At 40.4% G+C, this 230686-nt stretch carries 245 protein-coding genes, 4 pseudogenes, 7 riboswitches and 1 other annotated feature (1 of these 257 only partly in view); of the genes and pseudogenes, 177 read left to right on the top strand and 72 right to left on the bottom strand.

Annotated elements, in window-relative coordinates; all coding sequences use genetic code 11:
• Window positions 1-5: 5 nt before the first annotated feature.
• Window positions 6-665, top strand: a complete 660-nt coding sequence (catA, locus tag ES896_RS10605) for a type A chloramphenicol O-acetyltransferase (protein WP_008348362.1) — start codon at window positions 6-8, stop codon at window positions 663-665.
• A 747-nt stretch (window positions 666-1412) separates the two neighbouring features.
• On the opposite strand, the gene ES896_RS10610 is transcribed toward catA, so the two are convergent.
• Together ES896_RS10610 and ES896_RS10615 are read right to left on the bottom strand one after the other, a co-directional pair.
• Window positions 1413-2069 (bottom strand): TetR/AcrR family transcriptional regulator, encoded by a 657-nt coding sequence (locus ES896_RS10610; protein WP_060832251.1) that lies wholly within the window; start codon window positions 2067-2069, stop codon window positions 1413-1415.
• A gap of 72 nt (window positions 2070-2141) precedes the next feature.
• Window positions 2142-2960, bottom strand: a complete 819-nt coding sequence (locus ES896_RS10615; protein WP_008348355.1) for an oxidoreductase — start codon at window positions 2958-2960, stop codon at window positions 2142-2144.
• Window positions 2961-3225: 265 nt separating this feature from the next.
• Here ES896_RS10615 and ES896_RS10620 point away from each other — a divergent pair.
• Window positions 3226-4045, top strand: a pseudogene (locus tag ES896_RS10620) (SMI1/KNR4 family protein).
• Between the two features lie 41 nt (window positions 4046-4086).
• Here ES896_RS10620 and ES896_RS10625 read toward each other — a convergent pair.
• Window positions 4087-4335, bottom strand: a complete 249-nt coding sequence (locus ES896_RS10625) for a DUF2651 family protein (RefSeq protein WP_035392368.1) — start codon at window positions 4333-4335, stop codon at window positions 4087-4089.
• Window positions 4336-4928: 593 nt separating this feature from the next.
• Here ES896_RS10625 and ES896_RS10630 point away from each other — a divergent pair.
• The gene (locus ES896_RS10630; protein ID WP_046343313.1) at window positions 4929-5825 is read left to right on the top strand and encodes a macrolide 2'-phosphotransferase; all 897 of its coding nucleotides are present in this window, start codon (window positions 4929-4931) and stop codon (window positions 5823-5825) included.
• Between the two features lie 44 nt (window positions 5826-5869).
• Here the strand turns inward: ES896_RS10630 and ES896_RS10635 are convergent, their stop codons facing one another.
• Window positions 5870-6745: a LysR family transcriptional regulator gene (locus tag ES896_RS10635; protein WP_035700384.1), complete on the bottom strand. Its 876-nt coding sequence runs from the start codon at window positions 6743-6745 to the stop codon at window positions 5870-5872.
• Between the two features lie 23 nt (window positions 6746-6768).
• On the bottom strand, window positions 6769-7467 hold the full coding sequence (gene cuyB, locus ES896_RS10640) for a cysteate racemase (protein WP_135226784.1): 699 nt from the start codon (window positions 7465-7467) through the stop codon (window positions 6769-6771).
• Window positions 7468-7659: 192 nt separating this feature from the next.
• On the opposite strand from cuyB, the gene ES896_RS10645 reads away from it, so the two are divergent.
• Entirely contained in the window at window positions 7660-8184 is a 525-nt protein-coding gene (locus tag ES896_RS10645; RefSeq protein WP_135226785.1) for a DinB family protein, read from the top strand.
• 4 nt (window positions 8185-8188) lie between these two features.
• Here ES896_RS10645 and ES896_RS10650 read toward each other — a convergent pair whose 3' ends face one another.
• Window positions 8189-8752, bottom strand: coding sequence for a GNAT family N-acetyltransferase (locus tag ES896_RS10650; protein ID WP_035700391.1), 564 nt, complete (start codon window positions 8750-8752; stop codon window positions 8189-8191).
• A gap of 16 nt (window positions 8753-8768) precedes the next feature.
• Entirely contained in the window at window positions 8769-9674 is a 906-nt protein-coding gene (locus ES896_RS10655) for a LysR family transcriptional regulator (protein ID WP_135226786.1), read from the bottom strand.
• A gap of 112 nt (window positions 9675-9786) precedes the next feature.
• Between ES896_RS10655 and ES896_RS10660 the strand changes: the two genes are divergently transcribed.
• A complete protein-coding gene (locus ES896_RS10660; protein ID WP_135226854.1) occupies window positions 9787-10944 on the top strand; it encodes an MFS transporter in 1158 nt (385 codons plus the stop codon).
• Between the two features lie 114 nt (window positions 10945-11058).
• On the opposite strand, the gene lpdA (ES896_RS10665) is transcribed toward ES896_RS10660, so the two are convergent.
• Entirely contained in the window at window positions 11059-12453 is a 1395-nt protein-coding gene (lpdA, locus tag ES896_RS10665) for a dihydrolipoyl dehydrogenase (RefSeq protein WP_135226787.1), read from the bottom strand.
• A gap of 181 nt (window positions 12454-12634) precedes the next feature.
• Here lpdA (ES896_RS10665) and ES896_RS10670 point away from each other — a divergent pair, with 181 nt between their 5' ends.
• Window positions 12635-13204 carry a TetR/AcrR family transcriptional regulator gene (locus ES896_RS10670; RefSeq protein WP_025207183.1) on the top strand — a complete coding sequence of 190 codons (570 nt, stop codon included), beginning with the start codon at window positions 12635-12637 and terminating at the stop codon, window positions 13202-13204.
• Window positions 13205-13224: 20 nt separating this feature from the next.
• Window positions 13225-13644, top strand: coding sequence for a GNAT family N-acetyltransferase (locus ES896_RS10675; protein ID WP_017359613.1), 420 nt, complete (start codon window positions 13225-13227; stop codon window positions 13642-13644).
• 92 nt (window positions 13645-13736) lie between these two features.
• On the opposite strand, the gene ES896_RS10680 is transcribed toward ES896_RS10675, so the two are convergent.
• Both ES896_RS10680 and ES896_RS20535 read right to left on the bottom strand, forming a co-directional pair.
• Window positions 13737-14108 carry a BLB8/JUQZ-1 family protein gene (locus ES896_RS10680; protein ID WP_008348328.1) on the bottom strand — a complete coding sequence of 124 codons (372 nt, stop codon included), beginning with the start codon at window positions 14106-14108 and terminating at the stop codon, window positions 13737-13739.
• A gap of 338 nt (window positions 14109-14446) precedes the next feature.
• Window positions 14447-14506, bottom strand: a pseudogene (locus ES896_RS20535) (YunG family protein); the annotation flags it as partial.
• Window positions 14507-14758: 252 nt separating this feature from the next.
• On the opposite strand from ES896_RS20535, the gene alr reads away from it, so the two are divergent.
• Complete coding sequence (gene alr, locus ES896_RS10690) at window positions 14759-15940, top strand: alanine racemase (RefSeq protein WP_046343326.1); 1182 nt, start codon at window positions 14759-14761, stop codon at window positions 15938-15940.
• 74 nt (window positions 15941-16014) lie between these two features.
• On the opposite strand, the gene ES896_RS10695 is transcribed toward alr, so the two are convergent.
• Complete coding sequence (locus ES896_RS10695; RefSeq protein WP_007498906.1) at window positions 16015-17127, bottom strand: NAD(P)-dependent alcohol dehydrogenase; 1113 nt, start codon at window positions 17125-17127, stop codon at window positions 16015-16017.
• Between the two features lie 214 nt (window positions 17128-17341).
• On the opposite strand from ES896_RS10695, the gene ES896_RS10700 reads away from it, so the two are divergent.
• From ES896_RS10700 to hag (ES896_RS10725), 6 genes are all read left to right on the top strand, one after another.
• Window positions 17342-17956: a TetR/AcrR family transcriptional regulator gene (locus tag ES896_RS10700; RefSeq protein WP_007498904.1), complete on the top strand. Its 615-nt coding sequence runs from the start codon at window positions 17342-17344 to the stop codon at window positions 17954-17956.
• A gap of 146 nt (window positions 17957-18102) precedes the next feature.
• The gene (locus tag ES896_RS10705; protein WP_135226788.1) at window positions 18103-19584 is read left to right on the top strand and encodes a Kelch repeat-containing protein; all 1482 of its coding nucleotides are present in this window, start codon (window positions 18103-18105) and stop codon (window positions 19582-19584) included.
• A 230-nt stretch (window positions 19585-19814) separates the two neighbouring features.
• The gene (gene hag / locus ES896_RS10710; RefSeq protein ID WP_017367065.1) at window positions 19815-20717 is read left to right on the top strand and encodes a flagellin Hag; all 903 of its coding nucleotides are present in this window, start codon (window positions 19815-19817) and stop codon (window positions 20715-20717) included.
• A 274-nt stretch (window positions 20718-20991) separates the two neighbouring features.
• A complete protein-coding gene (hag, locus tag ES896_RS10715; RefSeq protein WP_008346310.1) occupies window positions 20992-21912 on the top strand; it encodes a flagellin Hag in 921 nt (306 codons plus the stop codon).
• 213 nt (window positions 21913-22125) lie between these two features.
• Window positions 22126-22998 (top strand): flagellin Hag, encoded by an 873-nt coding sequence (gene hag, locus ES896_RS10720; RefSeq protein WP_008346308.1) that lies wholly within the window; start codon window positions 22126-22128, stop codon window positions 22996-22998.
• A 288-nt stretch (window positions 22999-23286) separates the two neighbouring features.
• The gene (gene hag, locus ES896_RS10725; RefSeq protein ID WP_008346306.1) at window positions 23287-24108 is read left to right on the top strand and encodes a flagellin Hag; all 822 of its coding nucleotides are present in this window, start codon (window positions 23287-23289) and stop codon (window positions 24106-24108) included.
• Window positions 24109-24135: 27 nt separating this feature from the next.
• Here the strand turns inward: hag (ES896_RS10725) and ES896_RS10730 are convergent, their stop codons facing one another.
• On the bottom strand, window positions 24136-25605 hold the full coding sequence (locus tag ES896_RS10730; RefSeq protein ID WP_135226789.1) for an NAD(P)/FAD-dependent oxidoreductase: 1470 nt from the start codon (window positions 25603-25605) through the stop codon (window positions 24136-24138).
• A gap of 221 nt (window positions 25606-25826) precedes the next feature.
• Between ES896_RS10730 and ES896_RS10735 the strand changes: the two are divergent.
• A pseudogene (locus tag ES896_RS10735) lies at window positions 25827-26651 on the top strand (methyl-accepting chemotaxis protein).
• A gap of 39 nt (window positions 26652-26690) precedes the next feature.
• Here ES896_RS10735 and ES896_RS10740 read toward each other — a convergent pair.
• Window positions 26691-27062, bottom strand: a complete 372-nt coding sequence (locus ES896_RS10740; protein WP_046527518.1) for a DUF5412 domain-containing protein — start codon at window positions 27060-27062, stop codon at window positions 26691-26693.
• Window positions 27063-27306: 244 nt separating this feature from the next.
• Here ES896_RS10740 and ES896_RS10745 point away from each other — a divergent pair, with 244 nt between their 5' ends.
• Window positions 27307-27930, top strand: a complete 624-nt coding sequence (locus ES896_RS10745; protein ID WP_116306750.1) for a poly-gamma-glutamate hydrolase family protein — start codon at window positions 27307-27309, stop codon at window positions 27928-27930.
• Here the strand turns inward: ES896_RS10745 and ES896_RS10750 are convergent.
• A complete protein-coding gene (locus tag ES896_RS10750) occupies window positions 27921-28505 on the bottom strand; it encodes an ImmA/IrrE family metallo-endopeptidase (RefSeq protein WP_017359603.1) in 585 nt (194 codons plus the stop codon). The two genes, ES896_RS10745 and ES896_RS10750, sit on opposite strands and share 10 nt — an antisense overlap.
• Window positions 28506-28808: 303 nt before the next feature.
• Here ES896_RS10750 and ES896_RS10755 point away from each other — a divergent pair, with 303 nt between their 5' ends.
• Entirely contained in the window at window positions 28809-29708 is a 900-nt protein-coding gene (locus tag ES896_RS10755; RefSeq protein WP_035700416.1) for an N-acetylmuramoyl-L-alanine amidase, read from the top strand.
• Here ES896_RS10755 and ES896_RS20405 read toward each other — a convergent pair.
• The 6 genes from ES896_RS20405 to ES896_RS10780 form a co-directional block, all read right to left on the bottom strand.
• Window positions 29697-29828 carry a hypothetical protein gene (locus tag ES896_RS20405; RefSeq protein WP_255201815.1) on the bottom strand — a complete coding sequence of 44 codons (132 nt, stop codon included), beginning with the start codon at window positions 29826-29828 and terminating at the stop codon, window positions 29697-29699. The genes ES896_RS10755 and ES896_RS20405 overlap by 12 nt on opposite strands.
• A 99-nt stretch (window positions 29829-29927) precedes the next feature.
• On the bottom strand, window positions 29928-30104 hold the full coding sequence (locus ES896_RS10760) for a type II toxin-antitoxin system SpoIISB family antitoxin (protein ID WP_008346289.1): 177 nt from the start codon (window positions 30102-30104) through the stop codon (window positions 29928-29930).
• Window positions 30073-30843, bottom strand: coding sequence for a type II toxin-antitoxin system SpoIISA family toxin (locus ES896_RS10765; protein ID WP_048001649.1), 771 nt, complete (start codon window positions 30841-30843; stop codon window positions 30073-30075). The genes ES896_RS10760 and ES896_RS10765 overlap by 32 nt, the downstream gene beginning before the upstream one ends.
• Window positions 30844-30989: 146 nt before the next feature.
• Window positions 30990-31988 carry an inorganic phosphate transporter gene (locus tag ES896_RS10770; protein WP_017359158.1) on the bottom strand — a complete coding sequence of 333 codons (999 nt, stop codon included), beginning with the start codon at window positions 31986-31988 and terminating at the stop codon, window positions 30990-30992.
• Window positions 31989-32003: 15 nt separating this feature from the next.
• Complete coding sequence (locus tag ES896_RS10775; RefSeq protein WP_017359157.1) at window positions 32004-32621, bottom strand: DUF47 domain-containing protein; 618 nt, start codon at window positions 32619-32621, stop codon at window positions 32004-32006.
• 206 nt (window positions 32622-32827) lie between these two features.
• A complete protein-coding gene (locus ES896_RS10780; protein ID WP_135226790.1) occupies window positions 32828-33286 on the bottom strand; it encodes an ASCH domain-containing protein in 459 nt (152 codons plus the stop codon).
• Window positions 33287-33513: 227 nt separating this feature from the next.
• Between ES896_RS10780 and ggt the strand changes: the two genes are divergently transcribed.
• The 18 genes from ggt (at window position 33514) to ES896_RS10870 (ending at window position 50849) form a co-directional block, all read left to right on the top strand.
• Entirely contained in the window at window positions 33514-35268 is a 1755-nt protein-coding gene (ggt, locus tag ES896_RS10785) for a gamma-glutamyltransferase (RefSeq protein WP_135226791.1), read from the top strand.
• 258 nt (window positions 35269-35526) lie between these two features.
• Complete coding sequence (locus ES896_RS10790; RefSeq protein WP_135226792.1) at window positions 35527-36558, top strand: sulfate ABC transporter substrate-binding protein; 1032 nt, start codon at window positions 35527-35529, stop codon at window positions 36556-36558.
• Window positions 36559-36569: 11 nt separating this feature from the next.
• Entirely contained in the window at window positions 36570-37415 is an 846-nt protein-coding gene (gene cysT, locus ES896_RS10795) for a sulfate ABC transporter permease subunit CysT (RefSeq protein ID WP_135226793.1), read from the top strand.
• 5 nt (window positions 37416-37420) lie between these two features.
• Window positions 37421-38290 (top strand): sulfate ABC transporter permease subunit CysW, encoded by an 870-nt coding sequence (cysW, locus tag ES896_RS10800; protein WP_081114899.1) that lies wholly within the window; start codon window positions 37421-37423, stop codon window positions 38288-38290.
• Between the two features lie 15 nt (window positions 38291-38305).
• A complete protein-coding gene (locus ES896_RS10805) occupies window positions 38306-39037 on the top strand; it encodes a sulfate/molybdate ABC transporter ATP-binding protein (protein WP_008346267.1) in 732 nt (243 codons plus the stop codon).
• Between the two features lie 240 nt (window positions 39038-39277).
• Window positions 39278-39745, top strand: coding sequence for a PTS sugar transporter subunit IIA (locus ES896_RS10810; RefSeq protein ID WP_008346265.1), 468 nt, complete (start codon window positions 39278-39280; stop codon window positions 39743-39745).
• Between the two features lie 50 nt (window positions 39746-39795).
• On the top strand, window positions 39796-41169 hold the full coding sequence (locus tag ES896_RS10815; protein WP_035700436.1) for a PTS galactitol transporter subunit IIC: 1374 nt from the start codon (window positions 39796-39798) through the stop codon (window positions 41167-41169).
• A 19-nt stretch (window positions 41170-41188) separates the two neighbouring features.
• Window positions 41189-41467: a PTS sugar transporter subunit IIB gene (locus ES896_RS10820; RefSeq protein WP_008346262.1), complete on the top strand. Its 279-nt coding sequence runs from the start codon at window positions 41189-41191 to the stop codon at window positions 41465-41467.
• Window positions 41468-41529: 62 nt separating this feature from the next.
• The gene (locus ES896_RS10825; RefSeq protein WP_135226794.1) at window positions 41530-41976 is read left to right on the top strand and encodes a hypothetical protein; all 447 of its coding nucleotides are present in this window, start codon (window positions 41530-41532) and stop codon (window positions 41974-41976) included.
• Window positions 41973-43004 carry an alcohol dehydrogenase catalytic domain-containing protein gene (locus tag ES896_RS10830; RefSeq protein ID WP_017367078.1) on the top strand — a complete coding sequence of 344 codons (1032 nt, stop codon included), beginning with the start codon at window positions 41973-41975 and terminating at the stop codon, window positions 43002-43004. The genes ES896_RS10825 and ES896_RS10830 overlap by 4 nt, the downstream gene beginning before the upstream one ends.
• A gap of 180 nt (window positions 43005-43184) precedes the next feature.
• Window positions 43185-44168, top strand: coding sequence for a pyruvate dehydrogenase (acetyl-transferring) E1 component subunit alpha (gene pdhA, locus ES896_RS10835; RefSeq protein WP_041092295.1), 984 nt, complete (start codon window positions 43185-43187; stop codon window positions 44166-44168).
• Window positions 44169-44199: 31 nt separating this feature from the next.
• Window positions 44200-45180, top strand: coding sequence for an alpha-ketoacid dehydrogenase subunit beta (locus tag ES896_RS10840; protein ID WP_026050078.1), 981 nt, complete (start codon window positions 44200-44202; stop codon window positions 45178-45180).
• Window positions 45181-45198: 18 nt separating this feature from the next.
• Window positions 45199-46521, top strand: a complete 1323-nt coding sequence (locus tag ES896_RS10845; protein ID WP_135226795.1) for a dihydrolipoamide acetyltransferase family protein — start codon at window positions 45199-45201, stop codon at window positions 46519-46521.
• A gap of 12 nt (window positions 46522-46533) precedes the next feature.
• Complete coding sequence (gene lpdA, locus ES896_RS10850; protein WP_008346251.1) at window positions 46534-47916, top strand: dihydrolipoyl dehydrogenase; 1383 nt, start codon at window positions 46534-46536, stop codon at window positions 47914-47916.
• 31 nt (window positions 47917-47947) lie between these two features.
• The gene (locus ES896_RS10855; protein ID WP_052320225.1) at window positions 47948-48643 is read left to right on the top strand and encodes an SDR family NAD(P)-dependent oxidoreductase; all 696 of its coding nucleotides are present in this window, start codon (window positions 47948-47950) and stop codon (window positions 48641-48643) included.
• Complete coding sequence (locus ES896_RS10860; RefSeq protein ID WP_008346247.1) at window positions 48621-49406, top strand: SDR family NAD(P)-dependent oxidoreductase; 786 nt, start codon at window positions 48621-48623, stop codon at window positions 49404-49406. The genes ES896_RS10855 and ES896_RS10860 overlap by 23 nt, the downstream gene beginning before the upstream one ends.
• A 93-nt stretch (window positions 49407-49499) precedes the next feature.
• Window positions 49500-50456 (top strand): sugar-binding transcriptional regulator, encoded by a 957-nt coding sequence (locus ES896_RS10865; protein ID WP_017359143.1) that lies wholly within the window; start codon window positions 49500-49502, stop codon window positions 50454-50456.
• Window positions 50457-50519: 63 nt separating this feature from the next.
• Window positions 50520-50849 (top strand): hypothetical protein, encoded by a 330-nt coding sequence (locus ES896_RS10870; protein WP_008358910.1) that lies wholly within the window; start codon window positions 50520-50522, stop codon window positions 50847-50849.
• 13 nt (window positions 50850-50862) lie between these two features.
• Here the strand turns inward: ES896_RS10870 and ES896_RS10875 are convergent, their stop codons facing one another.
• Window positions 50863-52188 carry an APC family permease gene (locus tag ES896_RS10875; protein WP_019743458.1) on the bottom strand — a complete coding sequence of 442 codons (1326 nt, stop codon included), beginning with the start codon at window positions 52186-52188 and terminating at the stop codon, window positions 50863-50865.
• Window positions 52189-52517: 329 nt separating this feature from the next.
• On the opposite strand from ES896_RS10875, the gene ES896_RS10880 reads away from it, so the two are divergent.
• On the top strand, window positions 52518-53468 hold the full coding sequence (locus ES896_RS10880; protein ID WP_017359141.1) for a ring-cleaving dioxygenase: 951 nt from the start codon (window positions 52518-52520) through the stop codon (window positions 53466-53468).
• Window positions 53469-53510: 42 nt separating this feature from the next.
• On the opposite strand, the gene ES896_RS10885 is transcribed toward ES896_RS10880, so the two are convergent.
• The gene (locus tag ES896_RS10885; protein ID WP_056704871.1) at window positions 53511-54830 is read right to left on the bottom strand and encodes a S1C family serine protease; all 1320 of its coding nucleotides are present in this window, start codon (window positions 54828-54830) and stop codon (window positions 53511-53513) included.
• 169 nt (window positions 54831-54999) lie between these two features.
• On the opposite strand from ES896_RS10885, the gene proG reads away from it, so the two are divergent.
• From proG to ES896_RS10935, 10 genes are all read left to right on the top strand, one after another.
• Window positions 55000-55824: a pyrroline-5-carboxylate reductase ProG gene (gene proG, locus ES896_RS10890; RefSeq protein WP_135226796.1), complete on the top strand. Its 825-nt coding sequence runs from the start codon at window positions 55000-55002 to the stop codon at window positions 55822-55824.
• Window positions 55825-56013: 189 nt separating this feature from the next.
• Complete coding sequence (locus tag ES896_RS10895) at window positions 56014-56838, top strand: M55 family metallopeptidase (RefSeq protein WP_008346235.1); 825 nt, start codon at window positions 56014-56016, stop codon at window positions 56836-56838.
• Between the two features lie 18 nt (window positions 56839-56856).
• The gene (locus tag ES896_RS10900) at window positions 56857-57792 is read left to right on the top strand and encodes an ABC transporter permease (protein ID WP_008346233.1); all 936 of its coding nucleotides are present in this window, start codon (window positions 56857-56859) and stop codon (window positions 57790-57792) included.
• Window positions 57789-58751 (top strand): ABC transporter permease, encoded by a 963-nt coding sequence (locus ES896_RS10905; protein WP_008346230.1) that lies wholly within the window; start codon window positions 57789-57791, stop codon window positions 58749-58751. The genes ES896_RS10900 and ES896_RS10905 overlap by 4 nt, the downstream gene beginning before the upstream one ends.
• 7 nt (window positions 58752-58758) lie before the next feature.
• The gene (locus tag ES896_RS10910) at window positions 58759-59772 is read left to right on the top strand and encodes an ABC transporter ATP-binding protein (protein WP_008346229.1); all 1014 of its coding nucleotides are present in this window, start codon (window positions 58759-58761) and stop codon (window positions 59770-59772) included.
• Complete coding sequence (locus ES896_RS10915; protein WP_135226797.1) at window positions 59769-61388, top strand: peptide ABC transporter substrate-binding protein; 1620 nt, start codon at window positions 59769-59771, stop codon at window positions 61386-61388. Before ES896_RS10910 ends, ES896_RS10915 begins: the two co-directional genes overlap by 4 nt.
• 312 nt (window positions 61389-61700) lie before the next feature.
• Window positions 61701-62642 carry a S66 peptidase family protein gene (locus ES896_RS10920; protein WP_017359135.1) on the top strand — a complete coding sequence of 314 codons (942 nt, stop codon included), beginning with the start codon at window positions 61701-61703 and terminating at the stop codon, window positions 62640-62642.
• A complete protein-coding gene (locus ES896_RS10925) occupies window positions 62639-63718 on the top strand; it encodes a dipeptide epimerase (RefSeq protein ID WP_046527716.1) in 1080 nt (359 codons plus the stop codon). Before ES896_RS10920 ends, ES896_RS10925 begins: the two co-directional genes overlap by 4 nt.
• On the top strand, window positions 63718-64635 hold the full coding sequence (locus tag ES896_RS10930; protein ID WP_017359133.1) for a C40 family peptidase: 918 nt from the start codon (window positions 63718-63720) through the stop codon (window positions 64633-64635). The genes ES896_RS10925 and ES896_RS10930 overlap by 1 nt, the downstream gene beginning before the upstream one ends.
• A complete protein-coding gene (locus ES896_RS10935) occupies window positions 64625-65593 on the top strand; it encodes an ABC transporter ATP-binding protein (RefSeq protein WP_008346217.1) in 969 nt (322 codons plus the stop codon). Before ES896_RS10930 ends, ES896_RS10935 begins: the two co-directional genes overlap by 11 nt.
• Window positions 65594-65654: 61 nt before the next feature.
• Here ES896_RS10935 and ES896_RS10940 read toward each other — a convergent pair whose 3' ends face one another.
• The gene (locus ES896_RS10940; RefSeq protein ID WP_041507407.1) at window positions 65655-66515 is read right to left on the bottom strand and encodes a dimethylarginine dimethylaminohydrolase family protein; all 861 of its coding nucleotides are present in this window, start codon (window positions 66513-66515) and stop codon (window positions 65655-65657) included.
• 179 nt (window positions 66516-66694) lie between these two features.
• On the opposite strand from ES896_RS10940, the gene ES896_RS10945 reads away from it, so the two are divergent.
• The 5 genes from ES896_RS10945 (at window position 66695) to ES896_RS10965 (ending at window position 69742) form a co-directional block, all read left to right on the top strand.
• Entirely contained in the window at window positions 66695-67216 is a 522-nt protein-coding gene (locus ES896_RS10945; RefSeq protein ID WP_008346212.1) for an acyl-CoA thioesterase, read from the top strand.
• A gap of 114 nt (window positions 67217-67330) precedes the next feature.
• A complete protein-coding gene (locus ES896_RS10950; RefSeq protein WP_019743451.1) occupies window positions 67331-67657 on the top strand; it encodes a PadR family transcriptional regulator in 327 nt (108 codons plus the stop codon).
• 4 nt (window positions 67658-67661) lie between these two features.
• The gene (locus tag ES896_RS10955; RefSeq protein WP_050827194.1) at window positions 67662-68414 is read left to right on the top strand and encodes an HAAS domain-containing protein; all 753 of its coding nucleotides are present in this window, start codon (window positions 67662-67664) and stop codon (window positions 68412-68414) included.
• Window positions 68415-68691: 277 nt separating this feature from the next.
• Window positions 68692-69180, top strand: coding sequence for a small multi-drug export protein (locus tag ES896_RS10960; RefSeq protein ID WP_135226798.1), 489 nt, complete (start codon window positions 68692-68694; stop codon window positions 69178-69180).
• A 16-nt stretch (window positions 69181-69196) separates the two neighbouring features.
• On the top strand, window positions 69197-69742 hold the full coding sequence (locus ES896_RS10965; RefSeq protein ID WP_035700479.1) for a GNAT family N-acetyltransferase: 546 nt from the start codon (window positions 69197-69199) through the stop codon (window positions 69740-69742).
• On the opposite strand, the gene ES896_RS10970 is transcribed toward ES896_RS10965, so the two are convergent.
• The gene (locus ES896_RS10970) at window positions 69737-70795 is read right to left on the bottom strand and encodes a bifunctional transcriptional activator/DNA repair enzyme AdaA (RefSeq protein WP_135226799.1); all 1059 of its coding nucleotides are present in this window, start codon (window positions 70793-70795) and stop codon (window positions 69737-69739) included. The two genes, ES896_RS10965 and ES896_RS10970, sit on opposite strands and share 6 nt — an antisense overlap.
• 199 nt (window positions 70796-70994) lie before the next feature.
• Window positions 70995-71105: riboswitch (guanidine-I (ykkC/yxkD leader) on the top strand.
• Between the two features lie 66 nt (window positions 71106-71171).
• Here ES896_RS10970 and ES896_RS10975 point away from each other — a divergent pair.
• Complete coding sequence (locus tag ES896_RS10975) at window positions 71172-71501, top strand: DMT family transporter (protein ID WP_017367095.1); 330 nt, start codon at window positions 71172-71174, stop codon at window positions 71499-71501.
• The gene (locus tag ES896_RS10980) at window positions 71498-71812 is read left to right on the top strand and encodes a DMT family transporter (protein ID WP_017367096.1); all 315 of its coding nucleotides are present in this window, start codon (window positions 71498-71500) and stop codon (window positions 71810-71812) included. The genes ES896_RS10975 and ES896_RS10980 overlap by 4 nt, the downstream gene beginning before the upstream one ends.
• Before the next feature lie 31 nt (window positions 71813-71843).
• Here the strand turns inward: ES896_RS10980 and ES896_RS10985 are convergent, their stop codons facing one another.
• Window positions 71844-72029: a hypothetical protein gene (locus tag ES896_RS10985; RefSeq protein WP_017359125.1), complete on the bottom strand. Its 186-nt coding sequence runs from the start codon at window positions 72027-72029 to the stop codon at window positions 71844-71846.
• Window positions 72030-72192: 163 nt separating this feature from the next.
• Between ES896_RS10985 and purU the strand changes: the two genes are divergently transcribed.
• The 6 genes from purU to ES896_RS11015 all read left to right on the top strand — a co-directional run bounded on the left by purU (window position 72193) and on the right by ES896_RS11015 (window position 77768).
• Entirely contained in the window at window positions 72193-73095 is a 903-nt protein-coding gene (gene purU / locus ES896_RS10990; protein WP_007498809.1) for a formyltetrahydrofolate deformylase, read from the top strand.
• Between the two features lie 43 nt (window positions 73096-73138).
• Window positions 73139-73357 (top strand) — a binding site (T-box leader).
• A gap of 56 nt (window positions 73358-73413) precedes the next feature.
• A complete protein-coding gene (gene proB / locus ES896_RS10995; RefSeq protein ID WP_025207224.1) occupies window positions 73414-74511 on the top strand; it encodes a glutamate 5-kinase in 1098 nt (365 codons plus the stop codon).
• 12 nt (window positions 74512-74523) lie between these two features.
• Window positions 74524-75771 carry a glutamate-5-semialdehyde dehydrogenase gene (locus ES896_RS11000; protein ID WP_081114173.1) on the top strand — a complete coding sequence of 416 codons (1248 nt, stop codon included), beginning with the start codon at window positions 74524-74526 and terminating at the stop codon, window positions 75769-75771.
• Window positions 75772-75896: 125 nt separating this feature from the next.
• Window positions 75897-77033: a response regulator aspartate phosphatase gene (locus ES896_RS11005; protein WP_008346192.1), complete on the top strand. Its 1137-nt coding sequence runs from the start codon at window positions 75897-75899 to the stop codon at window positions 77031-77033.
• Complete coding sequence (locus ES896_RS11010; RefSeq protein WP_008346190.1) at window positions 77023-77157, top strand: hypothetical protein; 135 nt, start codon at window positions 77023-77025, stop codon at window positions 77155-77157. Before ES896_RS11005 ends, ES896_RS11010 begins: the two co-directional genes overlap by 11 nt.
• A 182-nt stretch (window positions 77158-77339) precedes the next feature.
• On the top strand, window positions 77340-77768 hold the full coding sequence (locus ES896_RS11015) for an organic hydroperoxide resistance protein (RefSeq protein ID WP_017367099.1): 429 nt from the start codon (window positions 77340-77342) through the stop codon (window positions 77766-77768).
• 33 nt (window positions 77769-77801) lie between these two features.
• Here the strand turns inward: ES896_RS11015 and ES896_RS11020 are convergent, their stop codons facing one another.
• Window positions 77802-78248 carry a MarR family winged helix-turn-helix transcriptional regulator gene (locus ES896_RS11020; RefSeq protein ID WP_008346188.1) on the bottom strand — a complete coding sequence of 149 codons (447 nt, stop codon included), beginning with the start codon at window positions 78246-78248 and terminating at the stop codon, window positions 77802-77804.
• A 161-nt stretch (window positions 78249-78409) separates the two neighbouring features.
• On the opposite strand from ES896_RS11020, the gene ohrB reads away from it, so the two are divergent.
• Window positions 78410-78826, top strand: a complete 417-nt coding sequence (gene ohrB / locus ES896_RS11025; protein ID WP_135226800.1) for an organic hydroperoxide resistance protein OhrB — start codon at window positions 78410-78412, stop codon at window positions 78824-78826.
• 76 nt (window positions 78827-78902) lie between these two features.
• Here the strand turns inward: ohrB and guaD are convergent, their stop codons facing one another.
• The 3 genes from guaD to ES896_RS11040 all read right to left on the bottom strand — a co-directional run bounded on the left by guaD (window position 78903) and on the right by ES896_RS11040 (window position 83224).
• Window positions 78903-79373 (bottom strand): guanine deaminase, encoded by a 471-nt coding sequence (gene guaD / locus ES896_RS11030; protein ID WP_135226801.1) that lies wholly within the window; start codon window positions 79371-79373, stop codon window positions 78903-78905.
• Between the two features lie 141 nt (window positions 79374-79514).
• Window positions 79515-81803 carry a 5-methyltetrahydropteroyltriglutamate--homocysteine S-methyltransferase gene (metE, locus tag ES896_RS11035; protein WP_135226802.1) on the bottom strand — a complete coding sequence of 763 codons (2289 nt, stop codon included), beginning with the start codon at window positions 81801-81803 and terminating at the stop codon, window positions 79515-79517.
• A gap of 156 nt (window positions 81804-81959) precedes the next feature.
• Window positions 81960-82152, bottom strand: a riboswitch (cobalamin riboswitch).
• Between the two features lie 112 nt (window positions 82153-82264).
• A complete protein-coding gene (locus ES896_RS11040; protein ID WP_007498796.1) occupies window positions 82265-83224 on the bottom strand; it encodes a S8 family peptidase in 960 nt (319 codons plus the stop codon).
• Window positions 83225-83684: 460 nt separating this feature from the next.
• Between ES896_RS11040 and ES896_RS11045 the strand changes: the two genes are divergently transcribed.
• The 9 genes from ES896_RS11045 (at window position 83685) to ES896_RS11085 (ending at window position 90480) form a co-directional block, all read left to right on the top strand.
• Window positions 83685-83987 (top strand): hypothetical protein, encoded by a 303-nt coding sequence (locus ES896_RS11045; protein ID WP_046527443.1) that lies wholly within the window; start codon window positions 83685-83687, stop codon window positions 83985-83987.
• Window position 83988: 1 nt separating this feature from the next.
• A complete protein-coding gene (locus ES896_RS11050; protein WP_008346178.1) occupies window positions 83989-84192 on the top strand; it encodes a helix-turn-helix transcriptional regulator in 204 nt (67 codons plus the stop codon).
• A 199-nt stretch (window positions 84193-84391) separates the two neighbouring features.
• Window positions 84392-85078 (top strand): response regulator transcription factor, encoded by a 687-nt coding sequence (locus ES896_RS11055; protein ID WP_007498794.1) that lies wholly within the window; start codon window positions 84392-84394, stop codon window positions 85076-85078.
• 3 nt (window positions 85079-85081) lie between these two features.
• Window positions 85082-86431 carry a sensor histidine kinase gene (locus tag ES896_RS11060; protein ID WP_135226803.1) on the top strand — a complete coding sequence of 450 codons (1350 nt, stop codon included), beginning with the start codon at window positions 85082-85084 and terminating at the stop codon, window positions 86429-86431.
• A gap of 66 nt (window positions 86432-86497) precedes the next feature.
• Window positions 86498-87187 carry a PepSY domain-containing protein gene (locus ES896_RS11065; RefSeq protein WP_081114174.1) on the top strand — a complete coding sequence of 230 codons (690 nt, stop codon included), beginning with the start codon at window positions 86498-86500 and terminating at the stop codon, window positions 87185-87187.
• A 93-nt stretch (window positions 87188-87280) separates the two neighbouring features.
• On the top strand, window positions 87281-87799 hold the full coding sequence (locus ES896_RS11070) for a PepSY domain-containing protein (protein WP_008346169.1): 519 nt from the start codon (window positions 87281-87283) through the stop codon (window positions 87797-87799).
• Between the two features lie 174 nt (window positions 87800-87973).
• Window positions 87974-88117 carry a hypothetical protein gene (locus tag ES896_RS20120; RefSeq protein ID WP_008346168.1) on the top strand — a complete coding sequence of 48 codons (144 nt, stop codon included), beginning with the start codon at window positions 87974-87976 and terminating at the stop codon, window positions 88115-88117.
• A gap of 133 nt (window positions 88118-88250) precedes the next feature.
• A riboswitch (M-box (ykoK) riboswitch) is annotated at window positions 88251-88414 on the top strand.
• A 207-nt stretch (window positions 88415-88621) separates the two neighbouring features.
• Complete coding sequence (gene mgtE / locus ES896_RS11080) at window positions 88622-89980, top strand: magnesium transporter (RefSeq protein WP_007498785.1); 1359 nt, start codon at window positions 88622-88624, stop codon at window positions 89978-89980.
• Between the two features lie 101 nt (window positions 89981-90081).
• Window positions 90082-90480, top strand: a complete 399-nt coding sequence (locus ES896_RS11085; RefSeq protein ID WP_135226804.1) for a hypothetical protein — start codon at window positions 90082-90084, stop codon at window positions 90478-90480.
• Between the two features lie 144 nt (window positions 90481-90624).
• Here the strand turns inward: ES896_RS11085 and ES896_RS11090 are convergent, their stop codons facing one another.
• Window positions 90625-91488 (bottom strand): LysR family transcriptional regulator, encoded by an 864-nt coding sequence (locus ES896_RS11090; protein WP_135226805.1) that lies wholly within the window; start codon window positions 91486-91488, stop codon window positions 90625-90627.
• A 200-nt stretch (window positions 91489-91688) separates the two neighbouring features.
• Between ES896_RS11090 and ES896_RS11095 the strand changes: the two genes are divergently transcribed.
• A complete protein-coding gene (locus tag ES896_RS11095; protein WP_098680936.1) occupies window positions 91689-92051 on the top strand; it encodes a cupin domain-containing protein in 363 nt (120 codons plus the stop codon).
• A 247-nt stretch (window positions 92052-92298) separates the two neighbouring features.
• Here ES896_RS11095 and ES896_RS11100 read toward each other — a convergent pair whose 3' ends face one another.
• Window positions 92299-92628, bottom strand: coding sequence for a MerR family transcriptional regulator (locus ES896_RS11100; RefSeq protein WP_007498778.1), 330 nt, complete (start codon window positions 92626-92628; stop codon window positions 92299-92301).
• A gap of 192 nt (window positions 92629-92820) precedes the next feature.
• On the opposite strand from ES896_RS11100, the gene ES896_RS20125 reads away from it, so the two are divergent.
• The 3 genes from ES896_RS20125 to ES896_RS11110 all read left to right on the top strand — a co-directional run bounded on the left by ES896_RS20125 (window position 92821) and on the right by ES896_RS11110 (window position 94001).
• Window positions 92821-92976: a hypothetical protein gene (locus ES896_RS20125; RefSeq protein ID WP_089374149.1), complete on the top strand. Its 156-nt coding sequence runs from the start codon at window positions 92821-92823 to the stop codon at window positions 92974-92976.
• Window positions 92977-93014: 38 nt separating this feature from the next.
• The gene (locus ES896_RS11105; protein WP_008346148.1) at window positions 93015-93179 is read left to right on the top strand and encodes a hypothetical protein; all 165 of its coding nucleotides are present in this window, start codon (window positions 93015-93017) and stop codon (window positions 93177-93179) included.
• Window positions 93180-93536: 357 nt separating this feature from the next.
• Window positions 93537-94001: a MarR family winged helix-turn-helix transcriptional regulator gene (locus ES896_RS11110; RefSeq protein WP_088004396.1), complete on the top strand. Its 465-nt coding sequence runs from the start codon at window positions 93537-93539 to the stop codon at window positions 93999-94001.
• Between the two features lie 235 nt (window positions 94002-94236).
• Here ES896_RS11110 and ES896_RS11120 read toward each other — a convergent pair whose 3' ends face one another.
• On the bottom strand, window positions 94237-96660 hold the full coding sequence (locus tag ES896_RS11120) for a bifunctional diguanylate cyclase/phosphodiesterase (protein WP_135226806.1): 2424 nt from the start codon (window positions 96658-96660) through the stop codon (window positions 94237-94239).
• 248 nt (window positions 96661-96908) lie between these two features.
• On the opposite strand from ES896_RS11120, the gene ES896_RS11125 reads away from it, so the two are divergent.
• The 4 genes from ES896_RS11125 to ES896_RS11140 all read left to right on the top strand — a co-directional run bounded on the left by ES896_RS11125 (window position 96909) and on the right by ES896_RS11140 (window position 100757).
• Window positions 96909-97523 carry a DedA family protein gene (locus ES896_RS11125; protein WP_007498772.1) on the top strand — a complete coding sequence of 205 codons (615 nt, stop codon included), beginning with the start codon at window positions 96909-96911 and terminating at the stop codon, window positions 97521-97523.
• A 78-nt stretch (window positions 97524-97601) separates the two neighbouring features.
• Window positions 97602-97772, top strand: a riboswitch (yybP-ykoY riboswitch).
• Window positions 97773-97804: 32 nt separating this feature from the next.
• The gene (locus ES896_RS11130) at window positions 97805-98596 is read left to right on the top strand and encodes a TerC family protein (protein ID WP_057079630.1); all 792 of its coding nucleotides are present in this window, start codon (window positions 97805-97807) and stop codon (window positions 98594-98596) included.
• Between the two features lie 215 nt (window positions 98597-98811).
• Window positions 98812-99567, top strand: coding sequence for an RNA polymerase sigma factor SigI (gene sigI / locus ES896_RS11135; protein WP_008346139.1), 756 nt, complete (start codon window positions 98812-98814; stop codon window positions 99565-99567).
• Window positions 99564-100757, top strand: coding sequence for an anti-sigma factor domain-containing protein (locus tag ES896_RS11140; protein ID WP_135226807.1), 1194 nt, complete (start codon window positions 99564-99566; stop codon window positions 100755-100757). Before sigI ends, ES896_RS11140 begins: the two co-directional genes overlap by 4 nt.
• Before the next feature lie 39 nt (window positions 100758-100796).
• Here the strand turns inward: ES896_RS11140 and ES896_RS11145 are convergent, their stop codons facing one another.
• Entirely contained in the window at window positions 100797-100991 is a 195-nt protein-coding gene (locus ES896_RS11145; protein ID WP_008346135.1) for an alpha/beta-type small acid-soluble spore protein, read from the bottom strand.
• A gap of 124 nt (window positions 100992-101115) precedes the next feature.
• Window positions 101116-101832 (bottom strand): DUF1836 domain-containing protein, encoded by a 717-nt coding sequence (locus ES896_RS11150; protein WP_046343373.1) that lies wholly within the window; start codon window positions 101830-101832, stop codon window positions 101116-101118.
• A gap of 279 nt (window positions 101833-102111) precedes the next feature.
• On the opposite strand from ES896_RS11150, the gene htpX reads away from it, so the two are divergent.
• The 5 genes from htpX (at window position 102112) to ES896_RS11170 (ending at window position 105662) form a co-directional block, all read left to right on the top strand.
• Window positions 102112-103011 (top strand): protease HtpX, encoded by a 900-nt coding sequence (htpX, locus tag ES896_RS11155; RefSeq protein ID WP_007498762.1) that lies wholly within the window; start codon window positions 102112-102114, stop codon window positions 103009-103011.
• A gap of 143 nt (window positions 103012-103154) precedes the next feature.
• Complete coding sequence (locus ES896_RS11160; protein ID WP_135226808.1) at window positions 103155-104501, top strand: TrkH family potassium uptake protein; 1347 nt, start codon at window positions 103155-103157, stop codon at window positions 104499-104501.
• Between the two features lie 297 nt (window positions 104502-104798).
• Entirely contained in the window at window positions 104799-105326 is a 528-nt protein-coding gene (locus ES896_RS11165; protein ID WP_017359458.1) for a DUF421 domain-containing protein, read from the top strand.
• Window positions 105323-105487: a hypothetical protein gene (locus ES896_RS20130; protein ID WP_008346124.1), complete on the top strand. Its 165-nt coding sequence runs from the start codon at window positions 105323-105325 to the stop codon at window positions 105485-105487. Before ES896_RS11165 ends, ES896_RS20130 begins: the two co-directional genes overlap by 4 nt.
• Window positions 105480-105662: a hypothetical protein gene (locus tag ES896_RS11170; RefSeq protein WP_050827210.1), complete on the top strand. Its 183-nt coding sequence runs from the start codon at window positions 105480-105482 to the stop codon at window positions 105660-105662. Before ES896_RS20130 ends, ES896_RS11170 begins: the two co-directional genes overlap by 8 nt.
• Before the next feature lie 35 nt (window positions 105663-105697).
• Here ES896_RS11170 and ES896_RS11175 read toward each other — a convergent pair whose 3' ends face one another.
• Window positions 105698-106717 (bottom strand): acyltransferase family protein, encoded by a 1020-nt coding sequence (locus tag ES896_RS11175; protein ID WP_007498757.1) that lies wholly within the window; start codon window positions 106715-106717, stop codon window positions 105698-105700.
• 293 nt (window positions 106718-107010) lie between these two features.
• On the opposite strand from ES896_RS11175, the gene ES896_RS11180 reads away from it, so the two are divergent.
• From ES896_RS11180 to ES896_RS20410, 3 genes are all read left to right on the top strand, one after another.
• Window positions 107011-109206 carry a PAS domain-containing sensor histidine kinase gene (locus tag ES896_RS11180; protein ID WP_019743075.1) on the top strand — a complete coding sequence of 732 codons (2196 nt, stop codon included), beginning with the start codon at window positions 107011-107013 and terminating at the stop codon, window positions 109204-109206.
• 1 nt (window position 109207) lies between these two features.
• The gene (locus tag ES896_RS11185; protein ID WP_017367118.1) at window positions 109208-109699 is read left to right on the top strand and encodes a methylated-DNA--[protein]-cysteine S-methyltransferase; all 492 of its coding nucleotides are present in this window, start codon (window positions 109208-109210) and stop codon (window positions 109697-109699) included.
• A gap of 89 nt (window positions 109700-109788) precedes the next feature.
• Window positions 109789-109923 (top strand): hypothetical protein, encoded by a 135-nt coding sequence (locus ES896_RS20410; protein WP_017359454.1) that lies wholly within the window; start codon window positions 109789-109791, stop codon window positions 109921-109923.
• 24 nt (window positions 109924-109947) lie between these two features.
• Here ES896_RS20410 and mtnA read toward each other — a convergent pair whose 3' ends face one another.
• Window positions 109948-111009 carry an S-methyl-5-thioribose-1-phosphate isomerase gene (mtnA, locus tag ES896_RS11190; protein WP_017367119.1) on the bottom strand — a complete coding sequence of 354 codons (1062 nt, stop codon included), beginning with the start codon at window positions 111007-111009 and terminating at the stop codon, window positions 109948-109950.
• Between the two features lie 6 nt (window positions 111010-111015).
• Window positions 111016-112209 carry an S-methyl-5-thioribose kinase gene (mtnK, locus tag ES896_RS11195; RefSeq protein ID WP_135226809.1) on the bottom strand — a complete coding sequence of 398 codons (1194 nt, stop codon included), beginning with the start codon at window positions 112207-112209 and terminating at the stop codon, window positions 111016-111018.
• Window positions 112210-112291: 82 nt separating this feature from the next.
• A riboswitch (SAM riboswitch) is annotated at window positions 112292-112449 on the bottom strand.
• Between the two features lie 166 nt (window positions 112450-112615).
• Between mtnK and ES896_RS11200 the strand changes: the two genes are divergently transcribed.
• The 6 genes from ES896_RS11200 to ES896_RS11225 all read left to right on the top strand — a co-directional run bounded on the left by ES896_RS11200 (window position 112616) and on the right by ES896_RS11225 (window position 117652).
• Entirely contained in the window at window positions 112616-113806 is a 1191-nt protein-coding gene (locus tag ES896_RS11200) for a pyridoxal phosphate-dependent aminotransferase (RefSeq protein ID WP_135226810.1), read from the top strand.
• 44 nt (window positions 113807-113850) lie between these two features.
• Window positions 113851-113952: riboswitch (SAM riboswitch) on the top strand.
• 99 nt (window positions 113953-114051) lie between these two features.
• Window positions 114052-115269 (top strand): 2,3-diketo-5-methylthiopentyl-1-phosphate enolase, encoded by a 1218-nt coding sequence (mtnW, locus tag ES896_RS11205; RefSeq protein ID WP_135226811.1) that lies wholly within the window; start codon window positions 114052-114054, stop codon window positions 115267-115269.
• Window positions 115270-115965: a 2-hydroxy-3-keto-5-methylthiopentenyl-1-phosphate phosphatase gene (locus ES896_RS11210; protein WP_135226812.1), complete on the top strand. Its 696-nt coding sequence runs from the start codon at window positions 115270-115272 to the stop codon at window positions 115963-115965.
• Entirely contained in the window at window positions 115929-116561 is a 633-nt protein-coding gene (locus ES896_RS11215) for a methylthioribulose 1-phosphate dehydratase (RefSeq protein ID WP_099496475.1), read from the top strand. Before ES896_RS11210 ends, ES896_RS11215 begins: the two co-directional genes overlap by 37 nt.
• 16 nt (window positions 116562-116577) lie before the next feature.
• Window positions 116578-117108, top strand: coding sequence for a 1,2-dihydroxy-3-keto-5-methylthiopentene dioxygenase (locus ES896_RS11220; protein WP_019743068.1), 531 nt, complete (start codon window positions 116578-116580; stop codon window positions 117106-117108).
• Between the two features lie 301 nt (window positions 117109-117409).
• Complete coding sequence (locus ES896_RS11225; RefSeq protein ID WP_008346101.1) at window positions 117410-117652, top strand: aspartyl-phosphate phosphatase Spo0E family protein; 243 nt, start codon at window positions 117410-117412, stop codon at window positions 117650-117652.
• Window positions 117653-117703: 51 nt separating this feature from the next.
• On the opposite strand, the gene ES896_RS11230 is transcribed toward ES896_RS11225, so the two are convergent.
• Window positions 117704-119203, bottom strand: a complete 1500-nt coding sequence (locus ES896_RS11230) for an ATP-binding protein (RefSeq protein ID WP_008346092.1) — start codon at window positions 119201-119203, stop codon at window positions 117704-117706.
• A 204-nt stretch (window positions 119204-119407) separates the two neighbouring features.
• Between ES896_RS11230 and mhqR the strand changes: the two genes are divergently transcribed.
• Window positions 119408-119863 carry a MarR family transcriptional regulator MhqR gene (mhqR, locus tag ES896_RS11235; protein ID WP_003211701.1) on the top strand — a complete coding sequence of 152 codons (456 nt, stop codon included), beginning with the start codon at window positions 119408-119410 and terminating at the stop codon, window positions 119861-119863.
• A 186-nt stretch (window positions 119864-120049) separates the two neighbouring features.
• Here the strand turns inward: mhqR and motB are convergent, their stop codons facing one another.
• From motB to ES896_RS11250, 3 genes are all read right to left on the bottom strand, one after another.
• Window positions 120050-120817 (bottom strand): flagellar motor protein MotB, encoded by a 768-nt coding sequence (motB, locus tag ES896_RS11240; RefSeq protein WP_024719648.1) that lies wholly within the window; start codon window positions 120815-120817, stop codon window positions 120050-120052.
• Window positions 120810-121604, bottom strand: coding sequence for a flagellar motor stator protein MotA (gene motA, locus ES896_RS11245; protein ID WP_008346088.1), 795 nt, complete (start codon window positions 121602-121604; stop codon window positions 120810-120812). Before motA ends, motB begins: the two co-directional genes overlap by 8 nt.
• 386 nt (window positions 121605-121990) lie before the next feature.
• On the bottom strand, window positions 121991-124096 hold the full coding sequence (locus tag ES896_RS11250) for an ATP-dependent Clp protease ATP-binding subunit (RefSeq protein ID WP_058213826.1): 2106 nt from the start codon (window positions 124094-124096) through the stop codon (window positions 121991-121993).
• 245 nt (window positions 124097-124341) lie between these two features.
• On the opposite strand from ES896_RS11250, the gene ES896_RS11255 reads away from it, so the two are divergent.
• The 6 genes from ES896_RS11255 (at window position 124342) to ES896_RS11280 (ending at window position 128472) form a co-directional block, all read left to right on the top strand.
• Entirely contained in the window at window positions 124342-125382 is a 1041-nt protein-coding gene (locus ES896_RS11255) for a YkvI family membrane protein (protein ID WP_041092377.1), read from the top strand.
• A gap of 75 nt (window positions 125383-125457) precedes the next feature.
• Window positions 125458-125502: riboswitch (PreQ1 riboswitch) on the top strand.
• Window positions 125503-125660: 158 nt separating this feature from the next.
• Window positions 125661-126317: a 7-cyano-7-deazaguanine synthase QueC gene (gene queC / locus ES896_RS11260; RefSeq protein WP_008348090.1), complete on the top strand. Its 657-nt coding sequence runs from the start codon at window positions 125661-125663 to the stop codon at window positions 126315-126317.
• On the top strand, window positions 126318-126758 hold the full coding sequence (gene queD / locus ES896_RS11265; RefSeq protein ID WP_008348088.1) for a 6-carboxytetrahydropterin synthase QueD: 441 nt from the start codon (window positions 126318-126320) through the stop codon (window positions 126756-126758). It begins immediately after the preceding gene.
• Window positions 126751-127482 (top strand): 7-carboxy-7-deazaguanine synthase QueE, encoded by a 732-nt coding sequence (queE, locus tag ES896_RS11270; RefSeq protein ID WP_058213825.1) that lies wholly within the window; start codon window positions 126751-126753, stop codon window positions 127480-127482. The genes queD and queE overlap by 8 nt, the downstream gene beginning before the upstream one ends.
• Before the next feature lie 15 nt (window positions 127483-127497).
• Complete coding sequence (gene queF / locus ES896_RS11275; protein ID WP_003211403.1) at window positions 127498-127995, top strand: preQ(1) synthase; 498 nt, start codon at window positions 127498-127500, stop codon at window positions 127993-127995.
• A gap of 258 nt (window positions 127996-128253) precedes the next feature.
• The gene (locus tag ES896_RS11280) at window positions 128254-128472 is read left to right on the top strand and encodes a hypothetical protein (RefSeq protein WP_017367128.1); all 219 of its coding nucleotides are present in this window, start codon (window positions 128254-128256) and stop codon (window positions 128470-128472) included.
• Between the two features lie 53 nt (window positions 128473-128525).
• Here ES896_RS11280 and ES896_RS11285 read toward each other — a convergent pair.
• Window positions 128526-129706 (bottom strand): IS3 family transposase gene (locus tag ES896_RS11285; RefSeq protein ID WP_481747312.1). Its coding sequence is split into 2 segments (ribosomal slippage): window positions 128526-129427 and window positions 129427-129706, totalling 1182 coding nucleotides; the frame shifts between segments, so codons are not numbered across the junction.
• A 194-nt stretch (window positions 129707-129900) separates the two neighbouring features.
• The gene (locus tag ES896_RS11290) at window positions 129901-130089 is read right to left on the bottom strand and encodes a YkvS family protein (RefSeq protein ID WP_003211747.1); all 189 of its coding nucleotides are present in this window, start codon (window positions 130087-130089) and stop codon (window positions 129901-129903) included.
• Window positions 130090-130256: 167 nt separating this feature from the next.
• On the opposite strand from ES896_RS11290, the gene ES896_RS11295 reads away from it, so the two are divergent.
• The 6 genes from ES896_RS11295 to ES896_RS11320 all read left to right on the top strand — a co-directional run bounded on the left by ES896_RS11295 (window position 130257) and on the right by ES896_RS11320 (window position 136798).
• Complete coding sequence (locus ES896_RS11295) at window positions 130257-130451, top strand: hypothetical protein (protein WP_008348081.1); 195 nt, start codon at window positions 130257-130259, stop codon at window positions 130449-130451.
• A 306-nt stretch (window positions 130452-130757) separates the two neighbouring features.
• The gene (locus ES896_RS11300; protein ID WP_017359441.1) at window positions 130758-131411 is read left to right on the top strand and encodes a cell wall hydrolase; all 654 of its coding nucleotides are present in this window, start codon (window positions 130758-130760) and stop codon (window positions 131409-131411) included.
• Between the two features lie 113 nt (window positions 131412-131524).
• Window positions 131525-132841 (top strand): polysaccharide biosynthesis protein, encoded by a 1317-nt coding sequence (locus ES896_RS11305; RefSeq protein ID WP_017359440.1) that lies wholly within the window; start codon window positions 131525-131527, stop codon window positions 132839-132841.
• A 54-nt stretch (window positions 132842-132895) separates the two neighbouring features.
• Window positions 132896-133384, top strand: coding sequence for an endospore biogenesis thiol-disulfide oxidoreductase StoA (gene stoA / locus ES896_RS11310; RefSeq protein ID WP_017367131.1), 489 nt, complete (start codon window positions 132896-132898; stop codon window positions 133382-133384).
• A 295-nt stretch (window positions 133385-133679) separates the two neighbouring features.
• Window positions 133680-135599, top strand: a complete 1920-nt coding sequence (locus tag ES896_RS11315; RefSeq protein ID WP_129548256.1) for a heavy metal translocating P-type ATPase — start codon at window positions 133680-133682, stop codon at window positions 135597-135599.
• A 104-nt stretch (window positions 135600-135703) separates the two neighbouring features.
• Complete coding sequence (locus ES896_RS11320; protein ID WP_125588966.1) at window positions 135704-136798, top strand: M24 family metallopeptidase; 1095 nt, start codon at window positions 135704-135706, stop codon at window positions 136796-136798.
• Window positions 136799-136853: 55 nt separating this feature from the next.
• On the opposite strand, the gene ES896_RS20135 is transcribed toward ES896_RS11320, so the two are convergent.
• Complete coding sequence (locus ES896_RS20135; protein ID WP_008348070.1) at window positions 136854-136997, bottom strand: hypothetical protein; 144 nt, start codon at window positions 136995-136997, stop codon at window positions 136854-136856.
• 93 nt (window positions 136998-137090) lie between these two features.
• On the opposite strand from ES896_RS20135, the gene ES896_RS11325 reads away from it, so the two are divergent.
• The 10 genes from ES896_RS11325 to ES896_RS11370 all read left to right on the top strand — a co-directional run bounded on the left by ES896_RS11325 (window position 137091) and on the right by ES896_RS11370 (window position 148645).
• Window positions 137091-138080 carry a LacI family DNA-binding transcriptional regulator gene (locus tag ES896_RS11325; RefSeq protein WP_135226814.1) on the top strand — a complete coding sequence of 330 codons (990 nt, stop codon included), beginning with the start codon at window positions 137091-137093 and terminating at the stop codon, window positions 138078-138080.
• Window positions 138081-138135: 55 nt separating this feature from the next.
• Window positions 138136-138990 (top strand): glucose PTS transporter transcription antiterminator GlcT, encoded by an 855-nt coding sequence (gene glcT, locus ES896_RS11330; protein WP_017359435.1) that lies wholly within the window; start codon window positions 138136-138138, stop codon window positions 138988-138990.
• Between the two features lie 202 nt (window positions 138991-139192).
• On the top strand, window positions 139193-141292 hold the full coding sequence (gene ptsG / locus ES896_RS11335; RefSeq protein WP_024719659.1) for a glucose-specific PTS transporter subunit IIBC: 2100 nt from the start codon (window positions 139193-139195) through the stop codon (window positions 141290-141292).
• A gap of 93 nt (window positions 141293-141385) precedes the next feature.
• Entirely contained in the window at window positions 141386-141652 is a 267-nt protein-coding gene (locus ES896_RS11340; protein ID WP_003211078.1) for a phosphocarrier protein HPr, read from the top strand.
• Window positions 141652-143370 (top strand): phosphoenolpyruvate--protein phosphotransferase, encoded by a 1719-nt coding sequence (gene ptsP, locus ES896_RS11345; RefSeq protein ID WP_135226815.1) that lies wholly within the window; start codon window positions 141652-141654, stop codon window positions 143368-143370. The genes ES896_RS11340 and ptsP overlap by 1 nt, the downstream gene beginning before the upstream one ends.
• 98 nt (window positions 143371-143468) lie before the next feature.
• Window positions 143469-143711 carry a transcriptional regulator SplA domain-containing protein gene (locus ES896_RS11350; RefSeq protein ID WP_034646394.1) on the top strand — a complete coding sequence of 81 codons (243 nt, stop codon included), beginning with the start codon at window positions 143469-143471 and terminating at the stop codon, window positions 143709-143711.
• Window positions 143712-143791: 80 nt separating this feature from the next.
• Window positions 143792-144820 carry a spore photoproduct lyase gene (splB, locus tag ES896_RS11355; RefSeq protein ID WP_007498710.1) on the top strand — a complete coding sequence of 343 codons (1029 nt, stop codon included), beginning with the start codon at window positions 143792-143794 and terminating at the stop codon, window positions 144818-144820.
• Window positions 144821-144935: 115 nt separating this feature from the next.
• A complete protein-coding gene (locus ES896_RS11360; RefSeq protein WP_035392234.1) occupies window positions 144936-146897 on the top strand; it encodes a methyl-accepting chemotaxis protein in 1962 nt (653 codons plus the stop codon).
• Between the two features lie 76 nt (window positions 146898-146973).
• Window positions 146974-147759: an SDR family oxidoreductase gene (locus ES896_RS11365; RefSeq protein WP_007498705.1), complete on the top strand. Its 786-nt coding sequence runs from the start codon at window positions 146974-146976 to the stop codon at window positions 147757-147759.
• Between the two features lie 13 nt (window positions 147760-147772).
• Window positions 147773-148645: an NAD(P)-dependent oxidoreductase gene (locus tag ES896_RS11370; RefSeq protein ID WP_100324935.1), complete on the top strand. Its 873-nt coding sequence runs from the start codon at window positions 147773-147775 to the stop codon at window positions 148643-148645.
• Between the two features lie 114 nt (window positions 148646-148759).
• On the opposite strand, the gene ES896_RS11375 is transcribed toward ES896_RS11370, so the two are convergent.
• Window positions 148760-149557, bottom strand: coding sequence for a CAP domain-containing protein (locus ES896_RS11375; RefSeq protein ID WP_017359431.1), 798 nt, complete (start codon window positions 149555-149557; stop codon window positions 148760-148762).
• A 336-nt stretch (window positions 149558-149893) separates the two neighbouring features.
• Here ES896_RS11375 and ES896_RS11380 point away from each other — a divergent pair, with 336 nt between their 5' ends.
• Together ES896_RS11380 and ES896_RS11385 are read left to right on the top strand one after the other, a co-directional pair.
• Window positions 149894-152017: a peptidoglycan D,D-transpeptidase FtsI family protein gene (locus ES896_RS11380; RefSeq protein ID WP_135226816.1), complete on the top strand. Its 2124-nt coding sequence runs from the start codon at window positions 149894-149896 to the stop codon at window positions 152015-152017.
• Between the two features lie 155 nt (window positions 152018-152172).
• A complete protein-coding gene (locus ES896_RS11385; RefSeq protein WP_046343410.1) occupies window positions 152173-153999 on the top strand; it encodes a PAS domain-containing sensor histidine kinase in 1827 nt (608 codons plus the stop codon).
• Between the two features lie 25 nt (window positions 154000-154024).
• Here ES896_RS11385 and ES896_RS11390 read toward each other — a convergent pair whose 3' ends face one another.
• Window positions 154025-155197: an aminotransferase A gene (locus ES896_RS11390; protein WP_017359429.1), complete on the bottom strand. Its 1173-nt coding sequence runs from the start codon at window positions 155195-155197 to the stop codon at window positions 154025-154027.
• Between the two features lie 294 nt (window positions 155198-155491).
• Between ES896_RS11390 and ES896_RS11395 the strand changes: the two genes are divergently transcribed.
• Complete coding sequence (locus tag ES896_RS11395) at window positions 155492-156376, top strand: cation diffusion facilitator family transporter (RefSeq protein ID WP_135226817.1); 885 nt, start codon at window positions 155492-155494, stop codon at window positions 156374-156376.
• A gap of 65 nt (window positions 156377-156441) precedes the next feature.
• On the opposite strand, the gene ES896_RS20140 is transcribed toward ES896_RS11395, so the two are convergent.
• Window positions 156442-156594 carry a hypothetical protein gene (locus tag ES896_RS20140; RefSeq protein WP_017367142.1) on the bottom strand — a complete coding sequence of 51 codons (153 nt, stop codon included), beginning with the start codon at window positions 156592-156594 and terminating at the stop codon, window positions 156442-156444.
• 300 nt (window positions 156595-156894) lie between these two features.
• On the opposite strand from ES896_RS20140, the gene ES896_RS11400 reads away from it, so the two are divergent.
• The 3 genes from ES896_RS11400 to ES896_RS11410 all read left to right on the top strand — a co-directional run bounded on the left by ES896_RS11400 (window position 156895) and on the right by ES896_RS11410 (window position 159851).
• Window positions 156895-157434, top strand: a complete 540-nt coding sequence (locus ES896_RS11400) for an RDD family protein (protein ID WP_007498690.1) — start codon at window positions 156895-156897, stop codon at window positions 157432-157434.
• Between the two features lie 124 nt (window positions 157435-157558).
• Window positions 157559-158869 (top strand): MFS transporter, encoded by a 1311-nt coding sequence (locus tag ES896_RS11405; RefSeq protein ID WP_135226818.1) that lies wholly within the window; start codon window positions 157559-157561, stop codon window positions 158867-158869.
• Between the two features lie 73 nt (window positions 158870-158942).
• Window positions 158943-159851: a chemotaxis protein gene (locus ES896_RS11410; protein ID WP_008348035.1), complete on the top strand. Its 909-nt coding sequence runs from the start codon at window positions 158943-158945 to the stop codon at window positions 159849-159851.
• A gap of 238 nt (window positions 159852-160089) precedes the next feature.
• On the opposite strand, the gene ES896_RS11415 is transcribed toward ES896_RS11410, so the two are convergent.
• On the bottom strand, window positions 160090-160551 hold the full coding sequence (locus ES896_RS11415) for a YkyB family protein (protein WP_007498684.1): 462 nt from the start codon (window positions 160549-160551) through the stop codon (window positions 160090-160092).
• 219 nt (window positions 160552-160770) lie between these two features.
• Window positions 160771-161667 (bottom strand): annotated as a pseudogene (locus ES896_RS11420) (helix-turn-helix domain-containing protein).
• Between the two features lie 113 nt (window positions 161668-161780).
• Between ES896_RS11420 and ES896_RS11425 the strand changes: the two are divergent.
• On the top strand, window positions 161781-162713 hold the full coding sequence (locus ES896_RS11425) for a DMT family transporter (protein ID WP_135226819.1): 933 nt from the start codon (window positions 161781-161783) through the stop codon (window positions 162711-162713).
• Between the two features lie 169 nt (window positions 162714-162882).
• Here ES896_RS11425 and ES896_RS11430 read toward each other — a convergent pair whose 3' ends face one another.
• Window positions 162883-163098 carry a hypothetical protein gene (locus tag ES896_RS11430; RefSeq protein ID WP_008348016.1) on the bottom strand — a complete coding sequence of 72 codons (216 nt, stop codon included), beginning with the start codon at window positions 163096-163098 and terminating at the stop codon, window positions 162883-162885.
• Between the two features lie 164 nt (window positions 163099-163262).
• Between ES896_RS11430 and ES896_RS20145 the strand changes: the two genes are divergently transcribed.
• Complete coding sequence (locus ES896_RS20145) at window positions 163263-163439, top strand: hypothetical protein (protein WP_164071367.1); 177 nt, start codon at window positions 163263-163265, stop codon at window positions 163437-163439.
• Window positions 163440-163663: 224 nt separating this feature from the next.
• Here ES896_RS20145 and ES896_RS11440 read toward each other — a convergent pair whose 3' ends face one another.
• The 3 genes from ES896_RS11440 to ES896_RS11450 all read right to left on the bottom strand — a co-directional run bounded on the left by ES896_RS11440 (window position 163664) and on the right by ES896_RS11450 (window position 166526).
• On the bottom strand, window positions 163664-164941 hold the full coding sequence (locus tag ES896_RS11440) for an MFS transporter (protein WP_046343422.1): 1278 nt from the start codon (window positions 164939-164941) through the stop codon (window positions 163664-163666).
• A gap of 73 nt (window positions 164942-165014) precedes the next feature.
• A complete protein-coding gene (locus ES896_RS11445) occupies window positions 165015-165512 on the bottom strand; it encodes a L,D-transpeptidase family protein (protein ID WP_019743906.1) in 498 nt (165 codons plus the stop codon).
• A 156-nt stretch (window positions 165513-165668) separates the two neighbouring features.
• Window positions 165669-166526, bottom strand: a complete 858-nt coding sequence (locus ES896_RS11450; RefSeq protein WP_039963342.1) for a metallophosphoesterase — start codon at window positions 166524-166526, stop codon at window positions 165669-165671.
• A gap of 139 nt (window positions 166527-166665) precedes the next feature.
• Between ES896_RS11450 and fadH the strand changes: the two genes are divergently transcribed.
• From fadH to ES896_RS11525, 15 genes are all read left to right on the top strand, one after another.
• Window positions 166666-167430: a 2,4-dienoyl-CoA reductase gene (gene fadH, locus ES896_RS11455; RefSeq protein WP_007498678.1), complete on the top strand. Its 765-nt coding sequence runs from the start codon at window positions 166666-166668 to the stop codon at window positions 167428-167430.
• A 64-nt stretch (window positions 167431-167494) separates the two neighbouring features.
• A complete protein-coding gene (locus ES896_RS11460; protein ID WP_076822023.1) occupies window positions 167495-168715 on the top strand; it encodes an EAL domain-containing protein in 1221 nt (406 codons plus the stop codon).
• Between the two features lie 260 nt (window positions 168716-168975).
• Window positions 168976-169887, top strand: a complete 912-nt coding sequence (locus ES896_RS11465) for a manganese catalase family protein (RefSeq protein ID WP_135226820.1) — start codon at window positions 168976-168978, stop codon at window positions 169885-169887.
• Window positions 169888-170055: 168 nt separating this feature from the next.
• Window positions 170056-170298: a YkuJ family protein gene (locus tag ES896_RS11470; RefSeq protein WP_003212254.1), complete on the top strand. Its 243-nt coding sequence runs from the start codon at window positions 170056-170058 to the stop codon at window positions 170296-170298.
• 139 nt (window positions 170299-170437) lie between these two features.
• Window positions 170438-170953 carry a ribonuclease H-like YkuK family protein gene (locus tag ES896_RS11475; RefSeq protein ID WP_008348001.1) on the top strand — a complete coding sequence of 172 codons (516 nt, stop codon included), beginning with the start codon at window positions 170438-170440 and terminating at the stop codon, window positions 170951-170953.
• 149 nt (window positions 170954-171102) lie between these two features.
• Window positions 171103-171294 (top strand): antirepressor AbbA, encoded by a 192-nt coding sequence (gene abbA, locus ES896_RS11480; RefSeq protein WP_008347999.1) that lies wholly within the window; start codon window positions 171103-171105, stop codon window positions 171292-171294.
• Between the two features lie 139 nt (window positions 171295-171433).
• On the top strand, window positions 171434-171877 hold the full coding sequence (cbpB, locus tag ES896_RS11485) for a cyclic-di-AMP-binding protein CbpB (protein WP_007498671.1): 444 nt from the start codon (window positions 171434-171436) through the stop codon (window positions 171875-171877).
• Between the two features lie 96 nt (window positions 171878-171973).
• Window positions 171974-172855 carry a LysR family transcriptional regulator gene (locus ES896_RS11490; RefSeq protein WP_007498669.1) on the top strand — a complete coding sequence of 294 codons (882 nt, stop codon included), beginning with the start codon at window positions 171974-171976 and terminating at the stop codon, window positions 172853-172855.
• 93 nt (window positions 172856-172948) lie between these two features.
• On the top strand, window positions 172949-173356 hold the full coding sequence (locus ES896_RS11495; protein ID WP_052320948.1) for a DUF4275 family protein: 408 nt from the start codon (window positions 172949-172951) through the stop codon (window positions 173354-173356).
• A gap of 199 nt (window positions 173357-173555) precedes the next feature.
• Window positions 173556-174032 carry a flavodoxin gene (locus ES896_RS11500; protein WP_008347992.1) on the top strand — a complete coding sequence of 159 codons (477 nt, stop codon included), beginning with the start codon at window positions 173556-173558 and terminating at the stop codon, window positions 174030-174032.
• Window positions 174022-174915: a hypothetical protein gene (locus ES896_RS11505; RefSeq protein ID WP_025207261.1), complete on the top strand. Its 894-nt coding sequence runs from the start codon at window positions 174022-174024 to the stop codon at window positions 174913-174915. The genes ES896_RS11500 and ES896_RS11505 overlap by 11 nt, the downstream gene beginning before the upstream one ends.
• A gap of 49 nt (window positions 174916-174964) precedes the next feature.
• A complete protein-coding gene (locus ES896_RS11510) occupies window positions 174965-175390 on the top strand; it encodes a flavodoxin (RefSeq protein ID WP_051057902.1) in 426 nt (141 codons plus the stop codon).
• A 109-nt stretch (window positions 175391-175499) separates the two neighbouring features.
• Window positions 175500-176210, top strand: coding sequence for a 2,3,4,5-tetrahydropyridine-2,6-dicarboxylate N-acetyltransferase (dapD, locus tag ES896_RS11515; RefSeq protein WP_008347987.1), 711 nt, complete (start codon window positions 175500-175502; stop codon window positions 176208-176210).
• Between the two features lie 28 nt (window positions 176211-176238).
• Window positions 176239-177417 (top strand): N-acetyldiaminopimelate deacetylase, encoded by a 1179-nt coding sequence (locus tag ES896_RS11520; protein ID WP_046343430.1) that lies wholly within the window; start codon window positions 176239-176241, stop codon window positions 177415-177417.
• 50 nt (window positions 177418-177467) lie between these two features.
• The gene (locus tag ES896_RS11525; RefSeq protein ID WP_003211408.1) at window positions 177468-177710 is read left to right on the top strand and encodes a YkuS family protein; all 243 of its coding nucleotides are present in this window, start codon (window positions 177468-177470) and stop codon (window positions 177708-177710) included.
• A gap of 24 nt (window positions 177711-177734) precedes the next feature.
• On the opposite strand, the gene ES896_RS11530 is transcribed toward ES896_RS11525, so the two are convergent.
• Window positions 177735-178544, bottom strand: coding sequence for a mechanosensitive ion channel family protein (locus ES896_RS11530; protein WP_017359416.1), 810 nt, complete (start codon window positions 178542-178544; stop codon window positions 177735-177737).
• A 271-nt stretch (window positions 178545-178815) separates the two neighbouring features.
• On the opposite strand from ES896_RS11530, the gene ahpA reads away from it, so the two are divergent.
• The 3 genes from ahpA (at window position 178816) to ES896_RS11545 (ending at window position 181155) form a co-directional block, all read left to right on the top strand.
• Window positions 178816-179358, top strand: coding sequence for a biofilm-specific peroxidase AhpA (ahpA, locus tag ES896_RS11535; RefSeq protein ID WP_007498654.1), 543 nt, complete (start codon window positions 178816-178818; stop codon window positions 179356-179358).
• A gap of 275 nt (window positions 179359-179633) precedes the next feature.
• On the top strand, window positions 179634-180092 hold the full coding sequence (locus ES896_RS11540) for a TlpA disulfide reductase family protein (RefSeq protein WP_008345174.1): 459 nt from the start codon (window positions 179634-179636) through the stop codon (window positions 180090-180092).
• Between the two features lie 481 nt (window positions 180093-180573).
• A complete protein-coding gene (locus ES896_RS11545; RefSeq protein ID WP_007498648.1) occupies window positions 180574-181155 on the top strand; it encodes a Rok-like winged helix domain-containing protein in 582 nt (193 codons plus the stop codon).
• 62 nt (window positions 181156-181217) lie between these two features.
• Here ES896_RS11545 and ES896_RS11550 read toward each other — a convergent pair whose 3' ends face one another.
• Window positions 181218-182135, bottom strand: a complete 918-nt coding sequence (locus ES896_RS11550; protein ID WP_025207264.1) for a coiled-coil domain-containing protein — start codon at window positions 182133-182135, stop codon at window positions 181218-181220.
• A gap of 83 nt (window positions 182136-182218) precedes the next feature.
• Here ES896_RS11550 and ES896_RS11555 point away from each other — a divergent pair, with 83 nt between their 5' ends.
• The 6 genes from ES896_RS11555 to moaD are packed head-to-tail and all read left to right on the top strand — an operon-like array spanning window position 182219 to window position 186349.
• Entirely contained in the window at window positions 182219-182800 is a 582-nt protein-coding gene (locus ES896_RS11555; RefSeq protein ID WP_017359414.1) for a molybdenum cofactor guanylyltransferase, read from the top strand.
• A gap of 29 nt (window positions 182801-182829) precedes the next feature.
• Window positions 182830-183846 (top strand): MoeB/ThiF family adenylyltransferase, encoded by a 1017-nt coding sequence (locus tag ES896_RS11560; protein ID WP_050827223.1) that lies wholly within the window; start codon window positions 182830-182832, stop codon window positions 183844-183846.
• A gap of 9 nt (window positions 183847-183855) precedes the next feature.
• On the top strand, window positions 183856-185130 hold the full coding sequence (locus tag ES896_RS11565) for a molybdopterin molybdotransferase MoeA (RefSeq protein ID WP_048001602.1): 1275 nt from the start codon (window positions 183856-183858) through the stop codon (window positions 185128-185130).
• Window positions 185112-185639 (top strand): molybdopterin-guanine dinucleotide biosynthesis protein B, encoded by a 528-nt coding sequence (mobB, locus tag ES896_RS11570; protein ID WP_046527034.1) that lies wholly within the window; start codon window positions 185112-185114, stop codon window positions 185637-185639. Before ES896_RS11565 ends, mobB begins: the two co-directional genes overlap by 19 nt.
• Window positions 185632-186123: a molybdenum cofactor biosynthesis protein MoaE gene (locus ES896_RS11575; protein ID WP_008345161.1), complete on the top strand. Its 492-nt coding sequence runs from the start codon at window positions 185632-185634 to the stop codon at window positions 186121-186123. The genes mobB and ES896_RS11575 overlap by 8 nt, the downstream gene beginning before the upstream one ends.
• Window positions 186116-186349 (top strand): molybdopterin converting factor subunit 1, encoded by a 234-nt coding sequence (gene moaD / locus ES896_RS11580; RefSeq protein ID WP_008345159.1) that lies wholly within the window; start codon window positions 186116-186118, stop codon window positions 186347-186349. Before ES896_RS11575 ends, moaD begins: the two co-directional genes overlap by 8 nt.
• A gap of 47 nt (window positions 186350-186396) precedes the next feature.
• Here moaD and ES896_RS11585 read toward each other — a convergent pair whose 3' ends face one another.
• A complete protein-coding gene (locus tag ES896_RS11585; RefSeq protein ID WP_017359410.1) occupies window positions 186397-186774 on the bottom strand; it encodes a Rok-like winged helix domain-containing protein in 378 nt (125 codons plus the stop codon).
• A gap of 518 nt (window positions 186775-187292) precedes the next feature.
• Between ES896_RS11585 and yknW the strand changes: the two genes are divergently transcribed.
• The 8 genes from yknW to lepB all read left to right on the top strand — a co-directional run bounded on the left by yknW (window position 187293) and on the right by lepB (window position 195606).
• Complete coding sequence (gene yknW / locus ES896_RS11590; protein ID WP_135226821.1) at window positions 187293-187913, top strand: YknW family membrane protein; 621 nt, start codon at window positions 187293-187295, stop codon at window positions 187911-187913.
• 20 nt (window positions 187914-187933) lie between these two features.
• Window positions 187934-189040 carry an efflux RND transporter periplasmic adaptor subunit gene (locus tag ES896_RS11595; RefSeq protein ID WP_007498628.1) on the top strand — a complete coding sequence of 369 codons (1107 nt, stop codon included), beginning with the start codon at window positions 187934-187936 and terminating at the stop codon, window positions 189038-189040.
• On the top strand, window positions 189037-189738 hold the full coding sequence (locus ES896_RS11600) for an ABC transporter ATP-binding protein (RefSeq protein WP_135226822.1): 702 nt from the start codon (window positions 189037-189039) through the stop codon (window positions 189736-189738). Before ES896_RS11595 ends, ES896_RS11600 begins: the two co-directional genes overlap by 4 nt.
• The gene (locus tag ES896_RS11605; protein ID WP_035392183.1) at window positions 189725-190918 is read left to right on the top strand and encodes an ABC transporter permease; all 1194 of its coding nucleotides are present in this window, start codon (window positions 189725-189727) and stop codon (window positions 190916-190918) included. The genes ES896_RS11600 and ES896_RS11605 overlap by 14 nt, the downstream gene beginning before the upstream one ends.
• Before the next feature lie 335 nt (window positions 190919-191253).
• Entirely contained in the window at window positions 191254-192009 is a 756-nt protein-coding gene (locus ES896_RS11610) for a DeoR/GlpR family DNA-binding transcription regulator (RefSeq protein WP_019743798.1), read from the top strand.
• Window positions 192006-192917 (top strand): 1-phosphofructokinase, encoded by a 912-nt coding sequence (gene pfkB / locus ES896_RS11615; RefSeq protein WP_046527029.1) that lies wholly within the window; start codon window positions 192006-192008, stop codon window positions 192915-192917. Before ES896_RS11610 ends, pfkB begins: the two co-directional genes overlap by 4 nt.
• A gap of 13 nt (window positions 192918-192930) precedes the next feature.
• Window positions 192931-194823 (top strand): PTS fructose transporter subunit IIABC, encoded by a 1893-nt coding sequence (locus tag ES896_RS11620; RefSeq protein ID WP_008345139.1) that lies wholly within the window; start codon window positions 192931-192933, stop codon window positions 194821-194823.
• A 210-nt stretch (window positions 194824-195033) separates the two neighbouring features.
• A complete protein-coding gene (gene lepB, locus ES896_RS11625) occupies window positions 195034-195606 on the top strand; it encodes a signal peptidase I (protein WP_035392647.1) in 573 nt (190 codons plus the stop codon).
• A 64-nt stretch (window positions 195607-195670) separates the two neighbouring features.
• On the opposite strand, the gene ES896_RS11630 is transcribed toward lepB, so the two are convergent.
• Window positions 195671-195946 (bottom strand): hypothetical protein, encoded by a 276-nt coding sequence (locus ES896_RS11630; RefSeq protein WP_008345136.1) that lies wholly within the window; start codon window positions 195944-195946, stop codon window positions 195671-195673.
• 144 nt (window positions 195947-196090) lie between these two features.
• Between ES896_RS11630 and ES896_RS11635 the strand changes: the two genes are divergently transcribed.
• Window positions 196091-197710 (top strand): ABC-F family ATP-binding cassette domain-containing protein, encoded by a 1620-nt coding sequence (locus ES896_RS11635; protein WP_046343439.1) that lies wholly within the window; start codon window positions 196091-196093, stop codon window positions 197708-197710.
• 40 nt (window positions 197711-197750) lie between these two features.
• On the opposite strand, the gene ES896_RS11640 is transcribed toward ES896_RS11635, so the two are convergent.
• The 3 genes from ES896_RS11640 to mreBH form a co-directional block, all read right to left on the bottom strand.
• Window positions 197751-198983, bottom strand: coding sequence for an aminopeptidase (locus ES896_RS11640; protein WP_035700613.1), 1233 nt, complete (start codon window positions 198981-198983; stop codon window positions 197751-197753).
• A 106-nt stretch (window positions 198984-199089) separates the two neighbouring features.
• Window positions 199090-199221, bottom strand: coding sequence for a protein YkpC (locus ES896_RS20150; protein WP_003210922.1), 132 nt, complete (start codon window positions 199219-199221; stop codon window positions 199090-199092).
• A 74-nt stretch (window positions 199222-199295) separates the two neighbouring features.
• Window positions 199296-200303 (bottom strand): rod-share determining protein MreBH, encoded by a 1008-nt coding sequence (gene mreBH, locus ES896_RS11645; protein ID WP_017359401.1) that lies wholly within the window; start codon window positions 200301-200303, stop codon window positions 199296-199298.
• A 276-nt stretch (window positions 200304-200579) separates the two neighbouring features.
• Between mreBH and ES896_RS11650 the strand changes: the two genes are divergently transcribed.
• The 5 genes from ES896_RS11650 to ade all read left to right on the top strand — a co-directional run bounded on the left by ES896_RS11650 (window position 200580) and on the right by ade (window position 205861).
• Complete coding sequence (locus ES896_RS11650; protein WP_017359400.1) at window positions 200580-200858, top strand: AbrB/MazE/SpoVT family DNA-binding domain-containing protein; 279 nt, start codon at window positions 200580-200582, stop codon at window positions 200856-200858.
• Between the two features lie 144 nt (window positions 200859-201002).
• Window positions 201003-202292, top strand: coding sequence for an ATP-binding protein (locus ES896_RS11655; RefSeq protein ID WP_135226823.1), 1290 nt, complete (start codon window positions 201003-201005; stop codon window positions 202290-202292).
• Between the two features lie 27 nt (window positions 202293-202319).
• Window positions 202320-203162, top strand: coding sequence for a gamma-glutamylcyclotransferase family protein (locus tag ES896_RS11660; RefSeq protein WP_046343442.1), 843 nt, complete (start codon window positions 202320-202322; stop codon window positions 203160-203162).
• 37 nt (window positions 203163-203199) lie between these two features.
• The gene (locus ES896_RS11665; RefSeq protein WP_008345123.1) at window positions 203200-203868 is read left to right on the top strand and encodes a potassium channel family protein; all 669 of its coding nucleotides are present in this window, start codon (window positions 203200-203202) and stop codon (window positions 203866-203868) included.
• Between the two features lie 262 nt (window positions 203869-204130).
• Window positions 204131-205861: an adenine deaminase gene (ade, locus tag ES896_RS11670; RefSeq protein WP_135226824.1), complete on the top strand. Its 1731-nt coding sequence runs from the start codon at window positions 204131-204133 to the stop codon at window positions 205859-205861.
• 99 nt (window positions 205862-205960) lie between these two features.
• Here the strand turns inward: ade and rnjA are convergent, their stop codons facing one another.
• Both rnjA and ES896_RS11680 read right to left on the bottom strand, forming a co-directional pair.
• The gene (gene rnjA, locus ES896_RS11675) at window positions 205961-207628 is read right to left on the bottom strand and encodes a ribonuclease J1 (protein WP_008345116.1); all 1668 of its coding nucleotides are present in this window, start codon (window positions 207626-207628) and stop codon (window positions 205961-205963) included.
• 5 nt (window positions 207629-207633) lie between these two features.
• Window positions 207634-207843 (bottom strand): DNA-dependent RNA polymerase subunit epsilon, encoded by a 210-nt coding sequence (locus ES896_RS11680; RefSeq protein WP_008345114.1) that lies wholly within the window; start codon window positions 207841-207843, stop codon window positions 207634-207636.
• Window positions 207844-208237: 394 nt separating this feature from the next.
• On the opposite strand from ES896_RS11680, the gene ES896_RS11685 reads away from it, so the two are divergent.
• Entirely contained in the window at window positions 208238-209017 is a 780-nt protein-coding gene (locus tag ES896_RS11685; RefSeq protein WP_135226825.1) for a Cof-type HAD-IIB family hydrolase, read from the top strand.
• Between the two features lie 38 nt (window positions 209018-209055).
• Here ES896_RS11685 and def read toward each other — a convergent pair whose 3' ends face one another.
• Both def and ES896_RS11695 read right to left on the bottom strand, forming a co-directional pair.
• Window positions 209056-209613, bottom strand: coding sequence for a peptide deformylase (def, locus tag ES896_RS11690; protein ID WP_008345111.1), 558 nt, complete (start codon window positions 209611-209613; stop codon window positions 209056-209058).
• A 112-nt stretch (window positions 209614-209725) separates the two neighbouring features.
• Window positions 209726-209905, bottom strand: a complete 180-nt coding sequence (locus ES896_RS11695) for a YjcZ family sporulation protein (protein WP_026050085.1) — start codon at window positions 209903-209905, stop codon at window positions 209726-209728.
• A gap of 235 nt (window positions 209906-210140) precedes the next feature.
• Here ES896_RS11695 and ES896_RS11700 point away from each other — a divergent pair, with 235 nt between their 5' ends.
• From ES896_RS11700 to lpdA (ES896_RS11720), 5 genes are all read left to right on the top strand, one after another.
• Window positions 210141-210809, top strand: a complete 669-nt coding sequence (locus tag ES896_RS11700; protein ID WP_008345105.1) for a YkyA family protein — start codon at window positions 210141-210143, stop codon at window positions 210807-210809.
• Window positions 210810-211379: 570 nt separating this feature from the next.
• Window positions 211380-212495 carry a pyruvate dehydrogenase (acetyl-transferring) E1 component subunit alpha gene (gene pdhA / locus ES896_RS11705; protein WP_007498599.1) on the top strand — a complete coding sequence of 372 codons (1116 nt, stop codon included), beginning with the start codon at window positions 211380-211382 and terminating at the stop codon, window positions 212493-212495.
• 3 nt (window positions 212496-212498) lie between these two features.
• On the top strand, window positions 212499-213476 hold the full coding sequence (gene pdhB, locus ES896_RS11710) for a pyruvate dehydrogenase complex E1 component subunit beta (protein WP_007498597.1): 978 nt from the start codon (window positions 212499-212501) through the stop codon (window positions 213474-213476).
• Between the two features lie 108 nt (window positions 213477-213584).
• Window positions 213585-214928: a dihydrolipoamide acetyltransferase family protein gene (locus ES896_RS11715; RefSeq protein ID WP_017367174.1), complete on the top strand. Its 1344-nt coding sequence runs from the start codon at window positions 213585-213587 to the stop codon at window positions 214926-214928.
• Between the two features lie 4 nt (window positions 214929-214932).
• The gene (lpdA, locus tag ES896_RS11720; protein ID WP_003211097.1) at window positions 214933-216345 is read left to right on the top strand and encodes a dihydrolipoyl dehydrogenase; all 1413 of its coding nucleotides are present in this window, start codon (window positions 214933-214935) and stop codon (window positions 216343-216345) included.
• 125 nt (window positions 216346-216470) lie between these two features.
• Here the strand turns inward: lpdA (ES896_RS11720) and ES896_RS11725 are convergent, their stop codons facing one another.
• On the bottom strand, window positions 216471-216851 hold the full coding sequence (locus tag ES896_RS11725; protein WP_223255627.1) for a hypothetical protein: 381 nt from the start codon (window positions 216849-216851) through the stop codon (window positions 216471-216473).
• A 316-nt stretch (window positions 216852-217167) separates the two neighbouring features.
• Here ES896_RS11725 and ES896_RS11730 point away from each other — a divergent pair, with 316 nt between their 5' ends.
• Window positions 217168-217287: a GapA-binding peptide SR1P gene (locus tag ES896_RS11730; protein ID WP_003212464.1), complete on the top strand. Its 120-nt coding sequence runs from the start codon at window positions 217168-217170 to the stop codon at window positions 217285-217287.
• 43 nt (window positions 217288-217330) lie between these two features.
• Here the strand turns inward: ES896_RS11730 and ES896_RS11735 are convergent, their stop codons facing one another.
• The gene (locus ES896_RS11735) at window positions 217331-218803 is read right to left on the bottom strand and encodes an aminotransferase class I/II-fold pyridoxal phosphate-dependent enzyme (protein WP_017367175.1); all 1473 of its coding nucleotides are present in this window, start codon (window positions 218801-218803) and stop codon (window positions 217331-217333) included.
• Between the two features lie 190 nt (window positions 218804-218993).
• On the opposite strand from ES896_RS11735, the gene ES896_RS11740 reads away from it, so the two are divergent.
• The gene (locus ES896_RS11740; protein WP_008345089.1) at window positions 218994-219263 is read left to right on the top strand and encodes a UPF0223 family protein; all 270 of its coding nucleotides are present in this window, start codon (window positions 218994-218996) and stop codon (window positions 219261-219263) included.
• A 32-nt stretch (window positions 219264-219295) separates the two neighbouring features.
• Here ES896_RS11740 and ES896_RS11745 read toward each other — a convergent pair whose 3' ends face one another.
• Window positions 219296-219931, bottom strand: a complete 636-nt coding sequence (locus ES896_RS11745) for a DUF1054 domain-containing protein (protein WP_035392176.1) — start codon at window positions 219929-219931, stop codon at window positions 219296-219298.
• 287 nt (window positions 219932-220218) lie between these two features.
• On the opposite strand from ES896_RS11745, the gene ES896_RS11750 reads away from it, so the two are divergent.
• The 6 genes from ES896_RS11750 (at window position 220219) to ES896_RS11775 (ending at window position 224445) form a co-directional block, all read left to right on the top strand.
• Window positions 220219-220407, top strand: coding sequence for a hypothetical protein (locus ES896_RS11750; RefSeq protein WP_008345085.1), 189 nt, complete (start codon window positions 220219-220221; stop codon window positions 220405-220407).
• Between the two features lie 133 nt (window positions 220408-220540).
• Window positions 220541-221347 (top strand): inositol monophosphatase family protein, encoded by an 807-nt coding sequence (locus tag ES896_RS11755; RefSeq protein WP_008345083.1) that lies wholly within the window; start codon window positions 220541-220543, stop codon window positions 221345-221347.
• 183 nt (window positions 221348-221530) lie between these two features.
• Window positions 221531-223384, top strand: coding sequence for a hypothetical protein (locus tag ES896_RS11760; protein WP_240688378.1), 1854 nt, complete (start codon window positions 221531-221533; stop codon window positions 223382-223384).
• Window positions 223374-223637: a hypothetical protein gene (locus tag ES896_RS11765; protein ID WP_008345079.1), complete on the top strand. Its 264-nt coding sequence runs from the start codon at window positions 223374-223376 to the stop codon at window positions 223635-223637. Before ES896_RS11760 ends, ES896_RS11765 begins: the two co-directional genes overlap by 11 nt.
• The gene (locus ES896_RS11770; protein ID WP_029575466.1) at window positions 223637-224155 is read left to right on the top strand and encodes a sigma-70 family RNA polymerase sigma factor; all 519 of its coding nucleotides are present in this window, start codon (window positions 223637-223639) and stop codon (window positions 224153-224155) included. Before ES896_RS11765 ends, ES896_RS11770 begins: the two co-directional genes overlap by 1 nt.
• A complete protein-coding gene (locus ES896_RS11775; protein ID WP_008345075.1) occupies window positions 224152-224445 on the top strand; it encodes an anti-sigma factor family protein in 294 nt (97 codons plus the stop codon). The genes ES896_RS11770 and ES896_RS11775 overlap by 4 nt, the downstream gene beginning before the upstream one ends.
• A 44-nt stretch (window positions 224446-224489) precedes the next feature.
• Here ES896_RS11775 and ES896_RS11780 read toward each other — a convergent pair whose 3' ends face one another.
• Together ES896_RS11780 and ES896_RS11785 are read right to left on the bottom strand one after the other, a co-directional pair.
• Window positions 224490-225125 carry a hypothetical protein gene (locus tag ES896_RS11780; protein ID WP_017359387.1) on the bottom strand — a complete coding sequence of 212 codons (636 nt, stop codon included), beginning with the start codon at window positions 225123-225125 and terminating at the stop codon, window positions 224490-224492.
• Between the two features lie 273 nt (window positions 225126-225398).
• Complete coding sequence (locus tag ES896_RS11785) at window positions 225399-225578, bottom strand: DUF5325 family protein (protein ID WP_008345070.1); 180 nt, start codon at window positions 225576-225578, stop codon at window positions 225399-225401.
• 113 nt (window positions 225579-225691) lie between these two features.
• On the opposite strand from ES896_RS11785, the gene typA reads away from it, so the two are divergent.
• On the top strand, window positions 225692-227530 hold the full coding sequence (gene typA / locus ES896_RS11790; protein WP_008345068.1) for a translational GTPase TypA: 1839 nt from the start codon (window positions 225692-225694) through the stop codon (window positions 227528-227530).
• 96 nt (window positions 227531-227626) lie between these two features.
• Entirely contained in the window at window positions 227627-227908 is a 282-nt protein-coding gene (locus tag ES896_RS11795) for a YlaH-like family protein (protein WP_045034298.1), read from the top strand.
• Between the two features lie 29 nt (window positions 227909-227937).
• Here ES896_RS11795 and ES896_RS11800 read toward each other — a convergent pair whose 3' ends face one another.
• Both ES896_RS11800 and ES896_RS11805 read right to left on the bottom strand, forming a co-directional pair.
• Window positions 227938-228168, bottom strand: coding sequence for a YlaI family protein (locus ES896_RS11800; protein ID WP_008345063.1), 231 nt, complete (start codon window positions 228166-228168; stop codon window positions 227938-227940).
• 308 nt (window positions 228169-228476) lie between these two features.
• Window positions 228477-229094 (bottom strand): YhcN/YlaJ family sporulation lipoprotein, encoded by a 618-nt coding sequence (locus tag ES896_RS11805; RefSeq protein WP_008345059.1) that lies wholly within the window; start codon window positions 229092-229094, stop codon window positions 228477-228479.
• Window positions 229095-229234: 140 nt separating this feature from the next.
• On the opposite strand from ES896_RS11805, the gene ES896_RS11810 reads away from it, so the two are divergent.
• Complete coding sequence (locus ES896_RS11810; RefSeq protein ID WP_007499837.1) at window positions 229235-230557, top strand: PhoH family protein; 1323 nt, start codon at window positions 229235-229237, stop codon at window positions 230555-230557.
• Between the two features lie 15 nt (window positions 230558-230572).
• On the opposite strand, the gene ES896_RS11815 is transcribed toward ES896_RS11810, so the two are convergent.
• Window positions 230573-230686, bottom strand: partial view of a hypothetical protein gene (locus ES896_RS11815; protein WP_008345056.1) — the final stretch only. The gene runs 369 nt beyond the window's last position; the window shows 114 of its 483 coding nt (coding positions 370-483); its start codon lies off the right edge, out of view; the stop codon is at window positions 230573-230575.

Below are 230686 nucleotides of genomic sequence, written 5' to 3' on the forward strand. Positions count from 1 at the left end.
AAAAAATGTTTAAACAAATAGATGAAAATTATCCGAGAAAAGAGCACTTTCATCATTATATGACGGTAACCCGATGCTCATATAGTCTGGTGATCGATCTAGACATCACAAAATTGTATGCAATATTAAAAGAAAAAAGGCTAAAAGTATATCCTGTGCAAATTTATTTGTTAGCAAGAGCTGTGCAAAAATTACCGGAATTTCGGATGGATCAAGTGAACGATGAACTTGGTTACTGGGAGATTCTCCATCCTAGTTATACGATTTTAAATAAAGAAACAAAGACGTTTTCAAGTATTTGGACGCCTTATGATGAAAACTTTGCTCGGTTTTATAAAAGCTGTGTAGCGGACATGGACACTTACAGCAAAAGCAGCAGCCTATTTCCGAAACCTCATATGCCAGAAAACATGTTCAATATTTCAAGCCTGCCGTGGATTGATTTTACTTCTTTTAACCTTAATGTATCTACAGATATAACTTATTTACTGCCAATATTTACGATAGGCAAGTTTAAGGTGGAAGAAGGAAAAATCATTCTGCCCGTTGCGATTCAAGTACATCATGCTGTTTGTGATGGCTATCATGTCGGTCAATATGTTGAATATTTGAGATGGCTTATAGAACATTGTGAAGAGTGGTTAGATTCATTGGATATGTCCTGAATGTCAGGAGTGATTTGCAAGAGGTGTTCCCGTGGAATTTAAAAGATAGCTTAAAGCAGACTTAAATGAGTCTGCTTTTTTGTTTTTTGATGAAAATTTAAACGTGACAAGTAGCTATTAATGGCAATAAAGATTTGTTTCTCATTTATTTTTGCGGTTTCTTTTCGGTGTTTTGTAAATTCTATCATGTGATAATAAATGGAATATAAGGGAACTTAATGAATTGTGAGTAGGGGATGTAGAAAATTTCAGCTTGAAACTGTTTTCAAGAGTAGGCCTGAAAAGTGATTTGTGATGATTCTGAGTATATTTAAGCTTCTAAGTCAATTAAAGATAGGTGATAAACTACGTAGTAATGGAATATAGAACGTTAATTCAACCATAGCAATTCATTATGCTGCTAGGGTTTACAGGAAATATGGTTTCGATTTTGATAAATATTAAACAAGTTATGGTTTATGACAACGTAAAAAAGATTAACAAATTAAATAACAGCCCAACAAAAGGTTAAATAAAATTTTGAAATTATTAAAACAAAATCAATGCGGAATACAACAATCAAAGAACAACAAAAAACATGTCGAAACACGACGATGATTGCTCGACGCACAGCATCTCAAAATGTATAAAACATATGAAAACAGACCTTAAGGAGGTCTGTTTTCATATTGGCTTCAGTCAAAATCATCATGAACATGAGGAAGATGTAAGTGTTGTATGCACTTTTGTTGTGCACAACATTTTATGTCAAGCCTCAAGGTTGTGTAAATAACCATCAAGATAAAAAGACATTGTATTCATCACATCTGTTTTAAAATCTCGTTTAAATTCATGCAAATTATGATTTTCAATAATAGTAATGACTTCATCTGGTAAAGTGGCAGTGAGTTTGCATCCAGTGATAATCGCTGCTTCAGCTTGAAAAATATCCATCACTTGCGCCTCATTGATCACATCATTTGAACAAAGTAAGTCTGTCATTTCCGTTAGCTTTTGAAATAATAACAGTTTTGATTGAAGCATGGTATCAGAGTCGATGTTTCTTTCCAAAACAGACGTGCGAATGGCTTCTAATCTAATGTACATAGGATTTTTATCAATGATTTCTTCCAATTCTTTCAGAAAAAGTTGTTTGATATCCTGAAGGTTTTTGATCTGTGTTTCAGAAATAATTTCAATGAAGCGTTCTAGTCTCTTTACATATTCCCGGCATAATAGTTGGAAGAAAAGAGCTTCTTTTGTTTTGAAATAAACAAATAGTATGCCCTTTGATAGCTTCGTTTCTTTGGCGATATCTGACATTTTGATTTGGTTATATTCATGTGTCTCAAAAAGCGCTGCTGCTTTATCTAAAATCGCTTGAGCTCTTAGAGCCTTCGCTTCATCTGTCATCGCTCGTTTCATTATTTTCAACCTCCATTTCAAAGGTAATTTTGATTTGGAGTCAGACAAAGAGATATTTAGGGGAGCAAGTGATTAGCTGAATCTTTTAATGATTTTGTCAAACGTACGATCACCCAGGAGATTTTTCATAAACACCATAGGTTTAGCACCAAACCCAACCAAATAGCGCGTTTTAGGTTTCGTTACAGTGACAGCTTTCACAATTGTATTTGCAATGACATCTGGTTTTGTTAAATTACTTCCTGAATACGTTTTTACCATATTATCTGCTGATTTGTTGGCAGCTTCTTTATAAGCTCCTTTTGCTGAAGCAGTTTTAAGTTTTTCTGCTGCAATGACGCCCCAATCGGTTGCGATCCCGCCAGGTTCCACAACAATCACATCAATACCAAATGGTTCAACTTCTAACCGTAAGCAATCAGAAAAACCTTCTACTGCAAATTTTGTAGCGTGATACCATGCGCCAAATGATGTCCACACTTTACCACCCATAGAAGAAATATTGACGATCTTTCCATAGTTGTTTTGTCTCATATTAGGCAGAACAAGCTGCGTCATTCTGGCCAGTCCAAACAGGTTGACTTCTACTTGTCTTCGAGCTTCTTCCATAGATACATCCTCCACCGCACCATATGAGCCATAGCCGGCATTATTGACAAGCACGTCGATTCTTCCTTCTTTGTCCAAAATCTCACGTACACAGTTTACCATAGACTCTTCATCAGTGACATCAAGTGAAATGGTGTGAATTCCTTGAGAGATGAGATCCTCCATCATTTCTTTTCGACGAGCAGCACCATAAACAATAAAACCTTTCTTATTTAATTCAATTGCTGTGGACTTTCCAATACCTGCTGATGCACCTGTGATAAGAGCAACTTTTTTACTCATTCGTTCTTCCTCCTTTTAATGACCTTTGGTCAATTATATATGACTTAGGGTCAATTATAAATGACTGACGGTCAACTGTAAAGGGGAATATGAAGATGTTTTATCATTTGTTTTAATGGTCGAATTTATGACCATGAAACGCTTTAAGAGTACAAAAAAGGTGTTTAATACTTTGACCGCCAATGGCCGGAGGATCTGGTGGTCATTTTAAAAATATGAATGATATACTTATCTCAATAAATACTGGGAGGCATCCATTTTGAATTTGAAATCATTCTGGGAGAAAGATGAAGAGAGTCCTTTTACGTTAGAAAAGATAGATGAGGAACAAATTCGTGAAGCCGAGGGAACACTTGGAGTCACTTTACCCGATACATACAAAAAACTCATTTTAGAATGGAATGGTGGTTTTACAGTTCGTAATGCTTTTCCAACCGAACGGCCGAATTCATGGGCAGAGGATCATGTTCAATTCGATCATCTAAGAGGAATCGCTAAAGATGATGGAATTATGAATAGTGTTCAGTTAAGTGATGAATTGGAGCTACCAGAGGGATTTGTTTTCATCAGCGGGGAAGAAGATACATGGATTGCCATGGATTATCGAGAAACGAAGGAACATCCTCCTATTCACTATTTCGATTTAGAGCTGGAAGTAGATTTTAAGCTGGCAGATAGTTTCGATGCGGTTATATACAGCTGACGACGCCATGGTTGAAGTAATAGAGATTGAGGAGGAAGCTTCGGATTTATATATCAGTAAAGAAGAGCTTGAACACATTTTTGAGAGAGGAGACCTTCGTCAGCAGAATCTCTTCAAAATGGCACATTATCCGATGGAAGACATTGAAGAGATCGCATGGTTTTTCTTGCGCATGAAACAGTGCATCAAACAGATAAAAGATCAACATGTCTTGTATGAAACAGCTACTGCTATTCACTCCAACCTTCTGTTAAACCCAGATATGCCAAGGAATGACCGTATTAATCAAGAGCTGCAAGAAATTGCTGAATTTCTAGAAAATAGTGAAGATCCGAATACCGCCTTTTTGGGAGAGGACATTCATCCAGTGAAAAAACGATAGTGAAAGATGAAAAGCCCTTTCTAGGGCTTTTCGAATGTAGTTTATGATCTCTTTTTATTTAAAATTTTCATAATGAATAATGCTATATATGAAGCAATGAATGAGCCTAAAGTGTAAACAACAGCCCAGCCAAAGAAAGAGACATTGAAAAGTGTAAATGTCAGAATGAGCAAAATGATAAAGCTCACAATTGGCATGAAATAAACCTTTTGTACAAACAATGTGACGATAAAAGAAGCGATGATCATACTGACTGGAAGCAAGCCGAATGCGAATTCTAAATGAGTCATATCCATTCTCCTTTTAAATGACTTAGCTACATTTGATTTGTTCTCATTGTCTCTCTTACACTCAAAATTCATAGTACATCGGGTTTTTGAGTTTAATAAATTATATTAGACAGAAGAATCAATAACCATATCATAACACATAAAAATGAAATTATTTCATTTTATGTAATTTAAAGGGTTTTTGATGATTTTAAATCTTTCTTTTTGTCATCTTATTGAAAGTCATATTTAAATAACGTATAGTAAATTTATATGATATAGAGGAGGATGGTTAAAAATGATGCATGCAGGAAGATTACGCCAGAAAACTTTGAATCAGTAATTTCATATGTTCAAAGGCTCTGTTTTCATCAAACGGAGTAAACGGGGTAGTCTGCACATTTTTAATGATCTTCAGCGGGAAAGTATGCAATTTCACTAGAAAAGAGGCAGCTAATCGGTCTGTCTTTTTTTGTATGTTTTTTATGATGCAAAGAAAGGCATATGTCTAGCTTTGTTTACTCTGACCACATAAAGTAGCCTGTTTGTGGGTTTTGTGATGATATTCTTGATGCCTATTGATCATGACTAAATGAACAATTGGAGGATTGGATATGAATAGACTGGAATTAAAGCAGTTAGTCAAACATCACGGATTAGAGATTTTAGAGAATACCATCAAAATAAATGAATCAGGTGTGGATTTCCGTGTCGCTCACGTCGAAGATTTACATGGTGATCAATGGATAATAAGAATGCCTCGCAGACCTGAATCAATGAAACATACCTTACAAGAAAAAAAGACATTAGATTACATTAGTAATCAGGTTCACTTTCAGGTTCCTAAGTGGTCTATCTTTACAGAAAGTCTGATTGCTTATAAACAATTAGAGGGGGTACCGGCGGCTAGTATTGATGTGGAACAGCAATCTTATGAGTGGAGATTTGACCAAACGAATGTACCGCAAGCTTATTATGAATCATTAGGAAGAGTTTTAGCGAATGTACATTCCTTAGATCAACAGCCTTTTAAAACGATCGGTGTGGACATGCTCAGTGCTCATGAATTAAGAGGATCAATGAAACAGCGAATGGAACGTGTCAAATCGCAATACACCATTAACAGCGGTTTATGGGAGCGCTGGCAAGAATGGCTAGCTAAAGATTCTTTATGGCCGCCTTTTGTGGGAGTGAAGCATGGAGATTTGCATCCTGGTCACATTCTGATTGATGAAAATCAATGTGTTACCGGTGTGATTGATTGGTCTGAAGTGGGGGTTGGTGATGTATCTGCAGACTTTTTGTCGCATCAACTTCTCTTTGGGAAAGAAGGATTAACGAAACTTATCCATGCGTATGAAAAAGCAGGCGGGAGAACTTGGTCAGGAATGGATGAACATATAATAGAACTTCTGACGACAAGTGCGATCACTGTGGCCGAGTACGCACAGAGATCAGGATTGAAAGATATGTATGAAACGGCAGCATACATGTTGGCAAACGAAAGCTAATCAATCAGAACAAATCCAAAAAAAGCCCCTAAAAAGGGCTTTTTTTAATCTAATTCATGAAAAAACTGTTTGAGTTGATCAATGAAAACGGATTTGGATTTTCCTTTTTTATAAATGAACTCAATATTGATGTTGAAATTGATAGATGGCTCAATTGAAATTTGTTTTAGTGTTCCTTGTTTTACTTCATTTCTAACACAATGATGAGGTAGAAACGATAGTCCCATTCCTTGTAGCACTAAATTTTTTGCAGTTTCCATATGATCAACCTCAATGGAGATGTTCGGTGTAATATTGTTTTTTTGAAATAATCGGTGGAGCATCAACCAATCAAATGACCCATAGTCAAAGAAAATAAACGGTTGTTCTTCTAGTTCATTCATATTGATGTTGCCTAGGCTTGCAAGCGGGTGATGAGTTGGGACGAACAGCCCGATTGGATCGCTGAAAATCGGGATTGATTCAATTTGAGGATGTGTTTCAGTCCTGACAATGCCAAAGTCTACTTGGTTGTTAATCACTTTTTGGACAACATCCTTTGAATGTCCTGTTACAATTTTCACTTTCAGGTTTTCGTATTTTTCTTTTAGGGCGGGCAATATGTTAGGCAATAGATTATTGGAAATAGAGGATGCGCATCCAATCGTCAATTCATAAGGGATCATCGTTTGTTTGAGACTATGCTTTGCTTCTTGATAAGAATGGAGAATCTTTTTGGCATGCGGGTAAAACTGTTCACCTTTTTCCGTCAGAGATAGTTTATTTCTCTGTCTATCAAATAATTTCAGGTCTAATTCTTTTTCTAACGATTGAATACGTGCCGATACAGAAGGCTGGGTTAAATACAATGCTTCTGCAGCTTTATTGATACTTCCTAGCTGGCATACATAAATAAACGCTTCTATATTCTCAATATTCATGTTATCCCCTTATATGACGTTTTTTAGATGTTTAGTTTTTCAAGCTCATACACTAATTTTACAGCTTCTTTCGCCAAAATGACAGTAGGGTCAATCACTTTCACAGCTTTGGTTGACCTTAGAACTAAAGGAATTTCTGTACAGCCGGCAATGATGGCTTCTGCTCCTTGATTGATTAAAATTTCTGCAGCTAACGCCAGTTCACTTTCGCCTTTACTCAATTTCCCTGCTTTCACGGCATAAATCCCATTCATCACGTTTTTCTGAAGATTTTCACTAGGAGTCATGACATTAATCTTGTGATGGGCACAAGCCTTTTGATAGAGCTGGGTTTTTAATGTGCCATCAGTACATAGTAAGCCCACAGACGTATAGTGATGTTTGTTCAGGTGCTTTGCGGTTTCTAATGGCATATTCATGATAGGGATATGAGTGGATTGTTGTACGTTTTCTAAAAAGAAGTGAGCGGTATTGCATGCAATCAGAATAAAGTCCGCTCCTGCGCGTTCTAATCTTTTAGCTGATGCAATCATATATTCTGTAGGATCTTCGCCTTTCCCAAATATGGCATTGGTTCTATCAGGGATTTGCGGATAATTATCAGCAATCACATGTAAATGATCCTGATCTTTAATAGCTGGTGTATGAGAAATGATTTTTTTCATCAGATCAATCGTCGCTAAAGGGCCCATACCACCCATAATACCAATTGTTGTAGACATGCATATCACCACATTTCATTTTTTTCTATTATAAAAAAAGAAAGGATGGTGAGTGTTATAGAAAAGTTCTATTTGTATATAGAAGGTTGATCAAAAGCACCTTTTAATTTCTTCTTTATCTGTTTTACGGTATGAGTTGCAATCTAATCAAAAAACATTAGAATAAAGAAAAATTGATAAAGGAGCTACCATATGAATTTCAATTTGAATGAAGCTTTAGATATGTTGAGTCGAACTCCTCGTACATTAGAAAGTCTTTTGTCAGGTTTATCGAAGGGTTGGCTTCACAGTCGTGAAGGGGAGGGAACGTGGAATCCCGTTGAAGTCATTGAACATTTGATTGAAGCAGAGAAATCCAACTGGATTCCTCGATTAAGTGTCATTCTTGCTGATGGAGAGAATACCCCATTTCCTGCATTTGACCGCTACGCCCATTTGAATCAAACTGAAAGACAGATAGAACAAGCACTAGCGGAGTTTCATCATGTGCGGATGGAGAATGTGGCATACATTCAGCGTATGACACATTCAAGTCTTGATCTAGAGAAAAAGGGCCTCCATCCAGAATTCGGCGTCGTGCAAGTGAGCGAATTACTTTCTGCGTGGGTTGTCCATGATTTCACCCATATCTCCCAAATTGTTCGGGTCATGGCGGAACGATATCGAACCGATGTAGGCCCGTGGAGCGCTTATTTAGGGATTTTGAATAGAAAATAAATGTTTAATGACGCTTCGCGGCCCACTCGGATTGAAGAATCGCATATTGATACTCATCGACCCAATGTCCTTTTGACATATAATTTTGTAGCAAATGTCCTTCGCGTCTCATGTCTAAACGTTCCAGCACTCGAATAGATTTTTCGTTTCGTACATCTGTAAAGGCAATGATTTTATGCTTGTTCAGTGTAGTGAAAATATATTCGATCATTGAATTCAAGGCTTCATGAATATAGCCCTTTCCTTGAAATTCAGGCGCGAGTGTAAATCCTATTTCAACGATTCTAGGCTCGCTGCCGAGTGTATGAATGGCGCAATCTCCTATCAACTGATTGGATTCAGATAAGGCAATCGCGTATTGAAACCACGTCCCTGGTTGATTAGGTTGTTGCGTCATTTGGTGTTGAACAAATGATTCAGCGTCTTCGTGCGTGTAGTTTTCCCAGGATTGAAATGTGGCAATAGAGGGGTTTGATCGGTATTGATAAAATGCTTCAATATCCTGCTGATCAAACTGACGAATCACAACCCGGTTTGTTCTTGTAAATATGCTGTTTGCATTTTTCATGTGTTACCCTCACTTTTTAGTTTGTTTTTGATTTGAAAAAGTCTATTAGCCATTCAGATAGCTGTTTTTGCGCTTTGGTCACAAATCGATCAGCATAATACGTTAATTCAAGATGCCGAACAGGAGCAGGGGCAGAAATAGGAATAGAGACAATATTAGGCCATGCTGAATGTTGCTTTAACAGCCCTCTTGGCTGGATGGTGGCACCGATCCCGGCTTCAACCAACTGCAATAATGAAGTGGCAGACCCAACATCCATGACTGTGTCCAATTCAAAACCGTGTTCTTTACATACGTCATCGACCAAATCTCTTCCTAGGTAGCCTTTTGGATACATGACCAGTGCATGCTTTGTCAGCTCTTTTAGCGTCACTTCACGCCTTTTTGCCAGTTCACTGTCTGAATGAACAAACAATTCGTAGGGCTCATCGCCAAGTGGAATTTGAATCAGTCGTTTATCCGCAGGCCCGCGCAGCCCAATTCCGATATCGACTTTATGTGAGAGCACCTCGTCACGAACAAAGATGGTCGAAAAAGCCTTTAGATTGATCTCTGGATACAGCGTTTTAAATTCTACAAAAAGCGGAACAAGCTGAAAGTCAAGATCAGAGGGAAGGACGGCAAGCCGAACGGTACCCCGCTGTTCAGATAAGAGTTCTTTCATAGCATTTTTGGCATCTCGCTCAGCCTGAAGCATTTTCATGCCATATTGATAAAGAAGCGTACCAGCTTCAGTTGCAACTACTTTTTTACCGATTCGGTCAAAGAGCGGCATCCCAACTTCAGCCTCAAGCAGCTGAATCTGTTGGCTTAATGTAGGCTGTGATATACCTAGTTGCTCTGCAGCCTTTGTGAAATGTAAATGATCGAATACAGCCATAAAATAGGTAATGTGACGAGTATCCATATGCCATCCTTTCATTAATGATAGTATTTTCCTATCATCATAATACGAATTATTGTATTGATCAATGAATGAAGCGGATTTATACTCATAGTAACCTCAACAAGATGAGAGAGGAAGAAGAGTATTGATAAAAAAAATATTTTATTTAGCTGCTTTATTTTTAGCTGCCTTAAACTTGCGCCCAATCATTACATCCGTAGCTTCTATGATGAGCATGACTCAATCAGACCTTGGCGTTAGTGCACTCACGGCAAGTCTTTTAACCACTTTGCCGGTCTTGTGCATGGGAGTGTTTGCCCCTGTAGCAACGAAACTAAGCCGGCGGTTTGGATTAGAGAGAACCCTTTTTTTCTCAATTTTTCTTATCACAATTGCGACTGGACTGCGTGGTACAAGTCAAACGGTTACCATCCTTCTTACGACTGCTTTTGCAGGAGGAGTTGGAATTAGTTTTGCCGGACCATTGTTGTCTAGTTTTATTAAAAAGTATTTCCCGAAAAGTCCTGGGATTGTCAGTGTGTACTCTATATCGATGACAGTTGGAGCTGCACTTGCTTCGGGCTTGACCATTCCGATTTACCTTCGCAGTGAGCATAACCTTCCACTTGCGTTATCTTGCTGGGCGGTTTTAGGCGTTATTGCACTGATTTTATGGCTCGGTCTAGCTCGTCAAAACCAACAAGCGGATCTTGCAGACGTGCCGCTGAGATTACCGCTGCGAAACAAAAAAGCCATTCAATTCACCTTGTTCTTTGGCTTTATGTCTAGCATGTTCTATTCGTTAACAGCGTGGATTTCACCCATTGCGCTTGATTTTGGGAATAGTCCGCAGTATGCCGCCATGCTGCTTACGATATTTACGCTCATTCAGATTCCGGTGGCATTACTCGTTCCAAACATCGTCAATCGTCTAGGAAAGCCGAAATTATTTCTGATCTTATGCAGTTTGTCAGAGCTGATTGGCCTCATATTCCTTCTATTGCCAATGCCGATCCTGCCAGCTGTTATTTTTCTAGGGATTGGAGCAGGTGGATTATTTCCTTTGGCGCTTATGTTGCCTATTATTGAAACGCGTACGCCAGAAGAAGCCGGTACATGGTCAGCGATGTCACAGATGGGCGGGTACATCATGGGAGGATTTGGTCCATTTTTAATCGGTTTGATTTTCGATATCAGCGGACATTTTCAAGCTGCTATTGTCGCAATGCTCGCCATCGTGATGCTGATGATTGGCGTGCAGTTATCGATGAAGTTAGGGAAAAAACGTGATGAGGTATCCAATTAAAGATCAATATACCGCTGCTTTTATATCATGACTCAATTGAAATCGCCATAGCCTATTCCTAAGTAGGCTATGGCGATTATTTTACTCAATTTTTAAAAGATGCACCTGAATGAATTATCGTGCCAGATTTTTTTCAACTTTACGAGTGGCCATTTCTGCAGCCTCCATGATCATTTCACCTAATGTTGGGTGAGGATGAATCGTCATGGCTAAATCTTCTACTGTAGCACCAATTTCAATAGAGAGAGAAAGTTCTGATATAAGAGTAGATGCCTCTGCACCTACGATTTGTGCTCCTAAAATAAGGCCAGATTCAGCATGGGCCACAATCTTCACAAATCCTTCTGGTTCTTTTAATGCAAGCGCTCGGCCATTAATGGAGAACATTGTTTTCCCAATGACAGTCGGAATGGATTGTTGCTTGCAATCCGTTTCGCTTAGTCCAACACTCGCCAATTCTGGGCTGGAAAAAACAACAAGTGGGATCGCTTTATAATCGATCATCGAAGGTTTCCCGGCGATTGCCTCTGCTGCCACCTTCGCTTCATAGGAAGCTTTATGAGCCAGAGCAGGACCCTCGGTGATATCACCAATTGCATAAATGTGCGGAATGGAAGTTCTGCATTGTTCATCAATTTTAACTAGTCCGTTAGGGGTAATGGACAAACCGATAGAATGGAGACCTAATGTTCCATCTGTATTCGGTTTTCTTCCGACAGTAATCAGTGCATATTCCGCTTGCACCGTGTAACTTTCTTTCTGTTTCTCATAATGAAGATCAATTCCGCTCATATGCTGCTCGGCACCTATGACGTTTGCTCCTGTAATCACGGTGATGTTATCTTCTTTCAATTGTCGAACAACAGGGGAGACAAGTTCACTTTCAAAGCCAGGCAATACTTGATTACCGCCTTCCAGAATGGTGACTTTTGATCCAAACCTTGCAAACATCTGTCCGAGTTCAACACCAATATATCCACCCCCAACTACGACAAGGCTTTTAGGGATTTCGGGAAGGGATAGTGCTTCAGTGGAAGACAATATACGACCTCCGAAAGGGAGTGATTTAATTTCAATTGGACGAGAGCCGGTTGCTAATATAAGGTGTTTGAAGTTGATTCGTTTTTCACCTTTTTCGGCATGTTGAATCACCGCTGTATGCTGATCGAACAAGCTTGCATCGCCTTCCAAAATGGTAACTCCAGCTGACTTTAACAAAAATTGGACGCCTCCAGCTTGTTTTTCCACAACAGCTTTTTTGAACGCTTGAGCTTCATTGAAAGAACCGCTTTCTTGAAAACCACCCCATTGTGTGCGGAGTTTGAACCGCTCTGCTTCTGCTATTAGCGCTTTAGAAGGGATACAGCCTACATGGGTGCATACGCCACCTAACTGATCACGTTCTACAATCGCAGTCTTCATGCCGAGATGAGCTGAACGTAACGCCGCCACGTAGCCTCCCGGACCTGATCCAATCACCAATGTATCTACTGTTTCTAAATGAATCATTTCTTACACCTCCAATTTCAAAATATGATGATCATAATATATTATAGTCATCATATTTTGGCGAAGTCAATCCCATCTGAGTGAGGAAAGATGGATTTTAGTCAATTGACACAAGATAATATGATAATTATAATATTTTAATAAATACACTTAGATGAGTTAAAAGGAAGGAGAAAAGAGGATGCCTTATCCGAAAGGTCATAAGTCAAAAGTGAGAGAGCAGATCATCGCTAGTGCTGCACGAGCATTTCGAACAAATGGCGTCCGTAGTATCAGTTTGCCATACATTATGAAAGGGGCAGGTCTAACTCATGGAGGGTTTTACGCTCACTTTAAGAACAAGGATCAGTTGGTGATAGAGACTTTTCATTTTGCTATTACTGATACGATCAAGCTGCTGCAAAGTGTTGCAGACAAGAAAACAGACCAGCCTCGAATTCAGACGATCATTGACTTTTATTTAAGTTCCGTTCACCGTGATCAGACGGAGATCGGCTGTATATTGCCTGCACTGGCAGGGGAGATTGCTCAATTATCGCAAGAGGTACGTAAAGCCTATACAGATGAATTGAAACGGTTTATGGCGTTTACAGCTGATACGGGAAACATAGATCTCTCTACCAGTTACGCACTAGTAAGCAGCATGATTGGTACAATTGCTCTTGCACGAGCTGTCAATGATTCGCAGTTCAGTGATCAATTGTTAATGGCAGGTAGAACACAGGCAAAACACATTTTAAATTCAAATTAAAAAACATAGGGGATGTTGCGATGTTGATTAGAGAAGCAAGCATAGAAGATTATCCACAATTAAGACAAATCTATTTAGAATCCCGACGTCAGAGCTTTCACTGGCTCAATACAGAAGAAATCAAACTGCAAGATTTTGATCAAGATACGCAGGAAGAGCAAATTTTCTTAACTGAGGAGAACAATAAAATCCTTGGATTCATCTCATTATATGTACCAGATCGTTTTATTCATCTCTTGTTTGTACATCCAGAAGCTGCTGGTCAAGGGGCTGGCGATCTGTTGCTGAAACATGCGATCAAAGTGCTCGGAACACCAGTCACCCTCAAATGTGTATCCGAAAATCACAAAGCTTTGTCTTTTTATCAAAAAAGAGGATGGAAGGCTGTTGTAGAGGAAGGGGAGCCTGGGGCGAAGTACTGGGTGCTTGCTTATGAATAAGGATAAAATTGTAAAATAATCTAATGTGACTCACACGTTAGGTATTGGTGATCCTGCTTAAAAAAAAGCCTCCATAATAGAGGCTTTTTAATTTACTTTCTAACCGTTATATAAAGAGCGCCTAATAGAGCGCCATTTGATTTATACATCCATACTTCTACTTGGTTACTACCTGAATCTTTTAACCCTTTAATATCTCTACCGGATACAGAGACATACTGTGATCCTTTCACAACAACAGCATATGAGGCAATGTCATCAATAGGATAACTAGATCCTACGTTAATTGTGATATTTCTTGCATTTGTTTTAATTGGAGCATCCGCGGATAAAGATTTTAGCGTAATAGGCATAGATGAAAGATGATTAGTTTGAACGGATTCTTGAGCAGAAGCAACCCCTCCAATAGTAAAAGTCAATGCAGAAACAGCAATAAGAGAATACATAGATTTCTTCATTTTCATTCTAAAGCACTCCTTTTAAATTAGTTTACAAGTCATTAATTCGATATTAAATCGAGATATTCCTGTTAAAAAGTGTTAATTAATTGTGAACATTTTCCTTTCGGGATGAATTGAAATTTTCTGTGAAGAAAACGACTTAATATCTATCTATTAAAAATTTAAAACATTATTTTTTAGTAAGAATATTGCTCATTACTCGTATTGCTAAAGCTCCTTCTCGATTTGAATATCTACCTATTTTAAGAAATTTCCTCAGAGAATTGTGAAGAGGAAAAGTCTAATCTTTTCCCATGGATGATATTGAAAAAAATCTAGCCATTTCCTAATTCTATCTTCATTCATTCGCCGCTTAAAAGATCATTTACAACTAAAGAAGTGACACGGCATTGACCGTTTGCGGGACTCTATTTTGAACTAGATTGTGAAAGCCAAGCTTTATCAAGAGCATCATAATTATTTCAGTTTTGTAAGGTCCTATCATTAATGTCATTTCAGTGTGAATGTAAGTATTCAAGTCTATATAGGCTTTTTCAAGAATTAACAGGTCTTGGTTCTTATTGAATGTTTTTTGTATAAATGAATAAAGATAGACTATATGTTAAAACGAACACAAATTACAGAAGAAACTTATGTTAAAAGGAGGAACGATTATGAAAAAACTTTGCCGGGAAGTCTGGATCGAAGTTAATCTTGATGCAATTAAAAGAAATATCGAAGCCATTCAAGCGCATATTCCAAAGAAGAGTAAGATCATGGCTGTCGTGAAGGCGAATGCTTATGGACACGGTTCAGTGGAGGTAGCGCGGCAGGCACTAGAAAGCGGTGCGACGGAGCTCGCAGTTGCTAGCTTAGAAGAAGGGATTGTATTGCGAAGAGCAAAAATAGAAGCACCTATTCTTGTGCTTGGATTTACACCGCTCGATTGTGTGAAAAGGGCCGCAGCCTGGAGAATTGATCTCTCCGGCCTTCGAGAAGACTGGATTGCTCAAGCAAATGAGATCTTAGCGGAAGAAGAAAGCAAGCGACGGCTTGGGATTCATGTCAATGTTGACACGGGGATGGGGCGATTAGGTGTACGGACAAAGGAAGAGCTGTTAGCGGTGGTGAAGGCGCTTGAAAAGAGTGAAAACCTGAGGTGGGATGGAATATTTACGCATTTCTCCACTGCGGATGAGCCTGACCCTGATTTCACGTTGCTGCAGCACAGCATCTTCATTGATTTTCTTCGGTTTTTGAAAGAAGAAGGGATCAAACTGCCGACCGTACATATGAACAATACAGCTGCTTCGATTGCGTTTCCTGAATTTAGTGCCGATATGATCCGGCTTGGTATCGGACTTTATGGATTGTATCCCTCGCAATACATTGAAAGCTTAGACGCTGTTCAGCTAGAGCCCGCTCTCAGTTTAAAAGCAAGAATTGCGTTCGTGAAGAAAATGGTGACAAAGCCAAGAACGGTCAGCTATGGGGCAACCTATGTGGCAAAGCCTGACGAAGTCATTGCAACCATACCGATTGGTTATGCAGATGGGTACTCACGTGCTTTATCCAATCGAGGGTTTATGCTTTTCCGCGGAGAAAGAATGCCGATTGCTGGCCGAGTCACAATGGATATGACGATGATCAGCTTAGGAGAGATGAAAGCAAAGCAAGGCGAGGAAGTCGTCATTTATGGCCGTCAAAAGGGCGGAGAAATTTCTGTTGATGAAATTGCTGAAATGCTCAATACGATTAACTATGAAGTCATTGCAACATTAAGCCGCCGTGTTCCAAGGTTTTATCGTCGAGGCGGGAAGATTATTAAAATATCGACGCCGGTGATGTATGTGTGAAAGTAAGGACAGCATGAAATTGCAAAAATCCCCCTTTATAAAGGGGGATTTTGAGTTTCACGTCTTATTTCGACTTAAGCTCGATACTCTTTATCCAAAATAAGAATTGGTTTAATCGTAGATCCATTTTTAGAATCTTCAAAGGCTTGTTCAATCTCTTCTAATTCGTAGAATTTTGCTAGTTTCTCAACAGGGAATTGTCCATTTTTAAAGAACTTGACTAGTTTAGGAATGAATAGTTGAGGAACGGCATCTCCTTCTATCACACCTTTTAACGTGAGCGCATTGAGCATGAGATCATTTGTGACATTAAACGTTAAATCGCGCTTTCCTACTGCTACTGTTGCACAAGTTCCTTTGACACGCAGGCAGTGAAGGGCAGCTAGTGTGACTTCTGGTACTCCAGTTGTTTCAAATGAGTAATGTGCTCCTTTTCCTTCTGTGATTTCCTTAACTTTTTCAGCTGGGTTCTCATGTTTACTGTTGATGACATGTGTTGCACCTAATTCTTTTGCTAGCTCAAGGCGGCTATCATGGATATCAACGGCAATAATCGGGTCACAGCCTGCAATTTTTGCTGCCATTAACCCACTTAAACCAACAGCGCCTGTACCGAACACAACAAAGCTTGTACCTGGAGCTGGAGCAAGTGAATTTAAGACAGTACCGCTCCCAGTCATTAAGCCGCAGCCAAATGGTCCTAAATAACGTAAATCAGTTTCTTTGTCTACTTTCACCACATTTTTCTCATCAACCGTTGCATATGTACCAAATGACGATTGACCAAAAAATTGTGATACATCTTGATGATCATGTGTATGGATAGGCGTTTCATTATGTTTATTACGACCAGAAAAATTCAGTGGAATCATGTTTTCACATCCACCAGCGTTCCCGTCAAGACAATTATGGCAATGACCGCAATAAGCGAAACCAAGTACAACGTGGTCTCCTTCTTGAACGGTTGTGACATTAGAACCTGCTTTTACGACAATGCCAGAGCCTTCATGTCCTAATAAAGCAGGACGTGGGACAGGAAGCGTGCCATCTAATACAGTGGCATCCGTATGACAAACGCCAGATGCAACGATTTTGACAAGCACTTCATCTGCTTTTGGATCATCTAGTAATAATGTTTGTTTCTCGAAATCTTTTTCATTTGTTGTGACCATCGCTTGAATTTCCATATCATGTGCCCTCACTTTTTGTATAGTATAATATTCTGAAGAAAGGTTAGATCAAATGTCACAAAAAATTCATTTCTTTATGACTAAGTTGATTGTAGGACGAAAGATTTTCCGTTTCAATCAGCAAAAAAACTTTTTTGTATAGGTTTTCAACACAAAAGAATTTTTGTATCTCTAATCAACATTTTTTTAAAATTGTCTAAAGGAGGGGCCCATGATCAAAAAAGAGGATCGCCGTGTTGAGCGAACAAAAGAAACACTTCGTCAAACATTCAAAATACTAGTAAAAGAAAAAGGGTATTCACACGTAAAAGTGAAGGATATTGTGGAAAAGGCAAACTATAATCGGACGACATTTTATGTGCATTATGAAAGTAAAGATGAATTAGCAGCAGATGTTATTCACCGGGAAATGGTCGATTTCGAATATGAATTTTGTAAGCCGACTCGTGAAAATCCACTGTTGGATTTAACTCGCATGAAACCAGAGGGCACTGATGTATTTCAATATATCGTTGAAAATCGCGACTATTATGATTTATTAGTGATGGAAGACCGAATTCCCCACATACAAGAACAATTGCTTAAGAAAATACAATATATCTTCAAAAATAGAATGTCATTTGTGAGTGATCAGTATGAAGAAATCAACGACAGTTATTTTGTCCAGTATCGTTCATACGGGATCTTTGGTTTTATCATTGAATGGATCAGAAATGACTACAATGCATCTCCCTCAGAAATGGCACGCCGCATTATCAATTTATTATATATTCAGTCCTCACTTATGATTCAGTTGAAAGACGAAGAAGTGATTATGAAAAGGTGATGTCAGATAAATTTGATATATGTTGAATGATATTAATAGAAATAAGTGCATCCTGAATTTACGATGGGGCACAATGATAAAAATTAAATTTTATTACAAATATGTCGATAAAAGGAGGGGAATTTAAGAGATGGAGGAAAGAAAAGATGAAAAAAGGATTATTTTTAGTGTTTTTAGCCATTTTTATGATGGTCACAATTCATCCGTTAAATGCTCATGCAGCTGAGACAAATGGTTGGACGAAGCGAGCGGACTTACCGGAAGAACGTATCGGAGCAAGTGTAGGTGTAGTTGACGGAAAAATATATGTATTCGGTGGAGCTAGCCAGCAGTCTAAGTTCAATGATTCAACATATATGTATGATCCTAAAACTGATTCGTGGACAGAAAAATCAGCTATGCCAAGGTCAAGAACAGGTGCTGCTTATGCGACAGTAGATAAAAAAATCTATGTCATTGGCGGTCTCTATGAAACGACTAAAACAGTTCATAGAACTATGGATGTTTATGATACAGAACTTGACCAATGGACAGAAGAATCAATTAAGATGCCTGATAAATTTATATATAAATCCTATACAACAGGTGCCTTACGAGCTGTTACAGTTGGAGAAAAGATTTATATCGTATCCTCTTTATCATCCTATAAAGAAAATTTTTATTCTTATGATACGGTAAGTGGAGAGTGGGAATCTTTAGATAGTTCCCTATTAGTGAATCACCAAGGTAGAAGTATTTCAGAAATAAATGGGAAAATATATATTGCTGGTGGTGAGGCTAATGTTAGCCGAGGGAAAGATAAAGACATTTTAGAATATGATAGGTCGCTAGGGAAGTGGCAACGCTTAAAGGATGTTCAATTAAATTCTTTTGCCTATGAAGCTGCATTTGCGACATATAATCATAAACTATTTATCATTGGTGGACAGCAAATTGGAGATAGATCTAGCAAATTATTAAAACAAGTTCAAATATTTGATCCAAAAACTAGTCAAGTTAAAGATTCTTTATATGAAATCCCTGAAGGTAGAGTTGGATCTGTGGCAGTTATTGCTGATGATCAATTATATGTTATTGGTGGAAGAGACTATGCTGAATCAATTGGTAGTCATTCTGTCAAAAACAATTTTAAATCTGTTATCTCTATTCCATTAAAAGATCTGCAAAAAGTGTCAACGGATCAGGAGGAAACAAAGCCAGGTGATGATACAACCGAAGAGCCGAAAGATCAGGACGGGACAAAGCCAGGTGATGATACAACCGAAGAACCGAAAGATCAGGACGGAACAAAGCCAGGTGATGGTACAACAGAAGAGCCAAAAGATCAGGACGGAACAAAACCTGGTGATGGATCAACCGAAGAACCGAAAGATCAGGATGGAACAAAGCCAGGGAAAGAATCAACAAAAGGTATACTTTCAATTACTATGATAAACGGACTGCAAAAGGATTATCTGCTCTCAATGAAAGAAATCAACAATTTTCTTAACTGGTACAAAGAAAGAAGCTTTGGAATTGGGATGAACTTCTATGAAATCAATGATGAGCATAATAAAGGGCCTTTTACAAGTAAGAAGGATTATGTGGTGTACCAAAATATCCTAATGTTTGATATCAAACAATACTGATATTCATATAATGGAAAAACTGCTGGTGAAAGATCAGTAGTTTTTGTTTTTGTGAAATTGTTAAAATTAGGACTAATGTCATTAAAAATGCGTTATTTTTTAAAAAATCTGTTAAACATCCTATAACCATATCCGATATTAAAATTGTCAGGGTTGATAAGCCCTAGAACGAAGGACTTTTTTCAGACAAGGACGTCTGTCAGGTCCCACATACATGGAGGTAATAGGAAATGAGAATTAACCACAATATCGCAGCACTTAACACATTAAACCGTTTATCTGCAAACAACGGTGCGAGCCAAAAGAACATGGAGAAACTTTCTTCTGGTCTTAAAATCAACCGTGCAGGAGATGACGCAGCAGGTCTAGCGATTTCTGAAAAAATGCGTGGACAAATCCGCGGATTAGAAATGGCTTCAAAAAACGCACAAGATGGTATCTCACTTATCCAAACAGCTGAAGGTGCATTGACTGAAACTCATTCAATCCTTCAACGTGTACGTGAGCTTGTTGTTCAAGCTGGAAACACGGGTACACAAGACGATACAGATCTTGGTGCAATTCAAGAAGAAATCAAGAACCTTGTCCAAGAAATTGGTAATGGTTCTGAGAAAAATGGTATCTCTGATCGTACTGAGTTCAACGGTAAAAAATTGTTGAATGGTGCTTTCGCTAATGGTACAGCTACTTTAACTTTCCAAATCGGTGCAAATAAAGCACAAAAATTAGATGTAAATATCGAAGCAATGTCTTCTGATAAAATTGGTGCTACTCAACCAGATGGAACTCTTGTAACTGGTCAAGCGGTCTCTAACATTGATGTTACACAATTCGCTGCTGCTACACCAACACTTACATTTGATCAGCAACTAGACATCGTAGATGGTGCAATCAAACAAGTTTCAAATCAACGTTCTAAACTAGGTGCGGTTCAAAACCGTCTAGAGCACACAATCAACAACCTTGGTGCTTCTGGTGAAAACTTAACAGCTGCTGAGTCTCGTATCCGTGACGTTGACATGGCGAAAGAAATGAGTGAGTTCACTAAGAACAACATTCTTTCTCAAGCGTCTCAAGCTATGCTTGCACAAGCGAACCAACAGCCACAAAACGTACTTCAATTACTACGTTAATGAAAGGCCCCTTTATGGGGCTTTTTTGTTTTGTTCCTATTCAATTTAATACAGGTTATGTGCTCATCACTTGAACGAATAGCATAATAGAAATCTATTTAAAACTAAATGGTGAATAAAGATATGTAAAATTGATCAATATATATTAAAAAATGTTAAACTTCCTATGAAATAAGCCGATAAAAGAATTGTCAGGGTTGATAAGCCCTAGAATAAAGGACTTTTTTCAGACAAGGATGTCTGTCAGGTCCCACATACATGGAGGTAATAGGAAATGAGAATTAACCACAATATCGCAGCACTTAACACACTGAACCGTTTATCTGCAAACAACGGTGCGAGCCAAAAGAACATGGAGAAACTTTCTTCTGGTCTTAAAATCAACCGTGCAGGAGATGACGCAGCAGGTCTAGCAATCTCTGAGAAAATGCGTGGGCAAATCCGCGGATTAGAAATGGCTACTAAGAACGCACAAGACGGTATCTCTCTTATCCAAACGGCTGAGGGTGCATTGACTGAAACTCACTCAATCCTTCAACGTGTTCGTGAACTAGTGGTTCAAGCTGGAAACACGGGTACACAAGACGATACAGATCTTGGTGCAATTCAAGAGGAAATCAAGAACCTTGTCCAAGAAATTGGAAATGGTACTGATAAAAACGGTATCTCTGATCGTACAGAATTTAACGGAAAGAAATTACTTGACGGTACGTTCAGCGCAGCTGGTGCTACACCAAAATCATTAACTTTCCAAATTGGTGCAAATAAAGCACAAAAATTAGAAGTTAATATTGAAGCAATGTCTTCTACAGCACTTGGTGCGGTTGATCCCGGTACTGGTGCTCTTATTGCAGACCACGCAGTAGCTGACATCGATGTAACACAATTTGCTGATCCAGCTGCTGCTGGCGCACTTTCTTTTGATGATCAATTAGATATCGTTGATGGGGCGATCAAACAAGTATCTGACCAACGTTCTAAACTCGGTGCAGTTCAAAACCGTCTAGAGCACACAATCAACAACCTTGGTGCTTCTGGTGAAAACTTAACAGCTGCTGAGTCTCGTATCCGTGACGTTGACATGGCGAAAGAAATGAGTGAGTTCACAAAGAACAACATTCTTTCTCAAGCTTCACAAGCAATGCTTGCACAAGCAAACCAACAACCACAAAACGTACTTCAATTACTACGTTAATGAAGAGCCCTATATGGGGCTTTTTTTGTTTCCTAACTTCATACAGTTCATAAAACTGAATATGTTAAAATGCGATAAAAAATATTAAAGAATGTTAAACTTCCTATAAAATAAACCGATAATACACTTGTCAGGGTATATAGACCCTAGAAAAAAGGACTTTTTTCAGACAAGGACGTCTGTCAGGTCCCGCATACATGGAGGTAATAGGAAATGAGAATTAACCACAATATCGCAGCACTTAACACATTAAACCGTTTGTCTGCAAACAACGGTGCAAGCCAAAAGAACATGGAGAAACTTTCTTCTGGTCTTAAAATTAACCGTGCAGGAGATGACGCAGCAGGTCTAGCAATCTCTGAAAAAATGCGTGGACAAATCCGCGGACTAGAAATGGCTTCTAAAAACGCACAAGACGGTATCTCTCTTATCCAAACAGCTGAAGGTGCATTGACTGAAACTCACTCAATCCTTCAACGTGTTCGTGAACTAGTGGTTCAAGCTGGAAACACGGGTACACAAGACGATACAGATCTTGGTGCAATTCAAGAGGAAATCAACAACCTTATCAAAGAAATCGGTGGCGGAACGGATGGAAATGGAATTTCTGATCGTACTGAATTCAACGGTAAAAAATTGTTGAATGGCGACTTTGAAACAGATACATTAACATTCCAAATTGGTGCAAACAAAGCTCAAAAATTAGATGTGAACATCAAAGCGATGTCTGCTGATAAAATTGGAACAGATCCAACTGACGCTACTAAAACAGTATCTGCTATTAAAGTAACTGATTTTGCAACAACTAGTTTCGATGATCAACTAGATATCGTTGACAATGCAATTAAACAAGTTTCAGATCAACGTTCTAAACTTGGTGCAGTTCAAAACCGTCTAGAGCACACAATCAACAACCTTGGTGCTTCTGGTGAAAACTTAACAGCTGCTGAGTCTCGTATCCGTGACGTTGATATGGCGAAAGAAATGAGTGAGTTCACTAAGAACAACATTCTTTCTCAAGCGTCTCAAGCTATGCTTGCACAAGCGAACCAACAGCCACAAAACGTACTTCAATTACTACGTTAATGAAAGGCCCCTTGATGGGGCTTTTTTTAATGCCGTTTTTTCTTCGTTTTTTCTCCTTAATTATGATTCTTAAATCCCTCTGATAAATCATGAAAAATGACCTTTAAATTTGGCATACTCTAGCGAAACAATCATAATGAATAAGACTTTTTCCTTATTTATTCCTTTTTTGTTAAACATATTCCATTAAAGTTCGATAAATGGATTGTAAGGCTTACAAAAAAATTCTAATTTAGAACTTTTGGACATGGATGTCTAATTGGTTCAAACACATGGAGGTCATTTAATATGAGAATTAACCACAATATCGCAGCACTTAACACACTGAACCGTTTGTCTGCAAATAATGGAGCAGGGCAAAAGAACATGGAGAAGCTTTCTTCTGGTCTTCGTATCAACCGTGCAGGAGATGACGCAGCAGGTCTTGCGATTTCTGAAAAAATGCGTGGACAAATCCGGGGGTTAGAAATGGCGTCTAAAAACGCACAAGATGGTATTTCTCTTATTCAAACAGCTGAAGGTGCATTAACTGAAACACATGCGATTCTTCAACGTATGCGTGAGTTGACAGTTCAAGCGGGTAACGTAGGTACACAGCAGACTGAGGATTTAACGGCGATTCAAGATGAGATTAAAGCACTTGTTGAAGAGATTGATGGTATCTCAAGCCGCACAGCATTTAACGGAAAGAACCTTTTAAATGGAGATGTTACAGACGGATTCCAATTCCAAATTGGTGCGAACAAGGAACAACATATTATTGTTGAAATTGGTAAAATGGATGCAGAAACATTAACAGTTAAAGATATTGATGTAAGTGTTGATGGCTTCAATTTCGATACTGAAATTGAAAAAATTGATGCGGCAATCGGCGCTGTATCTAAACAACGTTCATCACTTGGGGCGGTCCAAAACCGTCTAGAGCACACAATCAACAACCTTGGTGCTTCTGCTGAAAACTTAACAGCTGCTGAGTCTCGTATCCGTGACGTTGATATGGCGAAAGAAATGAGTGAGTTCACTAAGAACAACATTCTTTCTCAAGCGTCTCAAGCAATGCTTGCACAAGCGAATCAACAGCCACAAAACGTACTTCAATTATTACGTTAATTAAAAGCCCCCGTTGAGGGGCTTTTTTTATGTTAATTTTAGCAACAGATGTAATTGAAAATCTGGAACAGCTTCATAGAAGAAAGCTCGATTTAATTCATCATTTTTTTGATCCCACCTCTGCCACCAGTTGCGGACCTCACCAGTGGAGTCAGCTTGAATCATGTCTTGCAGCTGCTCTAGGTTGATGATTTTTCTCGGTTCTATTAAGAACGAATGCATACGATGATACGCCTCAAGGCATTTAGGTTGTTTTGTTTGAACGGCATATTGTACATAATAATTGAAAAATTCTTGTACAAATGTCAGATGGGGAATGGGGGTTCCTTTTAATTCGACGCCTTCCCAAGCCATATCCGCAATTGCACAAAGCCACCAGCCAAGCTCATTGGCGTGCTGCATTTGTTGTAAGGTATGCCGTTCAAAAGAAATAAGCTCATCTTCTTGTGCTTGTTTGAGCATACGCTCAAGTGTCTGTGCCTCAAGAGCTGCCTTTGTCATTCCCTGACCATGTATTGGATCTAATGTGCATAAGGCATCACCCATGACCAATAAGCCGCTTGGCCAATCATCCATTTGTTCATAGTGGTTTCTGACACAAGCCGGAACTCTAAATCCTTTTGGTTTCGTATAGGGAATTAAATGAGTGATGGCTTCTGCTATCGAGGGATTGGTCAGCCTAGCGGTCTCTGCATCAAACTGATCAGCGTCCGTTGTTGGATAATGAGAGCCGCCAGCTGCTGAGAGAAGAACCGCTACTAAATCATGATCTACTCGTTCAAACAGTCCTGTTGGAATTTTCTTATTTGGCTGTCCAAGGATGACCATTGGTTCCAGATTCGGTGCCTCAGGTGGTATTTGGTAGTATCTTGTGCTATAGCCAAGAGACACGATTAGCTCATCTGTCTGCGGCAAGGTTCGCCCTGCGCTTTTCAGCCATTTTGGCAATTTAGACATTCTTCCAGACGTATCAATGACTAAGTCCGCACTTATTTTGTTGATGATTCCAGGCTTTATCCTCCGATCTTTGACCTGTAATCCACTCACTTTAGTCGTTTCTTCTTCAAAAAGAAGAGCGATCGCTTCATGTTTTTCTAAAAATTGAACACGTTCCTCACGTAACATTCTTTGCATCAGCACCCACTCTAGCATGGCACGTCGTGTGACAGCTGTTTCTTCAGTATCGGTGAGTACTAACTCGCCATCTTTTGTCAAAAATCGAGATGTCTGATGCCATGTGTTGTACCCGCCCATTTCGAGTAATTCTTTTGTATAACCAGGAAATAGACGTTCCACTATTTGTTTGCCTAGTGGCAGCATTCTATGTGGATGAAAAGCTTGAGGCGTGCCAAGACGATTCTCAGGAGAGTCTGGCAATTCGTCCTTTTCAATAATCAATACTTCAAGGTAAAAACTTGATAAAACCTTTGCAGCGAGCATTCCCGTTATTCCGCCTCCGATGACGATCGCCCGCTCATACTTCATGGGTTGTGTCACAACATGCGCCTCCAGTGAATATATAAAATGGTTACATGACCATTTCATCATATGTTGATTTTCTAAGTATAGCAAATTCTTGTTTTTTTGAATATAGAAAGGAATTGGCATACTTTTTACTCGTAAATATGAAAAAAACTTCAATCTTGATCATTATTTTTAAAAAATAATAATCAAATTTGAGAGGAATGACCGATAAATACATTAAGGGGGTAGAGAGAATGGATATACTACAGAGTATTGTAACCGCAGCACCTTATATGATGAAGATTTTAAAAGATGAAGTGACGATGGGTGTCATTGATTGAGAAAAATTCTTGCTGTATTTGCCATCAAAAGATGTGGATTTTCAAATACGGACAGGAGATCCCATTAAACCAGATGATCAGAATATGAAAAATGCGCTTAGAGGAGAAACATCAAGTACATTCGTACCTGAATCGGTGTATGGGACGCCTTTAAATGCAATGGGATTGCCGATTTTCGATGAAAATCAACAAGTCATTGGTGCAATCGCTTTAGGTTTTCCACTTAAAAATCAAATAGAACTTGAGGCGTATATGGAGTCATTGAACGACATCATTCAAAGTATTCAAGAAAAAGTACATGTGGTGGCGGCTCATTCAGAAGAGCTCTCTGCGACAAGTGAGGAAATGACATTCCAAACACAGCAAACACTTGAAAGCTCGAAAAAAACTTCAGATATTACAAAAATGATCAAAGGTATCTCTAAACAAACGAGTTTGCTAGGATTGAATGCTTCAATTGAAGCAGCCAGGGCAGGGAAAGAGGGAGCGGGTTTTAGTGTGGTAGCGAGCGAGGTTCAAAAGCTCTCAAGCGAAACCTCACGTGCAACAGAAAACATAGAAAGCTCATTGCAAGGGATTTCCTCTAATATACATACATTACTTGAGAGTATGGGCCATATGAAAGGGTCATCTTCAGAACAAGCTTTATTAGTGACGGAGTTTAGTGAAATTGTAGATAGGTTGACGATGGTTAGTAAAGAAATGAAAGAATTTATGCAAAAGGCGATGTTAACGTAAAAAACGAATCCAAAAAGGGTTCGTTTTTTTGTTGGCTCGTTATTTTCTGTTTTTCTGATCAAAGCGATAATCGTATGTTTCACCTTTGACCACATTTAAAAACTCATGTCCAATTTGAACGAGCTGTGCATTTTCCCATTTAATCAGAGGATCTTTATCAGGGTACTTCCAGTAGATTGTTTTTTTGTGATGGGTGAGTTTGTTTTCAATTTCTGCTCTGACCGCATTCTCTTTTAGCTTTCCTCCGCTATGTCGATATGTGTTAATGGTATAGGCTCCATCAGGTGATGATATCGAGCGGATGAATGTGCCGTGAGACACGCCTTGAAGAGAGAAGCATTTCCAGTAAATAATTCCGGCGAAGCTAAGACATAAGATGGTAAGGGTGATGGTGGTTTTCTTTTTAAACATGAATTCCTCCAGGTGTAGATCGCAATATTCTAATATATGAGAGAGATTACAAAAAGATTCATATAGTCCAAAAGTTCTATTCATTTCAATTATCGGTCATTTTTTCTCAACATTCAACAGTTAGCCCGTAAAGATAAGGAAAATTTAAGGATGCATTCAGATCACACTGGTCATTCGAAAACACTTTACAAAAGAATTTGCGATCAGTAGACTTATGCTCATATAGAGAAATGGGGCAGATGGAATGAATCAAATCATAGATACGTATCAAAATTATGAAGAGCTTTCCGCTCATGAAAGAAAAGGGATCGACTATCAAATTCTTCATCAGCGGAAAGGGGATCAGCTTCTCGTCCTGTCACCTCATGCGGGCGGAATTGAATCTGGCGTGAGCGAGCTGGTCCATGAAGTAGCAACCGATTATTCTATGTATTTATTCGAGGGCCTTAAAGTGAAAGGCAATCATGTTCTTCATATTACGAGCACACGTTTTGATGAGCCGATTTGTCTTTCTCAAGTGCATACACATCATTATACATTTGCACTCCACGGCTATGGAGAAACAGAGGTCCTACAAACTTTAGTTGGCGGTACCGACAGGGAAAAAGCTGCTGAAACAGTGAAGTGTCTCACACAAAATGGCTTCCATGCCTTGCTTTTATCTGAATCGGATCAATTTGCTGGAACACATCCTCAAAATATTAATAATCAATGCCTCACAGGAAAAAGTGTTCAAATTGAAATTAGCCAAGCTCAGAGAAGAGCTTTCTTTCAAGACTTTAGGCGGAGCCGTAGGCGTGATACACAAACCGAACAATTTTATCAATACACAAATGCGCTGAAACAAGTGTTAAGCCTTTATGAATAAACTTCTGACGTCACGTGTGCTGACGCTTTTGTTTGATATGTAGCTTCATTTTCTGCGACCTTGCTGGCTCTCATTAAATAAGAAGTAAATTCTTTTTGAAATTGAATGCCGGCTCTTCGCTGTTCAAATAGAGCAAGCCGTTTTTCAGCAAAAGCCCGAGTGACATGAAATGTTTGAGCAATATGCAAAATGGCTTGCTGCCTAAGGTTTGGGAGCGTCATTTGCAGCAGCATAAAAGTCGGAACACAAAAGTGATACATGAATTGTTTTGCTTGAAACTCTTGCAGTTCTCGAAAGAGCTTGTGCATGTTAAAGTGGTTGCCTGTATGCTTCAGCACATGACAAAGCTCGTGGGCGAAATCCTGCCACTGTTCTTCTGACGATAAGGCTCTGTTTAAAATAATACTGTAAAGACCTTGATGTTTGATCATCATGCTGCCAGTATCCTCGTAGTGTACCCATACATGAAATTCAGCTGCGATCCTATGCATGTCTACATAGGCAGGGCCGCTTATTTGCAGTTGAGTGTATAACCGTTTAATATCTTCTTCTAAATGGGTTAAAAAATAAGTCATGTCAAAACCTCCATACAAACGTATGTTCTATTTTTGCCGTAAAAGAAAAGTCCATATAGGACTAAATGGCTAATAAAGCTATCGCTTACTTTTTATATCGGCTTGTTTTTAACAATTTTAACATAAAATCAAAGAAAATTGGAAGTTTTTCCTGTTTTTATTCTGTTTTTTTATAAAGATAAAATGGCGATTGAATTCAAATTTTACCATAGTCTTATGACGAAAACAAACAAATTTGTCTTACGTTTGCCACCGATTGATGAGCAAGATCAAACATCAATTTAGCAAAAAGGAGTGCAAAACATGGTACAAATTTATCAAGATTTTATTCCAGTTGGAAACGGAAATCGGCCAGGATATGCTATGACGCCGCTTTATGTAACTGTGCATAACACAGCCAATACATCTAAGGGAGCTGACGCAAAAAGTCATGCGGCATATGTCAAACGCTCAACAACAGAGGTAAGCTGGCACTTCACAGTGGATGACAGAGAAATTTTTCAGCATCTCCCTTTAAATGAAAATGGGTGGCATGCTGGGGATGGACATGGAGATGGCAACCGAAAATCGATTGGCATTGAAATTTGTGAAAACGAAGATGGAAACTTTCAACAAGCTGTCAAACATGCCCAGTGGCTTATTCAAAAGCTTTTAAAAGAACATGGGATTCCATTAGCAAATGTGGTGACGCATCAGCATTGGTCAGGAAAAACATGTCCACGTCTGCTGCTAGCTACATGGGATGAATTTAAAAGAGGAATTGAGACTGCAGGTGATCCGGAAACGGTGATCACATATGTGGTGAAAAGCGGGGATACGCTAACGAGTATTGCCAAAGCCCATGGTGTCACAGTGAGTGATTTACAGACATGGAATCAGATTAGTGACCCGAACATGATTCGAGTTGGACAAGTTCTCAAGATTTATCATGCAGAAGAAAAGCTCAGTTATGAACTGCCGGATGGGGTGTTAAAGGTGACATCACCTCTGACAAAAGGGGAGCATGTACGTCTCGTCCAAAAAGCGCTTGCTGCTGTGTATTTTTATCCTGACAAAACAGCTGCAGATAAGGGCATTGATGGCGTTTATGGGGAAAAAACAGCCAATGCCGTCGCGCGATTTCAACTGATGAATGGTCTAACAAGTGATGGAGTATACGGTCCTAAAACAAAAGTGAAGTTGCTTCAACTATTAAATCAGTGAGTCTTTCTTTTTGGCCGCTTGAATGACGGCTTCACTTTTTTCATGTAATCGGCAGATATAAGGGGATGGCTTAAATTCAGCAAACTGAACATACCTCAATTGTTTAAGTTTCTTTTTCATATTGGCACCTCAATCGTTGCAGCAGTTGGTTTTATTGTATGCAAGTAGATGTGAAAACGGAAGTAGGACGCGGATGATGTTCCGCGTCCTTTAGTGTAATCAAGCTTTTTTATTTTTATACTCATCTAGGAGCTGTTCATTCTTTTTGAAAATACGCTCCGTATGGGGACTTACTTTGTAATCAGCCATACTAATATGGCGCTTTTTCTTTAAAATCTTAAATGGGTTTTTCTTGCGATTGTTATTATCCCCTTGAAGTGCGTGTTCCATCTTCATCACCTTCCTCTTCGTCAGGCAAGATTAGGTCATAAATCGTTGTAAGTGAAGTCATTAATAAATAGTCGAATTCAGTGACAATATCCTCAGAGGTCAGCTTAATCACAAAGTGTGCATCCGCTACTGAAAACGGGATGAGAACCAATTTGCCGTAATCATCGTAATACACTTCCTGCCTGTCAAGCTTTGCTTGAATGAGCGCTCTCTGATCAAGTGTCCGCAGCAGGTCATCTTTTTGCTCCTGCGTATCATAAGGACAAAGAACTGCTTGAATATTCATTTTTTCTGCAAAAGAATAGATCAGTCGTTCAATTCCCTCTATATAAGCTTCTATACTTCCATAATATACATGGATCGGTTCGTTTTTCAATAGGTATTGGTACGTTTTTAGTTTATTGAGGTAAGAATGAAGCAGGTCGTTATTTTGTTCTAGGAGTTGATGGGTGTCGGTTTCAAGTTCATGATTACCGAGTTTTTTAATATAGGAGCTGAGGAAAATAAAGGCATCAGTTAATGCGAAAAAAACAGCAATAATCAGGTAGTGCATCCAATCGGTGAAGATTGAAGCAGGGTCATATGTCCAGTACACAACAGCACCCGCTACATAAATCCAATACCACGTTTTACGAATCGCAAACATCTTTTCTTTTACTTTTTGTTCAAAGCGCCATACCGCAAATACATATACAGCAAGAGCACCTAGCAATAACCAAACAGTCAATTGAAAAAATAATAGCATGTTCTTCTCTCCCATAGACAGATGGATACTTATTTATTTCTATGGATATGATTGGAAACCCTGCTTCATGAAAAAATGGCTTGCAGAAAAAGAGCATTTAAGAATGCAAACAAATAAAAAAAGACCTGTTAGACAGGTCTTTGATATTAGAGAATCGCATTTAACACAAAGTATATAAGTGCCCCTAGAGTTCCCGAAATCGGTAATGTGATCACCCAAGTGACAAGCATACGTTTTGCCGTACCCCAGTTGACTCCTTTTACTCTATGTGCAGAACCTACACCTAGAATAGAAGATGAGATCACGTGAGTGGTACTAACCGGTAAGTGAATAAATGTTGCACCGAAGATAATAGCTGCACCCGTTAAGTCTGCAGATACTCCGTTTACTGGACGAATCTTCATGATTTTACCGCCGACTGTTTTAATAATCTTCCAGCCGCCAATAGACGTACCAAGTCCCATTGCAAGCGCACAAGAGAATTGTACCCAGAAAGGAATGTCGTCTGTTGTATGCAAATTACCTGCAATTAAAGCCATCGTAATAATTCCCATCGCTTTTTGCGCATCGTTTGTTCCGTGAGTATACGATTGCAGTGCAGCCGTTAAAATTTGAACACGTCGGAATTGTTTATTTGTTTTTGCGAGATTATTGTTTCGGAATATAATTTTGATAATGGTATACACGATATATCCTAAAACAAAAGCCAGGATAGGTGAAAGCAATAGTGCTTGAATGATTTTAATGAATCCCGAATAGTTTAAAGCGCCAAAACCAGCAGAGGCAATAACAGCTCCTGCAATTGATCCGATCAGTGCGTGTGAAGAACTACTCGGAATCCCGTAATACCAAGTAAGCAAGTTCCAAGTTATCGCTGCAATTAAAGCAGCCAAAATGACGACAGATCCGTTTTGAAGTGTAAAAGGATCTGCGATGTCTTTTGTAATGGACTTTGCCACACCTGTAAATGTCATTGCTCCTAAGAAGTTCATAAACGCTGCCATAATAATAGCATGTCTAGGCTTTAACGCCTTTGTTGAAACAGAAGTAGCAATGGCATTTGCTGTATCGTGGAATCCGTTAATGAAATCAAAAGCAAGTGCACAAATGACAATAAGTATGGTAAGGATGAGTAATGTATCCATGTTTAACTAACCCCGTTACGCATTCTTCATAATGATTGTTTCTAGATTGTTGGCAACACTTTGACAGGAATCTGCGATTTCTTCAAGTGTTTCGTAAATTTCTTTGTATTGAATGACCTTAATTGGATCTGTTTCTTTTCCAAACAAGTTCTTTAGTGATTTGCGGTGAAGATTGTCACAATTATGCTCAATCTCTTTAATTTTGATTGCGTGCGGATGAATATCTTTCAAGCGATTATCAGCCAGTAATTCAATAGTCGTTAAAATTTCTTTCGCACATTCTCTGATGTAGTGGCTGAATTTGTCGATATGTTCGTCAGAGCTTGTAATTGAATAAATTTCTAAAGTTGCTGAAAAATGCTCAATTCCGTCTAAAACATCGTCGAGGCTATTCGTCAATTGAAGAATGTCTTCACGTTCAATCGGTGTAATAAAGGCTTTGTTCAGCTCTTTAATCATGGTATGAACATGATTATCACCTTTTGTCTCATATTCCTTCAATGTGTCAGAAAATTCTTTCAGAGTGGTTTGATTTGTTACTTTATAGCTAACAAAATACTCAGCAGTTTCATCTAAATTTTTAGCAATTTCCGTTAACAAGACGGAAAACTTGTCTTTTTTCCTTTTTAACATGTAAAAACCCTCCATTGTATAAATGAGACAATGCACACATCAAATAATTATATATTCTTTTGTCGAAAAAAAACAGGTGTAGTCGAAAATTTCTTCACTTTTTCTATTTGATCTTATTCTGACCTAAAGATGTGATCTCAACTCACCTTTTTCAGAAAGGGGAAAAGAAAGCAAAAAAGCGGACCATTTTTGGCACCGCTTAAACGTTAAGAAGCTGAATAAACAAGCTTAAACCGCTCACAAACAAGAAGCATATCTTCCTTAAATGTTAATCCGTACGGCTTAAGGGCTTCTGTGAAAAATTCTTCATGTTCTTTGTACCAATAGTCATATGAAAGATCGCCTTCACCTTCTGCTTTTGCAAATGATTCAGGAACCTCATTCATTGGCATGATATCTACTTGTGTGATCTCTATGATGGCTTTTGGTTCCTCCCTGCTGTCCAAAATGACCGCATATTGACCGGGTTTTGGAAGCGGCTCTTGTTCTTTTTCGTAAAAAAGGTATCCAGAACAAGTGGCTGTTTTTTTTCCTTGTTGTACAAGGTCAAGCAAGTGATCTGGATCTGCGCCAAATGCCCAAGCAGAAACAGAGGCGTGATTAGGAGTTTTTCCTGATTTTTCTTCCCAATAAGATTCCCAAAATAAAGTGCTTTTGTGGTTCATCCTTTTTCCCCCTTTGTTATGAGTTTATTATATCGTGAAGTTTCAAACTTGGAAAACGCATGTCTTTATTACTACAAGATGTGCATGTCATATGTTTTGAAAACATGCGTTTTGATTGGCAGATATAGGATGATAGAATGAAAAATTTTGAAATTTTAGAATAATCTATTGTATTCTGGTCAAGAAGTCGGTAAGGTCAAAGTAAGAATATGGAAGGGGTGTTGTTCATGAAACGCATTTCTCTAACTGTTTTGTCCATATGTCTGTTTGTTTTCTCGTTTTTCCTGCCGGTCAGCCAAGTCACTGCAAACGAAACTCATGGGAATAAAGTAGCTGTTGGCAAAGATGGTATGGTGGCTACTGCACATCCGCTTGCATCGGAGATTGGTGCTGACGTATTGAAAAAAGGTGGGAACGCAGTGGATGCTGCTGTTGCCATTCAGTACGCACTTAACGTAACAGAGCCAATGATGTCTGGAATTGGCGGTGGCGGATTTATGATGGTTTATGATGGGAAAACAAAGGAAACTTCCATCATCAATAGCAGAGAGCGAGCACCACAGGGCGCAACACCTGACATGTTTTTAACAGATGATGGAAAAGTGATTCCATTTGCTGAGCGATCTACACATGGAAATGCGGTAGGTGTTCCAGGGACTGTAAAAGGTCTTGAAGCTGCATTAGATAAGTGGGGTACTCGTTCTATGAAGGAATTGATTGAGCCCTCCATTCAACTTGCAGAAGATGGTTTTGAAATTGATTCTGTCTTGGCAAAAGCGATTGATGATCATCAAGGAAAATTGAAAAAAACGGCCGCAGCGCCAATTTTTCTTCCGAATGATCAGCCGCTCGAAGAAGGAGATCTGCTTGTCCAGCCAGGTCTTGCAAAAACATTTAAACTCATTGCGAAAAAAGGAAGCAAAGCATTTTATGAAGGAAAAGTAGCAAAGGCACTTGCAAATACAGTTCAAGATTTTGGCGGGACGATGACTTCAAAAGATATCAAACGTTATGAAGTCAAGACTGACAAGCCAATCTGGGGAGACTATAAAGGATATCAGCTTGCAAGCATGCCTCCACCAAGCTCAGGCGGGGTGTTTATGCTACAAATTCTCAAAATACTTGACCATTTTAACCTGTCTCAGTATGACCCCAAATCATTCGAAAAATATCAGCTGCTTGCTGAAACAATGCACCTCTCCTATGCTGACAGAGCCGCATATGCCGGCGACCCCGAATTCGTAGATGTTCCACTAAAAGGACTACTAGACGATGATTACATTTCAGAAAGAGCCTCTCTCATTCAATTAGATCAAATGAATCGCAGCCCGAAAGAAGGAGATCCTTGGGCATATGAGGATGAAAAAAATCCATCCCCAATTGTTCCTCAGCCAGAAGATAAAACCATTGGTGAGACGACCCATTTTACTGTTGCAGATCAGTGGGGAAATGTTGTGTCATTCACCACTACCATTGAACAATTATTTGGTACAGGGATTCTTGTTCCAGAGTATGGATTTTTCTTAAATAATGAACTAACTGATTTTGATGCACGACCTGGCGGTGCAAATGAAGTCCAGCCAAATAAACGTCCATTATCAAGTATGACACCGACGATCATTTTTAAAGATGGAGAGCCTGTCATGACTGTTGGATCTCCTGGTGGAACGACGATCATTGCTTCTGTTTCACAGACGATTCTCAATTTACTTGAATATGACATGGAGCTTCAGGATGCGGTAGAAGAGCCAAGAATCTACACAAACAGCTTAACTTCGTATCGTTATGAAGTAGGTGTCCCTCTAGATGTAAGAACAAAGTTAAATGATATGGGTCACCAGTTTGGCAGTTCCCCTATTGATATAGGGAATGTGCAAGCTTTACTGATTGATCGAATAGCAGGGACATTCACTGGAGTAGCTGATTCAACGAGAAATGGAACTGCTGTTGGTGTCAATCTAAAGGTAGCTGCAGATCAATAGCATTTCCCGGGAAAAGAAGCGCCTCATCAAGACGGCGTTTCTTTTTTTCATTATAATAAAAACATAGTTGACACCTGTGAATAGTTTGAATAATATATAGACTAACATCAATCATACTTAGCTGATCGGACAACCGAAGGCTCTTGGCATTGACGTACAGGACTTTTTTGTACTTCAATCGCTGAGAGCCTTTTTTGCGTATAGAACTGAAAACGGCAAGGTTGGTGTCACTATTCAATGTGAAAGGGAGCGGATAACGTGAAAAAATGGATATGGATTTCTATTGCGATCACACTTTTCATCATCACAAGTGCTGCATGCTCAAATGCGAATGAAGCCTCAAATCAAAAGGGAAAGATTCAGCTGTTGAATGTGTCATACGATCCTACACGTGAATTGTATCAGGAATACAATCAAGCCTTTCAGACTTATTGGAAAGACAAAACCGGTGAAGATGTGACGATACAGCAGTCTCATGGAGGATCGGGTAAGCAGGGGAGATCGATTATTGATGGACTCGAAGCAGACGTGGCTACACTTGCTCTTGGGTACGACATTGATGCCATTGCAGATCGAGGGCTACTTTCAAAGGATTGGCAAAAAGAATTTCCAAATCAGTCCACACCTTATACGTCTACGATTGTGTTTCTTGTGAAGAAAGGAAACCCCAAAAATATTAAAGACTGGGATGACCTGATTCAGCCAGGTGTATCTATCATCACACCAAATCCAAAAACGTCAGGCGGTGCAAGATGGAATTATTTAGCCGCATGGGCATATGCCGATAAAACCTTTCATGGGGATGAAGAAAAAACGAAGGATTTTGTGAAAAAGTTATATGAACATGTCGAGGTGCTCGATTCAGGTGCTCGTGGCGCCACAACAACTTTTGTCGAGCGCGGTCTTGGTGACGTGTTAATTGCTTGGGAAAATGAAGCCTATTTGACACTGCATGAATTAGGCAAAGACAAATTTGAGATTGTCAGTCCCTCCATTAGTATTCTAGCAGAGCCGCCCGTTGCCGTTGTCGACCAAAATGTGAAACGAAAAGGAACAGAGAAAGTGGCAAAGGCTTATTTAGATTATTTGTATTCTAAAAAAGGACAGGAAATTGCGGCGAAAAACTATTATCGACCAAGAAATCAAGAAGTGCTAAACAAATATAAAGATCAATTTAAAGAGATTGATATGGTGACCATTGATCAGGCATTTGGCGGATGGCGAAAGGCGCAGAAAAGATTTTTTGATGATGGCGGATTATTTGATCAAATATATAGCGGACAAAAATAGGGGGCGACGTGATGAAGAAAGGCTGTGCTGCCGCCAATAAAAGAAAACGTGTATTGCCTGGATTCGGGCTGAGTCTCGGAGTGACACTTGTTTATGTCAGTGCGATTGTCGTGATTCCTTTATCTATGGTATTTATTTGGACGGCTTCATTAGGAGCAGAAGGAATTTGGAATGTCTTTAGTGATGCGCGGGTGCTAAAGTCGCTGCAGCTTACGGTTACGACTTCTTTTGCAGCTGCACTCATCAATGCAGGTTTCGGTGTACTGATCGCATGGGTTCTCACGCGGTACTCGTTTCCAGGAAAGAACATCCTGGATGCCCTCATCGATTTGCCGTTTGCTCTTCCAACGGCAGTGGCTGGCATCGCTTTGACGACTCTATATTCTCCGAATGGGTGGATTGGGCAATTTTTGCATGTGAAGGTGGCTTACACCCCGCTCGGTATTATTTTGGCACTGATTTTTATTGGCATTCCATTTGTCATAAGAACGGTTCAACCGGTCATTGAGGGGCTTGAGCAGGAAGTGGAAGAGGCCGCAGCCATACTTGGTGCTACAAGAAAACAGACCTTTTTTCATGTACTGCTGCCTGCCTTGTTTCCAGCGGTAATGACTGGATTTTCTCTTGCATTTGCAAGAGCACTCGGTGAATATGGCTCCGTTGTGTTTATAGCGGGAAATATTCCGTTTAAAACAGAGATTACACCACTGATGATCATGTCTAAGCTTGAGCAGTATGATTATCAAGGTGCCGCAGCCATTGCTTGTTTCATGCTGCTCTTATCATTTGTCATTTTGTTATTGATTCACGGATTGCAGTGGTTTGTCGAGCGGAAAAAACAAGTGGAAGTGAGGTGAGACGATTGGAAAGGGAGCTTCTTAAAGAGCACCGCATCAAGTACAGGAGTCCTGTGACGGAATCAAAAGCGGTGAAGCGTATGTTGATTAGTGTGGTGTATGCTTTTTTGATTTTGTTTTTACTCATGCCGTTGATTGCTGTGTTTTCAAAGGCTTTTGAGAAAGGATGGAGTTCTTATCTTCTTGCCATCTCACATCCAGACACGATTGCGGCAATTAAATTGACTGTTTTCATTGTGATGATCACATTGCCGCTTCAAATGATTTTTGGGGTCAGTGCTGCTTGGCTCATCACAAAATTTCATTTCCCGGGAAAACGTTTGTTAACGACTGTCATTGATCTTCCATTTGCGGTGTCACCTGTCATTGCAGGACTTGTATTTGTACTTTTATTTGGTTCAAATGGACTTTTAGGACCGTGGCTTTTAGCAAATGGATGGAAAGTGATTTACTCTGTACCGGGGATGATTCTTGCGACCATCTTTGTGACATTTCCTTTTGTTGCGAGAGAGTTAATTCCGTTTATGCAAAATGAAGGCATTCATGAGGAAGAAGCATCGCTTACGCTTGGTGCCAGTGGGTGGAAGACCTTTTTCCTTGTGACACTTCCAAATATAAAATGGGCCCTTTTTTACGGCGCCATTTTAGCAGGGGCTAGGGCAATTGGTGAATTTGGTGCAGTGTCGGTTGTATCTGGTCATATACGCGGAATGACGAATACGATGCCGCTTCATATAGAAATTCTATACAACGAGTATCAATTCCAAGCGGCTTTTGCTGTGGCCTCTCTCATGGCGTTTGTAGCGGTCATTACATTAATCATCAAGCAGATCATTCAGCAGAGAGATCACAGGCTTGGCAAGCGTTCAAAATAAATGGAGGGATCAGCCTTGGGGATTACAGCGAAACAAATATCAAAGCAATTTGGGCAGACGAAGGTTTTGCAAAACGTGGATTTGACGATCGGAAATGGGGAATTAATATCCTTACTAGGACCATCTGGATCAGGTAAGACGACTTTATTAAGAATTATTGCAGGGCTTGATGATGCGAATGCAGGACAGATCTTATTTGGAGAACAGGATTATACTCACATTCCAGTGCGAAAACGTCAAATTGGTTTTGTCTTTCAGCAATATGCGCTTTTTCGAAATATGACGGTATTTGATAATGTGGCTTTTGGATTGAAGATGAAACCTAGAGGAGAAAGGCTGCCTAAAAAAGACATCAAAGAGCGGGTGCATGAGCTGCTGAAAGTCGTTCAATTAACGCAGTATGCACACCGTTATCCAGAGCAGCTGTCAGGTGGACAAAAGCAGCGTGTAGCACTTGCACGTGCTCTAGCCGTTAAACCGAAAGCTCTTCTCTTAGATGAACCTTTTGGTGCACTAGATTCAAAGGTGAGAAAAGACTTAAGACATTGGCTGAAAAAAGTTCATCAAGAATTTCAAATGACGACCATCTTTGTGACGCATGATCAAGAAGAAGCGTTTGATATCGCTGATCGTGTTGTGGTGATGAATGAGGGCAGAATCGAAAAAATCGGCACAAAAAAAGAAATGACAGAGCAGACAGACAACCTTTTTGTAGCTGAATTTTTAGATATAGGAAGCCATATTTAACAAGAAGTTGATGTGATGTAATAAAAGAGATGCGGCAAAAAGCTGCATCTTTTTTTATAAAAATTTTCCTAGGAACATTGACTTATAATTTCGAATATTATAATATCTTTACAAAGGTAACAGTATTGAACATTTTATAAAACATGTATTTGTAAGCGCTTTACAAAAGGTTCTATTTTAAAATGTTCATTCTTTTTGTTACATGTGTTCATATTTATACCAAATGAAAGGGGTGGTTGTTTGAACAGCTTGTTTGAGTTAGATCAACAGCTGATTGAGCTGCAATACGAAGCATCTTCAAGTGAGGAGGTGACTGCCTATTTAGCAGAAAGATTAGAAACTGGAGGGTATATTAAATCGAGCTTTTTACCAGCAGTGCTTGAAAGAGAAAAAACATATCCGACCGGTCTTCCTCTTGCGACCTTTGGGGTAGCCATTCCCCATACAGATCCTGAACATGTAAACAAACCGGCGATCAGTGTAGCGACATTAAAGGAACCTGTTATTTTTCATAAGATGGGAAGCCCTCATGAGACAGTTCAAGCCAAAATTGTGTTCGTTCTGGCAATCTCTGAACCTAGTAAGCAGCTCGTGATGTTAGAGAAACTGATGACGCTATTCAGAAAAGAAGAAGTAATGACAAGCTTATCTCACATGACATCGTATGAAGAAGCAGTTGATGTACTTCAAAAAGAATTAAACCAATAGCTATTCACGACATAATGTAAGCGCTTTATTTAAAATCAGGAGGTGGATGTATGATCAAGCAAGCCGTCGATTTCATCTTAGACTTAGGGCCAACAATTATGCTCCCAATTATTATGACGTTATTCGGTATGATTTTAAGGCAAGGATTTAAAAAATCCTTCCGTGCAGGTATTACCATCGGAATTGGATTTGTCGGGGTCAATCTTGTCATTAATTTACTTGTAAGCGGTCTTGGACCAGCAGCCAAAGCCATGGTCAATTCTCTTGGATTAAAGCTTGATATTTTAGATGTCGGCTGGCCGATTGGAGCCGCCATTTCATTTGGTACACCTGTTGCCCCTTTGATGATTCCTCTTGTGCTTTTGTTAAATGTCATTTTGCTGTCTGTTAACTTTACGAAAACATTGAATGTGGATATTTGGAATTTCTGGCATTTGATTTTCGCTGCCTCTGTTACTTACTACGCTTATCATAATATGTTCTTAGCTCTTGCCGTTGGTTTAATCGTTTCTGCGATTACACTAAAACTAGCCGATTGGACGGCACCGACGATTGAACACCATTTCGGATTAAAAGGCGTATCGATGGCTCATGCTGAAACGGTCAACTTCGCTCCGCTGATGTATGCGTCAAACCGCGTGATTGATAAAATCCCTGGTTTAAACAAAATTCATGCGGATCCAGAAACTTTGAAAAAACGTTTTGGCATCTTTGGTGAACCGCTTGTGATGGGTCTTATACTTGGTATCATTATTGGTCTTCTTGGTGGCTATGATGCAAAAGGTGTCATGACCCTTGGAATTCAAATGGCTGCAGTGCTTGTGTTAATGCCAAGAATGGTTGCTTTATTAATGGAAGGACTTATTCCAATCTCTGAGGGTGCTCGTTCTTATATTCAAAAGCGTTTCCCTGGAAAAAATGTGTATATTGGTTTGGATACAGCGATTGTCATTGGTCATCCAGCGAATATGGCTGTAGCCCTTTTGATGGTGCCAATCACCATTTTGCTCGCTGTTGTCCTTCCTTACAATGGTATGCTGCCGTTTGCAGACTTATCGGTTCTGCCATTTACAGTGGTATGGGCAGTAGCTGCCGCTCGTGGGAATATTATTCGCGGCCTCATTAACAGTATTTTTACTTTAATGATTGTCTTCTTCATTGCAACGAACCTTGCACCACTCGCCACAACAATGGGGAAAGCAGTTGGTTTCGACTTCCCAGAAGGGGCAAATATGATCTCTGGTATCGATCTTGGTTCACACGTCATTCCTTGGATCATGGTGAGACTTCTTGATCCGAGCAATCCTTACTTCATTGCAGCGATTATCTGTGCACTGGCATATGCGCTTCTTTGGTACTGGGTGCGAAATGATATTAAAAAGCAGTATGCAAAAGAAATGGGCTTAGATCAGAAAGATCAATAAACGAGCTGGAGGGATTCTCATGGCAAAAAAAATATTAGTATCTTGCGGAACGGCAGTTGCGACATCAACGGTTGTGGCAAAAAAGGTAGAAGAGACATTAAAGGAAAAAGGATACGATGTCATCGTTGAACAATGTAAGGCATCTGAGGTTCCGCAGAAAGCGGAGGGTGCTGATTTAATTGTGACGACAACGCCTGTTAGTGATACAAAAGGAACGCCTGTGATTCAAACGTTATCTTTTTTAACGGGATTTGGCATTGAAGAAGATATTGAAAAAATTATCGATCATATTAAGTGAACGATGATTGCGTGGAGGAGCTGCGAAAGCTCCTTCCATGTCATTTGAAAGGAGGAGCTCTCATGCAGCAGCATGCTTATAGCCGAACGTCTGCCATGTTTTCTATTTTCCTTCCGGCCTTGTTAATATGTGTGTTTTTTTTCTGGTCTCTTTATACGTTGATGTCGGCAGGACCTGAGCCATTAGCTGTGTTAGGTGTCTATACGCTGCCTATCCTTATGCTTTCTAGCATCACTGGCCTGAATCAGCCAACGAATATCATGATTAGTGAAGATGAGCTGAAAATAGGTGCTTTTGGCAGGTGGCACACATATGCCGTGTCCGATATTAAAGGAACATTGTTTTTAAAACCATATCCTCATATCGGGAAAGTATATGTCAGAGTGGGACCTGCGCGAATATTTGGCGGACGCTACTGGATCTCAAGTGAGATGAGTGAGTACAAGCAGCTCGTTCAATCCTTGCAGAGTCTTGCGACATGTGATGAAAAGGAGGATGCGGCTAAATGAAATCAGCTGTCTTTTATTCTTCAGAGGACATTCGTTACGAGGAGCGGAAGCGGCCAGCCATTGGTGATGATGAAGTATTATTAAAAATGCGTGCCTGCGGGTTATGCGGGACGGATATTTATAAAGCGACACATGAGACGGTACCTCCTGGCACAGTGCTAGGGCATGAAATCGCTGGTGACATTATCGAAACAGGCCGTCACGTCACACATGTTCAAACGGGAGACAGGGTGTATGTAGCGCATCATGTCCCTTGTTTCACTTGTGACTTTTGTCAAAGAGGATTTTATACAATGTGCCCGCAATTTGCAGCCACAAATGTAGAGCCGGGCGGTTTTTCGGAATATATTCGTGTTCCTGCTTTACATGTGAAGCATACAATGGGCAAGCTCCCACATGACGTCTCATATGAACAAGGAGCGATGGTCGAACCGGTTGCCTGCTGTCTTCACGGCTTTGAAAGGGCGCCCGTTCATCCTGGAGATTCGGTCTTGATTCTTGGAGCGGGGCAAATAGGCTGCATTCAATTACAGCTTGCCAAATATTATTTGGCTGGAAAAGTGATGATCACAGACGTAAATGAGAACAGGCTCCTTCAAGCAAGAAATCTTGGGGCGGACGTCGCTTTTCATCCAGCATCTGAGCCAGTAGAAAACCGCGTCATGAAAGAAACAGATGGAAAGGGAGCGGATCTTGTCATTATTTCTGTGGGGAGCAGTGCGCTTTTAAAAGAAGCATTTCAAGCTGTTGCAAGAGGCGGAACGATTTTGGTCTTTGCTCACTTTCCGAAAGGGGATGTCTCCATTCCAGCAGAACGTTTTTTCCATGATGAAGTGAAAGTAGTCGGAGCTTATTCGTCGCATCCATACCATTATCGTGAAGCGCTAGAGCTCTTAAAAGCAAAGGTCGTTCATACAGAAAAAATGGTGACGCATCGATATCCATTAAGTCAGCTTCGTCAGGCGATAGAATGCGCTAGGCATCCAGAAGGTGAAAGCGTCAAAATCATGATGTATCCAGATGAATGAGAATGTACGAGATGGAGAGAAAGAGAAGGTCTTTGGAAAAGGGCTTTGCCTTTCTCTTTTTTTCTGAAAAAAGATGAAAACGCTTAAAAAATAAACGGAAATACTTGACTTCAATGAGAGTTAAACGTATGATAATTACAAATGTAACATATAAGAACAAATGTAAAGGGGAGAGAAGAAATGCAAAAACAAATCACTTTGCCTGAACAGATTAGTCATGAGAAATTAGCAGATTTATATAAACAAATGTGGTTAGTAAGATATTTTGATGAAAAGGTCGATCAATTCTTTGCTAAAGGATTAATCCATGGAACGACCCATTTATGTGTTGGACAGGAAGCATCGGCTGTTGGGTCTATTGCTGTGTTAAAGGATGAAGATAAGATTGTCAGTACACACCGCGGACATGGTCACTGTATTGCAAAAGGTGCAGAGGTCAATAAAATGATGGCTGAACTATTCGGACGTGAAACAGGTTACTGCAAAGGAAAAGGCGGTTCCATGCATATTGCCGACTTAGAAAAAGGAAACCTTGGGGCAAATGGAATTGTTGGCGGCGGTATTCCGCTTGCAACTGGTGCGGCGCTCACGTCCAAGATGAAAAAGGAAGGCTTTGTGGTCCTTTGTTTCTTCGGAGACGGCGCTACAAATGAAGGCAGCTTCCATGAAGCGCTGAATCTTGCTTCCATTTGGGATTTACCTGTTGTGTTTATTTGTGAAAACAACCAATACGGCATGTCTGGTCCTGTGAAAGAAATGATCAACATTGAAGACATCTCAACAAGAGCCAAAAGCTACGGAATGCCAGGGAAAACAGTTGATGGAAATGACATGGTTGAAATCATGAATACAGTAGATGAAGCGGTAAGCCGTGCAAGAGCTGGAGAAGGGCCATCACTCATTGAAATGAAAACGTATCGCTGGAAGGGTCACTCAAAGAGTGATGCGAAAAAATACCGTACACGTGAAGAAGAGACAGAATGGAGACAAAAAGACGGAATTAAACGCTTTAAGTCACTCTTAATGGAGCTAGATGTTCTGACAGAAGAACAGGCTGCTCGTTTACAAGAAGAAGCGAAGCAAGAGATCGAGGCATCTGTTGAATTTGCGAAAAATAGTAAAGAACCATCAATTGACACACTATTAGAGGATGTATACGCCTAATTAGGAGGGGAATCACGTGACAAACACGACAGTGAGAGAGATTTCATATTTAGAAGCCGTTCGAGAAGCAATGAGTCAGGAAATGAGAAAAAATCAAGATGTCTTCATTTTAGGTGAAGATATCGGCGTATACGGTGGCGCATTTGGTGTCACGCGCGGGATGATCGAGGAATTCGGTCCAGAACGCGTCCGCAATACGCCGATTTCAGAGGCTGCCATCGCAGGAGGCGCAGTCGGAGCGGCTTTGACAGGGATGCGTCCGATTTTAGAACTACAATTCTCTGACTTTATTACAATTGCAATGGATCAGCTTGTAAACCAAGCAGCGAAAACACGTTACATGTTTGGCGGAAAAGGGAAAGTGCCGCTTGTTGTCAGAACACCAGCAGGTTCCGGGACAGGTGCCGCAGCGCAGCACTCCCAAAGCTTAGAAGCGTGGATGGCTCATATTCCTGGACTAAAGGTGGTTCAGCCTTCAACAGCTTATGATGCAAAAGGACTTTTAAAAGCAGCAATGGATGATGACAACCCTGTCATTTTCTATGAACACAAGCTTTTATATAAAACAATTGGTGAAGTACCAGAAGAGCAGTACTCGATTCCTTTAGGGAAAGCGGATGTGAAGAGAAGCGGAAAGGACGTCACAATTGTCGCAACAGCCATTATGGTGCACAAAGCGCTCGAAGCAGCGAAGGAACTAGAAGCGGAAGGAATCGATGTCGAGATCATTGATCCGAGAACGCTCGTCCCATTAGATGAAGAAACCATTATTGAATCTGTGAAAAAAACAGGCAAATGTATCGTTGTGCATGAGGCAGTGAAACGAGGCGGCTACGGCGGAGAGATTGCGAGTATGATAGCGGAAAGTGAAGCCTTCGACTATTTAGATGCACCTATTAAACGACTTGGCGGTCTTGCCGTTCCAATACCGTACAACCCAACGCTGGAAAAAGCAGTCATTCCACAAGTGCCAGATATTATTGAAGCAGCAAAAGAGCTCGTGCGCTCTTAAGTAAAGGGGGAGAAGATCATGCCAAAAGAGATATTTATGCCGAAGCTAAGCAGTACGATGGAGATCGGTACCTTGCTTCAATGGTTTAAAGAAGAAGGAGATTCGGTTGAAATCGGTGAGCCTCTATTTGAGATTATGACAGACAAAATCAATATCGAGGTTGAAGCCTATGATGATGGCGTTTTTCTAAAGAAATATTACGAAGCAGATGATCAGATTCCAGTCAATGCTGTCATTGGATATATCGGAGAGGCAAATGAGCAGGTACCGAGCGAGCCGCCAGCGCAGTCAGATGAAGCATCTTCTGAAGACAGCGGAACGTCATCACCATCTGAACCATCTGTTTCGACTGACGTTGAACCAACGGTGAATGAGAAAGTACGCGCAACACCTGCAGCGAGAAAAACGGCAAAAGATCACCAAGTAGCCATTCACGAAGTATCTGGTACAGGACCAAAAGGCAGAATTCAAAAACGGGATGTCGAAGCGGCCCTTCATACGAACGAGGAAGGCCAGCGCATATCACCACTTGCAGGAAAAGTGGCTGCTCGTGAAGGGATCGACTTAGCGAATGTTGCTGGTTCTGGCGTCCACGGAAAAATCATGAAGAGTGACGTAAAAGCAGCAGGCGCACAAAAGGCAGAGGCTGCTCCAGTGAGAACACAAAAACTAGCCGGGATGAGAAAAGTGATCGCAGATCGCATGTCACAAAGTGCCTTTACAGCACCGCACGTCACATTAACAAGTGAAATTGATATGACAAAAGCAAAAGAAGTGCGCAAACAGCTGCTCCCAGCGATTGAAAAAGAGACAGGCTACAGATTGTCGTTTACAGAAATCATCATCCATGCGGTCAGCAGTGTCCTCACGCGCCATCCGCAAATCAATATGACGTTTGAACAAAATGAGCTCCATTTCCATGAGGATGTGCACATTGGTCTTGCGGTTGCTGTGAAAGACGGCTTAATGGTTCCGGTCATCTCTCATGCAAATCAAAAAGGGCTGAAACAGCTCACAAAAGAAGCAAAAGAAATTGGTCGAAATGCTCGCGATCAAAAGCTGCTACCAGACCAGTTGAAAGGGTCTACATTTACCATTAGTAACTTAGGGATGTATGCCATTGACACGTTTACCCCAATTATTAATCAGCCGGAAGTGGCGATTTTAGGTGTTGGACGCATTCAAGAAAAACCTGTAGTGATCGATGGAGAAATTCAGGTGCGGCCAATGATGGGCGTCAGTTTATCATTTGATCATCGAGTGGTAGATGGTGCACCAGCAGCAGCCTTTTTAACAGACCTTAAAAAAGTGCTTGAACAACCATTTGAATTGCTAATGTAGGAGATGAATCGGATGACAAAAACGTATGATCTGACAGTCATTGGCGGAGGGCCTGGCGGATATACTGCCGCCCTTCAAGCCGCTGAACGTGGACACAAGGTTGCATTGATTGAAGAGGATTTTCTAGGGGGGACTTGTTTAAATCGAGGCTGTATCCCTTCAAAGACACTGCTCAAACATGCAGAAGTCATTGAATCCATTGAGAAAGCAAAAAGCTGGGGAATCGAAACAGGTGAGATGGTTCTTTCTTTCGATAAAATGAGAAAACGTAAAGATGATGTCATCGAAAAACTCAGGGGCGGAATCGCCTTTTTATTAAAGCAAGGAAAGATTGATGTATATAACGGCAGAGGGACAGCTGTGACAAAAAATCGCATTGACATTGAAAAACAAGATGGGTCAGAAACGATTGAAACAAAAGAGCTGATCATTGCCACTGGCTCATCACCTGCTATTCCGCCTATTCCAGGGCTCAAAGAGATTCAATTTGACACAAGTGATACGATCTTTGACATCCCAGATATTCCTGCATCTGTCGTCATCATTGGTGGAGGTGTAATTGGTCTTGAGCTGGCCTGTATCTTCCAGAGTCTCCAATCAAAAGTCACCATTATAGAAGCCGCTCCGTCGATTATTCCGCAGGAAGATGAAGAAGCGTCGAAATTACTAGAAAAAGAATTGAAGAAAAAAGGCATCCATATCGCAAAGAAAACGACGGTGACAGAGGTAACAGAAAGCGAAGGAGTCAAAGCGATTCATGCGACAGACGATAAAGGAGAGACGCACATCTTTACGGCTGAAAGACTGTTAGTTTGTGTCGGAAGAAGACCAAATGTATCTGCTGTCAGTCAGCTCGATCTTCAGCTGGATGGCCCTTTTATTAAAGTAAACGACGAGATGAAGACAAGTGCTGAAGGTGTATATGCAATTGGCGATGTAGCCGGCGGCTATCAGCTCGCTCATGCGGCGATGGCAGAGGCAGCCGTTGCAGTTAGCAATATATGCGGCGAGCCTGAAAGAATGAATCACGACATCGTTCCTAGATGTATTTATACATTGCCAGAGGTAGCGAGTGTTGGACTGACTGAGAAAGAGGCAAAAGCCAAAGGGCTAAACGTGCGGGCAGAGCGATTTGATTTAGCTGCAAGCGGAAAAGCGTTGGCAGCAGGTGTTCAAACAGGTTTTATTAAACTCGTGTACGATACCGTTTATGGTGAAGTCATTGGCGCTACAATGGTTGGTCCGCATGTAACGGAGATGATATCAGAGGCTTCCTCATTTATGTATTTAGAAGGAACAGCTGAAGAGATGGCCAAAATGATTCACCCGCATCCTACCATCTCAGAAGGCTTTTATGAAGCAGCTCTTGATATTGTGAGTAAGCTGAGAAAATAAATGCCAAACAAGGGATAGGGAGGAGATCCGTGTGCACGTCCAGCTTCATCAGAAAGTGGCACTTGTGACAGATAGCACAGATGGATTTGGAGAAGCCATCTGCCTGGCTTTGGCCCGGGCAGGTGCACATGTTTTCATACACGCTTTTCGTGATGAATCAAAAGCAAAGTCGATTAGCAAAGACATTGAAAAATTAGGCGGCCAATCAACTGTTGTCATCAATCCGCTTGAGACACCGCGTGATGCTACGCTTATGCTAAGACAAGTCATCGATACATGCGGCAAGCTTGATATTTTAGTCAATCAAGCCGAGCAAAAAGCAGATGGGGGGATTGATGACGTAAGTCCTGAGATATGGGTCGATGAAGTGGAAAGATCCGTAAATACAGTCTTTCTTTCCAGTCAAGCCGCTGTGTGGCATATGGTGGATCAGAAGCAGGGCTGCATTATTAATATTTCCTCATCAGGGAGCATAACAGGTGACGGTGGGATCTCACATGCTACATCAAATAGTATGTTGAATGCCATGACAAAAGGATTAGCGCGCGAATTTAAAGACAAAGGCATTCGGGTATTGGCTCTACTTCCGCCGCCTCTCCATTTGCTTCCTGACAAAGAGCAAATCAAGGAGACGGTGGCTCATATGACGGTTTTCTTAAGTACATCGTACGGTGCATTTACAGATGGAGCAGCGATTATGCTTGATGGGGGTGAGAGCGCTGGCTAATCAACAAAAACCAGTTCTCATCGTAGGTGGTGCCCAAGGGATCGGCAAAGAAATTGCTCAGCGTTTTTTAAAAGAAGGGCATCGTGTAGCTGTGTCAGATATAGATGAACAGGGACTTTCGCTTTTAAAACAACAGCATCCTCAGCTGCTGACGTTCCAAGCTGATGTTTCATCGTGGGAAAGTGTTCAGCAGATGACGTCAGCAGCTGAAAGGGAGCTGGGTGGCATTGGGCATCTTGTCTATTCAGCAGGAATGACGAAATCCCTTCCTTTTTTAGAAGTTGATTTTTCACTTTGGAAAAAAACACTGGCTGTGAATCTATATGGTCTTTTCTACTGTATCAAAGCATTAGCACCCTATCTATGTGAGCGGAAAGAAGGCAGCGTCGTCATTATTGGATCAGGATCTGCGATAACAGGCTCTGGCGGCGGCATCCAGTATTACGCGTCAAAAGCCGGGGCATTTGGTCTCATGCGTTCGCTTGTAAAGGAATTGGGTTCCCATCATGTCCGCATCAATGTCATTGCACCACGCGTCATTGAATCTCAGATGCTTGATACGCTCTATCCGACTGAGCTTGAGAAAAGTCAGCTTCGATCACTTATTCCTATCGGGAGATTAGGAAAACCAGAAGATATTGCTGGAGTCACTTTATTTCTCGCAAGTGACGAGGGAAGCTATTTGCACGGACAGATACTCTTATTAGATGGCGGGAGAACGTATCAGCCTAAATATAGCGAGGGAAAAAGAGCGGAGAGTTGATCGCTCTTTTTGTCATTTTCATAACAATTGTTCCAATTAGAAACGAATGTTTGGTATACTGGTAATCATAGTATATTAAAAGGATGATGTCACATGCTGAATTGGGAAGAAAGACGACAGCTCGTCAAGGTTGCTCATCTTTATTATACAGACGGGTGGACGCAGCAGGAGATTGCAAAAAAACTCAATGTCTCAAGACCAGTCATTTCAAAGCTCTTACAAAAAGCAAAAGATGTGGGAATCGTTGAAGTGTACATTAAAGACGAAAGTATTCATACAGTGGAACTTGAAAAACAGCTGGAAACGACCTTTCAATTAACGGATGCTGTCGTTGTTCCAAGTGTCGGGACAATGTCTGAGATGGTCAAACGGGCAGTCGGTCAAGCGGGCGCCTATTATCTTTCTAAAAACATGAAAGGCGCTGAGAAAATCGGTATTTCATGGGGGACCACACTTGCCGAGCTAGTGAAGGAATATCCATTTGAACGAAGAAACGATGTCAAAGTCATTCCTTTAGAGGGTGGAATGGGCAGGCAGGCGGTCGACATTCACGCGAATCAGCTGGCGTATGAGCTGGCAAAGAAAATGAATGGTACGTGCTCCTATTTATATGCACCTGCGATCTTAGAAACAGAAGAATTAAAAGAGCGGCTGATGGCGATGCAGGACATAGAAGCTGTGCTTGAAGAAGGCAGAAATGTTGATATTGCCCTCATCGGTATTGGGAATCCGCATAAAGGCTCTACATTAAAAACAGTCGGTTATTTAAAAGAAGAAGATTTGTCTGGTTTAAGGCAATCAGGAGCTGTTGGTGATATTGGTTTTCGTTTCTTTGACGGGGAAGGGAAACCAGTCCAAGATGAGCTGAACCAAAAGGTGATTGGATTATCGTTAGAACAATTAAAGAACGTGAAAAAAGTCATCGCAGTTGTGGAAGGAACCCATAAGGCTGAAAGTATTTTAGGGGCCTTAAACGGCGGCTTTATTCAGGTGCTCGTCACCGATGAATTGACTGCGGCAGCTATTTTAAAGGAAGCATCTGTCCAATAAACAGCTGACAGCCATCGTATTGTATAAAAAGAGCAACATCAAACGAGAAAGGAGCTGTGTATCTTGAAGAAAACCGAAATGGAAGCAAACCTACACTGTACTCGGTGCCAAGAAGAGACCCTCCACAGCATCGTTTATGTGAATGATCAGATGAAAAGCGTTGAGTGTACAGAGTGTCATCAGAAGATCAGTGTGCAAGTCGACATTATGAAGGAATTTTACAAAGAAGTATATGAAAAAATTGCCACAAAGCCGAAGCGGATGACGCAGGAGTATAAGGCGAATCTGAATGGATTTATTTCAAGACTCCCAATCCGAGTTTTAAGTAAGCCATACCGGCTGATGAGATATTTAAACGAATCTTATAAGGTCATTAAGCAATATAAAAAATAAAGCAGAGGCTGTCTTAGCGCTCTGCTTTATTTTGTGTTTTTTTCATGTAGTAATAAATCGGCAGTCCGGCAATGCCGATCAGCATGGAGATCAGGCAGCTTTGCCAATCGGTGATCATGGTGCTGATTAAGACAAAGAAAGAACCGATAATCGCAATGATCGGTGTGAGCGGGTAAAGTGGTACGCTATAAGCGCGCTTCATTCCCTTGTTTTGTTTTCTTAGCTTAAAGACAGCGAAAAAGGCCATCACATAAAAGATGTAAATCATGAAAATCGAAACCTCTGACAGCTTCTCGGGATTACTGACGATCATAAACACAATGGCAATCAAAATCTGTACAAATACAGCGATCCAAGGTGTTTGAAAAGTAGGATGAATGCGTGAAATGGCTTTGGCAAATGGAATTTGTTTTCGTTCTGCCATCGCAAAAATGACACGCGGGAACGAAAGAACCTTTCCATTCAAACAGCCAAAGATACTAATGATGATTCCGATACTAATAATTTTACCGCCAATGGGACCAAAGAGCATTGTAGCAGCTGTGCTTGTGGCATTTTCACCTAGTTGAACGATTTGATCAGCTGGTAACACATGCAAAAGGGCGATGTTAATAAAGAGATAACATGCTGTGACAATTAAAATACCGCCTGCCATCGCGCGAGGAAGCAGTTTCTCTGGATTTTTCATTTCACCGCCAAGCGCTGCAAGCAAAATCCAGCCATCATAGGCGAATAATGTCGCCAAAATTGCTGCGCCGAAGTTCATTTGTGCGATACTCTCATTGACGGCTGTGAAAATATGTTCATTTCCTTTCCATAAGCCAAACACAATAATTGCTGCAATTGGAACAAGCTTTCCAATCGTAGTCAGCCCTTGGACAAAACCGCCGTATTTCGTTCCCATGATGTTGATCACACATAAAAAAAGAACGGTGATAATGCCAATGGTTGTAGCCCATATAGATGAAAGAGAAAATAAATTAGCTAATAATGAACCAAAATAAAGACCAAGAGCACCAATAATCGCTGGCCCGTAAATAATAATTTGCACCCAGCCACATAAGTAGCCCCAAAATTCACCGTATACTTCTTCAAGATAGGCATATAAACCGCCAGTACGTGGGATTTGTGTACCAATTTCAGCGACTGTGAGTCCGCCTGCAAGGGTTAAGATCCCGCCTAACAGCCATGCGAATAAGGCGATGCCTGAGCTTCCTGAATAAGAAAGGACGTTGCCAGGCTTCATAAAAACGCCAGATCCAATAATTGTTCCGATGACAAGAGATAGGGCAAAAAATAAGCCGATGTCTTGTTTTAACGCTGGTTGTTCTTTGTTCATTACACACGACCTCCTGCATCACTTTCATACGTTACTGTGACATGTATTTTGTTTATTGTAATACGATTTTAGGAAAACAAGAATTAAAAAAATTTTCTGATTTTCGTATTTGTATTTAAAAGTGTTCGTTTATTGGAGATATTAGGATGAATGTTATCTTAAAAGCGAACAATACAAGAATATTTTTGATGTAATGTTAATTTAATAGGCGAAAGCCGAACATCCAATAAAGATGCAGCCGAATGGTTGACTTTTCTTCTAAAATGACCTATTTTATTCATAAGGATATTATCTTGAATTCGAGATATTTTATAATAGGAGTGAACACAATGAAAATAAATGGGATTCACCACGTATCAGCACTAACAGCAAATGCTCAGAAAAACGTTGATTTCTACCGCCAAATCCTTGGCTTAAAACTGGTAAAAAAAACAGTTAATCAAGATGATCCATCGATGTATCATCTATTTTATGGAGATGAGGTCGCCTCACCTGGTACAGAGCTGACGTTTTTTGAAATACCGATGCTCGCCCGCCGGCTGGACGGAACAAATGCGATCTCACGCACAGGTCTGATTGTCACTTCAGAAGAGGCACTCACTTTTTGGGAAAAGCGCTTTGAAGAAAAAGGTGTAAAGAAAGAAACAGCTTCTTTAAGAGGTGGCAGACCTGCCTTGAAATTTACAGATCCAGAAGGACAGCAGCTGTTTTTGACTGTAGAACCAAGCGTGCAAGATGAAGCGAAGCCGCCAGTGCATGATGAGATTCCTGCTGATTTTGCGATCAGAGGTTTGGGGCCAGTAGAATTAACAGTCGCAGAAGCAGATAAAACGATCAGTGTGTTAACGAGTATTCTTGGTTTCACAGAAAAAGCACGTGAACAATCAAATGATGGGGAAATCGTGACGATTTTTGAATCAGGACAAGGCGGAGCTGGAACAGAGATTCATGTCATTGAAAAAGCAGAAGGACCTGTTGAGCGATCTGGCAGAGGGAGTGTTCATCACGTAGCCTTTCGTGTAGCGGACGCAGAAGAGCTTGAAAAATGGCATGATAAAATAGCCAAAGCCGGTTTCACCAACTCTGGTGTTGTAGAACGTTTTTATTTTAAAGCCTTATATTTTAGAGAGCCAAACGGCATTTTGTTTGAAATCTCAACAGATGGTCCGGGATTCACAGTGGATGAAAGCGTGGATGAACTTGGTGATCAATTAGCACTTCCACCATTTTTAGAGCACAAACGAGCAGAAATTGAACAAAGATTGGTCCCAATCAAGTGAACATGAAAAAAGCAGCTCATAAAAATTGAGCTGCTTTTTTCGTTAAGAGCTGACTTGCTTTGATTCAGATTGTGTTAATGTCACTTGTTTTGTTTCTTCTGTTCCATTACGAACGAGTGTGATGCTGATGGTATCTCCTACTTTTGCATTCGTGTAAAGCTCGTGGCGTAATTCACTGCCGGTTGTCACTTTTTTGCCATTGATGGCGGTGATGACATCCTCTGCCTTTAATCCAGCTTTGGCAGCAGGTGAGCCAGCAGCGATTTCTTTTACGTACACGCCTTTATCGAGCTGACTGCTTGTCAGTCCAAGCGTTTCCTTCTGATAAGCATCTGGTACTTGTTCGAGATCCAGCATGCTGATACCGATATAAGGTCGTTCGATTTTTCCTTTTGTGAGAAGCTGATCTGCAATTGGTTTGACATCATTGATTGGGAGCGCAAACCCGATACCTTCCACACCTGTTTCAGAAATTTTCATACTGGTGATCCCCACAACCTTTCCGTCTGTTGTTAAAAGCGGTCCACCGCTGTTACCTGGGTTAATGGCGGCATCTGTTTGAATGACATTAATACTGCTTTCGCCAGCTGATGTATCCATAGACACTGTTCGATCGACACCGCTGACAATTCCTTGTGTCACTGTTCTTGATAAATCTTCACCAAGCGGATTTCCGATTGCAATGACGGTTTCTCCCGCACGAAGGGATGAGGAGTCTCCAAGTTCAGCGACTTTTGTAACGCCGCTGCTGCTAATTTCCACGACAGCAAGATCAGTCAGCGGGTCAGAACCGACTACTTTTCCTTCCACCGTCTTGCCATTATGCAAGGAGACTGTTAATTTATTTGCTCCTTCAATCACATGGTTGTTTGTTAATACATAGGCTTTACTGCCGGATTTTTTGAAAATAACCCCTGATCCGGTACCGCTTTCTTGCTCTTGACTGCTGCTGTTTTGATTTTGCTGTGATCCATCAAAAGGTGTGTTCATATTACCAAAATCTGTGGTTGTTTGACTTTGTGTTTGATAGTTTGTAATGCCGACGATGGCTGGTGATACGTTTTCGACCATACTGGAAATACTGCTGGTCGAATTGGATGTTTGTGACGCTGTTGTTTTTGACGAATTTGTACTTGTATCATTTGTCGATACAGCGGCTGTTTTCGTTGACGAATCAGTTGAATGATTTTCTGAATGCTGAGCATATGGAGTCAGAACGTAAACACCTAACGCTAACGTACCGCCTACAACCCCGCTGACAAATGGCTTTAGCCAGCCACTTGGCTTCTTCTGCTGTTTTTTCGGCTGTTCAATTGTTTGTAATTCATAAGAAGTGTGTTTTTCATCTTTGTGTTGTGTCATTAAGATCACTCTCTTTCATCGATTTTTACATGTATGTGTTCAAGATGTTTGACTGTATGTGGTGGATACTGACTTTATCGTAAGAAAAAAGTGTGGGATAAAAATGAAAACATTGTGGGAAATTGTTAAAATAAGTAGTGAATCTAAGCAAAATAGAGGAGATTAAACTGTGGAGACTATTGGAATCATTGGATATGGAAGCATGGCAGATATGATGGTACAAAAATGGCTGGACAAAGGAGTACTTCATGCCAGTCAGTTTATGATCCATACAAGAAGTGAAACGGAGCGGCTGCAACAGCTGAAAGAGAAGAACCAGCATGTCAACATTTGCTCTTTAGATGACATCTCTGCATCATGTGATGTCGTGTTTGTTTGTGTACCACCGCTTGCTGTACTTGATGTCTTAGATCAGCTGAGCCCCGCAAAGACATCTCTTCATATCGTATCAGTGGCAGCGGCTGTCACGTTAGACAAATTAATGCAACATACGAATCAGCCGGTTTCTAGATACATTCCCACTTTGACATCAGCCGTAGGGACGGGTGTATCCCTTGTGGCGCATGGTGAAACCACTGGACAGGAGGCACAAGAACGACTCCACCGCCTGCTTTCAGCTTTTAGTATCGTCAGGGAAGTAGAAGAGGACCGGTTTGATGCGGCGAGTAATTTGACAAGCTCTTCTCCGGGCTTTATTGGAGCAATCTTTGAAGAAATGGCGAGAGCCGCTGTTCGGAATAGTGAGCTTTCTTTAGAAGAAGCCTATGAATTTTTAACATATGCGCTGCTCGGTACAGGACAAGTTCTTGTTGAACACGGACTGACATTTGCTGAAACGGTGAACAGGGTCGCAACAAAAGGCGGGATTACAGGAGAAGGCGCTGCAGTCATCCAGCAGCAGGCACCGCAAATGTTCGATGACTTGTTTACACAAACGATGAAAAAATATGCGCAGCTAAAATCGCAAATCGATGAAGCAGACAAACACCACTAAAGACATAGCTAGTGGTGTTTTTTCTGTAAAATAAATCCTTTCGCATCAATGCTTTTGACCTGTATTACCTGAGTCTAATTTCCTTATTTTCAGACATTGTATTGAAAAATCAATCAAGTTCTCATATAATTTTTTAGAAAATTTAGAAAAATATACACAAATTTTAAGTTTAATTAAAGGGGGATGGGGATGAAGCTCTATTTATCAGTCGATATGGAGGGAATTACTGGTCTAGCTGATCATACATTTGTTGATAGCCGCCAGCACAATTATGAGCGCGGGAGAAAAATCATGACAGGTGAAGTGAACGCCTGTGTAGAAGCTCTTCTTACACATGGGGCGACCGATATTTTAGTGAATGATAGCCATTCTAAAATGAATAATCTGTTGATTGAAGAATTGCATGAGGAAGCATCTCTCATATCAGGTGATGTAAAGCCTTATTCAATGGTTCAAGGATTAGATCAAACGTATGATGCCGCTGTTTTTTTAGGCTATCATGCAAGGGCATCAATGAAAGGTGTGATGTCTCACAGTATGATTTTTGGTGTCAGACATTTTTACATAAATGATCATCCGATTGGTGAAATGGGCTTTAATGCGTATGTCGCAGGCTATTATGGTGTTCCGGTCATTCTTGTATGCGGAGACGATCAAGCGGCACTTGAAGCAGAAAAGTTAATGCCTGGCGTGAAAACAGTGGCGGTGAAAGAAACCATTTCAAGATCTGCTGTGAAATGCTTAACACCAGCGAAAGTGAGCACCCTCATCTCTCAGCAAGTGGAAGCTGCCATGAAACAAATTCATCAAATGAAGCCGCTCACGCCTCCTGAGCAGCCAGTGCTGAAAATCGAGTTTGCCAATTATGGACAAGCTGAATGGGCGAATTTAATGCCGGGTACGGCCATCATTGAAGGGACAACAACGGTGACGTACCAAGCGGAGAATATATTAGAAGCCTACCAAGCGATGCTTGTCATGACAGAGCTTGCCGCACGTACAACATTTTGTTAAGCGAGGGGGAGACAGCAGATGGCCAGCTTTTTGCTCAAGCGTTTGATTGCGATGATTGCCACGATTTTAACGATTACGACGTTAACGTTTATTTTAATGAAGGTCATCCCAGGATCGCCCTTCAATGAAGAACGAAATACAAACGAAACTGTCCAGCGAAACCTCGAAAGCTACTATCACTTAGACGAACCACTCTATGTTCAATATATGATCTATTTAAAATCCATCGTTACTTTTGATTTTGGTCCTTCCATTAAAAAGCCTTCTGAAAGTGTCAATGATTTATTGGCGAGAGGTTTTCCAGTCTCATTAGAACTTGGTCTTATCTCTATTTTGATTGCTGTCATCTCCGGTATCTTGCTCGGAATCATGGCTGCCCTCCGGCATAATGGCTTGATTGATTATATCGCCATGACGATTGCTGTTTTCGGTATATCCATACCAAACTTTATCTTTGCTACCTTATTAATTCAGCAGCTTGCTGTGAATGTAAAGCTCTTTCCTACAGCGATGTGGACAAGTCCAATGCATATGGTGCTTCCTACCATTGCACTGGCGGTAGGTCCAATGGCGATCATTGCCCGGTTAACGAGATCGAGCATGATTGAAGTGCTGTCGCAGGACTATATTCGAACTGCAAAAGCGAAAGGACTTTCCCCTTATAAAATTGTGTTTAAACATGCCCTGCGGAATGCACTTTTACCTGTTGTCACGATCCTTGGCACGCTTGTCGCAAGTATTTTAACAGGCAGTTTTGTGATTGAAAAAATATTTGCGATCCCTGGAATGGGAAAATACTTTGTCGAGAGTATTAATAACCGTGACTATCCTGTCATCATGGGAACCACTGTTTTTTACAGCATCATCTTAATTACCCTTCTTTTCATTGTAGATGTGACATATCGTCTGCTTGATCCAAGGATCCAGCTGCATCAGAAAGGAGGAAAGGCATGAGCATACACCTTCAGCATGATCAAATGAATCAAGCGCATGAAGTGCCAGATGAATGGTTTGCTCCTAAAGAACAAAAGACATCTGAAGTCCATGCCATTAAAAGACCCTCACTTTCGTATTGGGCAGATACTTGGCGACGGTTAAAACAAAATAAACTCGCTATGTTTAGTTTATCGGTGCTGATTTTTCTTTTCGTCATGGCTGTATTAGGTCCACTCCTTGCGCCGAATAGTGTGACAGAACAGCGGCTTTCCATGCAAAACTTGCCGCCGTCAGCTGCTCACTGGTTTGGAACAGATGAGCTTGGACGTGATGTGTTTACACGTACTTGGTATGGCGCACGCATTTCGTTATTTGTGGGCGTGATGGCCGCTCTCATTGATTTTGCGATCGGTGTCATCTATGGCGGTATTGCAGGATATAAGGGCGGGAAGTATGACCATGTCATGATGCGGATCGTCGAGGTGCTTTACGGTCTGCCGTATTTACTTGTCGTCATTTTATTGATGGTTCTGATGGGGCCTGGGCTTGTCACTATTATTGTGGCGCTCACTGTCACAGGCTGGATCGGGATGGCAAGAATCGTGAGAGGTCAAGTCCTTCAGCTGAAAAGCCAAGAATATGTCCTTGCCTCGAAAACCTTTGGCGCAAAAAGTTTGCGCATCATCCGCAGAAATTTACTGCCGAATACGATGGGACCGATTATTGTCCAGATGACGCTGACTGTACCGACAGCGATTTTTGCTGAAGCATTCTTAAGTTTTCTCGGTTTAGGGATTCAAGCGCCGTTTGCAAGCTGGGGTGTGATGGCCAATGATGCCTTGCCGACAGTGCTGTCAGATAATGGTCACTGGTGGCGTTTATTCTTTCCGGCATTTTTTATTTCGCTGACGATGTTTTGTTTTAATAATTTAGGTGATGGCTTGCAAGATGCGCTTGATCCAAAGATGAAGAGGTGATGGCGCTATGAGAAAAATGCTTCGGATTATCGATCTGCATGTCAGCTTTCGGACATATGGCGGTTCTGTTCAAGCGGTACGCGGAGTGAATGTGGATGTGTATGAAAAAGAAACCCTCGCCATTGTCGGAGAATCAGGCTGCGGAAAAAGTGTGACGTCTCAAAGTATCATGCGGCTTCTCCCTGCATACAGCGCACAAGTCGATCAAGGGGAAATTTGGTTTCGTGATCGCAACTTGCTGTCATTATCTGAAAAAGACATGCGCAGCATCCGTGGTGTCGATATCTCCATGATTTTTCAAGATCCTATGACGGCACTCAACCCGACGCTGACAATTGGAGATCAGCTGATGGAGGCTGCAAAAGTGCATCAGAAGCTGACAAAAAAAGAAGTGAAAGAAGAGGCGCTTCGTATGCTTGATTTGGTGGGGATTCCGCAGCCGAAAGAGAGGCTGAAGCAATATCCGCATCAGTTCAGCGGCGGCATGAGGCAACGGCTCATGATTGCAATGGCTCTTATTTGTGAGCCGAAGGTGCTGATTGCAGATGAACCGACAACTGCACTAGATGTCACCATACAGGCGCAGATTTTAGAACTATTTAAAGAGATTCAGAAAAAAACAGGCGTGACGATTATTTTAATCACACATGACCTAGGGGTCGTAGCACAAGTCGCTGATCGAGTGGCCGTCATGTACGGGGGGAAAATCGTTGAAGTTGGGACAAGGCGAGATATCTTTTACAGTCCGCAGCATCCCTATACAAAAGGGCTGCTGCAATCCGTTCCAAGGCTGGATATGAAAGATGAACTCATTCCTATTGAAGGAAGCCCGCCTGATTTATTTGCCCCGCCAAAAGGATGTCCATATACCGATCGATGCCCGTCTGCGATGAAAGTGTGTGATCATATCATGCCGCATGAAACGCAGCGTTCACCTACACATGCAGTACATTGCTGGCTTCAAGATGAACGAGCGAAGCAAACGGTTTTATCTTCAACACAAAGGGGGAGTTTTTCATGAGAAAAACAGGTTGGATTCTCAGTATGTGCTTTATCGCAGTGATGCTGCTTGCAGGATGTACAGCCAATGAGCAAGCAGGCAAAGGATCTTCAAGCAAGGGCGATGAGAAAGTTTTGACATTAAATAACGAAAACGAACCGACATCATTTGATCCGCCCATTGGTTTTAATAATGTGTCCTGGCAAGGGCTCAATAACTTAATGGAAGGATTAACGAGACTGAATGAGAAGCACGAACCATCTGCTGCCATGGCGGAAAAATGGGACATTTCAAAGGACGGAAAAACGTACACGTTCCATTTAAGGGATGGGATTAAGTGGTCAAATGGTGACCCAGTCAAAGCAAGTGACTTTGAATATGCGTGGAAGCGGCTGCTAGATCCAAAGACGGGCTCTTCTGCGGCATTCTTAGCTTATATGATTGAAGGGGGCGAAGCGTTTAACAGCGGAAAAGGGAAGAAAGAAGATGTAAAAGTCAAGGCTGTTAATGATCAAACGCTAGAGGTCAAGCTAGCATACCCGCAGAAATCTTTCTTAAATATGACCGCAAACCCTGCCCTTTTCCCGGTGAATGAGAAGGTAGCGGAGAAGGACCCGAACTGGGCCAAGGATGCGAAAACCTTTGTCGGTAATGGACCGTTTAAGCTGACAGAGTGGAAGCATGATGAAAGCTTTACAATGGAAAAAAGTGACACGTATTGGGACAAACAAACGGTCAAGCTGGATCAAGTGAAATGGCTCATGATCAGTGATCGAAACACAGATTACCAAATGTATCAATCAGGAGATTTAGATACGGCCTTCGTTCCGGCAGAACAAAGTGAAGACCTGTTAAAAAGCAAAGATGTGCAAATTGAAGATCAAGCAGGGCTGTTTTTTTATCGTCTAAATGTCAACATGGAGCCTTTTCAAAATAAGAACATTCGCAAAGCCTTTCAAATGGCGATCAATCCTCAGGATATTGTAGAGTATGTAACGAAAAATGAAGAGAAGCCAGCACGTGCCTTCGTTTCACCAGGAATTTTAGATTCAAAGGGTGAAGATTTCAGAGAAGCTGGCGGCGACCTTGTCAAACATGATACGAGTGAAGCCGTAAAACTATTAGAAAAAGGGTTGAAAGAAGAGAACTATTCAAAGCTGCCGCCCGTCACATTAACATATAGTACAAAGCCTGAAAATAAGAAAAAAGCAGAAGCCATTCAGCAGCAATTAAAAGAAGCGCTAGGGGTAGATGTGAAGCTTGCCAACATGGAAGCAAATGTGTTTGCAGAAGATCAAAAGGCACTCAAATTCCAATTCTCGCAAAGTTCATTTCTAGCTGACTATGCAGACCCAATCAATTTCTTAGAGAGCTTCCAAACAGGAAATGCGATGAACCGGACAGGTTGGTCAAATGATACGTATGACCAGCTGATCAAAAAGGCGAGTCAAGAAGCAGATGAACAAAAGAGAAATCGTATGCTGCATGATGCCGAGGCACTTCTCATGGAAGAAGCACCGATCATTCCCATTCATTTTTATAACCAAGTCTATTTACAAAAAGAAGGCGTAAAGGGCATTGTCCGTCATCCTGTTGGTTACATTGATTTGAAATGGGCGCAGGTAGATGGAGAGTAAATGGAAAAATGAGAGAACGGGACGCTTTGAAAAAAGCGTCTCAGCGTGTAGACAAACCCTCGCATTCGGTGTCAGTCCTGCGCTTCGGTGCTCACGAATGTCAAATTCGCTCCGCGCCGATGCTCGTCCTTCCTAGGGCTGCAAAGGTTTTCTATCACGCTGAAAAGAAGACAAAGGGTTAAAATAAAGTTCATTTTAACCCTTTGTCAACAATCTGGGACGCTTTGAAAAAAGCGTCTGTTCCTTTATTCGTTCATGTTATGAAGAAGATGCCCATAGATTGAAAGAAACGAAGAGAAAGAGGGGATTGGCATGAACCAGCTGCCAGTGGCACTTCAAACAGGAGATACAGTGGGAATCATTGCACCAGCAAGCCCGCCTGATGAGCTGAAATTAGCAAGAGGTATTTCTTTTTTAGAAAGCTTAGGGCTAAAGGTGAAAAAGGGGAAGTATATCGTCTCCCGGTATGGTTATTTAGCAGCTCATGATCATGAACGAGTGGAAGATATTCATCACATGTTTCAAGATCCAGATGTGAAGGCAGTGATTTGTGCTTGCGGAGGATACGGAACAGGAAGAATTGCAGAAGCCATTGATTATGACCTCATTCGCCGGAACCCAAAAATCTTTTGGGGATACAGTGATATTACATTTTTACATACAGCCATTCAGCAGCAGACGGGTCTTGTCACCTTTCATGGTCCAATGCTCTCCTCTGATGTGGGACTTGAAGAGGTTCATCCGTATACAAAGGATACCTTTTTACAGCTATTCACTCCAAAAGCCTTTTCGTATACGAACCACCTGTCACCTCTTCACACTTTTTATCATGGCACGGCTTCAGGCGAAATCACCGGAGGAAATCTTGCCCTTATCGTCACGACACTTGGTACACCTTTTGAAATTGATACAAAGGGGAAGCTTTTATTAATAGAAGATATTGACGAAGAACCATATAAAATCGATCGAATGATGCAGCACCTAGCCTCTGCAGGAAAATTACATGATGCGGCGGGATTTATCATTGGTGATTTTCATCAATGTGAGCCGAAAAAGAAAGAGCAGTCGTTAACGCTGGATCAGTTATGGGAGACGTATATTGTCCCGCAACAGAAACCTGCACTTGGCGGTTTTCGGATCGGTCATTCATCTCCAAACTTCGCCGTTCCAATCGGCGTGCAGGCTACATTAGATGCTACAGGGAAAAAACTGCATATTTCCCCAGGTGTTGCAGCGAAAGAGGCGATCAAATGAAAATCGTAGATGTTCGCACATGCAGAACGAGTGTACCGCTAAAGAAGCCTTTCAAAACAGCATTAAGAACGGTGTATGACGCCGCATCTCTTATTGTGATCATCACCTATGATCAAGGTGATGTCAGCTATGGAGAGGCAGTGCCGACATCGGTCATTACAGGTGAAACACTGGAAAGCATCGACTATGCTATTTGCGCTGTGATGAGGCCGATCTTGATTGGGGCCTCATTGTCACAATATGAACAAATCTTTTCAGCGATCGACCGTGTACTTGTAGGCAACACGAGTGCAAAGGCTGCAATAGATATGGCGATTTACGATGGTTTAGCGAAGCAGGCTGGCCTGCCGCTTTATCAATATCTTGGTGGTTATCGTAATCAGCTGGAAACGGATTACACGGTTAGTGTCAACCGTCCGCTAGAAATGGCAGAGGATGCGAAGCAATATGCAGCTGAAGGCTTTCGTACCTTAAAGATCAAAGTGGGAAAAGATGATATAGATACGGATATTCAGCGGATCAAACGGATTCGAGAAAAAGTCGGGTCGGATATTCAAATCAGGCTTGACGCCAACCAAGGCTGGACATGGAAGGAAGCGATTGTCGCCATTCGAAAAATGGAGGCACTCGATATTGAACTAGTCGAGCAGCCAGTGCCTAAAGAAGACATCGAGGGTCTGCGCCGGGTGACGGAAGCAACAGACACATTGATTATGGCAGATGAAAGTATTTTTAGCCTCCATGATGCCATCAAGGTGTTAGAAACGAGAAGCTGTGATCTCATCAACTTAAAATTAATGAAAACAGGCGGTATCAAAAAAGCGCTGAAAATCAATAGTTTAGCAGAAGCATACGGCGTCAAGTGCATGGTTGGCAGTATGATCGAATCAAAACTAGGGATTACCGCAGCCGCTCATCTTGCTGCAAGCCAACCGAATATTACCCGTTACGATTTTGATGCGCCGCTTATGCTCAAAGAGGACTTAATAGACGGAGGAATTATCTATCAAGGAAAAGATATTCTCTTTCCGCCGCATCATGGGTTAGGCATTCAAAGAGTGAAAGGGGTCTTATGATGTTATATGAATCAAAGGTTCCAGTCGCAAATATATGGACAGCACCGCAGTCGCCGAGAGAAATAGATCGACACGTTCTTCAAAGTTCCGTCCAGATCAAAGAATGGATTGATGAGCAAACATATGAACAGAAATTGGCCTTATGTGAAGAAAATCTTATTCAAACCCAAGTACTGCTTGGCGAACGAGTCATTGGGCTGGAGGAAACAGATGGCTGGATGAAAGTTGTCATCCCGCAGCAGGCAAGCCGGAAACACCCGCAAGGCTACCCAGGTTATATCCCTGTAGAGCAATTAAATGAAGTATCAGAGAGTGAACCACCTGCTAGTCCCTTGATTGTTTGTCAGAAAAAAGCGGTTTTATATCAAAACGGAACACCGGATATGGAGGTTAGTTTTTTAACAGAACTAGCACTTGTTGAAGAAATGAGCGATTCCTTTGATGTTCTAACTCCAGTAGGAAGAAGAGAAATCAAAAAAGAAGATGTGCGCCGTGCTTCATCACCTTCTTCTATGAGCGGTAAGGATGCCTTAGCCATAGGAAAACAATTTATTGGACTGTCATATTTGTGGGGCGGCATGAGCAGCTATGGCTACGACTGTTCGGGTTTTGTTTACAGCATGTACAAAGCATGTGGATGTTTATTACCGAGAGACGCAAGTGACCAAGCAGTTCAAGGAACTCCAGTCGCATCAAACCATTTGGCGCCAGGTGATCTCATGTTTTTTGCCAATGACAATGGGAAGGGAGCAGTTCGCCATGTAGGGATGTATGCTGGAGATGGCATGATGCTTCACTCGCCTAAAACGGGCAGACAGATTGAACTCCTTTCTCTTTCTGGTACTTCATATGAACAGGAATGGGCAGGAACAAGGCGGTATTTGAAAGCTGAGAGGGGGAGATGTGATGGGAAGTGAACCACTTCTGCAAGTCAACAACTTAAAAAAGCATTTTCATCTATCGAAAGGAAGAACGTTAAAAGCATTAGATGGTGTCACCTTTCAGCTGAAACAAGGCGAAACCTTTGGTCTTGTTGGTGAGTCAGGCTGCGGGAAATCTACACTTGGAAAAGTGCTCATGCGGCTTTATGACCCGACAGAAGGGGAAGCTTTGTATGAAGGGAAAAGTCTCCATCACTTATCGAACCGAGAATCATTTGATTTCAATAGGCAAATTCAAATGGTGTTTCAAGATCCGTATTCTTCTTTAAATCCTAGGCTCTCTGTAAAAGATATTATGCTAGAACCGATGGAGATCCACCAATTGTATGGCAGTCAAAAGAAAAGGCTCGAGCGCGTGAAGGAACTGCTTGAAGCGGTGGGGCTAAGTCATGATTTTGCTACACGCTATCCTCACGAATTCAGCGGAGGTCAGAGGCAAAGAATAGGGATTGCTAGAGCACTCGCCTTATCGCCAAAGTTTATCGTGGCAGATGAGCCGATTTCTGCACTAGATGTATCCGTTCAAGCTCAGGTCGTGAATTTGCTGAAAAAACTGCAAAAAGAAGAAGGATTGACGTTTTTATTTATTGCCCATGATTTATCGATGGTTAAATATATTAGCGATCGAATCGGTGTCATGTACTTAGGACATCTCGTGGAGATGACTAGCAGTGATGCTTTATATAAAACACCGCTTCATCCATATACACAAGCATTGCTGTCTGCTATCCCGATTCCAGATCCTGATGTGGAAGATAAACGCAAGCGGTTTATTTTAAAAGGAGAAATTCCAAGTCCAGTGAATCCGCCAAGCGGCTGCGTATTTCGGACAAGATGTCCTGCTGCAATGGATGTATGTGCGGACAAAAAGCCAGTATTACAAGCAGTCGAAGAAGGGCATGAAGTGGCTTGTCATTTATATGATAGGAAATAGATAGAGGGAAGAAGGTAAGCATTTAAAAAGCCAGCGAGTAGACAAGCTGGCTTTTTGGCTTTTATGAACGCCTAATAGGTAATGTACAGCATCTAAAAGAGCCGCCGGATTTAATGATTTCTGAAAAATCTACTTCAATGACGGTGTAGCCGTGGGCTGTTAATGCAGCATTTGTTTCTTGGTTGATTGGTAAGCTGATGACTTTTTTCTGTCCAATGGACAACACATTTGGTCCAAGTGTGAACTGCTCTTGCTCACTTATTTCAATGAGATCATAATGCTTTGTGAGCATATGAAGATCCTTTTCCGTAAAAGCTTCAGGGTAAATCAAGATCTCATGATGAGAAAGAATATTCATCACACAATCAAGATGCAAAATGTGAGAAGGAAGATGAATAGGAATGATGTCGTGATTCGGCAGTTCTTTTTTGAGCTGCTGGATGGCGGCTAGATTTGTTCTTTTGCTGATCCCCACAAATACCCGGGTTTGGTCTACAAGCACATCGCCGCCTTCAATCGTTCCATCATCCAGCGTGATGGTTGTCCATCCTTTTGTCTGTGCCCATTCTTTTAAGGAATGTTCTTCTCCTTGTCTGACAGGGGCTGCCATATTTGAAACAAATAAAGTCTGTCCAATTGTAAATCCAATATCCCGAGTGAAGACTTGTTCAGGGAAACGTTCATTTGCAGGAAGAAGGACAGGCCGGACATGATGGTTTTTCAGCGTTTGGATGAATTGCTTATGCTGCGTGAGGGCTTTGATTTGAGAAATATTTTCTCTTGCAAAATGCTTTTGGGTTTCATTGATGATCTGTTTAATTTCCATATAAATTGGACTGCATAAGAGGACTTCTTGTAAATCATCATATTCACTCATACATTGCGGCGTTTTATACACTTTCTCTGATTTCATAGAATCCATCAAAGGGCCTCCTTGTTTATCGATAGTTATATTATTCCTCCTTCTAGTAAATGTTGAAACATTTCCGAAAGAAAATCTCTCATGAGAGACTAAAGCAAAAAGTTTAGACAAACCTAATAGAATAGTGTTTAATAAAAGTCGTTCCGCATCAACGAAAACAGCAAGAAGGAGCTATGACGATGAGTGAAGAAAATTTCAAATACTGCAAGGAATCGAAAGTTGTGAAAACCAGCAGGGTATTTCCCCTCGATACGAATAACCACCAAACGTTATTTGGCGGGAAATTAATGAGTTATATAGATGACATTGCTTCCATCTCGGCAGCAAGACACAGCCGTAGTGAAACAGTCACCGCATCAATGGATTCAGTTGATTTTTTAGAGCCGATTGGACAGAAAGAGTCCGTCTGCTTAGAATCTTATGTGACATGGGTCGGCACATCTTCAATGGAAGTATTCGTCAAAGTCATTAAGGAAAACTTGATGTCTGGAGAGCGCAGACTCGCAGCAACTTCATTTCTTACCTTTGTCTCGCTTGATGAAAACGGGAAGCCAAAACGAGTTCCACAAGTCATGCCGGAAACAGAGGAAGAAATCATGCTTCATCAAACAGCGAAGCAGCGGGCAGAGGAAAGAAAAAGCCGCCGGAAGCATAGTAAAGCTTTGGCTGACGCACTTGGGACGGATAAGCCTTGGGCGTAAAAATCACCCTTTAAGCGGTGATTTTTTTTTGAGTCGGTATCTTGCATGGCAAGATAGTGTGTGGTAAGATCAAACTATCTTGTCATGCAAGGTACTGAAAGCGGAGGATCGATGATGACACAATCAACACAAATGCTAAAAGGAATTTTAGAGGGATGCCTGCTGTCGATTATTTCTGAAGGTGAAATTTATGGCTATGAAATGACAAAGAAGCTTGCTCACTATGGGTTTGATCAAATTAGTGAAGGCAGTATTTATCCGATCTTGCTGCGCATGCAAAAAGAACAGCTGGTCAGTACGTCCACAAAAGCATCGGCGAGTGGGCCGAAAAGGAAATACTATACGCTCACACAAAGAGGTGAAGAAGCGCTGACGGATTTTACCATGCGATGGAATGAGCTGTCAGGGAATGTAGAGCGATTATTACATAAAGGGAAGTGAGAAGATGGTAACAAAAGAAACGAGACACATCTTATTAGAGCTGCAACTCTATCTCATATCAAAAGGGAAAAATCAGGACGAGATCGACGAAGTGATGGATGAATTAACGACACACGCTGTCGAAGCTGAGAAAGATGGGAAAACAGGGGAAGATGTATTTGGCGGAGATCCACGGGGCTTTGCTGACGAGCTAGCGAAAGAGCTCTCTAGAAATCATAAAGACTGGGTTCCGTTTGTCAGTGCTTTTTTAATTGGATCTCTTTTTTACATGATGTTAGCAGATGCCATCAGTCAAAGTTTATCGTATTCTTGGTATGCACTCATTGGTTATCCGCTCATCATAGTGGCCAATGTGGTCATGACCATTGTGATGTTTAGAGCTTCTGCCTTTCAAACAAGCAAGAGGGCATTCTTTTACTTTTGGATATTAGGTGTTTTTCAGATGACAGCCTTGATCACAGTGAAATTATTGGACCAAAAACTTGGTACTCCTTTACTTGTGCTGACCTCGAGCCAAAGATGGGGCGTCATTGTTCTGTTGCTGCTGTGTATTGTCTTATTGAATGCTATATTAAAGGCGAATATGATGTCGCTCATTCCGTTGATCTTCTTTGGACCGCAACTCCTATTCGAATGGCTTGGATGGACATCACCTCTCATGCTTCTTTTCACAAGTCTGGTATCCATTGTGATTTTAGTCTTGCTCACAATCGCTTTTTTACAGAAAACAAACAAGAAAAATGAACATTTAATGTAGATAGAGCACATCACTTGCGATGTGCTTCAGCGTGTAGACAAACCCTCGCATTCTTTGTCAGTCCTGCGCTTCGGTGCTCGTCCTTCCTAGACTGCAAAGGTTTTCTATCAGGGTGAAAAGAAGACAAAGGGCTAAAATCAAGTTCATTTTAGCCCTTTGTCAACAATCTGGAGCACATCACTTGCGATGTGCTTTTCTTTTTCTAAAAAAATGTAGATATGGGATCACATTTTTCTTTACAATGAGAAGAGGACAAAAATGAAAAGGGGTTCTGTGATTGGATATTGTATGGGGGTATGTACTCGTTTTTATATTGGCTGCTTTACCTTTCTTTGAAGTGGTTGGTGTCGTTCCGCTGGGGATTTTAAGTGGTCTGCATCCTGTGACAACGGCAGTTATTGGATTCGTCGGCAACTTTCTTACCGTCTTGCTACTCATCGTCTTCGTGGACCGATTTAAAGCGTGGTGGCTGAAGAGGAAAGAGGAGAAACATGATGAAAAAAGAGAGAAAAAACAGCTGAAAGCCAGAAAGGTTTGGGAACGGTACGGTCTCCCTGGTTTGGCACTTATCGGTCCTTTTATTATTGGCAGTCATTTAGCGGCTTTTATGTGTATGAGCTTCGGTACGAAAAGAAAACAAGTCACTGTGTGGATGACGGTCAGTTTAATCATGTGGACCGCATTAGCTGCTAGTTTAACGGGTGCGGGGTTCCATTACTTTGCCCCAGATTCAAATGGGTTGTTCGGAGATATTTTTAGCAAGTAAGCAGGGGGGATAACAAATGACACATCAAACACGGATCGTGTTTGAAACAGAGCGCCTCAGACTGAGAACAATGGATGAAGACGATGCGCCTTTTTTATATGAAAAGCTGTTCCAAGATGAAGAGGTCATGAAGTATTATCCTTCACTAAAGGATGAAAAGCAGACAAAAGAGTGGATTGCTTGGAATCAAAAGAATGACCGCACGTATCATACATCCCTGTGGATCATTGAAGAAAAAGAAACGAAAGAACCACTTGGACAAAGCGGAATTGTTCTCCAAAACGTCGAAGGACAAACAGAGCTTGAAATTGGTTATATGCTAAAGAGATCGGCATGGGGAAAAGGATATGCTGTTGAGGCTGCAAAAGGCTGTCTTGCGTATGGTTTTGACGAAATGAAGGTGAGGCGAATGGTCAGCTTAATTCGTCCTGACAATGAAGCGTCAGTCAAGGTCGCAATGAAAATGGGAATGAAAAAAGAAAAAACCATTTCAAAATGGGATCAAATGATTGATGTTTACAGTGTTACTCGTGATGGAAAAAGCGGCTCGCTTGAATCATAAGGAGAGCCGCTTTTTCTTTTGTTCTAACTGAAGTAAATATTTCTTTCGTTCGATTCCCCCGCCATATCCGCCAAGTTCACCGCTTGTTTGAATGACTCGGTGACAAGGAATGATGATGGCCAACTGATTGGCACCATTTGCATTTCCAACTGCCCGAACCAAATGGGGATCGCCAAGCATGATGGCAAGATCTCGATACGATCTCGTTTCGCCTGGTGGAATCTGTAAGAGAAGATCCCATACCCTTTTTTGAAAAGGGGTGCCATGTATAGCAAGTGGCACAGTAAACTGCGTGAGTTTCTTTTCAAAATATAAGGCCAATTCCTTTGCTAATTGCTGATGGACGTTTGTTTCTCCAACTAAAATACGGGCATGATGTTTTTTTCTGATGTTCTCAATTTCTCTTTCTAATCCTCGCCTTTCCATAAATTCAAGCAAATACACATGGGTTGCATCTGAAATGCTAATCATCCGCCCAATCGGGGTAGAAATAAAATTCGCATGCAAAATATTGACTTGCGCCTTTTTGGGTGGATTTCCCATGATTTTCGTAAAGGCATCATTGAAGGCACTGGAAGACTCGTAACCGAAGGTGACTTGCTGATCTATGACTTTTTTTCCGTTCAGAATCTCTTTAAACGCTAGCCCCATTCGGCGTGATCTAGCATATTGAACAAAGGTCATTCCATAGATTTCTTTAAATTTTCTCCGAGCTGTTGCAGAGTGAATCCCTAATTGGCGAAAATCTTCTTCTTTCCATCGTTTCTCAGGACTCTCTTCAACTGCTGATACAAGTGTTTTGACTTCTTCTGGAATGCTGTTAGGATATGTTAAAGGCGTGCATCGCTTACACGGCCGATACCCTGCAAGCAGCGCCTCCTCTGCTGTAAAGAAAAACTCGCAGTTTTCATATTTTGGTTTTCTAGCAGTACATGTGGCATGACAGAAGATGCCGGTTGTTTTAATACCTGCAAAGAACGTGCCGTCATATTGCGGATTCTTATCAACAAGTGCTTGATAAAATTCGTGTTTTTGTTCGTCGGTCATCATCATTTGATCCACCTCTTGTTTTATTATATCAGTGATGTGGTCGTTCCTCTTTCTAACATTTAGTATACTTCGCTTTCATCCACTTTCTTTCGAAAAATGAACAAGTATATTTGAAGGGGAAAAGCAAAGTGGTAGACCGGCATATCAGGGTGTGATACACTTTTTCATACAGAATCGGCTTTACGCTAGATCTGCTTATCATGAATTGGTTTTCTAGGGTTCCGTGCGGTAGCGCAGTCTGGACCGAGAGAAAACACATAGGGTCCTCTAAGAATGGGCCGTATGGACACGGAGGGATAAAAGCCCGGGAGATTTGATCAAACGATCGATTTCCGGGCTTTTTTTATTGCTTGGAATCGGTAAGAAAGGAAGAGATCGAATGAAATGGGGAAACGTTTTGATTGCAGCCGTATTTGAAGTCGGCTGGGTGATGGGGTTGAAATATGCTGACTCTATATTGGAATGGAGTGCAACCATCGTTTGTATTGTCGTCAGCTTTTATTTACTCCTGAAAGCCACGACTGTACTTCCAGTTGGCACACTTTACGCCGTTTTCACCGGACTTGGAACAGCAGGAACGGTCATAGTAGGTATGGTCATGGGTGAGCCGGTACAGCTAGTAAAATTACTTTTGATCATGGTCCTTTTAAGCGGTGTATTAGGACTCAAATTAACCACAGGTGAAAAGAAAGGGGAGGCTGAATCATGAGCTGGCTTTTACTCATTGGGGCAGGCATCTTAGAAATGCTTTGTGTCACCATGATGAATCAATTCCAGAAAGATCGCCATGTCAAATGGATTTTCTTCATAGCAGCTGGATTTTCGCTATCCTTTCTGATGCTGTCTCTTGCGATGAATACAATTCCGATGGGAACGGCGTATGCGATTTGGACAGGAATCGGAGCAGCTGGAGGAGCGATTGTCGGAATGCTGTTTTACGGTGAGTCAAAAGATGCAAAACGTATTTTCTTTATCGCACTGATTTTATCGGCAGCGGTCGGGTTGAAAATCATTGAATAAGAAAAGGCTGGCACATGTGCCAGCCTTTTTGCTACATCGAATGATGATTGGAATCGTTTTCATTTTTGCGGTAAAGTTGACTCACAAGCAGAAAACATACACCAAATGTAAGTAAAGGAATGAGTCTTTCTCCGGTCATAAATAGATAAATGCCCGTGATGAGACATACGATGCCGAGCCAAAAGCTCACTTTACCAAACAAAGTCATGTTTTTCATCTCCATCACTCCTTTTGTGATAAAAGGTCTATTCATATTATATCACGCCAGGTGCAGAATTGAATGAATATTCAATAAAAAATACGACACTTAATTGCTTTTTCTCTTTCCAGTCCAGTATAATATTTCATTAGAATGAAAAACGTAAATGAGGTCATAAGACATGAGAACATTGATTACAGAGAAACTTGAATTACACAGACAAAAGCATGAGCAAAAAGGCAGGCTTTTAGTCAGCTGCCCGGATCAGCCTGGTATTGTGTCAGCTGTTTCTACTTTTTTATTTGAACATGGAGCAAACATCATTGAATCTAGTCAATACACAACAGATCATGAGAGCGGCCGGTTCTTTTTAAGAATTGAATTTGATTGGAAAGACATTTCGGCCAACTTAGATCAACTGAAAAGCAGCTTTGAGCCAATTGCGCAATCATTTCACATGACGTGGAGCATGTCGCGTGCAAGTGATCTGAAAAAGCTGGCGATCTTTGTGTCCAAAGAGCTTCATTGTTTACATGAACTTTTATGGGAATGGCAAAGCGGTAATTTAATGGCTGAAATAGCGGTTGTTATCAGCAATCATGAAACGGCAAAAGATACAGTCGAAGCACTCGGCATTCCATTCCACTTCGTGAAAGCAAATAAAGACATTCGCCAAGATGCAGAAAAACAGCAACTTGCATTATTAGAAGAGTATGATATTGATGCGGTTGTGCTTGCGAGATACATGCAAATTTTAACGCCAGCCTTTATTGAACAGCATCCGAACAAAATCATCAATATTCATCATTCCTTCTTGCCGGCTTTTATAGGGGCTAACCCATACAAGCGTGCATATGAGCGAGGGGTTAAACTGATTGGCGCAACTTCCCATTATGTCACCAATGATTTAGACGAAGGGCCAATCATTGAACAGGATATTGAGCGGGTAGATCATAGAGATGATGCAGAGGCATTAAAAAATATTGGCCGCACGATTGAGCGCAGTGTGCTTGCCCGAGCTGTCAAATGGCATCTAGAAGATCGAATCATTGTCCATGAGAATAAAACGATTGTGTTTAATTGACCGCTTGACTTTTCTGAAGCAATTGGTGATAATATAAAAAAATTAACGAGCGTTGAGAAGGAATAGTAAGCAGGACCTGCTGTGTAAAGAGAGCAAATGACACGCTGAAACATTTGCCACAGACAGCTGCTGAACCTACCCTTTGAGCCTTAGAGGAAAAATCTAAGCGCATGCCTGGCGTTACAGGAGTTGAGTGGAATAAGCAAACGTATGCTTATTCAATGAAGGTGGTACCACGGAAAATCCCTTTTTCGTCCTTTACATAAGGAGAAAAAGGGATTTTTTATGTGGTGAAAGGTATAGCGGAGGGAATCAATGATGAAAAAGCAAAGGATCGTCATAAAAATTGGTAGCAGTTCATTAACAGAGCAAAAGGGAGCCATTGATGAACAAAAAATGCAGGATCATGTCAAAGCTATCGCAAAGCTAAAAGAGGCAGGGCATGAAATCATTCTCATTTCGTCAGGTGCCGTGGCGGCGGGATTTGGCAGTTTAGGATATCCGTCAAGACCTGTGACCTTAAAAGGGAAGCAGGCTGCTGCTGCTGTTGGTCAAGGCTTGTTAATGCAGAAATATACAGAACTATTTTCACAGTTTCAGATGACGCCTGCACAAATGCTTTTAACACGTAATGACTTTTCAGATCGTACAAGATATCGAAATGCTTACGCAACGATGATGGAGCTGCTCGAAAGAAAAATTTTACCGATCATTAATGAAAATGATTCTGTGTCCATCGAGGAGCTTACCTTTGGTGATAATGACATGTTATCAGCACTGGTCAGTGGCTTAATTCATGCAGACCAATTGATCATTTTAACAGATATCAACGGAATTTATGATGCCAATCCAAGTGAGAATCCTGATGCGAAGCGGTTTGATGTGCTGACTCACATTTCAGATGAATTGTTCTCATATGCGAAGAGTACGGGTTCAAAGGTTGGAACAGGCGGGATGAAATCTAAGCTTTCAGCTGCACAAACAGCTCTCTCCCTTGGCGTTAAAGTTTTCATTGGCACAGGTACAGGGGAAGACAAGCTTCTTCACATTCTCGCTGGTCAAGGGGACGGCACATATATTGGTGAACAAGACTTATCATCAGTCAATAACCGTCGCCAATGGATTCAATTCCACTCACCAGTCTCTGGGAAGATCATGATTGATGCCGGGGCAGAGGCGGCGATTTTGCATAATGGAAGGAGTCTTCTTCCAGCTGGTGTCATTGATGTAGCTGGTGAATTCTCTAAAGGAGAGGTCGTTGAAGTTGTTGGTCCAAATGGGTTAGTCGGTAAAGGGCAAACATTGTATGATTCAGATGAGCTTCTTGGCATTAAAGGGATGCGAAGTCAGGAGCTTTCTTATGAAAAACCTGAAGTCATTCACCGAGATCACTGGGTTCAGCACGTACAAAACTGAGGAGGGAAAACGATGAATGAAGTTCTAGAAAAAGCAAAAAAGGCAAGCGCAGCCAAAGATCAGCTGCTATTAAAAACAACTGAACAAAAGAATGCTGCATTAGACGCTATTGCAAAAGCATTAAAAGCATCTTCAGCGTATTTAATTGCCGAGAACCAAAAAGATGTTCAGGCGGCTATAGACAAAGAGTTCACGCCATCTGTGATCGACAGAATTACATTAACAGAAGAGAGAATTGAAGCGATTGCAGACGCTACGCATCAACTCATTCAGCTCAAAGACCCAATTGGTGAAACATTAGAGACCATTCAAAAAGAAAACGGGCTTTTCATTGAAAAAGTACGTGTGCCTCTTGGAACGGTTGGGATGATTTACGAAGCAAGACCAAACGTGACAGTCGATGCGGCCACTCTTTGCTTGAAAACTGGAAATGCTGTGATTCTTCGAGGAAGTTCATCGGCCATTCATAGTAATAAAGCGATTGTGAAAGTCATTCATGAAGCGCTGCAACCAACGGATATTCCCGTAGACAGTGTACAATTGATTGAAGATACAGGCCGTGAGACGGCTAAAACCCTGTTCACTTTAAATGACTATCTAGATGTCCTGATTCCACGTGGCGGGAAACATTTAATTGATCTTGTTGTGAGAGAGTCTACTGTTCCAGTACTTGAGACGGGTGCAGGGAATTGTCATATTTACATTGATGAAACAGCCCAAAAAGAAATGGCTGAACAAATTGTTCTGAATGCGAAAACACAAAGACCATCTGTTTGTAATGCCATTGAGAGCATTGTCATTCATGAAACATGGGCAAAAGAACATGGCGCTTCGCTCTTTGAAGCACTTCAGACACATGGTGTAGAGATACGGGGCGATGAAGCAGTATGTGCACTTGCACCGAGTGCCACTTTAGCGACGACCACTGATTTTGAAACGGAATTTTTAGCGCCGATTGTCAGTATTAAAACCGTAAAGACCATGGAAGAGGCGATACAGCATATTCAAATGTATAGCTCTAAGCATTCTGAAGCGATCATTACGGAAAACGAGCAGCATGCGGCACTTTTCTTAACAGCCGTTGACGCAGCCGCTGTGTATCATAATGCATCTACCCGGTTTACAGATGGCTTTGAATTTGGCTACGGAGCGGAAATCGGCATTAGCACACAAAAGTTGCATGCTAGAGGACCAATGGGTCTGCCAGCCCTAACCTCTGAAAAATTTGTGATTCGTGGTCAAGGACAAATAAGAGAATAACCAATCCAAAAAGAGAGTCTTATCGCACAAGGCTCTCTTTTTCCTTTCATTTTTGTATTTCTCCGGTCAAGTATGATAAAATATGGTAATGTTTTATATTTTGAGAAGATTGGAGAAGGCAACGTATGGCGAAAATCATTCCCTCTTCGGATATTGGAGTGAAAATCAACAAGTGGTATGAATTAATCCGCAGATTTGATTCAGAACAAGCAGAACAGTTAAAGCAGGAAATTCGCACCTCTCTTGATTCAATGGAAGAAGATCAGAATTTGCTTCTCTATTTTTCTTTAATGGAATTCAGGCATGAGGTCATGCTCGATTATTTAAAGCCATTAAAGGAAGGAAAGCTTCGCGCCAACTTTTCCGAGCTTTCGAAAGAAATAGATGAGCATCAAACGCATGTCACAGGCATGCTTGAATATTACTATCATTTCTTCAGAGGCATGTATGAGTTCGGCCGGAGAGAGTACATTGCTGCCATATCGTCCTATCAAAAGGCAGAGCACAAGCTTTCTTTTGTATCCGACGATATTGAACGTGCAGAATTTCATTTTAAAATGTCAGAAATATATTATCACATGAAACAAACACACATTTCGATGCACCATGCCAAACTAGCGCTGGATGTCTATATTCAGCACGAACTATATGCGCTTCGTACCATTCAGTGTGAATTTATTGTAGCCGGTAATTATGATGATATGAGAAGGCATGAAAAGGCATTGCCACATCTCGAAAGAGCACTTGCAAGGTCAAGAGACTTTCAGAATGTGCGTTTTATTGCTTCTTCTTTGTTTAATATGGGCAACAGCTATTACAGAATGGGAGACTTGAACCGCGCACTCGACTTAATGAAAGAATCCATCTCATTATTTGATCAAAACCAATCTGATCATCTTCGTCGATCGATAGACCCTCTTTATACAGCCGCTCAGATCTTATACAAACAAGGTAAAAACAATGAAGCATTATATTACAGAGAAGAATGTATGAAACGAGCAGAAGCTCTGCAGGATGACATTCATATTCAGAAGACCATTTTTTTAGAAGCGTTGTACTTACGACAAGATGCAGAGCATATTAAACGAATTTTCCATTTTTTAGAATCTTCCTATGCATATCCAGATATAGAAGAGCTGGCTTTAGACACCGCAAAGTATTATAATGAAATGGAGGATTATGAAAAATCTTCCATGTTCTATGGGGAAGCGGAACATGCTCGTATCTATATTCAGAGAGGGGATTGTTTATATGAATTTTAAAAAATGGGCAGTCGTCTGTACAAGCATCACGATCTTGGCATTATGGATCACATCACCTAATGCCGACCCCGATAACAGAAACCATACGCTAGAAAAACCGAATCCGCAGCATATCACGATCTAAAAAGCCCTTTTTAAAGGGCTTTTTTTAATTGCCTTGATTGGTTCCATCATCGTGCGATGTACATTCATAAAAATAAAAAATGGAGGAAAGATGAAAGTGAGTGTTTTTCATTGACTCTTGAATTTAGATTGTGTACAATTCAATTGTAGAAAACATTAATAGAGCGAAAGAGGGTTATATTCATGTCAGAAGTTTTATTTACTGCAACGGTATCAGCTGTAGGAGGAAGAGAAGGTAAGGTTGTTTCAACAGATGGTGTACTAGAGCATGATGTAGCAATGCCAGGAACGCCAAGAGCGAAAAAGCTTGAGAAAGCAACGAATCCAGAGCAATTATTCGCAGCGGGCTATTCTGCATGTTTTGATTCAGCCCTTCAAATGGTAGCAAGACAAGAGCGTATCCGTTTTGAAAGTGAAGTAACGGCACATGTAAGCTTAGTCAAAGACAGTTCAGACGGCGGTTTCAAACTAGGTGTCAAATTAGAAGTAAAAGGAACTGGAATTGAGCAATCTGCACTTGATGAACTTGTTCATAAAGCACACGGCGTTTGCCCATACTCAAAAGCAACGCAAGGAAACATTGAAGTAGAATTAGTAGCTGTCGCTCAATAATAAACATCAAAAAAAGGCTGAGGGAATATTCCCTCAGCCTTTTGATTGTGTTAATTTTTGCAAAAGCTCATGTAAAGAAGCGCGAAGTGTTTTCAGCTCTTCTTCTGATCTGCCTGTTCCAGACAGCATTTGAAATGGAATCGAAGTGGCCTTCTCTTGTAAAGCTTCTCCGTATTCTGTTAAACGAATTTGGACCGAACGCTCATCCTCTTTCGAACGTTCGCGGATGATGAGTCCATTTTGTTCCATTCGTTTTAGCATAGGTGTGAGTGTACCGGAGTCTAAATATAAAAGCTCTCCCATTGTTTTCACATTTAATGTCCCATGCTCCCATAACAAAAGCAGTGCCAAATATTGCGGGTATGTGATATTTAACTCTTCTAATAATGGTTTATACTGCTTCGTCATTTCTCTTGAACTTGCATATAACAAGAAACAAAGCTGATTTTCCAGCTTCATATGTTCAAATTCATTTGTCATATCTGTCACCAACTATTTTTTGTCATACTTATCATTGTATAAGATTTTCTTCCTTTTTAAAATAAATACAGACTAAAAATGAAAAATTCTTCAATGTGCCATAAATGTTTGAGCAACGAATAGAACGTGAAAGGTATCAGTAGAAGAAGGAGGAGATCAAGATGAAACCATTATTTACTGCAAAAGTAAAAGCACAGCACGGAAGAGCAGGACATGTTCGTTCTGATGATGGTGTGCTTGACCACAACATTGTGATGCCAAACGCAAAGAAAGATGGAGAAATTGGTACGAATCCTGAGCAATTATTTGCAGCGGGTTATGCGGCCTGCTTCGGAGGGGCGCTTGAACAAGTCGCCAAGAAGCAAGGTGTCGAAATTGAATCAGAAGTAGAAGGACATGTCAGTCTATTAAAAGATGAAAGTGATGGCGGTTTTAAACTTGGCGTGAAGCTGATTGTTTCCGCTAAAGGGCTTGACCATGACAAAGCGAAAGAGCTTGTTGAGGCTGCACATGAATTCTGTCCATATTCAAAAGCAACAAGAGGAAACATCGAAGTAGAGCTTGAAGTGGCGGAATAATGAAAAGAAAAAAGGGCTAAAATTTAGCCCTTTGTCAACAATCTACTGACACCTGCTGTGGAGCAGGTGTCTTTTTTTAATATTCTTTCTTTTTGTCGTATGTGTCCCATGCTTCAAATGGAGCAAGGGCTTTTTGAAGGGGCAGCTGGTAAAATGGAATGTTTCTTGATTCGTATTCTTTGTTGATTTCTTCATAAATAAAGGAGTCATCAAAACCAGAAGTCGCTGCATCCTTGTGTCCAGCGGCAAAATATACGGCCTTTGGTCTAGCCCAATAGATAGCACCAAGACACATTGGACAAGGCTCACAGCTTGTATACAAAATACAGTCTTCTAATTGGTATGTATGTAGTGTTTGGCACGCCTTTCGAATGGCTGTCACTTCTGCATGTGCGGTTGGATCATTACTCGTTGTGACATTGTTGCTTCCCTCTGCAATAATCTGACCGTCTTTGACAATGACCGCTCCAAAAGGGCCGCCTGTGCCACTATTTACTCCTTCTACTGCAAGATCAATTGCGCGTTGTAAAAAAGCTTCGTGATTCATTGTCTTCCTCCCTTTGTTCGACTGACTTCTCTAGTATAAACGAATCATGATAGAAAAGGAATCATTGTAGGAGGAGATCGAACAGGACAATTTACGCATAAAAACCCCTGCCAAATGTTCAGCAGGGGAAGAGTGAGTCCATTATGCGTGCTGCGCTAGCTTTTTACGAGCGACTTCAGCAGCTGTCACCATGTTTTTCAAAGCAGCAATGGTTTCAGGTTCTTGTCTTGTTTTCAGTCCACAGTCAGGGTTGACCCAGAAGCGATCTGTCGGACAGACGTTCAGTGCATCATCAATGATTTTACTCATTTCTTCAACAGCTGGAACGCGCGGGCTGTGGATGTCATATACCCCAAGTCCAAGGCCTTTCAAATACGGGTGTTTTTCTAAATAATCGAGGAACCCGCCATGACTGCGTGAATGTTCAATCGTAATCACGTCTGCATCAAGGTCTTCAATCGTATCAACAATATCCTCGAAATTGCTGTAGCACATATGTGTATGAATTTGCGTTTCATTTTGAACAGACGATGTCGATAGACGGAATGACTCTGCTGCCCAGTTTAAGTATGCTGCCCAATCACTCTCTTTTAAAGGAAGGCCTTCTCTTAGCGCAGGTTCATCCACTTGAATCACTTGAATACCCGCTGCTTCTAACGCTTCTACCTCTTTACGTAAAGCAAAAGCGATTTGGAAGGCAATGTCTTTACGAGAGATATCTGTTCTTGGGAAAGACCAGTTTAAGATCGTGACAGGCCCTGTCAGCATTCCTTTGACTTTTTTCTCCGTTAAGCTTTGAGCGTAAACCGTCTCTTTCACTGTCATTGGCTCTGTAAATTCTACATCTCCATAAATGATCGGCGGCTTCACGCAGCGTGATCCATAAGATTGAACCCAAGCGAATTTTGTAAAGGCAAATCCAGCGAGTTTTTCACCGAAGTATTCAACCATGTCTGTACGTTCAAATTCTCCATGAACGAGTACATCTAGGCCAATCTCTTCTTGAATATCAATCCATCTTTTTGTTTCTTTTTTAATAAATTCATCATACTCTGCATCTGTCCACTCATTTTTGCGCCATTTTTGACGAGCACTGCGCACCTCAGCTGACTGAGGGAAGCTTCCGATTGTTGTGGTTGGAAGAAGCGGCAGTTCAAGAGATTCATTTTGAATGCGTAGTCGTTCTTCAAAAGCAACTGGACGTTTAAAATCTTTTGATGAAAGACTGTTGCGCTCTGCTGTCAGGTCCGCATTCGTTCCTTTCGCGAATTCTTTTAACGTCAGAAGTGCTTCATTTGCTGCATGGATGTCTGCATCAATGGCAGCCGCTCCTTTTGATAAGCCTTCTTTTAATAGCGTTAATTCAGCCAGCTTTTCAGTGGCATAAGAAAGTCCGTTTAATAGTTTTTCTTCAAGCTGTTCGCTCGGATGTTTTGCAACTGGTACATGTAGCAGGCTGCTTGAAGGCTGTAGCCATACTTCTTTCGGCTGCACGTCAGCAATTACTTCAGAAATAAACGATAATCTTTCTCCTAGATCTGATCTCCAAATATTTCTGCCGTCGATGATACCGGCTGCTAAAATTTTATCTTTTGGGAAGCCGTGTTTTTTCACTTGTTCAAGGTTTCGTCTTTGATCATGGACAAAATCAAGACCGATGGCTTCAACAGGATACGTGACAAGCTCTTCATAGGCATCTACTGAGTCAAAGTATGTTTGAAGGAGAACGTTTAAGGCAGGTACAGCTTCTTTAATCGTTTGATAGATGGCTTTTACTGCTTTCACGTCTTCACTTGAAGCTGTGACTAAAGCAGGCTCATCAATTTGAACCCATTTTACACCGGCTTCTTCAAGCTCTTTTAACAACTGAGTATAAAGCGGCACTAGGCGCTGCTGAATCTCTTTCACTTCATTGGCTTCATAGCCTTTAGAAAGAGAAACAAATGTATAAAGACCGAGAACGACAGGTTTTGTTTCAACACCAAACGCTTTTTTCACCTTTTCGTATGCTTCAAGTGGTTTGTTATGTGTGAGTTTGAATTCTGTGCTTTTTTCGTATTCTGGAACGATGTAGTGATAGTTTGTATTAAACCATTTTGTCATTTCACTTGAGACAGCATCTTTTGTTCCTCTTGCCATCGCAAAGTATGTATCTAGCGGGTCTTTCAAGCTGCGGAAGCGCTCTGGAATCCAATTGAACATAACGGCAGTATCCAGCACGTGATCATAGAAGGTGAAGTCGCCAGAAGGAACAACGTCAATTTGTTGATCAATTTGAGTTTTAATAGCGGCTAAAAATTGTTCATCGAGTGTGCTTAAGAGGGTTTCTCGGTCAGTTTGACCTTTCCAATAAGACTCAAGTGCTTTTTTCCATTCTCTGTTTAAACCAATTCGCGGGAAACCTAGATTACTTGTTTTAACAATTGTCAATTCCAATTCCTCCTCTAAATATAAAAAGACACTCACACTCATGATCAAGATTGATGAGGGCAAATGTCTGGTTTAAAAAGACAAAATGTGTGTGCGAAAGAAGGCGTAAGTATCAATGACGAACGCTTTTCCGACATCTCCTATCAACCGTAGGGGGTTTGATGTGATAGAGCGGCTGGTATCCTGGCTCGCGAATCTGCAAGCTTTTCATCCTTCCCATCTTAATGACAGTGGATTATTAACGAAAAGCTCTCCTCACTTACAGTGGCGGGACCGCGCCGGATTTTCACCGGTCTTCCCAATTAAAATTCGATGTGTGATCGAATTACCGACTCTCAAACTATGAATTTATTGTGTTCGATTATATAACGTTCACTTCATTTCGTCAAAGTAAATTTTGAATAATTTTAATTAAAAAAATCCTGAGAAAATTCTATCTTTTCTCAGGACCTAACATGTACCTATAGAGACAAAAGTTCTGCTTCCAATGTTTTCTCAAGAAGCACATCTGGTGCAGTTAAATATAAAAACCCGTTTCCTACAAGGGTTTTCGATTGTTTTAGCGGAAGGGTTCTCCGTACGAGTTGAGCATATACCTCAGGTTCTGTCAGCTTACGCTGGAACGCTTCTTCTTCGGCATTTTTAATAATGGCGAGTGCACCGCTCACATGAGGGGCAGCCATGGAAGTGCCTGTTAGTCTTCCGTATTTATGGTTAGGGAGAGTGGATAAAATGTCTTCACCTGGAGCGACGAGGTCGATTTCTTTATTCGCATTGGAGAATTCAGAGGATTCTCTTGCAAGAGAGACAGAGCCGACGGCAATGACCTCGTTGTATGCAGCTGGGTAGGAGAACTCTTCAGTACGCTCGTCTCCGTCACCTTCATTTCCTGCTGCGCAGACAACAAGCACACCGCTGCTTACCGCATGTTGGATAGCCTTTTGCAGTTCTGGTTCATTGCTTGGCCCACCGAGAGACATGGAAATGATATCAACCTTCTGTTCAACCGCATAATTAATACCATTGATAATCCATTCGTATTTCCCGCTGCCATTTTTCCCTCCAAGAACTTTCACAATCAACAGCTTGGCTTCAGGAGCAACACCTAAAATGCCACCATTTTGATCCGTTGCTGCAATCGTTCCTGATACATGGGTACCATGTCCGTTGTAGTCTTTTACATTCTCAGCATCTCCATTGTCATCATCGGTAAAGTTTTTTCCTCCGATAATCTGATCTTTTAAATCGGGATGCTCCGTGTCGCAACCTGTATCAAGGACAGCAATGGTTATGCCTTTTCCTTTGAAGCCACTTGACCAAAGTTCGGGTGCTTTAATCTCCTGAATACTTTCCGGCGTCTCTTTCGCTTCCATCACATTGGCTTTTACTTCATACGGAATTAAGCGAATTTCACCTTTCATAAGAAAGCCCTCCTTATTTTGTTTTCAAAGTAGATTCAGGTTGCGTAATGTTATTGTATAAAACAAATGTTTGATCGGAAAGGGTCAATTGTAATAATTTTTCAAATAATCAAATAATTATTTATTGTGCAGTTCTCCTCATATCTTGCCGAAAGAAGTCACCTTTTGAAGAAAACTCTTAGTATCATATGAAAAAGAATGAAATGCTGCATAGTGAGCTTGCACCTGTACAGATGAAAATGGGTGAAAAGAACTAAAAAAGGCAGATCGAAAAAACAATCATATAAAGAGATAGAGGATGACAGAAAAGAAAAAGGTACATGCCATGTGTAGATGATTGTTTTTTCATTATAATGATCGAAAGAATATAGAATGTAAAAAGTATTTGACATTTTTTAAGCGGATGATATGATTGAAATGTAAAAAGTATTTGACATTTTGATTGGGAGGGGACTAACCGTTGGATGTTGTCAAAGTTGTGTATTCAGTCATCTTATTAGTGGTCGGACTATTCATCTTTATCGCGCCTATGATTCTAAAGGGTGATGAAAGAAAGAGATTTATCTACTCAAAGGCTCAATCGTATGCATTTATGGTGGTCATTGGTATGCTTTTATTAGAAGTCGCACAGTCCATATTTTTAACGACCCAAGGGAACAATTCTGATAAGGGGTTTGGGATTTCTCCCATCATGTTCCTAACTGTAATTTCGGTCATATATTTAGTTACATTACTCATATACAGAAAAAAATATGGTGATTAAATTGCAAAATCATATAAGAGAACTAAGGAAATCCATTAAATTATCCCAAGAAGAACTTGCTAAACGGTGTAAGGTCTCGAGACAAACCATCAATGCCATTGAAAACGATAAGTACGACCCTACTTTACAATTAGCCTTTGACATCGCCTCTGTTTTGAATACGACTGTAGATGAGCTTTTTGTCAGTCAACCTAAAAAGAAGTAAAGGACCAGCCTCAGAAAAGAGGCTTTTTTTGTTGATTTGTGTAATGTGAAAGGATCAGCTGAAAATAAAAATCAACCATATTACATAACAATTCCTCATTCATGAAAAATAAGATATGAAGATTGTGACTGTTCCAATGGAGAAAGGCAACATATAATAATGGAAAGACAAGCTTGCCTTTCAGATAGGAGAGATAGAGATGAACAAAGGGAAGATACTCGTGGTCGAAGATGAAAAGAAAATTGCAAGAGTGCTGTCATTAGAACTTGAATATGAAGGATATGAGGTCACAGTCCAAGATACAGGGATGAAAGGGCTCCAGGCGCTCGAGGAGGAGAGTTTTGATTTAGTGCTTCTAGATGTCATGCTTCCAGAATTAAGCGGACTTGAAGTGCTTAGAAGGGTTCGAAAGACAAATACGGCAACACCGATCATTTTGATTACCGCAAGAGGAAGTGTTCCCGATAAGGTCAGTGGTCTTGATCTTGGGGCAAACGATTATATTACAAAACCCTTTGACATAGAAGAATTATTAGCGCGAATTCGTGCACAGCTGAGGTTCAATCACAATGCGCAAGAGGAAAAGGACATTGAGCTAAGTATTGCAGATTTAACGGTGAATGAGAAAACAAGAGAAATTCAAAGAGGCGGTCAGACGCTTGAGCTGACACCGAGAGAATATGACCTGCTTGTTCATTTATTGAAACATCAGCAGCAAGTGCTCACAAGAGATCAGCTTTTAACAGCTGTTTGGGGTTTTGATTATTTTGGTGACACGAACGTGGTTGATGTCTATATTCGCTATTTAAGGAAAAAAATCGATTACCCGTTTGAAAAACAATTGATTCACACAGTGAGAGGTGTGGGTTATGTGATGAAAGGATAAAGCATGAGATTAAAAAATAAGATCCAGCTTTATACATCGTTGTCCTTGTTTTTAATGGTGCTGCTGTTTCATACAGCGATTTATTTTATTTTTTCGATGACCTTGACGCAAAAAGATATGTCCAGACTGTCGGAAGTAGCTGAAAATATTGCGATTGCACTAAAGAAGTCAGAAGAAGAGGGCCTTCCATCTTCAGAGCTTCTGAAAGCGTATCTGCCTCAAAATGGTATGATCCGTGTCGTCACAGAGAAAGGTGAATCAAAGCTGACCGTCACGAAGGAATCTACGTTTAGCTCACTTCCTTTTACATACGAATCTGGTCAGACAGCAGAAATTCAAGAATACAATAAGCAGTTGATTGCGTTTGCGGCTATCCCTGTCATTTGGACAAATGGGGACATTGTGTCGCTGCAAGTATATGAAGAAATTGAAAATACAGAAGAGAACTTGGCGTTATTAAAAATGATTTTAATCACTACTGGCGTTTTGTTTATTGTGCTTTCTTATTTTGCAGGCCACATTTTAACGAAACAAATTGTCCGCCCAATTAGCCGAATGACCAATACGATGAAAGCAAGTATGAGAGAAAAGGCATTTAAACGAATTGAATTAACAGGCGATTCAAAGGATGAACTGTATCAAATGGGTCAAACCTTTAATGAAATGGCCGAAATTCTCGAGAAACATTATGAGAAAGAGCAGCAATTTTTACACGATGCTTCTCATGAATTGAAAACACCCATTACCGTCATCATGAGCTACAGCAATTTACTAAAACGCTGGGGGCAAAGCCGGCCAGAGGTCGTAGAAGAATCCTCTCAAGCCATTCATGATGAGGCGAAAAAAATGAAAAGGCTGACAGATCAACTACTCACACTGGCGAAAAATGGGCAGCCGCTTTACTTGGACATGAAGCCGGTTGATCTTGGTCAATTGTGCAGCCAAGTCGGCCATACACTTGAAGTGGCAACCAATCGAACCATCCTTACTCATATACAAACCGATCAGCCTGTGATTGCTGAAGGAGACGAAGAGAAGATCAAACAGCTTTTGACCATCTTGATTGATAATGCGGTTAAATATAGTGCAGAGCCAGTTGATGTGAACTGCGGACGAGCAGGAGAGAAACCGTTTATTTCGGTTGTTGACAAAGGAATTGGCATAAAAGAAGAGGATCTGCCGAAAATCTTTGACCGCTTTTTCCGTGTGGATGAAGCGAGAAACAGTGAGACGGGCGGGACTGGACTTGGCCTGTCAATTGCGAAGCAAATTGCTGAAGAGCATGGGGCTGAGCTAAAGGTAGACAGCCGTATCGGTGAAGGAACCGTGATGACCATTCTTTTTCAGAAATAAGTAGGTCTTTTCTCATCAATTTCTCATTTCCTCCTTATAAAATAGGAAATAGGAAGGAGGCGCTGCATGTCTAAAAAAATGAAAATGCTGCTTACACTCGCAGGATGTCTTTTCATTCTTGCGGCCTTTGCAATGCTCATGATTCAAACCATTGACAAAAAAATATTAAGCGAAGCAGACATTAAAAAAATCATCGCAAAAGACTACAATGGAAACATCACAAACATTGATTTGATCAATCATAAACAGGACTATACATTGACGCTTGAAAATTCAAATGGCATCTATCAAATCATTGCATCTTCCTCAAGCGGTCAAATGAAAGAGATGAAACAGTTAAAGAGCTATCAAAAACCAAATGAGAAAAATGCCGAACTTCAAGCAGAAGAAGCGGCAGTGAAAAAAGTGAAGGGTACTGTGATTCAAAAGAAAGAAAAATCGGATCGCTTTATCTTTACGATTCAATCAAAAAAAGAACTGTATCAAGTGGATGTTGAGAAAGACACGTTCAAGGTGATTGAAGCAGAAAAGAAAAAGCCAACCTCTAAAGAAAAGAAGCTGACAAAAATAACGGTAGAAGAAGCCATTCAGATTGCCGTAAAAGAAGTGGGCGGCACAGTGGATGATGCAGATCTTGAAACTTTTAGCGGAATGCTCGTGTTTGAGGTAGAGCTCGATTTGCCGGATGGAAGAGAGGCAGAGGTGTTAGTGAATGCCTATACAGGAGATATTGAAGGCATTACGTACGAAAACTAATCAATTTCTCATGATTTTCTCATCTTCCTTTCCTTCCTTTATCATCTTGTTTTTTTAAGATAAAGGAGAAATCAAACAGAGGAGGAATGAAATATGATAAAAAAAGTACTAGTCGCTACAGCATTCACAGGAGCCCTTGTCGCAGGTGGTTTCACCCTTCAAGCGCAAAATACAAATCAAACGGCAAATGCCGAACAAGTGGTGCAAAAGAAATCTTCATTTGTCTCAAAGAAACAGGCTGAAAAAGCAGCATTAAAAGTTGTGAAAGGCTATGTAGATGATGTAGATCTTGAGCGTAAAAAAGGAAAATGGGTATATGAGGTCGAGATAAAAAAAGGCGGCTTTGAATATAAAGTATATGTCGATGCCAAAACAGGCAAAGCGCTCAATGATCCAGTCAAAGAAAAGAAACAAAATGTAAAAATCACCAAAAAACAGGCTGAACAAATTGCTCTTGCAAAAGTAAAAGGAACAGTCACAGATTCAGAATTAGATAAAGAAAATGGTGTGTACTTGTATGAAATCGAAATTACGACACCAAGCGGCGAAGAAGTTGATTTTGAGATTTCCGCTAAAACAGGCAAAATCCTCAAGCAAGAATGGGACGATTAAGCTATAAATAAACCTTTGAGCGTGATAGAAAACCTTTGCATCCCTAGGAAGGACGAGCACTGGCGCGGAGCGAATTTGACATTCGTAAGCACCAGCACGCACACGCTGAACCTTACACTTTTATGTGTAAGGTTTTTTCATTGGGACAAACTACTGGAAAGGAGGCGAGAGAATATGATGAAGAAAAAAGAAGAAGAACAGACGATGGATCGTGCGGAATATGTTCCCCATCCTGATGGAGAAGGATATGCTTTGTTTTTGCATGATTCCTTTCATCTCCTCTCCCAAGAGGATATGAATCAGCCAGAAGAGGAATAAAAGACATGAAAGGGCGATGGTCAACTTGTCTATCGCTCTTTTTTTTTGAAAAGTAAGCGAATACATCAGGAAACTTGGCATCTTGCTTATTGACATCATTGCGCTTTTTCTGTAATCTCAGTGTGTCAACAATATGAGACTTCGTTAGGTGAGGCTCCTGTATGGAGATACGCTGCTGCCCAAAAATGTCCAAAGACGCCAATGGGTCAACAGGAATCATCGACATAAGGTGATTTTTAATGCAGCTGGATGAATCCTATGCCATACAGTGCTAAAGCTCTACGATTGAAGGAGCAAGTGTTTATTTGTCATGCTTACAAAGCGCCTTCATTCGGTTGAAGGTGCTTTTTTATGAGAAAAGGAGGTGTGGGGATGGATCATCCCGATTCGAGACACATAGAGAGTATGTCAAAAGATCAGATTGACACATCAGATAGAGGAGATCCTGACCCCCGCACAATCTAAGGGATTCGGGTATCTCCTGATTTTGGGGAGGTAACAGCGATGATACAGAACATTACGTACGATGAACTCATTTTACGCATCATTATTTTACTAAGAGATGGAAAACGTAAAGAATTTAAAAACATTATGGAAGAACTGCAGCCTTATGATATGGCCTACTTATTCAAGGAGCTTCCAGAAAAACATCGCGGCCGCTTTCTCAGCTTTTTAACAGTCGATGACGTGACGGAAATGATGGGTGAACTGGAGCGGGAATATCAAGAGATTGTTCTTGAAAAAGTAGGGAAAGACAAAGCCACCTTCGTCACAAACAAAATGGATAACGATGACCTTGCCAACTTGTTTGATGAGATGGAGGATGAGCTGAAGGATCAGCTTTTATCTAACATGGAAGCAGAGGAATCCAAGGCCGTCCAGCTTCTCATGAATTACCCTGCTGAGACAGCAGGCCGGATCATGACCAATCGGTACGTTTGGATTCCGCAGCATTATACGGTTCAGGATGCCGTGGTGAAGCTGAAAAGCTTTGCTGAAATTGCCGAATCGATCAACTACTTATATGTCATAAATGATCAAAAACAGCTTGTAGGGGTACTCTCATACAGGGATCTTATTTTAGGTGAGCCAGATGAAAAAGTGCAGGATCTTATGTTTACAAGAGTCATTGCCGTTGGTGCCTTTCAAGACCAGGAAGAAATCGCAAAGCTCATTGAACGATATGATTTCCTTGCCATCCCTGTTGTAGAAGAGAACAATGTCTTAGTCGGAATTGTGACAGTCGATGATATCATTGATGTTGTGATTCAAGAGGCAGGAGAAGACTATGAAAAGTTTGCTGCCTCTGGTAAAGATATCACGTTCGACACACCGGCATTTGTGGCGGCATACCGCCGTCTTCCATGGCTCATTTTGCTCTTATTCATTGGGCTGATTTCAGGCAGTATCTTAAATTATTTTGAAGATACCCTGCAGCAAGTCGTTGCTTTAGCATTCTTCATGCCGATGATTGCAGGTATGACAGGGAATACAGGGACACAGTCTCTAGCGGTTGTCATTAGAGGATTGTCAAAAGAAGAATTAACGAAAAAAACCATTATGCGCTTGATTTTCAGAGAGCTGAGAACAAGTATTTATATTGGGATTGTTTGTTCAATCATTATTACGGTCGTTGCCATGGTATGGCAGGGCAATATGATTTTAGGTTTTGTTGTTGGTTCCTCGCTTCTTGCAACACTGATTATTGGGACAATGGCAGGTACGGTCGTGCCGATTATTTTACACAGATTAAACGTCGACCCAGCCATTGCATCTGGACCGCTGATCACAACATTGAATGATATTTTATCCTTACTCATCTATTTTGGAATTGCAACAGCATTTCTTCATACACTGATGTAGTCAAAAGACTGTAAAATGTAACGTTTTACAGTCTTTTTTGAATAAAGATTGCATATAGCGCTTCCATCCTTTACATTTTAAGGAGAAGGTGGGAGAGAAAAATGAAGAAGTTTTTATTCATTTTCATGTGCATTGTTTTGCTAAGTGCATGTTCAAGAGAAGACGAGGGGAAAGACAGAAGACTGGTGGCATCAGAGCATATGCTTGAAGCGATAACTGAAGGAAATAAACGAAAAATGGACAATGTCTATGTCGAAGGCGCAATCCCAAGCCCAAATGACATTCTTAAATCGAAAAAGGAATGGGGAATTGAGACGCTTTCTTATGAAGATTTTCAAATGGAAGAAGCCAGCATCCACGTCTTTCATGCAAATTATAAAGATGCAAACACTGGAGAAAAAAAGGCGCTTGCCTTTCGGGTGAAAGAAGATCCTGAAAAAGGCGGCGTACGAATTGACTTTGTAGGGGTTGTTGAAGGAACTGACGCTTCATCTAAATAAAAAGAATCGTTCATATGCTTTATGATCAGTCAGGCATAAGTTGAGATGATGTAAAAGGATAGAAGAGCTGAAAGAATGTCGCTCTATCTATCCTCTTTTTTTATCACACATGATCTTATTTATGAAACAATGATCTGTCTCAGATCACTTATTCGTGATGCCCATTAACTCCATAAATTGTGACAGGGCACTGGTCATGTACGAATCACGTCGCCTGATCAACACAGTGGGCACGATTCGATGTGGTTCTGGTAATGGATGACAGGTAAATTTACCTTGTCCCCGAGATTCAACCATAGATTTTGGTAATACGGTCACTCCCAGCCCGCTTTCAACACATTTAAGAACGCCCTCTAACGTACCATATTCCATGACCTTCATAGGAGGATAGCCGTTGTTCTCTAGCCACTTTTGCCATCGTCCTAAATAAATACAATGGGCGAATGACGAGAGCAACGGCTCATGTAAAATAGATTCTACCTGGAATTGCTCCGTGGAGTAGCTTGTAATGAGAACGAGGGATTCTTCCAATACAGGATACTCGATGATTTCTGGATGAAGAATTGGCCCATCTACCAAGGCGCCGTCTACTTTGTAGTTGAGGATAGCGCTAACTTGATCGACTGTAGGTGCCATATACAAGCTCAATTCTACTTGTGGAAATTTTTTGTGATATTCTGTGAAAATGCTGGGCAATCTTGTAGATGCGGTGGACTCTATAGATCCAATGTGTAAAGATCCCCGCGGAGTAGAGGAAAGCTTTACTGCTTCTATCGCTTCTTCGTAATTGTATAGTAATTTATTTACATAGGGCAGCAGTTCACGTCCTGCAGGCGTTAAAGATATTTTTTTATGATATCGATAGAGAAGAGGTACACCTAACTCTTGTTCAAGACGTTGGATTCTTGCGGTGACATTGGACTGCACATAATTTAATTTTTGAGCAGCTTTTGTGATGCTTTGTTCAATGGCAACGGCTTTAAATACTTCCAAAGATTTAATATCCAAACTAACTCTCCTTTTTGCATCACAAATTATGATGATCTATATGCTATTTTTTGATTTTACGTGATCCAATGAAGTATGTAAACTAAATGATAGAAGAGGTTGATGCTCATTGCGTCCCTTTTATCTGATCGAGAGGAGAAAATGAATTTTAGCTGTGGCAATTAAAATAGACGTTTTCATTTAATAAGGAGGGAAATCGATTGATTTCAAAGGTAAATATCGAAGAAAAATTTTCGCAAATAAATGATTATTGGAATCCTAGAATAGGTGGAGAGTTGAACGACTCATACATGAAAATGGTGAAAATTAAGGGTGAATTCATTTGGCATCACCATGATGATGAGGATGAAATGTTCTTTGTGTGGAAAGGCAATCTAGTCATCCGTTTTAGGGATAGGGAAATAACGCTTCATGAAGGAGAATTTCTTGTGATTCCAAAAGGAGTTGAACATCAGCCCATTGCTGAAGAAGAAGTTCACTTGCTCTTAATAGAACCCAAAACGACGCTAAACACGGGGAATGTGCTCAATGAACGAACTGTTTCGATTCCTGAACAAATTTGAAAAACTAAATCGTTAAAGATCAAGTATCTTAGGTGATAAATAGTTGAATGGTTGTTTTAGCTAATAACGAGGCTGCAATTGCTGCCTCGTTTTGTTGCTTCAATGATTCAAGATGAGCTGTAACGCATTTGCTTTCGCGACTCTTCAGCAAGAATCGGTCTTTGGGTCAGTTTGTGCTTTCATCGTTTCATATTCAGGACGATCAGATGCTAAGTCTATTTTGCTGAGTAAGCGATTGTTATTTAGTTCATCGATTCTTGTACCGGAAGTGCGCGTTAATTTGACCTTCCAGCATCTTTTTCTTATATTGTCCGCTTTTTAATGCCTGTTCTTTTTTCTTCATGTCTTTCAAAATCTCCGCTGTCTGCACACCATCTTCCCGTTTATTGGCGATATCCATTAAACGTTCTACATCAGAAAAAGAATATTTCCGTGTGCCTCTTGTTGAGCGCTGGGGATAGATGAGTTTCCGTTCCTCATAATATCGGATTTGCCTGACGGAAAGTCCTGTTAATTCACTGACAATCCCGATTGAAATGACTTTTTTATCTTTATAAGATACATCTTCCTGCGTCATATCCTCACCCCTGCAAGTCTTTTCTTCATATTATATCCAACAGTCAGTAAAAAAACCTAACGTTTGTTAGATAATATAACACAAAAATGAATAAAGTGAAAAACAATGGAAGGAAAATTGACATATAAAGTGCAAATCATATCACGTGAACATATGATAAGAAAAAGAAAAAATAAGGAGGGGGCGCACTTGATGGAGAAAACACAGATCATCCGTATGGCAAAAGAAATCATCGCATTAGATGTGAAGAGGGATGAACTGCTGGAGCAGTTCATGCAGGTTGCGGGTCAGAATGCACATGCTCTTCTTAGAGCCGTACAAAATGATTTGTATAAAAAGTCCTCATAAGCACCCGATCCATATCCATTGATAGGAGGGGAGATGTCGTGCGGCGTATATTAAAAGAAGCTTTAGCGAAAGAAAGACATTATTATACGAAGCAGCTTTGCTCACTTGGGGTGTATAGCCCTGATATGACCAAGAACATGACAATTAGTGACTTAAAAAAAGAGTATCATTTCTTTTTCAACAAAACCGATCGCTATCTTTAACATCCCTTATCATGTGCACTGTCACATGAAGGGTTCTTTTTTTTTGTGTTTAATATTATAGCAATATTGAATTTTGTAGAAATTTGACGAATCAAATGTAAGAAAATATAGAGTCTTTACAGATTATGTTAAAATTTGTCGTAACATGATGGTTTGCTGGAAAAGCTTTTTTTCGAGATGATTGTGAAAAATAAGAAGGATTTTAAAAGTTTATATCGAAATCTTATACATAACACGAATGGAGTCACTTATGTGGTTGAAAGGGTTTTCAAAAACGTACTTCTATTTTTTACGAAAGGCTCCAACTGCACCGCAAGAAAGCCTTGAAGTTAAAAAAATATTATAAGAGGTAGATATGTGATGAGACTATCGTTTAATGAAGAAGAAGTAGAACGTTCAATGACGCTTTACAAAGTTTTTGCAAGGGCATTTAAAAGCGTTTCCGAACACAGTATTAGAGACAGCAAGGAGCATGGATTCAATCCAACTGAATTTGCCGTTCTCGAATTACTGTATACGAGAGGTGCTCAAAAACTTCAGCAAATCGGCTCAAGACTCCTGCTTGTCAGCGGGAATGTGACGTACGTAATTGACAAGTTAGAACGAAATGGTTTCATTGAAAGAGAACAGGACCCAAAGGATAAGCGGTCAGTTTATGCCCATTTAACGGATAAAGGGCGCAGTTATCTGGATAAAATTTATCCAATCCATTCTCTTCGAATTGCGCGGGCGTTTTCTGGTCTTTCGCGTGAAGAACAGGAGCAATTAATTAGTCTGCTGAAAAAAGCAGGTATTCACAGTCAGCATTTGTTATTTAGATAAAACGAAAAGGTGCCATGGTTGGCACCTTTTAGATTGTTGACAAAGGGCTAAAATGAACTTGATTTTAGCCCTTTGTCTTCTTTTCAGCCCAGCGTGATAGAAAACCTTTGCAGCCCTAGGAAGGACGAGTACTGGCGCGGAGCGAATTTGTCATTCGTGAGCACCAGCACGCAGGACTGACAAAGAATACGAGGGTTTGTCTACACGCTGAAAGGTGCCATGGTTGGCACCTTTTTTATGTATCTAGCTGATGAGCAGGATAGGCGATAAATTTTTCAATATCACTAGCTGGAAGTGGCTTGGCATAATAAAAGCCTTGTAGATCGTCACAGCCCTGCGCAGATAAAAGTTGTGCTTGTGCAAAAGTTTCAACACCTTCAGCAATGACTTCTAGAGATAGCTGGTGCCCCATTGCAATAATAGCCCCTGTGATTTGCTCAGACTTTGAATCGCTCAAAATATCCTCGATAAACGATTTATCAATTTTCAGACGGTGAATCGGCAAATCCTTCAAATAGCTTAAAGAGCTATGGCCTGTACCAAAATCATCAATACTAATACGGACGCCAAGTTGTTTTAGAGATGTCAGTACTTGTTTTGACTGCTTGATGTTATCCATTGTCATGCTTTCTGTCACTTCAAGCTCAAGAAGTGATGGTTGAAGGTCGTATTTTTTTAGCGTTAGTTTGATCAAATCAATTAAGTCTTCAGAGTTAAACTGCTTAGCAGATAAATTGACCGCTACAGGGATTTTCAATTGCTTGTCATACCACAATTTTGCCTGCTGACATGCCGTGTCAATGACCCACCTTCCAATATCGATAATCAGGCCCGATTCTTCAGCAAGTTCAATGAAAGCCTCTGGTGATTTTAGAGAACCGTCTGGTGCTTTCATTCTTAAAAGGGCTTCAACACCTGTCATTTGTCTTGTTTTGGCGCTGATTTGCGGCTGATAATGAAGCACAAACTGCTTTCTTTGAATGGCATCTCGTAGCTCCAGTTCGCGATTAAGTCTGTCCTCACTCAATCTCTCCATAGATTCAGTAAAGAATTCATAGCGGCTTTGTTTATGTTTCTTTGATAAGTACATGGCCATATCTGCTTTTCTCATCAATTCCATGCCATTCTTTCCGTTTTGCGGAGAGATGGCGATTCCAATACTAATGGATGTAATGAGCTGATGGTTTTGAATGAAAAAAGGTCGTTCAAATTGGCGAATGATGTTTTTCGAAAGCTGTTCAATTTTATGTGTACCATGCTCCAGGTGAGGAAAGATCATTAAAAATTCATCCCCGCCAATTCTTGCAATAAAGCCATTGTCAGGCAAACATTTGGTTAATCTGTTTGCGGCGGCTTTCAACAGCAGATCGCCTATGTTATGACCAAGGGCATCATTAATAATTTTAAACCGATTTAAATCAAGAAAAAGAACTGCCGTTGACGTTTTTGTCTCTTCTTGAGCGGATAAAACATCATTTAAATGATTAATTCCATGACGACGGTTGGGCAGTTCAGTTAGTGCATCATAATGTGCCATCACATGAATTTCTTTTTCAGCAATCTTCTGCTGGGTTAAATCCTTTAAAACGAGATAAATGCTGTCAAGTGTATGGTTGACGTGTACGGGTATGTATGTAACATGATAATAATAAAAACGATCTGCTGCTTTCAGTTCTGCTTCACGCGTAATTGCTTTTTTTGATTGATCAATAAAGTCTTCCCACATCTCAGTCGGCATGACGTATTGACTCACATCATCACCAATCCAAGAATTGCACATTTTCAAAATGTGTTTGCCTGGGTCATTCGCAGATATCACTTTTCGATCAACAGATAACACGATAATCCCATCTATATTATGTTTGATCAGTGATTGGAACCGCTGTTCATTTTCTTTTAGCTGATCGGATTGTGACATAATCCGGTGATCAATATAGGCGCCGAAAATCATAAGTGATTGGACGATAAGCGTCATCAGGCCGATGAAAATGGACAGGCTAAATGGTGACATTTCAAGAGAACCACCCGCAGCGGCATGACCATCTGAATGAAAAAACATCGTCGAAGACGCCATGCCTGTGTAATGCATGCCCGCAACAGCACCGCCCATCATCAGTGCACCCGCTATTTTTAACAGCTGATCTCCCCGCCTTTTCTCAGAGCGATGGAGCCGGAAAAAAAGGTGTAATGAAAAGAATGAAGCGAGCGCACCAATAAAAAACGAAAGAAAAAAGAGAACAGGGTCATAGCTGATGGTGACATTCGCCATTGATTCCAATCCGAGGTAGTGCATGCTGCAAATAGCTGAGCCCATCGTGATCGAACTAATCAAAAGTCGTCTTGTAGAAAGTTGTTGCTGAATACATATTGAAAATGCAATGAAAGAACCGATAAAAGAGGCCAAAATCGATAAAATGAGTAAGGGTGTTTCATATGTGATACCAGAGCGTAGGTGAAACGCCATCATGCCAATAAAATGCATTGACCATATTCCCATCCCCATGATCATCGCACCAACGATCAACCATACTCTTTTCTTTGCGCCGCTCGACTGGATCACCCGGCTGGCTAATTGAAGAGCTGAGTAGGAGGCGACAGCGGCGACAGCGACTGACAGAAAGACAAGCCATCCGTTGTAGCTTCCTGTTAAATGTGTCATGTAAGAAAACCTCCTGTATCTAAAAACAGACATATACTTAATATATCGGATCAAGTGGCGCCTGTGTTCACTTTTCCTTTACTTAAAAAGGGTATTTAGCATTTTTTTTGAACATTTTTTATAGTAAAATCAAATTTAATGTAAAAAAACGAAGAAAAGTGAATCATTTTTGTTTTTTTATTCGTTTAATAGGTGGCACGGTACGATTTGCAAGCATAGCCTGTCAAACTGATTATGTGTGAAAGGGATTGATAAACATCGAAGATTTTATTATTTCATTAGCTGATGCCTTTAAGAATTTGTCGTACTTCGGCATCTTTCTTGCATTATGCATTGAATTTGTTCCTGCTGAAGTGGTGTTGCCTCTTGCAGGTTACTGGGTTTCAAAAGGGGACATGGCCTTCATTGGTGTTGTGGCTGCCGGTTCTATTGGTGGTGTGGCAGGCCCCTTGACCTTGTACTGGTTAGGACGTTATGGAGGGAGACCCTTTTTAAATAAATATGGGAAATATTTCTTTGTGAAACCTGAGTCACTTGATAAATCGGATGCCTTTTTTGAAAAGCATGGTGGATTTGTTGCGTTTAGCGGCCGATTTATTCCAGGGGTCAGAACCCTTATTTCCATTCCGTGCGGGATTGCAAAGATGAATGTGTGGGTTTTTTGCCTGTATACGTTTTTGGCGATTACGCCAATTACATTTGTATATGTGTATCTAGGATTTGTCCTTGGGGAGAACTGGCAAGAGGTTGGAACCATTTTAGAACCATATGTATTGCCGATTGGAATTGGTATGCTCTTATTGTTTGTTCTCTACGTGTGGCTGAAACGAAGAAAAAGAAAAACAGAAACACCAACGGCTTAATCAATGGGTGGAGATAAAAAGTCACCTGTTGACAATCAGGGGTCTGTTGATTATGATATAAGTAATCTAAATATTCTTAATCCCACCAAAGGGGAGTAGCGTCCGGTTTTTACCGGAAACAAAGTCGTCATTACATGGAACCTCATTCCATCGGCTTTGTTGGCATGATTTACATATCACATGTCTAGCAAGACCTTTGCCATTACAGGCAAAGGTCTTTTTTGCATTCATAAGCCTTTGTCTGTTGTGGGACAATAGATAAAAAATAAGGAGGAATGATGATGGATGCAGCAATTATTTTAGAGTACGGGTGGGTTCTTCTCGTATTGATTGGATTAGAAGGGATTTTAGCAGCTGATAATGCGCTGGTTATGGCTGTGATGGTCAAACACCTTCCTGAAAAACAAAGAAAAAAGGCATTGTTTTACGGACTTGCGGGAGCATTTGTCATGCGATTTGGTTCTCTTTTTCTTATTTCGTTTTTAGTAGATGTGTGGCAAGTTCAAGCCATTGGCGCAATTTATCTTCTATATATTTCGATTCACCATATTTTAAAATCGCACGTATTTAAGAAAAAGGAAGCAGACACAAACATGAAACAAAGCGGCTTTTGGGCAACCGTCGTGAAAGTTGAGCTTGCTGACATTGCATTTGCAGTAGATTCTATTTTAGCAGCTGTTGCATTAGCTGTGACTCTGCCAGCAACAAACCTTCCACAAATTGGCGGGCTTGATGGCGGTCAATTTATTGTCATTCTATTAGGTGGTATCATTGGTCTAGTGATCATGAGGTTTGCGGCGACTGTATTTGTGAAACTGCTTAAAACGAGACCAAGCCTAGAAACAGCAGCTTTTGTCATTGTCGGATGGGTTGGCGTGAAGCTGACGCTCTATACACTTTCTCATCCAGCTATTGGGGTCGTGTCCTCTCATTTCATTCATTCAACATTATGGAAAATCATTTTCTGGACGGTCCTTCTCGCGATTGCAGCATTTGGCTGGTTTTTATCAAGTCCATCAAGAAAAGGCAGCCAGCAAAACGAGGAAAAACAAGAGATGCGGCTGGAAGAGTAGGTTTTTTGAAAGAAATATCATTTCATTTTCATAACACGTATATTACAAAAAAGGGGGGGATACCCCCTTATTTCTTTGCTTTTAAACGAAACGTTGTAAAGTAGATAAAGAAATACATGTCACAATTGAGTAACAGGAAATGAATTCCTCATTTCTTCCTTTGCGCTTCCCTCATAAATTAGCTATCATAAATGAGTAATATAGGGAGAACTGAGGTGAAACCATTGCTTAGCCTTTTGTTTAAAAAGGGAAAGAAAAAGCAAACATTAGAGCAGTCGGCAATCAACATCCAACAGGGTGATACCGAGCTGCAAAATGCATTAATCGAGCAATACAAACCATTTGTCGCTAAGACGGTTTCATCCGTTTGTAAACGATATATAGATGAAAAAGATGATGAATTTAGCGTAGGCTTAATTGCCTTTAATGAAGCGATAGAAAAATACTCTGCCGAAAAAGGCAACTCACTCCTTGCATTTGCGGAGTTAATTATTAAAAGAAAAGTAATCGACTATATTCGAAAAGAAGCAAGAAACGCGCCAACGGTTCAAATGGACCTTCAAGAAAGTGAGAATGGCGAGTACTCGCAAAGCATGATTGAAGCAGAGCTTTCTGCAAATGAATATAGGCGTTTAATTGAACAAGAACATAGAAGAGAAGAGATTGAACATTTTAAAGAACGATTGAAAGTATATGGTCTTACGTTTCAAGAACTGCTTGAGCATTCACCAAAGCATGCGGATGCGAGACAAAATGCCATTAAAGTGGCCCATACACTCGTGAAGCATGATGAACTGAGAACCATTTTATTTCAGAAAAAACAATTGCCAGTCAAACAGCTGGAAAAGCTAGTGGAAGTCAGCCGCAAAACGATTGAGAGAAATAGAAAATATATTATTGCGATGGCGATCATTATGACAGGTGATTATGTGTATTTGAAAGATTACCTTAAAGGGGTGCTTAATTCATGAGAAGAGGCATTATAGTAGAGAAAAACAAAAAATATGTCACACTGCTGACCCCTGATGGACAATTTCTGCGGACAAAGTATGAACAGCAAGACTATGAAATCGGTCAAGAAGTGACGTTTCCGAATGAATCACGTCTCGAAAGAAAAAGAGCCGGTTTTTTTGACCTGCTTCGTTTACGTCCGTTAAATGCAGGAATTCTATCAATTGCAGCAATTATTGTCGTGATTTTCACTATGATGCCATCTTTCTCAAGTCAAAAAGCATATGCATATATGACGATTGACATTAACCCAAGCTTTGAGCTGAAACTCGATCACAATTATCAAGTGATCGGTGTCACTCCGCTGAATAAAGATGCGAAGCAAGTACTGGCCAGTATGAAAGATTTAGAAAAAAACGACATGACCAAAGTCGTGCAGGAAATCATCGATGATTGTGATAAAAAGGGATACGTGAACCACTCTAAAAGCATTTATATTTCAACTGTTTATGAAAACAAGCAGGATCATACATACAAAACAAACGTAAAAAGTAAAATCAGCACCATCTCGGGGGAATATCAAAAGCGCAATTATAAGCTAGAAACTGTGGAAGGTGACCTGGAAACAAGAGAAAAGGCACAAAAAGCAGGCATCTCAACAGGAACTTATATTAGAAATCAAGAAATGCAAGACAACGAACAAGAGGACGTTAAAAAAGAAGATGAAGATCCAGCAGATGATGAGGCTGTCAAAGAAGAAGAGCCGAAAAATGCTGATGAAGATCAAAAAGACGAAGACAAAAAAGAAGACATCATGACAGACGGTAGCGATGAGATGCAGCCTGATAAAGAGGCTCCTGAAGGCGAAGACAAAGAGCAGAAGGAAGTTGAGAGGGAAGAGCAAGGAGCTGTTCAAAAGCCTCACCAAACAAGCCCTAATTTTGACAACAAAGAGAAAAAGGGAAAAGAAGACAAGGACCGCCCTTTTGAAAAAGACAAAGAGCAAAAAAAAAATCACTCGACTGATCCAAATGAAAAAAAACATCCAAACGGCACATCACGTGGTGATACTGAAAAGCATGTAAAAAAAAACGACAGTGGTCAGAATCGTCCGTACGGCGAACGTAACAGAAATGGCGTCAAACAAAAAGGAAAAAACACACCGCCCTCATACCGTGAAAACCGGGATGAGCCTACATATGAACAGTAAAAAAACGCCAGAATAGATCCGGCGTATTTCACCATGTCTTTATTTAGTTGAATGGCCCATTTGAGATTGCGCCTGCTGTACGAGTCTTTTTGTCATCTCGCCGCCAACAGAACCGTTTGAACGTGCGACTGTATCTGAACCGAGATTCACGCCAAATTCTTGAGCGATCTCGTATTTAAATTGATCTAAAGCTTGTTCTACTCCAGGAACAAGAAGTTGATTTCGATTTGCCATCACATATTCCTCCTTTCACTTCATGTTTGTTGCGCCTTCTTATTTTGAAAAAAACAGCCTGCAATTATGCTGGCAATTGCTGCACAAAAAAGCCGAGGTGATGAAGGTCACCTCGGGCTCAGTTTTAAGCCTTTTTCAGCTGAAGCGTATTCAACATCATTTCTTGCGCTGTGCTTTGCAAGTGAGAAGTGAAAACGGAGAAAACGGTAGAACTGATAATGCCTTTAATCAAATGCCATTGCGGCTTCGTCAATTCTGTAAACTCTTCGTGGAGTTTGTCCGTCTGCTCTTCTGTCATTTCTCGTAAATTCGTTTCCTTTAATGGAAAATGTGTATGGTGATAAATAAAATCAAGGACGTGCGCATATGCTTCATAAAAACGGATGGGGCTGATAATATCATCCGTTCGATCTGTGATCGTATTAAATAAGGCAGATAAGATCGTACGAATAGAATCAAAATCAAATACTGATTTTAAATCCCGGACAATTAATAAAATAACGACTTGATCAATGGAGTACTTCTTGCCAAGCTCTGGATGGCCGATCATATCTTTAATATCGCGCTTGATCCAGTTTTGAATGGCTGTCGATTTAAGAGAAGTCAGTTCACACAAGTTGCCAAGCTCAACGATTTCGTTCGTTGAAAGCCCGTGCTCTGATTTTTGCTTCCGCCGTTCGAGTTTTTCAAAAAACGAAGGGATTCTTAATTCATCATATTCATGTTCCTTATCGCTTTTTACAGATAAATTCAAAAGCTGAAGCGGAGTCAGATCTCCCTCGCCTTTTAGAGAATACAGAAGTCTCGTCATGTCAATTCTCGTTAATTTAAAAGTCACCATGTTCCACCTCATTTTGTACGTCAAAAACGTGATTATTGATCTAATTCAACATCATAATCTCTTTTTAATGAAAATGCAAAATAAACTAAAATAGGACCGGTGCGTCACAATTTGTTCACTTGTTTGCGGATGCAAGTAGCGTAATCATTGAAATGACGAGGTTTTAGCCAGTATGATAAACATAGAAAACGATTCCTTTTTCCTTGCAATTTGAGACGTTTATTTTTATAATTTTATTAATAAGTTCAAATGAACTTAATATGACAGCGGAGGTTATGTATGGGTAAAAGAATATTTCTGTTTATATTAACGAACATTCTTGTTATCACTACGATTGGTATTGTCCTATCGGTTATTAGTGCAGCAACTGGTGTTGGTTCTTATATAGGAGCAGACGGAAGACTTAATATCCTTTATCTTCTTGTATTCAGTGCAGTTGTTGGTTTTGTAGGCTCGTTTATGTCACTAGCGATGTCTCGCTGGATGGCAAAAATGATGATGGGTGTGCGTGTGTTAAATCCAGAAAAGGATTCATTAACATATGATGAGCAGCAGCTTGTTGACCGCGTTCACAGACTATCAAGAGCAGCAGGCCTTTCTAAAATGCCTGAGGTCGGTATTTACCAATCATCTGAAGTAAATGCATTTGCGACAGGTCCTTCTAAAAGAAGATCGCTTGTTGCCGTATCAACTGGATTGCTTCATGAAATGGATGATGCAGCAGTTGAAGGGGTTATCGCTCACGAAGTCGCTCACGTAGCGAACGGTGACATGGTTACAATGACGTTACTTCAAGGAATCGTCAACACGTTTGTTGTCTTCCTTTCAAGAATTGCGGCATGGATCGCAAGCCGTTTCGTTCCACGTGAAGAGCTTGTGCCGATTGTTCACTTTATCGCTGTGATCGTCTTCCAAATTATTTTCTCTATCTTAGGAAGCCTTGTCGTATTTGCTTACTCTAGACATCGCGAATTCCATGCAGACCGCGGCGGTGCGGACCTTGCAGGAAAAGATAAAATGATTCATGCGCTCCGTTCACTAGAGGCGTATACATCAAGAATTAAAGATGATGATCAAACAGCTGTTGCTACACTGAAAATCAGTGGTAAAAGAAAAGCTTCTCTTTTCTCAACACACCCTGATTTAAACGAAAGAATTAGAAGACTCGAAGCAAAATAAGAAAGATCAAAAGACATTCTGCCTAAGGATGTCTTTTTCTTTTTGATGAAAAAGTAAATAAAGCACAAAATACCTTTAAAATCTTCTTTCTTTTCATTAAAATGATATAGTATTCGAAAAGAAAGATAAAAGAAGGAATAACCATGAATCCAATGAAAAAACTAATCGACCGGCTGTCGGCTTTTCAGCTGATTGCCCTTTATTATTTTCTTGCTGTGACCGTGTCGTTCATTCTACTCAGTCTGCCAGTGGCTCACCAAGAAGAAGTCAAATGGACATTTATTGATGCGCTATTTACAGCTGTGAGTGCTGTCAGTGTCACGGGTCTGACTGTTGTCGATACGTCACAAACATTTAGTGTGACCGGGATGTGGATCCTTGCATTTGTTTTGCAAATCGGTGGTATCGGCATTATGACCCTTGGTACATTCGTCTGGCTGGTTATGCGAAAAAGGATCGGCATTAAAGAAAGAAAATTAATTATGGCAGACCAAAACCAGAGCAACTTATCAGGAATTGTAAAACTCATGAAGCAGGTCTTATATTTAATCTTACTGATTGAGTTTGTAGGCGGTCTGATTTTAAGTATGTATTTTCTAAAGTATTACGATGTGCAAGGTGCTTTTCTACACGGATTTTTCTCTAGTATCAGTGCCACAACCAATGGAGGATTTGATATTACTGGGAATTCGTTAATTCCTTATAAAGATGACTATTTCGTCCAATTTATCACGATGCTGCTCATCATTTTTGGCGCTATTGGTTTTCCGGTACTTGTCGAAGTAAAGGATTATTTATTCAATCAAGACCGAAAACATGCATCGTTTTCATTGTTTACGAAAATTACCACGATCACGTTTGGCCTCCTTGTTGTCGTTGGGGCAATTGGGATTTATGCACTTGAAGCTCGGTTTACTTTTCTAGGGAAGAGCTGGCATGAAATCTTGTTTTATTCTTTGTTTCAATCAACAGCTACTAGAAGTGGCGGGCTTTCGACATTAGATATTACGCAATTGACAGAGCCGACACTGTTATTTTTATGTTTGCTGATGTTTATCGGGGCATCTCCAAGCTCGGTAGGGGGCGGAATTCGGACAACCACGTTTGCCCTTAATTTACTTGCTTTGTTTCATTTTGCGAGAGGAAATAAGTCCATTAAAATCTTTAAAAGAGAGCTTCATCAAGCGGACATTAATAAATCCCTCATGGTGACGATGATGGCCTTTATTTTAGTGTTTGGTGCTACGTTTCTGTTAACTTTATCAGACCATCATACACTTCTTGAAACTTTATTTGAAGTTTGTTCTGCCTTCGGAACAACAGGACTGTCGCTCGGAATTACGTCTGACTTGTCCGTATTTGGTAAGTGTATTATTATGGTCGTCATGTTTATAGGACGGATTGGAATTCCAAGCTTCTTGTATTTAATTGGCCGCCGGGAAAGTGAAGCGAATTATCATTATCCGAAAGAGCGTGTGATCATCGGCTAACCAGCATTCCTACTGAATGCTGGTTTCAGCGTGTAGACCAAACCCTCGCATTCGTTGTCAAATCTGTGCTCCGGTGCTCACGAATGTCAAATTCGCTCCGCTCCGGTGCTCGACTTTCCTAGACTGCAAAGGTTTTCTATCACGCTGAAAAGAAGAAGAGCTAAAATAAAGATCATTTTAACTCTTTATCAACAATCAGACCAGCATTCCTACTGAATGCTGGTTTTTTATTTCCATTATATAACTGGCTAAATCACAAAGGATGTTCGCAATCTATAGGTAAGAGGTGAAAGAGACGTGCTGGATGTGTTATGGAAAGCAATTGTAATGCTGCTCGTTGGTACTTTGCTGCTGAGAATAGCAGGGCCTAAATCCATTAGTCAATTAACGGTTCAACAGACAGTCATCATGATTTCGATTGGATCGATTATTATCCAACCCTTTATTGAGCATAATTTACTTGAAACCATTTATGCGGCCGCCATTTTTATTGTGGCGCTTGTGATTATGGAAAAGCTGTCGATTCAATTTGATTTTTTTGAAAAATTGGTTTCAGGGAAGTCTGTGGTGATTTTAGAGGATGGAGAAATGCTTGATCACAAGCTGAAAAAAACGCGGCTGACAAGGGACCAATTCAAAATGCGCTTAAAGCAGCAGGGCATCACAGACATTAGCAGTCTCAAAAAAGCAACACTAGAAGCGAATGGGCAAATTGGATATGAGTTAAAGCCTGAGGAAAAACCAGTGACAGTCAAACAAATGAAAGAGCTATTTGATCAATTGAGCGAAGAACTAAACATGTTAAAAAGGAATGATGACAAATGAAAAGAAAAACAGCAAAAAATGAAGCACTCACAAATAATATGACGCCTACAGAAAGCATGGCACACGATCAAGGACAAACACAATTTGACGAGCAATCAGAAGACCGCCAGGCGAACCGAAATTCTCATCAAGGTAAACAGGGGGGAGCATCTCGTGACTAAAAAACATGTGAAAAGTAAAGATATGAAAGACCATAAAAAACCGATGAACCCCGATATCTTGGAAGAGGAATTTGGCAGCGAGCTGGGAGATATAAACAGCAGTAAATGGATTGATACCTTAATGAATCCTAAAAAAAACGATGAATGTCATACTGAACAGAAAAACAAAAAATAAATAGAAAAAAAAACGATCCAGAGAGATCGTTTTTTCTATTTAATATAACTGTTTTGTCTGCCAGTAATGGTTCGCATCAGACTGGTCATTTTGAGCTCGATGACTGGTTGTGCAACAGTTTTAACAAATGTACTAGATAGGGTAAAGGTTAAGAGGACCGTAAGCAGCAATAGAATCAATACACTTGCCGTATTTAGAGCCCAATCATCAAACCAAGTCGTTCTTAAAAGCTTAATCACAAAGCCATGAAGTAAATAGACATATAATGTTCTTGTGCCCCATTTGGTAAAGAAGAACCGGCGTGTAGGGACTAATGCAAAGAAACTAAAGGTAGCAGCAAATGCAAGTAAATACCATGCCATTCGTTTCATCGCTGCAATGAGTCCTTCATCTCCAAGAGAAGCGTACGATTGTGACCCAAATAAAAAGGAATAATCGAATTCATAAAAATAGCAAAACATGAACACGGCCATCAGTACAAGAAGTGCAGTCAGTTTCCCTTTGCTTGTTCGGATAAATTCAAAGTGCTGCTTTTTTAAATAAAAGCCAGCTAAAAACATCGGCAAAAAGACAAACGTACGAGATAGGCTGAGCGTATCGCTAATGCTGTCTACGTAACCGACAAGTAACGCCATCGATAAACTAACGATCATTGCCCAGTGGAATGGCAGTTTTGAAAAAGGAATGAGTAGTAAGTTCCAAAAGAATAAACTGATTAAAAACCATAAAGACCATTGCGGATCAATCGGATTTAAGTTAGAGATGCTTTGATCCTGTAAGAAATAATAATACACAGAATAGATGACTTGAAAAATCAAATATGGGATGATTAGCTTAACTGCGACTTTTTTCATAAAACCTGGTTTTCTAAAACCTTTGGCAAAGAAGCCAGACACCAATATAAAAGCGGGCATATGGAATGTATAAATAAATTTATATAAGTAGAGTATCCAGTCATTATCATGTATGAATGACCGTAACAAATGACCAAAAACAACTAGAAAAATCAGAAGAAATTTTGCATTATCAAAATAACTATCTCTCGTTGACGTCATAACATCACCTTTCCTGCTTCATTTCGAACATAAACGTTCTAAGTGCACTGTTCCCTCATTTGCCCCATTTTAAAATACAAATTGGCTCATTTCGCTATTTGATGTGAAATTGTAGAACGGTTGTAAAAGAAGCGTAAGAAAAGAGAATCGTTATACAATCGTGTCATCCAAATGAAACAAATGAAGCAAGCCTCGTGTAAAAAGTTCTCTTTTTTTATGAGTCGAATGAAGGAACAATGAAAATCTTGTAGAAATATTGTAGAGGAATGAGGCTGGAAAAGGAGTGTAAGAGAATGACTGAAACGCTCGATGGTGCGAAAAATATCAGAAAATTAGAAAAAGAGAACGAATATTTGCGAAATGAATTGATACAGCACAAAATGCTGTTAAATAAGACGTTAGATGCCATTTTTATATTTGATCAGCACCTCAACATTATTCAAGCCAATGAAGCGACATGTAGGCTTGTGCAAACACCGAAAGAAGACCTCCTCAATAAATCCGTTCTAGATTTCCTATACGGCATCCCGAAAAACAAAATTGACTGCTCACTTGAGATTTTTTTTCGAAAAGGAACGTTAAAAAGAGAGATCTCCATTCAACTTGAAAATGGAGAGACAAAATATATTGAATTTGCAGCAGAGCACGACGTGGTGAATCAACAATATATTGTCGTCATGCGTGATATTTCTTCAAAGAAAATATTAGAGCGAGAACGCTCGATGAATGAGCAGCTGTTTAAAGATTTATTTGATCGAGCGATTGACGGTATGGTCATTTTTGATCAGGATGGTTGTATGATTGACGCCAATCACTCTTTTTGCCAGAGCTTTGAACTTCAAAAAACAGATTTAACAGACCGCTACTTAAATGAATTTGTTGAAGAAGAAAACCTTCCAGCGCTCCAGCAGCTCTTAACTTCATTGAAAGAAACAGGGAAAGCAAAGGGGGAACTTCCTGTTACCCTTCAATCTGGGCAACACAAATTATTCGAACTGACCATCACATCCAATGTGATGAGTGGTTTTTACATGTCCATCATGCGTGATATTACAGAAAAAAGATTAATGGAAGAAAAGCTGCTAAAAAGTGAAGAACGTTTTAGAGAAATATTCGAAAATGCGATGGATGCCATCATCATTTGGGCGGATGATGGAGAAATTGTTAGGGCAAATGAATCCGCCTGCCGAATTTTCGAATTACCGATGCATCAGCTGATTGGCAAGAAACTCATGGATTTTCTAGTCAAATCTGATCGCAGATACCGGCCGACAAGAAGACGGTATATCAGGAATCTTGAAATCAGAGAAGAACTCCTCTTTAGAATGGCGAATGGCCAATTCAAAGAGCTTGAGTTCACCTCTAAGCATGCGGTATTAGAAGGACAGCACTTAACCATTTTACGGAATGTCAGTGACAGAAAGCGAATGGAAGAGGAGCTGCGAGAAAGTGAGCTCAAATTCCGTAAAGTATTTAATGGCTCTATGGATGGCATTGTTCTTTTCGATAATCAATACCGGATTATTGATGTGAATCCATCCGCAAGTGAACTGCTTGGCCTTAAAGATGATCACTTAACGGAAATGAACCTTTTTCATATCCTTGCGCCATATCAAATTGAAAATTTGGCGCAGCCAGCTCAGGCGATGTCATTAGACGAGATGGACAATGAAGTTCCATTTGTGCTGAACCATCCAGATCAACGTATTTTGGAGTTTTCTTTTAAACGAAATATTATTCATAACATGAATTTGGCCATCTTTAGAGATGTGACTGAACGCAAGGAATTAGAAGAGCGGGTAAGAAAATCGGATACGCTTCATGTTGTCGGAGAGCTTGCTGCTGGAATTGCCCATGAAATTAGAAATCCAATGACGGCTTTAAAAGGCTTCATTCAGCTGCTCAAAGGAAACATTGAAGGGGAGTATTCGCTCTATTTTAATGTCATCACATCAGAGCTGAAAAGAATCGAATCCATCATTACAGAATTTTTGATTTTAGCGAAACCACAGGCCATCATCTATGAAGAAAAAAATGTCGTGCAAATTGTCAAAGACACGATGGACCTTCTTCACGCACAAGCCAATCTTGGCAATGTGCAAATGCACTTAAATGTGCTGGATGATATTCCGCTCATCTACTGTGAACAAAATCAGTTAAAGCAAGTCTTTATTAACATTTTAAAAAATGCGATTGAAGTAATGCCTCAGAAAGGAAATGTTTACGTGAGCATTCAAAGGAAGGGGGAGGAGCACATTGTGATTTCTCTTCGTGATGAAGGCTGCGGCATGACAGAGGATAAACTAAAGCGTCTCGGAGAACCATTTTATACAACAAAAGAAAGAGGCACTGGACTTGGGTTAATGGTTAGTTATAAAATTATTGAAGAGCATCAAGGAACCATTGAAGTAGAGAGTGAAGAAGGGGTCGGAACAGTGTTCCATCTCACGCTTCCACTCCGGCAGCAGAAACAAGAAGGGGAGCTTTAATGTGTATTATACAGTCTATACCGCACCAATCGGGGCATTATACATACTAGAGAAAGATGGTGCCATCATTGAAGTGAGGTTTGATGATGAATCGTTTTTGGTCAAAGAACAGAGAGACCATTTTAAACAAGAAGACACGCCTGTATTAAAAGAAGCGAAAAAACAGCTGGATGAATATTTTAAGGGCGATCGGAAAGTGTTCGATCTCCCGCTTAAGCAAGCAGGCTCTCCGTTTCAAGAGCAAGTGTGGGAAGCACTTTCTACTATTCCGTATGGTGAATCAAAAAGCTATGCTGATATTGCAGAAGCGATCGGCAATCCAAAGGCTGTCAGAGCCATTGGACAAGCTAATAGACGCAATGCATTGCCAATTTTTATCCCGTGTCACCGGGTCATTGGAAAAGACAGGACTCTGACTGGTTATGCAGGGACGAAGACAGGGATGAAAGCGATCCTGTTAGAATTAGAAGGCATCCCATTTGTTCAAAAATAAATGAATTGACCTGTTCCAAATGTTTAGCGAGCGACATATCCTTTTATTAAGCTAAAAAAGTTGGTCTAGGGAAAAAGGAGGCTGCTAACATGTTATGGGGCAAAAAAGATAAAATGTACGCCGTCACATCACTATGTGTCAAAATGAACGTGTTGACAGAAGAACAGAAAAAAGAAATATTAGCAAAAACAAACGAAACAAAAAAGCGCGGTGCTCTTAAATGATAAGAATCCCGCGCTTTTGTTTGATTAAAGTGACACGCTTTCAGTAAATAGTGCATCAATCTCTTCTGTATAGTTGGAAGTGATAATGCCTTTTTCTGTAATGATCCCGGAAATGAGATGGTGAGGAGTGACATCAAAGGCAGGGTTAAATACCTGCACGTCAGGAGGCGCTATTTGGATGCCGTTTAATTCCTTTACTTCCTGCGGGTCGCGTTCTTCAATCGGAATATCTGACCCATCCTGAGTTGACACATCAAAGGTCGAAAGAGGCGCTGCCACAAAAAATGGAATTTGAAAGTGTTTAGCCAAAATAGCCAGACTTAACGTTCCAATTTTATTTGCTGTATCACCGTTTCTAGCGATTCGATCTGCACCAACAATCACGGCAGAAATTTGTTTTTCTTTCATCGTATGGGCTGCCATATTATCCGTGATAAGCGTCACATCTACGCCGCCCTGCATCAATTCCCATGTCGTCAGACGAGCGCCTTGAAGGACAGGACGAGTTTCACATGCGTAAATGTGAAGATCGAGGTTTTTCTTTTTCGCTAAATAAAAGGGTGCAAGCGCTGTTCCGTACCGGCTTGTGGCAATGGAGCCTGCGTTACAAATGGTCATAATTCGATCACCAGATTTAAAGAGCTGAAGAGCATTTTGACCGATTTGCCGACATGTTTCTTCATCTTCGATTTGAATTTGAATGGCTTCATGGACAAGATCAGTTTTGGCTGCATTCACCGAAGCAGCACGCTCAATGCGCTGATAAAGCCGGTCTAATGCCCAGGCAAGGTTTACAGCGGTTGGACGAGCACTGTTTAAATATTCTTTCAGGCGAGCGACTTCTCGCTTAAAGAGATCAATGTCTTCTGTATCAATCTCTTGTGCACTAAGTGCAAGCCCAAAAGCCGCTGTAATGCCAATAGCAGGTGCTCCGCGCACTTTTAGCGTCACAATGGCATCATACACATCTTCTTTTGTATATAAATGCTCAAACACGGTTTCAGCAGGTAATTTTTGCTGATTCAAAATGTTGATACGGTTTTCTTCCCATTCGACGGAACGGGGAACTTCAAATTCTTTAGACAAAACTCGTCACTCCTTTACAGTTTGCTGGAATAATGCGACGAGGTCAGACGCTGTTTCCACTGCTTGATATTGTTTGATGAATGTTTTTCCTAGTGTAAGTGCTGCTTTTTTCTGCTGAAGCCTTCTAGAATGTGATGGTATCGCATCGAGATCAGCCGCATGCGCAAGACCGATGGTTCGGCGAACAAGCTCACAGCCAGCAAAGCCGGTGGCTTCTTTTAAAATACGGTCAAACGTTGTTTCTAAAAAGCTGTCCGATACACTAAACGCTTCAATACTGTCTTCTTTCCATGCTTTTGTGAACACTTCTTTGAATGTTGCCCACACGTTGACGACATGATCAAAAAGGTGCTGCTGATCCTGCTCATTCTCATGAGATAAAGCATTGATGAACAGATTGGCAATAAAGTGACCGATATCGAATCCGAAAGGACCGTAAAAAGCGAACTCTGGATCAATGATTTTCGTTTCCGTTTCGTTTGCAAAAATACTGCCTGTATGAAGATCTCCATGTACCAGTGTTTCAGCAGAGGTTAAGAAGATCCGTTTCAATTCGGCTGCTTTTGCTTGCAGTTCAAGATCAGCCCATAGTGCTTGTGCCTCTTCTCTTAATTCCTCTTCGAAGTTATTCGTTTCGCTGTCAAAGAAAGGATCTGTGAAGACGAGTTTTTCTGTAATGTCACAAAGATCAGGATTCGTAAACTGCTTTACGAATTGCTTTTTGATTTTAGGATTTGTGGCAAAGTCAGACGTGTAAAATAGTGTTTTGCCTAAAAATTCTCCGACATGATCTGATAAATACGAGTATTGTTTTCCGGCAATTAGCCCTTTTCTGACGATTTCAAGGTGTGATAGATCCTCCATCGCCGTCACTGCAAGAGCTGTATCCGAATAATAGACGGCTGGTACGAGATGTGGTGCATACTCTGATTGCTTGATGAGTGCTGCACTTTCAATTCTTGCGCGGTCTAATGTCAGCGGCCAGCTTTCTCCAACGACTTTTGCGTAAGGAAGGGCCTGCTTGATAATCAGTCCTTTTGCTTGTTTGTGATCATAAATATGAAAGACGTAATTTAAATTTCCGTCGCCAATTTCAGTACATGTCAAATGACTGCTCTCTCGAATCAAGCCAAGTCTAATGGCAAGTGCAACTGCCGAACTCTCTGTTAATTCTTCATATGATGCCGTAAGTGTAACCAATTGCTTCCCCTCCAAATCATATAAAAAAGCCTCTTTCTCCTGAGAGAAAGAGGCTTGATGGCGTGTATGCTCGAAGCCTCTCTTATCTCTCAGCACATACGTCTGATGGAATTAGCACCGTGCCCTATAAGACAATAAATTGTCTTGGCGCTGTTCTTGCTGCGCCCCACTTCACAGTGGTATTAACGGTCGGTTGCTGTTGGGGTCAAAAGGCCAAATCCCTCGCCCAACTCTCGATAAGAGAAATCAATATGTAATTGTTTCATGTCTGCTTGCATTTCTTAATTCTAGATATTATCAGAGCTGCAGTTCACATGTCAATCTTTTTTCAAAATTGCTTTACAATTCATAAAACAATCCATTACAGTGATTGTATTGTCACGTAACTTGAATAGAAGGTGAAAAAATGGAATTCCAGCAATCAGATGTATTGAAACATTTACCGAAACAATTTTTTGCGTCGCTTGTTCAAAAAGTGCAGAAGAAAATGCAGGAAGGGGCAGATGTGATTAATTTAGGTCAAGGAAATCCTGATCAGCCCACTCCTCCACATATTGTGAAAGCGATGCAGGAAGCGGTAGCAAAACCTGAAAATCATCAATACTCCTCATTCCGCGGGACAGCGAAACTAAAGAAGGCTGCAGCTGCTTTTTATGAAAGAGAATATGGCGTCACGCTTGACCCAAAAACAGAGATTGCCATCTTATTTGGAGGGAAAGCGGGACTAGTCGAATTGCCTCAATGTTTACTGAATCCAGGTGATACGCTGCTTGTTCCAGATCCAGGATATCCAGATTACTGGTCAGGCGCTGTGCTTGCCGGAGCTCGCATGGTCACAATGCCTCTTCTTGAACAAAATGATTTTTTACCTGACTACCACCAACTGTCTAAGGAAGATAAGAATCAAGCAAAATTGATGTACTTAAATTACCCAAATAATCCGACTGGTGCGACTGCAACCCGGACATTTTTTGAAGATACTGTTGCGTTTGCGAGTGAAAATAAGATGTGTGTAGTCCATGATTTTGCATATGGTGGCATAGGATTTGACGGCGAAAAGCCCCTCAGTTTCCTGCAAATAGACGGAGCAAAAGAGACAGGTATTGAAATCTATACATTGTCCAAAACGTATAATATGGCTGGCTGGAGAGTCGGTTTTGCAGCAGGGAATGCCTCTGTTATCGAAGCCATTGAGCTTTATCAGGATCACCTGTTTGTGTCACTGTTTAAAGCAACTCAAGATGCAGCAGCAGAAGCACTTTTAAGCGATCAAACGTGCGTCCAAGTACAAAATGATCGGTACGAAAAAAGACGAAACACTTGGATTGCTGCATGCAAAGAGATTGGCTGGGACGTCAGTGCGCCAAAGGGCTCTTTTTTTGCTTGGTTAAAGGTGCCTGAAGGGTATACATCTGAAACTTTTTCTGATGTATTATTAGAAAAAGCACATGTTGTTGTTGCACCGGGGAATGGCTTTGGTGCTCACGGTGAAGGCTACGTCAGAGTCGGTCTTTTAACAAGTGAGGAGCGGCTAAAGGAAGCCGCTGATCGTATCGCTGCCTTGCAGTTATTTGAAAAAAAGCCATTGACAACGTAAAAAAATGGTGCGATAATTCAGGCAATATTTAAGAAAATTGAATATTCTTATCAAGAGTAGGCAGAGGGACTAGCCCAATGAAGCCCGGCAACCGACTTCCATGAAGCACGGTGCTAATTCTTGCAGCAAGCGCTGAGAGATAAGATTCGGATGAATGAGACGAAACCTCTTTAACGCGCTGATCAAGCACTTAAAGAGGTTTTTTTATTGACCATATACAGGACGCAATCGAAAGGGGATTCCTAGTGAGTGAACTACTGGCAACATACGTATTAACACATCGAGAGGATGAACAAATAGACCGAAAAGCAGAGCAGATCGCACTTGGGTTAACGGTCGGGTCATGGACGGACTTGCCGCAGCTCAAAAAGGAGCAGCTGAAAAAACATAAAGGCCGTGTGGTGAGCGTAAAAGAACAGTCCCCCGCAATTGGTGGTCTGTATCAATCAGAGGTGACCATTGCTTATCCTGAGGCGAACTTTTCAGCTGATATACCAGCGGTGTTGACGACGATTTTTGGAAAGCTTTCACTGGATGGGAAAGTAAAGCTCGTCGATATCGAATTTTCGGAAAGGTTTAAACGCTGTCTTCCAGGACCGGTATTTGGCATTGAGGGGATACGAAAGAAAGTAGGCGTGTTTGATCGGCCGCTATTGATGAGTATTTTTAAAGGCGTGATCGGCCGTGATATGGAGGATTTAAAAGAACAGCTCCGCTTACAGGCTTTAGGTGGAGTAGACTTCATCAAAGATGATGAGATTTTATTTGAAAGCCCATTAGCGCCTTTTGAAGATCGAATCAAGGAAGGAAAAAAGATATTAAAAGAAACATATGAAGAGACAGGACATCGCACGCTTTATGCTGTTAATTTAACTGGGAAAACTTTTGATTTGAAGGATCGAGCAAGAAAGGCAGCCGAACTCGGGGCTGATGCGCTTTTATTCAATGTTTTTGCCTATGGACTTGATGTCATGCAAAGCTTGGCTGAAGATCCAGAGATCCGATTGCCGATCATGGCACATCCGGCAGTGAGCGGTGCAATGACATCCTCTCCAGACTATGGATTCTCGCATTCTCTTCTTTTAGGCAAATTAAATCGATATGCTGGCGCTGATTTAAGTCTTTTTCCCTCTCCTTATGGATCAGTCGCCCTTCCGAAAAAAGATGCCATTGGCATTTTCGAAGCATGTGTGAAAGAGGATACAGTTCAACAAACATTTCCTGTCCCTTCAGCAGGCATTCACCCGGGAATGGTGCCGATCTTAATCAAAGATTTTGGACTTGATCATGTCATTAATGCAGGCGGGGGAATTCACGGACATCCGCGGGGAGCAATTGGAGGAGGGAAAGCCTTTCGTTCGATCATTGATGCGGTGGTCAAAAAAGAGTCTATCGAAGAAAAAGCATCAACTTGTCAAGACTTACAAGCAGCACTTGATCTTTGGGGAAGGGTAGCAGAATAAATGAAAAAACCAATTGTATGTTGTGATTTTGATGGTACGATTACGAAAAATGATAATATCATTCGCATCATGAAGCAGTTTGCTCCAAAAGAATGGACGAAATGGAAGGATGGTGTTCTAGCAAAAGAGATCACGATCCAAGAAGGCGTCGGGCAGATGTTTCAGTTACTGACGAGTGATCAGAAAGAAGCCATTCGGTCATTTATTTTAGAGGATACAGAGATTCGTGAGGGATTTGAACAGTTTGTCGATGATGTCAAAAAAGCAGACATTCCTTTCTATGTACTCAGCGGCGGTATGGACTTTTTTGTCTATCCTATCCTTGAAGGGATTGTCGAACAAGAGAATATTTATTGTAACTATGCATCATTTAAAGAAGACCATATTCAAATTGAATGGCCGCATGCCTGTGATTCAGAATGCCAAAATGGCTGTGGCTGCTGCAAGCCTTCCATTATTCGAGAACTGACGCAGGAAGATGACTTTATTATCATGATTGGTGATTCAGTGACTGATATTGAGGCAGCGAAACATGCGGATCTCACGTTTGCGCGTGATTATTTACTGAACGAATGTAAAGAGCTAGGGCTCGTACATCAAGAGTATGAAACATTTGTTGATCTAAAAGCGCAATTTGATCAAATAAAGGAAGTGAAGGAATGGCAGACGAGAAGAGTAAACGCTGGAAGGAACTAGCAGACGTCAAACGTGAATTGGCACAAAGAGACTGGTTTTACGGAACGAGCGGCAATTTATCGATAAAAGTGTCGGATGATCCCATCACGTTTTTGGTGACGGCAAGCGGCAAAGATAAACGAAAAGAAACCGATGAAGATTTTGTTCTTGTTGATGCAGCAGGTCAGCCGGTTCATCCGAATCAGCCGCTCAGGCCATCAGCTGAAACACTGCTTCACACATACGTTTATGAGCGGACGAAAGCAGGATGTTGTCTTCACGTCCACACGATCGATAACAATGTCATTTCTGAGCTGTATGGCGATAAAGGAGAAATTCGTTTTAAAGGTAATGAAATCATTAAAGCGCTTGGTTATTGGGAAGAGGATGCAGAAGTTGCTGTTCCTATTATTGAAAACCCAGCTCATATTCCGCACCTTGCAGAGCAATTTGCAGTGCACCTGACGGACGATGCTGGTGCTGTACTCATTCGTAATCATGGCATCACCGTTTGGGGGAAAAGCGCATTTGAAGCCAAACGAGTCTTAGAGGCTTATGAATTTTTATTTACCTATCATTTGAAAGTAGCGCTTTATCAAAAGCAGCTTGTTAAATAAAAAGGAGGAAACACACATGGCGACCATTTACATTCATAATGAAGAGAACACGTTACTTGAGAACGAACAAGAGGTTCAGGCGTATTTAGAACAGCAAGGGGTCATTTATGAACATTGGGATATTGAAAAACTACCAAAACAGTTATCAGAAAAGTACGATTTAACAGATGATGAAAAGGAAGAAATTTTAACTGTGTTTCAAGAGGAAATAAAGAGTATTTCCGAGCGAAGAGGATACAAAGCGCAGGATGTGATTTCATTATCAAATGCGACTCCTAATCTGGATGAACTGCTTCAAAACTTTAAACGTGAGCATCATCATACGGATGATGAAGTCAGATTTATCGTGAGCGGTCATGGAATTTTTGCCATTCAAGGCAAAGACGGCGTCTTTTTTGATGTGAGACTGAATCCAGGTGATTTAATTTCTGTGCCCCCGAATATTCGTCACTACTTTACACTTCAAGAAGATCGTCAAGTCGTCGCAGTTCGCATATTTGTCACAACTGAGGGCTGGGTGCCAATTTACGAAGAAGAAACGGTTTAATAGTGGGAGCTGATCATTTCGCATGAGGCGGAAGATCAGCTTTTTTTTAGGAAAATAGACATAAAATGAGAGAGAAAATAGTTGATTTTGGTCTTCTGCATAGGATAAAATTCTGTTTAATCAATGTGTCAGTCCTGTCCAATTTTGAAGTTTACCCCCAGAATTCATTGGGTAAAAGGTCTTTAGGCTGTAAAAAATTAAATAAAATAAGCATATTTAATTTAATTTACAAATAAAGTATAATTTTGGTGTCGGATCATTTAGAGCGTAGACAGACGAATTCATAGCGGGAGCTGAGATCATGAATATTTATGTACGGAAAGAACAGCTACTAATGTCAATTGATGAAAAGAGAAGACAAATGGTAGAAGCTGCTCAAGTAGAAGGCTATACAGGCGAGACGACAATTAAATATAGTCAAGAACTGGACAACCTGATGAATGAGTATCAGTATCTTCTTTTTCATGAACAACAATCTGTTGCTTCCTTTCATGATCTTGTATCACAAATGAGTCTCCTTTCTGTCAATCGTCCTTCTTATTGACATCAAAAAACCGGTCTTGCCATTAGCAAAACCGGCTGAATGCTTCAGCTATTAGTGTGCAGAAGGGAGCATGATGATCACGGTTGTTCCTTTATTCACTTCGCTCTCGATATCGATTGTCCCCCCATACATCGAAATGATTCGTTTACACACAACAAGCCCAAGACCTGTTCCTTTTTCTTTCGACGTAATAAAAGGGAGGAAGATATGTTTCAGCATCTCTTCTGGTATACCTTCACCTGTATCTTTCACTTTTATGATGACCTGTTCTTTTTCAGCCTCAATGACAATCTTCAAATGACCGCCATTTGGCATCGCTTCTAACGAGTTTTTCGCTACATTCAATACCACTTGTTTAATGTGATCCTTCGTGCAATACACGCCAACATCTTGAATGGTATTGATTTGCAAATCAACCTCGACATTATAAAGATTCGCCTCAGAAAATACAATGGGCATGATCTCACTCACAATTTCTTTCACAGAATTATTTTGCCACTTTTCAGCCGTTGGTTTTCCTAGTACAAGAAACTCACTGACGATTTGGTTAATCCGTTTAATTTCTTCCTCGATGACAGAAAAATAAAGCTGATCCTCTTCTGAACGATACTTCTTTTGCAAAAGTTGAATAAACCCGCTAATGCCTGTTAATGGATTGCGAATTTCATGAGCTGTACTTGCCGCAAGTGTTCCAATGAGTTCAAGCTTTTGTGCTTCATTTTGGTGGCGTTCCTGCTGGGTTTGTCGTCTTAAAATGATATATTGGACGAGTGTGAATAAGATATTTAAGAGAATAAATGCACTGGATAAAGGAAACAGCATCACAGACAGGACTTCACTTGTTGTCGCACGCTGCGGAAAAACCTCCAGCTTCCAGCTGTTTTCATCTAAATATGTAGACACGGTGCTATCACTTTCAGATGCTGGCTGTGGACCACTTGTAAACACAACGTCTCCATTTTGATTCAGCATCTTAAAATGAAGCTCTGGGTTTAATACATTCATAATATTTCTTAAATAATCAATTTGAATCGCAGCGACTAGCACATCCGTGACTTCGTCGTTTTCATTCAAAACAGGGACACAAATGGAGAGAATCCGCTGCTTAGTAATGCGGCTTACATAGTTATCTGTAATGACGGTCTGTTTTGTGACTTGAATACGTTTAAAGTAATCTCTAAATGACAGGTTGATTTTTTCCTTTAATGGTGTGGTGCTGGCTGTGACATTTCCTTTTTGGTCTAGGAGATACAGGCCTGAAAAACGAGGTTCTTGTTTATAGATTTTCTCTAGGATGTTTTGTACTCTTTTCGTTTCAAGCGGCTGGTCAAATCCCATGGCAAGGGAAGTTAATCTTGCTTCTGTTTCACTGATTAAATAATTCATTTGGTTTTTGTGAATATTTAACATAAGTGTAGCGGTTTGTTTGTTTTTTACATCAATTTTCTCAGTTTCTTTTTCGTAGATAAAATAACTAATGATGAGGGTTGGAATCACGACCAAAATAAGGTAAAGCTTGATCTTCTTCCAAAACCCTTTCAGTATACTCATGATTCATCGCTCCAACGTATTACCTAATAGACTTATTATAGCATTGAACCTATCTTTATTACGATGACTTGTGAGATTTTTAAAAAATTAGGTGATTCGTTCTGGTCTCTTTTTCATGCTAAAAATGGTTCAACATGTTGACATTTTACTTATTGTTTATTAATGTCACATTAGTGGGTTGCATTTCATAAAGGATGATAAAAAATGGAAAATCATAATGTTGAGAAATCTTTGAAATTATTTATTGTACTATCACGTGCCTATCGCTCCATTAACCACCACATGAACAAACATATTGTGAAGCACGGTCTGAATCCGACTGAATTTGCTGTATTAGAATTGCTGTATCATAAAGGTGATCAGCCGCTTCAGCAAATAGGTGATAAGATCTTACTCGCAAGCGGAAGCATCACGTATGTGGTTGATAAATTGGAGAAAAAAGAACTCCTTAGCCGGAAAGCTTGTGCAGAAGACCGCAGGGTGACATTTGCACATATTACGGAGCAGGGAAGAGCTTTACTTGATGACATCTTCCCAGATCATGCAAAAGAGATTCACGAGATGATCAGTGTGCTTAGTGAAGAGGAAAAGGATGCCTGCATCGATATGCTCAAACATGTAGGACTGCGTGCCAAGCATTTATATGATCATAAAGAATAAACACATAAAAAAGGAAGCCGTTGGCTTCCTTTTTAGTATGTAGACTAATCCTCGCATATGGTGTCAGTCCTGCGCACCGATAAACGCCAAGCGCTTTCAATCGCGCTCATAAGAAAGACAAAGGGCTAAAATAAACATCATTTTAGCCCTTTGTCATGATCTGAAAGGAAGCTGCTGGCTTCCTATTTATTTTGCTTTTTTCTCAATTGGCAAAATAAGAACTTCGACGCGTCTGTTTTTACTTCTGCCTTCTGCGGTATCGTTAGAGGCAATCGGTTTAAATTCACCGTAACCTTTTGTGCTAAAGTTCTCTTGGTCTAGGTTGCTGTTTTCAAGGAGAATATTTAAAAAGTTGACCGCACGAATGGCGCTTAAATACCAGTTGGATTCAAATTCAGAATTCCGAATCGGAACGTTATCTGTATGTCCGCTAATGACGATGTCACGAGCAGGGTTAATGACGAGCAGCTTGGATATTTCTTTGGCTAACGGAACATCCTGCGAGCGGATCACCGCTCGCCCAGAATCAAAGAAGATGCTGTCTTCAATTGTAATAAGCAGACCTTCATCCGTCAGCTTTGTTTCAAGCTTCGAACCAAGTTTTTTATCCGCAATGAATGAATCTACTTGCTTTTTAACCTTTGTTAATACCGCTTGGTCACGAGCTTTCGCTTTTGCTTCTTCTTCTTCATCTTCTGCTGATTTTTTGGTTTGATTACTGTTTTCTGTTTCTTCGGTGCTCTGCATGCTTGATTGGTCCATTACGCCAGTGCCGCCAGTAAAGACAACATTAAACGATTTAGCCATCTGTTCATATTTTGCCGCATCAATGGAGCTAGATGCAAACAGCACAATGAAGAGGGCGAGAAGAAGCGTAAGAAGATCAGCGTAAGGGATCAGCCAAGACTCATCTACATGGTCTTCATGATCATGTTTTTTACGTTTCCTAGCCATTCTGTTTTTCTCCTTCTTCAATGACAAGATTTGCACGTTCTTTTGCTGGTAAGTACATCAGAAGTTTTTGCTCAATGACCTTTGGAGACTGGCCTTCAAGGACAGAAAGAATCCCTTCAATCATAATGAGACGAAGCTTTACTTCTTCTTTTGATTTACGCTTCAGCTTGTTGGCAAATGGATGCCACAACACATACCCTGTAAAAATCCCTAGCAGTGTGGCGACGAAGGCAGCACTAATCGCATGTCCAAGTGCTTCAATGTCTCCCATGTTTGCAAGTGCGGCAATAAGTCCGACAACGGCACCAAGTACCCCTAGAGTCGGAGCGTATGTACCAGCTTGTGTAAAGATTAATGCGCCTGACTGATGTCTCTCCGACATGGCATCGACTTCTTCTGTTAAGACGTCGCGAATAAATTCAGCACTTTGACCGTCAACCGCCATGCTTAAGCCGTTCTTTAGAAAATCGTCATCGACTTCCTCAAGATTTGCCTCTAATGCCAAAAGACCTTCACGACGAGCAATTTGTGCCCAGTTTGAAAATAGAGGAATCATTTCTTGTATCGTTGGAAGCTTGCTATCTTTGAAAATTTTGCCGAATAATTTTGGTGTTTTCTTAATTTCACTAGATGGGAAGGCAATGACAACAGCTGAAATTGTCCCAACCACAATGATCAATATAGCCGCCGGGTTGATAAGAGCGGTTAGACTCACACCTTTCAAAACCATACCGACACTCAGTGCAATAAATGCTAAAATAATACCAATTAACGATGTTTTGTCCATTATCTCACCAAATCCTTTAACTATCTTTTTCTATAGTTAATATCGGTGTCTTCTAGAAGGGTTTTAGTCAGAATATAAAATTAAGACAGTTTATGTGAAGAAATTTTGACGAAAGCGCTTTCTAGAAGCCGTAAAAAAAGAAACTCCCTCATATAAAAGGGAGTTTTCAACTTCATCTTTTTTGAGCTGTTTCATCTAAGAGCAATTCTTTTAATTTTTCTTCATGTATGATTTTGATCAAATCGTAGTTCCAATTGATCATGTGATCCATGTGCTCCACCTCTTTTTCTTTTATCGTAAAGGAAAAGAGGCGGGGGAGCGTCAGCGCTCAGATGGATTTTAAACACTGTAACATGATGGAGCTGAAGATCCTCCTTAGGATGTACTTAGCTCTTTTTCACAACAATTTCGTCATGTTCAACATCGACTGTAAATCCAGTAAGTTGTTCTTCTTCAAGTAAGATGTCCGTCATTTGATCCTCAACATGCTCTTGAATCGTTCTTCGTAACGGACGAGCCCCAAATGCTGGATGATAACCAAGTTCAGCGATTTTTTCTTTCGCTTCGTTTGTGACGTGAACAGTTAGATTTTGTTCTTTTAACTGCTCTGACAAATCTTTGAGCAGAAGATCCACAATTTTGACTAAATCGTCTTTATCTAATGAATCAAACTGAATGATGCTGTCAAAACGGTTCAAGAATTCCGGTTTGAAATAAGCGCTCAGTGAATCAATCAATGATTGTTCTTCGATGGCTTCTTCTTGTTCAGACTGGAATCCGACTTTGACCGCTTTTTTATCTGTGCTGCCAGCGTTACTTGTCATAATGATGACTGTGTCTTTAAAGCTGACGGTTCTGCCTTGGCTGTCTGTTAGACGGCCATCTTCCATGATTTGAAGGAACATATGCTGGACATCAGGGTGCGCTTTTTCGATTTCATCGAGCAAAATGATGCTGTATGGTTTTCTGCGAACCTTTTCCGTGAGCTGTCCGGCTTCATCATGTCCAACGTAACCAGGAGGAGAACCGATGATTTTGGACACGGAGTGTTTCTCCATGTACTCACTCATATCTAAACGAATGATCGCTTCTTTTGAGCCAAATAATTCTTCCGCTAATGTTTTAGACAATTCGGTTTTCCCGACGCCTGTTGGCCCAACGAAAAGGAAGGAGCCAGTTGGTCTGTGTTTTGATTTTAAGCCGGCTCTGCTTCTTTTTACGGCTTTCGCCACTTTTTCAACCGCATGTTCCTGACCAATGACGCGGGCTTTTAAGCGGACATCAATTTCTTTCATTTTTGTTTGTTCGTCTGCTTGTAGTTTGCCGACAGGGATACCTGTTTTTTGTTCTACAATCGACTGAATGTCCTCAGCTGTGACGACATGTTCTTTGTCATTTGTTTTGTTTTGCAATCTCGCTTCAATCGCTTCTTCTTCGTCTCGAAGCTTCGCTGCTTTTTCATAGCGTTCTTCATTTAAAGCAGCTTGTTTTTCAGCGGCGATCTGCGCAAGACGGTTTGTTAATTCATCTTCACTTGCTGCATCAATGGAGAGATTCGCTTTTGAACCTGCTTCATCCATTAAATCAATGGCTTTATCTGGCAAGTGGCGGTCTTGAATATACCGCGAAGATAATTGAACACACGCTTTAATGGCTTCGTCAGAATAGGTGACGCCATGATAGGCTTCATACTTATCTTGAATGCCTTTTAATATCTCGAATGCTTCATCTTGTGTTGGCTCATCAACCATGACGGGCTGGAATCTGCGTTCAAGGGCAGCATCTTTTTCAATCTGGCGATACTCTTTTAATGTTGTTGCACCTACTAACTGCAGTTCCCCTCGGGCCAGAGCTGGTTTTAAAATGTTTCCGGCATCCATTGACCCTTCGGCAGAGCCTGCGCCTACAAGAAGATGAATTTCATCAACGAATAAGATGATATTTTTCCGGCTTTGCAATTCTTTGATTAATTGCTTCATCCGTTCCTCAAATTGACCACGTACACCTGTGTTTGCCACAAGTGAAGAGACATCTAATAAATAAACTTGTTTGTTCTTTAATTTATTTGGTACATCTCCATTTGCAATTTTTAGTGCTAGTCCTTCGGCTATGGCCGTTTTACCAACACCAGGTTCACCAATGAGGACAGGATTGTTTTTATTTCTTCTATTTAAAATCTCAATGACTCTTGTGACTTCTTCATCACGGCCAATGACAGGATCAATTAAACCAGCATGTGCGCCATCCGTTAAATTCCGGCCAAGCTCGTCTAGCAAGCCTTTTTGTTTAGGCCGCTCTTGGCTCGTCGCATGTCCTGCTTGCTCAGAGAAGAATGAACCACCTCCGAAAAGGTTAGGACCCATTTTCATTTTTGACTGTTCCATCAAAGAGGTATAGCAGTCTTCACATAAAACCATTTGGCTACGGGACGAATTTACTTGCATATTCAGGCGAATCGTTGCTTCATTTACTTGACAATGTTGACAACGCATGAGCCAAGACCTCCTTAAAATAAAGTTTGACTTTATTTGACCAATGAATGTTAAATAAAATGGTCTGTTGTTTGACCATCTTTGACTATAGTATACTCTGACCTATTTTGACTTTCAACTGTTTTGCTCATAGCTGAATGAAAAATCCTTTTTTGCATTTAATCATGGTTTGTCCTTCTTTTCAAGGAACTTGTCTCATAGGATAAAAAAGAGACAATCGAAAGTGATGGGTGCGGAGGGGTCATATGAAACGTTCAAATGAATCCGCTTTTCAGCTTGCCTTTGTATATGTAGGAACAGTGGTTGGAGCTGGGTTTGCGACAGGAAAAGAAATCGTAGAATTTTTTGTTCGTTTTGGCTGGATTGGATTGATCGGGATTTTGATTAGCGGTGTTATTTTTACCGGCCTTGGCGCAAAAATGATGCTGATTTCCAAACGAATTGAAGCGGAGTCTTATCAAGATATGAATCGGTTTTTATTTGGAGCTGCTGCGAGTCGATATATTAACATCGTCATGTTTTTTATCTTACTAGGTGTGACGTCAGTGATGATTTCTGGAGCAGGCGCTATTTTTGAAGAACAACTTGGCATCTCAAAAGAATATGGTATTTTTTTAACGATTATTTTAAGTGTCATTGTCCTTTTTAAAGGGTCAAAAGGGTTATTTGGTGTCAATGTACTTGTCGTTCCCATGCTGATTTTCTTTTCGCTGATTGTGTTTCTAGACTCATTTGTGTTTAGTAGCGGTGAAAGCCACGTTCTAGGGCTGCAAATGGGAGAGGGCGAATGGATGTTGTCTGCGATTTCATATGGTGCATTTAATTTAGCGCTATCTCAAGCCGTATTAGTGCCGGTCGCAAACGAAATGACATCCGAAGCCGTGATAAAAAAAGGAGCGGTGCTTGGGGGACTGATGCTGACACTCATTCTGCTCGCCTGCTTTTTATCTCTTTCTTCATTAGATATGCTGGAGTCTTATGATATCCCGATGGCCCAAGTGGTGTATCAAGTCGCAAACTCCATTCATCTCATCTATTTATTCGTGATCTTTGGTGAAGTCTTTACATCCGTTATAGGGAATTTATACGGTCTCGAAAGACAGGTGAGGGCGTATATCCGATTGAACAGTATGTATACGATATCCTTTATTCTGCTTTGCTGTTATGTGATCAGTAAAATTGGATACGGCACACTCATTTCAACGGTTTACCCTGTTTTTGGCTATGTCAGTATCTTTTTTATCCTCTTTCTTTGTCTGAAAAAAGTGCCTGCATCAGGTGATTAAGTAAAGAAGGGATAGCTTGTACATCAATTATGTGGTACACTATCCTCTGTGAAAATTGAACAAAAATCCGTGAAAACGGGAGAGGTTCTAGCAAAACCCTCTATAAAAAACTAAGGACTTGCCGTATCCTTGGATGTGGCATTTTTTATTTTTTATGGCTGGGACACCTCATACACATGTAAAGGTGTCTTTTCTTTTGAGAAAAATAGGGGTTTTCATGAACCTTTCAGATGCAGCTTTGTGCGGTGGTACGGGTCTGCAAAAGGAGGAAAAGGAAAATGAAAAATGAAAAAGCGGTCGTTGTCTTTAGCGGGGGACAGGACAGTACGACATGTTTACTATGGGCACTTCAACAATTTAAAGAGGTTGAAACGGTAACCTTTCATTATAATCAGCGTCATCAAGAAGAAATTGATGTCGCCAAAAGAATTGCTGACAAGCTAGGTGTGAAAAATCATCTATTAGATATGTCTCTTTTAAATCAGCTTGCACCCAATGCCTTAACAAGAGATGACATTGATATTGAAGAAAAAGAAGGAGAACTGCCTTCCACATTTGTTCCGGGGAGAAACTTAGTTTTCTTATCCTTTGCATCCATTCTTGCGTATCAAATCGGAGCACGTCATATTATCACGGGTGTGTGCGAGACAGACTTTAGCGGCTACCCAGATTGCCGAGATGAGTTTGTGAAATCTTGTAACGTCACGGTGAATTTGGCAATGGAAAAACCATTTGTCATCCATACGCCGCTCATGTGGCTGAATAAAGCTGAAACGTGGAAGCTGGCTGATGAACTGAATGCGCTAGATTTTGTGAAAAATGAAACACTCACTTGCTATAATGGCATCATTTCTGATGGCTGCGGGGAATGTCCTGCATGTAAGCTTCGGAAAAATGGCTATGACACTTATATGGACATGAAGGAGGCGAACTAAATGCTTTCTCAAATCTATCCACAGACGGATCACCCATTTTCGTTTGAATTGAATAAAGATATGCATGTATCGGCAGCACACTTTATCCCGAGAGAAGATGCTGGCGCCTGCAGCCGTGTACATGGTCATACGTATACGATCAATATTACGATTGCAGGAGATCATTTAGATGAGTCAGGTTTCCTTGTGAATTTCAGCACGCTAAAAAAACTCATTCATGGACAGTACGACCATACACTGCTCAATGACCATGAAGAATTCTCATCGAATGATCCATATGCGATGCCAACCACTGAGGTTGTCGCAAAGACTGTGTATGATAAAGTGGCCGCATATTTAACGACTTTAGCGAACAAACCAGTATGTGTTCAAGTTTTTGTCAGAGAGACACCAACAAGCTACTGCATTTACCGTCCGAAACGAGTTGAGCTCAATGACTAAAGCGATTCCTGTGTTAGAAATCTTTGGTCCAACCATTCAAGGAGAAGGAATGGTCATTGGCCAAAAAACCATGTTTGTCAGAACGGCTGGCTGTGACTACTCTTGCAGCTGGTGTGATTCATCTTTTACATGGGATGGATCAGCTAAGCATGATATTCAGTGGCTTCAGGCAGAGGACATTGTAAAAGAGCTGAAGAGAATAGGTGGAAAGGCATTTTCTCATGTCACCATTTCAGGTGGGAATCCTGCGCTTTTGAAACAAATGGAATCACTTATTGATTTATTGCATGAAGAAGGAATTGATACGGCGCTTGAAACGCAGGGAACGATGTATCAAGATTGGTTTTTGAAGATAGATGATTTAACCATTTCTCCAAAACCACCAAGTTCAAATATGAAAACAGATTTTACGAAACTAACGCGTATCATAGATGAATTGAAAAATGGAAACAGATTGCATCATGCAAGCCTGAAGGTCGTCATCTTTGATGATCATGATCTAGCCTATGCAAAGGATGTTCATGCGAAATACCCAGAACTCCCCTTTTATTTGCAGGTGGGAAATGATGATACAACAACAGCTGATGATGCGTACTTATTAACGCACTTATTAAAGAAATACGAAATGCTTGTAGATCAAGTAGCGCAAGATCCTGATTTGAATCGTGTGAGAGTCCTACCACAATTGCACACGCTATTGTGGGGAAATAAACGAGGCGTATAGAAAGGAAGAGACAAAATGACGACAAGAAAACCAGAAGAATTAGAAGGTGTCACTTTACTAGGAAATCAGGGGACCAATTACTTGTTTGACTATGCACCACAAGTGCTTGAAACGTTCCCGAATAAACATACGAATAGAGATTATTTTGTGAAGTTCAACTGCCCAGAATTCACATCACTTTGCCCGCAAACAGGGCAGCCCGATTTTGCGACCGTTTATATCAGCTACATCCCAAATGAAATCATGGTCGAAAGTAAATCATTAAAATTATATTTGTTCAGTTTCCGTAACCACGGTGACTTCCATGAGGATTGTATGAATATTATCATGAACGACCTCATTGAATTAATGGACCCAAGATATATCGAAGTATGGGGCAAATTTACACCAAGAGGCGGTATTTCAATTGATCCGTATACGAACTACGGAAAACCTGGGACAAAGTATGAAGAGATGGCATCGTATCGTATGATGAATCACGATATGTATCCAGAAACGATTGATAATCGCTAATAAATAAGAAAAGACATGTGGATGACATGTCTTTTTTTATGGAATAGATTATGATGGCACATAAAAAAAGAGAAGAGTCATGTCACTCTTCTCATACCAATAGGAATAGAACTTGCTAGGACGGCTGGGGGCTACCAGCTCGTATGTATAGTATACACGACAGAACGTATGTTTGTAAAGGTGTATCATGCTTTTATTCTTCATATATTTACTTTAAGATAAAATTGAAACGAGCGAATGAAAATGGAGGCGTTTGTGTTGGCAAACAAAGAAGACAAAACAGAGAAGCTGCTAATGGAATTAAGGGAAGAGCTTCAGATGCTTGAACATCAAAACAAAGAACGATATAAATGGAGTGCCTCCACATTACTTGGAGTGATCGCCCTTTTAATTGATAAAGGCGTGATAACACCTGAAGAAGTTGACATGTACAAAACAAAAGCGGAAATGCAAACCTTTCACGCGCAAAAAGACTGACGCCACTTTATATGGTTGGTCTTACCCCTGTCAAGTAGACAATTATAAAAAGCCTAACCTGCCAGTGTGTGACGGTATTCTACCGGAGCACACTGGTTTAATTTTTTCTGGAATCGATCGTGATTATAGAAGTGAATGTAATCTTCTATGCTTTTATGAAGCTCTTCTTCCGTTTGACACGAAGAAAAGTAAGTGTTCTCTGTTTTGAGATGGGAGAAAAATGATTCGATACAGGCATTATCCAGGCAGTTTCCCCTTCGGGAATGACTGCCCTTCAAACCAACGTTTTCTAGTCGCTTTTGATATGCTTTTGTTGTGTATTGAAATCCTTGATCTGAATGAAGTAGGGCTCCTTTGACATCCCGCAGGGATGTCAAGTTCTCTAATGTCTCCATGACCAGTTCAAGATCATTTCGTTTTGACAGTTTCCATGCGACGATTTCATTGTTATATAGATCTTGTATAGCTGAAAGATAATAAAAGTGATGCTGGCAAGCGATATAGGTAATATCAGTTACGTATAACTGATTGAATTGATTGGTTTTAAATTTTCGGTTTAATCTATTTGGATGGATAACTGAAGCTTGTCTTCCAAAATACCGACGCTTTTTTCGAATGATTGATTGGATGTTCATCTCTTTCATCAACCTGTAGACACGCTTGTGGTTGATGTGAAATCCTTCTTTCTTTAAAGCGATTGTCACCCGAGGATAGCCATAGAAGGGTCTTGAAAGATGAATGGCCATGATGTGTTCTTTTAGGGTTTGTTCTTTCAGTTGTCGTTCCATTCGAATCTTTTGATTCTTACGCCATTTATAGTACCCCGATCGTGATACTTTGGCGATACAGACGAGCCATGTCAACGGAAAAAAGCTCTTTAATTCGTGAACAGCCTCAAACCTCACATTCTTTAAAATCCGTCCTCCCCGTGAAGATTTGGGTAACGCTTTTTTAAGTATTCTACCTGTGCCTTTAAGTAATCTCTCTCTTCTTCTACACTTTTAAATATGGACTTAGGACGTCCCCTAAACGGATTGACTGATGTACCTCTTTGATCTTCAAAAGATTGTCCCTCACGATATTTTCTGACCCAACTTTTTAATTGAGTGGAACTTCTAATACCTAATTCTTCAGATAATGACTGATAACTTTTGTTTCCTTCTTCGTACATTTTGACAGCTTTCATCTTAAATTCTTTCGAATAGTGTTGAAATTGTTGTCCCTTTCTAGCCATAAAAAATCCCCTCCAAGTATAGTGTAACAGCCAAGATATGTTCTTGGGCTTTTTACACTGTCTACTTAGAGGGGATAATATCAGGTTGTCAGCCTTTTTCATATGTGATTGTCAAAAGAGAACAGAGCTGTTACACGAGTCAGCTTTGCTGTGTATATCTTTATGTAACGGTAGTCTGAATTGAGGATTGCAAATTAATGTACGGAGTCTTTGATGATTTTATAGTTTTTATGATTAACGACTGTTAGTGAATCCAGTTCTAAATCTCTATAATTGTCCATAATGGTGACATCCACAATAACAGAGTTTTCATTCACTTTTTCAACTACACCTGTTAAACCATTTCTAAATTCGATCACATTCCCAATTTTTGCAATCTTCAACCGATCCCTCTCCTTTAAAAACAGATTTCATTCCCTATTAAAAAGTATTTTGCAATATTTTCATACCAATGTAAAGGATAAAGACGTTTTTCTTTCGTTTTCGTTGTACGCTTTGAAAACGAATGGTATATTTAATATTTGATCAAGGCTGAAAAGGAGCGGTTTTTTTGACTGAAGAACACATCAACACAATACTAGAATCATTACGGAATGGAACTGAAAAACAAGTGACCATTCAAAAGGATGATTTTTTAACATTTCGTTCTGTATTGGTCAATCAAGATGATTTTAAACATTTTCGCGGAATCGCCAAGCATGGTGGAGATGTTATTTTTGAATATCTTAAAGAAGCAAGAAGCTAAAGCTTTTTCTCATTCATGAGAAAAAGCTTTTTATTTTGGTTCTTTTGTCACACTTCAAACCAGCTTGATACATATGAAAAGAAAATGTAATAACCCATAATCAGGAGCATAAGGATGATTATAGGCTAAAAAGAGACTATATTAAACGCTTACATTACCAGTTCATACGTATTTCAACTAGGACATGCCATTTAATGACGGAATTTGGACAGGCATGAAAATCTTTGTGCGTGAAAATAGAAGAAGCTCTTGTTAGAGTGGACAAGTATCTTACAGCCTACATTGATTAAAGGAGGAATGAGGCGAATGATCAAAATTCATACAGCTCTTTTTGCCATCCTTATGCTCATCTCAGCGATCAAGATGGACAATATACAAGAGCAAGAAGGCACATTAAGTCAGAAACTTGGACAAGCACCTGTAAAGCATCAGCTTTCATATATAGATCAAGATGAAAAGCATACTGTGATCCCAGCGTTTTCAGAGGAGAAACATCAGCCGAAAGTGAAAATGCTAAGCACGTCAACAGAGGAGAAGGCATCAAAACCGAAGCCGAAGAAAAAGGAAACGGCAAAGCCAGCAAGCTCAAGAAATCAATCACACTATTCTAATGAAGAAATGGACTTGCTTTCTCGGTTGGTACATGCCGAAGCAAAAGGTGAATCTTACGCCGGGAAAAAAGCGGTAGCAAGCGTCGTCTTAAACCGCGTAGAACACCGCTCTTTTCCTGACAGTGTCAGAGGCGTGATTTATCAGCGAAATGCCTTCCAGCCCGTATCAAATGGAAGTATCAATGATAAGGCAGACCAGGATTCCGTAAAAGCTGTGAAGCAGGTTGTCAAAGAAGATGACAGAACAACAAAGGCGATTTATTTTTATAATCCAAAAACGGCGACAGATAACTGGATTCGTTCTCGTAAAATTGTAGAACGCATTGGTCGTCATGTGTTTGCAGTGTAAAGAAAAACAGCGATCAATCAGTCGCTGTTTTTTTGTCTTCAATTATTAAAATATTTTCAGGACTTGTCTCATAGAATGTGAAAAGAATTTGCTTTTAGACAAGGGGAGGCTACATGAATCGATTTGTAAAAGGGGTCATTCTGCTATCTGTCGCAGCTTTCATTGCTGAGTGTATCGAGTTTTTAGTCAATATGATTTTAGCGAGAGAGCTTGGAGAACATGGAATGGGTTTATATATGAGCATCCTTCCCATCATCATGCTTGTGCTTGTGATCGCCAGCTTAGAGCTGCCAGTCTCCATTTCAAAATTCATTGCAGAATCGCATGAGCGGCTTCATAAAAGTATGCTTCGCCATGCATTTAAAATGACGCTTGTGGTGACATGCACAACAACGGCAATAGCAGCCATTGTACTGCCTTTCATTCCTGTATTTCAATCGTATCATCCGCTGATGAAGGGCTTGGTTCTGTCACTCATTCCAATCATCGCATTTACTTCCATTGCACGTGGCTATTTTATGGGCAAGCAACAAATGGGCAGAATTGCTCTAGCCAATATGCTGAAAAAAACGATCCAGCTTATCTGTTTGTTTTTGTTTTTTCATTGGTATTCGTTTGATATTGAAACAGCAGTGCTTATCGCGATTGGTGTGATTGTTGCAAGTGATCTCGTCGTCTTTATCTATTTATATTCCCAATACGTCATGGCAAAAAATGCTGTGAATGTCAGATCGGTTGAGTTAAGAGGGATTGACGTCAGAAAACGTTTGTTAGCAGTCTCCATTCCGACAACAGGTATGCGTATCTTTCATGCCATTGCCAATGCGATTGAACCGTTTTTAATCAAAGGAGCCCTCGTTGCAGCGGGCATTTCTGGTACGCTTGCTGTTGATCATTACGGAATGCTTGCTGGCGTAGCGATGTCGATCGGTTTTTTTCCGGCGTTTATCGCTCATTCCATTATGATTGTGATGATTCCGAATGTATCAGAAGCCTATGCCTTGGGGCAGTATGATCTCGTGAAAAAACGTGTCAGACAAGCGATTCTCATTACGTTTGGATATGGGGTGCCAGCCGTGATGATCATGTATTATTTCGCTTATCCGCTCACGCAGCTCTTTTTTGACTCACCTCAAGCAGCCGTCTACTTGCAGCTGCTATGGCCTTACTTCTTATGCCACCTGTTCGTGATGCCGTTTCAAGCGTGCTTAATTGGTATGGGTCTTATTAAAGATGTGTTCCTACATAATATATGGGTGCACGTGGTGTCGTTCTCTATGGTGTATTTCCTAGGATCCATCGAATCCTTAAATATGATGGGCGTTATCTTAGGAATGAACACGGGGATGCTGCTATTAACTGCTTTGCATTATGCGACGATTTGCAAGGAACTCGGCGTCTCCATGTTTCTTACATTGAAAAAAGCTTGAATGTCATGTGCAGCTAGCGGGCAAGCTATAGGAAAATCAGGAAGGAAGATGCTGATGAATCGTAAATATCTACCCGCCAGTCTTCTCATGATGACCCTTCTTTTATTTCTGATGAACATAGAGGCTGAAGCAAAAGAGCCTGTCATGGCGCCGAGGATAGAAGCTCCTACATTAACAGGTGAAACGCAGGTGATCCCGGTGAAAGGGAAACGGACCATTCTGCATTTTTGGACAACGTGGTGCCCATCCTGCAAAATGGAGCTTCCAGCCTTTGAACAGATTGTGAAAGAAAATCAAAGTGATGTAGACATACTGACTGTTAATTTACTTGGTGCTGAGCAAAGCAAGCATGCTGTTGCCCAATTTGTGAAAGACAGAAAGTTTACATTTCCGATCGTTCTCGATGAGCACGGCGAAATGATGAAGAAATACCAAATCATGACGATCCCGACGACTTTTTTCATCAATGAAAAGGGTGAAGTGGTCAAAAACCATGTAGGTCCGCTGACGAAAAAACAAATCAAAGAGTGGACAAATTCTTAGAACACAAGCTTTCTGTAAAGAACCAATGGTCGATCCGTTGGTTCTTTTTTGTGTTCAATTACCTTTCAGATGAATAAAATGTGCTCAGAAAGAGGAAGAAATGTCGGATGATAATAATGATAATTATTATCAAAAAGAAATTATAATAATTATTAATTGAAAATTGATCAGAACCTGTTATAATGAGTTACAGACCTATAAAAAGCTTGAAATAGCAGAAAATATAGATGATAAACGGAACGGGCAACGATTGATAATGTGAAAATCATTATCAATTAGAGAGGAGAAAGTAATCATGAATGAGAATACAGCACTTTATCAAACGACAGATCAAAAGGGATCCAACTCGCTCTTTCAAAAATGGGCACAGCACGGAGAATTAATCGCAGCAGGCATTTCGGGGATTCTCATCTTGATTGGATGGTTTCTAAAGGATGAAACGATGTGGAGTATTCCTCTTTTCATTCTTGCTTTTGTTATTGGTGGTTTTGCAAAGGCAAAGGAAGGAATTGAAGAAACCATTTCATCCAAGACATTAAATGTAGAACTTTTAATGATATTTGCTGCGATAGGCTCAGCGATCATTGGCTACTGGGCAGAGGGCGCCATTTTAATTTTTATTTTTTCGCTTAGCGGTGCGCTAGAAACGTATACGTCAAATAAAAGTAAAAAAGACTTAACGGCTTTAATGAGTATCGCTCCAGATGAAGCCACTTTAATTGAAGAAGATGGCACCACCATCCAAATCGCTGCTTCTTCACTTACGCCAGGCGATCGTATTTTAATCAAAGCGGGCGAACGAATTGCAGCAGATGGTGTGATCATGAGCGGAAGAACAAGTGTAGACGAATCTGCCTTAACGGGTGAATCGGTGCCTCAGGAAAAAGGGCAAGGGGAAGATGTGTTTGCAGGAACAGTGAATTTAAATGGTTCATTAACAGTAGAAGTAACAAAACATAATGAAGAAACACTTTTTCATAAAATCATTAAGCTGGTGGAATCTGCACAAGAAAGTGTATCGCCAAGCCAAGCGTTTATTGAAAAATTTGAAGGTGCATATGTAAAAGGTGTGCTCATCACTGTAGCGATTTTAATGTTCCTACCTCATTTTGTACTTGGCTGGAGCATGAGTGAAACGTTTTACCGTGCGATGGTGTTTATGGTGGTTGCTTCGCCTTGTGCACTTGTTGCCTCAATTATGCCAGCAGCTCTTTCACTCATCTCAAACGGTGCAAGAAACGGTATGCTTGTAAAAGGAAGTGTCTTTTTAGAAAAACTGGGCACAAGTACGATGATTGCATTTGATAAAACGGGTACGATTACAAGTGGAAAACCAGCTGTTGAAAAAGTGGTTTTGGCAAAAGGGCAAGATGAATCGACCTTTTATCAAGCGCTCTATCAAATTGAAAGTCAGTCAAACCATCCATTAGCTAAAGCCATTTCTGACATGGCAAAAGAGCATCATACAGAGCGGACAGACCACGTAACCATTGAAGAAACATCAGGTTTTGGTGTGGAAGCACAATTAAATGAGGACACATGGCGGATTGGGAAGAAAGATTTTGCCGGAAAAGCTTCAATGGATCGTGACATTGAAGAGAATGGTGAAGTTCTTTCATCCAAAGGATATACAGTTGTCTATGTTCAAAAAAATCAAGAAGTTGTCGGCTGTCTCGGTTTGAAAGATCAAATCAGACCTGAAGCCAAAAAAATGATTCAGGAGCTGAATGATTTAGGCATCCAAACCGTCATGCTCACAGGGGATCAGCAAAAAACAGCTGAAGCGATTGCAGAGGAAGCAGGCATCCAAACCGTTGTCGCTGAATGTCTTCCAGATGAAAAGGTACATGAAGTCAATCAACTGAAAAAACAAGGTGATTCGATCATTATGGTCGGAGATGGAATCAATGATGCACCTGCACTCGCCACAGCAGATGTTGGCGTCGCAATGGGCGGAGGCACAGATGTTGCTTTAGAAACAGCAGACCTCATTTTAATGAAAAATAACTTAAACAATCTGACAAAGATGATCCGTCTTTCAAGAAAGATGAACCGAATCATTAAACAAAACATCATCTTTTCATTAACTGTTATTTGTTTGTTAATCTGTGCGAATTTCTTACAAGTTCTTGATTTACCTTTTGGTGTCATTGGGCATGAAGGCAGTACGATTTTGGTTATTTTAAACGGACTTCGTTTGCTTCGTGCTTCTTAAGCAAATCACAAAAGCGCACTGGCTTTAGGCCAGTGCGCTTTTGTGCGAAATACAGTGAAAACTGATACAATAGATCAGTAGTCAAACGTGTGAGGAGGATCACGATGAATCGAATGAAAAACTTGTCTTCTTGGCTTAAGAAAAAAGACATTCAAGGTGCATTTATACATACAAAGGAGAATGTATTCTATCTATCTGGATACTTCACAGAGCCGCATGAAAGAGTGATGGGGCTGTTTGTTTTTCAGGAAGCAGATCCATTTTTCATTTTGCCTAAGATGGAAGTTGAGCAAGCAAAAAATGCGGGATGGGCTGGAGATCTCATTGGATATGAAGACCATGAAAACCCCTTTGATTTCATACAAAAGGCACTAGAAAAACGAGGAGTAAAAGCGACTCGCCTAGCGATTGAAAAAGAATCCATTCCTTTGCAAAGAGCAGAGCAGCTTCAAGCTGTCACTGGGGCAGAAACATTTCTCCGGGCAGAAGATGTGCTCAATCAGCTAAGACTAATTAAAGACGAAGCTGAAATTGAAACATTGAAAAAAGCTGCTCAATTGGCAGACGAAGGCGTCAAAATTGGGGTTCATGCCCTAAAAGAAGGGGTGACGGAAACCGAAGTTCTTGCTGTCATCGAATATGAACTCAAGAAAAAAGGCATTCAGGGCATGTCCTTTTCAACCATGGTACTATTCGGAGAAAAATCAGGAGAACCTCATGGAAATCCGGGGCAGGCAGCCTTGAAAAAAGGTGATTTTGTTTTATTTGACCTCGGCGTGATTGTGGATGGCTATTGTTCAGATATTACAAGAACCTTCATCTATCAAGAAGCGTCTGAACAACAAAAGGATATTTACAACACCGTCTTGAAAGCCGAATTGGCAGCACTTGATATGAGCCAGCCGGGTGTGAGAATTGGTGACCTTGACTTAAAAGCAAGAGGGCTGATCGCAGAAGCAGGGTATGGCGAATACTTCCCGCATCGTCTAGGGCATGGACTCGGGGTTTCTGTTCATGAGTTCCCTTCTATGAGTCAAGCAAATGATGACCTTCTAAAAGAAGGGATGGTCTATACGATCGAGCCGGGTATTTATGTACCAGGAGTCGGCGGGGTTAGAATTGAAGACGATGTTCTCATTACAAAAGATGGCCCAGTCACCTTAACCAATTATCCAAAAGAGTTGACGATCATCAAGTAATGAAAAAAATCACGATGAACGTCCAAATATTGGGAGTGTCATCGTGATTTTTTTGTCACTCTTTGCGATCCTTATCAACAAAGAAATCATCAATTGATTGAAACGGCTTGATTTTATGTTCTTTCCCTAAAGGATGTAGTGCGAATCGAGCAGAAAACAAAATAGTCAAACATAATATGATCCATATGATAATGCCCATCTTGAATTCCCCTTTCCACCCAGTGATTTGTTCAGCTCACATACATCTTAAAGTATGAAACGCTTACCATATCAAGAGAAAGTAGGAGAAAAAATGCCTAACATAAGGGATATTGCGAAAAGAGCGGGTGTATCTGTTACCACCGTATCACGAGTGATGAATGATCATCCTTATGTCAAAGAAGAAAAGCGAGAGCGCGTACTTAGTGCGATGAAAGAGCTCAAATATACACGGAATATTCAGGCAGTGCATTTAGCAAAGGGATATTCCAATATGCTTGGAATTGTACTTCCGACAATTGATCACTCCTATTTCAGCGGAATTGTCACAGGGATTGCAGAGAAAGCACAGGAGTGCGGAATGCATTTTGCCTTGTTTCAAACAGGATATGACCCAGTAAAGGAAAAAGAAGCATTAATGAGCTTAAAAGAGCAACGTGTGGATGGTTTAATCTTTTGCTCAAATGCGTTAAGTGATCGAGACATTTTAAAGTGGCAGGAATCTGGTCCTATTATCTTTTGTCATCCTACTCCGCATGATCCATGTTCATCGGTATCGATTGCGCATGATCAGGCTTTTAAGGAAGGGCTTGAACACTTAGCGGCATGCGGTCATGAGCGAATCGCAATCGTTCTTGCTAGAACAGAAGGGGAGAATAGCCAAGTTCGCATTCAGACTTATCAAGAAATGATGCGGTCGCTTGGACAGGACATTGATGATGAATGGATCATTGAAGGAAAACTGACCATTTTTGATGGCAAGCAATTATTTACAGAATGGAAAGAGATGAAAAATCGTCCGACAGCCTTACTGATCACAAACGATGATGTATCAGCAGGTTTTTTACTAGAAGCACAGCGTCACCAAATAAACGTTGGAGAATCACCAGCCATACTTGGTTTTCAAAACGATCAATTGAGTGAAGCATTGGGGATTTCTAGTATAGACATTCCCCTCAAACAAATGGGGCAGGAAGCATTTGACTTGTTTAATCGAGTGTTACAAGGTGAGGCACCAGAAAAAAGGGTGCTGTCATATCGACTCGTTGAGCGCACAACGACTATTTTGAAAAACAATCGTTGACGCACGTTTCATCTGTTTTGTACGATAAGAAGGATTGAATAAGAAGGAGGTGGGGATGTTCATGGAATCCTTCACCGTTGATAAAGCGTTAAATAATAATGTCATCATCGCAAAACACCCTTCTTTAGGCGAAGTGGTCCTGATTGATAAAGGGATCGGCTTTGGGAAAAAATCGGGTGACGTTCTCGATCAAGCGGCATTTGAGAAAATGTTTGTGTTAAAGAATACAAAAGAGCAAACAGAATACAAACAATTGCTGCACCACATTAATGAGGACATGATTGAGCTTGCCAATGACGTCATTTATCATATACGAGAAAAAATGGGGCATCGTTTAAATGAGCATATTCATATTGCACTGACAGATCATATTGCCTTTAGTTTTAAACGAGTTAAGCAAGGCTATGATATCACCAATCCTTTTATGCTTGAAACGAAATCCTTATACCCGAAAGAATACGAGGTCGCAAAGGAAGTCGTGGAACTGATAAATGCGCGGCCAGATGTTGAAACAAAGCTGCCCGAAGGAGAGATTGGGTTTATTGCGCTCCACATTCACTCTGCTTTAACGAACCGGCCTTTATCCGAGGTCAACCGTCATTCGCAGCTCATGACACAAATGGTCCAAGTCATAGAAGATGCATTTCATATGAAAGTAGATAGAGAAAGTATTCATTATTTACGCTTACTGCGCCATATTACGTTTTCGATTGAGCGTATTAAACGGGAAGAATCATTAGAGGAGCCAGAAAAGTTGCTTCATCTATTGAAAAATGAATATCCTTTATGCTACAATACTGCTTGGAAAATGATCAAAATTTTGCAACATGCATTGAAAAAACCTGTACAAGATGCCGAAGCTGTCTATTTGACACTTCACCTGTACAGATTGACGAATAAAATTTCATAGTTTCCTTGAAACGTGTAACTGATTCGATCAGGCATGAGTGACTTAAGGTAAATACAGGATAAGATCCTGTTATTTGCGCAACCTTATATCACCATGTCTTTTTTGTGTTCTGAAAGTGAAATGTAAACGGTTAATTATGAAATGTACGTCAATATGTGATTGAAATGTATGTTGTAAGCGAAAACAAAAGGAGGTTCAACCAGTGTTTAAATCACTTTTTGGTGTGTTGCAAAAAATTGGACGAGCACTTATGCTTCCAGTTGCGATCCTTCCTGCTGCTGGTATTTTACTAGCACTCGGAAATGCGATGCAAAATCCGCAGCTGATTGATGTCGCTCAATTTTTAAGCAATGATACAATTCAGCTTGTTGCTAGTGTTATGGAGAATGCGGGGAATATTGTCTTCTCGAATCTTCCACTCCTATTTGCTGTAGGGGTTGCCATCGGTCTTGCCAATGGAGACGGTGTGGCAGGGATTGCCGCGATCATCGGTTACCTTGTCATGAACGTAACGATGAGTGCCGTATTAATGGCCAACGGTTCCATTCCATCCGATTCAATCAAATTGGCTAAGTTCTTTAAGGAAAGTCATCCAGCGTATGTGAATATGCTCGGCATACCGACCTTGTCTACCGGCGTTTTTGGCGGGATTATTGTCGGGGTATTAGCCGCTTATATGTTTAATAAATTTTACAAAATTGAGCTCCCGCAATATCTTGGCTTCTTTGCTGGTAAGCGTTTTGTTCCAATCGTTACGTCGATTTCAGCACTTATTTTAGGGCTTTTGATGCTCGTCATTTGGCCGCCAATCCAAGGTGCATTGAACTCATTTTCAACTGGACTGCTTGCAGCGAATGAGCCGCTGGCTGCCTTTGTATTCGGTGTCATTGAACGCTCATTAATTCCGTTTGGTCTGCACCACATATTCTACGCACCATTCTGGTATGAATTTTTTAGCTATAAGAGCTTATCAGGAGATATTATCCGTGGTGACCAGCGTATTTTCATGGCGCAAATCAAAGATGGTGTTCAGCTGACAGCCGGGACATTCATGACAGGGAAATATCCGTTCATGATGTTTGGACTTCCAGCAGCAGCACTTGCGATTTACCATGAAGCAAAACCTAAGAATAAAAAACTTGTAGCAGGAATTATGGGGTCAGCGGCCCTTACTTCTTTCCTAACAGGGATCACTGAACCGCTTGAATTCTCATTCTTGTTTGTTGCACCGATATTATTTGCGATTCACTGTGTATTCGCTGGATTATCCTTTATGATAATGGATATTCTAAACGTGAAAATCGGGATGACCTTCTCAGGAGGGTTAATCGACTTCTTCCTATTTGGTATCCTGCCAAATAGAACCGCTTGGTGGCTTGTTATTCCAGTCGGTCTCGTACTGGCTGTCATTTACTACTTCGGATTCAGATTTGCGATTCGCAAGTTTAATCTGAAAACGCCAGGACGAGAAGATGAAGCAGCTGACGGTGCAAGCAGCGCTCAATCTGGAAAAGGCGATGACTTACCTTATGAAATTCTTGAAGCAATGGGTGACCAAGAAAACATTAAACACCTAGATGCTTGTATTACGCGTTTACGTGTCACTGTAAATGATCAGAAAAAAGTGGATAAAGACCGCTTGAAAAAGCTTGGCGCTTCAGGTGTCCTTGAAGTAGGGAATAACATCCAGGCCATCTTTGGACCACGCTCTGATAATTTAAAAACACAAATGCAAGACATTATTGCAGGGCGCACACCTCGACCAGCGAAAGACCCTTCTGCAAAAGAAGAAGTCAGTCAGCAGGTTGAAGAAGTCATTGCAAAACCGCTTCAAAACGAACAAGGGGAAGAAACGTTTGCTTCACCAATTACAGGGGAGCTGCATCCAATTACAGATGTGCCAGATCAAGTATTCTCAGGGAAAATGATGGGTGACGGTTTTGCTATCTTGCCAAAAGAGGGAACAGTGGTTTCACCAGTAAGAGGAAAAATCTTAAATGTGTTCCCAACAAAACACGCCATCGGCCTCCAGTCTGATGGTGGACTTGAAATCTTGATTCACTTCGGGATTGATACAGTCAGCCTCAAAGGAGAAGGATTTGAAGCATTTGTACAAGAGGGAGATCAAGTAGAAATCGGTCAAAAACTTTTAGAGGTTGATATTGATAAAATTAAGTCAGAAGTACCATCTTTAATGACACCAATTGTATTTACAAACTTAAGTGAAGGACAATTTATTGACCTTCAAGAATCCGGTGAAATCAAAGCTGGCCAAGAAAACATCATGAAAATTTCAAAATAATTTTCATAACTGCCGTTCTTGTTAGATGACAAGCTCGGCAGTATGATATAATATTGTGGATGTATGAAATGTATAAAAAGGAGATTGATAAAAATGGCTCAACAAACATTCAAAGTAACTGCAGATTCTGGAATTCACGCACGTCCTGCAACAGTTCTTGTACAAACTGCTAGTAAATATGATGCTGATATCAACTTAGAATATAATGGTAAAACAGTGAACCTGAAATCTATTATGGGTGTAATGTCTCTAGGAATTGCGAAAGGTGCTACAATCACAATCTCTGCTTCTGGTTCTGATGAAAATGATGCACTTGCTGCACTTAAAGACACAATGAAAAGTGAAGGCCTAGGCGAGTAATGCAACAACTGAAAGGAATCGGTGCTTCAGCAGGCGTTGCGATTGCAAAAGCATATCGTCTGGAAGAACCAGATTTAACAGTTCACCAAAAAGACATCAATGATCCAGAGACAGAAGTGAAGCGTTTTGAAGAAGCAATTCATGTTTCTAAACAAGAACTTGAAGCAATTAAAGAACATGCGCTAAAAGAGCTTGGCCAAGACAAAGCAGATATCTTTTCTGCACACCTTCTTGTGTTAAGTGATCCAGAGCTGCTCAACCCAGTGAAGGATAAAATCACATCGGATAAAGTAAATGCTGAATTTGCTTTAAAAGAAACAGCAACAATGTTTGTTACAATGTTTGAAGCAATGGACAATGAATACATGAAAGAACGTGCAGCGGATATTCGCGACGTTACAAAACGTGTCACTGGTCATTTGCTAGGCGTTGACATTCCAAACCCAAGTATGATTTCTGAAGAAGTCATTATCATTGCTGAAGATTTAACACCTTCTGATACAGCTCAGCTGAACAGACAATTCGTCAAAGGTTTTGCGACAGATATCGGTGGTCGTACTTCTCACTCAGCGATTATGGCTAGATCAATGGAAATTCCAGCAGTTGTTGGGACAAAAGAAGCAACAAAAACGGTGGAAAACAATGATCTGATCATTGTTGATGGTATTAGTGGAGACGTCATCATTCAGCCTTCTGAAGATGAAGTGAAAGCGTATCAAAAAAAGCATGAAGACTACTTAGCTCAAAAAGCGGAATGGGCGAAACTTGTTGACCAGCCAACGGTCACAAAAGACGGCGTTCACGTAGAGTTAGCTGCGAATATTGGAACACCTGAAGATGTGAAAGGTGTACTTGAAAATGGCGGCGAAGCAGTTGGATTGTACCGTACAGAATTTTTATACATGGGCAGAGATCAGCTCCCAACAGAAGAAGAGCAGTTCGATGCGTATAAAACCGTTTTAGAGAAGATGGAAGGCAAAGCTGTGGTTGTCCGCACACTAGATATTGGTGGCGATAAAGAACTTCCTTACTTGCAGCTTCCAAAAGAAATGAACCCGTTCCTTGGCTATAGAGCGATCCGCCTTTGCCTTGAAGAGCAGGAGATTTTCAGAACACAGCTACGCGCGTTACTTCGTGCAAGTACATATGGAAACTTGAAAATCATGTTCCCTATGATCGCGACGTTATCAGAATTTAGAGAAGCAAAAGCTATTTTACTTGAAGAAAAAGAAGCATTGGTTGCTGCTGGTACAGAAGTATCTGATTCCATTGAAATCGGAATGATGGTAGAAATTCCATCAACAGCTGTTATCGCAGATCAATTTGCAAAAGAAGTAGATTTCTTCAGTATTGGAACAAATGATTTGATTCAATACACAATGGCTGCTGATCGAATGAACGAACGAGTGTCTTATCTTTACCAGCCATACAATCCAGCTATTTTACGCCTCATAACGCTTGTGATTGAAGCAGCGCATAAAGAAGGTAAATGGGTTGGCATGTGCGGTGAGATGGCAGGAGATGAAATCGCAATCCCGCTCCTACTGGGATTAGGATTAGATGAATTTTCAATGAGCGCAACATCGATTCTTCCAGCAAGAACGCAGTTAAGCAAGCTTTCTAAGGAAGAAGCTGCATCATTTAAAGAGCATATCTTATCACTGAGTACAACTGAAGAAGTGGTTGATTTCGTGAAAAAAACGTTTCAACATAACTAGGTGATGTAAACCAGACAGGTCAAACTGTCTGGTTTTTTTGTCGAATTTTATCATAATCAGTCATATCGCTTGCAGAGAAGGGCATCCTAACATAAAAAATGGAGGTGACCAGTTTGTCTTTCTCTAACTATAAGCCGGGTGATCAAGTATATGTCATTTATCGAAATCCACATGCAGCCAATGTCGCACAAATTAAAGAAGCGGAAATCGTTTCACACCCTTACAATGAGCAAGAGCTTGCGCTATTTCTACTTGAAACATATCACCCATTAGCCCCTGATGATGCCGTATTTCCAACATACGAAGAAGCAGAAGCCCTTTATCAAGATCTGTTTGAATAAGGGAGATTTTAGAAAGGATAGAAGCCATCCTGAGAGGTTAAAGTAACGATATGAACCTATAAGGTAAGGATGTGCTAATTATGATCAAACCGTTCGTTCCCCAGCTTGTGTATATTGAACCTCGGGCGCTAGAGTACCCATTAGGACAAGAGCTGAAAGAAAAGTTTGAAGGCATGGGAATTGAAATTAGAGAAACAACCTCACACAACCAAGTGAGAAATATTCCGGGGAAAAATGATTTGCAAAAGTACCGTAATGCAAAGTCGACGCTCGTTATCGGCGTGAGAAAAACCTTAAAATTTGATACATCTAAACCATCTGCAGAATATGCCATTCCGTTTGCGACAGGATGCATGGGGCATTGCCATTATTGCTACCTGCAAACGACGATGGGGAGTAAGCCGTATATTCGTACGTACGTCAATGTAGAAGAGATCTTAGATCAGGCTGAACAGTACATGAACGAGCGTGCACCTGATATCACGCGATTTGAAGCTTCATGTACATCCGATATCGTAGGAATTGACCATTTGACTCACACACTCAAACGAGCGATTGAATACTTTGGTCAAACCGATCTTGGCAAACTACGCTTTGTTACGAAATTTCATCATGTAGACCATTTGTTAGACGCAAAACACAATGGGCGAACAAGATTCCGCTTTAGTATCAATGCCGATTATGTCATTAAATATTTCGAACCCGGAACATCACCACTCGATCAGCGGATTGAAGCGGCTGTAAAGGTAGCAAAAGCAGGCTATCCACTTGGCTTTATTATTGCCCCTATTTACATTCATGAAGGGTGGCAAGAGGGCTATAAAGTCCTATTTGAAAAACTCGATGCAGCTCTCCCTGAAGAAGTGAGACAAGATATCACCTTTGAAATGATTCAGCACCGTTTTACAAAACCGGCGAAGCGTGTCATCCAAAAAAACTATCCGAAAACAAAACTAGAACTAGATGAAGAAAAGAGAAGATATAAGTGGGGTAGATATGGAATTGGAAAATATATCTATCAAAAAGATGAAGAACAAGAACTTAGACAGACATTAGAATCATATATCGAACAGTACTTTCCGTCTGCAAAAATTGAATATTTTACTTAAAACAAGTCATTATGGCTTGTTTTTTCTATTTAAATTTTCTTACAACTATTGAATGCGGTACCAATTTTGCCGATATACACATTAAGATGCGAAAGTAGGATGTAGGGGTGATGAGATGTTTAAGAAACTTCAAGTGAGAATAGCTGTTTTCATCTCAGTTATTTTAATTTTAACCGTTGTCGCAGTTCAAGTGGGTTCCAATTTAGTATTAAGACCATTGATTGAACGAGATGCGAAAACAACGACAGCAGCAACGGCAGAAAGCATGAGAGACATCATAGCACTAAAGCTTGAGAATTACGGTGATACGATTAACAAATTGGCAACAAGTACACTTACTGAAGATTTTGCACAGAAACAAACAAAGCAGACATTGGCATTTGAAAACGATGAATTAAAAGGATTGCAGGAGCAGGATGAACTCATCTCGCTTGCCTATATAGGAACAAGTGATGGTAAAATGTTCGCTTTCCCGGAGTCCGATTTTGGTGAAGGGTATGATCCGTCTAAACGAGACTGGTATATTCAAGCAGCTGAAAAGCCTGACGAAGTCCTATGGACAGATCCGTACATTGATAAAGCAACAAATGAAATGGTCGTTTCAGCCACGAAGGCGATCGTACGAAACGGGAAAGTAGTCGGTGTCGCTGGACTTGACTTGAAACTGGCTTCCATTCAGTCTTATATAAAAGAACAAAAGATTCCTTATATGGGAACGGCTTTCTTAGTTGACGGCACAGGGACCATTTTGGCACATCCAACAGAGCAAGGAAAAAATATCTCAAAAGTCGCTTCTGTGAAAAAAGCGATCGACAACTCGGGTATTGATGATGACAAACAGCTGACCGTCATCTCAAAAATTAAAGAGGCAAACTGGACGATCGGTGTGAGCTTCGAGAAAAAGAAACTTCTTTGGATCACTGAACAAATGAATCAGACAAGTATCATTATTTCTGTCATTGCCATTATACTTGCCATGATTCTCAGCTACTTATTGGCTAGAAGCATTACAACACCAATTAAACGCCTCATCGAGCATGTTCGTAAAGTGTCTGAAGGCGATTTAACCAGCTCGCTTGAGTCGAAGTCTCAGGATGAGATAGGTTTCCTGACGAAAAGCTTTAATCAAATGACTGAAGGCATCAGGGATTTAATTGAAAAAGTGAAAGAGTCTTCAGATCAGGTTGTGAAATCAACGGATGAAGTGACACAAATTTCAAACGAGACCTTGCTATCTAGTGAACAGATTGCAACGGCTATTCAAGAGGTCGCTGTAGGAGCGACGAAACAAGCATCAGAAGCGGAAACCATTAATGAAAAATCAGAGCATTTGTATGAAAAAGTTCGTCATATGGGTGAGCTTGCCACGCAAATGCAAACCAACTCAAAATCATCGGAAGATGCAAGCTATAGAGGACTTGATGCTCTTGGTCTGCTCGTCCAAAAATCAACACAAGCGAATGAAGAATCGAAGAAGGTAGAGCAAATGCTGCTTGACCTTGAGCATAAAACGAAAAATATTGAAAACGTCGTAACAGCGATCTCTGAAATCTCAGATCAAACGAATTTACTCGCACTGAATGCAAGTATTGAAGCAGCGAGAGCAGGAGAAAGCGGAAGAGGATTTGCTGTTGTTGCAGAAGAAGTCAGAAAGCTGGCTGAACAATCTGCGGAATCAACGAAACATATTAGTGAAACCGTAAAACTCATTCAAGATGAATCGAAAAAGGCAGCTGAAGCGATGACAGCAGCAAGCAAAATGAATGAAGAACAAGGTGATGCCATCAATTCAACAGGAGAGGCACTCAGCAGTATCACAATGGAAATGCAGGCACTTGTCGGCTCCATTGACAGCATTCATACACAAATCAATGAAATGACTGAAGAACAGCAGAAAATGAATGATTCCATTCAAAGTATTGCGGCCATTTCACAAGAATCCGCAGCTTCAGCTGAGGAAGTACATGCTTCCACAGACGAACAAGTACAAGCTTTAGAAAGAACGAAAACATCAACAGAAATGTTGAACGAATCAAGTCAGGCACTGCGTCAGGCAGTCAATCGGTTTAAACTATAATCTTGCAGAAAAGAACCTTGCCATGTGAGCAAGGTTCTTTTTGTATGATAAAATATGAACAGAGGAGGACGCCAACATGCATGTTAATCTATCTGGAAAAAAAGCATTGGTCGCTGCAAGCAGTCAAGGTATCGGTAAAGCCATTGCCTTTCATCTTGCAAAAGAGGGAGCAGATGTGATGCTCTCGGGAAGACATGAGCAAACGCTGCAAGAAGCGGTCAAAGAATTATCCCCGCTTGTAAAAGGGAAGCTGACGTATCAAGTATGTGATGTATCAGATGCCGAGCAAATTAAAGCGCTTGTCGTCGCAGCAGCAGGTGATGAAAAACGTCTTGATATACTAGTGAACAATACAGGCGGCCCTCAAACAGGAACACTTGAAACCTTAACAGATGAAGATTGGATGGAATCATTTCAGCTTCATTTACTCAGCTATATACGGTTATTAAAAGAAGCCTTGCCGTATTTAAAAAAACAAGGTGCACGCGTGTTAAATATTGCATCTATGTCGGTCAAAGAACCGATCCCAGGCTTGATGCTGTCGAATACATTTAGACCTGCCATTACCGGCTGGACAAAAACAGCTGCCCAGGAGCTTGCCAAAGATGGCATTTTGATCAATACCTTAGCCCCGGGGAAAATTGAAACAGAGCGCGTGAAACAGTTGGACAAACACCGTGCACAAGAGGAGCAACAATCGGTTGAAGAGATCAAAGCACAAGCTGAACGTATGATTCCGCTGGGCCGTTACGGACAGCCAGAGGAATTTGCAGCATATGCGGCTTTTCTTTTATCTGAAGCCAATACATATATGACAGGTCAAACCCTCATCATTGATGGTGGATTGACAAAGTCTCTATAAGGAGGAATTCTTGATGGCACAAATCAAAACAGTTGGTTTTATTGGAATCGGTGTAATGGGACGTAGTATGGCAGGGCATTTAATGGATGCTGGCTACGAAGTTCTCGTTTATACAAGAACAAAAGCAAAGGCAGACACATTGGTTCAAAAAGGTGCTCTTTGGAAATCGACCGTAAAGGAGATCGCAAAGGAGGCAGATGCCGTCATCACAATGGTCGGGTATCCATCAGATGTAGAAGAAGTCTATTTAGGAGAAGATGGACTCGTGGAACATGCTGCGCCTGGTACATACCTCATTGATATGACCACATCGAAACCTCAGCTGGCAAAAGAAATTGAAGCGAAAGCGAAGGAAAAAGGACTATTTGCATTAGATGCGCCGGTCTCTGGCGGAGACGTTGGAGCCCAAAACGGCACGCTGGCCATCATGATTGGTGGAGAAAAAGCAGCCTATGAAGCGTGCCTGCCGCTATTTCAGCAAATGGGAGAAAATATTCAATATCAAGGACCTGCAGGAAGTGGTCAGCATACAAAAATGTGTAATCAAATTGCTATCGCAGCAGGGATGGTAGGTGTGGCAGAGGCAATGGCTTATGCGGAAAAATCAGGACTTGATCCAGAGCAGGTACTTAAAAGCATCACAACAGGAGCAGCCGGCAGCTGGTCTTTGTCAAACCTTGCACCAAGAATGCTGAAAGGTGATTTCGAGCCAGGATTTTATGTGAAGCATTTTATTAAGGATATGGGCATTGCACTTGAAGAAGCAGAGCTGATGGGAGAAGAGATGCCAGGCCTTTCACTAGCGAAGTCATTATATGAAAAGCTCAGCGAACAGGGCGAAGAAAACAGCGGAACACAAAGCATCTATAAATTATGGGTGAAATAAAAAAACTGCCCCGCCTAGGTGGAACAGTTTGTAGCGTGTAAACAAGCCCTCACATGGCTGAAAAAAGAAGACAAACTAAAAACCTGTCCCAAATAGAGACAGGTTTTTTTGATCTTATTTTCCGATGAATTGCTGCGTCCAGTAGTTACCAGATTTCACATAACCTACACCGATATGTGTATAGTTTTTGTTTAAAATGTTCGCTCTGTGACCTTCACTGTTCATCCAAGCTGTTACTACTTCTTGAGGTGATCTTTGACCTTGCGCAATGTTTTCACCTGCTGTTTTGTACGTGATACCAAATTGTTTCATTTGATCAAATGGAGATCCGTAAGTTGGGCTTGTATGAGAGAAATAGTTTTTATCTTTCATATCTTGTGATTTAGCGCGAGCAGATTTGCTTAATTTAGAATCAACAGAAAGAGCTTTTAAGCCTTGTTTTGCACGCTCTTTATTTGTCAGCTCAACCACTTCTTGTTCAAATGCATTTAAGCTGCTGTCTGCTTTTGTTGCAGTTGTGTCTTTTTGATCAGATTTTGAGCTGTTGTTCGTTGTGTTTTCTTTTGCTGGTGTGCTTGGTTTAGAAGTAGCTGGTTTTTTCACTGATTCTTGTTTTTGCTCATTTTTTGCTTTGTTTACTTCTTTCACCACTTTTGTACCAGTAACAGGTTGACCACTTTTGATCAGCTTGTTTAATAGAGCTTCGATCTCTTTTTGATTTGAAGTGCTTAGCTTGTTTACATCTGAAGAGATATGTAATTTTGCAGCTAATGTATGAAGATCAATGGCTTGATGCTGTACGTTTATGACTTGTTTCAGGTTAAGCTCTTTCGCATCAGCTGAATGCCCTCCAGTGAACGTGATCAATGCAGCAGCTGTCAGCGCTGAAAAAATGAATGATTTCTTTTTCATTTTGTAACTCCTCCTAAAATCTTTGTTTTGTTTTCTCACAGAAAATCATAACATGGACTTTTTGTTATAAACGTACCAGCATCCTCCATTGACAACGCCCATTTGTCATTTTTGTTAAAGTCATAGAAAGAGTCTCCTTATATCAATGAATGGAGAATCTTTCTATTTAAAGAAAACGACATAAACATACCAATATTTTAAAGTGTTAGTATATTTTTTTGCAGAATAGGGATTGACAGCTTTTTTTCACTTGTTTCGCTGTAACAACTATTACAAAAGTGTTACAATAATGAGTGGTAATTGTAAAAGATTGAAAGGATGAGAGGAGCTACATAAGTGGGAGAGAAACAGCATCAAGGTGCTGCCGAGCAGAAAAAAATGAAGCGCCGGAACGCCTGGAGAATTAATCTCTTTTTCTTCGCTGTATTTAGTTTATTTGCTGGACTTGTCATCAAGCTCGGCGTGCTGCAAATCGTCAATGGTGAGGATTATAAAAAGCAAGCCAACCGAACTGAAGTCAAAACAGCATCATACCCGTCTCCAAGAGGAAAAATGTATGACGCGAGAGGAAGGGTCGTTGTTGATAACGAAAGTGTACCTGCCATCGTTTATACATCAGAAAGCGGTGTGAAAGCGGAGGATAAGATTAAAGTAGCAAGAAAACTTGCGACTTATATAAAAATGGATACAGATTTTTTGAGAGAGCGTGACATTCGAGATTTTTGGCTGGCAAGCCATCCGGAAGAAGCGGATAAGCTCATTTCAAAAACAGAGCAAAAGAATCTTAAAGCAAAAGATGTCTATCCTCTTCAAGTAGAGCGTGTGCCTAAGAAAGAAGTCAAGGCGATCGAAAAAGATGCAGAGGAAAAAGCAGTTGCAGCGATCTATCGCAGGTTTACAGGCGGATATGCCTTTGAACCTCAAATCGTGAAAGCGATGGACCCGAACGAAGAGAAAAAAGGGGACGAAAAAGTTGCGCTGCTTGATGAAACTAAAGAATCAAAACAGACATCATCCGTAAGTTTGACATACGAAGAGATCTCACTTGTATCAGAGCATCTTGATGAACTGCCTGGTGTAAATGTCATCAATGACTGGACAAGGAAATATCCGTATGAAAAAACCCTTTATAATGTCCTTGGCGGTGTCACCACCCCAGAGCAAGGCATTATAAAAGAGCGTGAAGATTACTATATGGCAAGAGGTTACTCGAGAAATGACCGAGTAGGAAAAAGTTATTTAGAATATCAATATGAAGATTTTCTCAATCCAGAAAAAGCAACTGTTCAATATACACAGGTCGGCGGCAAACTGCTTGATGAAATCAAGCGGACAGAAGGACGAAGAGGACTTGACCTTGCACTCACATTTGATATGGAGCTGCAAAAGGAAGTCGACAAAATCGTTGAGTCAGAGCTAAGATCTGCTAGTGCAAGAAACTATATGATGGACCGTGCCTTTGTTGTGATGCTGGACCCTAACACAGGTGATGTTCTCGCGATGTCAGGGAAGAAAATGGACGGCAGGGACGTCACAGATTATGCGATCGGAACATTTACGACACAGTATGAAATGGGCTCTGTTGTCAAAGGAGCTACTGTCCTATCTGGTTATCAAGATGGCATGTCACACAACCAATCCTATACGGATACACCGCTGTATTTTGCGGGAAATGGAAAACCGAAGAAATCATATACCAATCTTGGCTGGGTTAATGATCTTCGAGCGCTACAAAAAAGTTCAAACGTCTATATGTTTCATGTAGCGATGAGAATGGCAGGGATCACCTACCAAAAGAATGGGCCATTACCGGCAAGACCTGAACACTTACAAAAAATGAGAAACTACTATGCGCAATTCGGTCTTGGCGTAAAAACAGGCATCGATTTGCCGCAGGAATCAAGCGGAATGCAGACGCATCCTAAGACAGTCGGCGGACTCTTACTTGATGAAGCGATTGGCCAGTATGACACGTATACACCACTTCAAGTTGCACAATACATGTCGACCATCGCAAATGGAGGTAACCGTATTCAGCCAAGAGTGGTGAAAAGTGTTCACTTCCCAACGAATAAGGAAGAAGTAGGTCCTGTTGTGAAGAAATATGAGCCGAAGGTGCTGAACACCATTAACAACTCGAAAGCAGATATCGACCGCGTCAAAATGGGACTAAAAATGGTCACATCAACAGGCGGGACTGCCGCTGGCCGGTTCGGTCAGCATGATGTCGCAGGGAAAACGGGTACAGCCCAAACCTTCTACTATGGTGCCAACCGGAGCTGGTGGGGGAATGCCACGTACAATTTAACCTTTGGAGGATATTATCCTTCTTCCAATCCGAAAGTGGCATTTAGTGTCGTCACACCGTATGTATCAGATAAAGATCCTGTCATTAAAACCATTCCAAGTAAAATTGTTGATAAGTACGTTGAATTACAAAAGAAATATGAAAAGCAATAAACAGCAGGGAGCACAGCAAGAGAAAGTGCTCCTTTTTGCTGAAAATATGGACGTTTCACACGAGATTGGGAGGAAAATACGGTTTTTCTAGCGAATCCTTTTTATACATCAAACTAAGGACAACCCTAAAAAAATTAAAGGAGGGTCGGACGACGATGGAACAAAAAATGAAAGATTCGAATCAGCTGTACTCGAATATTGATTTACATGCCGTTCTTTCTTCTAATGGCCGCTTTCTCTACATTTCTTCCAATTGTAAGCAGCTTTTGCTCTATGAACAAAAGGATTTACTAGGGTGTTTTTTGAAAGACTTTGTTCATACCGAAGATCAATTTCTCGTCGAAAGTTATTTCTATAATCAGCACATGTTAGAGATTTGCCACTTTAGACTGCTTAGAAGTGATCTTACAGCTGTATGGGTAGAAGCAAGCATTGATTTTGTTGCTTGTGATGGGTTAGACAACGATTTGAGTAGAGAAATGATCCTGAAAATGAGGGTAATGAATACAGAGCCTCAAAAAGCAGCATTTCAACCAACAGAAGTGTCAGAACAGTCTTTAGGCAGTCTACCGGCTTTCCAAGATGTCAGTGAAGCTGAAAATCTGATTGCCATGCTGCCAAATCCGTTATGTATTACGGCGCTTGGGAAAATTGTGTATGCCAACGATGCGATGCTGCAATTAATGGGTGTATGTACAAAAGATGAAATGATCGGAAAGTCTGCGTTTGATTTTATTGCCGAGGAGTACCATGACATTGTGAGAAGCCGAATCAAAAGACTGCAGCAAGGCCTTCCAGTCGGAATGATTGAACAAATATGGAAAAGGAAAGACGGGAGCATGATTCATATTGAAGTGAAGTCATCTCCGGCAATTTATCAAAATCAACGGGCAGAACTTTTACTATTAGTGGACATCTCTTCCCGTAAAAAATTTCAAACCGTTCTTCAAAAAAGTAGAGAGCGGTATCAGCTGCTTATCCAAAATTCCATTGATACCATCGCCGTCATCCACGATCATAAATGGGTATTTATGAATGAATCAGGTATTAAATTATTTGAAGCCGAACATTACGATAAATTAATCGGAAAAGATATCTTTCATCAAATCCATTCATGTGATCAGCAAAAAGTCAAAAAGAGCATATCACGTATTATCGAAAGAGCATCAGATTCTGAGATTGTGACGATGAGCTGCCATACGTTTAAACACCGGTTGATTTATACAGAAATGGTTTGTATCCCTACCACATTTTTTGGTGAAACAGCCGTTCAAATTATTTTAAGAGATATATCTGAACGAAAACAAACAGAAGAACTCATGCTGCGCTCTGAAAAATTATCAATCGCAGGTCAATTGGCAGCAGGCATTGCACATGAAATAAGGAATCCACTGACGGCGATTAAGGGCTTTTTACAGCTCATTAAACCAAAAACAAAAGACCGTGATCAATATTTTGAAATTGTCTTCTCTGAGCTGAGCCGGATTGAAATCATCTTAAGTGAGCTACTAATGCTTGCGAAGCCGCAGCAAACAGCATCCATGCAGACGCTTGATTTGAAAAAAATCATTAGCGAAGTCACCGCTCTGCTAGAAACACAGGCCAACTTAAATGGAATTTTGATGAACACAAGTGATATTGAGGAGGATCTCCTGATGAATGGGGATCAAAACCAGCTGAAGCAGGTGTTTATCAATTTAATCAAAAATGCCGTCGAATCCATGCCAGACGGAGGGAAGGTAGACATTACCGCCAAAGCCGAAAAAGAAGGGATACTTGTCACGATTAGAGATGAAGGAATTGGTATTCCTGAATCGGTCATGAAGCGGATCGGCGAACCTTTTTTAACGACAAAAGAAAAGGGAACAGGGCTTGGGCTCATGGTGACATTTAATATTTTAGAAAATCACAACGGAACCATCCGGGTAGATAGCCATCCAGAGAAAGGGACTGTGTTTCACATCATGTTTCCCGCAAAATAAAAACAACGGCAAGAGAGCCGTTGTTTCATCCGTCTATTGATTGTATGGAACGCTTTTCAAGTACAAATTGTTCGAGACGGTCAAGTCCTTCTTTTAACGTTTCAAGTGAATATGCATAGGAAAGGCGCACATATCCTTCTCCAAGTGAAGAGAAAGCAGAACCAGGTACGACCGCAAGTTTTGTACTTTCTAACAACTCCATGCAAAAATCAAATGAACTCATCCCAAACGATTCAATGGAAGGGAAAATATAAAAAGCGCCGGAAGGCTTAATGACCGGAAGCCCCATAGAAATGAGTCTATCATATACATAGTCGAGTCTTTTCTTATATTGCTCTCTCATGATTAGTGCATCATCCACACCGTTTGTCACTGCTTCAAGTGCCGCCTTTTGTGAGATAGCCGAGGCACAAGACACGTTATATTGATGTACTTTTAATACATGTTTAGCAATAGGAGCGGAAGCAAATAAAAAGCCGATTCTCCATCCGGTCATGCTATGAGATTTTGACAGTCCATTGATGACAATCGTCTGTTCCTTTAAGAAAGAAGCAATGGAATGATGTGGACGATCAAATGTCAGCTCACTATAAATTTCATCAGATAGAATAAAAATATCCTTTCCTTCAAGAAGCTGTGCAATTTCTTTCAATTCTTCTTCTAATAGCGTGACCCCAGTTGGATTTGAAGGGTATGGAAGGACAACACACTTTGTCTTTTCCGTTAATGCATCTTCAATCAGCTTGGCATTTAATTTAAAACCGGCATTTGTTGTGTCGATATGCACGGGCACCGCACCGCACATCCGAATGATCGGTTCATAGCCAGGGTACACAGGGCCGGGCAGGATGACCTCATCGCCTTCAGTCAAAATGGTTCGAAACGCAGCATCAATTGCTTGACTCGCACCTGTTGTCACAATGATTTCTGTCTCTGCATCATAATCAAGATGGACTTTCTTTTTGATGTATTGCTGGATCGCTTGTCTTAGCTCTAAAAACCCAGCGTTATGAGTATACGAGGTGAAATTCTCGTCAATGGCTGTTTTGGCAGCTGTTTTGACATGATGCGGCGTATAAAAATCGGGCTGACCTATGGTCAATGAAACGACATCCTCATATGAAGATACGAGATTTGAAAATGTTCGAATGCCTGAAATTTCAATATCCTTTACTCTTGGATTCAGCAAATGCTCCATTTCTCATCACCTTAAAAATTTATGTTTTTATCCTATTTTACCATTCACTGCATAAATGTCACCTGCGGAAAGGCTTCGGATATCGTTATATGTAGTCTATTCTCCTATCCATCACAGCATGAGTGATATATGAAGAAAGAGCAACATTTATTATAGCGTAACCTGCTCGGAAAATACAGCACTGCTTAAGATGATTAGAATAAGGCAAAACGGTATAAACTGAAAGAACGAGAGAATCAAGTCATGGGAATTGCTTTCACAGGCATACGATCTCCTGAAGGAGGACGATAATAGATGGATCAATCAGCAAAGACATCGAAAATAGCCTTTTTATCCGTCATAAGTAATACGTTTGTTGTGGTCCTTAAAATCATTGTAGGGGTTTTAACTGGATCTGTTGCGGTTTTATCAGAAGCCATTCACTCTTTTCTCGATTTAATGGCCTCATTTATTGCATTTATCTCTGTTCGTATTTCAAGAAAGCCGGCAGATTCAAAACATCCTTATGGACATGGGAAAGTTGAGAATATTTCTGGAACGATTGAAACTTTGTTGATTTTTGTTGCTGGGATTTGGATCATTTATGAATGTGTTCATAAATTAATGCATCCAGAGCCTGTTAAACTGCCGGTACTTGGTATTGTGGTCATGCTGATCGGCGCACTTATCAATTTTGTTGTGTCAAGAGTTGTGAACAAAGAGGCAGAGCGAGTACATTCTGTTGCCATGAAATCGAATGCACTGCATCTTTTAACAGATGTGTTTACGTCACTAGGGGTTGCCATTAGTTTATTGCTTGTTGCATTAACGGACTGGTATTTCCTCGATCCGATTATTGGAATGGTGCTAGCGCTCTATATTATGCGTGAAGCATTTAAACTCATGAAGGAAGCCTTCCCGCCGCTTGTCGACGCCCGGTTAACCCCGGAAGAAGAACAAGCGATAGAGGCCATCATTCAAACATTCAGCCAAGAATTCATTGAATATCATGACTTTCGAACAAGACGATCCGGTGCTGAAGAATATATTGACTTCCATTTGATTGTTCATGGAAAAACAACCATTGAAGATGTTCACCAATTATGTGATCGAATTGAAGAGAACATCCAGCAGGCGTTTCCGCATGCACAAATCTTTATTCATGTAGAACCTGAAAGTGAAAGAAGCACACAAACGTAAAAAAGGCGATACCACCTCTTTGAAGGTTGTATCGCCTTTTTTTACGCTTCATCTATGAAATGAAATCAATATCCATAAGCAGTATCGTAATCTTCATACCAAGAGATATAAGCAGCATCTTCATTTGATAAACCATGTTTCATATCTAAAAAATCAGCTTCGCAAATATCTTCAATCACAGTCATTTCGTTGTTCTTTAATAGTACGACAGTTCCCATCATGAACACCTTTCTTTAAAAAATCCTTGACTATTGTACCATGTGAAACGTGATTGTCAACAGAAGAATCGAAATGAGAGGAAAATATCACAAAATGTTAAAAAATCAGGCGTTGAAAGAACTAGATGTGCCATAATTTTCGTGAATTTTCAGTATTTATTCACATAAATCATCATTGAAAAATGATCTAAAATTCATGTAAAAATGTAAAGCTCCATTGATCTTGCGATATTCATAAGATATAATAACGAATGATTATAAGAAATTTATAGAAAACATACATAATAAAGGAGAAATAGGATGGAAACAAACATGTCAGAAGCACCTATTCAAGAAGAAAAACATCCTGAACTAGCTGGAGTAGGTTACCGTTTTCTTGCTCATCTTTTAGACGGTGTCATTATTAGTGTACCATTTTCAATCATTGTATTTATTCTCGCAACACTCTTTTTTGTCTCAAGCCCTGAGGCGGCATTTTTAATGTATGATGATAGCTATTACTATTCTTCAACGGTGATCACGGATGAAGAATGGGCAGTCATTGTGGGCCTTCTCTTTTTCTATGGCGTAACGACCTTAATCGGTATCGCGGTGACTTGGCTTTATTATGCGATCATGGAATCATCAAAGTTGCAAGGAACTCTTGGCAAGATGGCTCTTGGCATCAAAGTGACAAAAGTAACGGGTGGAAAAATAACATTCGGGCGCGCGACAGGCCGCTTTTTTGCAAAAGGCTTTTTGTCTCCAATCTTATTCATTGGCTACATCATTGCGTTTTTCACAGAAAAAAAACAAGCACTTCACGACTTGATTGCAAGTACCATTGTCGTAAAGAAATAATGAAAAGAAGCACCTCTGCTATATAGTAAGGGGTGCTTTTTGTATAGATTGCTTGTATGGAAGAGGGAAACGTCACATAAAGTAGAATGATAGTGAAAATAAAGCAGAGAAGGGAGTCAATCTATTGAAAAGAGGGAAAATGACCGTTCAGAAAAAAGGGGTAAGCTTCGGGCTCTTTTTCACAGCACCTGTTTTGGCCTGGGCATTGTATGATTTTGCAAATACGATATTTTCATCGAATATGATCACCATTTTCTTCCCATTTTACTTACAGGAGACGATAGGTGACAGTGCGAGGATGGATCAAATCGCCAGTACATTTATTTCTTATGCGAACGCACTTGCAAGCTTTTTCCTCGTCATTTTTACGCCTTTATATGGTGTGCTGATTGATCGTACAGGGAAAAAGAAGCGGTATATCACGGTGTTTACCCTGATTTGTATTGCCTGTACCTTTATGATGGGGATCTTTGCTGGGATTGATTTCTCAAGCGAATGGTTTGGTCTTCCTGTCTCCTTATTGGTGGTGGTTACCTTGTTCGTCATCGCCAAATTTTTCTATCACTCTAGTCTTGTTTTTTATGACACCATTTTGCCCGATCTTGGGACAAAGGATGAAATCCCCCTCATTTCTGGATTCGGTATTGCTGTCGGTTATTTAGGTACACTTGTTGGCCTTTCTGTTTATTTACTTGTAGGAAATGACCAGTTTCATGAAGCATTTATTCCGACAGCCCTTTTATTCTTTCTCTTTTTTCTGCCCTTTCTCTTTATTATAAAAGATCCCCACCCTCTGCCGCAGCAAGAGAAAAAGTCGTCTTTTTTCAGCGGGTATAAAGAGATTATTCGTACATTTAAAGAGATGAAGCAGTACAAACCGGCCTTTATTTTTATGATCGCTTTCTTTTTTATGAATGATGCGTTGCAGACAGCGATTGCGATGATGGCTGTTTATGCAAAAATTATCATTGGTTTTACGGCAGGTCAATTTATTTTGCTTTATCTTGTGTCCACGATTTCAAGTATCATTGGCTCGTTTCTATTCGGATATGTCACAAAGGCCATCGGGGCAAAGCGCTCGATTACAGTCGTGTATGTCATTTTAATTGTGGCGCTCATTCTAGCTGTGACAGCGACAACTGAATGGGTCTTCTGGGTAGCAGGCAGTTTATTTGGAATTTCACTTGGCGCGAGCTGGGGATCATCACGAATCCTCATTATTGAGCTGACGCCTAAAGAAAAACGAGGACAATTTTTTGGTCTCTTTGCGTTTTCGGGAAAGGTGTCTTCAATCGTCGGTCCCATCATTTATGGCTCCGTCACACTGCTATTTGCAGCACATGGGAATCTCGCAAGCCGTCTTGCATTAGGGTCTTTGCTCATCCTTGCAGCCATAGGACTTGTGATTCATCAATTCGTGCGAGAGAAAGCGTAAAGAAACGTCAACTTTTTACCCATGCTGCCGATATAAAAAGTACAATCTTATATTGAAGAATAGAGGGATTTCCGTGGCTTTAAACAAACAAGAAATTTTACTTGACTCTGGTACTAATGAATTGGAAATTGTGAAGTTTGAAATTGGTTCAAATCAATTCGGCATTAACGTCATGAAAGTAAGAGAAATTATTCAGCCAGTTGAGGTGACAGTTGTACCGCACTCTCACCAAGATGTAGAAGGGATGATTAGTTTACGAGGCGAGATTTTACCAGTCATCAATCTATTTTCCTTTTTTAATGTCGAGTCAGATCAGTCAGAACAAGAGAAATACATTGTGACTGAATTCAACCAACGGAAATTTGTGTTCCATACAGGAACGGTATCACAAATTCACCGCGTCAGCTGGGAAGAGATTGAAAAACCAACTGCACTCAATCAAGGAATGGATCGTCATTTAACAGGGATCATCAAGCTTGACGAGAAAATGATTTTCCTTCCAGATTACGAAAAAATCATCTATGATATTGAATCCGCATCTGGTGTAGACACATATCATATGTTTGACGGTGAGAAAGACGAGAGAAGAACAGGGAAGAAGCTGTATGTTGTTGAAGATTCTCCGCTTCTCATGCGCTTATTAACAAATGAATTAACCGAGGCAGGCTATAAAAACATTGTAACCTTTGAAGATGGGAAACAAGCATATGACCATGTCATGGATCTTGTCAGTAAAGGCATTAGTGTGACAGAAGAAATTGATATGATTATTACGGATATAGAAATGCCAAAAATGGATGGACATCGATTAACAAAGCTGCTGAAGGACAATCCTTTAACACAGTCCATTCCAATTCTCATTTTCTCTTCATTAATTACGGACGATCTGCGTCATAAAGGGGAAACCATCGGTGCAGATGATCAAATTAGTAAACCAGAAATTCATCAGTTGATTGAAAAAGTAGATCATTTTATTATCTAAAGAAAAAACCACTCGCTTCGAGTGGTTTTTCAGCGTGTAGACAAACCCTCGCATTCTTTGTCAGTCCTGCGTGCTGGTGCTCACGAATGTCAAATTCGCTCCGCGCCAGTACTCGTCCTTCCTAGAGCTGCAAAGGTTTTCTATCACGCTGAAAAGAAGACAAAGAGCTAAAATAAACAACATTTTAGCCCTTTGTCCATAAACAGAAAAACCACTCTCATTGAGTGGTTTTTTCTGTTTAAAAATAACTTTCCCCGAGCCGTTTGAAGACGGGTTTTGTATAATGTGATTTTTGTTTTGTGGCGGCAGGTTTTTCTTTTAAACCGACATACGTTTGAAGTATTTGTTTTGCTCGATTTAATGACATATTCGCTTTCGGATTGCGATATGATTGATTTAAATTTCCTAAGTGTGGCAAAAATTCGAAGTCTTCTTTGGTTGGTGGCAGATGAAAATAATAATCTCCGATTTCAATCAGCACGTCGGACTGTTGTTGACTATATCTGGGATTGTTAGAGAAATGTAGGCCCACTTTTCTTCCTTTACCTTCTTGCAATAGTTTTTGCAGCGCACGTTTTTTCAAAAGATAAAGAAACTTGGGATTTGGTGCGGTTTTAGCATGGCGGTTAACAGTATAAATGGCTTTTGCGATGTTTTCTGCTGTAGGTTCTATGTCTTTAGTATGAGCATAATCGTCCATTTTTTCTCTCCTTTGTCTTTCGTCTTCCTGTGCTTAGTATAAATTATACGTTTTTATTAGTAAATTGCAAATAGACTTATTGTAAAAACCATTAGATTTTCATCACTCTTATTTACAATAGCCATTCATGATGATTCTGAAACGTGAAGAAGAACAATGAATGAATCCTTCTTAGCAAGAGCACCATCATTTATCCGGTATCCTTTCCAACTAGGCGTTTCAGTTGGATGTAAACGATGCCTTTGATTTTCTATATGATAAAGGTGTTGTATTTTTTACTCTTTTAAAAATACTAATAAAATAGCTAGTGCTGCTGAAGCCAACTTGGTAGGCGATTTCTGTTATGTTTAAGTCCGTCTTTTGAAGCAAAATGAGGCTTTGTTGAATTCGATATTCATTCACATAATGTATAGGAGATTTCTTTAAAATATCATTGAAATATCTACAGCATTCAGAGCGGCTTAATTGTCCTTCACGAGCGATATCTTGAAGAAGAACCTTTTCATGATAATGTTCATGAATCCAATTCAGCATATGTTTCATACGTTCATTTCTATCGTGCTTACGAGCATCATATGTCAGTTGAAAACGATTTTGTAAAAGGCATTTCCAAATCGTGATGAGCTGAATATTAAGTTCGAGTTCATAATATGCCGGAGTTTGTTCGATTAATCGTTGAATGATTTGTATACATTGATAGATTCGGTTTGGCCATCCGTCTTTTCGGTTGAATAAAATAAAAGGTGTTTGACTCGCATGCATATATGGATGAACGAACGTGGTGAATAACTCATTGGCTGTGATGAAGTGAGGTGAAACGTTTAAACAAATATAAGTACATGTCGTCCCATTTGCATCCTTTGCCATGTGTAATCAGCCACTGTTGATGAATACACCATCTCCTTGCTGAATGTTCAATATCTTCTCGTTAATGTGAAACTCAGCCTCTCCCTCCAAAATAAAGACGAATTGAAATTCGTCGTGCCAATGAAGAGGGATATATCCGCTCATATGATCACGAATCTTTGTATGATATAGAGCAATAGGCCATGTGGTGGTAGAATGCTCCGTTAATTCTTTCAGATTGTTGTCAATAAGAAAATGATGATTGTGCATGGTTCTCCTCAATATTCTTTTATTTTTATGTTCAATTGATATATCAATATGTAAAAAATTGAACTACTATCAACTATATTATCATGATTTTTTTAGAATTGAGGAGAATAAAAATGAAGAGGAGAAAGGGAATCTTTCTTGTACTGATAGGAGCTATCTGTTGGGGAGTAGGAGGAACCGTTTCACAAAAATTGTTTCAGCAATATGGAATTGACGTCCATTGGCTGGTCACTGTCAGGCTGCTCATTTCAGGCGGGTTGCTTTTATTTGTTCATTACATGACGAAAGAACGCACGCAATTGATTGGCGTGTTGAAAATGAAGAGTACGGCCATTCAAGTGCTGATATTTGGACTAATGGGCATGTTAGCTGTTCAATATACTTATATGGTGTCCATTCATCATGGGAATGCTGCGGTAGCTACATTGCTACAGTATACAGCACCTGTCATGATTATCGTGTATCTAGTATTTCGCCGGCAATCCACTTTTACAAAAAGAGATATGTTGACGGTCGCATTGGCTTTGGTTGGCATGTTTCTCTTATTGACGAATGGTTCCGTTTCCACATTAACTGTTCCAGCTGTCGCGGTATTTTGGGGAATACTATCAGCCGTGGCATTGTCCTTTTATACGTTATATCCAATCAACCTGTTAAAACAATTCGATTCACTTGTTGTTGTTGGCTGGGCGATGCTTATAGGGGGAGCTGCCCTTAGCTTGGTCTATCCTCCATGGAAGGTGAATCTGTCTCAATTACCTTTTGAAGCGTATATCTATTTATTATTTGTCATTGTATTTGGAACGATGGTCGCTTTTTGGTTTTACATCGAAAGTTTGAAGTATTTATCTCCGAAGGACTCAAGCTTAATTGGAAGTGTCGAACCCCTTGCAGCAGTGATAACCACTGTTTTCTGGTTAAAAGAGCCATTTGGTCTTTTCCAGTGGATAGGGACAGCGTGTATTGTATACATGATATTATTCATGGCATTATACCAGCCTAAAATAAGAGGGGAAAAGAAGAAATTGGGTTCATTGGATAGATGATAAGGTAAATTGAATGTGTGAAATGTATATAAAGTGAACTATTAAACATAGATAACTACCTATTTTAAAATAAATGGGTAGTTAATGACTTATATGAGAACGGGATTGCCGGATAAAATCTACCATATGCAAGACAATCATTGTCGAACATATGGCTTAAGATCATGGACTATTTCGTATGGCTAGAATAAGCACAGTAAAAACAGCCGTTAAAATCAGTTTCACTCGTCATTTTTTTGGCTTCATCCATGGCGCTTTCACTGTTCATGTGCAGACCAATCAACGTACGACTTGCTGCATCACCTAAAAATGCGCAGTCTTCTGTATGTACAACGTATTGTCCTTGATCATTTTTTGTATGAATAAAATAATAGCTTTTTAGCATACCCCTCACCTCCAACCTGACTATATTACTATAAAACTTCCAATATTGTAAAGAATTTTTATTAAAAATGTTGCATTTATAAACATTCCTTTTATTTCATAAAAAGGAAATTGATTGTAAGATAAGAAGATCAAAGTCAATGAGAACAGAAAGGACGGTTTAGATTGAAAGATATTTTAACGCCTTTATTGGTCGCTTTTGTGGTTGGAGGCATTGTGTATATGATAGATGATCGGCCGATTCATCCTTTTCTTCTTTTTATCATCTTATTTATCAGCATTTATACAGTCGATAGAATCGTTCATTTTGCTTCAAATCATTTCGATGAGCAGAAAAAATAATCGTCGTTTATGTTACTGCCATGAAAAAAGGACTTTCTATAGAAGAAAGTCCTCAGCGTGTAGACAAACCCTCGCATTCTTTGTCAGTCCTGCGTGCTGGTGCTCACGAATGTGAAATTCGCTCCGCGCCAGTACTCGTCCTTCCTAGACTGCAAAGGTTTTCTTCACGCTGAAAAGAAGAAAAAGGGCTAAAATAAACATTATTTTAGCCCTTTTTGCTTCATCTATTGTACTCCCTGACCTTTTAATTCATGCTGTACATCTAAGTCAGCAGCTTCTCTGCTGAACTTTGGCAGTGTAATGAAGTAAAAAAGGAAAACGAGTAAAATAATAATACCCATTCCGTAATAAATGTAAGAAACATTGGTGATGAGCTTTGGAAATAACACGGCAATTAAACCTAGTGTCATTGATTGTGCAAACATGGTGAGCGGATCAACCCACCCTGATACGCGTCCCATCAGACGAGGGTGAACAATTCTTGGGAGCCAGCCTCCAATGACAATGTTGACTGGACCAATACATGTACCAATGACAAATGATGTGACATAAAATAACCATAATGTATGGGTAGAACCAAGGACAAAAATTAAAATACCTGCAACTAGAATTGGAATCGACATGAGATATTGCATTTTTACCTTTTTCGCAAGAATAGAGCCAAGTAAGCTTCCAACTAGAAGTCCGGCACCGATCGCGATCGTAAAAAAGGATGTATGCAGTTCAAAATGGTCCGGTGAAAGACCGTATTTCATTGTAAACATCGGAAGAACGGCAAATGCGCCATTCACAAGACCGAAAACAAAAAAGCCGAAAATTAAAGAAGCCAATAATTTATTTTTTAAAATATAGAGAATGCCTTCTTTAAAATCTTTTAGAGACGTTTTAACGGTCATGCCCTTCCAGCCTGCTTGTCCATTTGGCTGTCGTGCTTCAATTGGAATATTGCATGATCGAATGAGAATACCGGAAATAATAAAACTGACCAAATCAATGGTAATGGCACCGTGAAGTCCAATCGTTTTATACATAATGGCACCAATTCCAACACCAAATACCATAAATAAACTAAACAGCATTTGATTTAAACCAGCCGCTTTTGCATATTGATCTTTATTTAAAATGGCCTGAACGAGAGAGGCTTCAGCTGGATAGAAGAACTTCGTAATGGCACTTCGTATAAACAAGATCAAGAAAATAAGCGGCAGTGAATTAAAATAAATGACGATAAATAAAACGATCGTCAGCCCAGCTCGTATCCAATCACAATTCTCTGCGACTTTTTTACGATCAAAACGGTCTGCGACCACACCGACCATAAAAAAGACAAAGATCGTAGGCAGTGAATACATTAGCTCTGCTAAAGTGGCGTAAGCGGGCTGATGACTAAAATGATCGAGCAAATAAAAGGCAAACGCCATATTGCCTACTGTTGTCCCCATTTGCGAGGCAAGTGCTGCAAAAAAGAGACGAACAAAATTTCTGTTTTTAAAAATATCCATAAATACGCTCCTTAACCTGAAGATCCCACTTTCTATCATATAAAATTTTAACCATTCGTACAATTGATTTCTCCTACTGGCTAATGGTCACAGGTGTTCCATTTGGAACTATTGAAGCAAGTTCGATGACATTCTGATTGTACATGCGAATGCACCCTCTAGACACAGCTTTACCAATTGAAGACGGGTTATTCGTTCCATGGATGCCGTAATGAACTTTTGAAAGGCTCAGCCAATAGGCGCCAAAGGGACCTCCTGGGTTTGGCTGTCTGTTGACAATATAATAAGAACCTGTCGGTGTCATGTTTAATATTCTGCCAGTTGCGATCGGGTATGAGCGCAAGAGCTGTGATCCAGAAAACAGTACGAGACGTTTCGCTGAAATTGACACAGATATGCGGTAAGGGATCGTGTTAGGATCCGGTAACCCAGGGATGATGATGACTTCATTTTGTTCTGGCTCGCGGGTTTGAAGTGACGGATTTGCAGCCTTTAAAGCATCTGTCGTTGTTCGAAAATCAAGTGCTATAGAAGCAAGTGTTTCTCCACTTTTTACCGTGTATCGCAGCACGAAAGCACACTCCTTTTACTCAAATAAAAGAAGCCATGATCCCCGCCTCACATATACTATATGGACGGGATCAGGACCGATAAGGTTTCTCCTAACATTTGTCATGAGAATGATCTTTGTTTATACATATGCAGGAAAAGGTGATTTGGCTTCTCTTTACACGTGAGATGTTAAGGTGAAAAAAGTGATTTCAGGTTTGGCTAAAAACCGAAGCGGCAGTCTAGTTGTCCCAAGCCCGCGGTTGACATAGATACGGTGCTGATAGCTACCGTATAAGCCTTCGACATATGTACGCCCAAAAGGTGCTGTGAGAATCGGTCCATAGAAAGGAAGCTGTATTTGACCACCATGCGTATGCCCAGAAAGCTGCAAGTTAATAGGTGTTGTTTCAAGCTCTAGTGCCGCATCAGGCTCATGCACAAGCAATAACGTAAAGAGATCAGAAGAGACTTCTCGTTTGATGAAATGGTAATCAGGCATACTCATCATGAGATCATCCAGTGTAGCGATCTGTATGCGTCCGCCTTCTTTTTCTAAGTGAAACACTTCATTTTTACATAATGTAAAACCACAAGCTTTCATCGTTTCCTCATATAGATCAATGCCAAATGGTCCGTAGTCATGATTTCCGCATATGGCAAACTTTCCAAACGGAGCATCAAGCTTAGACAAAGAGGCTTTGGCTTTTTCATGTTCTTCAATCGATGATTCAAAATCAACAAGATCACCTGTAAACACAATGAGATCGGGAGATGCAGCGTTGATCTTTTGGACAACAGTCTCTAAATCTTTTGCCGAAAATGTATCACTTAAATGAACATCACTAAATTGCGCAATTTTAAACTGGTCAAAAGAAGCCGGTAGCTGAGCATCATGAATGGTGAGTGATACGGTGTCGATCATGCGCGGCTCAATGTACCGAGCATAGCCATAACCGGATGTGGTCGCCAAAAGTCCGAGAATACTCGCACCAGCTGCTCCTTTTAAAAATTGCCTACGGGAAAGTTGCTTCATATAAGACTCCTTTAAAAATAAAATTAAGTATAGCATGATTTTTGATGAATCTCCCATATGGTGTATGGAGGGGAAATCATGATATGATAGATGGATAATGAATGAATAGTCATTCAAAACACACAAAGGGGGAGAACAAATGACGAAGCAAACAGTGATTGTCACAGGGGGATCAAGCGGAATGGGAAAGGCGATGGCGACTCATTTGGCACTCGGGGGCTGGAATGTTTTGATTACTGGAAGAACAGAAGAGACCCTTGAAACAACGGCAAATGAAATCAAACAGCAAGGTGGTTCGATCGCTTATTTTCAAATGGACGTGCGACATCCAGAAGATGCTGATCAAATGGTGAAGTTTGCAGTAGATACATTTGGTGATGTGGATGCACTCATCAATAACGCAGCAGGCAACTTTTTAGTTCCAGCAGAAAAACTGTCTCCTAACGGCTGGAAAGCGGTCATTGATATTGTGCTAAATGGCACCTTTTTTTGCAGCCATGCAGTGGGCAACTATTGGATTCGTCAAAAGAAAAGCGGAAGTATGATCAACATGGTCGCCACATATGCATGGGGGGCTGGTGTTGGTGTAGCGCATTCAGCAGCCGCAAAAGCAGGCGTACTATCACTTACCCGAACGCTTGCAGTCGAATGGGGAAAGCAATATCGCATTCGCGTAAATGCCATTGCGCCGGGGCCCATTGAAAGAACAGGTGGTGCTGATAAACTGTGGGAATCTGAAGAGGCTGCCCAAAGAACATTAGATAGTGTTCCGCTCGGTAGACTTGGCACACCAGAAGAAATTGCAGAACTTGCGAGTTTCTTATTATCTGAGCATGCATCTTATATTAATGGAGATTGTATCACGATGGATGGGGGGCAATGGCTCAACCAATCACCATTTTGAATGACCGTGTAAGACCTGCTTTTGATATGGTATAATCACACAAAGAGAGAAGCAGGTGATGAAAATGGTCGATCCATTGGATATTTTAACGAATATTGAAGATGTTTTCCCGCACTATCAAGCGATCTTCAGTGCGGAGGAACAAAAAGTGATAGGCTATGAGATTCTTGGAAGAATGAAGCTTGAGTCGGGAACAGTTAGTCTAGGCTCCTTCTTTACGGATTCATCTATTCCTGACGAATATAAATTGGAAGTAGATCACAAAGTATTAAGTCAAGCGCTTGATCTCTTCACAACCGCAGATGAAGATTTGCTCATCTTTATTAATCATGATGCGAATGTCCTCATGCTTGATCATGGCGAAAGTTTTTTAGAACTTTTAAAAGAATATGAAGCAAAGGGTATTCAGCTTAGCCGGTTTGTCATTGAAATTACTGAACATACGTTTAGCGGCGACATTGAACAGCTTTACCATACGTTAACGTATTATCGTACATATGGGATCAAAATCGCCGTATCTAATATAGGAAAAGAAAGCAGCAATCTTGACCGGATTGCTCTGCTTTCACCTGATCTATTAAAAATAGATCTACAGGCTTTAAGAGCTTCGTCTCCATCTCCTTCCTATGAATATGTGTTATACAGCATTTCACTTCTTGCAAGAAAAATAGGAGCGGCTTTAATCTATGAAGACATTGAAGCGAATTTTCAGCTGCAATATGCATGGAGAAATGGCGGAAGATATTTTCAAGGCTTCTACCTTCACGAGCCTGCGGCACAATTAATTGACCGGAACAAACGAAAAGAACAGCTTAAAGAAGAATTTCAGCAATTCATTGCCCATGAGAAAAAGAAACTCCAAGCTGTCTATGAACATTCTGAAACCTTTTATAAGCGAATACATCAAGCCGTCAGTACGTTAAAAAAATCATGCAGCACAAATGATGAACTTATACAAAAACTGGCACATGAACTAACCGATTGCAGCTTTCGCATTTATATGTGTAATGAAGAAGGGTTTCAAATCACTGGGAATGTGTTTAAGAAAGAGAAAGAATGGCTGTTTCAGCCAGAGTATATAGAGAAAAACTGGAGCTGGCGCCCTTATTTTCTAGCGAATATTCTTCAAATGAGAATTAGCGGAAAAGGATTTTTCAGCGATATCTACAGTGATTTAGAAACTGGAGAACGAATACGTACGTTTTCTTATCCGTTAGAGGGAGACGTGTATTTGTTTGTAGATCTTCCGTATGCTTATCTATATGAGCAGGAAGGATTAATTTAAAAGCAGCCGTCATGGCTGTTTTTTTATTAGAAAAAAGATAGAAAAAATGGTTGACAATGAAACTGATAATCATTATCATTTAGTTATAGAGAGAAGCTACTCTCTGTTCCCCAACCCCTCTATCAGATCAAGATCCAAAAAACTTGGCGCTACCCCCGCCAAGTTTTTTTTGTGCGCCAATCATTCCCTTCATGCATAGGACATCCCAATTCATCCATACACCTTAAATGATGATAGTTAGACAGTAGGAGGGAAAAGTCATGATCAAACGTGACAAGCGGCTGCTGATTGATTTACCAATGCCAGATCACCCAGATGCAAATGGTGCAGCGGCTGTGCAAGAATTACTCGGCGGAAAATTTGGTGAAATGTCCACATTAAATAACTACATGTTTCAATCGTTTAACTTTAGAGGGAAACGAAAGCTCAAACCATTTTATGATCTTGTATCAAGTATTACAGCTGAAGAATTCGGTCATGTAGAGCTTGTGACAACTGCAGTCAATCTCATGATTACGGGAACCACCCATGGGGGCGATCCAGATACGACCCCAATGAAAGCGGCTGTAGATAAGCGAAATACGCAGCATTTTATCCAAACGGCACAAACAGGCTATCCGTTTGACTCCATGGCAAAGCCGTGGACAGGTGAGAATGTGTTCTCAAGTGGTAATCTGATTCTGGATCTTCTTCATAACTTCTTCCTAGAGTGCGGAGCTCGTACGCATAAAATGCGCGTATATGAAATGACGGATCACCCTACGGCAAGAGAAATGATCGGTTATTTACTTGTCAGAGGCGGCGTACATGTTGTGGCGTATGCAAAAGCCCTTGAGGTAGCGACAGGAGTAGATGTTGGGAAGATGCTGCCGATTCCAAATCTCGACAATAAATACTTTGATTCTGCAAGAAAGTTTGAAGATCAAAATGTTCATACAAAGCTGTATACATTTAGTGACACGGATTATAAGGATATCAATCAAATTTGGAAAGGAAACCATCCAATTGATGGAAAGCCGCTGACAGTTATTGAGGGCACACCAAAAGGTGCACCCGTGCCAGATTATAGAGATTTGCCGGAAGAGTTTGCTCCAGGTATTTCAAAAGAAGATTTTGACGAAATTGCGAAACGCCTGATGAGATCGGCCGGTTTAAAAAAACAAGATGCATGAGATAAGAAAAAAGACTCAAAATAAAAAAACAGATTCTTTTTCTTTTTTTGAATTCAAGAGGAAAAATATCATCTGAGAACACTTTATGGTATGATGCTTTGTAGGACTTGTGTATAATCAATACGGGTTCATCTTGAGTTGTTTTTTTGAAAGGAGTCTTTTTTTAGAATGTCACAATTAATGGGTATCATTACAAGGCTGCAAAGTCTTCAAGAGACAGCAGAAGCTGCAAACGAGCCGGCACAGCGTTATTTCGAAGTGAACGGTGAGAAAATCTGTAGTGTTAAGTATTTCGAAAAGAATCAAACGTTTGAATTGACTGTTTTTCAACAAGGGGATAAGCCAAACACTTTCCCATTTGACAACATTGATATGATTTCGATTGAGATTTTTGAGCTTCTACAATCCTAAGCTGAATCGTATGAAATGTTTTTTCTAAGAATTCCTTCGTTGATTGCGGAAGCATACACTTCATAGGTGATAAGCAAATGGAAGATGATCATTCAGTGCAATATTCGGATAAGAGACCATTGAAAAGGAGTTCCTTTCTGTGAGTGATTCTTTTTTCTTTAATCTTTCTGAAGAGCATTTAGCGTTTTCTGATGTTGTCATGAGAATGAAAGACTTTATTCAAAAAGACCCGAGATCTGTTTATGTACTATCAATTGGTACGGACTCTCAGGTCAATCAGAATGTCACAACATTTATGACTGCCATTCATCTTCACCGGATCGGCAAAGGAGCTTGGGGCTGTCTCACGCAGCAAGTGTTGAATCGGCCTGTACAAAGTCTTAGAGAAAAAATTTCATTAGAGACAGCGTTTAGCCAAAAGGTATGTGCAGACATCCTTGAGGGACCTTTAACAGAACTGATGGATTTGCTTCTTCCGTTTGCTGAGGAAGGGGCAGACCTTCGTTTTGAAGTCCATCTAGATATTGGCAAAAAAGGAAGTACAAAAGAGCTGATCCAGGAAATGACCGGAATGATCACAGCCATGGGAATTGAAGCAAAAATAAAACCCGACTCATACGCAGCATTTTGCTACGCCAATCGATACACAAAATAAATTCCGTCATTTTTCTCCAAACGTTGTCGAAACGTGCGGTTGACGATTCGATTCTAGTTCCTTATTCTAGCAGTATAGAGAGGAAGCAGACATTCAAACGCCTGCTAATCAATATAAAAGCATATATGAAACAGGGGGCCTGATGTTGAATGAGCGTCATCGAAAATCGTTTTAATGAAGAAGAGAAAAAGCTATTATTAAACGTATTACTGAATCAGGAATATGCTGTCGAATTACTAAGCAGTGAGATCAATGATATAGAATGTGGAACAAAAAATGTCGACGACAATACGTATAAGAAATTGATCACATTGTATGACAGAGTAAGGTTTGAGAATTAATATCGATTGAACATTCTATTAGATACTCTACGCTGAGTATCTTTTTTATGCAGAAAAAAATCTTTCGACAAAATTCGTTTTAGTTTATGCTTAATGTTAAAGGGGAATGTATGATTGAGAGAAAAGGGGTCGAAGAAACATGATAGAGATAGAACCGGCTCAATTACTTGAGTCAACAGTAGCTGAGCATATGATTGATGCAGATAAAGTGGCACACGTTCAAATTGGAAATAATCTTGAGCACGCCCTATTGGTCCTGACAAAAACAGGATATACAGCCATACCTGTTCTGGATGCTTCTTATCACCTTCATGGGTTAATTGGAACAAATATGATCATGGATAAAATCTTTGGCTTAGAACGAATTGAATTTGAAAAGCTCGACCAATTGAAGGTAGAAGAGGTCATGCTATCAGATATTCCAAGACTGAAAACGACGGATCCTGTTTTAAAAGGCGTTCACGCTGTGACGAATAATGGATTTGTTTGTGTGGAAAATGAAGAGCAAGTATTCGAAGGGATTTTCACTCGGCGTGTTGTATTAAAGCGCTTAAATGAAGTCATTCATTCCGCAAAAAAATGAGCTGCAGCCCAGCTTATTTTTTTTGCCTTCATAAGCTATTATTTATATAATGACTATATAAAATAAGAAAAACTTATCGAGAGAAGGAGGGCGCCCATGCAGCTTCAAGAGTTACATATGCTTGTTGTACTTAGTGAGGAATTGAATATGAGAAAGGCTTCAGAGCGGCTCTTTGTCTCTCAGCCTGCCTTATCTCAAAGGCTGCAAACGATTGAAAAAGAGTGGGGAACCAAAATCTTTTTTCGTTCACAAAAAGGCTTGACAGTCACTTCAGCTGGCGAACAGATTATTCAATTCGCCAAAGAGGTCACGACTGAGCAGGATCGAGTGCGAGAGAGAATTGACGAGCTTGAAGGAGACATTCACGGTACACTCAAGCTTGCAGTTGCGTCCATTATTGGTCAGCACTGGCTGCCAAAGGTGTTGAAGCGGTATGTCGAGAAATACCCAAATGCCAAAGTATCTCTTGTGACAGGCTGGAGCAGTGAGATGCTTAAAAGTCTGTATGAAGACCATGTCCACATCGGCATCATTCGCGGGAATCCTGATTGGAAGGGCACAAAGGAATACTTAATGACCGATCATTTATATTTAGTCGATTCTGTCATCAAGGACGTGGATGAGTTAATTGAGACAGAACGCCCGTTTATTCAATTTAAAAGTGATAGCACCTATTATCAAGAAATTCAGCACTGGTGGCATCAAAAGTTTAAAGTGTCGCCAAAACAGACGATTCTTGTGGACCAGATTGAGACATGTAAACAAATGGCCTATCACGGTATCGGCTACGCCATTTTGCCTTCGGTCACCCTATATGATCATGAGAAAAGCGTACACAAAACCCCGCTCGTAGACGCAAATGGAGAGCAAATCGGACGTGACACGTGGCTGTTAGGATATGAAGCCTCTTTTCAGTTAAAACAAGTTCAAGCATTTGTTGGTGTGGTGAAAGAAATGCTTGAAAGTGAGGCAGTGTAAGTACTTTTGGAAGAGGAGGTGCTTTTTTAGGATATTGGGTTTTTAATAGATTTACATGTTTCATACTGAAAAAGCAGAAAGCTGGAAGAAATGATGAGAAATCAACGAAAAAAGAAGACGGATATACCGAAATGGGGAACTTATTTACGCGAGAGATGGTGTGGACGTTTTGCAAGTCATCTTTCTTTAGAAGAACAAAAAGAGATTGGGATGGATGGCTTCCTATGGCACTTATGTAGCTGGGGAAAAGTTGAATGCCTTGAAAAAGAGGCTGCGATCAACGCCTTTCATCAGCAATCAAAGCATACATGTACTCTTTTTTATCAATTTACTCAAGAAGCGTATCTGTTTGAAAACGCCGCTGACCTGTCAGTGAAGGAATTGCCGTATACAGACGGACACATGGACTATAGCGATCTGTATGTCATGGATTGGGAAGAAAATTGGACATTTGTGATGACGCACGAAACCGATTGCGGTCCATATTTTATTCAGAAATAAAAAAAGAGTAAATCACAAAGAGATAGAGTGATGATCAATTAAAGCCGCCTTCCAATTGGAATGAGCGGTTTTTTGATGTACGCCATGTTTATTTTGAACAGCACCTTTTCATAAAACATTTGACAATGAAAATCATTATCATTTAAAGTGTACATATAATAATTGAAAATGATTATCATTTAGATGAGGTGACCAATAGATGAAAGCACTAATTGCATTTGCGAGTATGTCTGGCAATACGGAAGATATGGCAGCGATCTTAAAACAAACGCTTGAAGGAAAAGGGATAGAGACAGAGATGATGGAATTTGACGACACAAGCGCAGAAGATCTTTCTTCATACGATTATGTCATGATCGGCTCTTACACATGGGGTGATGGTGATTTACCTTATGAAGCTGAAGATTTTTATGAAGAGGTCTCAGCCCTTGAACTTTCTCACATCAAAGCGGCGGTATTTGGATCAGGCGATTACAGTTATCCGAAGTTTTGCGAGGCTGTTCATACCTTTCATGACATGCTGAAATCGACAGGTGCATCGGTATTTCCTGAAACATTGAAAATGGAACTTGCGCCAGATACAGATGAAGATGTGGCGTGCTGTGAGGAGTTTGCAACGAGTTTTTTAACGTGGGCATCATTGTCTGAGAAAAGAGTTGAAAATCATGTTTCATAAAGGTGCGACAGCTGTTGCTGCGTCTAAAAGTGGCGGCTACTTTGTTGCTGTCAAACGAGAAGGTATTTTCCATTACAGTGTGGAGGGTGGATGGCAGCAGCTTTTTAAGCTCAAGCATAAAATCCACGCTATCAGTTATATTGGTCCGTATTTGTTCGGAGTTGGTGAAAATGGAACTGTCATACGATCAGGAGATGAGGGCCACACATGGGCGCTATCATCTTTTCCGACAAATGCAGTTGTTTGGTCTATTACAGGACGCAAAGATGGGTTTGTATGCGCACATGGAAAGCATAGTATTTATGTGTCAACCGATTTCGGAATTTCCTGGGAAATTATGAAGCCATTTGCTCATGTAAATCATCCCCCTGTGATTCGCTCATTATGTGTAGCCGGCGATTATCTTTATATTGGAACACAGATTCATGAGGTGCATGGAGGAATATGGGTGTATGACTTCCAAAGTGAACAGGTTTTTCTCCTAAACAGAGAAGAGCACCGAATGACTGCTTCTATGTTGCTTTGCGGAGAACACCTCCTTGTCTGCGCGTTGGGCTCTAAAAAAGGGAAAAGAGGATCTGTTCAAATTTTAGACCTACATACAAATATGCTGCATGATATTCAATCACAAGCTTTTGCGCGAGAGGAATCATTTTTGGATGTGTCAGAGGATAACGGCATTGTGTATGTGACCACCTCACAGGACGAGCATGGATTTTCTAAAGTGTATCAGCTTGATATAGAGCAAAAAGAGCTCAAATGGTTTGATACGATCAAAGGGCACGGTTTTCGTGTCGCCAATCAAAAGGAGAATTTTTTCTGTGCGGGTTTATATGAAAGTAAGTTTGTCAGGCCTTATGAGGAACCTGCACTGATTCATTAATAAGGAGGAAGAAAAAGTGACGAAAAAAGTTTTATTGGTGTATGCCACAATGTCAGGAAATACAGAAGCAATGGCTGATTTAATCGAAAAAGGATTAAAGGAAGCTGGGGCTAGCGTGGATCGGCATGAAGCGATGGATATTGATGCTGAACTCCTTCATGATTACTCGCACATTCTGTTAGGTGCATATACTTGGGGAGATGGTGATCTTCCAGATGATTTTATTGATCTATATGAGGAAATGGAAGAGCTTGATTTGACGGGTAAAGCATTTGCTGTATTCGGTTCTGGAGATACATCTTATGAACATTTTTGCGGAGCTGTGGATTTAATTGAAGAAAAAGTGAAGGAGCTGGGCGGTGATATCGTCCTGCCATCCATCAAAATTGAGCTGAATCCAGAAGGAAACGAGGAAGAGGAATTGATTTCTTTTGGTAAACAATTTGTTCATCTTCACCAGCAAGAAGCGGGATAAAGAGGCCCGCTTGTTTTATTTGCCAAGGCGCAGACGATTCTTTCACTTGTCATTAAAACTCTCCTTTGGTACAGTAATGAAGTATAAATTAAGAGGAGGACATACATACATGAAACAAATGGACGCTAATGAAATTATTTCATTTATTCAAAATAGTACAAAATCAACACCTGTGAAAGTCTATATTAAAGGGGACTTAGAAGGTATTGAATTTGGTGAACATGCAAAAACATTTATCACAGGTAACACTGGTGTTGTCTTCGGTGAGTGGAGCGAAATTCAAGAAGCTCTAGCATCAAACAAAGACAAAATTGAAGATGTTGTCGTGGAAAATGACCGTCGTAACTCTGCGATTCCTATGTTGGATTTGAAAAACATCAAAGCACGTATTGAGCCAGGTGCAATCATTCGTGATCAAGTGGAAATTGGCGATAATGCAGTCATCATGATGGGTGCATCTATTAATATCGGTTCAGTCATCGGTGAAGGTACGATGATTGATATGAACGTTGTTCTTGGCGGCCGTGCGACAGTAGGTAAGAACTGTCATATCGGTGCGGGATCTGTTCTTGCAGGTGTTATTGAGCCGCCTTCTGCTAAGCCAGTTGTAGTAGAAGATGATGTTGTCATTGGTGCAAACGCTGTTGTTTTAGAAGGTGTGACGATTGGGAAAGGTGCAGTTGTAGCAGCTGGAGCGATCGTTGTGAACGATGTCGAGCCTTACACGGTTGTAGCAGGTACACCTGCAAAGAAAATCAAAGACATTGATGAAAAAACAAAAGGTAAAACTGAAATCAAACAAGAACTGCGTCAGCTTTAATTGACACAATTCGCAGCTGAAGACGTGGATGATATATCCACGTCTTATTCGTATAGAGGAAAGGAAGCGAGTTCACTTGTTAAATCGTGAGCAATTAATATCCATTCGAAGAGATTTGCACCAAATTCCTGAGCTTGGTTTTAAGGAATTTAAAACACAAGCTTACCTCATCAAGCATCTCGAATCGTACCCAACAGATCGAATCGAGATGGAAACATGGCGGACTGGACTTTTTGTGAAAGTAAAAGGGACAAATCCTACGCGCGTCTTTGCGTATCGTGCAGATATGGACGGATTATCTATCCCTGAAGAAACGGGCTATCCATTTCAATCGGTACATGAAGGCCACATGCATGCATGTGGACATGATCTTCATATGACCATTGCGCTTGGTATCATTGATCATTTCGTGTATCAGCCAATCAAAGAAGATCTGCTATTTATTTTCCAACCGGCAGAAGAAGGGCCAGGCGGAGCTGAACCAATGCTTACAAGTGATGTTCTAAAAAAGTGGACGCCAGACTTTATTACAGCGCTGCATATTGCACCTGAATATCCAGTCGGCACGATTGCAACAAAGCCGGGCCTATTATTTGCTAATACGAGTGAGCTTGTGATCGATCTTGAAGGAAAAGGCGGGCATGCCGCATACCCTCATTTAGCAAATGATATGGTGGTGGCTGCAAGTGCACTAGTAGGGCAGCTGCAATCGGTGATTTCACGAAATGTGGACCCTCTTGATAGTGCCGTCATTACAGTTGGCACGATTACAGGTGGCACTGCTCAAAATATCATTGCGCAGCATGCAAAGCTTGATGGTACCATTCGCACGCTCTCGCCAGAGTCTATGGAAAAGGTGAGAAAACGAATTGAAGCACTTGCAAAGGGAATTGAAATTGGCTATGAATGCAAGGTGACAGTTCGATACCCTTCATCTTATTACGAAGTGGACAATTCAAAGGATTTGACAGAAGAATTTATGTCATATGTAGCCGAAGAAGGTCTTGCGAACGTCATTGAATGCAGAGAAGCGATGACAGGAGAAGATTTCGGCTACATGCTGAAAAAATACCCTGGGTTCATGTTTTGGCTAGGGGTAGATTCAGAATATGGTCTGCACCATGCAAAACTCACGCCTGACGAAAATGCGATTGAAACAGCTGTGAACGTCATGACAGCTTATTTTAAAAAGCAAGCAGGTGAATGAATAATCAAATGGTCTCCTGTACACCTTATGAACAGGAGGTGTTCTTGATTATGACAAGAATTGGTGTAGAACCATCTTTATCCGATGTAGAAGAACTTTTGAAGCAAAAAGGGTATGATGTCGTACGTATTCAAAATGAACAGCAAATGGATCAGTGTGACTGTTATGTGGTCACAGGGTTAGATTCAAATGTTCTTGGCATTTCAGACACAACGACAAAGGCATCTGTTATTACAGCGTCAGGTATGACGGCTGATGAAATTTGTCAAGAAGTAGAACAGCGTGTTCAATAAAACTAACAAAAAAGAACCAGGATATTATGATCCGGGTTCTTTTTGCTCTTTGGCTAGATCGAGTGCTTCTTTCATTTTTTTGCGCAGAATTCGTTCGACACGCCACTGCTCCATCGTTTCAGTTTTTGCAATGATACGAAGGACGAGGGATGAAGAGCCAAATGATTCCACTCCAACGACTTGAGGACCTTCGATGATTTGCGGCAGGCTCTCACGAACTTCATCACAGGCTGCTTGCAAAGTGGTGATCATCTGATCCACATTTTCATCTGGGGATAATTCGATATCAACGAGTGCCTGCATCGTCCCTCGTGAATGATTGCTTACATTCAGTATACTTCGGTTCGGAATGAAATGAAGAGTGCCATCAAAGCTTCTAAGCTGTGTTGTTCTCAGTCCAATTTGTTCAACGATCCCATCGAAACCAGCAACCGTTATATACTCGCCGACATCAAATTGTTTTTCCAGCAGTATGAAGAAGCCTGTCACAATATCACTCACCAATCCCTGAGCGCCAAATCCAATGGCAAGTCCTACAACACCTGCGCCAGCCAGCAAGGCGGTTGGGTTATAATGAAATAAGTCGAGGATCATCACAACTAGAATAAAAATCAGCAAGTAGGCGAAAATATTTAAGGTAAGACTTTGCAGCGTTTGAGCTCGTGATAAAGAGACATCGTGCTTCTCAGAGAATGCTGAATAGGCACGCTTAATCATCTTGTTTCCAATCGCTCTGATGATAAAATAAATCACAAAAATAGCAATGAGTTTTAGAAAAATCATACTGATATTCATGATGATGGAAACCCAATCTACTTGTTCAAGTGCTTTCATGATCTTCAAAACCTTTCTATGTATGTGCGAAATGAGAAGCTAATCATTTGTTCCCTTATGCAAGTCATGTTAAACTTTTAATAGTTGGAGCGAGAGATTGTGACAAATCGTTAATTAAATTTATTATTAATTAATATTGACTAAAAATCGCTTAAGTATTATAATTATATTTGTGAAGTTATTAACTAAATGAGAATTCAACCTATTGATTCTCATTTTATATACAGCTAAGAAGTCTGTATAAAGATATTAATTTTGGAGGGATTTACATATGGCAGAGCGTTTTGTAGGAAAACAAGCTCCACGTTTTGAAATGGAAGCAGTACTTGCTAATAAGGAATTTGGTAAAGTGAGTTTAGAGGAAAACATCAAGAATGACAAATGGACAGTTCTTTTCTTCTATCCAATGGATTTCACTTTTGTTTGTCCAACTGAAATTACAGCAATGAGCGATCGTTATGATGAGTTTGAAGATTTAGATGCAGAAATCATTGGTGTATCTACTGATACAATCCATACGCATCTTGCTTGGATCAACACAGATCGTAAAGACAATGGTCTTGGTGAATTAAAATATCCACTAGCTGCTGACACAAACCACACAGTATCTAGAGAATACGGTGTTTTAATTGAAGAAGAAGGAATTGCACTTCGTGGTCTATTCATCATTAACCCAGAAGGCGAACTTCAATATCAAACAGTATTCCACAACAATATCGGTCGTGATGTAGATGAGACACTACGTGTTCTTCAAGCATTACAAACTGGTGGACTTTGCCCAGCGAACTGGAAACCTGGTCAAAAAACACTTTAATTGATAGTTGAAGAAACAGTCTAACGGGTGTTAGACCTTCAGATTGTTGACAAAGGGCTAAAATGAACTTGATTTTAGCCCTTTGTCTTCTTTTCAGCGTGATAGAAAACCTTTGAAGTCTAGGAAGAACGAGTACTGGCGCGAAGCGAATGTGACATTCGTGAGTACCAGCACGCAGGACCGAAAAAGAATGCGAGGGTTTGTCTACATGCTGGGGTCTAACTGATGTTAGACTTTTTTGTTTCGAGACATACAATGGATGGAGGCGCTTCAAAATGAAATTACGTCAACCAATGCCGGAACTAACTGGTGCAAAAGAATGGTTAAATGGAGAAGTAACAAGAGAAGAATTAATTGGTGATAAACCAACATTGATCCACTTCTGGTCAGTTAGCTGTCACCTTTGTAAAGAGGCGATGCCGCAAGTGAACCAATTCCGTGATGAATACAAAGATCAACTAAACGTGATCGCAGTTCACATGCCACGTTCAGAGGATGACCTTGATCTAGAAAAAATCAAAGAGGTTGCAAATGAGCATGAAATCACACAGCCAATCTTTGTAGACAGCGACCATAAATTAACAGAAGCATTTGAGAACGAATATGTACCAGCTTACTATGTATTCGATAAAACAGGTGCTTTACGCCACTTCCAAGCTGGCGGAAGCGGTATGAAAATGCTTGAAAAACGTGTCAATCGAGTTCTTTCTGAGTCTGAAAAGGCTGCAGAATAGGCTTTCCCCCCATGAATGGGGGTTTTTTCATGGGGAAAAATAGGAGACATATTGCACTGGATGAATATGATTGTAGGTGGAATGCCTAAGAAAAGAGAAAATGAGGGATTTCATTAAAAAAATTTCCTAAAATAAAAAGGTATTATGACCTATTTACATTTTTATTTTGAAATGAAAATGTAAAGATTTTAACTTTTTACTATTCAGAACGTTTTTGCACAAAAGAAATTTCAGTTTGGTAAATAACTATATAAATCAAGTAGTATAAGCGTTTATTCAAAATTTTTACAATATTTTAAAGGTGGTCAAAAGCCTATAGTGGCAATGAAATGGGTGCCGATTTTTCTTCTTTGGCAAAATTTTAGTTGGAAATACCTATCTGATAGCAAACTGTAAAATGATAAAAAAATAGTTGATAAAATTAGTTTTCTAATCTAATATTTACTATAGAATATTTTTTATATGATGAGGGGGAAATCCATTGTTTAATGAGAGGGAAGCGTTACGTTTACGATTGGAACAATTAAATGAAGCAGAAGTAAAGGTCATCCGTGAATATCAAATTGAACGAGATGCGATTTACGCAAAACTAAGAGAATTAGACCGTCAAGGTACAGGTCTCGTCACAGATACAAAAAAAGAAGTACGTACAGAGAGAAAAACAGATTCACTGCCTGTATTAGCTGAGCTGGCTGCACAAGAAATGAGAAGCTACAATCAGCCTGCGCAAACGCAGTCAAACGTTACATCATCTTTAGGAACAGGTCAGCTAAATGGTGCACCTGTAGGTATTCCTGAAGGATCTACAAGACGCAGAAGAGGCACAGCTAGACCTGGATCAAAGGCAGCTAAGCTTCGTGAAGCTGCAATCAAAACATTAAAGCGTCATAATGCGGCGATTAAAAGCTCTGAACTTCAAAAAGAGATTGAAAAAGAGAGTGGTCTTGAAATTCCAAATATGACAACGTTTATGCAAAGCTTAATTAAAATGTACCCAGAAGTGAAGAAACCTTATCGCGGACAGTATATTTTAGAAGGCGACATTCAAACAGAAGACGAATAAATAAAAAAGAAACTGCTGGGCGTAAATGCCAGCAGTTTTTTCTTGCGTACGTGATGAATGAATCACTTTTTTTGATCAACTGTATAGACAATCTTTCGTTCTTTGGGCATGTTGTCGCGCTGTTTTTTAAATCCATCGATCTTCACTGTCATGACCTCTCCACTCCGCTGCACCGCATCAACTTTTGCCTGGAGCGTTTCTACTTGTTCGTTTAGTTTCTTCAAAATCGGTCCTATTTCTTCGGTTGTTTGTAAAATAGGGTCTTGTGAGAACGGCTCGGCATTTGTTTGGGCTGACTGGTCGATATCAGCAAAATGAGAAGCGATCCATTCCTCGCTTTCGGCCAACTGTTTTTGGTAGCTCGTGAGCGTTTCATAAAAAATGGCTTCTTTTGCTTTTTCGATTTGCAGTAATTTTTCTTGTGTTTCATAAAAACGCTCCTGTAGATGCCGGACGCCTTCTTGTAATAAATGAAGCTCTGCGTTTTTATCGCCTAGAGTTTGCTGCAGTTTTTCAATCACAGCGGATAAAGTATTTCCTTTTTTCTCCTCTTTTGCAAGCTGTTTATCTTGGTCTAGTAATCGCTCCTGTAGTTGCTGAGACATTTCCTTATATTTTACAACCTTCAAATGCAATCGGTGCTTTTCCTCTGTTTCTTTTCGTCTATGATAGGTTTCCTTTTGCAGCATTTCATGAAGAAGGACGATTTTATGTAATAATTCCGATTTGCTATAAGAGAGATCTTGTATTTTAGATGATGCTTCGTCTTGGTCAATGGTCATTTCATCCAATTGTTGTTTTAATTGAGTGAAATCCTTTTTCATCTCATGATATTCTTGAGATAGCTTCTTGTTTTTAGCATAGGTATACGTGGACTGTAAATCTGAAATTATCTGTTGATATTTGGCCGTTTCAGCTTTTAAAAATAGATTTTCTTGAGACAGATCATGGAATAGGGGAGAAGCATGGCGCCGGTTCATAGGTAGACCCTCCTTATTCATGTTATCAATAAAGTATGCGAAATGAGTGCGATTAGAACAACCATATCAAAGGGGATGAGATGATGAGAATAGTGAATGTGATACTAGCCGGAGGTGCTTCTAGGCGTTTTGGAGAGCCAAAGGCAAGTCATGTCTATCAGGGGAAACCACTATATGAACATGTGAAAGAGCAACTTTTGAAAGGGGAAACCGTCATCATCAGTCACCCGAAGCTTCTGCCTTTTTTCAAAGCAAGAGGGGAACAAGCTGTTTGGTTAGATGATGAACAGGTGCGTGGGTATGGCCCGCTTGCAGGTATATATACCGCTATGCAAAAGCAAGAAGCAGAGTGGTATTTAGTGACGGCATGTGATATGCCATTCATACGAAAAGAGACAGCCGTCGCTTTATCTTCTTATTGCCATAAGCATGTAGATGCTGTGGTTCCGATGGTGCAGGGAAGATTACAGCCGTTATTTGCGCTTTATCACCGCCGCAGTCTTCCGTTTATTTCTGCGTGTTTAAAAGAGAATCAATTAGCTATCAAAGACTTATTACAAAAACTTCACGTCCAGGTTGTTCCAGCCGACGAACTGAACGTGGCACCAAATGAATTTCATAATATCAATAAAAGAAGCGATTTACCTGAAAACGGTATGATATGATACATAAAAACGAGAAGGAGAGAACAATATTGAACGAGCGATATTCAAGGCAAATCTTGTTCCCTCCGGTAGGCGAAAAAGGGCAGTCTGCGCTTGCCGAAAGTCATGTCCTTATTGTTGGAGCTGGTGCACTTGGAACAGCATCTGCTGAAGGGCTTGTCCGATCTGGAATTGGTACTTTGACGATTGTAGATCGTGATTATGTCGAATTCTCAAATTTACAACGGCAGCAGCTGTACACTGAACACGATGCAAAGATGCATGTGCCAAAAGCGGCAGCGGCGAAAAAACGTCTCCAAGAGATCAACCATGAAGTGACCATACACGCTCTTATTGAAGATGCAGGAGTAGAGCTGTTAAGACCTTTATTCCGAAAAGCAAATATCGTCATTGATGCGACTGATAATTTTGAGACAAGAATGGTGATGAATGACTTATCTTTAGAAACAAATACGCCTTGGATTTACGGTGCCTGTGTGAGCAGTCAGGGAATGTATATGACCATTTTGCCGGGCAAAACACCTTGCTTATCATGTGTATTTACCTCAGTGCCTATTGGGGGTTTGACATGTGATACAGCTGGTATTATTTCTCCTGCTGTCCAAATGGTGTCGGCTTATCAGCAAACAGAGGCATTAAAATATTTAACAGGGCATGAAGAGCAAATGGAGCGAAAGTTTGTCACGTTTGATTTGTGGCAGTCGTCTTCGTTTAAAATGGATGTATCTCGTACGAAGCAGGAGAGCTGTCCATCTTGCGGCATAAATAGAACGTATCCATATTTACAGGAACAGCGAAAAAAAACAGCGATTCTTTGCGGGCGTGACACCATTCAGATCATATCGAAGGATTTAGAAAACCTTTCATTTCAGCATGTAAAAGAGCGTCTGTCCTCTATTTGTGAGGTGGAAGTGAACGATTTTTTAATTCATATACGCTATGAAAGACACCGTATCGTTTGTTTTAAAGGAGGACGTGTATTAATCCATGGGACAAATGATGAAAGAGTAGCCAATTCATTACTAGCAAGACTGCTAGGCATATAGGAGTGAGAAGTGATGGAAAGACGACAGCCAATTCCAGTAGAAGAGGCAGTAAAGAAAGTCCACCAATTTCAAAAACATGGACAAGTCGAATGGGTTCCTTTAAAGAACAGCCTTGGAAGATGGATTGCAGAGGATATTTTAGCAGATCACGATGTTCCTGCCTTTGATCGTTCTCCGTATGATGGTTTTGCACTTCGAGCAGAAGATACAAAGGAAGCATCGAGCGAGCATCCGATTGAATTTGAGGTCATTGATCATATAGGGGCAGGTATTGTTTCTGCAAAAACGATCGGTCCTTTTCAAGCGATTCGCATCATGACAGGAGCGAAGATTCCAAAAGGAGCAAATGTTGTGATCATGCTCGAATTGACGAAAACGTTTGAAAAAGACGGTAAATCAATGATGTCACTTAAAAGACGGCTGAAAAAGGGGGACAATATTTCTCGGCAAGGAGAAGAGACCCTCAAAGGGAACGTCATGATCAAAAAAGGCTCAAAAGTTACCCCAGGCGTGACGGCGATATTGGCAACGTTCGGGTATGCGGTTGTGCCAGTCGTCAAAAAACCGGTGATCGGTATCATCTCAACAGGTACCGAGCTCCTACAAGTAAGTGATGCCATGGTGGACGGTAAAATTAGAAATAGTAACCTAAGCATGGTATACGCTCAGGTTCTTGAAGCTGGAGGAGAACCGCTTGATTTAGGCGGTGTATCCGATGATTTTGATCAAAGCTATGAAGCCGTAAAAGCAGCCTTAAGCAAAGTTGATATGCTCATCACAACAGGTGGTGTATCGGTAGGTGATTTTGACTTTTTACCTGCTATTTATGAAAAACTAGGTGCAGAGGTGTTGTTTAATAAAGTCGCCATGAGACCTGGAAGTGTGACGACCGTTGCTGCGTTGTCAAATGGTCAATTGCTTTATGGGCTGTCAGGAAATCCGGCTGCCTGTTTTGTTGGCTTTGAACTATTTGTCAAACCGATCATTTATAAATGGTGTTTGAAAGAAAATCCATTTCCCGTTTTTGCTGAGGCGAAGCTGACACATGATTTTCCAAAAGCCAATCCATTCACACGATTTGTTAGAGCATCACTTGATTTCGCTGGCAGCCAGCTGAGTGTGACGCCAACCGGTCTTGATAAATCTAGTGCGGTGACATCTATTGCTCATGCTGATTGTTTCATTGTTTTGCCTGGAGGAACAAGAGGGTTTAGTGCAGGTGACCAGGTCAGCGTTCTGCTATTTCACCACGAAGGCGGTGCTCCATGTTGGATGACAAATTAAACATTCTACAAGTCGTGGGCTATCAAAATAGTGGTAAAACGACGCTGATCGAAAAATTATGTCAGCTGGCGGATGAAGAAGAAATGCAGCTAGGCTGCTTCAAACATCACGGACATGGCGGAAAGCCAGACCGTCTGTTCAAACAAAAAGATACGGATCGATATGTTCAAGCGGGTGCATTTGCCGCAGGTGTGGAGGGAGAAGGTGAATGTCACTTTTTCATACGGCACATGACATTCACACAACTAATCAACATGTGTCAGCATCTTCCTTTAGATGCCGTCTTGATCGAAGGATACAAACAGGCGCCTTATCGCAAAATCCTGTGTGTCAAAGACGAACAGGAACTCATTGATCTTTCAACACTTTCTCATATACAAGCAGCCATTTATTTCAATAAAGAAATACAATTCACTGAGAAATACCCGTTTCCTGTGTTTTCAGCATTTGACAAGCGCGGGATCACATTTGCTTTTAATTTATTGAAGGGGGAAGCCTCGTATGAATGAACTTTTTAAGATCACAAAAGAGCCGATTGATGTGAATGAATTGATTCAGCATGTCACAAGACGCAAAGCGGGAGCCATTACGACATTCATAGGCACGGTAAGAGAATGGACAAATGGCAAAAAAACGCTGCGTTTAACATATGAAGCATACATACCAATGGCGGAAAATATGTTGAGTCAAATTGGACAAGAAATTAAAAAACGCTGGCCCGATACAGAAGCTGCTATTGTGCATCGTATTGGCACTCTTGAGATATGTGACATTGCAGTGGCAATAGCTGTTTCATCACCTCATCGGAAAGCTGCATACGAAGCCAATGAATATGCGATTGAACGAATAAAGGAAATAGTTCCTATATGGAAAAAGGAATACTGGGAAGATGGAGAGGCTTGGATAGGTGATCAGCTTGAAACCGTTTCATACCCGGAAGGAAAACCTAGTACTCTCCAACTTAACGAGAAAGAAGGGAAGCGGCATGATTAGCGTATTATTGTTCGCCGGCCTTGCTGAGAAGGCCGGTAAACAACAAATCATCATTCAAAAAGATCAAACAACGGTTGATGAGATTAAAATAGAATTACAGGAGGTATATGGTGTTGATACTGCACAAAACGTGATGGTTGCAGTCAACGAAATATATACGAGGGGAAATGCTGAAGTGCGTAGCGGGGACACTGTTGCACTCATTCCTCCTGTAAGTGGTGGATAATAGATATTAGAGGATTTGGTTATGGCCAGCGGCTGTAACCAATTTTTTTATGTGTGAAAAGTTTGGAGAGGTACTTGGGTATGATCTTCGTAAATAAAACATCCCCGGCGTGCTTTAGAAATGTGAGGATCGAGCTGTTGAATGAGATCATACAATTCGCTGATTCGTCTCACATTGAAATCTGTTTGAGCTTGAAGCTGTTCTTTTAGTTCTTTTGTGCTCACGATGCTTCCCTTTTTTTCTTTAATAATATCTACACACCTTGCTGCGTAGTATATTTTGTCATTAGAAGGTCTGCTCTCTTTCATATCAAGTAATTTGAGCTCATGATAAATCAGTTCTCTTTCCTTTCTAAAGTATTGCCATGCTTCTTGTTCCTTTTCATAAAGTAAAATCAATTGCATTTTCAATTTTTCTCTTAACATTCACTTGACTCCATTTCCACTATCATTTAACCTACCTCTATTTTACATTATATGAAAAAATAACATTTGATCAAGTAAAATCCTTTTATTTTTATTTTTTTAATATGAAAGTATTGATACTAAAGGCTCATCTGTTCTATAAAAGGCGCTAAACATAGTCCTATAAAGCCGGGATTCATTGAAATTACTAGGAATATTTTAACAAAAAATTGTTGTGTCTAACTGAGACCATCTGAATCCAAAGGAAAAGGATATTTATTCCGAAAGACATGTTGTTTACTTCATAAACTGTTTTTCAGTCAGTAAAATCATGATTTTTTCATATGAATATGGTCGGATCAAGGTATCATTTGAAGGATGTCGTTCATGAAAATAGAATAATAGATTCAATCCTATCACTATGAAAATAAGAAAATCAAATGATCTATCACTTATTGGCAATCTTTTGATAAAATAGAAACAACAAGAGTATGAAAAAACGTTTCGATACTTACAGCACATGGAGAGGATGACATTTGATGAAAGAAACAACGCCAAAACCCACAATGATTGGAGTAAGCACAAGACCATCAGAGCATTTAAAAAGAGTGTGGGAGCAGCCATTCGTTTGGTGGCCTTTATCATGTGTGCTTGTATTAACAGTTGTTGTCACTTATTTGTCTCAGCTAGTGAATGAAGGATTGTGGGCAGATTTAATTTTACCAATCCCTTTCGTTTATGTGATCACGCTTATTGGTCTGGTCATTGGGGTTGTCATTAATACTGCCGTATACAAGTTCATCGTCTTTTTAGCAAAAGGTGATGCAACATTTCATCAGCTGTTTTCAGGTGTACTGTATATCACACCTATTACGATCATTGGTACGATTATTTCTCATTTGGCGATCATTTTTTTTCATGTGCCAAAAGATATCACGGTTACCTCATTAAACGCATTCATTCGAATGTCTGGTCCATGGCATGCCGTGTTAGCCAATATCGATCTTTTTGTGATCTGGAATCTTGTTTTAACAGGCTTTTTATTGATCAAAGTCGGCCGCATTTCGCCAAGAATATCTTGGATTATTGTGAGTGTCTTTTATGTATTATCTTTAATTTTTCAATATGTAGGAACCACAATCACCATCAACATGCAGTAAGCTGGGGGTAGAATGTTTTTATGAGAAAGAAAATCATTATCGGATCCATTATCATTATTGTGATTGGTCTATTCATTGGATTTAATATTGCAAAAAACCAATCAAAGCCTGCCTCTACGGCATCATTTAAAACAGTCCAACTTGCATCAAAAGAAATAACTTCTACGGTGATGACGCCTGGAACACTTTCATTCTCGGAGGAGCAATTCATTTATACAGAAGAAGAGAAGGGAAGCCTGAATCATATCGCTGTGAAAGAAGGAGAAAAGGTGAAAGTTGGAACACCGCTCCTTACATATGAAAATAAGGAACTGGAGCTTGAAGAACAGCAGCAAGCACTTGCGGCTGAATCAAGTACACTAAAGCTTGAACAATTACAAAATAGACTCAATACATTAGATGAAAATCAGGGGAAAAAGGCGGGCTCTGATTCGAAAAACGAGCGAGATCAGCTTGAACTCGAACTCAAAGCCGCTGAATTAGAGCAAAAACAAGCGGAGCTTAACCAAGAAAAAGTAAAGGCACAAATAGAAGATTTAACGATACATAGCAAAATTGAAGGAACAGTCATCTCCATCGAGCAAGATGCTGGCGCAGGGAAGCTAGAAGAGAGGCAGCCGGTGATCCATATTGGCAATGAGAAAAAAATGATCGTACGAGGCTTAATCACTGAGTATGACGCTATGAAAGTCAAAAAGAAACAAAAAGTAAAGGTAACGTCTGATGTCATTCGCGGAAAGAGTTGGCAAGGAGTGGTGAAAAAAGTGGGCACTGTGCCTGCCCAGTCAACAGCAGAAACAGCTGCTAGTGATCAAACCGTACAATATCCAGTCGAAATTGAAATAAAAGGGAAAAAGCCGGATGCAAAACCAGGCTTTAAAATGATCATGGAAATTGAAACGGACAAGCGTCAAGTGCTCACAATTCCTGAAACAGCTGTGAAAAAAGAGAAAGATGGATCATACGTTTATGTTGTTGAAAAGAATGCACTGAAGAAAGTAAAAGTGACATTAGGTGAAACGTCAGGTCAAGATCTTGAAGTGACGAAAGGTTTAACAAAAGAAGATCAAATCATTGCAGAGCCATCAGATGACATGTATGACGGAATGGAAGTGAATGCTGAATGATTCAGCTTTCAAACGTGACAAAAAGCTACGAAGTTGCTGAGGAGACATTTGATGTATTAAGTGATGTGAACCTCGTCATTGGTAAAGGCGAGTATATGTCCATTATGGGCCCGTCCGGTTCTGGAAAATCAACGTTAATGAATATCATTGGCTGTTTGGACCACCCGACCTCCGGACAGTACCATTTTCAAGGTATGGAGCTGTCGGCAGCAAAGGATCAAGATCTCGCAGTGATTCGAAATCGATCCATTGGTTTTGTTTTTCAACAATTTTATTTACTGCCTAGATTAAATGCAAGGCGAAATGTTGAACTTCCGATGATTTACGCTGGTATCAGTCAAAAGGAAAGAAAAGAACGTGCGGAAATGGCACTTGAAAAGGTTGGTTTGGCAGATCGAATGAAGCATATGCCAAACGAGTTGTCAGGGGGTCAAAAGCAAAGAGTAGCCATCGCACGTGCGATTGTCAATGAGCCGAAGCTCATCTTGGCAGATGAACCAACAGGCGCTCTTGATTCAAAAACGAGCGGTTCGATTATGGAACAGTTTACAAAGCTCAATGAGGAAGGAACAACGGTTGTGCTCGTTACTCATGAAGAAGAAATAGCTGCGTATACAAACCGGATAGTCGTTGTAAGAGATGGACGCCTCGTTCAAGATAGATTGATACAAGGAGACGCAATGAATGAAACTCTTTGAAAATATCAAAATAGCGCTGAATTCTGTCCTAGCTCATAAATTGCGTTCTATTTTAACAATGCTTGGCATTATTATTGGGGTTGGATCAGTGATTGCAGTCGTTGCCATCGGTCAAGGCGGAGAGCAAATGCTGAAAGAATCAATTTCAGGGCCAAACAATACCATTGATATGACCTATACACCCTCTGATGAGGAGTTAAATGCGAATCCGAATGCGTTATTTGAAGCCACATTTACTGAAGAAGACATTCAAAGTGTTCAAGCATTGAATGGGGTTAAACAGGTTGCCTCCTCCACGGCACAAGGCATGCAATTAAGATTCCAAGATACAACAATAGATGCAACGGTCAATGGAATTAATGAAGGCTACACGAATGTACATTCATTACATATAGCAGAAGGACAGGACTTACGTGAAATCGATTTTAGGAGCGGAAGAAGGGCAGCTGTTATTTCAGAAGGGATACAAAAAGAATTGTTTAATGGAGAGAAGGCAGTAGGCGAGTTGATTTGGATGAATGGACAGCCGGTTGAGGTGATCGGAGTTTTAGCAAAACAGGAAGGTCTGTTCTCATTTGATATGAATGAAATATATGTCCCTTTTGCAATGCTGACAACTGCATTCGGTGTGAAAGAATATGATAAGTTGTCTATTCAAGTCGCACATGCTGATCAAATGAAAGAAGTGGGAAAGAGTGCGGCTGCACGCTTAAATGAAAATCACCATACAGAAGATGCTTACGAAATGATCAATCTGGAAGAGATTGCAGCAGGCATTGGTCAAATTACGTCTGTCATGACAACAATCATTGGCTCAATTGCTGGTATCTCATTACTTGTCGGCGGCATTGGTGTCATGAATATTATGCTCGTATCTGTCACAGAAAGAACAAGAGAAATCGGAATTCGAAAGGCACTTGGGGCAACTAGGGCTCAAATACTCGTTCAGTTTTTAATTGAGTCTGTCGTCCTTACACTGATCGGTGGGTTACTTGGAATCGCGCTTGGCTTCGGAGGTGCTTCACTTGTGTCACTGTTTGCAGGGTGGCCTTCTCTTGTATCGTGGCAAATCGTATGTGGAGGCGTCCTATTTAGTATGCTCATTGGTATTATTTTTGGACTGATTCCTGCCAATAAAGCAGCGAGGCTCGATCCGATTGAATCACTTAGATATGAATAATCCTAAAGTTAACGTACGAGGTGCTGACAAGAAGGTAGAACGAGATATATTGCCTGCTGCTCCCCACCTGAAGCTTTTATGCAAAACGCATAAAGGCTTTTTTTCGTTCAATTGAATGAAATGAAAAATGATAGAAATGCTAATATCATGACTTTCTTCTCAATGTCACATATTTTTCAGTTTACAAATGGTACATATAAAGGTAAGATGACCATTGTGAAAGATTTTGATAGTTATTGAATGTATTTGATTGTTTTGTATTGATAATGTTGAAAAAAGCGATTACAATAAAGGTGCGCGCAAAATGAATACGTTTTCAAAAGGGGGTGTTTTCAATGCTAACACCAGAAAGACATCAACTCATTATCGACTATTTAGAAGAAAACGATGTCATCAAAATACAGGACTTAACGATTATGACGGATGCGTCTGAATCTACAATTAGAAGAGATTTATCAGCCCTTGAAGAAAAAGGCTTTCTTAAAAGAGTTCACGGAGGAGCTGCTAAAATATCTAGTATTCGTCTTGAACCAGATGTGTTTGAGAAATCTGCCAAAAACCTTCATGAAAAGTCATTGATTGCAGAGGCAGCTGCATCACTTATAAAACAAGGCGATTGTATTTACTTAGATGCTGGTACGACAACACAGCAAATGATTGACTTTATCGATCCAGATCAAGACATCGTTGTGGTGACAAATGGTGTCATGCACATTGAAGCACTCATGAGAAAAGGCATTTCTTTTTACCTGATAGGCGGATCAGTGAAACATCGAACAGGAGCCATGGTGGGAGCCGCAGCTTTGACAGCTATGGAAAATTACCGTTTTGACAAAAGCTTTGTTGGGACGAACGGCATTCATCCCGAGGCAGGGTTTACAACACCTGATCCAGAAGAAGCACTCATTAAAAAAAGAGCCATGAAGCAGGCGAAAAAAACCTACATCTTAACAGATGCCTCAAAGTTTGGCGAAATATCGTTTTCAACCTTTGCTAGTTTACAGGAAGCCACCATTATCACAAACGACGCAAAAGAGGATTCATTCGATAATTACCATGAAAAAACGGTTATAAAGGTAGTGAAAACATGATTTATACAGTTACTTTAAACCCATCAGTTGATTACATCGTACACGTGGAGGATTTTGCGGTCGGCGGTTTAAATCGTTCAACCTATGACAAAAAATATCCAGGTGGTAAAGGAATCAATGTCTCAAGGCTTTTAAAACGGCACGGTGTTGAATCAAAAGCACTTGGATTCATTGGCGGTTTTACAGGCAAATATATTCAAGACTTTTTACAAAACGAACAATTACAAACAGCCTTTCATGAGGTGTCAGAAGATACACGTATCAATGTGAAACTAAAAACAGGCGAAGAAACAGAAATCAACGGGCTCGGTCCAAGTATTACTGAAGCACAGTTCGATTCGTTTTTATCCCAATTCACTTCATTAACAGAAGGCGATGTCGTTGTATTAGCAGGTAGCATTCCTTCTTCACTGCCTCATAACACATATGAGCGCATTGCTGAGGTATGTGCGAAGCAAGGGGTAAGAGTAGTACTTGATATTTCTGGAGAAGCCTTAAAAAAAGCAGCAGATCTGCAACCATTCTTAATGAAACCAAACCATCATGAGTTAGGTGAAATGTTTGAAACCAGTATTTCATCTGCAGAAGAAGCCATTCCTTATGGGAAAAAGCTGTTGGAACAAGGTGCTGAACATGTCATTGTATCTATGGCTGGAGACGGCGCTCTCTTATTCAGTAAGGAAGGGATCTTTCAATCTAATGTTCCAAAAGGCAAGCTGATCAACTCAGTTGGTGCAGGGGATTCAGTCGTTGCAGGATTCTTAGCTGGCGTTTCTAAAGGCCTTTCCATAGAAGAATCATTTAAGCTTGGCGTCACATCAGGAAGTGCTACAGCATTTTCTGAGGAACTTGGAACAAAAGAGCTTGTCGATACATTATTGCCACAAGTAAAAGTCACACGCATTTAAAGGAGGAGTCATCATGAAAATTACAGAACTACTCACGAAGCATACGATTAAGCTTCAATTAGACAGCCAGCAAAAAGAAGCCGTTATTGAAGAACTGGTCACTGTATTAGATACAGCTGGTAAATTAAATGATAAAGAAGGCTACAAAGCAGCTGTTGTTAATCGTGAAAAACAAAGCTCTACGGGAATTGGAGAAGGAATTGCGATTCCTCATGCGAAAACAGCAAGTGTGAAAGAACCTGCCATTGCATTTGGTCGTTCAACAGCTGGTGTAGATTATGAATCATTAGACGGACAGCCAAGTCATCTTGTCTTTATGATTGCAGCAACTGAAGGCGCAAACAACACGCATTTAGAAGCACTTTCTCGTTTATCCACACTTCTCATGCGTGAAGAGATCCGAAAGCAGCTTCTTGAAGCGGCTACTGAAGATGAAATCATTGAAATTATCAATACACATGATAAAGACGATGAAGAAGAAGAGGAAGTCAAAGAGGAACCGGCTGCACCGGGAAAACCTGCTAAAATTTTAGCGGTGACAGCTTGTCCAACAGGCATCGCGCATACATTTATGGCCGCAGATGCTTTGAAAGAAAAAGCAAAAGAAATGGGCGTTGACATTAAAGTTGAGACAAACGGCTCTAGTGGAATTAAACATGCCCTGACAGCAAAAGAAATTGAAGAAGCGCCAGCTATTATTGTGGCAGCTGATAAACAAGTTGAAATGGAACGCTTTAAAGGCAAACATGTCATTGAAGTACCTGTGACAGCTGGAATTCGCCGTCCGCAAGAATTGATCGAAAAAGCCATCAATCAAGATGCGCCGATTTATAAAGGTTCAGGCGGCAGTTCTTCAAAAGATGAAAATGAATCGTCAGGTAAGGGAAGAAGTGGATTCTATAAGCACTTAATGAGCGGTGTAAGCAACATGCTTCCGTTTGTTGTTGGGGGCGGTATCCTCGTTGCGATTTCATTCTTCTGGGGAATTAACTCAGCTGACCCTAAAGACCCTTCTTTCAATTCATTTGCAGCTGTATTAAAAGGAATTGGCGGAGATAATGCACTTGCCTTAATCGTTGCTGTATTAGCTGGATTTATCGCAATGAGTATTGCAGACCGTCCAGGTTTCGCACCAGGTATGGTTGGCGGATTCATGGCCTCAGCAGCAGGTGCTGGATTCTTAGGCGGATTGATTGCTGGTTTCCTTGCTGGTTACATCGTGGTGCTGCTCAAAAAAGTATTCACTTTTGTACCACAGTCGCTCGATGGTATTAAACCAGTTCTGCTCTATCCATTGTTCGGTATTTTCTTTACAGGGATTATCATGCATTACATCGTCAACACACCTGTTAAAATGGTGATGGACGGATTAACACACTGGCTTGAATCACTTGGTACTGGAAACCTTGTATTAATGGGGATTATTTTAGCTGGTATGATGGCCATTGATATGGGTGGTCCAATTAACAAAGCGGCCTACACATTTGGTCTTGCGATGATTGCTGCTGGCAACTATGCACCGCATGCTGCGATTATGGCAGGTGGAATGGTGCCGCCGCTAGGAATTGCCCTAGCGACAACGATCTTTAGAAACAAATTCTCTAAACGTGACCGTGAAGCAGGTATTACATGCTACTTCATGGGAGCTGCGTTCATTACAGAAGGGGCGATCCCATTTGCAGCGGCAGATCCTCTGCGCGTCATTCCTTCAGCTGTGATTGGTGCAGCAGTTGCAGGTGGATTAACAGAATTCTTTAGAGTGACGCTTCCTGCACCGCACGGCGGACTATTCGTTTTCTGGGTAACAAACCATCCAGTTCTTTACATCATCAGCATCTTAATCGGTGCCATTGTTACAGCGCTACTTCTCGGAATTCTAAAAAAACCAGTCCGACAAGAAGCTTAATTTGAAAAGAAGCATCGTGAAGAGCGGTGCTTCTTTTTGTTTAATCATCAGCAAATTAGGAAAAAATATCTAATTGAATGGTTGTCTTGTGAATTTTTAAATGACATGTGATAAAGTAAAGTTATTCAATTCGCGTTTCAAGTCTTTTAGCAGAAAGTCTTAGGAGGAAGCAGTATTTTGAACGAAGAAAACAAACAAAACGAAAATGACATTCAATCTGATGAGAAACAAGCCAAAAAAGAGAAGAAAAGTTCTCTGTTTGAATGGATCAAAGCTATTTTAATTGCACTTGCCCTCGTCCTCATCATCCGTACGTTTATTTTTGAGCCGTATGTGGTGGAAGGAGAGTCAATGGAACCAACCCTTCATGATGGAGAAAAGCTGTTTGTTAACAAAACCATCAACTATCTCGGTGGAGTCAAACGTGGTGACATCGTGATTATTAATGGAAAGGACGGTCAGAAAATTCATTATGTCAAACGATTGATCGGTCTTCCAGGCGACACGATTGAAATGAAGGATGATACGCTTTACATTAATGGTAAAAAAGTAGATGAGCCTTATTTAAAAGAGAACAAGGCACATGCCAAAGAGTATGAGGTACATTTAACAGGAGATTTTGGTCCAGTGAAAGTACCGAAAAACGATTACTTTGTTATGGGTGACAACAGACTGAATTCTATGGACAGTCGAAATGGACTCGGACTCATTGAAAAGGATCGGATTGTCGGCACATCAGAATTTGTTTTCTTCCCATTTGGGGATATTCGACAAACACAATAAATACACCTTTCTCAATTGCGTAAGAAAGGTGCTTGATTGGACGACCCTTCATGTAGGGTCGTTTTTAATTTGGTGTGAGCATCGTGACAATGATGACAATGGCCAAAACAGAAGCGAAAACGGACCCGGTAATCGCCAAAACAGAACGGAATAATCCAATTTTCACATTGTCTTTTCCGCGCTTTTGTAAAAAGCGTTTTGAAAAGATATGGACCAGTGTGTAAATGAGGACAAGCCCAATATAAAGGCCAAAGTCTCTTGCATTAAAGCCAGTCGCCGATAAATAAATGCCCATAAAGAAAATCAATAAACAGTATTCCATGAGTGTGAGTAATCTCAAATCGCCCGAACTCCTTCAACAAAAACATTCCCACTTATTATACCATATTGGACAAAAAGCCTTTGTTCTTAGCGAGAGACGTTTCTATCAATCGTTATTCATGTTATACTTCATATTGATGAATGAGTGATGGAGGATTAATAAATGATTGCAGTGAATAATGTTAGTTTGCGATTTGCTGATCGTAAATTATTTGAAGAAGTAAATATTAAGTTCACTCCTGGCAACTGCTACGGACTAATTGGTGCCAATGGAGCTGGTAAATCAACGTTCTTAAAGATTCTTTCTGGAGAAATTGAAGCTCAAACGGGCGATGTTCATATGAGTCCAGGTGAACGTTTAGCGATTTTAAAACAGAACCACTTTGAATACGAAGAGTTTGAAGTGTTAAAAGTCGTCATCATGGGTCACAAACGTCTATATGATGTGATGCAGGAAAAAGATGCGATTTATATGAAACCTGATTTCTCAGATGAAGACGGGATTCGTGCAGCAGAGCTTGAAGGTGAGTTTGCTGAGTTAAACGGATGGGAAGCGGAAAGTGAAGCTGCGATCCTATTAAAAGGTCTTGGCATTCCAGAGAGCCTGCAATCGAAGAAAATGTCTGAGCTTGGCGGATCTGAAAAGGTAAAAGTGCTTTTAGCACAAGCTTTATTCGGTAAGCCTGACGTTCTACTTCTCGATGAGCCAACGAACCACTTGGACTTACAAGCCATTCAGTGGTTAGAAGAGTTCCTCATTAACTTTGAAAATACCGTCATCGTCGTATCGCATGATCGTCATTTCTTAAACAAAGTATGTACGCATATTGCAGACCTTGACTTTGGAAAAATTCAAGTGTATGTCGGAAACTATGATTTCTGGTATGAATCAAGCCAGCTGGCATTAAAACTCAGCCAGGATGCCAACAAGAAAAAAGAAGAACAAATTAAGCAGCTTCAAGAATTCGTTGCTCGGTTCAGTGCGAACGCATCTAAATCGAAGCAAGCGACATCAAGAAAGAAATTGCTTGATAAGATTTCGCTAGATGACATTAAACCATCTTCTCGTAAATATCCTTATGTTCATTTTGCGCCAGAGCGTGAAATCGGAAATGATGTCCTTCAAGTAGAAGGTCTATCAAAAACGATTGACGGTGTAAAAGTACTGGATAACGTCAGCTTTATTATGAATCGTGAGGATAAAATTGCGTTCTTAAGTCGTAATGAACTTGCTGTCTCTACTTTATTTAAAATCCTTGCTGGTGAAATGGAGCCAGACAGCGGGACGTTTAAATGGGGCGTGACAACATCTCAAGCCTTTTTCCCTAAAGACAATAGCGAATACTTTGAAGGAAATGATGTCGATCTAGTGGATTGGCTTCGTCAATATTCTCCGAATGATCAAAGTGAAAGCTTCCTGCGTGGTTTCTTAGGCCGTATGCTTTTCTCTGGGGAAGAAGTGAAGAAAAAAGCAAGCGTCTTATCAGGTGGAGAAAAGGTTCGTTGTATGTTATCAAAAATGATGCTGTCTGGAGCGAATATTTTGCTGTTAGACGAGCCGACGAACCATTTAGACCTAGAGTCCATCACAGCGCTGAATAACGGTCTAATGAGCTTTAAAGGGGCTATGCTCTTCTCATCTCATGACCATCAGTTTGTTGAAACAGTTGCAAACCGGATTATCGAAGTGACGCCAAACGGCATCGTTGATAAACAAACAACTTATGATGAGTTCTTATCAGATCAAGACATCCAAAAAAGGCTACAAGAGCTGTATGCATAAACATAAAGAAAAGACATCCACATGAGGATGTCTTTTTTCTTTAAAAAGCCCAATTTCCATTACGGAAAATCGGTTCACGTTTACCATCTTTTGTGATCCCATCAATATTCATTTCCTTTGAACCAATCATGAAATCGACGTGTGTAATACTGCTGTTCACACCCGCTGCGTCTAATTCCTCACGTTTCATCTCTTTACCGCCTTCGATATTAAATGCATAACCGCTGCCAATGGCAAGGTGATTGGATGCATTTTCATCGTAAAGTGTATTGTAATAGAGGATATTTGAATTAGAAATTGGTGAATCATCTGGTACAAGGGCAACCTCACCTAGATAATGTGAGCCTTCATCTGTTTCAACGAGAGAGGTTAAAATGTCTTCGCCCTCTTTTGCTTTCACATCTACAATACGCCCATTTTCAAAGGTTAACGTAAATTCATCGATAATGTTTCCTGCATAACTAAGTGGCTTTGTGCTAGAGACAGTCCCGTTTACACCATCTTTTTTAGGTACGGTAAAGACCTCTTCTGTCGGCATATTGGCCATGAATGATACGCCGCGTTCACTCACGCTGCCAGCACCTACCCAAATATGCTGCTCTGGAAGTTCAATCGTTAAATCTGTACCTGGTGCTTCATAGTGCAGCTTGTGGTAATGACGTTCATTTAATACTTTTACTTTTTCATTTAGTGATTCATCATGCTTTTTCCACGCTTCAACAGGATCTGGCTGATCAGCGCGGGCGACTTTAAAGATTTGGTCCCATAATAATGAAACAGCTTCTTCATCGGCATGCTTAGGGAAAATCTTTTTCGCCCAATCTTTTGATGCAGCACCGACGACTGTCCATGCGACTTTGTCAGATTGAACGTATTGACGATATGTATGAAGTGCTGAACCTGCAGCTTTTTGCTGTGAAGCAATTTTTTTCGAGTCAATGCCACTTAGAAGATCAGGGCTTTCTGACAAGATCGTAATAAAAGCACCGCCACGTTTTGCGATGGTTTCCATCATCTGTGCTTCCCATTCTGGAAATTGCTCAAACACATCTTGTGGGGCATGTTCATATTTTAAACGGGTAAGAACACCATCACTCCAGCGGATATGTACGTTTTTCGCTCCGCGCTCATATGCGTGTTTTGCCACAAGGCGGACAAGATCTACAGATTCAGTGAACGCAGATACGACCACTTCTTGACCACTTTGAACATTTACACCTACTTCAACGATGGTTTTTGCATATTGATCTAGTTGTTTTTCGAATGAACTCATAAAAAACCCTCCTTTAGTCATGTTCATCATATCAGATTTAAGACCGAAAAGGAAAATAGGGAGCCGTCCCGAAGCAAAATAAAAAAGCCGCTTTCGTGCGGCTTTTTTAGCGGTTCAGTTGTTTCACAGGCTGTGCATTAGAAGGGGGCATATGTGAAAACGACAGGCTCATTCCTCCTAAAATAATACCGGTTAAAATGACTGTGACAACGACCCGTTTACCTAAATCAAGCAACATGTTCTTCCTCCTTCACGTTTATCCATTCATCACGATATGATCGAAATGATGAAAAAAGAAGTAGAACATGAAGATTATTTTAATGTTTTTTGCAATTTGTCGATGACTTCTAATGAACGACCTGTTCCAATTGCGACAGATTCAAGAGGATTTGCTGCGATATGAACTGGGACGACAATTTCTTGAGAGAGCCATTCTTGAATGCCGTTTAATAGTGCACCACCGCCAGTTAGAATGACGCCGCGATCTACGATATCACCACTCAGTTCTGGAGGGCTGTCTTCTAATGTAGCCCGAATCGCCTCTAAAATATGAAGAAGTGATTCACGCATAGCACCTTGAATTTCTGTTGATTCAAGTGTAATTGTTTTTGGAAGACCTGTGACAAGGTCGCGTCCACGTACTTCTAATGACTCAGGTTCGTGTTCAATGAGTCCATAACCAATTTCCATTTTTACTTGTTCAGCTGTCCGTTCACCGATCAGTAAATTGTATTTCTTTCTCACAAAAGTAATGATATCTTCATCCAGTTGATCTCCGCCAATTCGGATCGAATGGCAAGAGACAACTCCGCCAAATGAAATGATCGCTACCTCTGTCGTTCCTCCGCCAATGTCTACAACGACGTTGGCAACAGGCTCGTCCACCGGGAGATCAGCACCGATTGCAGCTGCGACGGGTTCTTCAATTAAATGCACATGCTTGGCCCCGCAATTTTTGACAGCATCGCTGATCGCGCGGCGTTCGACAGCTGTTGAACCTGAAGGTGTACAAACAACCACAGTCGGCTTTCTAAAGGTAAACCCAATATTTTTTCCTGCTTTTTTCATAATTTGTTTGAGTAAATCGGTTGTCATATCGTAATCAGCGATGACACCATCTTTCATCGGACGGATCGCTACAATTTTTCCAGGTGTTTTCCCAATCATCTCTTTTGCTTCTGACCCCACTGCAAGGACAGTTTTTGTTTCCGTATCTACTGCCACAACGGATGGTTCATTGAGAATAATTCCTTTATTTTTACTGTAAACCAATATGTTAGCTGTTCCTAAATCAATTCCAATTTCGGCATTTTGAAACATGTTTTCACCCAATCTCTAATTTTGCTGTTTTAAACAATTTTACATTTAAAAGTTCAGAGGGTTGAGGTCATTTGTGGGGGTGTGTGATCATCTTGAAATGAATCTGTAAAATTCAAGTCTCATTTTGACATTCACAATAAATTTTCCCTTTGGTTTTTCGATTTTGAAAAAAATTTTTATGCAGGAGAAACCTTTTAAGAATCTCTTACGTCTACGATATATCAATTGGTGAAAAACAGATTGATCTTGAGCTAATGAAAGAAAGAGGGAACGAAATTGAAATCTATCGGAGTTGTAAGAAAAGTAGATGAACTAGGGCGTATTGTGATGCCAATCGAATTGAGAAGAGCACTTGATATCGCTATTAAAGACAGTATGGAATTTTTTATAGATGGAGATAAAATCGTCTTGAAAAAATATCAGCCAGAGGGCGTCTGCCTGATGACTGGTGAGATTACTTCTGAGAACCACGAGTATGGAAATGGTCAAATTACATTAAGCGCTGAAGGCGCAGAACTACTGCTAAAAGAGCTTCAAGAAGCCCTTCAGCAGTAAATAAAAATAGCCTGTTCTCTCCCATTGTGCTGAGAGCAGGCTTTTTTTTCTAAAAAAGTTCCTTAAAAATGCCACATCTTCCTCAAAAAATAAGTGGAAAATGGTACAATTGACAAAGAATCTCAGGGCGGCAGGTGGAATTATTTGAACAAAACATATCAAGTACGGATCCTGTTATCCGTTCTTGCATTTATATTAATTTTGAGCTGGGATTTCTTTTATTATCTTAGCGGCTATCACATTAATTGGCCGCTCGATCTAGCCTTTACAGTCGTTGTTTTGGCCGGTATTTGGACCATCTCAGGCTACGTGGACCGGTTGAATTTGCTTGTATCAGATTTAAATAAACGAGAAAAAGAAGCACACGAACTGACAGAGCGGCTGAATCGAATCACAGATAACTTGCAAGAAATCGTTTTTGAAACCAATGAAAAAGGTGAAATCATTTTTTTAAATCAAGCATGGAAACAAATGACGGGTTACGACATAGAGGAGTGTCTAGGTACGATGTACAATCAGTACTTTGATCAAGAAGAGCATGTCGTTCAGCATTTGTTGTCTGTGATCAAAGAGCATAAGGATGAGGGGCGGGTGGAGCTGCAGCTTCTCCATAAAGAAGGAAAAAAGGTATGGGGAGATGTGCATTATAAGCTTTATTTCGATGAACAGCACCAGTTTACTGGAGGTATTGGAACGGTTGCAGATATCACGAAACAAAAGCAGGCAAAGCTTGAACTTGAAAGATCAAATCAGCAACTGCAAATGCAGGCACAAAAGCTGGCTGTTGCAGGACAAATAGCTGCTGGCATTGCCCATGAAGTCAGAAATCCGCTCACCTCAGTCAATGGATTTTTGCAGCTGATGAAAACGCAATATCCTGAAAGAACCGATTATTTTGATATCATCTTTTCTGAAATTAAACGCATTGATTTTGTTTTAAGTGAACTGCTTGTCTTAGCAAAACCTCAATCGGTTCAATTTCAAGAAGTACAGCTCCATGATTTGCTAGAGCAGGTGATTACCTTATTAAAGACAAATGCCGTTCTTTCAAATATTGATCTCAAACAGCCATTTAAAAAGCAGGATGCTGGCACGATATTAGCAGACGCCAATCAAATGAAGCAGCTGTTCATTAACTTAATCAAAAATGCGATCGAGGCGATGCCTGAAGGCGGCAATATATACATATCAACAGAAAAAGTGATGAATGAATGGAAAATTACCATTCAAGATGAAGGAAAAGGGATGTCTGAAGAGGATATTCAGAAAATATATGATCCTTTCTTTTCGACTAAAAAAGAAGGTACAGGACTTGGTTTAACGATCTGTGCGACGATCTTAAAAGATCACCATGGAAGAATGGATGTAAAGAGCGAGCTCAGCAAAGGGACGGCTTTTGATATTTACTTACCTGTGTATCAAAAAAGCAGATAGTAGCAAGGTGAGAGGATGTGATGTGAGATGACGAAAGAGACAAAGACGTTATTTGTGTATGGGACACTTTTAAAGCACGAAAAGTATCACGAGACATTGATGAAAGAAAGCAGTCCATTAGCAGCATCTGCTTGGATAAAAGGGAGACTGTACGATACAGGTGAGGGTTACCCTGTGTGTGTTGTCTTGGAACAAAACACAGTATATGGAGAATTGTATGAGGTCAGTGATGAAACGCTGCATAAGATAGATGAGCTAGAGGAAGGGTATGACCAGCAGGAAATAGAGGTTATGACAGACCAGGGGCCAAGGTCAGCCGTTGCTTATACAATAGGTAAGCAGAAGGCATCGAGCCTGAAGGAGATTGAAAGCGGCTGCTGGAAGTCATATCAACTATGGGAGCGCAAACCGTCTTCCTTCTATTATTTTGCCTATGGGTCCTGTATGGATGATGCAAGGTTTAAGCTTGCGAAAGTGGAACATTATTTCAAACAAATCATCGGCGGCGGCACACTTGATCGTTTTACCACAAGGTTTACATTGGTGCGCCCTGATGGATCAAGAGCAGATATGGTAGAAGACGGCGGAGAAACAGAGGGTGTTCTATATGAAGTACCTTTTGATGCCATTCGTTATTTGTACAAACGAGAAGGTGTAAATGAAGGGACTTATCGCCCAGCATTTGTCGATGTCACAGTAGGTGATCAAGTGTATGAGGACTGCTTAACGTTTCTCGTTTTAAAAAAGAGCGAAGAAATTGCGCCTCCTGGTCATTATCGCAGTGAAATCGAAAAAGGAGCAGACCTTTACTTAAGTGAAGCATTCCGTAAAAAAATACGGTCACATATGGATTCATTAATCAAACCGTAGTAAAATGCATGGTAAGTGATATAAAAGGAGTCTGAACATGAAAAAGGAATATGCAGTCATTGGTCTTGGACGCTTCGGCGGAAGTATCTGCAAGGCGCTAAGCGAAGAAGGACTTGAAGTCATGGCCATGGATATGAATGAAGATCGTGTGAACGAATATGCTAAAATTGCATCACATGCCGTGATTGGTGATTCGACGGACGAATCTGTTTTAAAGAACCTAGGCATTCGCAATTTTGATCATGTGATCGTGGCGATAGGTGAAAATATTCAGGCGAGTATTTTAACAACGATTATGCTGAAAGAACTTGGTGTCAAAATGGTCACAGTGAAAGCTCAAAATGACTACCATGAAAAGGTTTTGAATAAAATTGGTGCGGACCGTATTGTTCATCCTGAACGAGACATGGGCAGACGGATTGCACATAAAATTATTTCTAACAACGTGCTTGATTATTTAGAGCTGTCAGATGAGTACAGCCTCATTGAAATCGTAGCCAACAGCAGACTTGCTGGGCACTCTTTGTTAGATCTCGACATTCGTGCAAGGTACGGGATCAATATCGTGGCAATTAAGCGCGGGAAAGAAGTGATCGTTTCACCGCTCGCAGATGAAATGATTCAAAAAGAAGATATCCTCATTGTCATTGGGGCAGTGGCAGATATCGGCCGCTTTGAAAAACGAGAAATGCAGAACGACTATTAAACACTCCGAGAAGGGGTGTTTTTTGCTTTAGAAGTGTACGTATGGGGCGGACATTGTGGGAGAGAACAAAGTGGAAATGAGCCGTTTACTTTCTAAAAGAACAGCAAAATAGAACATGGTTATTTTTCAGCCAATTATCACTATTCAGAAATAAAAATCAATCTTTTGATATGGTTGATTTTCTCTAAATGTCATTGACTGGACAAACAGATTCGTTTACGATAAGAAACATTATATTGTTTACTCGGAGGAGGCAGTGTCGTTGGATAAGGAGCTTTTCAGACATCAAATTGAGGTAGCTGCAAAGAGAAAAAAAGCAGCCCTAGTGATTAAACATGCGAAGGTTATGGACGTGTTTAACCAGGAATGGATAGACGCTGATGTCGCTGTTGAAAATGGAAAAATAGTAGGAATTGGGGAGTATGAAGGAGAACATGAGCTGGATGCAACAGGTCAAATGCTTGTTCCCGGTTTCATTGACGGCCACGTTCATATCGAATCCTCGATGGTGACTCCTGCTGAATTTTCCAAAGCTGTCGTTCCTCACGGTGTGACAACTGTTGTCACAGACCCGCATGAAATTGCCAATGTATCCGGTGTTGCAGGTATCCGTTTTATGCTCGAAGAAGCGAGAAAAGCTGCTCTAAATATATATTTCATGCTGCCATCCTGTGTACCGGCAGTCAGCTTTGAACGATCAGGTGCTACACTAAAAGCAAAAGATTTAAAGCCTCTTTATCAGGAGAAAGAAGTGCTTGGTCTTGCCGAAGTGATGGATTATGTCGCGGTGGAACAAGCGGAAGAAGATATGCTTCAAAAACTGCTTGATGCTCAACATGAACATAAACTCATTGATGGCCATCTAGCAGGATTAACGGACCGATTAATTAATGTGTACCGAACAGCTAATGTCCAAACGGATCATGAGGTGACAACAGCTCAAGAGGCCCTTGAACGTGTCAAAAGAGGCATGTATGTCATGCTCAGAGAAGGCTCTGTTGCTAAAAACGTGAAAAACGTATTACCTGCTGTCAATGAGAAGAATGCGAGACGCTTTTTCTTTTGTACGGATGATAAACATTTAGATGATTTAATGGCTCAAGGAAGTATTGATGAACAAGTACGGATGTCGATACAAGAAGGATTGGACCCCTTTTTAGCATATCAAATGGGAAGTTTAAATGCAGCGGAGTGTTTCGGTCTCAAAACAAAGGGAGCGATTGCGCCAGGCTTTGACGCAGACTTTATGCTCATTTCTGACTTACATGAGGTAGGAATTACAAGCGTCTTTATCGCAGGAGAATTGGTCTCTGAACATGGAGAATATTTGCCAAGTGTCGACAAGATCACGCCAAGTTCTTCGCTCATGCAATCGGTACATGCAGTGGACGTTCAAGAGAAAGATCTAACGCTGCCTATAACAGATCACCAAAAGATGAATGTCATTCGCATTATACCGAATCAGCTTGAAACGAAATTAGAACAAATATCTCCTTCTGGTAGCGATGGACAATTTACGAGTGATATTGATCGAGATGTATTAAAAATAGTGCTTGTCGAACGCCACAAAGGTCTATCTGAAATTGGAATAGGGGTTGTCAGCGGATTCGGCTTAAAAGAGGGGGCAATTGCAACAACAGTTGCCCATGACTCGCATAACCTAATTGCCGTTGGAACAAATGATGCTGATATGATCAAAGCCATTGAAACGTTAAAAGAAGCAGGGGGCGGTTTGACCGTTGTAAAAGACGGAGAAGTTCTTCATACGCTTCCATTACCGATTTCCGGTTTATTATCAGATCAACCTGCACATGCGGTCAATGAGAGCCTTCATGCACTCCATGATGCTTTAAAGGAAACAGGCTTTGTCTTAGACTTTAATCCGTTTTTGACATTATCCTTTTTGGCACTGCCAGTCATTCCTGATGTGAAAATGACAACACAAGGATTGTTTGATGTGAGAAGTTTTCAGCATCTCCCGATTCAATCGTAAAACAATGACTGAACCCGCACGTATCGTACAGATATGCGGGTTTTTTTATTGCGCATAAAAAAGAGACACAGTCAAAAGGCTGTGTCTCCTTGTACGTCATTACACTTCCATAATAATCGGTAAGATCATTGGGCGGCGTCTTGTTTTTTCATAAAGGAAAGGAGCAAGAGTGTCAGTAATCTCGTTCTTAATTTCTGACCATTGAGTCGTCTTGCGTTCCATTACTTTTTCAAGATGCTTTGAAATGAGATCTTGCGCGTCATTAATGAGGTCTCCAGATTCTCTCATGTAGACAAAACCTCTTGAGATTAAATCAGGACCTGCAGAAATTTTGAATTCTTTCATATCCATGCTGACAACAACAATGACAAGACCTTCTTCTGAAAGAATGCGGCGGTCTCTTAACACGATGTTGCCGATATCACCAATACCGCTACCGTCGATATACACGTTGCCTGATGGAATTTTGCCAGCGACACTTGCTTCGTCACCTTTCAGTGCAAGAACTTCACCGTTATCCATGATAAAACAGTTTTCCTCAGGGATTCCGCAATCATTCGCAAGTTTAATATGCGTTTTTTGCATGCGGTACTCACCGTGAATCGGCATGAAGAATTTTGGTTTAATTAAACGGAGCATTAGCTTTTGTTCTTCCTGCCCGCCGTGTCCAGAGGTATGAATATTATTGAGTGAGCCATGAATGACTTCAGCACCAGCACGATAAAGCTGGTTAATAGTACGGCTTACGCTAATATTGTTACCTGGGATCGGTGAAGACGAGAAGACAACAGTGTCTCCAGGGTTAATTGAAATCTGGCGGTGCGTACCGTTGGCAATACGTGAAAGAGCGGCCATCGGTTCACCCTGACTACCAGTACAAAGAATGGTTACTTTGTTTGCTGGAAGGCGGTTGATTTCATTGTGTTCAATGAATGTGTTTTTTGGACATTTGATATATCCGAGCTCTTGTCCAATATCAATGGCAGACTCCATGCTGCGCCCAAACACAGCGACTTTTCGGCCGTTGGCAACAGCTGACTCGATGACTTGCTGAAGTCTGTGAATGTTAGATGCAAATGTAGCAAAGATAATACGTCCATCTACTTTTCTGAAGATGTCATCAATGCTTTCACCTACACGTCTTTCGGACATCGTAAATTCTGGAATTTCACTATTTGTACTGTCAGATAGAAGACAAAGAACGCCTTCTTTCCCGATCTCAGCCATTTTCGTTAAATTGGCAGGCTCGCCAACAGGAGTAAAGTCAAACTTGAAATCGCCTGTATGTACGATGTTACCAGGAGGTGTCTTCACGACAATTCCATAAGAATCTGGGATACTGTGCGTCGTTCTAAAGAAAGACACAGCTGTTTTTCTAAATTTGATCGTATCTTCTTCTTCAAAGATGTGAAGTTTGGTCTGTCTTAATAGACCATGCTCTTCCAATTTGTTACGAAGTAGGCCGATTGCGAGTTTGCCTCCGTAAACTGGAATATTCACTTGCTTGAGAAGGTAAGGGATACCGCCGATGTGGTCTTCATGTCCATGAGTAATAAAAAGACCTTTGATTTTATCTTCGTTTTTAACTAAATACGTATAGTCAGGGATGACGTAATCAATTCCAAGAAGTTCATCTTCAGGGAACTTAATACCAGCATCAATCAAAATGATTTCATCTTGAAATTGAACGCCATACGTGTTTTTACCGATCTCGCCTAATCCGCCGAGCGCAAAAACTGCCGCCTGATCGTTTTTTACAAATTTCATTCCTCTCATAGCTCCAATACTTTAAAATTTTCACTTTCTCGTTCATAGTCTAAAAAAGCACCGTCTACAGGCTGAATGAATTCAATATTGTAGTTATGTTTTTTCAACTTATCGCGTACGTCTCTTTCAGAAACCGCTTCAACGTATAGTGAATCTGTGTGTTCTCTCACAGGTACCTCAGTCGTACTTGCCTGAAAAAATACCTTATATATCATCCAAATCTCTCCTTAAATACCGTATGTTACACTCGCTTATTCTATTATATTAAAAAAACGCGCATAAGAAAAGTCTCAGAGAAAAAAGGACCTTCAGCAAATGTGCGGAAGATCCTTTTAAGCAATCGATTTTTTACGAAGCATGTCCTTCCATTGTCTTCGAATTTTCTTGCGCAGACGACGAAGCATCGCGGATCGCCTCCTTTCGGTATGAGTCTCATTCAGCCATTTGTTCCGTTCTCTCTATATACTTGTATTATATGATGTTTCCACTTAATGTTACATGGTTATATGTGGGAAATGGGCGTTTTAAGAGGAAGTGGTTTCGTCAGTGAAGATCTTTCTGTATGATGAAGGGGAGAGGGTATACATAACAAGAGACAGGAGACGAGATATGAATAAAAAAGTCATCTTCTTTGATATCGACGGTACTTTATATGACCATGATAAAAAAATACCTGAATCAACGAAGCGAGCTGTTCGTTTATTAAAAGAAAAAGGGCATCATCTCTTCATTGCATCTGGCCGTTCGCCTTTTCTCATCCAACCTATTTTAGAAGAAATAGGGCTTGACTCATTTATTGTTTATAACGGTCAGTATGTCATGTACGAAGGAGAAGTCATTTACGGCAATCCGCTTAAGCAAGAGCTAATGGATAAAATTTATGAAACAGCGGATCAACATGATCATCCGCTTGTTTTCATGGGAGAGAAGACGATGAAGGCGTCTGTGCCGAACCATCCATTTATCCACGAAGGGATTGGCACTTTAAAAACAGAGCATCCCGAGCATGATTTGTCATTCTTTAAAGAAAACGTCATTTATCAAATGCTGCTATTTTGTAAAGCAGAAGAGGAACACCAATATGAAGCGTTCCGTGAAGAAATTGATCTCGTCAGGTGGCATGAGCTGTCTACTGATGTCCTGCCAAAAGGTGGATCAAAGGCTGAAGGAATTAAACGAGTCATTGAAAGACTTCCGTACGATCAAAAGGACACAATTGCCTTCGGTGACGGGCTGAACGATCGAGAAATGATTTCGTTTGTTGGAACAGGCGTTGCAATGGGGAATGCAGTCAATGAATTAAAAACATTAGCTGACTTTGTCACCAAACCTGTAGATGAGGATGGCATATTCCACGCTGTGACTGAATTAGGCCTTATTGAAGAATAAAAAACAAGACCCGCTGATGGACGGGTCTTGTTTTTATTTTATGATCTGCCGATCGCAACCGCGTTGTCTGGCTCGGCGAATGGATGATCTTTTTGAATATGATCATAAAACATAATGCCATTTAAGTGGTCAATTTCATGCTGAAAAACGATGGCCGGAAACCCTTTGAGGCGAATATCAATGTCTTCACCTTCAAGCGTTGTACCTTTCACCCTGATTTTTTCATAGCGCGGGACGAATCCAGGGATGGCTTCATCAACAGATAAACAGCCTTCTCCAGTAGCTAAATAAGCTCTTTTGACTGAATGGCTAACAATGCGTGGATTGAATAATGCATAGCTGTAAAGTTCTCCGCCCTCGTCTTCACAGTGAACAGCGATCATTCGTTTACTGATATTGATTTGAGGAGCTGCTAGGCCAACACCGGGTCTAAGTTCATATTTTTCAGCAATGTCTGCATCCTGACTGTTTTTGACAAATTCAATCATGTCAGCTAATTGCTGTTTTTCTTCTTCTGTTGGCGGGAGTTCGACCGCTTCAGCTGTTTGTCTTAAGACGGGATGCCCGTCTCGTACGATATCATCCATGGTAATCACAAAACTTCACTCCTATTTCCTTTGTATGTAAAGTATATAAAATGATACACGACATATGCAATGAAATAAAGAAGACCGGTCGTATGAGACCGGTCAGAGGCTTATTCAGCCATTAGCAGCAGCCACCGCCGCCTAAGAATGCTGCGCCAACAATGATCAATAGAATGAATAGGACGACGATTAAAGCGAATGTACGTCCACCACCGTAACCGCAACCGTATCCACCACCATAACTTGGATAGCAACAACCGCCGCCGTATCCATAACCGTAACCGCCGTATCCACCATACATACTTCCATGACTATAATTAGACATACTTTTGACCTCCTTTGGAAATACACTCGGCCTCTCATAAGTGAAGGCGAAGCGTGTAATATAAACTATGTATGAATGCACTATTTGTATAGTCATGAGCCTAGAGCATGAAAAAAATCTTCTTTCCCCTCAAAAACCCAGCCTCTTTCCTTGTCACAACCGCCCTGAAAAATTATAGTGGTATGTGGAGATGTAAAGGGGGACCTTGTAATTGAAACAGATGAAAAGAAGAATAAAAGCAGGTGCAGCTTTAGCGGGGATATGTACCCTCTTGCTTGCGGGTTGCGGAGGTCAAAATCCGCTTTATGAGATGCAAGATGCCATGACGAAAATGAGCGAAAAAGAAGCATCCTTTGAAAAAGAACAAGGCGCACTGCAAAGCTATGAGAAAAAAGAGCAGCAGTTGTATAAAAAAATGATTCAAACAACAAAAGACCACACAAAAACAGTCTCAAGCTTGTCTGATCAAGCATTAGCATCGGCAGAAAAGCGTGAAGAACATTTAAAAACAGAAAAAGACAGCATGGATCAATCGAAAAAAGAATTTCAATCTGTAAAAGAATTCGCTGGACAGATAAAAGATGCGGAAGTAAAAGACAAAGCAGAACAAACAGTCAAATCAATTGAAAAAAGATATGCATCGTATGATCAGCTTTACCGTGAGTATCAAAAGGCGCTGAAACAAGACAAGCACTTGTATGAATCTTTAAAAAGAAAAGACTTAGGATACGCTGAACTGAAATCCAAACTGAAAACAGTCAATCGTTCCTATAGTAAAGTGAGAAAAGAAAGCAAGAAGTTCAATCAATATACAGATCAATTGAACGAATATAAACAAGCTTTATACAAAACAGCTCAGAAAGAATCACAAAACAGTTAAAAACAGTACTTGCATATTTGCTGCTAGTTTTGTTTATCGCTGCTACTCACAAAGTGCCTGCGTGTCGTTACTCGTTTTTCCAAGATGTCAAACTGAAAAGAAGAGAAAGGGTTAAAATGAAGTTCATTTTAGCCCTTTGTCCATCATGATCAAAAGAGCTAAAAATAGCTCTTTTTTTATTTTTCGACAAAAACAACCATGTGCTATTGTAGTACAGTGACCCACTCTATACTAGTACAGTTTATGCTGTTGATTAAACAGATTGATACAGGTCACCATAAAAAGTAAAGCGAATACATTTATTTAAATAAAGCCGTTAAATCAATTGACGGACTATTTTTCTTGTTGTAAACTATTCCTTGTTAACAGAAGTTGTATTAGTTTTTTGTGAACTATCGTTAATACAGTTAGAAAAACTCAAAAGCAAGCGATCATCCAATGTTTCGACAATGATCTTTGTGGCTATTATATACAGGAGTCATATGAGCATTTTGGGTTATCCTATATCTGTATGTATAAATGGATTCACGACAAATTGACTGTTAAAAGAAAGGAAGAGGTGACTTTAGAATGGCTGCAAAAACAAAAAAAGCAATTGTTGATAGCAAAAAGCAATTCGATGCCATCAAAAAGCAGTTTGAAACGTTCCAAATTTTAAACGAAAAAGGCGAAGTCGTAAACGAAGCGGCAATGCCAGATCTTTCAGATGACCAATTAAAAGAATTAATGCGCCGTATGGTGTTTACACGTGTATTAGATCAACGTTCAATTTCATTGAACCGTCAAGGACGTCTTGGCTTCTATGCGCCAACAGCTGGACAAGAAGCTTCTCAGCTTGCAACTCACTTTGCACTTGAGAAAGAAGATTTCATTCTTCCAGGATATCGTGATGTGCCACAATTAATCTGGCATGGTCTTCCACTAACAAAAGCATTCTTGTTCTCTCGTGGACACTTTGTTGGAAACCAAATGCCTGAAGATGTGAATGCACTTTCTCCGCAAATCATTATCGGTGCACAAATCATTCAAGCTGCTGGTGTAGCTCTTGGTTTGAAAAAGCGCGGTAAAAATGCTGTTGCAATCACTTACACTGGTGATGGTGGAGCTTCACAAGGTGATTTCTACGAAGGTATTAACTTTGCAGGGGCTTACAAAGCGCCAGCGATTTTTGTTGTCCAAAACAACAGATATGCGATCTCTACACCTGTTGAAAAGCAATCTGCTGCACAAACGATTGCACAAAAAGCAGCTGCAGCTGGTATCGTAGGCGTACAAGTTGACGGTATGGATGCATTAGCTGTATACGCAGCGACTGCTGAAGCTCGTGAGCGTGCTGTAAATGGTGAAGGTCCAACATTAATTGAAACTCTTACATTCCGTTACGGCCCACATACAATGGCTGGTGACGATCCAACAAGATATCGTACAAAAGAAGATGAAAATGAGTGGGAGCAAAAAGATCCATTGGTACGCTACCGCAAATTCTTGGAAAACAAAGGCCTTTGGTCTGAAGAAGAAGAGAATAAAGTCATCGAAGATGCAAAAGAACAAATCAAACAAGCAATCAAAGAAGCTGACGAACAGCCTAAGCAGAAAGTCACTGATTTGATTGAAAACATGTACGATGTGAAACCATTTAACTTGGTTGAACAGCTTGAAATCTACAAACAGAAGGAGTCGAAGTAAGCCATGGCGCAAATGACATTGATTCAAGCGATCACTGATGCGTTACGCACAGAACTGAAAAATGACGAAAACGTTCTCGTTTTCGGAGAAGACGTTGGTAAAAACGGCGGCGTATTCCGTGCGACTGAAGGATTGCAAAAAGAGTTTGGTGAGGATCGTGTATTCGATACTCCACTTGCTGAATCTGGTATTGGCGGTCTTGCAATTGGCCTTGGACTACAAGAATTCCGCCCAGTAATGGAAATTCAATTCTTCGGATTCGTTTACGAAGTATTAGATTCTGTTTCTGGACAAATGGCTCGTATGCGTTACCGTTCTGGTGGACGCTGGCATTCTCCAGTGACAATCCGTTCTCCATTTGGTGGAGGAGTTCACACACCTGAGCTTCACGCTGACAGCTTAGAAGGTCTTATTGCACAACAGCCTGGTATCAAGGTTGTTATTCCTTCAACACCTTACGATGCAAAAGGACTATTAATTTCTGCAATCCGTGACAACGATCCGGTTGTATTCCTTGAGCATATGAAACTTTATCGTTCTTTCCGTCAGGAAGTTCCTGAAGAAGAGTACACAATTGAAATCGGTAAAGCTGACGTGAAACGTGAAGGTTCTGACCTTTCAATCATCACTTACGGTGCAATGGTTCACGAATCACTTAAAGCTGCTGAAGAACTTGAAAAAGAAGGCGTTTCTGCTGAGGTCGTCGACCTTCGTACAGTGAGCCCACTTGATATTGAAACAATCATCGCTTCTGTTGAAAAAACAGGCCGCGCGATCGTTGTTCAAGAAGCACAAAAACAAGCTGGTATTGCAGCAAACGTAGTAGCTGAAATCAATGATAGAGCAATCCTTAGCCTAGAAGCACCAGTACTTCGTGTAGCTGCACCTGATACTGTATTTGCTTTCTCTCAAGCTGAGAGCGTATGGCTTCCAAACCATAAAGACGTGCTTGAAACAGCTAAGAAAGTTCTTGAATTTTAATTAAATGACAGAGGGGAAAAGAATTTATTTCTCTTCCCCTTTATCAATTACATGACCGTGTAATGTTGACAGAACAATGGTTTAACATAATCTAGGAGGCGAAAAACAGTGGCATTTGAATTTAAACTTCCGGACATCGGAGAAGGTATCCACGAAGGTGAGATCGTTAAGTGGTTTGTAAAACCAAACGACGAAATCAATGAAGATGACGTTTTAGCAGAGGTACAAAATGATAAAGCAGTTGTAGAAATTCCTTCACCTGTTAAAGGAAAAGTATTAGAATTAAAAGTTGAAGAGGGAACAGTTGCAACTGTAGGACAAACAATCATTACGTTTGATGCACCTGGTTACGAAAATCTTCAATTTAAAGGCAGCGAAGAAGAAGGCGAAGCGAAAACTGAAGCTCAAGTACAAGGTACTGCTGAAGCTGGTAACGAGCCTGCAAAGAAAGAAGTTGCTCAAGAAGAAGCGGCAGCAGCAACTGGTGCTGGCGCACAAGAGCAAGTAGATGCTGATCCTAACAAACGCGTTATTGCTATGCCATCTGTACGTAAATATGCGCGTGAAAAAGGCGTTGAAATTTACAAAGTTGCAGGTACTGGTAAAAATGGCCGCGTGCTAAAAGAAGATATCGACAGCTTCCTTAATGGCGGTTCTGCAGCAACTCAAGAAGCAGCACCTCAAGCAGCTGAAAGTGCGAAAGAAGAAGCAGCTCCAAAAGCGGCAGCAGCTCCAGTTCTAGAAGGAGAATTCCCAGAAACTCGCGAGAAAATGAGCGGAATCCGCAAAGCGATCGCAAAAGCAATGGTGAACTCTAAGCACACAGCTCCTCACGTAACATTAATGGATGAAGTTGATGTAACAAACCTTGTTGCACATCGTAAACAATTCAAACAAGTTGCAGCTGATCAAGGAATCAAGTTAACTTACTTGCCTTACGTTGTAAAAGCTCTAACTTCTGCTTTGAAAAAGTACCCAGTACTTAACACTTCTATCGATGATAAAACAGATGAAGTTGTTCAAAAGCATTACTACAACATCGGAATTGCAGCTGATACTGAAAAAGGCTTGCTCGTTCCAGTTGTGAAAAATGCAGATCGCAAAGCGATTTTCGAAGTATCTAATGAAATCAACGAGCTTGCAACAAAAGCACGTGATGGTAAATTGGCTCCAGCTGAAATGAAGGGTGCATCTTGCACAATCACAAACATCGGTTCTGCTGGTGGACAATGGTTTACTCCAGTCATCAACCACCCAGAAGTAGCGATCCTTGGTATTGGCCGTATCGCTGAAAAAGCGGTTGTTCGTGATGGCGAAATCGTTGCAGCTCCAGTCTTAGCTCTTTCCCTAAGCTTTGACCACCGTATGATTGATGGAGCTACTGCGCAAAATGCCCTTAACCACATCAAGCGTTTATTGAATGATCCACAATTAATTTTAATGGAGGCGTAAATTCATGGTAGTAGGAGATTTCCCAATCGAAACAGATACTCTTGTCATCGGTGCAGGTCCTGGTGGATATGTAGCTGCTATTCGTGCTGCACAGCTAGGACAAAAAGTAACAATCGTTGAAAAAGGAACACTTGGCGGCGTATGTCTAAACGTCGGCTGTATCCCTTCAAAAGCATTGATCAATGCTGGACATCGTTTCGAGAATGCAAAGCATTCTGAAGACATGGGTATCAAAGCTGAAAACGTAACAGTTGATTTCACAAAAGTTCAAGAGTGGAAAGCTTCTGTTGTCAACAAATTAACAGGTGGAGTTCAAGGTCTTCTAAAAGGAAATAAAGTAGACATCGTCAAAGGTGAAGCTTATTTCGTAGACAGCAACTCTGTACGTGTCATGGATGAAAATTCAGCGCAGACTTATACATTTAAAAATGCAATTCTTGCAACTGGATCTCGTCCAATCGAATTGCCTACATTTAAATACACAGACCGCGTGATCAACTCAACTGGTGCTTTAGCGCTTAAAGAAGTACCTAAAAAGTTAGTTGTCATCGGTGGTGGATACATCGGTACTGAGCTTGGTACTGCTTATGCGAACTTTGGAACAGAAGTTGTCATCCTTGAAGGTGGAGACGAAATCCTTCCAGGTTTTGAAAAGCAAATGAGCTCATTAGTGAAACGTAACCTGAAGAAAAAAGGAAACGTTGAAATTCACACAAACGCTCTTGCAAAAGGCGTTGAAGAAAAATCTGACGGTGTCACTGTTACTTTCGAAGTAAAAGGTGAAGAAAAAACTGTCGATGCTGACTACGTACTTGTGACTGTTGGTCGTCGTCCAAACACAGATGAGCTTGGTCTTGAGCAAGTTGGTGTTGAATTGACAGACCGCGGAGTTGTCAAAACTGACAAACAATGCCGTACAAGCGTTTCAAACATCTATGCAATTGGTGACATCGTTGATGGACCACCACTTGCACACAAAGCTTCTTACGAAGGTAAAATTGCTGCTGAAGCAATCGCTGGAGAGCCAGCTGAAATTGATTACCTTGGTATTCCTGCTGTTGTATTCTCTGAGCCAGAACTTGCAACTGTTGGATACACTGAAGCAGAAGCAAAAGAAGAAGGAATCGACATCGTTGCAGCGAAATTCCCATTCGCAGCAAACGGACGTGCACTTTCTCTTGATGCAACTGATGGCTTCATGAAAATGATCACTCGTAAAGAGGATGGTCTAGTGATCGGTGCACAAATCGCAGGTGTTGGTGCTTCTGATATGATTTCAGAGCTTAGCCTTGCAATTGAAGCTGGTGTGACGGCTGAAGATATCGCAATGACAATTCACGCTCACCCAACTTTAGGTGAAATCACAATGGAAACGGCTGAAGTAGCAATCGGAAGCCCAATCCATATCGTAAAATAATGAACGTTTAACCCCTCTCCACACGGAGAGGGGTTTTTTATGTATGTGAAACGTCGCTGAAAAAGAAAAACCCTCATGAGATGAGGGCTTTTTTCATATGGATATATAAGTGCAAAGTCGAACCGTTAATTTGTATTCACTCGATCTAATGCTTGGCATATGGGTGATAAGATATCCTCTTTACTTCGGACATTACCTTCCACCTTCACAATGACTTTTTCATTATTGACAAGTAAAATAGCCGGCAGTTCGTCTACTTCATTTTTCCAGCCTTTACGATCTTCTTTGACAATCATCTTGGACATTTCCTTCGGATATTCATTTTTTAAATCAAGCACTGCGTCATAATAAGGACTTTCTTTATCAAGATTTTCTGCATCAGTAAAAAAGAGAATTCTCGGCTTTTGAATATGACTGACCTGGTCTGTCTGATTCGGTATGATATACGCAAATGAGCATGAACTAAGTACAAAGAGCATAGGGAATATAATGAGAAGGGTCCTCATAAAATTCAATCTATTCACCTCAAAATCCTTTGGGGTTGTACCAACATTTTTAGGAGTTAGTTCCCTGTTAGTCACTCTAGTGTATCACGTCCTTTTTGACAATTTTCGATTGTTACTCAATTGTTACAGAATTGATATGAAGCAAAATACATTTGAAACGTTTCCTCAATATGATGAGAAAAAAGCATATATTTATAAAAAATAATTAAATGTGTCATACAATTAACCGTTGACAACTTAAATGTGACATCATATTATAGAGGTATGAAATAGATTAAACGCTTTCAAACTTTGAGTAAAGAAAAGGGGAATGTACGTGGGTACAATTATTTGTCAAGATTGCAATGAAACCATTGATCAATTTGAAAATGAAAAAGTGACAACACTTTATGGAACATGTGGTCACTGTCATTGCTGTGATGAAGCCTCTGAATAAATAAAAAAGCATGCAGCTCCAATTGGGGCTGCATGTTTCTTTTTTATAAAATGGCTTTTTGTTCTTTAATGACACGAATCATATCTAGTGTGGAATCTTCTGGTCCTTGAACAGGAAGACCGATTTCGATATTTTTAAAGATATAGGAGATATTTTCTTCTGTGATGATTTCACCTGGTATAAAAATAGGAATACCAGGCGGATAAACCATGACAAATTCTGCAATGATACGGCCAGCCGCTTCTTTAAATGGAATGACTTCCGTTGTTGCGTAAAAAGCGTCACGCGGTGTCATCGCAAGCGAAGGGATCTCAGGCAGTAACACTTCTGTCACGGCTTGTTTGCCGCCTTGACGTGCAGAGGTTGCCGCAATTTCCTTCATAGCCGTTACAAGCGTATCAATCGTCTCATCACAATCGCCAGGCGTCACGATACATAAAATGTTGTATAGGTCAGAGAGCTCTACTTCAATTCGGTAGCTTTCTCTCAGCCATTTCTCCACATCATGGCCATTCAGTCCAAGGTCTTTAATGGAGATGATTAATTTTGTTGGGTCATAATCGTAAGTAGAAGGTGAACCGAGAATTTCTTGACCAATACAAGTAATACCTTCAATTTCGTTTAAACGAGTTCTTGCTGATTCAGCTAATCGAATGGCTTCATCTGCAAGTGCCTTTCCTTCAGTCGCTAATCGCTTTCTAGCGACATCCAGGGAGGCTAAAAGCAAATAAGAAGTAGACGTAGTTGTCAGCATGCTTAAAATAGATTGTACTCGATCCTTTGAAACAAGCCCTTCTTTTATATTTAAAATCGAGCTTTGGGTGAGAGAGCCGCCAAGTTTATGCACACTTGTTGCTGCCATATCAGCTCCCGCCTGCATCGCAGACAATGGAAGCTCATCGTGAAAATGAATATGCACACCATGTGCCTCATCTACAAGAACAGGTACGTCATATGAATGAGCAATGTCTACAATGGTTTTTAAATCAGCTGAAATGCCAAAATACGTTGGGTTAATCACAAGCAGCCCTTTCGCATCTGGGTGTTTAGTCAGCGCTTTTTTAGCTGACTCTGGCGTGATGCCATGAGAGATGCCAAGCTCTTTGTCAATTTCCGGGTGAATAAAAACAGGTACTGCACCAGAAAATACAATAGCAGACATAATCGACTTATGGACATTACGTGGAACAATAATTTTGTCTCCAGGACCACAGACGGTCATCACCATTGTCATGATCGCGCCGCTTGTTCCTTGTATAGAGAAAAACGTATGGTCGGCACCAAATGCTTCTGCTGCAAGCTCCTGTGCTTCTTTGATCATTCCTCGAGGCGAATGTAAATCATCAAGAGGTTCTATATTAATAAGGTCAATGCTTAATGCATTGTCTCCAATAAATGCTCTAAATTCAGGGTCCATTCCGGCTCCTTTTTTATGGCCTGGAATGTGAAATTGGACTGGATTGGTTGAAGCGTGTTTTTTTAGTCCAGTGTATAAGGGTGTATCATGTTGTGACAATTGCTTTCCCACCTTCATCGAAATACCTGCTATTATTATCCCAATAACAGCAGATTTCATTGCATAAAACAAAAGAATTATATTATGAACTGATCGGAATGTAAAGCATAAAATCAATCGGATTCTGATCAAACAGATGCTATAATAAAAGTTCAAATAAGAAATGTGGATTAAAGTGAGGGACAAGTAAATGGAATATCAATATCCAATGGACGTCGACTGGACAACTGAAGAAAAGATGGCGGTCATTTCATTTTTTCAAGCCGTTGAAAAAGCCTATGAAACAGGAATTGCGAAACAAGCGTTACTAGAGGCTTATAAACGATTTAAAGAAGTTGTACCATCAAAAGCAGAAGAAAAGACGCATTGTGCGGCGTTTGAAAAGGGAAGTGGGTATTCCCCTTATCGCACAGTAAAAAGTGCAAGAGAGGCTGAAGAAACAGCTATGATACGGATGTAAAAAACGAGCCTATAATAGATAGGCTCGTTTTTTTATACAGATTCTTTTTGTGTAAAGCGGTATAGATAAGTTACTGTGCGGAAGGCATCTTCAATTTTTGATAAGAATTCTTCATTATTCATTTGAACAACTTCTTCTCTAGGAAGCTGGATGCCGCAAAGGAGTTCGGCTTTTTTGACTGTTTGAACACGTTCAAATAGTGTTCTCAGCTGTTCAGCATCAAGTTCGCTGTGGCGGAGGACGTCCGGTTTCATATGATCCTTAGACCAAACAAAGTCTTGCGGTATTTTCTTTTGGATCGTGTCCAGCTCTTTTTCGAATAATTGCCCATATTCACCTTTTACTGGAGATTCATAAATGAGCGCAAACCATACAAATACATGAGTTTTCCAAAGCCCAATTTGAAAATGAGGGAGCTTTTTATACCCACGCTTACTGTTAGCGAAAGCCACCCAAGTGTCATTTGGCGGGTTGACTGATCTTCTAGCATGTTTTGCCACGTGGACAAACATTTCGTCTCCTGTAATAGAAGAAAGAAGCGGTGCAAAATGTTCACCAAGTGCTTCAAGCTTTGGACGGACTCTCTCTTTTAATACGGCCATACGTTCATCTAAACCGTCTACTGTGAATGTTTCAAAATCTTCATCTCTAAAACGCATTTCACTCATGTTATGCCTCCTGTATCTTTTCGCTGATCATATTTTATCATAGCTTGGGTCAAGCTCAAAAAAAGATGCACTTTAAAGAGAAAGATAGCAGGGATCTTGGTTCGGCGTTTAAAAACATCGATTTTGTGGTACATAACAAATAGGTAAAAACACAATTTTCAGAATGTCGTTGCGGTTATGCGATCGCTTCATACGATATAAGCAAGAACCATTTCTCTTATCGATTGTATTTTTTATCAATGAAAACTGACAAGGAATGAATCATTCTCTGGAAGGGGCGTTGACCAATGAAGCAAATCGTGAAGCATGGGTATAGACAAGAGAAGAAGAATCGCATCGCTGTGTGGAGATTAGAGGTTGATTATGAGCTTTCTACGCTTCATGAAGCCATCGAGCAAAAAGACGATATCCAAGTAGAACGCAGCAAACGAAAGCTTGAGCGCCTAAGAAAAGAATGGGAGCAGCTTCAAGGGTAAAACAAGGTGAGGTAAAAACGAACCAATTCATCGGTTCGTTTTTGTATGAAGCTGCTTTTTTCTTGCTTTTACGTACATAATATCAGTATGCTAATACAAATAGGTACTACATAGAAAAGAGGTTTACAGTCCGATGACAAACTGGGTGGAAATTGACCGACTTGCAAAGCTTTGGGTAAAAGAAGCGGGTAGCCGCATTAAAGCATCCATGCAGGAAGGTCTATCAATTGAAACAAAATCAAATCCAAATGATCTTGTCACAAACATCGATAAAGAAACAGAACGTTTCTTCATTGAAAAGATACAGTCGACATTTTCAGATCATCATATTTTAGGAGAAGAGGGCCAAGGGGAAGAAGTGACCTCTCTTGACGGGATAGTATGGATCATTGATCCAATTGATGGCACCATGAACTTTGTCCATCAAAAACGAAATTTTGCCATTTCAATTGGGATATTTGAACATGGTGTGGGGAAAATCGGTCTTATTTATGACGTCATCCATGACGAGCTCTATCATGCAGTCAAAGGAGAAGGGGCATATATGAACGATATCTTACTCCCGCCTCTAAAAGATGTCGCCATTGAAAAAGCCATTGTCGGCATTAACCCAACATGGGCGATTGAAAGCCCCCATTTTGACGCTAAGCCGTTTGCCCGTCTCGTACGGGCTGTGAGAGGAACAAGAACGATTGGGTCAGCTGCACTTGAACTAGCTTATATTGCAAGCGGAAGAAGCGACGCATATGTCACGTTAAGGCTAGCGCCTTGGGATTATGCTGCTGGATGTGTGTTACTTGATGAGGTAGGCGCTGTTTACTCGAATATTCACGGAGAACGCTTGACGTTTCTAGAGAAAAATAGCATTGTTGCTGGAAATCGATCCGTCTGTGAAAAAATCTTGCATGATTACATAAAAGGAAGCGGAAATAAAAAATAAACAACATCACTTCATGAGAATGAAGTGATTTTTTGTTTTTCCTGAAACTTTTTGGTAAGGCAGATGTCTAAACGAATGAGGCCTTAATTTGATGTAAAGGATTGTGTAGCAATGTTTGATTTGTTTAGTGATTTATCCCTCCATTTTGAAAGGTTTTTTATTTTAAATGAGTACAGTATCCACATGATTCAATGGTGTGTGCTTGGACTATTTGTCCTTTTCATTACACTTCCCATATGGAAAGAAAAGAAGAGTAGTTATGTATTTTATGCTGGAATCGTATTAAGAGTAGTTCTGCTAGGGAGTATGACACTTGAGATGATTCACCAAGTGCTAGCTAGACAGTATACGATTGAAACATTTGAAGTGCTGACAGATTTCATGCAATTTCTCATCTATGGATATGTCTTGCTTGCATCACTTTTCTATGTGATTTCTCTTCCTTATTTAAAAAATAAAGGCATGTTTTTTGCGTTTGATTTATCTGTGTTACTTCTGCCTTTATGTCAAACGGTGTTTATTGTGTTAGTTGAAAGCAAAAAGTTCTTTCTCAGCGGTGATACGGAGCTGGTATGGAGAGATTTGATCATCATTTTGCTTATGATTGGCTTTGTCGCTTTGGTACTTCACCTATTCTTTCGTTTGTTTTGGCATCAGAAGTGGAAAGAATTGCTGTTTTTCTATGGCCTGATTTTCGCTGCGCTGCTGTATATTTTTTATCCTTCTATCTCGAAGCATGAGCTGCAATCTTCGTTTAAGTCCATAGTGATTTTAGTGGCGGCCGCAGGAAGCTTTATGACATTACATTTGTTATGTGCGTTAATACAAAACAAGGTAAAGTTGAGACAGTGGGGTGCTGGGGGGATTGTCGTCTTTTTTATGCTGATGCTGAACCCAATCCTAAATCTCCCACATATCATGTTTCAATTTACTAAAACGGAACTGACAGATACTTTCTCAGAAGAATATCGCCCTTTATCTGAAGCAAGTGCAAAAGCATTCGCTTCAAAGTTTGTACCATCGGACACTACATTATATTCAACGACTTATAAACAGCCGATCTCTTATAACTATGTGTTTGCAGCCGATCAATATGAAGTGAATGTTTCTGCGTTTACAGGTGAATTAAACAGCTATTTTTATCATGGTCGCGCAAAGGGTCAGCATTTGACCGATAAAGAATATAGGGAAAAAACCATTGAATTTTTTGAAAGAAGCGGCCGATCCGTTGATCTAGACCGCATTCATATCGTCGTCGAAAAAGAAGACGGGGAGACAAGCGTTCTTCTTTTGCCAAAAATGTCTCAGAATAAAGATGAGAGCTTAGCGTTTGCCACCTGGAAAAAAGAGACGCTTCGACAAGCGCAATATGGGAACGCCATCTTTCAATTAAAGGATATAGACGGGATCAATTTAACAAACAAAGAAATGAAAACGAAAATTAATCGTATTTATAAAAAGTTAAGTTTACAGCCACCAGCTTACCAGATCACAGACGTTGATGCTTTTTATTTTGAATGGCAGCATGAAGTGACGGTAAAGACAGCCGATCAATCTGAATTTCTGTTTAATGGTTCAACGAAAGAATTGCTGAAAATACAGCTATCAAAAGCGATTCTTCAACAGAAAAAAGGAAATATCAGTGACGAAGATTTGTTTGAAATGATAGGGGAACAGTCAAAAGACGTGAAGACAGAAACAGGAACTCGTGAACACAAACAATATACTTTTCACGGGTCATCAAATTTACTTCATGTGACGAGAGATGCCGATGGAATTGAGTTGAATTGGCAATCAGACTCTTCTTTACCGCATACGGTATCGAATCAAGAACGTGATGAAGTCTATCAGCAAGTTCTCAAAAAGTATGAACCTTATACCATCTATAAAAAACAAATCAAGCCGGTGAGAATGATCGACAAAGAGGGAAAAATGGGCATTTCGTGGTTTGTGATCATTCAAACCTTCGGATCGAATGAGCGGAAAATATATGAAGTAAATGAACGAACAAAAGAGGTGCAACGTTTTGACAGATAAAGAAAAACAAGCCATCTTTCAAGACTTATATGAATTGTATCAGGAAGGGGAGCTTGGAGAAGAGGCTTCTAACTGGATGAAGACGCATGAAAAGCAGTTTCAGCATTCTGTTAAGGGAAATGAGTTTGCTCCTGCCCACACTGAGGATCAGAACGATTATCTCGAATTAAAACGCATGAAGTGGTTTATTTCTTCGTTATACTTCTTTTTTATCGTTTTATCAATTTGGATGACTGTGTGGTTTTATTTTTGATGTCTAGACCGACCAATCAAATTGAAAAAATATATGAAGAATATTTTCAGGAAATCACCAAATATTTATATCGCAGAACGGGAAATGTCGAAACAGCCAAGGACCTTGCGCAGGATGTATTTATCAAGGCACTGCATGGATTATCCTCTTTTAAAGGACATTCAAGCATTAAAACATGGCTTTACACCATTGCTTATCATACATTTGTCAACGACTATCGCCGAAAAATAAAACGAACTTTTACGGATGTAGAAAATGCTGATTTTTTAGAGCAACAGATATTCATGACACCTGAAGACCATTTAGAAACTCAAGCTGATATTCAAAGGCTGTGGAGCCAGATCAATCAATTGAAGGATTCTTACCGAGAAGTCCTCATTTTAAGAGATATTCAGGAATTATCGTATGAAGAAGTAGCGGAAATTTTGAATTGGACTTTACCTAAAGTAAAGACAACCCTTCATCGAGCAAGATTAGAGCTGAAACGAAAGCTACATTGTGAGGAGTTCAACAAATGAGCTGTTATTTGATTGAAGAACTATTACCACTTTATATAGAAGGGGACACGAGTGAAGAAACAAATCAATTAGTGAATGAGCACTTACGTTCATGCAAAAAATGCCTTCATCTATATGAAGAAATGAAAGAACCAGTCTCTATTGCAAAGTCAACAGATTTCATACCGTTCATAGATGAAAAAGAAGAAAAAAGAAAGTTTGAAAAGCGCTACTATGGAAAACTGTTATTAAGGGCAAGTATCGTTTTTAGTATCGTCTATCTCATCATGCTCTTGATCTATTGGATATAAGAAAGAACCCCCATCTGGATGAACCGGATGGGGGTTTTTTGAGCTTAGTTCAATTTTTCTTTAGCAATTTGAACTGCATCATAGAACGTTTTTAATTGCTCTTGAGGAATTTTCTTAAGCAATTGGTTGAAAACAAGTAATTCAGTAGAGCTGAATCCAAGACCTTTAGCGATTTTAGAATCAATTACAACGTTTCCTTTTTTGTCTAGAACAAGTGCATCACCAGCAAGATCAGCAATTCTGATCACTGATTTGAAAAGCTTTTCGAATTTAGTTGCTTCTTCTTTAGTAAGACCAAGTTCAACAGCTTTTTCTGCATCAAAAACTAATTTTCCTTTTTCGTTTTTAGTGATGCTTTCACTGAAAACGATTGTAAGAACAGCTGCGCGATCTAAGAATTTCTCAGCAGTCGCCGCTTCTTCTTCAGTCAGACCGAGCTCAACAGCTTTTTTCACATCAAATGTGTAGTTGTTGTCTTCCTCAACAAATGAATTGATGAGAATGCTGATAACACGCTCGTTTTTCTCCAATAAATCTTTAATAATTTGTTGCTGCTCAAAAGGAATCCCTTTGAAAGTTGCAGCACTTGCTTGCCCAGGAGCTACTGTTGTGAAAGTAAAAATGATAGCTAAAGCGAAAAATACAACAGAGCTGAGCGATTTGCTCAAAAACTTCTTCATGCTTCTTTTCTCTCCCTTTTCTGTTAAATTTTGTTGCAAGAACAGCATACCATGAGAAACTTTGTGGAAGAATAGGAAAAATGTAACTTTGTGTTTGATTTTGGAGAACTATAAAAGTTCTTGTCGAAAAATGGAGGAGTTCAGATTGCTTAGATTTGCCAACACTATATGAAATTTTTAGTTGAATCATTAGTGTTACATAGGTGGTTGGTCTTGTTTTTACCCAAAATAAAAGCCTTCTACATGTAAAATGTAAAAGGCTTTTCATAAATTTTATGATTGCACGTTTAATTTTCGTTTTAATGTAAATCCTGTACCCATGAAAATCATGGCGAACACAATACTTAAGCATGTTCCCAGTATGCTTTTTTCTGCAACAGACACTCCAATAAACGCCATACTGACGACGGCAAGTAATGCACATAATAATAGAAGCCATTTGATTTGTTTCATTTGTCTCCATCCCTTTTTTTAGAGTTAATATAAGTTTACAGAAAAACGATCGGCATTTAAAGGGGATTGTGATATAATATGAAAGTTATCTAATTATTTTAGGAGATGAAAATGTGAAACTTCGAAAAGACCTTCGCAACATCGCAATTATTGCCCACGTTGACCATGGTAAAACGACGCTTGTTGACCAATTGCTCCATCAAGCTGGTACTTTCCGTGCGAATGAAAATATCGCTGAGAGAGCCATGGATTCAAATGATTTAGAGCGAGAGCGCGGTATTACGATCTTAGCTAAAAATACTGCGATCCATTATAAAGATACACGCATTAATATTTTAGATACACCAGGACACGCCGATTTCGGTGGTGAAGTTGAGCGTATCATGAAAATGGTAGATGGTGTACTTCTCGTTGTGGATGCATATGAAGGTTGTATGCCTCAAACACGATTCGTGCTAAAAAAAGCACTTGAGCAAAACTTAACACCAATTGTTGTTGTCAATAAAATTGACCGTGACTTTGCTCGTCCAGCTGAAGTAGTTGATGAAGTCATTGACTTGTTCATTGAATTGGATGCAACAGAAGAACAGCTTGAATTCCCAGTTGTATATGCATCAGCAATCAATGGTACAGCAAGTAACGATGCTAGTAAGCAAGATGAAAACATGGAATCGTTGTTTGAAGCGATTGTCAACCATATCCCATGCCCAGTCGACAACCATGAAGAGCCGCTTCAATTCCAAGTGGCGCTACTTGATTACAATGATTATGTTGGAAGAATTGGAATTGGCCGTGTATTTAGAGGAACGATGCAAGTAGGACAGCAAGTTGCTCTAATGAAAGTGGATGGCAGTGTAAAACAATTCCGCGTGACGAAGATTTTTGGTTTCCAAGGGTTAAAACGAGTGGAAATCAATGAAGCGAAAGCTGGAGATCTTGTCGCAGTATCTGGTATGGAAGACATCAACGTAGGAGAAACAGTCTGCCCGGTAGAACACCAAGAGGCTTTGCCGATCCTTCGTATTGATGAGCCGACACTTCAAATGACATTTGTTGTGAATAACAGCCCATTTGCAGGCCGTGAAGGAAAGTACGTGACATCACGTAAAATTGAAGAGCGTTTAGAACAGCAGCTTCAAACAGACGTAAGTCTTCGTGTAGATCCAACGGATTCACCTGATGCTTGGGTCGTATCAGGACGCGGTGAGCTTCACTTATCAATTCTGATTGAGAATATGAGACGTGAAGGATTTGAACTGCAAGTATCGAAGCCAGAAGTTATTGTAAAAGAAGTAGATGGTGTTCGATGTGAGCCTGTAGAGCGTGTTCAAATTGATGTACCTGAAGAGCATACTGGCTCTGTTATGGAATCAATGGGTGCAAGAAAAGGTGAAATGATTGACATGATCAATAATGGTAACGGTCAAGTTCGCCTGATCTTTACAGTTCCATCACGTGGTTTAATCGGATATACAACTGAATTTCTTTCATTAACTCGTGGTTTTGGTATTTTGAACCATACATTTGACAGCTACCAGCCGATGCAGTCTGGTCAAGTTGGCGGACGCCGTCAAGGTGTACTTGTTTCAATGGAAACAGGTAAAGCAACTGCTTACGGAATCCAAGGCGTTGAAGAGCGCGGTGTGATTTTCGTTGAGCCGGGTGTTGAAGTATACCAAGGAATGATTGTTGGTGAGCATAACCGTGAAAACGATCTTGTTGTCAACGTGAGCCGTATGAAACAACAAACAAACGTACGTTCAGCGACAAAAGATCAAACGGTTAGCATGAAAAAACCACGTATTATGTCACTTGAGGAATCTCTTGAGTACTTAAATGAAGACGAATACTGTGAGGTTACACCGGAATCGATCCGTTTAAGAAAGAAAATTTTAGATAAAAACGAACGTGAGAAAGCTGCGAAGAAGAAAAAGCTAGCAGGATTATCTTAATTCCATGAAGAATTAAAAAGATAGAACCCTGAAAGATAAGGGGAGGGAATCTTTTTGAATGATCAGGAAGTAAGTGAGAATCTATCCTTTTTCGCGATGCTGTTTCGTGTCGATGAAAATCCGCAAACAGGGATGTGGCTCCTATATGGCACCATCCTTGTTTTAGCGATTATTGTTTTTAAACTCGGCTTTGCTAGACGTTTACCGATTTTAAAAGCACTTGTCATTTATTTGTTTTTGATTTTTGGCTGCACGTTTCTCACATTTCTAGGAATCTTCTTGCCAGTAGCAGAAGGCCTGGTTGTGGCAGCTGTCATTTTGATTATTTATAAAATACGGCTGCATCGTGCGAAAAAAGAAGGAACAGTGAGTACGTAAAAAAGACCTGAACTTGTGTCAGGTCTTTTTTATGTCTTCTGTTCTTTTTTTCCTTTTTTCTTCTTTTTCTCTTTCGTCGCAGGATCTTGATAAAGAGAGAATCTGCCAGTTTTGATGCGTGCCTCTGTCTTTACTTTAATTCTTTCTTGGCAGTCATCGCACATATATGTATGAATCGGTCGATTTCTTAACCGTTTAGCAACAAGTGTATCATCATTAATGGTTTCAAGCTTTTCACATAATGAGCACTTCACTCTCATCATTTTCACCTCACTTTGGTCATGCCTTCATTATAGCATGTTTTTTGAGCCACTTAAAATCAGCATAAAAAAGGCTTATATCACAAGAGATATAAGCCGCAGCGTGTAGGCAAACCCTCGCATTCGGTGTCAGTCCTGCGCTTCGGTGCTCACGAATGTCAAATTCGCTCCGCGCCGATGCTCGTCCTTCCTGGACTGCAAAGGTTTTCTATCACGCTGAAAAGAAGACAAAGAGCCAAAATAAAGTTCATTTTAGCCCTTTGTCAACAATCTAAAGCTTATATCACAAGAGATATAAGCCGTTCTCATTATTTCTTCTGATTCATATGATGGTTTGATTGATCGTTTTGATTTTTTTCTAATTGCTTTTGATCTTGTTGTTTGAGCTGATGATTCGGATCATTCGTCGGATCTGTTTCGTTACGGTCGATTTCATTTCGAGGCATTTCTGGCATAACACGGCCCACAATGGCTGCTAGTTCATCCATAATTCCGCTTACTGGTCTGCCAGCTTGAATTTCTTTGCCCATTTCCTTTAAACGGCTCACTGTATCTGGATCAGCGACGACAACAGCATTCGCACCTTCTGGGTCATTTTTCAGTGCTTTGGCGACTGAATATTTAATGGTTTCAACTTTGCTTCTATCTAAATCATCTTTTACATCAATGCCGACGACAGCATACTTGCCGATGACGATCGCTGTTGCGTCATTTACATCTGCTACATGCTCAGTCACATTCACTAGGTGTTTTGCCACATCTGTTGATGGGCGGGCTTTATCAGTGTTTTTCTTGGATGAGTCTGATACTCTTACTAAATGCTTGTTTCCGTCTTGATGTTCTTGTGCCAAAGGCTTCTCTTGATGCTGGCAAGCGCCTAATAAAAGAATGGTTTGAACCATGAATAACGTCAAAAATAGTCGCATGTGTATTCCCTCCTTCACAAACTGCATGATTTATTTTATTGTTGAATTAACCTTCTAACTTTATTCATGAAAACATATATTTTAACAATCGTTTTTGGAAAGACAAGGATGAATGAAACCCCGATCAGGAGGCGAAGGACCTGAGTAAAATTTATGTATTAGACACAAATGTGTTATTACAGGATCCGAATTCAATCTTTTCATTTGAAGACAACGAGGTCGTGATTCCGGCCGTAGTGTTAGAAGAAGTAGACTCGAAAAAAAGATATATGGACGAGGTTGGGCAAAATGCACGACGTGTCTCACGTTTAATCGACGGGTTGAGATCGAAAGGGAAACTGCATGAAAAAATTACGCTGGAGTCAAAAGGAACGCTGCGTATTGAGCTGAATCATCGCTCTTTCCATGAACTTCAAGAAATTTTCATCGAAAAAACAAACGATAACCGGATTTTGGCTGTTGCGAAGAATTTGAGCTTAGAGGAAGAAACAAAACCGGATGGCCGGCCTGTCATTTTGGTCAGCAAAGATGTCCTAGTGCGAGTAAAGGCGGATGCCATTGGTCTGCAAGCAGAGGATTTCTTAAGCGATCGAGTGCTACAAAATGAAGACATTGATAACGGCTATCACGAGCTCTATATTCCGACTGAGCAGCTGAATACATTTTATAAGCAAAATCAGTTACCGATAAAAGACGTCACCCAAACACCATTAAACCCTCATCAATTTATCATTATGAAGGGAAATGAAGGTGGTTCTGCTTTGGGGATGCTTGATCAAAAAGCAGAGCATGTGAAACGGCTTATTTATGACCAAGAACATATTTGGGGAATTCGCCCAAAAAATGTCCAGCAAACGATGGCGCTTGAGTTACTTTTACGCCGCGATATTCCGCTTGTGACACTTATCGGAAAAGCGGGAACAGGCAAGACACTGCTTGCACTTGCTGCTGGATTAATGCAGACAGAGGACCTCGGCATGTTTAAAAAGCTCATCGTGGCGCGCTCTATTGTTCCTGTCGGTAAGGACTTAGGGTATTTGCCAGGCGAAAAAGAAGAGAAGCTCAGACCGTGGATGCAGCCGATCTATGATAACCTAGAATTTTTATTTAACACAAAAAAACCTGGTGAACTCGATGCGATACTAGCGGGCATCGGTTCAATTCAAGTGGAAGCTTTAACGTATATTCGCGGGAGAAGTATCCCTGATCAATTTATCATTATCGATGAGGCGCAAAACTTAACAAAACACGAAGTAAAAACATTATTAACGCGGGTTGGTGAGGGAAGTAAAATTGTGCTGATGGGAGACCCAGAGCAGATTGATCACCCTTATTTAGACAGCTTAAATAATGGGCTCACATATGTCATTGAGCGTTTCAAAGGGCAGCAAATATCTGGACATGTCAAGCTTGTCAAAGGAGAAAGGTCTGGACTTGCTCAGCTTGCAGCTGATTTATTATAGTCCAGACCCGTCATCTTATGTAATGATTAACTCTTTGACGCCTTTAATCGGCTGAGTGATGTTGGACTGATCCTCGAAATAAACGTGGATTGGTCCTTCTTCTGTTATAGGCTTTCCATTTTGGCTGAA

This window comes from Bacillus sp. 005/A4HT-01/001 (genome assembly GCF_004634445.1).
GTDB classification, from domain to species: Bacteria; Bacillota; Bacilli; order Bacillales; family Bacillaceae; genus Bacillus; species Bacillus altitudinis.

Excerpts from the sequence above, each read along its gene's own strand:
- catA (WP_008348362.1), top strand. The coding sequence starts at position 6 with ATGTTTAAACAAATAGATGAAAATTATCCGAGAAAAGAGCACTTTCAT.
- ES896_RS10610 (WP_060832251.1), bottom strand. The coding sequence starts at position 2,069 with ATGAAACGAGCGATGACAGATGAAGCGAAGGCTCTAAGAGCTCAAGCG.
- ES896_RS10615 (WP_008348355.1), bottom strand. The coding sequence starts at position 2,960 with ATGAGTAAAAAAGTTGCTCTTATCACAGGTGCATCAGCAGGTATTGGA.
- ES896_RS10625 (WP_035392368.1), bottom strand. The coding sequence starts at position 4,335 with ATGACTCATTTAGAATTCGCATTCGGCTTGCTTCCAGTCAGTATGATC.
- ES896_RS10630 (WP_046343313.1), top strand. The coding sequence starts at position 4,929 with ATGAATAGACTGGAATTAAAGCAGTTAGTCAAACATCACGGATTAGAG.
- ES896_RS10635 (WP_035700384.1), bottom strand. The coding sequence starts at position 6,745 with ATGAATATTGAGAATATAGAAGCGTTTATTTATGTATGCCAGCTAGGA.
- cuyB (WP_135226784.1), bottom strand. The coding sequence starts at position 7,467 with ATGTCTACAACAATTGGTATTATGGGTGGTATGGGCCCTTTAGCGACG.
- ES896_RS10645 (WP_135226785.1), top strand. The coding sequence starts at position 7,660 with ATGAATTTCAATTTGAATGAAGCTTTAGATATGTTGAGTCGAACTCCT.
- ES896_RS10650 (WP_035700391.1), bottom strand. The coding sequence starts at position 8,752 with ATGAAAAATGCAAACAGCATATTTACAAGAACAAACCGGGTTGTGATT.
- ES896_RS10655 (WP_135226786.1), bottom strand. The coding sequence starts at position 9,674 with ATGAAAGGATGGCATATGGATACTCGTCACATTACCTATTTTATGGCT.
- lpdA (WP_135226787.1), bottom strand. The coding sequence starts at position 12,453 with ATGATTCATTTAGAAACAGTAGATACATTGGTGATTGGATCAGGTCCG.
- ES896_RS10670 (WP_025207183.1), top strand. The coding sequence starts at position 12,635 with ATGCCTTATCCGAAAGGTCATAAGTCAAAAGTGAGAGAGCAGATCATC.
- ES896_RS10675 (WP_017359613.1), top strand. The coding sequence starts at position 13,225 with ATGTTGATTAGAGAAGCAAGCATAGAAGATTATCCACAATTAAGACAA.
- ES896_RS10680 (WP_008348328.1), bottom strand. The coding sequence starts at position 14,108 with ATGAAAATGAAGAAATCTATGTATTCTCTTATTGCTGTTTCTGCATTG.
- alr (WP_046343326.1), top strand. The coding sequence starts at position 14,759 with ATGAAAAAACTTTGCCGGGAAGTCTGGATCGAAGTTAATCTTGATGCA.
- ES896_RS10695 (WP_007498906.1), bottom strand. The coding sequence starts at position 17,127 with ATGGAAATTCAAGCGATGGTCACAACAAATGAAAAAGATTTCGAGAAA.
- ES896_RS10700 (WP_007498904.1), top strand. The coding sequence starts at position 17,342 with ATGATCAAAAAAGAGGATCGCCGTGTTGAGCGAACAAAAGAAACACTT.
- ES896_RS10705 (WP_135226788.1), top strand. The coding sequence starts at position 18,103 with ATGAAAAAAGGATTATTTTTAGTGTTTTTAGCCATTTTTATGATGGTC.
- hag (WP_017367065.1), top strand. The coding sequence starts at position 19,815 with ATGAGAATTAACCACAATATCGCAGCACTTAACACATTAAACCGTTTA.
- hag (WP_008346310.1), top strand. The coding sequence starts at position 20,992 with ATGAGAATTAACCACAATATCGCAGCACTTAACACACTGAACCGTTTA.
- hag (WP_008346308.1), top strand. The coding sequence starts at position 22,126 with ATGAGAATTAACCACAATATCGCAGCACTTAACACATTAAACCGTTTG.
- hag (WP_008346306.1), top strand. The coding sequence starts at position 23,287 with ATGAGAATTAACCACAATATCGCAGCACTTAACACACTGAACCGTTTG.
- ES896_RS10740 (WP_046527518.1), bottom strand. The coding sequence starts at position 27,062 with ATGTTTAAAAAGAAAACCACCATCACCCTTACCATCTTATGTCTTAGC.
- ES896_RS10745 (WP_116306750.1), top strand. The coding sequence starts at position 27,307 with ATGAATCAAATCATAGATACGTATCAAAATTATGAAGAGCTTTCCGCT.
- ES896_RS10750 (WP_017359603.1), bottom strand. The coding sequence starts at position 28,505 with ATGACTTATTTTTTAACCCATTTAGAAGAAGATATTAAACGGTTATAC.
- ES896_RS10755 (WP_035700416.1), top strand. The coding sequence starts at position 28,809 with ATGGTACAAATTTATCAAGATTTTATTCCAGTTGGAAACGGAAATCGG.
- ES896_RS20405 (WP_255201815.1), bottom strand. The coding sequence starts at position 29,828 with ATGAAAAAGAAACTTAAACAATTGAGGTATGTTCAGTTTGCTGAATTT.
- ES896_RS10760 (WP_008346289.1), bottom strand. The coding sequence starts at position 30,104 with ATGAAGATGGAACACGCACTTCAAGGGGATAATAACAATCGCAAGAAA.
- ES896_RS10765 (WP_048001649.1), bottom strand. The coding sequence starts at position 30,843 with ATGCTATTATTTTTTCAATTGACTGTTTGGTTATTGCTAGGTGCTCTT.
- ES896_RS10770 (WP_017359158.1), bottom strand. The coding sequence starts at position 31,988 with ATGGATACATTACTCATCCTTACCATACTTATTGTCATTTGTGCACTT.
- ES896_RS10775 (WP_017359157.1), bottom strand. The coding sequence starts at position 32,621 with ATGTTAAAAAGGAAAAAAGACAAGTTTTCCGTCTTGTTAACGGAAATT.
- ES896_RS10780 (WP_135226790.1), bottom strand. The coding sequence starts at position 33,286 with ATGAACCACAAAAGCACTTTATTTTGGGAATCTTATTGGGAAGAAAAA.
- ggt (WP_135226791.1), top strand. The coding sequence starts at position 33,514 with ATGAAACGCATTTCTCTAACTGTTTTGTCCATATGTCTGTTTGTTTTC.
- cysT (WP_135226793.1), top strand. The coding sequence starts at position 36,570 with ATGAAGAAAGGCTGTGCTGCCGCCAATAAAAGAAAACGTGTATTGCCT.
- ES896_RS10815 (WP_035700436.1), top strand. The coding sequence starts at position 39,796 with ATGATCAAGCAAGCCGTCGATTTCATCTTAGACTTAGGGCCAACAATT.
- ES896_RS10820 (WP_008346262.1), top strand. The coding sequence starts at position 41,189 with ATGGCAAAAAAAATATTAGTATCTTGCGGAACGGCAGTTGCGACATCA.
- ES896_RS10825 (WP_135226794.1), top strand. The coding sequence starts at position 41,530 with ATGCAGCAGCATGCTTATAGCCGAACGTCTGCCATGTTTTCTATTTTC.
- ES896_RS10830 (WP_017367078.1), top strand. The coding sequence starts at position 41,973 with ATGAAATCAGCTGTCTTTTATTCTTCAGAGGACATTCGTTACGAGGAG.
- pdhA (WP_041092295.1), top strand. The coding sequence starts at position 43,185 with ATGCAAAAACAAATCACTTTGCCTGAACAGATTAGTCATGAGAAATTA.
- ES896_RS10845 (WP_135226795.1), top strand. The coding sequence starts at position 45,199 with ATGCCAAAAGAGATATTTATGCCGAAGCTAAGCAGTACGATGGAGATC.
- lpdA (WP_008346251.1), top strand. The coding sequence starts at position 46,534 with ATGACAAAAACGTATGATCTGACAGTCATTGGCGGAGGGCCTGGCGGA.
- ES896_RS10860 (WP_008346247.1), top strand. The coding sequence starts at position 48,621 with ATGGGGGTGAGAGCGCTGGCTAATCAACAAAAACCAGTTCTCATCGTA.
- ES896_RS10865 (WP_017359143.1), top strand. The coding sequence starts at position 49,500 with ATGCTGAATTGGGAAGAAAGACGACAGCTCGTCAAGGTTGCTCATCTT.
- ES896_RS10875 (WP_019743458.1), bottom strand. The coding sequence starts at position 52,188 with ATGAACAAAGAACAACCAGCGTTAAAACAAGACATCGGCTTATTTTTT.
- ES896_RS10880 (WP_017359141.1), top strand. The coding sequence starts at position 52,518 with ATGAAAATAAATGGGATTCACCACGTATCAGCACTAACAGCAAATGCT.
- ES896_RS10885 (WP_056704871.1), bottom strand. The coding sequence starts at position 54,830 with ATGACACAACACAAAGATGAAAAACACACTTCTTATGAATTACAAACA.
- ES896_RS10895 (WP_008346235.1), top strand. The coding sequence starts at position 56,014 with ATGAAGCTCTATTTATCAGTCGATATGGAGGGAATTACTGGTCTAGCT.
- ES896_RS10900 (WP_008346233.1), top strand. The coding sequence starts at position 56,857 with ATGGCCAGCTTTTTGCTCAAGCGTTTGATTGCGATGATTGCCACGATT.
- ES896_RS10905 (WP_008346230.1), top strand. The coding sequence starts at position 57,789 with ATGAGCATACACCTTCAGCATGATCAAATGAATCAAGCGCATGAAGTG.
- ES896_RS10910 (WP_008346229.1), top strand. The coding sequence starts at position 58,759 with ATGAGAAAAATGCTTCGGATTATCGATCTGCATGTCAGCTTTCGGACA.
- ES896_RS10915 (WP_135226797.1), top strand. The coding sequence starts at position 59,769 with ATGAGAAAAACAGGTTGGATTCTCAGTATGTGCTTTATCGCAGTGATG.
- ES896_RS10920 (WP_017359135.1), top strand. The coding sequence starts at position 61,701 with ATGAACCAGCTGCCAGTGGCACTTCAAACAGGAGATACAGTGGGAATC.
- ES896_RS10925 (WP_046527716.1), top strand. The coding sequence starts at position 62,639 with ATGAAAATCGTAGATGTTCGCACATGCAGAACGAGTGTACCGCTAAAG.
- ES896_RS10930 (WP_017359133.1), top strand. The coding sequence starts at position 63,718 with ATGTTATATGAATCAAAGGTTCCAGTCGCAAATATATGGACAGCACCG.
- ES896_RS10935 (WP_008346217.1), top strand. The coding sequence starts at position 64,625 with ATGGGAAGTGAACCACTTCTGCAAGTCAACAACTTAAAAAAGCATTTT.
- ES896_RS10940 (WP_041507407.1), bottom strand. The coding sequence starts at position 66,515 with ATGGATTCTATGAAATCAGAGAAAGTGTATAAAACGCCGCAATGTATG.
- ES896_RS10945 (WP_008346212.1), top strand. The coding sequence starts at position 66,695 with ATGAGTGAAGAAAATTTCAAATACTGCAAGGAATCGAAAGTTGTGAAA.
- ES896_RS10950 (WP_019743451.1), top strand. The coding sequence starts at position 67,331 with ATGACACAATCAACACAAATGCTAAAAGGAATTTTAGAGGGATGCCTG.
- ES896_RS10955 (WP_050827194.1), top strand. The coding sequence starts at position 67,662 with ATGGTAACAAAAGAAACGAGACACATCTTATTAGAGCTGCAACTCTAT.
- ES896_RS10965 (WP_035700479.1), top strand. The coding sequence starts at position 69,197 with ATGACACATCAAACACGGATCGTGTTTGAAACAGAGCGCCTCAGACTG.
- ES896_RS10970 (WP_135226799.1), bottom strand. The coding sequence starts at position 70,795 with ATGATGATGACCGACGAACAAAAACACGAATTTTATCAAGCACTTGTT.
- ES896_RS10975 (WP_017367095.1), top strand. The coding sequence starts at position 71,172 with ATGAAATGGGGAAACGTTTTGATTGCAGCCGTATTTGAAGTCGGCTGG.
- ES896_RS10980 (WP_017367096.1), top strand. The coding sequence starts at position 71,498 with ATGAGCTGGCTTTTACTCATTGGGGCAGGCATCTTAGAAATGCTTTGT.
- ES896_RS10985 (WP_017359125.1), bottom strand. The coding sequence starts at position 72,029 with ATGAAAAACATGACTTTGTTTGGTAAAGTGAGCTTTTGGCTCGGCATC.
- purU (WP_007498809.1), top strand. The coding sequence starts at position 72,193 with ATGAGAACATTGATTACAGAGAAACTTGAATTACACAGACAAAAGCAT.
- proB (WP_025207224.1), top strand. The coding sequence starts at position 73,414 with ATGAAAAAGCAAAGGATCGTCATAAAAATTGGTAGCAGTTCATTAACA.
- ES896_RS11000 (WP_081114173.1), top strand. The coding sequence starts at position 74,524 with ATGAATGAAGTTCTAGAAAAAGCAAAAAAGGCAAGCGCAGCCAAAGAT.
- ES896_RS11005 (WP_008346192.1), top strand. The coding sequence starts at position 75,897 with ATGGCGAAAATCATTCCCTCTTCGGATATTGGAGTGAAAATCAACAAG.
- ES896_RS11010 (WP_008346190.1), top strand. The coding sequence starts at position 77,023 with ATGAATTTTAAAAAATGGGCAGTCGTCTGTACAAGCATCACGATCTTG.
- ES896_RS11015 (WP_017367099.1), top strand. The coding sequence starts at position 77,340 with ATGTCAGAAGTTTTATTTACTGCAACGGTATCAGCTGTAGGAGGAAGA.
- ES896_RS11020 (WP_008346188.1), bottom strand. The coding sequence starts at position 78,248 with ATGACAAATGAATTTGAACATATGAAGCTGGAAAATCAGCTTTGTTTC.
- ohrB (WP_135226800.1), top strand. The coding sequence starts at position 78,410 with ATGAAACCATTATTTACTGCAAAAGTAAAAGCACAGCACGGAAGAGCA.
- guaD (WP_135226801.1), bottom strand. The coding sequence starts at position 79,373 with ATGAATCACGAAGCTTTTTTACAACGCGCAATTGATCTTGCAGTAGAA.
- ES896_RS11040 (WP_007498796.1), bottom strand. The coding sequence starts at position 83,224 with ATGAAAGGTGAAATTCGCTTAATTCCGTATGAAGTAAAAGCCAATGTG.
- ES896_RS11055 (WP_007498794.1), top strand. The coding sequence starts at position 84,392 with ATGAACAAAGGGAAGATACTCGTGGTCGAAGATGAAAAGAAAATTGCA.
- ES896_RS11060 (WP_135226803.1), top strand. The coding sequence starts at position 85,082 with ATGAGATTAAAAAATAAGATCCAGCTTTATACATCGTTGTCCTTGTTT.
- ES896_RS11065 (WP_081114174.1), top strand. The coding sequence starts at position 86,498 with ATGTCTAAAAAAATGAAAATGCTGCTTACACTCGCAGGATGTCTTTTC.
- ES896_RS11070 (WP_008346169.1), top strand. The coding sequence starts at position 87,281 with ATGATAAAAAAAGTACTAGTCGCTACAGCATTCACAGGAGCCCTTGTC.
- ES896_RS20120 (WP_008346168.1), top strand. The coding sequence starts at position 87,974 with ATGATGAAGAAAAAAGAAGAAGAACAGACGATGGATCGTGCGGAATAT.
- mgtE (WP_007498785.1), top strand. The coding sequence starts at position 88,622 with ATGATACAGAACATTACGTACGATGAACTCATTTTACGCATCATTATT.
- ES896_RS11085 (WP_135226804.1), top strand. The coding sequence starts at position 90,082 with ATGAAGAAGTTTTTATTCATTTTCATGTGCATTGTTTTGCTAAGTGCA.
- ES896_RS11100 (WP_007498778.1), bottom strand. The coding sequence starts at position 92,628 with ATGACGCAGGAAGATGTATCTTATAAAGATAAAAAAGTCATTTCAATC.
- ES896_RS20125 (WP_089374149.1), top strand. The coding sequence starts at position 92,821 with ATGGAGAAAACACAGATCATCCGTATGGCAAAAGAAATCATCGCATTA.
- ES896_RS11120 (WP_135226806.1), bottom strand. The coding sequence starts at position 96,660 with ATGACACATTTAACAGGAAGCTACAACGGATGGCTTGTCTTTCTGTCA.
- ES896_RS11130 (WP_057079630.1), top strand. The coding sequence starts at position 97,805 with ATGGATGCAGCAATTATTTTAGAGTACGGGTGGGTTCTTCTCGTATTG.
- ES896_RS11140 (WP_135226807.1), top strand. The coding sequence starts at position 99,564 with ATGAGAAGAGGCATTATAGTAGAGAAAAACAAAAAATATGTCACACTG.
- ES896_RS11145 (WP_008346135.1), bottom strand. The coding sequence starts at position 100,991 with ATGGCAAATCGAAATCAACTTCTTGTTCCTGGAGTAGAACAAGCTTTA.
- ES896_RS11150 (WP_046343373.1), bottom strand. The coding sequence starts at position 101,832 with ATGGTGACTTTTAAATTAACGAGAATTGACATGACGAGACTTCTGTAT.
- htpX (WP_007498762.1), top strand. The coding sequence starts at position 102,112 with ATGGGTAAAAGAATATTTCTGTTTATATTAACGAACATTCTTGTTATC.
- ES896_RS11160 (WP_135226808.1), top strand. The coding sequence starts at position 103,155 with ATGAATCCAATGAAAAAACTAATCGACCGGCTGTCGGCTTTTCAGCTG.
- ES896_RS20130 (WP_008346124.1), top strand. The coding sequence starts at position 105,323 with ATGAAAAGAAAAACAGCAAAAAATGAAGCACTCACAAATAATATGACG.
- ES896_RS11175 (WP_007498757.1), bottom strand. The coding sequence starts at position 106,717 with ATGACGTCAACGAGAGATAGTTATTTTGATAATGCAAAATTTCTTCTG.
- ES896_RS11180 (WP_019743075.1), top strand. The coding sequence starts at position 107,011 with ATGACTGAAACGCTCGATGGTGCGAAAAATATCAGAAAATTAGAAAAA.
- ES896_RS20410 (WP_017359454.1), top strand. The coding sequence starts at position 109,789 with ATGTTATGGGGCAAAAAAGATAAAATGTACGCCGTCACATCACTATGT.
- ES896_RS11200 (WP_135226810.1), top strand. The coding sequence starts at position 112,616 with ATGGAATTCCAGCAATCAGATGTATTGAAACATTTACCGAAACAATTT.
- ES896_RS11210 (WP_135226812.1), top strand. The coding sequence starts at position 115,270 with ATGAAAAAACCAATTGTATGTTGTGATTTTGATGGTACGATTACGAAA.
- ES896_RS11215 (WP_099496475.1), top strand. The coding sequence starts at position 115,929 with ATGGCAGACGAGAAGAGTAAACGCTGGAAGGAACTAGCAGACGTCAAA.
- ES896_RS11220 (WP_019743068.1), top strand. The coding sequence starts at position 116,578 with ATGGCGACCATTTACATTCATAATGAAGAGAACACGTTACTTGAGAAC.
- ES896_RS11225 (WP_008346101.1), top strand. The coding sequence starts at position 117,410 with ATGAATATTTATGTACGGAAAGAACAGCTACTAATGTCAATTGATGAA.
- ES896_RS11230 (WP_008346092.1), bottom strand. The coding sequence starts at position 119,203 with ATGAGTATACTGAAAGGGTTTTGGAAGAAGATCAAGCTTTACCTTATT.
- mhqR (WP_003211701.1), top strand. The coding sequence starts at position 119,408 with ATGGAAAATCATAATGTTGAGAAATCTTTGAAATTATTTATTGTACTA.
- motB (WP_024719648.1), bottom strand. The coding sequence starts at position 120,817 with ATGGCTAGGAAACGTAAAAAACATGATCATGAAGACCATGTAGATGAG.
- motA (WP_008346088.1), bottom strand. The coding sequence starts at position 121,604 with ATGGACAAAACATCGTTAATTGGTATTATTTTAGCATTTATTGCACTG.
- ES896_RS11250 (WP_058213826.1), bottom strand. The coding sequence starts at position 124,096 with ATGCGTTGTCAACATTGTCAAGTAAATGAAGCAACGATTCGCCTGAAT.
- ES896_RS11255 (WP_041092377.1), top strand. The coding sequence starts at position 124,342 with ATGAAACGTTCAAATGAATCCGCTTTTCAGCTTGCCTTTGTATATGTA.
- queC (WP_008348090.1), top strand. The coding sequence starts at position 125,661 with ATGAAAAATGAAAAAGCGGTCGTTGTCTTTAGCGGGGGACAGGACAGT.
- queD (WP_008348088.1), top strand. The coding sequence starts at position 126,318 with ATGCTTTCTCAAATCTATCCACAGACGGATCACCCATTTTCGTTTGAA.
- queE (WP_058213825.1), top strand. The coding sequence starts at position 126,751 with ATGACTAAAGCGATTCCTGTGTTAGAAATCTTTGGTCCAACCATTCAA.
- queF (WP_003211403.1), top strand. The coding sequence starts at position 127,498 with ATGACGACAAGAAAACCAGAAGAATTAGAAGGTGTCACTTTACTAGGA.
- ES896_RS11300 (WP_017359441.1), top strand. The coding sequence starts at position 130,758 with ATGATCAAAATTCATACAGCTCTTTTTGCCATCCTTATGCTCATCTCA.
- ES896_RS11305 (WP_017359440.1), top strand. The coding sequence starts at position 131,525 with ATGAATCGATTTGTAAAAGGGGTCATTCTGCTATCTGTCGCAGCTTTC.
- stoA (WP_017367131.1), top strand. The coding sequence starts at position 132,896 with ATGAATCGTAAATATCTACCCGCCAGTCTTCTCATGATGACCCTTCTT.
- ES896_RS11315 (WP_129548256.1), top strand. The coding sequence starts at position 133,680 with ATGAATGAGAATACAGCACTTTATCAAACGACAGATCAAAAGGGATCC.
- ES896_RS11320 (WP_125588966.1), top strand. The coding sequence starts at position 135,704 with ATGAATCGAATGAAAAACTTGTCTTCTTGGCTTAAGAAAAAAGACATT.
- ES896_RS20135 (WP_008348070.1), bottom strand. The coding sequence starts at position 136,997 with ATGGGCATTATCATATGGATCATATTATGTTTGACTATTTTGTTTTCT.
- ES896_RS11325 (WP_135226814.1), top strand. The coding sequence starts at position 137,091 with ATGCCTAACATAAGGGATATTGCGAAAAGAGCGGGTGTATCTGTTACC.
- glcT (WP_017359435.1), top strand. The coding sequence starts at position 138,136 with ATGTTCATGGAATCCTTCACCGTTGATAAAGCGTTAAATAATAATGTC.
- ES896_RS11340 (WP_003211078.1), top strand. The coding sequence starts at position 141,386 with ATGGCTCAACAAACATTCAAAGTAACTGCAGATTCTGGAATTCACGCA.
- ptsP (WP_135226815.1), top strand. The coding sequence starts at position 141,652 with ATGCAACAACTGAAAGGAATCGGTGCTTCAGCAGGCGTTGCGATTGCA.
- ES896_RS11350 (WP_034646394.1), top strand. The coding sequence starts at position 143,469 with ATGGAGGTGACCAGTTTGTCTTTCTCTAACTATAAGCCGGGTGATCAA.
- splB (WP_007498710.1), top strand. The coding sequence starts at position 143,792 with ATGATCAAACCGTTCGTTCCCCAGCTTGTGTATATTGAACCTCGGGCG.
- ES896_RS11360 (WP_035392234.1), top strand. The coding sequence starts at position 144,936 with ATGTTTAAGAAACTTCAAGTGAGAATAGCTGTTTTCATCTCAGTTATT.
- ES896_RS11365 (WP_007498705.1), top strand. The coding sequence starts at position 146,974 with ATGCATGTTAATCTATCTGGAAAAAAAGCATTGGTCGCTGCAAGCAGT.
- ES896_RS11370 (WP_100324935.1), top strand. The coding sequence starts at position 147,773 with ATGGCACAAATCAAAACAGTTGGTTTTATTGGAATCGGTGTAATGGGA.
- ES896_RS11375 (WP_017359431.1), bottom strand. The coding sequence starts at position 149,557 with ATGAAAAAGAAATCATTCATTTTTTCAGCGCTGACAGCTGCTGCATTG.
- ES896_RS11385 (WP_046343410.1), top strand. The coding sequence starts at position 152,173 with ATGGAACAAAAAATGAAAGATTCGAATCAGCTGTACTCGAATATTGAT.
- ES896_RS11390 (WP_017359429.1), bottom strand. The coding sequence starts at position 155,197 with ATGGAGCATTTGCTGAATCCAAGAGTAAAGGATATTGAAATTTCAGGC.
- ES896_RS11395 (WP_135226817.1), top strand. The coding sequence starts at position 155,492 with ATGGATCAATCAGCAAAGACATCGAAAATAGCCTTTTTATCCGTCATA.
- ES896_RS20140 (WP_017367142.1), bottom strand. The coding sequence starts at position 156,594 with ATGGGAACTGTCGTACTATTAAAGAACAACGAAATGACTGTGATTGAA.
- ES896_RS11400 (WP_007498690.1), top strand. The coding sequence starts at position 156,895 with ATGGAAACAAACATGTCAGAAGCACCTATTCAAGAAGAAAAACATCCT.
- ES896_RS11415 (WP_007498684.1), bottom strand. The coding sequence starts at position 160,551 with ATGGACGATTATGCTCATACTAAAGACATAGAACCTACAGCAGAAAAC.
- ES896_RS11425 (WP_135226819.1), top strand. The coding sequence starts at position 161,781 with ATGAAGAGGAGAAAGGGAATCTTTCTTGTACTGATAGGAGCTATCTGT.
- ES896_RS11430 (WP_008348016.1), bottom strand. The coding sequence starts at position 163,098 with ATGCTAAAAAGCTATTATTTTATTCATACAAAAAATGATCAAGGACAA.
- ES896_RS11440 (WP_046343422.1), bottom strand. The coding sequence starts at position 164,941 with ATGGATATTTTTAAAAACAGAAATTTTGTTCGTCTCTTTTTTGCAGCA.
- ES896_RS11450 (WP_039963342.1), bottom strand. The coding sequence starts at position 166,526 with ATGAAGCAACTTTCCCGTAGGCAATTTTTAAAAGGAGCAGCTGGTGCG.
- fadH (WP_007498678.1), top strand. The coding sequence starts at position 166,666 with ATGACGAAGCAAACAGTGATTGTCACAGGGGGATCAAGCGGAATGGGA.
- ES896_RS11460 (WP_076822023.1), top strand. The coding sequence starts at position 167,495 with ATGGTCGATCCATTGGATATTTTAACGAATATTGAAGATGTTTTCCCG.
- ES896_RS11465 (WP_135226820.1), top strand. The coding sequence starts at position 168,976 with ATGATCAAACGTGACAAGCGGCTGCTGATTGATTTACCAATGCCAGAT.
- ES896_RS11470 (WP_003212254.1), top strand. The coding sequence starts at position 170,056 with ATGTCACAATTAATGGGTATCATTACAAGGCTGCAAAGTCTTCAAGAG.
- abbA (WP_008347999.1), top strand. The coding sequence starts at position 171,103 with ATGAGCGTCATCGAAAATCGTTTTAATGAAGAAGAGAAAAAGCTATTA.
- cbpB (WP_007498671.1), top strand. The coding sequence starts at position 171,434 with ATGATAGAGATAGAACCGGCTCAATTACTTGAGTCAACAGTAGCTGAG.
- ES896_RS11490 (WP_007498669.1), top strand. The coding sequence starts at position 171,974 with ATGCAGCTTCAAGAGTTACATATGCTTGTTGTACTTAGTGAGGAATTG.
- ES896_RS11495 (WP_052320948.1), top strand. The coding sequence starts at position 172,949 with ATGAGAAATCAACGAAAAAAGAAGACGGATATACCGAAATGGGGAACT.
- ES896_RS11500 (WP_008347992.1), top strand. The coding sequence starts at position 173,556 with ATGAAAGCACTAATTGCATTTGCGAGTATGTCTGGCAATACGGAAGAT.
- ES896_RS11505 (WP_025207261.1), top strand. The coding sequence starts at position 174,022 with ATGTTTCATAAAGGTGCGACAGCTGTTGCTGCGTCTAAAAGTGGCGGC.
- ES896_RS11510 (WP_051057902.1), top strand. The coding sequence starts at position 174,965 with ATGTCAGGAAATACAGAAGCAATGGCTGATTTAATCGAAAAAGGATTA.
- dapD (WP_008347987.1), top strand. The coding sequence starts at position 175,500 with ATGAAACAAATGGACGCTAATGAAATTATTTCATTTATTCAAAATAGT.
- ES896_RS11520 (WP_046343430.1), top strand. The coding sequence starts at position 176,239 with ATGATATATCCACGTCTTATTCGTATAGAGGAAAGGAAGCGAGTTCAC.
- ES896_RS11525 (WP_003211408.1), top strand. The coding sequence starts at position 177,468 with ATGACAAGAATTGGTGTAGAACCATCTTTATCCGATGTAGAAGAACTT.
- ES896_RS11530 (WP_017359416.1), bottom strand. The coding sequence starts at position 178,544 with ATGAAAGCACTTGAACAAGTAGATTGGGTTTCCATCATCATGAATATC.
- ahpA (WP_007498654.1), top strand. The coding sequence starts at position 178,816 with ATGGCAGAGCGTTTTGTAGGAAAACAAGCTCCACGTTTTGAAATGGAA.
- ES896_RS11540 (WP_008345174.1), top strand. The coding sequence starts at position 179,634 with ATGAAATTACGTCAACCAATGCCGGAACTAACTGGTGCAAAAGAATGG.
- ES896_RS11550 (WP_025207264.1), bottom strand. The coding sequence starts at position 182,135 with ATGAACCGGCGCCATGCTTCTCCCCTATTCCATGATCTGTCTCAAGAA.
- ES896_RS11555 (WP_017359414.1), top strand. The coding sequence starts at position 182,219 with ATGAGAATAGTGAATGTGATACTAGCCGGAGGTGCTTCTAGGCGTTTT.
- mobB (WP_046527034.1), top strand. The coding sequence starts at position 185,112 with ATGTTGGATGACAAATTAAACATTCTACAAGTCGTGGGCTATCAAAAT.
- ES896_RS11575 (WP_008345161.1), top strand. The coding sequence starts at position 185,632 with ATGAATGAACTTTTTAAGATCACAAAAGAGCCGATTGATGTGAATGAA.
- moaD (WP_008345159.1), top strand. The coding sequence starts at position 186,116 with ATGATTAGCGTATTATTGTTCGCCGGCCTTGCTGAGAAGGCCGGTAAA.
- ES896_RS11585 (WP_017359410.1), bottom strand. The coding sequence starts at position 186,774 with ATGTTAAGAGAAAAATTGAAAATGCAATTGATTTTACTTTATGAAAAG.
- yknW (WP_135226821.1), top strand. The coding sequence starts at position 187,293 with ATGAAAGAAACAACGCCAAAACCCACAATGATTGGAGTAAGCACAAGA.
- ES896_RS11595 (WP_007498628.1), top strand. The coding sequence starts at position 187,934 with ATGAGAAAGAAAATCATTATCGGATCCATTATCATTATTGTGATTGGT.
- ES896_RS11600 (WP_135226822.1), top strand. The coding sequence starts at position 189,037 with ATGATTCAGCTTTCAAACGTGACAAAAAGCTACGAAGTTGCTGAGGAG.
- ES896_RS11605 (WP_035392183.1), top strand. The coding sequence starts at position 189,725 with ATGAAACTCTTTGAAAATATCAAAATAGCGCTGAATTCTGTCCTAGCT.
- ES896_RS11610 (WP_019743798.1), top strand. The coding sequence starts at position 191,254 with ATGCTAACACCAGAAAGACATCAACTCATTATCGACTATTTAGAAGAA.
- pfkB (WP_046527029.1), top strand. The coding sequence starts at position 192,006 with ATGATTTATACAGTTACTTTAAACCCATCAGTTGATTACATCGTACAC.
- ES896_RS11620 (WP_008345139.1), top strand. The coding sequence starts at position 192,931 with ATGAAAATTACAGAACTACTCACGAAGCATACGATTAAGCTTCAATTA.
- ES896_RS11635 (WP_046343439.1), top strand. The coding sequence starts at position 196,091 with ATGATTGCAGTGAATAATGTTAGTTTGCGATTTGCTGATCGTAAATTA.
- ES896_RS11640 (WP_035700613.1), bottom strand. The coding sequence starts at position 198,983 with ATGAGTTCATTCGAAAAACAACTAGATCAATATGCAAAAACCATCGTT.
- ES896_RS20150 (WP_003210922.1), bottom strand. The coding sequence starts at position 199,221 with ATGTTGCTTGATTTAGGTAAACGGGTCGTTGTCACAGTCATTTTAACC.
- mreBH (WP_017359401.1), bottom strand. The coding sequence starts at position 200,303 with ATGTTTCAAAATGCCGAAATTGGAATTGATTTAGGAACAGCTAACATA.
- ES896_RS11660 (WP_046343442.1), top strand. The coding sequence starts at position 202,320 with ATGACGAAAGAGACAAAGACGTTATTTGTGTATGGGACACTTTTAAAG.
- ES896_RS11665 (WP_008345123.1), top strand. The coding sequence starts at position 203,200 with ATGAAAAAGGAATATGCAGTCATTGGTCTTGGACGCTTCGGCGGAAGT.
- rnjA (WP_008345116.1), bottom strand. The coding sequence starts at position 207,628 with ATGAAATTTGTAAAAAACGATCAGGCGGCAGTTTTTGCGCTCGGCGGA.
- ES896_RS11680 (WP_008345114.1), bottom strand. The coding sequence starts at position 207,843 with ATGATATATAAGGTATTTTTTCAGGCAAGTACGACTGAGGTACCTGTG.
- ES896_RS11685 (WP_135226825.1), top strand. The coding sequence starts at position 208,238 with ATGAATAAAAAAGTCATCTTCTTTGATATCGACGGTACTTTATATGAC.
- ES896_RS11695 (WP_026050085.1), bottom strand. The coding sequence starts at position 209,905 with ATGTATGGTGGATACGGCGGTTACGGTTATGGATACGGCGGCGGTTGT.
- pdhA (WP_007498599.1), top strand. The coding sequence starts at position 211,380 with ATGGCTGCAAAAACAAAAAAAGCAATTGTTGATAGCAAAAAGCAATTC.
- pdhB (WP_007498597.1), top strand. The coding sequence starts at position 212,499 with ATGGCGCAAATGACATTGATTCAAGCGATCACTGATGCGTTACGCACA.
- lpdA (WP_003211097.1), top strand. The coding sequence starts at position 214,933 with ATGGTAGTAGGAGATTTCCCAATCGAAACAGATACTCTTGTCATCGGT.
- ES896_RS11725 (WP_223255627.1), bottom strand. The coding sequence starts at position 216,851 with ATGAGGACCCTTCTCATTATATTCCCTATGCTCTTTGTACTTAGTTCA.
- ES896_RS11740 (WP_008345089.1), top strand. The coding sequence starts at position 218,994 with ATGGAATATCAATATCCAATGGACGTCGACTGGACAACTGAAGAAAAG.
- ES896_RS11745 (WP_035392176.1), bottom strand. The coding sequence starts at position 219,931 with ATGAGTGAAATGCGTTTTAGAGATGAAGATTTTGAAACATTCACAGTA.
- ES896_RS11750 (WP_008345085.1), top strand. The coding sequence starts at position 220,219 with ATGAAGCAAATCGTGAAGCATGGGTATAGACAAGAGAAGAAGAATCGC.
- ES896_RS11755 (WP_008345083.1), top strand. The coding sequence starts at position 220,541 with ATGACAAACTGGGTGGAAATTGACCGACTTGCAAAGCTTTGGGTAAAA.
- ES896_RS11760 (WP_240688378.1), top strand. The coding sequence starts at position 221,531 with ATGATTCAATGGTGTGTGCTTGGACTATTTGTCCTTTTCATTACACTT.
- ES896_RS11770 (WP_029575466.1), top strand. The coding sequence starts at position 223,637 with ATGTCTAGACCGACCAATCAAATTGAAAAAATATATGAAGAATATTTT.
- ES896_RS11775 (WP_008345075.1), top strand. The coding sequence starts at position 224,152 with ATGAGCTGTTATTTGATTGAAGAACTATTACCACTTTATATAGAAGGG.
- ES896_RS11780 (WP_017359387.1), bottom strand. The coding sequence starts at position 225,125 with ATGAAGAAGTTTTTGAGCAAATCGCTCAGCTCTGTTGTATTTTTCGCT.
- ES896_RS11785 (WP_008345070.1), bottom strand. The coding sequence starts at position 225,578 with ATGAAACAAATCAAATGGCTTCTATTATTATGTGCATTACTTGCCGTC.
- ES896_RS11795 (WP_045034298.1), top strand. The coding sequence starts at position 227,627 with ATGCTGTTTCGTGTCGATGAAAATCCGCAAACAGGGATGTGGCTCCTA.
- ES896_RS11800 (WP_008345063.1), bottom strand. The coding sequence starts at position 228,168 with ATGAGAGTGAAGTGCTCATTATGTGAAAAGCTTGAAACCATTAATGAT.
- ES896_RS11805 (WP_008345059.1), bottom strand. The coding sequence starts at position 229,094 with ATGCGACTATTTTTGACGTTATTCATGGTTCAAACCATTCTTTTATTA.